Source organism: Cellulomonas sp. NS3 (genome assembly GCF_024757985.1).
GTDB lineage: Bacteria > Actinomycetota > Actinomycetes > Actinomycetales > Cellulomonadaceae > Cellulomonas_A.
Map to the genome: position 1 here is coordinate 1,933,916 of NZ_CP103289.1, position 228,958 is coordinate 2,162,873.

Consider the following 228,958-nt stretch of genomic DNA (forward strand, 5'->3'; position numbering starts at 1 on the left):
GCACCGACCTGGACGACGAGGTCGACCGCGCCCATGTCGATGCCGAGCTCGAGCGAGCTCGTCGCGACGACCGCCGGCAGCCGCCCGGCCTTGAGCTCGGTCTCCGTCCGGGTGCGCTCCGCCCGGCTCATCGACCCGTGGTGCGCGCGGGCGAGGATCGTCGCGGCGTCCCGGGTGTCGACCCCGACCGCGGTGCCCGACTGCGCGGGCGCCGCGGCCGGCTGCAGCTCGCCGGGGTCGGGCACGTCCTCGCCCTGGCGCTCGGCCCACACCTCGTTCATGCGGGCCGTGAGCCGCTCGGCCCCGCGCCGCGAGTTCGTGAAGACGAGGGTCGAGCGGTGCTCGGCCACGAGGTCGACGACGCGCTCCTCGACGTGGGGCCAGATCGACGGGCGCGGCGGCGCACCCGCGGCGGGGCCGGTCAGGTCGACCTCGCCGGGCGGGAGGGCGTCGGGGCCCGGGGTGCCCACGGCCGGCGCCGAAGCCAGGTCCGCGAGGTCGGGCACGGGCACGACGACGTCGACCTCGATGCGCTTCGTCGACGGGGGCTGCACGACGACGACCCGCCGGCCGCCGTCCGCGTGCGCCCGCGCGCCGCCGAGGAACGCGGCGACCGCGTCGACGGGACGGACGGTCGCGGACAGGCCGATGCGCTGCGCCGGTCCGGGGCCGCCCGGTCGGTCCAGGAGCGCGTCGAGCCGCTCGAGCGAGACGGCGAGGTGAGCGCCGCGCTTGGTCCCGGCGACGGCGTGGATCTCGTCGAGGATCACCGTGCGCACGCCCGAGAGCCCGGCGCGCGCGGCCGAGGTGAGGACGAGGAACAGCGACTCGGGCGTCGTGATGAGGATGTCGGGCGGCTTGGTCGCGAACGCGCGGCGCTCGGCGGGCGGCGTGTCGCCCGTGCGGACGCCGACGCTCACGTCGGCGATCGGGCGGCCCGCGCGGGTGGCGGCCTGGCGGATGCCGACGAGCGGCGAGCGCAGGTTGCGCTCGACGTCGGTCGCGAGCGCCTTGAGCGGGGACACGTACAGCACACGGCACCGCTGGATCGGGTCCTCGGGCTCCGCGGGCGGGGCCGACGCGGGGCCGGCCGGCGCCTGGGTGCCCGGTGCCGGGCCGCCGAGGAGGCCGTCGAGCGCCCACAGGAACGCCGCGAGCGTCTTGCCGGAGCCCGTCGGTGCGACGACCAGCGCGTGCTCGCCCGAGGAGACCGCCTCCCACGCCCCGACCTGCGCCGTCGTCGGACCGGCGAACGCGCCCGTGAACCAGTCCCGGGTGGGCGCGGAGAAGCGCCCGAGCACCTCCGCGGCCTGCGTCGCCTCGTCCACCGGGCCATTGTGGCTGGCTGCGCCCACACCGGCCGGTCGAGCGTCGGCAGGGCTCCCGGCCGGCGGCCCGACGCGCCGTGGCCCGGACACCTCGACCGGCGACGTCACACGTCCGGGCCCGCGCCGTGGGCGCGAGCGGGGGTGGCGGGTGGCAGGCTGGTGCCGTGCGATACCGCGAGTTCTGGCAGCTGGTCGACGAGGTGCTCGGCAGCGCGCACGGTCGCGCGCTCGCGCGCGACCTCGTCCTGTTCGAGCTGCAGGGGCGGACCGCGGTGCAGGCCCTCGACGACGGCGAGGAGCCGCGCAACGTCTGGCACGCGCTGTGTGACGCGATGGAGATCCCCGAGGGCCGGCGCTGGGGCTCGGCCGCACGGCAGGCACCGCCCCGGCGCTGACCGCAGGCAGCGTGGGGGCGTCGCTGACGCCGGGCACCGCGCCGGCGCGACCCCGCACCGGGTCCCGTCAGGCGTCGGAAGCACGCCCGGCGTGTCGCGCCGCATCGAACACCTGTTCGGGTAACGTGGTGCGCGGTGAGGACGTCAGCGCTCCTGCGACCCGGGCCGACCGGGCGGAGGGCTGTCCACCAGTGCCGGGGAGCCCCGGGCTGTGGACAGTGCGCGGACGGATGTCGGTGGTCGGGCATAGCGTCACCCGCAGTCAACAGACCAGCCCCAGACGAGGTGCAGCGACCGCGCTGCTCGAGACCACGAGGTGTGACATGGCAGCTCCCCAGGACCGGACGAAGGCCCTCGAGGCCGCGCTCGGACAGATCGACCGGCAGTTCGGCAAGGGCTCGATCATGCGCCTCGGCGACGAGGGGCGCGCCCCCGTCGAGGTCATCCCGACGGGCTCGATCGCGCTCGACATCGCGCTCGGCATCGGCGGCCTGCCGCGCGGCCGCGTCGTCGAGATCTACGGCCCGGAGTCCTCGGGCAAGACGACCGTCGCTCTCCACGCCGTCGCCAACGCGCAGCGCGCCGGCGGGATCGCGGCGTTCATCGACGCCGAGCACGCGCTCGACCCCGAGTACGCGAAGAAGCTCGGCGTCGACACCGACGCTCTGCTCGTCTCCCAGCCGGACACCGGTGAGCAGGCGCTCGAGATCATGGACATGCTGATCCGCTCCAACGCGATCGACATCGTGGTCATCGACTCGGTCGCTGCGCTCGTCCCCAAGGCCGAGATCGAGGGCGAGATGGGCGACAGCCACGTCGGCCTCCAGGCCCGTCTCATGTCGCAGGCCCTGCGCAAGATCACCGGCGCGCTCAACTCCTCGGGCACCACGGCGATCTTCATCAACCAGCTCCGCGAGAAGATCGGCGTGTTCTTCGGCTCGCCCGAGACCACCACGGGTGGCAAGGCGCTCAAGTTCTACGCGTCGATCCGCATGGACATCCGCCGCATCGAGACCCTCAAGGAGGGCACCGACGCGGTCGGCAACCGCACGCGCGTCAAGATCGTGAAGAACAAGATGGCGCCGCCGTTCAAGCAGGCCGAGTTCGACATCCTCTACGGCGTCGGCATCTCGCGTGAGGGCGGCCTGATCGACATGGGCGTCGAGCACGGGTTCATCCGCAAGTCCGGCGCCTGGTACACGTACGAGGGCGACCAGCTCGGCCAGGGCAAGGAGAACGCGCGCGGCTTCCTGCGCGACAACCCCGACCTGGCGAACGAGATCGAGAAGAAGATCAAGGAGAAGCTCGGCGTCGGTGCCAAGCTCGACGCACCCGCCGACGTCGATCCGAAGGTCGCCTTCTGACCGGGCGACCGATGCGGGGCCGGGGCGGGCGGCGCGGTGACGAGCCGCCCGCCTCCGGTGCGTCCGGCCTCGGTGAGGAGGCGGACCCGGAGTCGGTCGCCCGGGCGATCGCACTGCGCCTGCTCGCCAGCTCGGCTCGGAGCCGGTCGCAGCTCGCCGAGGCGATGCAGCGCAAGGACGTCCCCGACGACGTCGCCGCGCGCGTGCTCGACCGGTTCACCGAGGTCGGACTCATCGACGACGCGGAGTACGCGCGGATGCTCGTGCGGACGCGGCACGCCGAGCGGGGTTTGTCCCGCCGGGCGATCGGCGTCGAGCTCCGCCGGCGCGGCATCGACGACGAGGTCGCATCGGACGCGCTCGGCGAGGTCGATGACGAGGATGAGGAGGAGGCGGCGCGCGCGCTGGTCCGGCGCAAGCTTGCCTCGACGGCCCGGCTCGACCCGCAGGTCCGCGCCCGACGCACCTTCGCGGCGCTCGGCCGGCGGGGGTACCCGGCAGCCCTCGTCTCACGGCTCGTGCGCGAGGCGCTAGCCGAGGAGGGCGCGGAGATCGGCGACGTCGCCGAGGACATCGCCCGCGGAGAGTGACGGCGCTCGTCGCGCTCCCGGGCGACGCCGGGCTGCCGGGCGACGCCGGGTTCCCGGGCGACGCCGGGCTCCCGGGTGACGCCGCGCGCCGCGGCGTCGGCCGTCGGGTGCGTGCGGGAGAATGCTCCGGAGGGCATCACGCGGCATCCGGGCCGCGGAGCGCTCAGCAGCGCCGGAGGGGGACGCGTCGATGGGTGAGCTCGGGCTGGTCGTGGCTCTCCTGGGGGCCTGCCTGGTCGCGCTCATCCTGGTGCTCGTCGCTCGGCGTGAGGCGGACGAGCAGCGCCGGCAGGCGAAGGCCGACGTCGCGTCGATCCGGGACGACGCGCGTGCGCTCCTCGCCGACGCCGAGCGCCGCGAGGCCCGGCTCGTCGAGCGTGAGCGTGCGGTGGCGGACGACCAGAGGGCCGTCGCCGAGGCCGAGCGCGCGGCGCGTGAGCGGCAGGACGCCCTCGCCACCGCCGAGCAGGAGGTGGCCGAGCGCCGGTCGTCGGCGGAGCGTGACGCCCGCGCCCGGCTGGAGGCCGTCGCCGACCTGACCGCCGAGGAGGCCCGCGCGGAGCTCGTCCGCCGCATGGTCGACGAGGCGACGAACGACGCGGCGACGCTCGTCCGTCGGGCGGAAGCCCAGGCGCGCCGGACCGCGGAGTCCCGGGCGAAGCGGATCGTCGCGGCTGCTGTCCAGCGCACCGCGGTGCCGACGAGCTCGCAGTCCGTGATCACGGTCCTGCCTCTCCCGTCGGAGGAGATGAAGGGACGGATCATCGGCAAGGAGGGCCGCAACATCCGCGCGTTCGAGGCCCTCACCGGCGTCAACGTGCTCATCGACGACACCCCGGACTCCGTCGTCCTCTCCTGCTTCGACGCCGACCGCCGCGAGGTCGCCCAGGTCACGCTCGAGGCGCTCATGTCCGACGGGCGGATCCACCCCCAGCGGATCGAGGCGGCGTACGCGGAGGCGCTCGCCGGCGCGGAGGACCGGACCGTGTCCGCGGGGCACGACGCCGCCGAGCGCGCCGGCGTCTCGGGCCTCCACCCGGACCTCGTCCGGACGATGGGCCGGCTCCGGCTGCGCACGTCGTACGGCCAGAACGTGCTCGAGCACCTCGTCGAGACCGCGCTGATCGCGGCCGCCATCGCCGCCGAGGTCGGGGCCGACGTCGCGACGACCCGCCGTGCCGCGTTCCTCCACGACGTCGGCAAGGCGCTCACGGCGGAGGTCGAGGGCACGCACGCGCTGGTCGGTGCGGACCTGGCGCGGCGGTGCGGGGAGTCACCCGCCGTCGTCAACGCGATCGCGGCGCACCACGAGGAGGTGCCGGCCGAGACCGTCGAGGCGGTGCTCGTGCAGGCGTCGGACGCGATCTCGGCCGCACGGCCCGGCGCACGCCGCGAGGAGCTCGACCAGTACGTCGAGCGCATGGACAAGCTCGAGCAGCTCGTCACGGCCCACGCCGGGGTGCGGCGCGCGCTCGCGATGTCCGCCGGCCGCGAGGTCCGGGTGGTCGTCGAGCCGTCGGAGGTCGACGACTACGCCCTGCCGCAGCTCGCGGTCGCGATCGCCAAGCACATCGAGGCGGACCTGCAGTACCCGGGCGAGATCAAGGTCACGGTCGTCCGCGAGATCCGCGCGAGCGCGACCGCCGGCTGACCTCGTTCCCGACATCGACGGCGGGCCTGCGGCAGCGGCGCGCCCGTTCTCCGCGGGCACGGCCGAGGCGGACGCGGGCCGAGCGCACCCGCGACCCGTGTGGACGCAGGGCCGTGGACGCGCGACCGCGAGACGCAGGGCTCGTGGCGGTGTCGACCCGCCTCGTGGAGCAACCGCGAGAACCGCAGCCCCCCGGGCCGGGCCGCCCGGCGTTCCTGCTCAGTCGCGCGTCGCCACGACGAGGCTCGGCGCCTCGGCCTTCGCGCGCCCGCTCGTCCGGCGCCCCATCCGCTGCCCGACCCACGGCGCGGCCTTCGTCAACGCGTAGTTGATGACGATGAACACGACCGCGGCGACGGCGAGGGCCTGGAGGATGTTGCCGTTCCCGGAGCCGACCTGCCGGGCCTCCTGGAGCAGCTCCCGGTACGTGATGATGTAGCCGAGCGCGGTGTCCTTGAGGATGACGACGAGCTGGCTGACGAGCGCCGGGAGCATCGCGATGAGGGCCTGAGGCACCTCGACGGACCGCAGCGACTGCGGGCCGGTGAGCCCGGTCGCGAGCGCAGCCTCGCGCTGGCCGCGCGGCAGCCCGTGCACGCCGGAGCGCACGAGCTCGGCGAAGACCGAGCCGTTGTAGAGCACGAGCGCGGTGACGACGGCGACGAGCGGGTAGTCGCCGGGGTCGATGCTGCCGATGTCGGAGAACCCGAGCGCGAGCCAGACGAAGATCATCATGAGGAGCACCGGCACGGCGCGGAAGAACTCGACGACCGTGCCGCTGAGCACGCGGACGAGCCGCAGCTCGGACAGGCGCCCGAGCCCGAACACGAGCCCGAAGACGGACGAGCCGACGATGGCGAGCCCGGCCGCCTGGAGCGTGCTGAGCAGGCCCGGCAGCAGGAAGCTCTCCCACGTGCGCCACTGCAGGAACGGCGTCCACAGGGCGGCCTCGAGCTGCCCCTTGCGGCCGAGCAGCACGAGCAGGAGCACGCCGATCCCGGCGACGACGAGCGCGAACACGATGTTGAGCCACATCATCCGGCGGCGCGTGCGCGGTCCGGGGACGTCGAACAGGACGCTCTGGGTGCTGCTCACCGGGCCACCGCCAGTCGTCGCGAGAGGGACGTCGTCAGCAGGCCGACGGGGATGACGAGGAGCACGAACCCGAGCGCGAAGGTGAGGAAGATCGCGATGACGACGTCGGACCGGAACTCGATCATGGTGCGCATGAGCCCGGACGCCTCGGCGACAGACCCGGCGGCGGCGACGGTGGAGTTCTTCGTCAGCGCGATGAGGGTGTTGCCGAGCGGGGCCACAGCACCGCGGAACGCCTGCGGGAGGATGATCAGCCGCGCCGTCGACAGGAACCCGAGCCCGATGGCCCGGGCGGCCTCGGCCTGGCCGACGGGCACGGTGTTGACGCCGGACCGCAATGCCTCGCAGACGAACGCCGCGTGGTAGACCGCCAGCCCGAGGATCGCGAGCCGCACGAAGTTCTCGTTGAAGTCGGGGGCGAGCGTCACCCCCAGCTGGCCCCAGAGGCCGAGCACGCAGAACACGATGATGATCGTGAGCGGCGTGTTCCGGAACACGTTCACGTACGTGGTGCCGGCCCAGCGCAGGCTCGGCAGCGGCGAGATGCGCATGACGGCGAGCACCGTGCCGAGCACGAGCGAGAGCAGCGCGGCGAAGAACGTCAGCTTGATGTTGACCCAGAACGCCGCGGGGACGTCAAAGGTCTCGAACAGCGCGACGAACTGGTCCAGATAGGTGCCGTCCAGCGCTCTCACCTCCTCGGTGCAGGGTGGCTCGCACCGAGCGGGACGGGGCGACGAGAGGTCCGTCGCCCCGTCCCGGTCGGCTGCGGGTCAGGTCAGGTCAGGCGCAGGCCTCGACCGTGGGCGGGTTCAGCTCCTCGTTCGCCTCGTAGCCCGAGGCCCCGACGTTGTCGTCGAGGATCTGCTGCCAGGTGCCGTCCTCGATGAGCTCGGTGATGGCCGTGTTGATGTCCTCGCAGGTCTCGTTGTCCTGCGGGAGGCCGACGCCGTAGTTCTCCTCGGAGAACGGGTTGCCGACGACCTTGACCTTGCCCTCGTTGGCGGGCTGGGCGGCGAGGCCGGCGAGAATGATGTCGTCCGTCGTGACCGCGTCGACCGCACCCGACGTGAGCGCCGTGACGCACTCGGCGTAGCTGGGCTGCTCGAGCAGGTTGGTGCCGGCGGCGTACTCGTCCTTGATGCGCTGCGCCGACGTGGAGCCGGTGACCGAGCAGAGGTTCTTGCCCTCGAGGTCCTCGGGCCCGCTGATGGAGTCGTCGTCCGCCGCGACGAGCAGGTCCTGCCCGGCGACGAAGTACGGACCGGCGAAGGCGACGGTCTCCTTGCGGGCGTCGGTGATCGAGTAGGTGGCGAAGATCATGTCGACCTGGCCGGTCTGCAGCAGGTTCTCGCGCTGCGCGGACGGCGACTCGACGAACTCGATCTGGTCCTCGGAGTACCCGAGCTTCTCGGCGATCGCACGCGCCATGTCGACGTCGAAGCCCGTGAAGTCGTCGCCGTCCTTGAAACCGAGGCCGGGCTGGTCGAACTTGATGCCGATCCGGATCGACTCGCCGCCGCCGGCGGAGGTCTCCTCGCTGGTCGCGCCGCCGGCGGGCTCGTCGGAGCCGCCGCACGCGGTGAGGGTCAGGGCGAGGGCGGCCAGGGCCGCTGCGCTCCCCACGGTTCGTCTGCGCATTGTCAGTTCCTCTCGTTGCGGTGCACCACGGTGTCGGTGACGTTCGGTGCGCCCGGCGAGGCGGTGGCTCCGCCGGGTCGGACGGGTCGGGGTGTCAGTGGGTCAGGATCTTCGACAGGAAGTCGCGGGCACGGTCGCTCTTCGGCGCCGTGAAGAAGGTCTCGGGGGTCTCCTCCTCGACGATGCGTCCCGCGTCCATGAAGACGACGCGGTGCGCGGCCTTGCGCGCGAAGCCCATCTCGTGGGTCACGACCACCATCGTCATGCCCTCGCTCGCGAGCGACACCATGACGTCGAGGACCTCGTTGATCATCTCGGGGTCGAGCGCGGACGTCGGCTCGTCGAACAGCATGACCTTCGGCTTCATCGCCAGGGCCCGGGCGATCGCCACGCGCTGCTGCTGCCCGCCCGAGAGCTGCGCGGGCAGCTTGTCGGCCTGGTTCGCGACCCCGACGCGCTCGAGCAGCGACATCGCGATCTCGCGCGCCTCGCCACGGGGGACGCCCTTGGCCTTGATCTGCCCGAGCGTGACGTTCTCGAGGACCGTCTTGTGCGCGAACAGGTTGAACGACTGGAACACCATGCCGACGTCGGCGCGCAGCCGCGCGAGCTGCTTGCCCTCGGCGGGCAGGGGCACCCCGTCGATCGCGATGGTGCCCGAGTCGATCGTCTCGAGGCGGTTGATCGTGCGGCACAGCGTGGACTTCCCACTGCCCGACGGCCCGATCACGACGACGACCTCGCCGCGGTGGACCGTCAGGTCGATGTCCTGCAGGACGTGGAGCTGACCGAAGTGCTTGTTGACCCCGTCGAGGACGACGAGCGGGGCGCCCAGGGTGCGCGGCTGCACTGCGGTCGCAGGGGCGGCGGGGGTGTCGACCATTCGACGAACCTAGGGGTGAAGTGTTGCGCCCGCTACCCGCTGAGGTCACGGTCCGGCAACGTCCCGGAAATGTGCGACCCCGCAGCGCACGGGCCCGGCGCCGGGGAGACGTACCCTGGACGGCGATGTCCACGACCCTGCCCCACGTCCCTGCGGACGCCGCCGCCCTGCTCGCCGGCCCCGCCCCGCGCGCCGCCCGCGACGCCGACGGCACCCCCGCCGGGGACCGCGGCGCGCCCGCGCGCACGTACCTGGTCAAGACGCTCGGCTGCCAGATGAACGTGCACGACTCCGAGCACATGGCCGGGATGCTCGAGCAGGCGGGGTACGTGCAGGCGAGCGCGTCCGACGCCGCGGCGGAGGCCGCCGACGTCATCGTCATCAACACCTGCGCGGTCCGCGAGAACGCGGCCGACAAGCTGTACGGCAACCTCGGGCGCCTGGCGGGGGCGAAGCGGGCGCGTCCGGGCATGCAGATCGCGGTGGGCGGCTGCCTCGCGCAGAAGGACCGCGCCGGCATCGTCGACCGCGCGCCCTGGGTCGACGTGGTGTTCGGCACGCACAACCTCGACGCCCTGCCGGTGCTGCTCGAGCGCGCGCGGCACAACGAGCGCGCCGAGGTCGAGATCGCCGAGTCGCTCCAGGTGTTCCCCTCGACGCTGCCCACGCGGCGCGAGTCGGTGTATGCGGGCTGGGTGTCGATCAGCGTCGGGTGCAACAACACCTGCACCTTCTGCATCGTCCCGCACCTGCGCGGCAAGGAGCGCGACCGCCGGCCGGGGGAGATCCTCGCGGAGGTGCAGGCGCTCGTCGACCAGGGAGCCGTCGAGGTCACGCTGCTCGGGCAGAACGTGAACTCCTACGGCGTCGAGTTCGGGGACCGCGGCGCGTTCGCCAAGCTGCTGCGGGCGGTCGGGGCGATCGAGGGGCTCGAGCGCGTGCGCTTCACGTCCCCGCACCCGGCCGCGTTCACGGACGACGTGATCGCCGCGATGGCGGAGACGCCGACCGTCATGCCGCAGCTGCACATGCCGCTGCAGTCGGGCTCGGACCGGGTGCTCCGGGCGATGCGGCGGTCGTACCGCTCCGAGAAGTTCCTCGGCATCCTGGACCGCGTGCGCGCCGCGATGCCCGACGCCGCGATCACGACCGACATCATCGTCGGGTTCCCGGGGGAGACCGAGGAGGACTTCGCCGAGACCCTCCGCGTCGTCGAGGCCGCGCGGTTCTCGTCGGCGTTCACGTTCCAGTACTCGCAGCGCCCGGGGACCCCGGCGGCGGACCTGCCCGACCAGCTCCCCAAGGCGGTCGTGCAGGAGCGGTACGTGCGGCTCGCCGCGCTGCAGGACCGCATCGCGTTCGAGGAGAACCAGGCGCAGGTCGGCCGGCGCGTCGAGGTCCTGGTCGCGGAGAGCGAGGGTCGCAAGGACGGCGCGACGCACCGCGTGACGGGCCGCGCCGCCGACAACCGGCTCGTGCACCTCGCGCTGCCGGAGGACCTGCCGGCGGACGCCGCGCCGCGCCCGGGAGACCTCGTGACGGTGACCGTGACGCACGCCGCCCCGTACCACCTGGTCGCGGACTCCGCCCTGACCGATCCCGGGGCCTTCGGCGTGCGGCGCACGCGCGCGGGCGACGCGTGGGAGGCGCGGCAGGCCGGCGGCGAGCAGGCGCACGGCGGTGCGCCGGCGGCAGCCGGGTGCGGGACGGCTGCACCCGCTCCCGCCGGGCCCGTCGTGCTGGGCCTGCCGACGCTCGGGGCGCCACGGCGCTGACGCTCCCGGACCCGCGGGCGGCGTCGGGGAGCGTCCCCGCGCAGACCTGCGGCCGCGCGAGACGCCCGGGTCGCCCGGTCAGTTGTCGGGGATCCCCGGGGGTGCCTCGTCGCCGGGCAGGATCGCCTCGATCGCCGTGAACATCTGGACGCCCGTGCCCAGCCCGCACGCGAGCAGCTGCGCGAGCTGGACGTCGGTGACGCCCTGCTCGAGGTCCGCGGAGACCTCGCTGTAGAGCGCGAGCAGACCGTCCTCCTCGCGGACGTAGACCTTGGGCCAGATGCGCTCGCGGTTCCAGTCGTTGACCGCCAGGGCCACCGACCGGCGCTGCTCGAGGGCGAGCGAGCGGTGCCAGCGCCCCCGCACCTGCAGGATCTCGTCGTGCTCGCCGAGCAGCAGGAACCAGAAGCGGCTGCCGTCCCACGTCCCTGTGAGGTCGCCGTCGTCGTCGATCAAGTAGCGGTAGCCGCGCGAGCGCAGGTAGCCCTCGATCCGGTCGCGGGACAGCGGCGTCGGGACCTCCTGGTCGCGGACCGGCGCGTGCTTCTCGGGCTTGGCGAAGCCGCCGAGCACGCGCGTGACCCAGCGGGGGAGCGCTCCGTCGCTCACGGCGCCACCCCCGCGGGGTCGGGGTACAGCTCGTCGAGCGAGTCGAAGAACATGCTGCCGGTGCTCAGGCCGCAGAACAGCAGCTGGTTGAGCTGGTCGTCGGTCACCCCGTGCTCGAGGTCGGTCGCGACCTCGGCGACGACGTGCACCATGCCGTTGTCGCGCACGCGTGCGTACGCCTTGGGCCAGATCCGGTCCGCGTTCCACTCGTTGCACACGTCGAGCACCTCCTCGAGCCGCTCGATGGCGACCTCGCGGTGCCACTGGCCGCGGACCTGGAGGATCTCGGAGTGCTCGCCGAAGAGGAAGAAGTAGAACAGCCGCCCGCGCCAGAGCCCGCCCAGGTCGCCGTCGTTGTCGACGAAGTAGCTGAACTGGTGGCGGCTGAACCACTCGGCGACCCGGGCGGCGGTCACCGGGGTGGGGACGTCGCCGGTGAGCTGGACCGCGCCGAGCTCACGGGCGAGCAGCTGCGTCACGTGCTCGTGCAGCTCGTCGTCCGGCACGCCCGGGCCCAGCACCGGTCCGCCGCCGGTGCGGCGGGCGTCGCGCGGCCCCCGACCCGAGGCCTCGGGCCGCAGCCCGAGCCACCGGCGGAGGCGTCGGTCCCGGAAGAAACCCATGCGCGGAAGCCTACCCGCGGAGCCCGCGAGCGGCCGGAGGTGGGCCCGCGGCTGGGCCGGACGGGTGGATCGTCCCGGTCCGTCCGACTTCGCGCCACCGGGTCGGTGCGGGCGGCTAGTCTCGTGCGGCACGGTCCTGGTCCGTGGCGCTCGTGCGCCGCGCGGCCCCGGAAGGGCACGACGCGCCGCCCACGGCGCGCACGAGACGACGAGGTTCCCATGGGTTTCTTCACCAAGCCGGAGGCGGGCGCCGCGGCGCAGCCCGTGCTCGCGCCGCTGAGCCACCAGCGCATCATCGACCGCCTCGACGCGCAGGGCTTCACGTACGGGGTGGACGACGACGGCGACATCGGCGGTCGGTGGGACGACCACCTGTTCTACTTCTTCCGCCTGGGTGCCGACGGCGAGTTCCTCCAGGTCCGCGGCCGGTGGACGCGCGAGGTCCCGGTCAGTGAGGCCGACGCCCTGACGCGCGCGGCGAACCAGTGGAACCTCGACACGCTCTGGCCCAAGGCGTACGTGCGCGTCGAGGGTGACGACGTCGGCGTGTACGCCGAGCACGTCGTGAGCTACGAGCACGGGCTGACCGACGAGCAGCTCGACCTGCACATGGCGTGCGGCATCAGCACCGCGCTCCAGCTCTTCGCGCACCTCGACGACCTGTACCCGCAGGCCGCGGAGACGGCGAAGGCGCAGCTGGCCGCGTACCGCGCGAGCGACGCCGACTGAGGTGGGGGAGCCCTCGTCCGCCCAGGCCTTCCAGGTCGACCTGCGCGGCGTCGTCGACCTGCTCGCGCGCCACCTGTACTCCGGCCCGCGCGTGTACCTGCGCGAGCTGCTGCAGAACGGCGTCGACGCGATCACGGCGCGCCGCGCCCTCGACCCGGCGGCGCCCGCGACGGTCCGGCTGCGCACCGCGGCGGACGGCGCGCTCGAGGTGGCCGACTCCGGGATCGGGCTGACCCTCGTGGAGGCGCGCGAGCTGCTCGCGACGATCGGCCGGAGCTCGAAGCGCGACCTCGAGGTCGGGCTCGGGCGCGAGGAGTTCCTCGGGCAGTTCGGCATCGGCCTGCTCTCGGCGTTCATGGTGGCCGACGAGATCGAGCTCGTCTCCCGGACCGCGCGCGGCACGGGCGAGCCGCCGGTGCGCTGGCTCGGGCGCGCGGACGGCAGCTACGAGCTCACCGAGCTCGACGCCGACGTCCCGGTCGGCAGCACCGTGCGTCTGCGGCCCCGGCGCGACCTCGAGCACTGGCTCGCGCACGACACGGTCGTCGCCCTCGCCCGCGACTTCGGCTCGCTCCTGCCCGTCGACGTCGCGGTCCAGGTCGACGTCGACGGCGCGACCGCGTGGCGGCGGCTGACCGAGCCCGACCTGCCGTGGCGACGCCGGTACGCCACGCCCGAGGAGCGCGCCGAGGCGCTCGTGCGGTACTGCGAGCGGACCCTCGGGTTCACCCCGCTCGCGCACGTCGACCTCGAGGTGCCCCTCGCCGGGGTCAGCGGTGTCGCGTTCGTGCTGCCGGCCGCGGTGCCGCCCACCGGCTCCGGCACGCACCGCGCCTACCTCAAGCGGATGCTGCTCGGCCCGCGCGTCGAGGGGCTGCTGCCGGAGTGGGCCTTCTTCGTCCGGTGCGTCGTCGACGCGACCGGCCTCCGTCCCACGGCGTCGCGCGAGCAGCTCTACGCCGACGAGGTCCTGCTCGCCGCGCGCGACGCCCTCGGCGAGCAGGTGCGGGCCTGGACGCTCGCGACCCTGCGGGAGCGCTCGCCGCTCGCGCGCGCGTTCGTCGAGGCCCACCACCTCGCGGTGCGTGCGCTCGCGACGACCGACGACGCGATGCTCGACCTCGTCGCCGACGTGCTCCCGTACGAGACCACCGACGGCCAGCTGACGCTCGCCGAGGTGCACGAGGCGCACGGGGACGTGCTCTACGCACCGACCGTCGAGGAGTTCCGGCGCATCGCCCCCGTCGCCCGCGCGCAGGGCCTCGGGGTCGTCAACGCGGGGTACGTGTACGACGCGGACCTGCTCGCCCGGCTCGCGGACCGGCGGCCGGCGTGGGGCGTGCGCCCGCTCGGCACGCAGGACGTCGACCAGGTCCTGGCCCCGCTGGCACCCGTGCGCGAGCTCGAGCTGCTCCCGGTGGTCGAGGCCGCGAACGCGGTGCTCGCACCGCACGACTGCGAGGTCGCGCTGCGCACCTTCGAGCCGGTCGAGCTGCCCGCCATGCTGCTGCACGACCGTGCGGGCGACCACGAGCGCGAGCTCTCGCGGACCGTCGGCGAGGCCGACGACCTGTGGGGCGAGGTGCTCGCCGGCTTCGGCGGGACGGCGCGCTCGCGCCAGCTCGTGCTCAACTGCGCGAACCCGCTCGTCGAGGACCTGCTCGCGGCGCCGGCCGGGACGGTGCGCGACGCCGGGCTCGAGTCGCTCTACGTCTCGGCGCTCCTGCTCGCGGGAGAGCCGCTGCGCGCCCGTGAGGTCGCGACCATGAACGCCTCGCTCTCGGTGCTGCTGCGCGCCGGGCTCCGCGGAGCCGACCCCACGCACTGACCCGCCCGACCTCCGCCCCCACCCCGATCCGTCCCCGGCGCCCGCCGCGCCGCTCGTTCCGTCACCCCGGAGACCCCATGAGCCGCACCCTCGAGTCCGCCAACCGGGAGATCTCGCGCGTCCGCGACCTGCCCTACGGCCTCGCCCGCACCCAGGCGGCCGAGCGTCAGGTGCGGCTCGTCGACTCCGAGGGGCCGGACGACGCCCGCGCGTACGCGCTGTCGACGCTCGTCGAGGCGTACGTCTGGGGCGGCGAGGTCGACAAGGCGTACGTGCCGTTCACCCGGCTCGTGCGGTGGTGGGACGAGCGCCCGGACCTGTTCGACGAGCAGGACCGGCACACGCTGTTCTGGTCCTTCAAGTGGATGGTCGCGAACCTCACCGAGTTCCCGACCGTCCCCGCCGCGCAGATCGACCGCACGCTCGCCGACATGGAGCACCGGTTCGCGGTCGCGGGCAACGGCATGAACGCGGTCGCCCTGCAGCGGTTCGTGTGGTCGCGGGCGCGCGGGGCGGAGGACACCGCGGCGGCCTACGAGGCGTGGGTCGCGACGCCGCGCGACGACTTCTCGCAGTGCGAGGCGTGCGAGCCGGGGGACCGCGCGTCGTACCTGTTCGAGGTCGGGCGCACCGACGAGGGGATCCGGCTGCTCGAGCGCACGCTCACGGAGAACCCGACGTGCGCGACGGAGCCCGCGGACATGCTGTCCCACCTCCAGCTCGCCTACCTCGAGGAGGGCCGCCTCGCCGACGCGGCGGCGACCCACCGGCGCGGGCTCGCGCACCTCGCGGACAGCCACGGCGACATGGCGGGCGCCCGCGGCCGGCACGTCGAGCTCCTGGCGCGCGGCGGGCACGGCGACCGGGCGGTGCGGATGATCGAGGCGGACCAGCGGCTGCTCACCGGCGGGGACTCGCCCGACAGCCGGCTGACCTACCTCGTGCACGTCGGCGCCGCGCTCGCGGCGCTCCGGGCCACGGAGCCCGGGCGTCCCGTCCGCCTCACGACCGTGCCCGCCACGACCGTCGCCGAGCTCGCGGACTGGGCCCGAGCGGAGGCCGACGCGCTCGCGGCCGCGTTCGACCGCCGCAACGGCACCGACCACGTGTCCCGGCTCGTCGCCCGCGCGTGGCGGACGGAGGCGGCGCCCGAGGCGCTCGACCTCGCGGTGATCCCGGCACAGGCCCGGCGGGCGGGCACGGACGCGACGGACGGCGGCGTCTCCGGTGCCCCGGCGAGCGCGCTCCGGCCCTCCGACCCAGGGTCGCCGGCACCGGGCGCCGAGCTCCCCGACGTCACCGCGACCCTGCTCCGGGCGTCGCAGCTCGTGGACGACAGCGACCCCGCGGCCGCGGCGCCGCTGTACCTCGAGGCGGCGCGGCACGCGGAGGATGCCGGGCTGCTCGCCGACGCCGGCTCCGCGCTGGCCGAGGCCGCGCGGTGCGCGCAGGTGCTCGACGACCACGAGGGTGCGTCCTGGGCGTACACCCGTGCGACGACCCTGCTGCGCGCGGGTGGTGCGGACCCGCTGCTCACGGCCGCGGTCGTGCGGACCCACGCGCGGTCGGCCGCGGACCTCGGCCGGGCGGACGCCGCGCTCGCGGAGGTCGAGCGGTGCCTCGACGAGCTCGCCGCGCCGACCACGGCCGACGGCGGACCCGAGGGTCCGGCCGACGTGCCGGGCGCCGCCGAGCTGGCCGAGCGACGCCGGGCCGAGGTCGAGCGCGAGCGCGCCGAGCTCGACGACTGCGCGGCCCGCCTGCTCGCGACGCTCGGGCGCGACGGGGAGGCGGCGACGCGGGCGGCCGCCGCGGCGGAGGCGTTCGGCGTGGCCGGCCACGTCGCCGACGCGTCGCACGCCTTCTGGCTCGCCGGCCGGCTGCACGCCGACGCAGGTGCGACGGACCCGGCGGTCGAGCACCTCGAGTCCGCGGTCGAGGGGTTCGGGCTCGTGCGCGACGCCGGTCTGCGCGCCCAGGTCGCGGCGCTGCTGATCGACGTGCTGCGCCGGGCCGGTCGCGACCGCGAGGCGGACGACGTCGCGCGGGTGCTCACCGACTGAGCGGCTACCGTCGGGGCATGCTCGTCGCCGCCGCGCTCGTCCCGGACACCGTGCTCCTCGTCCCCGGGGCGTCCGGGGTGACGGACGTGCACGGAGACCTGCGCAGCCACGCGCTCGACGCGGTGCGGTCGGTGCTGGCGCGCCACGTCGAGCGTGTCGTCGTCGTGGCCCCCGGCACCGGGTCCGGCGACTCCGGTCCCGTGCGCGTGACGCCCGCCCCGGTGCGCGCGTCGCTCGCCGCCGCCGGCATCCCGGACGGCGCGCTGGGGTGGCCGACCCCGGGGGAGACGCCGACGGCTGGCGGGCCCGCTGCGGGCGGTACGCAGGACGCCCGCGACGCGGGCCTGGACGCCACGGAGGGCACCGGCTCTGCGACCCGGGCCGTGGGCGTGTCCGCCTCGGTCGCCGTGCTCCTGCTCCGTCAGGCCGGCTGGGCGGGCCCGGTGGACGTCGTCGAGACGGCCCCCACGGCCCGCGCCGACCGGTCGTCCGCGGCCCGCCTGGTGGCGACGGGGCGCGACCTCGCGCCGGTCGGCGCGCCCCGCACGGGCCTCGTCGTCGTCGGCTCCCTCAGCGCACGGCACGGCCCCGACGCCCCGCGCGCCGACGACGAGCGCGCCCCCGGCTACGACGCCGCGGTGCTCGCCGACCTCGCCGACGCGGGGGCGGACGCGCTCACGCGCCTCGGCTCGCTCGACCCGGGTCTCGCGGGCGAGCTCGACGTGACCGGCTGGGGCCCCTGGCAGGTGCTCCTCGGCGCCCTGCCGCGCGACGGTGCCGTCGACGCTCCGCCCGAGCGCGCCGTGACCGCGACCGTGCACACCGCACAGGCGCCGCTCGGCGCGCAGCACGTGGTCGCGACCTGGGTCGTCGCGCACGACCCGGCGACCCGCGCCGGCTCCCGGGCGAGCGTGCGCCGCCCGGCCGCCCCCTCGGAGGACACGCACGCATGATGCTCGTCGTGACCGTCGTCGGCCCCACCGCGACCGGGAAGTCGGACCTCGCCCTCGCGCTCGCGCACGCGCTCGGCGGCGAGGTCGTCAACGCCGACGCGATGCAGCTCTACCGCGGCATGGACATCGGCACCGCCAAGCTCACCGTCGCCGAGCGCCAGGGCGTCCCGCACCACCAGCTCGACGTGCTCGAGCCGTCGCAGGACGCCTCGGTCGCCGACTACCAGGCGGGGGCGCGCGCGGACATCACCGCGATCCACGCCCGCGGTGCCCGCGCGATCGCGGTCGGCGGCTCGGGGCTCTACGTCCGGTCGCTGCTCGACCACATGGAGTTCCCCGGGACCGACCCGGAGGTCCGGGCACGGCTCGAGGCCCGCGTCGAGGCCGAGGGCTCGCGCGCGCTGCACGCCGAGCTCGAGTCACGCGACCCGGTGGCGGCGGCCGGCATCGGCCCGCGGAACGCACGGCGGCTCGTGCGCGCGCTCGAGGTCATCGAGCTCACCGGGCGGCAGTACTCGGCGAGCCTGCCGCAGCACGTGTACGAGGTGCCGGCGGTGCAGCTCGGCCTCGACTGCGACCGCGGCGTGCTCGACGAGCGGATCGAGCGGCGCGTCGCGCGGATGTGGGACCAGGGGCTCGTCGAGGAGGTGCGGGCGCTCGCGGACCGGGGGATCGGGCGCACCGCGTCGCGCGCCGTCGGGTACGCCGAGGTGCTCACGACGTTCCGGGGCGAGCTGACCGAGGACGAGGCGCGCGCCGCGGTGGCCGCCGGGACGCGCCGGCTCGCCCGCAAGCAGATGGGCTGGTTCGGGCGCGACCCGCGTGTGCACTGGCTCGACGCGCAGAGCCCCGACCTCGTCGAGCGCGCGCTCGACCTCGTCGCACGCGCCGACGCGGGCACGCTCGGGCTCGCGACCGACGACCCCGCGCCCCGCCGTAGTCTGGGCTCATGACGAGCCCGGCGACCTCCCCCGAGACCACGACGGCCCCGGGTGCGGCACTGTCCGCGGTGACCGCGCCGCCCGCAGCCCGTCGGCTCGCCGCCACCAAGGGGCACGGCACCCAGAACGACTTCGTCCTGCTCGACGACCGGGCCGGCGCCCTGGACCTGACGCCGGCGCTCGTGCGGGCGCTCGCGGACCGGCGCGCCGGCATCGGCGGGGACGGCGTGATCCGCGTCGCGCCCAGCGCGTCGCTCCCCGAGGGCGCTGCCGTGCTCGCGGACGAGCCCGCCGCGCACTGGTTCATGGACTACCGCAACGGCGACGGCTCGGTGGCCGAGATGTGCGGCAACGGCGTGCGGGTCTTCGCCGCGTACCTCGAGCGGCTCGGCGCGTGGGACCCCGCGGCCGGCGAGCTCGCGCTCGGCACCCGGGCCGGGGTGCGGCGCGTGCGGCGCGTGGACGCACCCGACGGCGGCGCCCCCTGGTACGCGGTCGACATGGGGCCGTGGGCGCTGCCCGGCGGACCCGAGGCCGCCGCGGCCGGGCAGGACGCCGAGGTGCTCGTCGCGGGCGTCGACGTGGCCCGTCCCGCCCTCACCGTCGACGTCGGCAACCCGCACACCGTCCTGGCGCTCGCCGACGACGCGGAGCTCACGAGCGCGGACCTCACCCGCGCGCCCACGGTGACCCCCGTCCCGCAGCACGGCACCAACGTCGAGCTCGTGGTGCCGCTCGGGGAGGACACGGCGCCGGACGGCACGCTCGTCGGGCGCGTCCGGATGCGGGTGCACGAGCGCGGGGTCGGCGAGACCCGCTCGTGCGGGACGGGAGCGTGCGCCGCCGCGCTCGCGGTGCGCGCGTGGGCCGGCCCGCAGGCCCCGGACGTGTGGGTCGTGGACGTGCCGGGCGGCAGCGTGCGCGTGCGGGTCCTGCCCGACGGGCACGTCGAGCTCGCCGGGCCCGCCGTGCTCGTGGCCGAGGTCGACGTCGACCTGGCGGCGCTCGTCGCCTGAGGGACGCGCTCCCCGGGTTCCCGGCCCCGGGGCGGCGCACAGCCGCAGGACCGTCCGGGCCCCGCGAGCGCGAGGGCGGGATCGGCAGGGGCGTGCGGCGCGAGAGCGTGGGGAACAGCGGCCCGCCCCGTACCGTTGAGCCGGGCGTGGACCTCACGACACCGCCGCCCGCGGCGCACCCCGCCGTCGCGGAGCTCGGGATCACCCCGGGCGGGACGGCGACGTTCGTGCAGCTCTCGAGCCGGTTCTGCCGGCCGTGCCGGGCGGCGCACCAGGTGCTCGAGCGCGTCGCGGCAACGACCCCGGGCGTCGTGCACGTGGACGTCGACGTGACCGACCACCTGGCGCTCGGCGAGCGTCTCGACGTCCGGGCGACACCGACCGTCCTGGTCCTCGACGCCGACGGCGTCGAGCGCGCCCGGGTCGTCGGTGCCCCGACGCTCGCGCAGGCGCGCGCCGCGGTCGCCGCCCTCAGCGCGCGCTGACCCGCAGGACGCGGAAGCCCTTCGCGCTCGCGACCCGCTCGACGTCGGCCGCCGCGGCGAGGGTCTGAGCGACCCAGCGCTGCAACGAGTCCGCCCCGAGGTTCTTCGACACCACGAGGTGCGCCTGCGCGCCGGGCGACAGGCGCGGGAGCCAGCGCAGCAGCAGCGCATGGAGCTCGGCCTTGCCGACCCGGATCGGCGGGTTCGACCAGAGCGCCGCGAACGTCACGTCGTCGGGCACCTCGTCGGGCGTCACCGCGACGACGTTCGGGCAGCCGAGCCGCTCGGCGTTGCGCCGCACGAGGTCGAGCGCGCGCTCGTTGACGTCGACGGCCCACACGCGCGCCCCGGGCGACGCGAGCGCGAGGGACAGCGCGACGGGCCCCCAGCCGCAGCCGAGGTCGAGCAGGTCGCCCTCGGCCGGCGGCGCGGGCACCGAGCGCAGCAGCACCTCGGTGCCGAGGTCCACGTGGTCGGGCGAGAACACCCCGCCCGCGGTCTCCACGTCGACGTCCTGCCCGCCGAGCGTGACGGTCCGCACGCGGCGCTCGTCCGGCGACGCGGGCCGGGCCGTGAAGTAGTGGTCGTTCCCGCTCACGGCGCGACCCTATCCGCCTGCAGCGAATATCCGTCGCGGGGCGGGGAACCGCGTGACACCCTGGAACGAGCACGAGAGATCGACGACACCACGGACGAGAGGCACCGCGTGAGCGACCCGCAGCACCCCCAGACGCGTGAGGAGACGGCCGACGCCGCCGTGGACCGCCGCAGCGCGCAGGAGGTCGCGGACGACGTCGTGGCACGCGTGCTCGCGCGCGCCGGCACGGCCCTGCAGGAGGGCGGCACGGTCCACTCCTCGTTCGACGGCGACCAGCTCGACCTCGAGGAGCGCACGTCGCTGCGCCGCGTGGCCGGCCTGTCGACCGAGCTCGAGGACGTCACTGAGGTCGAGTACCGCCAGCTGCGCCTCGAGCGCGTCGTGCTCGTGGGCCTGTGGGGCTCCGGCACGGCCGAGCAGGCGGAGCTGTCGCTGCGTGAGCTCGCGGCGCTCGCCGAGACCGCCGGCTCGCAGGTCCTCGACGGCATGCTCCAGCGGCGCCGCACCCCGGACCCCAGCACGTTCCTCGGCTCAGGCAAGGCCGCCGAGCTCGCGGGCGTCGTGGCGGCGGTCGGTGCCGACACGGTCATCGTCGACGCGGACCTCGCACCCTCGCAGCGCCGTGCGCTCGAGGACGTCGTGCGGGTCAAGGTCATCGACCGCACCGCGCTGATCCTCGACATCTTCGCCCAGCACGCCAAGTCGCGTGAGGGCAAGGCGCAGGTCGAGCTCGCGCAGCTCGAGTACCTACTGCCGCGCCTGCGCGGCTGGGGCGAGTCGATGTCGCGGCAGGCCGGTGGCCAGGTCGGCGGCGCCGGGGCGGGCATGGGCTCGCGCGGTCCCGGCGAGACGAAGATCGAGCTCGACCGCCGGCGCATCCGCGACCGCATGGCCAAGCTGCGGCGGGAGATCGCTGCGATGGAGCCCGCGCGGCAGACCAAGCGCGCGTCCCGCAGGAAGCACGGCATCCCGTCGGTCGCCATCGCGGGGTACACGAACGCGGGCAAGTCGTCGCTGCTCAACCGGCTCACCGGCGCGGGCGTGCTCGTCGAGAACGCGCTGTTCGCGACGCTCGACCCGACGGTCCGGCGCGCCGAGGCCGCCGACGGGCGCGTGTACACGCTCACGGACACGGTCGGCTTCGTGCGGGACCTGCCGCACCAGCTCGTCGAGGCGTTCCGGTCGACGCTCGAGGAGGTCGCGGACGCGGACCTCGTGCTGCACGTCGTCGACGCGTCGCACCCGGACCCCGAGAGCCAGATCGCGGCGGTGCGGCGCGTGTTCGCCGACATCCCGGGCGCGATGGACGTGCCCGAGGTCATCGTCCTCAACAAGGCCGACCTCGCCGAGCCGGAGGCGCTCGCCCGCCTGCGCTCGCGCGAGCCGGGGTCGATCGTCGTGTCCGCGCGCACGGGCGAGGGGATCGAGGCGCTGCAGGCGCTCATCGCGGACCAGCTGCCGCGGCCGAGCGTCACTGTCGACGTCGTGATCCCGTACGACCGCGGCGACCTCGTGCACCGCGTGCACCAGCACGGCGAGATCGACTCGGAGGAGCACACGGAGGCCGGGACCGCGCTGCGGGCCCGGGTCGACGAGACGCTCGCCTCGGAGCTGTCGGCGGCGGCGGTCCGCTCGGCCTGACCCGGTCACCGTCGCCCGCGCGGGCGACGGTGACGGCCCCTGCTCGCCGGCGGCCCGGCCGGCCGTGGTCGGCGCCGCGCGCGCGTGCACCGCCCGGCGGCCGGGCCTGTCAGCCGTCCGCACTAGGCTGTCGCGGTGCCTGAGCCCGTCGTCCCGTCCTCCGCCGCGCCCGCGGCGAAGTCCCCGGGCGGACGTAGCGCCCGAGCCCGGGCCGTGCGCCCGTCGACGGGGACGGCGTCGGTCGACGAGCTGCTCGACCTCGCGGTCGGCGTGCTCGGCGGGGGTCGGCGCGACGGCCAGCACGAGATGGCGAACGCGGTCGCGGAGACGATCGGCTCGGGCAAGCACCTGCTCGTGCAGGCCGGGACCGGCACGGGCAAGTCGCTCGGGTACCTCGTGCCCGCGGTGCGGCACGCGGTCCTCGAGGACGAGCACGTCGTGGTCTCGACGGCGACGCTCGCGCTGCAGCGCCAGGTCGTGACCCGGGACCTGCCGCTCGTCGCGCAGGCGCTCGCCCCCCGCCTGCCACGGCCCCCGCGCATCGCGCTGCTCAAGGGCTGGCACAACTACGTCTGCCTGCACAAGGTCGCGGGCGGCTACCCGGCGGACGAGCCGGGCACGCTGTTCGACCTCGGCGACCACGCGGGCGCGGCCGACCACCCCGCCCCCGAGCCGGGCACCGCGGAGAGCCCGCGCGGGGCCGCGAGCCTCGGCGAGCAGGTCGTGCGGCTGCGCGAGTGGGCCGAGCAGACCGCGACCGGCGACCGCGACGACCTCGTGCCGGGCGTGAGCGAGCGCGCGTGGCGCCAGGTGTCCGTCACGAAGATGGAGTGCCTCGGCACGCGCTGCCCGCTCATCGACGACTGCTTCCCGGAGAAGGCGCGCGTGCTCTCGCGCGAGGCGGACGTCGTCGTGACGAACCACGCGATGCTCGGCATCGCCGCCTCGGGCTCCCCGAACGTGCTCCCGGAGCACGAGGTGGTGATCGTCGACGAGGCGCACGAGCTCACCGACCGCGTGACCGCGCAGGCGACCGCCGAGCTGTCGGTCGCGATCGTCGAGCACGCGGCCCGGCTCGCGCGCCGGCACGGCGGCATCCTCACGACGGACCTGGACGCGGCGAGCGCGGCGCTCGGGTCGGTCCTCGTCCAGCTGCCCGAGGGTCGGTTCCCCGACGGCCTGCCGCCCGGGGCGCTCGAGGCGGTCGCGGCCGTCCGGGACGCCGCGCGCGGCCTGCTCACGGCGCTCAAGCCCGAGCCGGCAGCGGCCAAGGCCGGTGCCGGCGCGGACGGCGGCTCCAAGATGGCGATGTCGACGATGCTGGCGCTGTTCGAGGTCGCCGAGCGGATGGCGGCGGACCCGGACCAGAACCGCCACACCGTGCTGTGGTGCGCACGCGGCGACACCGGACGCGGCGGGGCGATGACGCGACTGTACGCCGCCCCGCTGTCCGTCAACGGGCTCATCCGCACGCACGTGCTCGCGGGGCGGTCGAGCGTGCTCACGTCGGCGACCCTCGCGCTCGGCGGGACGTTCGCGCCGATCGCCCGCTCGCTCGGGCTCGAGGGCCGCACCGACGCCGAGCCGCAGGGTCCGCAGCACCTCGCGTCGTCCGACGTGGAGGACCTCGCGGCGCGCGTGGACGCCGACGGGGCGAGCGGCACCGGGAGCACGCTCGCCGTCCCGGCGTCCGCACCGCCCGGGACGCCGCCGCCCGGCGACCCGCTGCCGTGGCGCGGGCTGGACGTGGGCAGCCCGTTCGACTACCCGCGCCAGGGGATCCTCTACATCGCGCGCCACCTCCCGCCGCCCGGGCGCGAGCCCGCGACCGACGCCCAGCTCGACGAGATCGCCGCGCTCATCGAGGCGGCCGGCGGGCGCACGCTGGGGCTCTTCTCCTCGCGACGGGCCGCGGACGCGGTCGCCGCGGCGATGCGCGAGCGGCTCGACGTCCCGGTGCTCGCGCAGGGCGAGGACCAGCTGCCGACGCTCGTGCGCGACTTCGCCGCGGACGAGCGCACGTGCCTGTTCGGGACGCTCTCGCTCTGGCAGGGCGTCGACGTCCCGGGGCCGTCGTGCCAGCTCGTGCTGATCGACCGGATCCCCTTCCCCCGCCCGGACGACCCCGTGCGGTCGGCCCGCTCCGAGGCGGTCGCCGCGTCGGGCGGCAACGGCTTCATGGCGGTCTCGGCGACGCACGCCGCGCTGCTGCTCGCGCAGGGCGCGGGGCGCCTCATCCGGGGCGTCGACGACCGCGGGGTCGTCGCGGTGCTCGACCCGCGGCTCGCGACGGCGCGCTACGGCGACTTCCTCACCCGGTCGCTCCCCGGCTTCTGGCGGACCACCGACCGGGGGGTCGTCGAGGCCGCGCTGCGCCGCCTGGACGGACGCGTCGGCACCGGCGCGAGCAACTAGCCTGATCACGACGCCCACGGGCGTCGGGGCCGCGGGGGCCCACCGGTGAGGAGGACGCGTGAGCGAGAACGACGGGGACGACCTGGGGCTGACGGGTGTGACCGCGGGCCAGGTGCGACGGACCAGCAAGCTCGCGATCGTCGGGGCCGGCGCGGTCGGCTCGACGATGGCGTACGCGGCCCTCATGCGCGGCGCGGCGCGCAGCGTCGCGCTCTACGACATCAACAAGGCGAAGGTCGAGGCCGAGGCGCTCGACCTGGGGCACGGCATCCAGTTCATGCCGATGGCCGAGGTGGTCGGCTCCGACGACATCGCGGTCTGCACCGGCGCGGACGTCGTCGTGGTCACGGCCGGTGCGAAGCAGAAGCCCGGGCAGAGCCGCATCGACCTCGCCGAGGCGACGATCTCGCTCGTCGGCAAGATCCTCCCGCCGCTCGTCGAGGTCGCGCCCGACGCGGTCTACATCATGGTCACCAACCCGGTCGACATCGTGACGTACGCCGCCCTGCAGCAGTCGGGCCTCCCGCCGACGCAGATGTTCGGCTCCGGCACGGTGCTCGACTCCTCGCGGCTGCGCTACCTCATCGCGAAGCAGACCGGCGTCGCGGTGCAGAACGTGCACGCGTACGTCGCGGGGGAGCACGGCGACACCGAGCTCCCGCTCTGGAGCTCCGCGACGATCGGGGCCGTGCCGCTACTCGAGTGGAACGGCATCAACGGGCGAGGGCCGCTCACCTCGGAGGTGCGCGACGGCATCGCGCGCGAGGTCGTCGAGTCCGCGTACCGGATCATCGAGGGCAAGGGGGCGACGAACTACGCGGTCGCCCTCGCCGGGTCCCGCATCATCGAGGCCGTCATCAAGGATGAGCAGCGCATCCTGCCGGTCTCCTCGCTGCTCGACGGGTACCACGGCATCCGCGACGTGTGCCTCTCCGTCCCGGCGCTCGTGGGTCGCGACGGCGTCGGCGAGCGGCTCGAGGTGCCGATGTCGGCGGACGAGCTCGCCGGGCTGCGCCGCTCGGCCGAGACGCTGCGCGCGGTGGCCCGCCGCTTCGGGTTCTGACCCGGGCGCACGCGTCCGGACGACGACGGCCGCCCCTCCGCTGATCGCGGGGAGGGCGGCCGTCTCGTTCGTCGGGGCGCGACTCGTCGGTGCGGGCCTCGCCGGTGCAGGTCCGGGGTGCTCCCGGCGCCCACGTGAGCCGGCAGGCGGCACCTCGCGGGCGCCGGCGTGGGTCGGCGACCGGCGCCGGGTCAGAGGCTGCGGAGCACGCTCACGACCCGGCCCAGCACCTGGGCGTCGTCCCCCGGGATCGGGGCGTAGGCCGCGTTGTGGGGGAGCAGCCACACGTGCCCGTCGGCGCGCTTGAACGTCTTGACGGTCGCCTCGCCGTCGATCATCGCGGCGACGATCTCGCCGTTCTCGGCGACGGGCTGACGCCGCACCACGACCCAGTCGCCGTCGCAGATGGCGGCCTCGACCATCGAGTCCCCCTGGACCTTGAGCAGGAACAGGTCGCCGTCGCCGACGAGCTGGCGCGGCAGCGGGAAGACGTCCTCGACGACCTGCTCGGCGAGGATCGGACCACCGGCCGCGATCCGGCCGACGACGGGGACGTACGACGGAGCCGGTGCGGAGTCCCGCGCGGCGCTGTCCTCGTCGCCCAGCCCGGCGGAGGCCGTCGCGGTGACGCTCGGCGCCGACCACGTCGTGACCCCGCGCGAGTCGTCCGGCTGCACGACCTCGATCGCCCGTGGCCGGTTCGGGTCGCGACGCAGGTAGCCCTTGCGCTCGAGCGCCATGAGCTGGTGCTTGACGCTCGACGGGCTCGTCAGCCCGACCGAGTCGCCGATCTCGCGCATGCTCGGCGGGTAGCCGCGCGACTCGACGGAGGTGCGGATCGTCTCGAGCACGAGCCGCTGGCGTGCCGTGAGCCCGTCGCCGTCCGGGGCAGCGTCGGGCAGCGCGTGCACCGACGCCAGGGCGCCACGGGCCGCGCCGCCCGGGGCGTCCGCCGCCCTCTCCTCGGTCCCGCGCTGCTTCGCCACCGTCGCCTCCAGATGTATCGGTGCTGGCCAGCGCCCGTGTCAGTGCCTCGTGGTGCGCTGTCTCCTGCGACGTCAGCCTAGGGGAGCAGGGGTGACGGATCAAACATCTGTTCGAGCGTGTCTCGACATCCCGCGACGCGGGGTGGTAGAACCGTACAAGCGTTCGACGAACACGTGTTCGAACCCGCGCGGGGAGCGCGGGGTCGACGAGGGAGGGTGGCGGCATGGGTGCGATGGTGATCTCCACGGCAGCGCGCGGCTCGGACGTGCGTGGCGGGAGCGCAGCAGCACGGGCGCGCGAGGCGTGGTTCGCCGCGCCGGAGGCGCAGGTGGCGGCAGTCCCGACGCCGCGGCGCGCGCGACCCGTCGCCCCGGCGCGTGACGGCGTGCGGGTCCGGAGCGCCGCGGCACCCGGGCGCGCCGCGGCGGCTGCTCCGGCGCGACCCGCGACCGCCTCGCTCCGGCGCCCGGTCGCCGCGGCGCACCGCTCGACCGTCGTCCCGGCCGAGGAGCGCCCGCTCCGCCTGACGCGCCGCGGCCGGCTCGTGGTCCTGCTGCTCGCCGCGCTCGTCCTGATCGCGGGCGTGCAGGGCGGCCAGGCCCTCGCGGACGGGCCCTCGCGTGCGCTCGAGGTGACGACGTACACGGTCGGCGCCGGCGAGACCCTGTGGGAGATCGCCGCGGAGAGCGCCCTTCCTGGTGAGGACGTCCGGGACGTCGTCCTCGAGCTCCAGTCGCTCAACGGGCTGACGACGGCGGGCCTGGACGCGGGCCAGGAGCTCATCCTCCCCGTTCAGCGCTGAGGCCTTCCCGGTCCGGCGCTGAGGCGCGGCGCTGTTGCGTCGTCGCCGCGCGAGCGCCTAGGTTCTCAGGCGTGCACTGCCCCTTCTGCCGACACGGGGACTCCCGCGTCGTCGACTCCCGGACCTCCGACGACGGCTCCTCGATCCGTCGTCGCCGTCAGTGCCCCCAGTGCAACCGTCGCTTCACGACCGTCGAGACGGCGAGCCTCTCGGTGGTCAAGCGCTCCGGGGCCACCGAGCCGTTCAGCCGCGAGAAGGTCATCAACGGCGTCCGCAAGGCGTGCCAGGGCCGGCCGGTGAGCGAGGACGACCTCGCGCTGCTCGCCCAGCGCGTCGAGGAGACCATCCGGTCGAGCGGGAGCGCCGAGCTCGACGCCTACGAGATCGGGCTCACGATCCTGGGTCCGCTGCGTGAGCTCGACGAGGTCGCCTACCTGCGCTTCGCGAGCGTCTACCAGGCGTTCAGCTCCCTCGAGGACTTCGAGGCGGCGATCACCGTGCTCCGCGCGGACCACGAGGCAGCACGCGCGGCGGCGTCGAGCGACGAGCCCGCGGCGGGGGAGCCCGGCACCGAGCCCGAGGCGTCGCCGTCGGGTGCCGGGCGGTCGGGCCCGTCGGCCTGAACCTGTGGGTCGGCGTCAGGCGGACGCGTCGCCGGCGAGCACCCGCTCGCGCACGACGCGGCGCAGCACCTTCCCGATCTGCGAGCGCGGCAGCTCGGTCATGATGACGAGCTCCCGCGGCACGGCGTAGCGCGCGAGGCGCTGCTCGCACCAGGCCCGGACGGCGGCCACGTCGAGGGTCCGCGCCGGGTCGTCCAGCACGACGGCCGCGACGACCTTCTCCCCGAGGTCGCCCCCGGGGACGCCGACCACCGCGACGTCGGCGACGCCCGGCATGGTCCGGAGGTGGTCCTCGACCTGCGACGGGTACACCTTGAAGCCGCCGGCGATGATCATCTCCTTGATGCGGTCCACGAGCGTGACGACGCCGTCGTCGTCCATCGTGACGACGTCCCCGGTGCGGAGCCAGCCGCCGTCGAGGAGCTGCTCCGCGGTCTCCTCCGGGCGCTGCCAGTAGCCCGAGAACACCTGCGGCCCGCGCACGAGCAGCTCCCCGCGCTCGCCCGACGCGACGTCGCGCGTGGGGTCCTCGGGGTCGACGATGCGGATGTCGGTGCTCGGGAACGGCAGCCCGAGCGCGCCGGGGCGGCGGTCCGGGGTGCACGGGTTGCCGAGCGCGACGGGGGACGTCTCGGTCATGCCGTAGCCCTCGATGAGGAGCCCTCCGGTCAGCCGCTCCCACCGCTCGGCCGTCTCCGCGGGGATCGGCATCGCCCCGGCGATCGCCACACGGATCGAGCGGAGGTCCGTGCCGCGCTCCTCCGCGGCGCGGGCCACGCGGTCGAACATCGGGGCCACGCCCGGCATGAACGTCGCGGGCCGTCGAGCCTGGGCGCGCAGCACGGCGTCCGGGTCGAACGTGGGGAACGCGACGAGGGTGGCTCCGACGCGCGTGGCGAACGCCAGGCAGAGCGTCAGGCCGAACGCGTGGAAGAACGGCAGGGCGCCGTAGATCGTCTCGGAGCCGCTGCCGAGCCCGGTCCAGACGGCGCCCTGGACGGCGTTCGCGACGAGGTTGCGGTGCGTCAGGACGGCGCCCTTGGGCGTGCCGGTGGTGCCGCCGGTGTACTGCAGGAGCGCGACGTCGCCCGCCTCCGGGAACGGGTGGCCGGGGTCGAGCGGCTCGGCGTGCGCGAGGACGTCGTGCCAGCGCAGCGCGCCGGCGGGGACCGGTCCGCGCATCTTGGCTCGCGTCCGGCGAGCGGCCGGCACCGGCAGGGTGAGCGCGAGGCGGGAGCGCCAGGGCAGGTCGCGCGAGATGTCGACCGCGAGGAGGGTCGTGACCGCGGTGCGTGCCCGGACCTCGGCGACGCGAGCGGCGGTCTGCTCCCAGCACAGGGCGACCGTGGCGCCGGAGTCGTGCAGCTGGTGCTCGAGCTCGCCCGCGGAGTAGGTGGGGTTGTGCTCGACCACGACGGCGCCCAGGCGCAGCACGGCCCAGAACGCGACGACGTGCGCGCGGCCGTTGGGCAGGGCGATCGCCACGCGGTCGCCGGCGCGGACCCCCAGCCCGTGCAGCGCCCCGGCGGCGCGCTCGACCTCGGTGAGGAGCTCGGCGTAGGTCGTCTCGCGGCCGAGGAAGTCGACGGCGACCCGGTCGGGGTGCTGCTCGGCGGCGCGCACGAGGCTGGCGACGAGCGGCTCGTCGGGCACCTCGATCTCCGCGGGCGTGCCGGGTGCGTAGGAGGCGAGCCAGGGCCGGTCGGGCGTCGTGGTCACTACGCGAGCGTAACTTACGGAGGCGTAGGTTACTGATGGGTACGCCGGGTGGTCTTCGCCGCACGCGACGGCACGAGCGGCGACCGGAGCCCCCGGTGCCGAAACCGGTTGGCTTTGCACGTCCGACTCGGGGAGGCTGGCCCTGCAGCGCAGCGACCCGCTCCGCCGGCCGGGCTTCCCGGACCCACCACGACGAGGAGGTACCGCGATGGCGGAGCACGACGAGAGCACGACGACCGAGCAGGTCGCCCAGGACGCCAAGGCGAAGTTCCGCGAAGCGCTCGACCGCAAGAAGGCCGCGGCGCAGCACCGTTCCGCGGACGGCTCGCGCAACACCGGATCCGTGCACGGCTCGGAGACGGCCGGCCCCGTGCAGCGCCAGTTCCGGCGCAAGTCCGGCTCGGCCTGACAACTCGGCGGTGCCCCGCGAGGGGACGCCCGCACCACACGCGCGAGGCGCCCGGACGATCGCTCGTCCGGGCGCCTCGTGGCGTTCAGGGACCGGGGCGCCGTCGGCCCGGGCCGGTGCTCAGGACAGCAGGCGGAGCCGCACCGACTCGGGGCGCGAGCGCAGCGCGTCGAGCACCGCGTCCTCGACGGGGGCGTCGGTGTCCGTGACGACGTAGCCGATCTCCCCGCGCGTCGCGAGGAGCTGACCGGCGACGTTGACGCCGTGCTCGGCGAGCGTCGCGTTGACCGCCGCGAGCACGCCGGGGACGTTGCGGTGCAGGTAGGCGAGACGGTGCGCGCCCGGGGGCTGGTCGAGCGCCACGTTCGGGAGGTTGACGCTCAGCGTCGTCGAGCCGGTCGCCAGGTAGTCGCGGACCTTGTTCGAGACGAACTGGCCGATCGCCTCCTGCGCCTCCTCGGTCGACCCGCCCGTGTGCGGCGTGAGGATGACGTTCGGCAGACCCTGGAGCTCCGAGGTGAACGGGTCGCCCTTGCGCTTGGGCTCCGTGGGGAAGACGTCGACGGCCGCGCCGGCGACGTGGCCCGACACGATCGCGTCGCGCAGGGCCGCGTAGTCGACCACGAAGCCGCGCGAGAGGTTGAGGAAGACCGAGCCGGGACGCATCCGGGCGATCTGCTTCTCGCCGAACAGGCCGGCGTTCCCGCTGCGCCCGTCGACGTGCAGCGTCACGATGTCCGCGACGTCGAGCAGCTCGTCGAGCGACTCGGCGCGCCGGGCGTTGCCGAGCGCGAGCTTCTCCGCGGTGTCGTAGAACACCACCGACATGCCGAGGTTCTCGGCGAGCACGGACAGCTGCGTGCCGATGTTGCCGTAGCCGATGATCCCGAGCGTGCGGCCGCGGATCTCGTGCGCGCCCTCCGCGCTCTTGTTCCACACTCCCGCGTGCATCGCGGAGTTGAACTCCGTGAGCCGGCGGGTCAGCGCGATGATGTCGGCGATCGCGATCTCGACGACCGAGCGGGTGTTCGAGAACGGCGCGTTGAACGTCGCGACCCCGCGGTCCGCCGCCGCGGCGAGGTCGATCTGGTTGGTGCCGATGCAGTAGGCGCCGACGGCCAGCAGGTCCGGTGCCTGGGCGATCACGGACTCCGTGACGTGGGTCTTGGACCGGATGCCCAGGAGGTGGACGCCCTGGAGCGCGTCGACCAGCTCGGACTCGTCGAGCGCTCCGGTGCGCGTGGTCACGTCGAAGCCGGCGGACTCGAGGATCGTCCGGGCCTGGGGGTGGAGGTTCTCGAGGAGGAGGGCGCGTAGCACGCCCCCATGGTGCTCCCCGGGCCGGGGGCGTCCAAGCCGGTCCCGTCCCTCGGACACATTCACCCCTGTGGGCAGCCGCTTCACCCGTGCCGTGGTACGCACGCCCGCGGAGGGCTTGACAGACTCGCGGCGTGAGCCTGTCGATGTGGCGGTACCGTCGCCGCGCAGCGCGTCTCGCACGGTCCGGGCAGCCCGTCGCGACGCGTCGACGGGTGCTGCACCCGGGCTTCCTGACGGTGCTCGCCGTGGTCCTCACGGCGCTCGCCTGGCAGCGGGGCGCGCTCGAGCCGGTCATCGGGCTCGCGGCGCCGCGCGCGATGGTCTCGGTCGAGGGGCGCCTCGTGTCCGTCCCCGCGCCCGTCGAGGGTGCCGTCCGACCGCGACCGCCGGTGCCCGTGACGACCTCGGGCGCGTACGCGTTCCTGCACGAGGGGCCGACGGGGGAGCCCGTCGGCTTCGACCCGTGCCGCCCGATCCGCTACGTCGTCCGCCCCGACGGTGCGCCCGCGGTGGGGCAGCAGCTCGTGGCCGAGTCGGTCGCGCTGGTCGCCGCCGCGACGGGGCTCACGTTCGTCGACGCCGGGCTCACGGTCGAGGAGCCGGACCTCGAGCGTCCTCTGGTCCAGGCGCGGTACGGCGACGGGTGGGCGCCCGTGCTGCTCGCGTGGTCCGACGAGACGGTCCACCCCGAGCTCGCCGGCCCCACCGCGGGTCTCGGCGGCGCCTCCGTCGTGCCCGGTGCCGACGGCCGCTCCCAGTTCCTCGCCGGCGGGCGCGTCCTGCTCGAGGCACCCGACCTCACGGCGATCCTCTCGGGCCCCGACGGGTACGCCCGGGCGCGTGCCGTCGTCGTGCACGAGCTCGCGCACGTCGTCGGGCTCGACCACGTCGAGACGCCCGACGAGCTCATGGCGCCCGTGACCGGCGCCCGCACGGACCTCGGCCCGGGCGACCTCGCCGGCCTGGCGCGCGTGGGCCAGGTCGCCTGCGACGGCGCCTGACGCGCGCGGCGGCCGGCGCCGGGCACGGCCTGACGGGGGTGCGCCGCCTGACGCGGGCTGCCTGACGCCGGCCCGGCCTGACCGCCGGCCGGGCCTGACCGCCGGCCGGGCCTGACCGCCGACCCGGCCGGACGACGGCGCCGCTCAGCCCTCGACGTCCTCCAGGCCGCGGGGCAGCGGCGCGGCGTGCACCACGCGCAGCGCGCGCGTCGGCCGCGTCATCGCCACGTAGAGGTCGCCCGCGCTCTCGGCGAGCACGTCGGCCGGCTCGAGCAGGACGACGACGTCGAACTCGAGCCCCTTGGCCTCGCGCGGCGTGAGCAACGACAGCGGTGCGTCGAGGTCCGCCGCGGGCGCCCCGGACCGGCCGTCGGGCGCCTCCGGCGCGAGCCCCACCGCGTCGAGCGCGCCGCGTACCCGCGCGAGCAGCTCCGGCGGGCCGAGCACCGCGACGCGCCCGCCGCCGGACGCGTCCCCCACGACGGCGAGCGCCGCGCGCACCTCGTCCGCGGCGGCCCGCGCGAGGTCGTCCGGCGCGACGCGCGTGACGCGCAGGGCGTCCGGGACCTCGCGCGCGGACGTGAGCGTGCTCACCGGCAGCCGCGCCGCGCGCGCCATCCGCTGGGCGGCGTCGGCGACCGCCGCGGGCGTCCGGTAGTTCACGGTGAGCTCGGACAGGCGCCAGGACGTGCGCAGGACCGGGTCCAGCATGTCCGCCCAGCTCCGGGCGCCCGCGCGGGCGGTGGTCTGCGCGACGTCGCCCACGACGGTCATCGACCGCGTCGGCACCCGGCGCACGAGCATGCGCCACGCCATCGCGGACAGCTCCTGCGCCTCGTCGACCACCACGTGGCCGTAGGTCCACGTCCGGTCCGCCGCCGCGCGCTCGGCGGTGGTGAGCCGCGGGCCGCTGCTCGCGAAGCGGTCCGCGAGCAGCTCGGCCGACACGAGCCCGTCGTTGCCCGAGGACTGCAGGACCCGCCGTGCGTAGTCGACCTCGGCCGAGCGGCGCGCGGCGTCCGCGCGCTCCTGGGCCCGCGCCGCCTGGTCGTCCTCGCCCAGGAGCTCGGCGGCCTCGTCGAGCAGCGGGACGTCCGCGGGGGTCCACGGCGCCTCGCGGTCGCGCAGCAGCAGGTCGCGCTCGCGCCGGGACAGCTCGGGCGCCGCGGCCGCGAGCCGTGCGGGCCTGGTCAGCAGGTCGGTCACGAGACCCTGCGGCGTGAGCGGCATCCACGCGAGGTTGAGCGCGATGCGGACCTCGCGCGTGGTCCGGAGCTCCTCGACGATCTCGCCGCGCTCGTCGGGCGGGACCTCCCAGCCGAGCTGCTCGACGTACTGCGCGGCGAGCCGGCCCAGCATGTCGCGCACGAACGCGACCCGGGCCTGGTTGTGCGGGCGGTGACCGCGCCGGGCGCGCGCGATGGCCGACTGCACGTCGGACGGCGTCACGACGACGGTGCGCCCGTCGACCCGGATCTCGGTCGCCTCGCGCGGCACACGCTCGCGCTGGCGGACGGCCCGCGCGACGACCCGCGCCATGAGCGCGCGGCCCTTGATCTCGGCGACCGCCTCGTCCTCGTCGCCGCCGGCGACGACGCCGGGGAACAGCTCGGAGATCGTCGTCGTGACCACGCCGGTCTCGCCGAGCGAGGGCAGCACCTGGTCGATGTAGCGCAGGAACGTCCGGCTCGGGCCGATGAGCAGCACGCCGGAGCGCTCGAGGAGCCGCCGGTGCGCGTACAGCAGGTACGCGGCGCGGTGCAGCGCGACCGCGGTCTTGCCGGTGCCGGGGCCGCCCTGGACCACGAGCGCGCCCTGCAGGTCGGAGCGGATGATCGTGTCCTGCTCGGCCTGGATCGTCGCGACGATGTCACCCATCCGGCCCGTGCGTCCCGCGGCGAGCGCGGCGAGCAGCGCACCCTCGCCCGAGAGGCCCCCGATGAGCCGCTCGCGCTGGTCCGCGTCGAGCCCGTCGGCCGAGGCGAGCACGTCCAGGTCCAGCACCTCGTCCTCGACGCCGGTGACCGCACGGCCCCGTGTCACGAGGTGCCGGCGACGCACGACGCCGTCGGGCTGGGCGGCCGTCGCGCGGTAGAAGGCCTGCGCGGCCGGGGCGCGCCAGTCGGTGAGCATCGACGCGTGCTGGTCGTCGGTCAGGCCGATGCGGCCGATGTACCGGGCGTCGCCGTCGGCCAGGTCGAGACGGCCGAACGCGAGCCGGTCCTCGACCGCCTCGAGCTGGGCGAGCCGGTCCTCGTAGAGCGTTGCGAACGCGTCGCGCTCGCTGCGGTTCTGGGGGGAGCCCGAGGGGCCGCCGCGCCGCACGTCGGCGAGCCGCTCGCGCGTCTGGGTGCGCAGCGCGTCCAGGCGTCCGTAGAGGCCGTCGACCGTCTCCTGCTCACGGCGCAGCTCCGACTCGATCCCCGCCACGTGCGCTCCTGTCCACGAGGGCCCGGGGTCCGCGCGCGTGCGTGCGCGACGGGCCTCGCCGGTTCCGGGTCACCCGCGCGGCGGCGCGAGCGGCCGTCCATTATCTGCCCCCGGCGCGGGTGCCGTGCACCGCCCGCGATCGCCCACGGCCGCGGTGTTCACCCCGTCCGGGTGCGCGACGGGGCCTGCCCGGCCCTAGGCTGCCCACGCCACCGCCCGACGAGAGGACCCTGCGTGACCACCCACAGCACCGGAGCGCCCGACGGTGCCCTCGTGCTCCCCGAGCTCGACGCCGGGACCGCGGACCTGCTCGTGGGCGACGCGCGGAACCCGCGGATCCGGGTCCTGCTGGTCGAGGACGACGACGGCGACGCGCTGCTCGTCGACGAGCACTTCCAGGACGCGGGGCTCGACGTCGACCTCACGTGGGTCCGCACGCTCGACGAGGCCGTCGAGCGCCTCGACGTCGACTGCGTGCTGCTGGACCTCGGCCTGCCCGACGCGATGGGTCTCGGGGCGCTCGACCGGCTGCTCGCCGCGGGCGCGCCCGCGGTCGTCGTGCTCACGGGCCTGTCGGGGACCGACGTCGGGGTGCGGGCCGTGGCCGCCGGCGCGCAGGACTACCTCGTCAAGGGCGAGGTCGACGGCGAGCTCCTCGGGCGGTCCGTGCGCTACGCCGTGCAGCGCCGCCGGCTCGAGGACACCGACCGTGCGCTGTACCGGAGCCTCGTGCGCGCCAACGAGATGACGCGCCTCGAGCGCGCGCTGCTGCCGAACCCGCTCGTGCACGACGCCCGCATCGAGGTCCAGGTCGGCTACCGCGCCGGTCGTGACGGGCTGCTCGGCGGCGACTTCTACGACGTCGTCGAGTGCACCGACGGGCGGGTGCTCGCGATCGTCGGCGACGTGTGCGGCCACGGGCCCGACGAGGCCGCGCTCGGCGCGACGCTCCGCACGGCGTGGCGGACGCTCGTGCTCGCCGACACCCCCGCGGACGCGATCCTGGGGCTCCTGGAGCGCGTGCTCGTCGCCGAGCGCTCGCGTCCCGAGGTCTTCACGACCGTCTCGATGGTCGCCGTGTCGCCCGACGGCACGTCCGCGGACCTGTACCTGGCCGGCCACCCCGTGCCGATCCTGCTCGGTCCGCCGTCCACGACCCTGCCGACCCACGCCCGCGGACGTGCGCTCGGCGTGCCCGTGAGCGGCGGCTGGGACCCGTGCCACCTCGAGCTCGGGGAGGCCTGGCGGGTCATGCTCTACACCGACGGCGTGCTCGAGGCGACGGTCGACGGGGGACGGGAGCGGGTCGGGAAGGCCGGTCTCGTCGCCGTCCTCGACGCCGCGCTCGCCGCGGGCCGCCAGGACCTCGTGGAGCACGTCCTGCAGCAGGTCCGGCACCTCCACGGGGGAGAGCTCGTCGACGACACCGCCGTGGTCGTCCTGGGTCGCGGCGCATGAGCGCGGCCACCGGACGCGGGCCCGTGGCCGGCACGACGCTGCGCCAGCGGCTGTCCCGGACCCTCGCGCTCGCGGGGGTCCTGCTCGGAGTCGTCGTCCTCGTCTCCGGGCTCGCGGTCGAGCGCATGATCGACCGGCAGCACGACGTGACCGAGACCTACTTCCTCGCCGTCACCCGCGCCGAGGCGGCGTACACGCGCCTCGTCGACGCCGAGACCGCCGTGCGGGGGTACGCGCTCACGGGTGACGCGGTGACGCTCGAGCCGTTCGAACGGGCGACCGGCTCTCCGTCGTTCGTGGAGCTCGAGGAGGAGACCGAGCGGGACATCGTGACGCCCGAGGTGACGCGCGCCGCGAGCGCGGCGTCGCAGTCCGCCGAGCGGTGGGAGCGTGAGTTCGCTGCGCCCGCGATCGAGGCGGTCGACCTGCGCGGGACGAGTGCGGTGAGCACCGAGGACATCGAGCTCGGCCGCGTGCTGTTCGAGGGGACGCGCACCGCCGTCGAGGACTACCTCGACGTGCTGCGCGCGGAGCGCCGGGAGGCGGTCGACGAGCTCACCCTGTGGACACGGCTCGTCGCGGCGGCGCTCGTCGTCCTGTCGTTGTCGGCGGTCGCGGTCGGGTTCGCGCTCTCGGTGCTGCTGCGCCGCTGGATCGCCGCCCCGCTCGCGGCGCTGGCCGCGGACGCGCGGGCGGTCAGCTCGGGCGAGCTCGACCACCCGGTGCTCTCGACCGGACCCGGGGAGATCGCCGACCTCGCCGCGGACGTCGAGAGCATGCGCGTCGCGCTCGTCGCGCAGCTCGGGGCGCTGCGTGCCTCGTCCGCCGAGATCGCCGCCGCGCACGAGCAGCTCACGGAGCAGGCCGAGGAGCTGCGGCGCTCGAACCGCGACCTCGAGCAGTTCGCCTACGTCGCGTCCCACGACCTGCAGGAGCCGCTCCGCAAGATCGCGAGCTTCACCCAGCTCCTGCAGAAGCGCTACGGCGGGCAGCTCGACGACCGTGCCGACCAGTACATCGGCTTCGCGGTCGACGGCGCGAAGCGCATGCAGCAGCTCATCCAGGACCTGCTCGGCTTCTCCCGCGTCGGGCGGATGGTCGGGGAGCCGGTCGACGTCGACCTCGGCCAGGCGCTCGACGACGCGCTCGACAACCTCAGCGAGGCCGTCGCCGAGTCGGGCGCCGTGGTGACCCGCGACGAGCTCCCCGTCGTGCGCGGCGAGCGGGCGCTGCTCGTGCAGCTCCTGCAGAACCTCGTCGGCAACGCGATCAAGTTCCGGCGCCCGGACGAACCGCCCGTGATCCGTCTCGGAGCGCGCGAGGTGGCAGAATCCTGGGAGCTCGAGTGCCGGGACAACGGGATCGGCATCGACGCGCAGTACGCGGAGCGGGTGTTCGTCATCTTCCAGCGGCTGCACGCCAAGGACGTCTACGACGGGACCGGGATCGGGCTCGCGCTGTGCAAGAAGATCGTCGAGCACCACGGCGGTCGGATCTGGATCGAGCCCCAGGACGGGGACGGCACGTCCGTGCGCTGGACGCTGCCCCGCCTCGCCCCGGCCGAGGACTGAGCGCCCGGAGCCGGGCGGAACGGAACGGAGTGGCGATGTCCCCCACCAAGATCATCGACGTGCTGCTGGTCGAGGACGACCCGGGCGACGTCCTCATGACGCGCGAGGCGTTCGAGGACAACAAGGTCGCGAACCGGCTCGCGGTCGTCTCGGACGGCGTCAGCGCGCTCGCGTACCTGCGCAAGGAGGGCGAGTACGCCGACGTCCCCACGCCCGACCTGATCCTGCTCGACCTCAACCTGCCGCGCATGGACGGTCGCGAGGTCCTGCAGGCGCTCAAGCAGGACGAGGACCTCCGCTCGATCCCGGTCGTGGTGCTCACGACCTCGGAGTCCGAGGAGGACGTGCTGCGCAGCTACTCGCTGCACGCCAACGCCTACGTCACGAAGCCCGTCGACTTCGAGCGGTTCATCGACGTCGTGCGCCAGATCGACGAGTTCTTCGTCTCGGTGGTCCGTCTCCCCACGCGCTGAGCGGCGTCGGGAAGAGTGCGGCGGCCGCGCGTGTTGTGACGGGACGACGGGCCGGGCCGCAGGTCGCGACCCGCCGCACCCCGCAGCACGACGCACGCACGAGCACAGACGAGAGCGAGGACCCCATGCTCGACCCGAGCGAGATCTACGGTGTCGACCCCGCGGTCGCGGCCGAGGTCGAGGCCCGGTCCGCAGGTGGGACCGGCCCCGTCCTGGTGCACGCCCTGCGCGGCTTCGTCGACGCCGGCAACGCGGGCCAGCTGGCCGCCGGCCACCTGACCGACGAGCTCCCGACCGCCCGCCTGGCGACGTTCGACGTCGACCAGCTGCTCGACTACCGGTCGCGGCGGCCCACGATGACGTTCGATTCCACGACGTGGAGCCACTACGCCGAGCCGGAGCTCGTGGTCGACCTCGTGCGCGACGGCGCGGGCGTCCCGTTCCTGCTCATGCACGGCGTCGAGCCGGACGTGCAGTGGGAGCGGTTCGCCGCCGCGGTCCGTCAGCTCGTCGAGCGCTTCGACGTGCCGCTCACCGTCGGCGTGCACGGCATCCCCATGGGCATCCCGCACACGCGTCCGCTGTCCGTCACGGCGCACGGCACGCGACCCGAGCTCGTGGCCGACCACCCGTCGTGGTTCGGGACCGTCCAGGTCCCCGCGAGCGCGAGCGCGCTGCTCGAGATGCGCCTCGGGGAGTCGGGTCACGACGCGATGGGCTTCGCGGTGCACGTCCCGCACTACCTCGCGCAGTCCGCGTTCCCGCAGGCCAGCATCGCGGCGCTGCAGAACGTCGAGCGCGCGACGGGGCTCGAGCTCAAGGTCGGTGCGCTGACGGCGACCGCCGAGGAGACCAGCGAGGAGATTGACCGTCAGGTCAGCGGGTCCGAGGAGGTCGCCGCGGTCGTGCACGCGCTCGAGGAGCAGTACGACGCGTTCGCCCGCAACCTCGGGCGCACGGGCCTGCTCGCGGAGACGACCCAGCTGCCGACGGCCGACGAGCTCGGCGCCGAGTTCGAGCGCTTCCTGGCCGAGAACAGCGAGGACGGCCAGGGCGCCTGAGCCCCGGGCGGGCCCCGGCTGGCGACCGCAGGCCGGCGCGGGGCTCGCCGTCGGGAGGCGCTGCGGTGGTGCACCCCCGCAGCGGTGGAGGATGGACTCCCGTGAGCACCTCCGTCCCGCCCCCGTCCCGGGCCCTGCTGGTCTGGGGCGTCGCGGTCGCGGCGTACGTCGTCGCGGTGCTCAACCGCTCGTCGCTCGGCGTCGCGGGGCTCGAGACCACCGAGCGCTTCGACGTGGGCGCGTCGCTGCTCGCGACCTTCGCCGTCGCGCAGCTCGTCGTCTACGCAGGCCTGCAGATCCCGGTAGGTGTCCTGCTCGACCGCCTCGGCCCGCGCCTGCTGATCGCGGGCGGCGCGGTGCTCATGGGCGTCGGGCAGCTCGTGCTCGCGGTCGCCACCGAGGTGCCGGGCGCGCTGGCCGGCCGCGTGCTCGTCGGCGCGGGCGACGCCATGACCTTCGTGTCCGTGATCCGGCTGATCCCCGCGTGGTTCCCCGTCCGGCGCGTCCCGCTGCTGACGCAGGTGACCGGCGCGGTCGGCCAGCTCGGGCAGATCCTGTCCGCCGTGCCGCTCGTGCTCGTGCTGCACGGGCGCGGCTGGGGCCCCGCGTTCGGCAGCCTCGCGGTCCTCGCGCTCGCGGCGGCGCTGCTCGTGGCGGCGCTCGTGCGCGACTCCCCGGAGGACGCGGGGCGCAGGCGCACGTGGCGACGTCGCCTCGGCGCGCCGGGCGAGCGGACCGCCGCCGAGGTGCTCCGGACGCGGGCGGCCCGGCCGGCGGACGGCGGAGCCCTGCGCGCCGTCGTGCGGGAGCCCGGCGTGTGGCTCGGGTTCTGGGCGCACTTCCTGACCCCGTTCAGCTCGCAGGTCGTGGTGCTGCTGTGGGGGTTCTCGTTCTTCGTCGAGGGCCAGGGCCGCACGACGGGCGAGGCGAGCGCGCTGCTCAGCGTCATCGTCGTCGCGGGGATCGTGTCGGGGCCGTTGCTCGGGGAGCTCGCCGCGCGCAGGCCGGGTCGCCGCACGCGCGCCGTCCTCGTCATCGCCGTCGCCGTCGCCGTTGCGTGGGTCGCGGTCCTCGCACCCCCCGGTCCGCGGGGCCTCGGGGTGCTCGTGGTGTTCTCGGTCGTCGTGGCCGTCGGCGGCCCGGCGTCGCTCATCGGCTTCGACCTCGCGCGCAGCTGCGTCACCCCGGCGCGGCTCGGGACGGCGACGGGGCTCGTCAACACCGGGGGCTTCGTCGCGGCGCTTACCTCGATGCTCGCGATCGGCGTGGCGCTCGACGTGCTCGCCCCGAGCGGCGACCGGGACCTGGACGCGTACCGCTGGGCGTTCGCGCTCATGGCCGTGCCCTGGGTGGTCGGGGTCGTGGGCGTCCTCGTCAGCCGCGCGCGGACCCGCGCCGCTCACCCGGGCATCGCGCTCTGACGCACCGGCGGTCGGCGTCGGTGACGCGCGCCGGCGCATGGCACGACGCTCATCGAGTCGTGACCGGATCGTTGCGCGACGCGTGCTTTTCCGGGCGGTGAACGATGGCGCTCGAAAGAGGGTGCGTGAGAGTATCGGGGGCGTTGCAGTGACGTACTGACGCTTGACCGGCGCCCCCGCAGGGATGTGGAGGCACCGCCAGCCCGCGTGGCTGGTCCATCCGGTGCAGGACGTGGGACAAGGCATTGCGGCACGGCCTGAGCGCACGGCTCAGGGTCGTCACCGGTTGGAACAGAAGGACGAGAACATGGCACAGGGTGCTGTCAAGTGGTTCAACGCTGAGAAGGGCTACGGGTTCATCGCCCAGGACGGCGGCGGCGCCGACGTCTTCGTCCACTACTCGGCCATCGACACGCAGGGCTACCGCTCCCTCGAGGAGGGTCAGCGCGTGGAGTTCGAGATCACGCAGGGTCCGAAGGGCCCGCAGGCGGAGCAGGTCCGCCCGCTCTGATCACCGACGTGCGGCGCCGTCGCTGACGACCCGCTGCTCGTGGCGAGGCCGTCTCCCTCCGGGGAGGCGGCCTCGTCGTCGTCCGGGGGTGCGCCGGTCGAGGGTGAGGCGCCGGTCCTCGTCCGGCACGGCTCGTCCGAGGTGCCGGGCGGGGGAGTGCCGGGAGGCGGACGTGCCGGCCGCCGGGCGAGCCGCGGCGTCGAAGCGTGCCCTGGCCCGGGCGTGCCGGGCCGTGCCGCGGTGCCGGACCCGCTCAGGCGTCCTCGTCGCCCTCGGCCAGCAGCGGTGCGGCGTCGAGGAGAGGACGCGCCGAGCCGACGAACGCCGCGAGCTCGTCCCCGCGCAGCAGTCGCGACGGCGTCGGGAGGGAGCGCAGCGTGCGCTCGAGCGCGGCGGATTCGAGCAGGTCCGGGTCCCGCGTCCCCGCGAGGACGAGGTTGCCGTAGCGGCGTCCGCGGAGCTGCCCCGGCTCCGCGACCACCGCGACGTACGGGAGCACCGCCGCGACGGTCGCCGCCTCGGCGCGCACGAGGGCGAGCGGCGGGCGGTCGGCGCAGTTCGCGAGGTACAGCCCTCCGTCACGCAGCACGCGGTCCACGTCGGCGGTGAACTCGAGCGTCGTCACGTGCTCGGGCGTGCGGTCGCCCGCGAACACGTCACGGACCACGACGTCGACGCTCGACGAGGCCAGCGTGGCGAGCTCGGCGCGCGCGTCGCCCGCCCGGATCCGCAGCGCCGGGGCGCGGGGCAGGTCGAACCACTCGCGCACGAGCTCCGGCAGCGCCGCGTCGAGCTCGACCGCGACCTGCCGCGAGCCCGGCCGCGTCGCGTGCACGTACCGTGCGAGCGCGCACCCGCCCGCGCCGAGGTGCACGACCGTCAGCGGGTCCCGCGGGGCGCCGAGCCGGTCCAGGAGCGCAGCCATCTGCTGCATGTACTCGAAGTCGAGGCGGGTGGGGTCCGCGAGGTCGAGGTGGCTGCTCGGCACGCCGTTGACGAGGAGGGTCACGCCGTCGGGGTCGTCCGGGGTGCGCACCACCTCGACCGTGCCGGTGGGCACCCGCACCGGGCCGTCCGGCCACCGCGGTGATGTGGGTGGTCGGTGAGAGGCTGAGGAACGTCGTCCCGATCGGTCACGTGCGGCCACGCGTCCACCGTAAGGGTTGACCCGTTCGAACACGTGTTCGATACTGAGGTGACGGCAGTCGGAGGAGGTGGCGGCAGTGGCACACGAGCACCGGGTGGTGAGCGCGGGTCTTCCGCCGCGCGCCGCGAGCCTCGTCCAGCGGGCGGAGGCGGAGCTGGTCGCGGCGCAGTTCTCGCCGGAGCCCTGGGAGCGGTTCTCGCACGCCCACCTCGCCGCCCTGCGCGCGGGCGCGGCGGTGGTCGCGGAGCGGGGCAAGCCCGGAGGCCGGCGTGCCCCGCGCACGGTGTGGGAGATGCTCGACGCCGTCGCGCCCGAGCTGGGCCGGTGGAGCGGGTACTTCGCCGGGGGCGCCGGCCTCCGCGCCGCGATCGAGGCCGGTCGCTTCGAGACGGTGTCGGCGGAGCGCGCGGAGCAGGTCCTCTGCGCCGCGGAGGACTTCCTCGACGAGGTCCGCTCGCTGCTCGAGGAGAGCGCGGACCACCTCGCTCCCGTGCCCGAGCGCCCGCGGCTGGTCGCCGCGCGGGCGTCGTGAGCCGCGCGCCGCGCTCACCGTCGCTCCGTCGCGACTGGGGTTCGGAGGAGGACGGCTGCTCGATCCTGCACGTCGACATGGACGCGTTCTTCGCGTCCGTCGAGCTCGCTCGGCGCCCGCAGCTCCGAGGGCTTCCCGTCATCGTCGGCGGCGCGGAGCGCTCGGTCGTGCTCGCGGCGACCTACGAGGCGCGCGCGTTCGGCGTGCACTCCGCGATGCCCATGGCGGTCGCGCGCCGGATGTGCCCGCAGGCCGTGGTGGTCGCGCCGGACCAGGAGGCGTACCGCGCGGTCTCGACGTCCGTCATGCAGGTCCTGCGGGACGTCACGACGCTCGTCGAGCAGGTCAGCGTCGACGAGGCGTTCCTGGACGTGGCCGGTGCGCGCCGCCGGCTCGGGCCGCCCACGCGGATCGCCGCACTCATCCGGGAGCAGGTCCACCGCCGTCACGGGATCACCTGCTCGGTCGGCATCGCGAGCACCAAGTTCGTCGCGAAGCTCGCGTCGGGTCACGCGAAGCCGGACGGCGTCCTGCTGATCCCGAAGGCGGCGACCGTCGAGTTCCTCCGTGCGCTGCCCGTCGGTGCACTGTGGGGCGTGGGGGAGCGCACGGAGTCCGCGCTCGCTCGCTGGGGCATCCGGACCGTCGCCGAGCTCGCCGACAGCGACGTCGGGACGATCCAGCGGGCGGTCGGCCGCGTCGCCGGCGCGCACCTCTACGACCTCGCGTGGGGCCGCGACCCGCGGCCGGTGCAGCCCGGGCGCGACGAGAAGAGCATCGGCGCCGAGGTGACGTTCCCGTCGGACGTCGCCGACCTCGCCGTCGTCCAGACGCAGGCGCTCGACCTCGCCGACCGGTGTGCCGCGCGCCTGCGGCAGCAGAGCCTGCTCGCCCGCACCGTCACGGTCAAGGTCCGCACGTCCGACTTCCGGACCCTGACGCGGTCCCGCACGCTGCCGACCCCGACGGACGTAGGCCGGGAGCTGTACCTCGTGGCGCGCGAGCTGCTGGCCGGGGTGGACCTCGGCGGCCTGCCTGTGCGGCTCGTCGGCGTGCGTGCCGAGGGCCTCAGCCCGGCGGCGTCGACCGTCCGTCAGCCGACGCTCGAGGAGGCCGTGGGTGAAATGGGTCACGGTCGCCGGGAGGCGGAACGCGTGATGGACCACGTGCGCGAGCGTTTCGGGGCGGCGGCGCTCCGTCCGGCGTCCTCCTCCGGGGTGGTGGGGCGCCGTTCGACTACCGACATCGCCCGCGGGGACCTATCCTGATGTGAACAGGTCCTCGACGGAAGTACGGGGGTAGGAATGCCTCTGTCCGAGTACGAGCAACGCGTACTGGAGCAGATGGAGCGGCAGCTCACGTCTGACGATCCCAGGCTCGCGAACACGTTGACCGCGCGTGGGCGAAAGCCCATGAGCCGATACGTGCTCGCTGGTGCCGGGGCGGTCGTCGGACTGCTGCTGCTCGTCGCCGGCGCAGCCGCGTCACTGGCTTGGCTCGGCGTGATCGGCTTCGTCGTCATGTTCGCCGCCGTGGCGTTCGCGTTCGCGAATCCGCGTCAGTCCGGGCCGGCCGGTGTCGTCCGCCCTGACGGTCGCGTCACTCCACCGCGCAAGAAGCGTCAGGGCGGCCTCATGAAGCGCCTCGACGAGCGGTGGCAGCACCGCCGCGACGAGGGTGGTCGCTGACCCGTCTCGCACCTGACGGGTGCCGTCGACGTCGACGGCACCCGCTTCGCGGGTGTGCGCTCCGGGGATAGATGAACTCCGGACGACGTGGCGCCCTTCGTCGGAGACAAGCTGGGCAACCGAGGTCGTAGTGTCTGCGCGGCCTGAGGCGAGTGCGTGAACTGCGCAGCCTGATGCGTGTGCGTCGAGGCCGCAGCGCTGTCATACCGGCCCGGGCGCGGTCGTGCGGACCGGGACCCAGTGCGTCCGACCCGCACCGGCCCGCCGGTGCGCTCGCGCGGCCGCCTCACGCGCGCACGCCGGGCGCGCGGCCGCGTCGGAGATGACCGGCCCGGCGGGGCGCGCGACCGCGTCGGTCAGGACGGGCCCGCCGGGGCCCGCACCCGCGTCGGTGGGCGTCCCGGTCCGCCAGGGGCGTGTGACCGCGTCGGTGAGGACCGGCCCGCCGGGCGCGCACCCGCGTCGGTCAGGCGTCCCGGTCCGCCGCGGTGGCCATCGCCTCGCTGCGCTTCTCGCCCGGGGACAGCACCCCACCGAGCACCTGGGCGACCCAGGTCTCGAGCTCGTCGGCGGAGACCTCGACGGGTGCCGGCGCGTACCGCTCGGACTCGACCGCGCGGGCGAGCGAGCGCAGCGCTGCCTCCGCCTCGGCGTCCAGCGCGGTCCCGTACGCCTCGGCCACGCGGGTGCGCACGACGTCGACGGCCTGGCGCGGCGTGGTCGCCGACGACCAGCCGGCCCCGGCGGGCTCGAGCCGGGCGCGCAGCCGCTCCCACGCCTGCTCCGGATCGAGCTCCGCGGCGCGCGCTGCCCGCCGGCGTCGCAGGACGACGGCGACAGCGGTGGCCGACGTCAGGAGGAGGACCGCGCCGGCGGCGACGATCGCGAGCGGGAAACCCTCGTCCTCCGGGGTCTCGCCCGGTGCGGTGGTCGTCCCGGGCACCGGTGCCTGGCTCGCCGCGCCTGTCGGGACGGCCGGCACCTCGCGCTCCTCGGCGGTGCCGGTGAGCAGCGCGAGCGGGTCGCTCCACCGCGGCGGCAGGCCGGTCTGCACGGCCGGCGTCGGCTCGAACCGCACCCACCCCGCACCGGCGAAGTACAGCTCGGGCCAGGCGTGCGACTGCCGTCCGGTCACGACGTACTCGCGGTCCCGGTTGGGCACGCCGGGCAGGAAGCCGACACCGACGCGTGCGGGGATGCCGAGCAGCCGGGCCATCATCGTCATGCTCGTCGCGAACTGCACGCAGTAGCCCTGGCGGCTCTCGAGGAAGTCCCAGACGGCGTCGTCGGTGCGGGCGGGCGGCACCCGCGTGTCGTACGTGAAGTTCTGGGTGTCCCGGAAGTACGACTGCAGCGCGAGAGCCTGCTCGTAGGCCCCCTCGGCGTCGGCGGTGATCTCGGCGGCGAGCGCGCGGATGTCGGCCGTGTGCTCGGTCTCGGGCACGCGGGTGTACGCCTCGACGTCGGTCGGGGTGCCCTCACCCTGCTCACGGAGGGAGTCGGCCGTGATCTCGGGGACCTGCACCGTCATGGTGTACCCCGTGCCCTGTTGCGTGCTGCGGCTGCCGACGACCTCGTCCTGCTCGGGGTCGTAGGACCATGCGCCGTCGATCGCGACGGTGCGCGGGAACGTGCTGACGGGCAGGCGCTGCTCGCGCAGGCCGTCGACCAGCACCTCGACCCGGGCGAGGGTGCCGCCGGTCGGGTCCGGCTCGGTCCCGGCGAGCCCGGGGTCGGACGTGAGCAGCTGCTCGGGGTCCCAGCCCGTGAGCTCACCGGCCTCGGTGCGCTGCCAGCTCCGCCCGTCGAAGTCGCGCAGCGTGAAGGCGCGCAGCGGTCCGATCAGGCGTGCGTCGGTCGCCGGGGTCAGGTCGCTCGCGGTCGGCTGCGGTTCGGTCTCTGCGGTCCCGTCGGGGGACGTGACCGTGTACCGCAGGACGACCTGGCCCGAACGGGCGCCCAGGCTCTCGCGCAGGTCGAGGTCGTCGCTCAGCCGCAGCGGCCCGACGGGGCCCGAGCCGAGCTGGGGGAGGTCGAGGGACGCCCACCCCGGAGCGGCGGCGACGAGGGGACCGGCGACGAGGGTCAGCACGACGATCGCGGCCGCGCCCGAGAGCGCCTCGACGGTGCGTCGTGGGCCCTGCTCCGAGGACGCGGGCGGTGCGACGCTGAGCGCGAGGAGCAGCAGGAACGCCATCCCGGCCCAGAACAGCGCCCAGCCGGACGCGGGGAACCCGAGCACGATCGTGGGGATCCACAGGAAGCCGAGCACGAGGCCGGACCACGCCGGTGCGCCGAGCCCGATCGCGAGCGCGTCGGCGACGAGGAAGGCCGCGCCGGCGCCGACGACGACGAGCATCTCGACGGGGCGGCTCGCGACCATCGGCACCAGCGCGGCGTTGATCAGCGCGACCGCCTCGCGCACCGCGGCGAGCAGGCGCTCGACCGAGCCGGTGTCGGGGACGACCTGGACCCGGCCGGGCGGGCCGCCGTAGACGACGAGCACCCCGAGCAGGAGCAGCACGAGCCCGGTGAGCGAGGGGGCCCACCACGAGCGCGTCACGTGCCGCACGCCGGCGGTCACGCCCGCGAGCAGGAGGACGGTGAGGACCGCGGCGGTCGTCCAGCGGCCGGGCGCGAGGAGGCCGGACAGTGCGAGCAGGCTCCCGCACGTCGCGACCGCCACGAGCGCCGAGCCCAGGACGGACCGGATCCCGCGCGGCAGCATCCCGACCCCGGTCATCGGGTCGACCCGAGGAGCCGCAGCCAGCACTCGCCGATGTCCTCGCCCGGCGTCACGGGGCACGCCCGCCACCCGGCCCGCCGGAGCGCGCGCACGGTGTGCTCGACCTCCCGCTCCTGCGTCGCCGACCCGTCCGCGGTGCGCACCATCGCCCATCCCTGTGCTGTGTCGGTGAGGCTCGCGAGCGCCGCTCGGGAGCGTGCGGACAGCGGCCCGAGGACGGCGAGGACGACCTCGCCACCCGCGTCCGTCGTCTGCAGGAGCCGGGCCGCGGCGAGCAGGTCGGCGTCGGCTGCGGCGGGGGACTCCGCGACGCCGAGGTCGATCGTGCGGTCGAGCAGCTCGGAGCGGGCGTTGCCGGAGGCGCGGCCCTGCACGTGGCGGGCCGTGCGCAGGCCGTCCTGGCCGAGCGCGCCGCCGACGAGCCGGACCGGGTGCCCGGCGTCGAGCATCGCGAGCGCGACCGAGGCGGCGAGCGAGATGCTCCACTCGAGCGCGACGGCACGCGTCGGCGGGTCCAGGAGGACGCTCACGGGGCGCATGCCCGCGCGCTCGTCCGAGCGGACCATGAGCTCGCCGCGGCGTGCGCTGCTGCGCCAGTGCACGCGGCGCAGGTCGTCGCCGAGGCGGTAGTCGCGCAGCGCGGCGTCGTCGGTCGAGGGGGAGCGCGCGCCGAGCGCGACGCGGTCCGGCTCGCCGGCGAGCACCTCGCGCGGCACCGGGAGCGCCGTGACGGCCGGCCACACCGCGACGTCGGCGTGCTCGCCGAGGGACGTCGTCGCGCGCGCCACGCCGAACGGGTCGGTGCGCGTCACCACGAGGGGTCCGAGCGCCCAGCGACCGCGCCGCGCGGCGACGACCGGGTAGGCGAGCGCGACGCGGTGGGGCGCCCGGCTCACGTGCGCCCGCAGCGGTCGGCCGCCCGAGAGCTCCGCGGACGCCTGCTCGCCCAGGCGCAGCCCGCCGAGGCGTGCGCGCCCGGCGGTGTCCGCGGCGAACACCGCGACCTCGACGTCGGCGCGCTGGCCCGCGTGCACGGGGTTGGGGCTGACGGTGCGGTGGACCTGGAGCCGGTGTCGCCCGCGCGCCGGGTCGAGCACCCCGACGCCGACGAGGGCCGCGACCACGAGGAGCAGGGCGAGCGTGCCGATCCGCACGAGGTCCACCGCGCCGATCACGACGCCGACCACCGTCGCGGCCAGGCCGGCCACGGCGAGCCCGACACCGCGCGCGGTCAGGCGGACGCGCATCAGCCCGTCGCCCGCCGCTCGCGCGGGATCCCCGTGCCGCTCGTGGGCAGCGGGATGCGGTCGACGATCTCCCGGACGGTGTCGCTCGTCGTGCGGCCCGAGAGCCGCGACTCGGTGCTGGGCAGGAGACGGTGGGCCAGGACCGGTTCGGCGAGCTGCTGCACGTCGTCCGGGAGCACGTGGTCCCGGCCGGACATCGCCGCGAGGGCCTTCGCGGCGCGCAGCAGCTGGATCGCGGCGCGCGGCGAGGCGCCGAGGCGCAGCGCGTGGTCCTCGCGCGTCGCCGTGACGAGCTCGACGATGTACCGCTTGACGGACGGGGCGGCGTACAGCCGGCGCGCGGTCGCGATCAGCCGGCCGACCTGCTCCGCGTCCGTCACCGGACGCATCCCGTCGAGCGGGTCGGAGGTCTCCTGGAGGTCGAGCATGTCGAGCTCGGACTCGACGCTCGGGTAGCCCACGGTGAGCCGGGCCATGAACCGGTCCCGCTGGGCCTCGGGCAGCGGGTAGGTGCCCTCCATCTCGACCGGGTTCTGCGTCGCGACCACGAGGAAGGGGCGCGGCAGGGGGTAGGTCTGGCCGTCGACCGTGGCCTGTGCCTCCTGCATGCACTCGAGCAGGGCCGACTGGGTCTTCGGGGACGCCCGGTTGATCTCGTCGCCGATGACGACGTGCGCGAAGAGCGGGCCCGGGCGGAACTCGAACTCGTGCGTCTGGCTCCGGAAGATGTTCACGCCGGTGAGGTCGCTCGGCAGCAGGTCGGGCGTGAACTGGATCCGGCCGACCGAGCAGTCGATGGTCCGGGCGAGCGCCTTCGCGAGCGTCGTCTTGCCGACGCCCGGGACGTCCTCGAGGAGCAGGTGCCCCTCAGCGAGGAGCACGGCGACCGTCGTGCGCACGAGCTCGGAGCGGCCGGTGACGACCTCCTCGATCCCGGCGCGCATCCGGTTGGTGGTCTGCACGAGCGCGTGGAGCTCGGCTGTCGTGGGGACGGCCTGCAGCATTGTCGACTCCTTCGGCGGGCTAGGACGAGCGTACGGGGCCGGACGGGTTGCACGTGCTCCGTACGGGTGAACTCGTGCGGAGGCCCACGGGGCCCTCGGGCGTCGCCCCACTTCCCTCCACGCCGGGCCGGGCGACGTCCCGTGCGGGGCGCGGGGTGTCCGTTTCGGGACGGTTGGAACGGGTCGAAACGGACCAAAAGGTGCGACGAACGCGGCGTCGGTCGCCCGGGGCGCGACACGGCGCCGCGCACGTCCTCCACTCTCCTCCACCCGCTCTGACCTGCGTATCTATCGTGAAGACGGGGTGAAACACCGATCATTCCCGTTGCGGGTGGAGGGAAGTGGAGTAGCGTGGAGCCACTTGGTGAGCACTGGATGAGAAGCCTTCACGAGACCCGGGACGCGAGTGATGACGACGAGCAGAGGGGGCCGCCGTGAGCAGCGAGTCGAGCCTCAGCGGCTTCGGCTCGTACGCGCCGTTCCTCGGGACGTACACCCCCCGTTTGGACGACAAGGGGCGGCTGATCCTGCCGGCGAAGTTCCGGTCGCAGCTCGCGCCCGGGCTGGTCATGACGCGCGGCCAGGAGCGCTGCCTGTTCCTGCTGCCGATGGACGAGTTCCGGCGGATGCACGAGCAGATCCGGCAGGCGCCCGTGACGAGCAAGCAGGCGCGGGACTACCTGCGCGTGTTCCTGTCCGGTGCGAGCGACGAGATGCCGGACAAGCAGGGGCGCATCTCGATCCCGCCCATGCTCCGCACCTACGCGGGGCTGGACCGGGAGGTCGCGGTGATCGGTGCGGGCACCCGCGTCGAGATCTGGGACCTCGCGGCGTGGGAGACGTACCTCGCCGAGCAGGAGGCCGGCTACGCCGAGACGGCGGAGGAGGTCTTCCCGCACGGACCGTTCTGATCCACGACTGACGCCCACCGCACGAGCAGCAGGACCGCACGACCAGGCCGCGAGGCCGCCCGGTGAGATCTCCTCCCGTCCGTTCTGACGCACTTCCCCGGCGTCAGAGGGCCGGTGGGGGATCTGGTCGGACGGCGGAGGGGCCGTTCGACTACACACGACGCGGCGTCACGAGGGGCCGCGCTGCCGGGCACGAGCGCGAGAGGAGGGGTGATGACCGCGGACGACGAGCAGCAGGCGGTCGACGCTGCGACACGGCACACCCCGGTCCTCCTCGAGCGGTGCGTCGAGCTGCTCGCCCCGGCGCTCGACGCCCCCGGCTCCGTGCTCGTCGACGCGACGCTCGGCATGGGCGGCCACACCGAGGGCGTCCTGCGTGCGCTGCCGCACGCCAGGGTCGTCGGCCTCGACCGCGACCCGCAGGCGCTCGCGCTCGCGGGCCGGCGCCTCGAGGCGTTCGGCGACCGCTTCACCGGTGTGCACGCGGTGTACGACGAGATGCCCGACGTGCTGCGCCGGCTCGGGCTGGCGTCCGTCCAGGGCGTCCTCATGGACCTCGGCGTCTCCTCGCTGCAGCTCGACGAGACGTCCCGCGGGTTCTCCTATTCCCAGGACGCACCGCTCGACATGCGCATGGACGCCACCACGGGCATCACCGCGGCCGACGTGCTGAACACGTACGACGAGAAGGCGATCGCCCGCATCCTGCGCGTCTACGGGGAGGAGCGCTTCGCCGGGCGGATCGCGCGCGAGGTCGTGCGCCGCCGTGCCGAGGCGCCGCTGACCCGCACCGGCGAGCTCGTCGACGTCCTGCGTGCGGCGATCCCGGCGGCGGGGCGCAAGACGGGCGGCAATCCCGCCAAGCGGACGTTCCAGGCGCTGCGCATCGAGGTGAACGGCGAGCTCGAGGTGCTCGAGCGGGCGCTGCCGGCCGCGGTCGAGTGCCTGGCCGTCGGCGGGCGCATCGTCGTCGAGGCCTACCACTCGCTCGAGGACCGCCTCGTCAAGCGGGCCCTCGCCGTCGGCGCGACGTCGAGCGCGCCCCCCGGACTGCCCGTCGAGCCCGAGACGCACCAGCCGTACCTCCGGCTGCTCACGCGAGGCGCCGAGGAGGCGGACGACACCGAGCGCGAGCGCAATCCGCGCTCGCAGTCCGTCCGCCTCCGCGCCGCCGAGCGACTTCGCCCCACCCCGCACCACCTGCGCGCCACCACCGCGCCGAGGAGATCCGCATGAGTGCTCAGTCCGCCCTCCGCGTCGCCCCTGCCCGTGCACCCCGCCCGAGCTCTCCGCAGGCGGCCCCGCAGACGACGCCGCGGCTGCTGCTCGTCCGGGCGCCGGCACAGACCCGCACACGCGTGCCGTTCGTGCTGGTGTGCATGGCGATCCTCGGCGGCGCCCTGCTGACCGCGCTGCTGCTCAACACGACGATGGCGAGCGGGGCCTACGAGAAGCACGACCTCGACCGCGAGCTCGCGCGCCTCTCGGTGCAGGAGCAGGACCTCGCCGCCGAGCTCGACCGGCGCAGCTCGCCGAGCGAGCTCGCCGCCGCGGCGCGTGCGCTCGGCATGGTCCGGGCGACGAGCCCGGCGTGGCTCCAGCTGTCCGACGGCTCGGTGCTCGGCGCCCCGACACCGGTCGGAGCGGCCGGATGACGGGCCGGGCCCCGGTGCGCACGACGGCGCCGGCGGCCCGGCGCGCCCCCGCGGGGACGGACCCGCGCCGTGACGCGTCGCGACCCGGCTCCGTCGACCGCGACGGGCTCCTGCGTGAGAGCGCGGCCCGCACCGGCTCCGTGCGCGACGACCGGGCGCGCCCGGGCGGTCCGCGCGAGGTCGACCGGTCCGTCGACGCCGCCCGCCCCGCCCAGCAGCGCACGCCCCGCGGCGGCGCCGCCGGCCTGCGCTCGGTGCCCGGGCCCGTGGCCGCCCACGACGAGCCCGTGGGCTCCACGCCGCGGGGGGCCACCTCGGCGATCGGTGCGCGCCGCCGTCGCGGCGAGTCCGCGCCGGCGGGGGGGCCGGCGCGTGTCGCGACGCCGCGCGCGTCGGGCGCCCCCCGCCACCGCCGCCCGCTCCGCCTCCCCGCGCACGTCCACCGGGCGCGCGTCGACCCCACGCGCCTCGGCCCCGCGCACCGCCGCGCCGCGCACGGCCCGCCCGGGCGACTCGGCGCCGCAGACGGCCGCCCCGCGCACGTCAGGGCGAGCCGCGACGGGCGGCGCCGCGCTCCGCACGTCCGCCCCGCGTGCCGCCGCATCCTCGACGCGCACGCCGCCGGCGGGCAACCGGGTGCTGCGCCCCGGCGCGGACGGACGCACCGCGGTGCGGCGCGGTCTCGTCCCGTCCGCCGGCGTCCGGGTCCCCGCCCGCCGCGTCCCCCCGCCACCGGCGCCGCCGCGCGAGCCCGCGGACCCGCACCGCCGCCAGGCCGTGCTCACGGTGCTCGTGCTCGTGCTGCTCACGGTGTTCGCGGGCCGCCTCGTGTACATCCAGGGGTTCCAGGGCGAGGCGATCGCGGCGGAGGCGCTCGCGGAGCGGCTCTCGTACGCCGAGCTCATCGCGGCACGCGGCCAGATCACGGACGCGAACGGCAAGCCGCTCGCGACCTCGGTCGAGCGCTACACGATGCACGTCAACCAGCGCGAGCTCGCCAAGTGGGAGCTCAAGGGGAGCGACCCGCTCGTCGCCGGTCCGGCGGGCGCCGCGGCGAGGATCGCGCCGATCCTCGGCATGAACCCGGCCGAGCTGGGCGCGGTGCTCACCGGCGACGCCAAGTACAGGGTCGTGCAGCGCGACGTGCTGCCCGCGCAGGTCCGCGCGATCCGCGACCTCAAGATCTACTCGATCGGTTTCGACCCGACGCCCAAGCGGGTGTACCCGAACGGCATCGTCGCCGGGAACCTGCTCGGCTGGGTCAACCGCGAGGGCCAGGGCGCGTCGGGGCTCGAGGCCCTGCTCGACGACCGGCTCGCCGGCACGCCGGGTGTCGCGGTGTGGGAGCGGGGGCGCCTCGGGCAGGAGATCCCGGGCGGGTTCCAGGACGGGACGAGCCCGCAGGCAGGCGACAGCGTGCAGCTCACGCTGCTCAACGACCTGCAGTTCTACGCCCAGGAGGCGATCGACGCACGGGTTGCCGAGACGGGGGCCAGCTCGGGGGTCATCGTCGTCCTCGACCCGCGGACGGGCGAGCTGCTCGCGCTGGCCGACTCGGGCGCGGTCGACCCCAACCAGCCGTCGGCCGGGAACCTGCGCGGATCGAGCGCGATCTCGGACGTCTTCGAGCCGGGCTCGACCGCCAAGGTCGTGACGATGGCGGCGGCGCTCGAGCTCGGCCTCACGACGCCGACGACGCCGTACGAGGTCCCGTACCAGTACACGACGGCGAACGAGCAGACGTTCAAGGACTCGCACGAGCACGCCGGCCTCAAGCTCACGACGACGGGGGTGCTCGCGGAGTCGTCGAACACGGGCACGGTGATGATCGGGCAGGACATCCCGCAGCAGGTGCGGCACGACTACCTCGCGAAGTTCGGCTTCGGCTCCCGGCTCGGGATCGAGCTGCCCAACGAGTCGAAGGGCCTGCTGCACCCCTCCGAGGACTGGGACGGCCGCACCAAGTACGCCGTCCTGTTCGGTCAGGGCGTCTCGGTGACCGCGCTCCAGGCGACGTCGGTGTTCGCGACGATCGCCAACGACGGCGTGCGGGTCGAGCCGCACCTCATCAAGGGCTGGACGGCGGCCGACGGCACGCCCCAGCCGGTCGCGCCGCCCGCGTCGACGCAGGTCGTCTCGCCGCAGACCGCGGACACCGTGCTCACGATGCTCGAGAGCGCGGTCGACGAGGGCACCGGCGGCAACGCCGCGATCCCGGGCTACCGCGTGGCGGGCAAGACGGGGACGGCGCAGAAGTTCAACCCGAACGGCATCACGGCGTCGTTCATCGGCGTGGCGCCGGCGGACGACCCGAGGATCGCCGTCGGGGTGTTCCTGCAGGACCCGCGCTCGTCGGAGTGGGGCGGCACGGTCGCGGCGCCGGTCTTCAGCGACGTCGCCGGCTTCGCGCTCCAGGAGCTCGGCGTCGCCCCGTCGGGCGTGCCCGCGCAGCTGTTCCCGACCACGTGGGAGTGAGCCTGCGGGCCCCGCGTCGACCGGACGGGGGACTCCCGCCGCGCCGCTGGGGCGCCCGCGCCCGGGGTAGATTCTCCCCATGACGTCCCCCCAGGGCCGGCTGCGCCCTGAGCATCCCGCCACGCACCGGGTCGTCGACCTCGTCGCCGCGTTCGAGCTCGAGGTACGCGGCCCGGCCCCCGATCCTGACGCCGTCCTCACGGGCGTGACCGTCTCGAGCTCCGACGCCGCCCCGGGCGACGTCTTCGTCGCCCTGAGCGGCGCGAAGGTGCACGGCGCCGCGTACGCCACGCAGGCCGTCGCGCAGGGCGCCGTGGCGGTGCTCACCGACGCTGCGGGAGCCGAGTTGCTCGCACGCGAGCCCGTCGCGGTGCCTGCCCCGGTGCTGGTGACCTCCGACGCGCGGGCGCTCGCCGGGCCCGTCGCCGCCTGGGCGTACGGCCACCCCGCCGCGGCCCTCGCGACCGTCGGCATCACGGGCACCAACGGCAAGACCACGACGACGTACTTCGTCGACGCGGCGCTGCGGACGGCGCACGCGCGCACCGTCGTGCTCGGCACGGTCGAGCTGCGGATCGGCGACGACGCGATCGAGAGCCCGCGCACGACCGTCGAGGCGCCGGTGCTGCAGGCGATCCTCGCGCTCGCCCGGGAGCGCGGCGCGACGGCGGTCACGACCGAGGTGTCGTCGCACGCGCTCGCGCTGGGCCGTGTCGGCGGGCTCGAGCTCGACGTCGCGGGATTCACCAACCTGCAGCGCGACCACCTCGACTTCCACGGCGACATGGAGGGCTACTTCCGCGACAAGGCCCGCCTGCTCGCGCCCGGGCAGGCGCGCCGCGGGGTCGTCGTCGTCGACGACGCGTGGGGTCGCCGGCTCGCGGCCGAGGCGCGGATCCCCGTGGAGACCGTGTCGACGCACGTCGGCGCGGACGTCGGCGCGACCGCGGACTGGGCCGTGACGGGCGCGGACATCGGGCTCGACGGGGTCGGCTCGACGTTCACGCTGCGCGGGCCGGACGGCACCGAGCACGTCGCCGCGAGCCCGCTGCCCGGGCTGGTCAACGTGTCGAACGCCGCGCTCGCCGTCGTGCTCGCGCACCGGGCGGGCGTCGACCTGGCGACGGCGATCGAGGCCGTGGGCCACGCGCACGCGATCCCCGGCCGCATGGAGCGCGTGATCGAGCGCGCCCCCGGCACGCCCCTCGCGCTCGTCGACTACGCCCACACGCCCGACGCGCTGGTGCTCGCGCTGGAGGCCGTGCGCCCCATCACCCCCGGGCGGCTCGTGATCGTCTTCGGGTCCGACGGCGACCGCGACCGCGGCAAGCGCCCGATCATGGGCGAGATCGCCGCGCGCCTCGCGGACGTTCTCGTCGTGACCGACGAGAACCCGCGCTCGGAAGACCCCGCGTCCATCCGCGCCGCGATCCTCGACGGCGTGCGCGCCGAGCGCCCGTCGCTCGCGGAGGTGCACGAGGCGACCAGCAGGACCCAGGCCATCCACGACGCCCTCGACCTCGCGACGGACCAGGACACGATCATCATCACCGGCAAGGGCCACGAGCCCACCCAGGAGATCGCCGGGGTGTTCCACCGGTACAACGACCGCGACGTGCTGCGTGCGGCGCACGCGGCGCGCCAGGCGCGCGAGAGCCAGGGGCAGCCCGCGTGATCGCGCTCACGGCGGCCGACATCGCGGCCGCGACCGGCGGCGCGCTGCGCCCGGAGAGCCTGGACCCGCGCACCGTCCTGCACGGGCCCGTCGTCGTCGACTCGCGCCAGGTCGGGCCCGGCTCGCTGTTCGTCGCGCTGCCCGGCGAGCACGTCGACGGGCACGACTTCGCCGCGGGCGCGGTCGCCGCCGGCGCGTCGCTGGTCGTCGCGGCGCGCGAGCTCACCGGACCCGGGGGAGAGGCGCTGCCGTGCGTCGTGGTCCCCGACGTCGAGAAGGCGCTCGGCGACCTCGCGCGCGACGTGCTGGTGCGGCTGCGCGAGGCCGCGGTCGAGCCCGGCGGCTCGGGCCTGCAGGTCGTCGCCGTGACCGGCTCGGTCGGCAAGACCACGACCAAGGACCTCCTCGCGCAGCTGTGCGGTGCGGCGGGCCCGACGGTCGCGCCCGAGAAGTCGTTCAACAACGAGATCGGCCTTCCGCTGACCGTGCTGCGGGCCGACGAGCAGACGCGCTACCTCGTCCTCGAGATGGGCGCGAGCGGCATCGGCCACCTCACCTACCTGACCGACATCGCCCCCCCGGACGTCGCGGTCGTGCTGGTCGTCGGCTCGGCGCACCTGGGCGAGTTCGGCGGGATCGAGGCCGTCGCGCGCGCCAAGTCGGAGCTCGTCGCGGGCCTCGTGCCGGGCGGCACCGCGGTGCTCAACGCGCAGGACGAGCGCGTCATGGCGATGGCCGGGCTCGCGAGCGGCGACGTCGTCACGTTCGGCGGCACGCCCGAGGCGACCGTGCGGGCGCGCGACATCCGGCTCGACCGCGCCGGACGGGTCTCGTTCACGCTCGTGGCGCCCGGACCGGACGGCACCGACGCGAGCGCCCCCGTGCAGCTGCGGCTCGTCGGCGAGCACCACCTGAACAACGCGCTCGCCGCGGCGGCCGCCTCCCTCGCCGTCGGTCTCCCGCTCGAGCACGTCGCGCGGGTGCTCAGCGCCGCCGACGCGCTCAGCCCGCACCGCATGCACGTCGTCGACCGCCCCGACGGGGTCACGGTCGTCGACGACTCCTACAACGCCAACCCGGACTCGATGCGGGCCGCGCTCAAGGCCCTCGCGGTGCTCGCCGGGAGGGACCGGCGCTCGGTCGCGGTGCTCGGGGAGATGCTCGAGCTGGGCCCGGACGCGCGTGCGGAGCACGAGGCGATCGGCCTCATGGTCGTGCGGCTCAACGTCGCGCTGACCGTGGTGGTCGGGGCGGGCGCGCAGGCGATCGCCGACGGGGCGATGCGTGAGGGCTCGTGGGGCGACGAGGTCGTCGTCGTGCCCGACGTCGACGCGGCCGAGCGGTTCCTCGCCGAGGAGCTGCGCGCCGGCGACGTCGTCCTCGTGAAGTCGTCGTACGGGTCCGGGCTGTGGCAGCTGGGCGACCGGCTGCTCGCACCGCAGGAGGTCGCCCCGTGAGAGCGGTCCTCATCTCCGGCGGGCTCTCGATGCTCGTCGCGCTGCTCGGCACGCCCCTGTTCATCCGGTTCCTGATCCGGCGCCAGTACGGCCAGTTCATCCGGCAGGACGGCCCGACGGCGCACTACACGAAGCGCGGGACGCCCACGATGGGTGGCGTCGTGATCATCGGCGCGACGCTGCTCGGCTGGGTCGGCGGCCTCATCGCGACGCAGCAGCTGCCGAGCGTGTCCGCCGTGCTCGTGCTGTTCCTCATGACGGGGCTCGGCACCGTCGGGTTCCTCGACGACTTCATCAAGATCTCCCGGCAGCGCAGCCTGGGCCTGAAGGCGAAGCCCAAGATCCTCGGCCAGGGGCTCGTCGGCATCACGTTCGCCGTGGCGGCGCTGCAGTTCCCGAACGCGCAGTTCCGCACGCCGGCGTCGACGCGGGTCTCGTTCATCCGGGACACCGACATCGACCTCGCGTTCGCGGGCGCGACGGTCGGGCTCATCCTGTTCGTGCTGTGGGCCAACTTCCTCATCACGGCGTGGTCCAACGCCGTCAACCTGACCGACGGCCTCGACGGCCTCGCGACGGGCGTCTCGCTCATCGTCTTCGGCGCGTACGTGCTCGTGGGCGTGTGGCAGTTCAACCAGAGCTGCCAGTTCCTCGCCACCGCCGGGCCGCGCTGCTACGAGGCGCGGGACCCGCTCGACCTCGCGGTCGTGGCGGCGGCGATCACCGGGGCGTGCTTCGGCTTCCTCTGGTGGAACGCGAGCCCGGCGAAGATCTTCATGGGCGACACGGGCTCGCTCGCCCTCGGCGGCGCGCTCGCCGGCCTGTCGATCCTCTCCCGGACCGAGATCCTCGCGGCGATCATCGGCGGGATGTTCGTGCTGGTCGTGCTCTCCGACGTCATCCAGATCGGCTTCTTCCGGATGACCGGCAAACGGGTGTTCAAGATGGCGCCGCTGCACCACCACTTCGAGCTCTCGGGCTGGGGCGAGGTCACGATCGTCATCCGGTTCTGGATCATCGCCGGGCTGTTCGTCGCCGTCGGTGTCGGCATCTTCTACGGCGAGTGGGTGGCCGGCTAGTGGACCTCGCACGTCACCGGGTCGTCCTCGCGGGGCTCGGGGTCTCCGGGCGCGCCGCGCTCGAGGTCCTGACGGCCGCCGGGGCGCACGTCGTCACCGTCGACCGGAACGCCGCCGACGCCGACGCGTCCGACCCCGCAGCCTTCGTCGCGGGCGGGGGCCTCGACGAGGTCGACCTCGTGGTTGCCTCGCCGGGCTGGCCGCCGAGCGACCCGCTCCTCGCCGGCGCGCTCGAGCGCGGGGTGCCCGTGTGGAGCGAGGTCGAGCTCGCGTGGCAGCTGCGCGTCGACCGCGCGGGTGGCGGCGGTCCCGCGCCGTGGCTCGCCGTCACGGGCACCAACGGCAAGACCACGACCGTCGGGATGCTGGCGTCGATCCTGCGCGCCGGCGGCGAGCACGCCGCGGCCGTGGGGAACGTCGGGACGCCCGTCGTGCTCGCGGCGACCGACCCGAGCCTCGACGTGCTCGCGGTCGAGCTCTCGAGCTTCCAGCTGCACTTCACGCACGCGATGTCGGCGCAGGCCGCGGCGGTGCTCAACGTCGCCGAGGACCACCTCGACTGGCACGGCTCGTTCGACGCGTACGCGGCGGACAAGGGCCGGGTCTACGAGCGGACGCAGGTCGCGTGCGTGTACAGCGCGGCCGACCCGCGCACCGAGGAGCTCGTGCGCGAGGCCGACGTCGAGGACGGCGCGGTCGCGGTCGGTTTCACGCTCGGGACCCCGCGCGTGGGCCAGGTCGGCGTCGTCGAGGACGTCCTGGTCGACCGTGGGTTCGCGTCGCTGCGCCACACGCACGCCGCCGAGCTCGGGACGCTCGCGGACCTGGCCCACCTCGCGGGGCCGGACGGCGCCGTCCCGCCGCACGTCGTCCAGAACGCTCTCGCCGCGGCGGCGCTCGCGCTCGCGCACGGGGTCGCACCGGTCGCGGTGCGTGACGGGCTGCGGGCGTACGCCCCGGGCGGGCACCGCATCGAGCGGGTCGCGGAGACCGGCGGGATCGCGTGGGTCGACGACTCGAAGGCCACGAACCCGCACGCCGCCGCGGCCGCGCTCGCGTCGTTCGAGGCGGGCACGGTCGTGTGGATCGCGGGCGGGCTGGCGAAGGGCGCGACGTTCGACGAGCTCGTGCGCACGCGACGCGACCGGCTGCGCGGCGTCGTGCTGATCGGCGTCGACCAGCAGCCGCTGCGCGACGCGCTCGACCGACACGCGCCCGAGGTTCCCGTGGTCTCCGTCGATCCCGGTGACACTGGATCGGTGATGACCCGCGCCGTCGACTCCGCGCGCACGCTCGCCGGGACGCAGACCCCCGCCACCGTGCTGCTCGCCCCGGCGTGCGCGTCCATGGACCAGTTCACCTCGTACGCCGAGCGCGGGGACGCGTTCGCCGCGGCCGTCCGGGCACTCGCTCCGGACGCGCCCTGAGGCCCGCGGCCGTGGCGCAGACGACACCCGCGCGGCCCGGTGCGGTCGAGCCCCCGTCCCCGGCTCGCTCACGCGCCGGGTCGCTGCTCGGGCAGTGGGACAGCGCCGTGACGAGCTACTACGTGCTCACGGGTGCGACGGCGCTGCTCATCGTGCTGGGGCTGGTCATGGTCCTGTCGAGCTCGAGCGTCGAGTCGCTGGCCGCGAACGAGTCGCCCTACGCGGTGTTCGTCACCCAGGCGCAGTTCGCGCTCATCGGCGTGCCCCTGATGTTCGTCGCGTCGCGCCTGCCCCAGCGCTTCTACACGCGCATCGCCTGGCCGGCGCTTGCGGTCGCCGCCGTGCTGCAGCTGCTCACGCTCACCCCGCTCGGCCTGAGCGCCGGAGGCAACCGCGGGTGGATCGGCATCGGGTCCTTCACGATGCAGCCCGCCGAGGTGGTCAAGCTCGCCCTCGCCGCGTGGCTCGGAGCCGTGCTCGCGCGCAAGCGCCCGCTGCTCGGTGAGTGGCGCCACGCCCTCGTGCCCGCGGTTCCCGTCGCGGTGCTCATGGTCGGGCTCGTCATGCTCGGGCACGACCTGGGGACTGCACTCGTGCTCATGGTGCTCGTGGCCGGCGCGCTGTTCATCGCCGGGATCCCGCTGCGCGTCTTCGGCTTCGCCGGGGCGATCGCGGCGGTGGGCGTCGCCGCGCTCACGATCCCCAGCGCGAACCGCAGGAAGCGCATCTTCTCGTGGCTCAGCGACGAGTGCGACATCACCAACGAGTGCTACCAGTCCGAGCACGGGATCCGGGCGCTCGCGACCGGCAGCTGGGGCGGGGTCGGGCTCGGCGGCAGCGCCGAGAAGTGGTCCTACCTGCCCGAGGCGCACAACGACTTCATCTTCGCGATCATCGGCGAGGAGCTCGGGCTCATCGGCACACTGCTCGTGCTCGGCCTGTTCACGCTGCTCGCCCTCGCGATGTTCCGCATCATCCGTCGCCACCCCGACCCGTTCGTCAAGATCACCACGGGCGCCGTCGCGTGCTGGGTGATCGGGCAGGCGCTCGTCAACGTCGGCGTCGTGATCGGTCTCGTCCCGATCATCGGCGTCCCGCTGCCGCTCGTCTCCGCCGGCGGGTCGGCGCTCATTGTGACCATGACGGCCCTCGGCATGGTCATCTCGTTCGCGCGCGCCGAGCCCGGTGCTGCCGAGGCCCTCGCCGCGCGCCCGCACGTCGTGCGCCGCTCGCTCGCGGTGCTCGGGAGGATCCGTGCCTGACCTGCCCGTCCGTTCCGTCCTTCTCGCCGGCGGGGGGACCGCCGGCCACGTGAACCCGCTGCTCGCGGTGGCGGAGGAGCTCCGCCGCCGGGACCCGGCGATCCGGCTCACGGTGCTCGGCACGGCGTCGGGCCTCGAGGCGCGGCTCGTGCCCGAGCGCGGGCTGCCGCTGGCGCTCGTCCCGCGCGTGCCCCTCCCGCGCCGCCCGAGCTCGGACGTGCTGCGCCTCCCGGGGCGGCTGCGGGAGGCGGTGCGCGCCGCGGGGGACGCGATCGACGCGAGCGGCGCCCAGGTCGTCGTCGGGTTCGGCGGGTACGTCTCGACGCCCGCATACCTCGCCGCGCGCTCGCGTGCCGTGCCCGTCGTGGTGCACGAGCAGAACGCCCGACCCGGGCTCGCGAACCGCCTCGGCGCCCGCTGGGCGGCCTCGGTCGCGGTGACGTTCCCCGGGACGGAGCTGCCCGGCGCGCTCGTCACCGGCCTGCCGCTGCGCCCCGAGATCGCGGGGCTGATCGCGGACCGCGCCCGCGACGTCGCCGGGACCCGCACCGAGGCGGCGCGCCGGCTCGGGCTCGACCCGGCGCTCCCGACGCTGGTCGTCACGGGCGGATCGCTCGGGGCCGTGAGCGTCAACACGGCGATCGCGTCCGTCGCCGCGGACCTGGTCGCCGCGGGCGTCCAGGTGCTGCACTCCACCGGCGCCGGGAAGGCGGACGCGGTGCGCGCCGTCGTCGACGGGCTGCCCGGCGCCGACCGCTACCACGTGCGGGAGTACCTCGACGAGATGCAGCTCGCGCTCGCGTGCGCCGACGTCGTGCTCGGCCGCTCGGGCGCGGGGACCGTCAGCGAGATCGCGGCGCTCGGGCTGCCCGCGGTGTACGTCCCCCTGCCCATCGGCAACGGCGAGCAGCGGCTCAACGCCGCGCCCGTCGTCGCGGCGGGCGGCGGCCTCGTCGTCGCGGACGACGAGCTCACGGCGCCGTGGCTCCGCGAGAACCTGCTGCCGCTGCTCGTCGGTCCGGGTGCCCGCGGCGAGCGCGAGCGCATGAGCGCCGCGGCGGCCTCGGTGGGCGTGCGCGACGCGGCGGCGCGCGTCGCCGACCTCGTCGAGGCGCACCTCGCGCCGGCGGCGACCGCGGGCGGCGACGCCCCGAGCGGCACGCCGGCAGACGGCACGGCGGCGGACGGCACGGCGGCGCACGGCGTCCCGTCGGGGGACACCCCGTGACCGGCCCTGGCGCCACGGACGTCCAGGAGCTCGTCGCGTCCGACGGTCTCGCGGTCCTCGGCCGCACCCACCTGGTGGGCGTCGGCGGTGCCGGGATGTCGGCGGTCGCGGGCCTGCTCGCGGCGCGCGGCGTGCCGGTCAGCGGGTCCGACGCGCAGGACGGTCCGGCGCTCGTCCCGCTGCGTGCCGCGGGTGTGACGGTGTTCGTCGGGCACGACGCCGCGCACCTCGACGGGGTCGACACGGTCGTGGTGTCCTCCGCGGTCCGCGAGTCCAACGTCGAGCTCGCGCGCGCACGGCGCGACGGGCTGCGCGTCCTGCACCGGTCGCAGGCGCTCGCCGCACTCATGGTCGGGCGTCGCGCGGTCGCCGTCGCGGGCGCGCACGGGAAGACGACGACGTCCGCGATGGTCGCGACGGCGCTGCTCGAGGCCGGCCTGGACCCGTCGTTCGCGATCGGGGGCACGGTGCTGACCGTCGAGGGCCCCGTGGCGGGGGGCCGGCCCGGCGACGGTCCGGCCTTCGTGGCCGAGGCCGACGAGTCGGACGGCTCCTTCCTGGCGTACGCGCCCGAGGTCGCGGTCGTGACGAACGTCGAGCCCGACCACCTCGACCACTACGGCACGCGCGAGGCGTTCGAGGACGCGTTCGTCGCCTTCACCGAGCGCGTCGTCCCCGGCGGGCTGCTCGTCACGTGCCTCGACGACCCGGGCGCCGCGCGGCTCGTCGAGCGCACACGCGCCGGTCTCGCGGCACGCGGCGTCGAGGTCGTGACGTACGGGACGGACGCGCGCGCCGACGTGGTCGTCGGGCCCGTGCAGCACGAGGGCGGATCCTGGTCCGCGACGCTCGACGCCGCCCCGGCGATCGGCAGCACGACGCTGGTCCTGACGGCCCCCGGCGCGCACAACGCGCTCAACGCGGCCGCGGCGTACGTCGCCGCCCGCCGGCTCGGCGCGTCGGTGCCGTCCGCGACCGCGGGGCTCGCCGCGTTCCGGGGCACGGGCCGCCGGTTCGAGCACCGCGGCGACGCCGGCGGCGTCCGGGTCGTCGACGACTACGCGCACCACCCGACCGAGGTGGCCGCGCTGCTACGGGCCGCCCGTGCGGTCGCGGGGAAGGGGCGCGTGCTCGCGCTCTTCCAGCCGCACCTGTTCTCCCGCACCCGGACGTTCGCCGCGGAGTTCGCCGCGGCGCTCGACCTCGCGGACGTCGTCGTCGTCACCGACGTGTACGCGGCGCGCGAGGACCCGGACCCCGAGGTGACCGGCGCGTTGATCACCGACCGCGTCCCGACCGGGGGCCGGGCGACGTTCGTCGCGGACCGCGGGCAGGCGGCGGTCGCCGTCGCGCGCGCCGCTCGGCCCGGCGACCTCCTGCTGACGATCGGCGCGGGGGACGTCACCGCCCTGGTCCCCGAGGTGCTCGCGGAGCTCACGCGCGTGGCCGGAGCCGGTGCGGGACCGCAGTCGGGCGCCGCGGAGCGCGCATGACGCCTCCGCCGCGCCGTCCCGTGACCGGCCGTCCGGCACGCCCGCGACCCGCGCCCGCCCGCCCGGCGACCCCGGCGGCACGACCCGAGGCTCGCCCGCGCGCGCTCCCGCCGGCCGAGCCGCGCCCCTCGACGGGTCCGCAGCGCACGGCGCCCGGCGAGTCCCGTGCGACGGGGGAGCACCGGACCGTCCCCACGCCGCTGCGGCCGGCGGCACCGCGGCCCGTCCGGGAGCCGGCACCCGACACCGGCGGCCAGGCCGAGGTCCTCGACCCGCACGCACCGACCGTGACGACGTACACGTCCGGCCGGCGCGGCTTCGCGCTGCCGGTGCGGGCCTCCGTCGTCTCGGAGCGCTCGGCCGAGCGGTTCGCCGAGCGGGCGCGGGCGCGCCGCCGGGTCGCGGTCCGCCAGGTCGTGATCGGTGCGAGCACGCTCCTCGCGGTCGGCTCGCTCGCGTGGCTCCTGCTGCTCTCGCCGGTCCTCGCGCTCGACCCGGCGCGCGTGGCGATCTCCGGCGCGGGCACCGTCGTGGCGGTCGACCAGGTCGCCGCGGTGGTCGGCGGCCGTGCGGGCACCCCGCTCCCGCGGCTCGACACCGTGGCGCTGCGCGACGACGTGCTCGAGGTCCCGGGCGTGCGCGAGGCGCGCGTGATGCGCGACTGGCCGCGCGGGCTCGTGGTCCAGCTCGTGTCGCGGGAGCCCGTCGCCGCGGTCCCCGAGCCGCCGTCGACGTCCGCGGCCGCCCCGGGCGGTCCCGTCGCGGGCTTCGCGCTGCTCGACATGGAGGGCGTCAAGGTGGGGCGCGTCGACGTCCCGCCCGAGGGGCTGCCCGTCGTGCGGGTCCCGGTGGGCGACGCCCGGACGCTGCGGGCGGTGCTCACGGTGCTCGAGGCGCTGCCGCCGGACCTGCTCGGGCAGGTCGGGGAGGTGTCCGCGGAGACGCAGGACACCGTCTCGATGGTGCTGCGCGACGGTGCCCGTGTCGTCTGGGGGAGCGCGCACGAGACGTCGCTCAAGATCGCCGTGCTGCAGGCGCTGCGCGCGGCGCCTGCGAGCGCGGGCGCCGCGGTGTTCGACGTGTCCGCCCCGACCCTGCCGATCACCCGGTGACGCGCGCGACATCGCCGACACGCCCGGTGTGGTCGTTGATCCCGACGCGCGACGCACCTACCGTCACGACAAGAAGCACCTGACATAACTATAACCCTCTAGTAGAGGGTGAAGGTTTCGGCGGGTGCAGGGGTCAGATCCCGGCTCCGCACACCCGCAGCACTGGCGCACAACGAGAGGCACCCACCGTGGCAGCTCCGCAGAACTACCTGGCGGTCATCAAGGTCGTCGGCATCGGCGGTGGCGGCGTCAACGCCGTCAACCGCATGATCGAGGTCGGCCTCAAGGGTGTCGAGTTCATCGCCATCAACACGGACGCCCAGGCGCTCCTCATGTCGGACGCCGACGTCAAGCTCGACGTGGGCCGCGAGCTCACGCGCGGCCTCGGCGCGGGCGCGGACCCCGAGGTCGGCAAGAAGGCCGCCGAGGACCACGCGGAGGAGATCGAGGACGTCCTGCGCGGCGCCGACATGGTCTTCGTCACCGCGGGCGAGGGCGGTGGCACCGGGACCGGCGGCGCGCCGGTCGTCGCCCGGATCGCCCGCTCGCTCGGCGCCCTGACCATCGGCGTCGTCACCCGCCCGTTCACGTTCGAGGGCCGGCGCCGCTCGGTCCAGGCCGACTCGGGCATCGACGCGCTGCGGGCCGAGGTCGACACGCTCATCGTCATCCCGAACGACCGGCTGCTGTCGATCTCCGACCGCTCGGTCTCGGTGCTCGACGCGTTCCACTCGGCGGACCAGGTCCTGCTCTCGGGCGTCCAGGGCATCACCGACCTCATCACGACCCCCGGCCTCATCAACCTCGACTTCGCCGACGTGAAGTCCGTCATGCAGGGCGCCGGCTCGGCCCTCATGGGCATCGGCTCCGCGCGCGGGGAGGACCGTGCCGTGCAGGCCGCCGAGCTCGCGATCTCCTCGCCGCTGCTCGAGGCCAGCATCGACGGCGCGCACGGCGTGCTGCTGTCGATCCAGGGCGGCTCCGACCTCGGTCTCTTCGAGATCAACGAGGCCGCGCGCCTCGTCCAGGAGGCGGCGCACCCCGAGGCCAACATCATCTTCGGTGCCGTGATCGACGACGCCCTCGGCGACGAGGTGCGGGTCACCGTGATCGCCGCCGGCTTCGACGGCGGCTCCCCGGTCGTGCGGCGCGAGTCGCGCGGCCTCGGCCAGGTCAGCGGGAGCTCGGCGCCGCCGCGGCTCGCGCCGCCCGTGACCGTGCCGTCGCACGCCGCCCCGCGGCCGGTCCCCACGGACGACGACGTCGTGCGTGTCGGTTCCGCGCCGGTGCACGCCGCGCCGCGTCAGGTCCCGGCGTTCCTCGCGAGCGAGCACGAGCCCGCGCCGGCGACCGGCCAGCTCGAGGTCCCGCGCGTGTTCGAGGAGGAGCGTGTGACGCGCCGCCCGAGCGAGGACCTGGACGTCCCCGACTTCCTCAAGTAGCCGCGGGTGGGCGCGCACGCGATCGACGTGCTGGAGGTCGACCTCGGCCCCGGGGTGCGCGCGGGCTTCACGACGCGCACGGGCGGCGCGAGCTCCGCGCCGTGGGACTCGCTCGACCTCGGGCTGCACGTCGGCGACGACCCCGACCGGGTGCTCGTCAACCGCGGGCGCGTCGAGCGCTGGCTCGGCGGGCGTGTCGCGTTCGCCGCGCAGGTCCACGGCGCGGACGTCCTGACGCTGGAGCGCGAGCCGGCTCCGGGGGAGGTCGAGGTCGGCGTGGCGGACGCGCTCGTCGCGGCGGGTCCCGGCGTCGGGCTCGGGGTCCTGGTCGCCGACTGCGTGCCGGTCCTGCTCGCGGACGCGGGCACGGGGGTCGTCGGCGTCGCGCACGCCGGCCGGCAGGGCCTCGAGCGCGGGGTGCTCGAGGCGGCGGTGCACGCGCTGACCGCGGCCGGCGCGCGGCTCGAGCACGTCCGGGCCGTCGTGGGGCCCGCGATCAGCGGCGCCGAGTACGAGGTGCCCGCCGCGCTGCGCGAGCAGGTCGCGGCGGCGGTGCCCGAGACCTGGGCGACGACCTCGTGGGGAACCCCCGCGCTCGACCTTCCCGCCGGTGCGCGCGCGGCGCTCGCGCGGGCCGGGATCCACGACGTGACCAGCGTCGACGTCTGCACGGCGCGCGACCCGCGGTTCTTCTCGCACCGCCTCGCGACCCGCGGCGGCACGACCACGGGACGGTTCGCGGGGGTGGTTCGCTCGTCCGGGTGATCTCGGGGTGATCTACGGTAAGTCGAGAGGCGCCGCGCGTGTCGCGGGGTCACGATCCTCCGACGTTGCTAGCGTGAAAGTCGCTGGACAGATCAGTTCGGGGGATGGGGAGACCGCGATGGCCGGAGCGCTGCGCAAGACGATGCTGTACCTCGGCCTCGCCGACGACCGGGGCGAGCACGAGGAGTACGTCGACGAGTACGACGACCTGGAGGCCGACGTGGCGCACGAGTACGAGGCTCAGGTGACACCGCTGCACCGCCCGACGGCGACGCGGTCGGTGGCGCCGGCGCACGACGTGCACCCGGAGACGGGCGAGCTGCGCCGGATCACGACGATCCACCCGCGCTCGTACAACGACGCGCGCAAGATCGGCGAGGCGTTCCGCGAGGGCACGCCCGTGATCATGAACCTCTCGGACATGGACGAGGCGGACGCCAAGCGGCTCGTCGACTTCTCGGCCGGCCTGATCTTCGGGCTGCACGGCGCGATCGAGCGGGTCACCAACAAGGTGTTCCTGCTGTCGCCCGCGCACGTCGAGGTGACCGGCGAGGAGCAGCCGCCGCCCGTCGAGCCGGTGCGCACCGGCTTCTTCAACCAGAGCTGACGCGTGTCCCTCGTCGCCGACCTGCTGTACCTCGTCGTCCTGGTCTTCGTGATCCTGCTGCTGATCCGGCTCGTCCTGGACTGGGTCCAGTTCTTCGCGCGCGAGTGGCGGCCGCGCGGCGTGGCGCTCGTCGTCGCCGAGGCGACCTACACGGTGACGGACCCGCCGCTGCGCGCGCTGCGGCGCATCCTGCCCCCGCTGACCATCGGGACCGTGCGCCTGGACCTCGCGTTCCTGGTCCTCATGCTCGCGTGCTACGTCCTGATGAACATCCTCAGCCGCATCTGAGAACCACGGGTCGGCCGCGTGTCCGGTTCGTCCGGTTCGTCGGCGACCCGAGCGACCGCGCGCCCCGGGCGGGCGTGGCGGGTCGCGTGCTCGTCCCGCAATGTCCGCTACCGTGAGCCGAGGCGGTCGGTGGACTGCCCACCGGCTTGACCAAGTGCGACCGAAGAGGTGACGACGATGGCACTGCTGACCGCAGACGACGTCCTGAACAAGAAGTTCCAGGCGACCAAGTTCAGAGAGGGGTACGACCAGGACGAGGTCGACGACTTCCTCGACGAGGTCGTCAACACCCTCCGGGACCTCCAGGGCGAGAACGACGACCTCAAGACGAAGCTCGCGGCGGCCGAGCGCCGGATCGCGGAGCTGAGCCGGGCCGGTGCGCAGCAGGCCGCCCCCGCGCCGAAGCCGCTGCCCGAGCCGGAGCCCGAGCGCCAGGTCGTCGCGGCGCCCATCGCGCCCGCGCCGGTCGCCGTGGCCCCGGTGCCGCAGGGCCGGCCCAACGAGCCGGAGTCCGCGACGGGCATGCTCGCCCTCGCGCAGAAGCTGCACGACGACTACGTGCGCAGCGGCCAGGAGGAGAGCGACCGGCTCATCTCCGAGGCCAAGTCGCAGGGCGCCCGGATCGTGCGTGAGGCCGAGGAGACGTCGGCCCGCACCCTCGGCCAGCTCGAGCAGGAGCGGTCCCTGCTGGAGCGCAAGATCGACGAGCTCCGGGTCTTCGAGCGCGACTACCGCACGCGCCTCAAGAGCTACCTCGAGAACCTCCTCGGGGACCTCGACAACCGCGGCTCGGCGCTCCCGCCGCGCAGTGGTCAGAACGCCCAGCCGGTGGGCGAGGGTCGCACCCTCTGACCAGCAGCTCTGCCCACAGCACACCACGTCCGGTCCGTCGACCGGCGTGGTGTGTTGTGCGTGCTGACTCGGGCGCATAGTCTCGCGTGACTCACAACGAGAGGGTGCTCGTGGCCATCAAGGACTCGGTCGGCACGACGACCGCATCGCACGACTTTCCGGACCTCGCCAAGGCGGTCCGCGGCTTCCCGGTCCGTGACGGCGAGAAGCCCTGGACCGCTCGTGAGGTGCAGGCGGTCGCCGACGAGCTGATCGGCGACGTCGACCGGCTCACCGCGGAGCTCAGCGCCGCGGACGCCGAGCTGTCGGACCTCCTGCGCAACTCGGGGGACGGGGCCGGCGACGACCAGGCGGACTCCGGCTCGAGCGCGCTCGAGCGGGAGCAGGAGCTCACGCTCGTCAACAACACGCGCGACCTGCTGACCCAGTCGAGCCACGCCCTCGCGCGCATCTCCGCGGGCACGTTCGGGACGTGCGAGTCGTGCGGCAAGGCGATCGGCAAGGCCCGGGTGCAGGCGTTCCCGCGCGCGTCGCTGTGCGTCGAGTGCAAGCAGCGCGAGGAGCGTCGCTGACGCGCCCGTAGACTCGTCCTCGATGTCCACGACGCCCGAGGTAGAGCCGACCCCTGACCGCGCCGACCCGGCCCACCGGCGTCGCCTGCTTGTGCTGCTCACGAGCCTGACGGTCGGGGTCCTCGCGCTCGACCAGCTGACCAAGGTCGTCGCGCTGCGCGAGCTGAGCGAGACCGAGCGGGTCCCGCTCGTCGGCGACCTCCTGGGGCTGCGCCTGGTGTTCAACCCGGGAGCGGCGCTGTCCCTCGCGAACGGCCAGACGTGGCTGCTGACGGTCGTCGCGACCGTCGTCGTGGTCGTGGTGGTCCGCGCCTCGCGCCGGCTCGGGTCGCGGGGCTGGGCGCTCGCGTTCGGCCTCCTGCTGGGCGGCGCGCTCGGGAACCTGGTCGACCGCTTCTTCCGGGAGCCGGGGTTCGCGCGCGGTCACGTCGTCGACTTCATCGCCTACGGCAACGTCTTCGTGGGGAACGTCGCCGACATCGCGATCGTCGGTGCCGCGGGGCTGATCATGCTGCTGGCCGTGCGCGGGATCGCGCTCGACGGGACGCGTGAGCACGCGACGCCCGTACCGGACGCGGCCGGGGCAGGGCTCGACCCCGCCCGTCCGGACGGTTCGACGACGTCGACCGAGCGGACCGCCGGCGGGACGCACGTCGCGCCCGCGTCGGCCGCCGGCCCGCTCGACGGTCCTGTGCGCACCGATGGCTGAGACACGCTCGCTCCCGGTGCCGGACGGCCTGGCGGGGGAGCGGGTCGACGCCGCGCTCTCGCGGCTGCTCGGGTTCTCGCGGACGCGGGCCGCCGAGCTCGCGGCCGCCGGGGCGGTCCGGGTCGACGGGCAAGAGGCCGGCAAGTCCGAGCGGCTGCACGCCGGGTCGTGGCTCGAGGTCGAGATCCCCGACGAGCGCGAGGCCGCTGCCGTCGAGGTCGTGCCCGAGCCGGTCCCGGGCATGCGCATCGTGCACGACGACGACGACCTCGTGGTCGTCGACAAGCCGGTCGGCGTCGCTGCGCACCCCTCGCCGGGGTGGGAGGGGCCGACGGTCGTCGGGGCGCTCGCCGCCGCCGGGTACCGGATCTCCACGTCGGGCGCCGCCGAGCGCCAGGGCATCGTGCACCGGCTCGACGCCGGCACATCGGGCCTCATGGTCGTCGCGAAGAGCGAGTACGCCTACACGGTCCTCAAGCGCGCGTTCAAGGAGCGCACGGTCGAGAAGGTCTACCACGCCCTCGTGCAGGGCCACCCGGAGCCGACCACGGGCACGATCGACGCCCCGATCGGACGGCACCCGAGCTCGGACTGGAAGTTCGCGGTCGTCGCGGACGGCAAGCCGTCGGTCACGCACTACGAGGTGCTGGAGATGCTGCCCTCGGCGTCGCTCGTCGAGGTGCACCTCGAGACCGGGCGCACGCACCAGATCCGCGTGCACTTCGCGGCGCTGCGCCACCCGTGCGTCGGGGACCTGACGTACGGCGCGGACCCGACGCTCGCCGCCCGCACGGGGCTCACGCGGCAGTGGCTGCACGCGATGCGCCTGGGCTTCGAGCACCCCACGAGCGGCACCTGGCTGGAGCTCACGAGCTCCTACCCGGACGACCTCGCGCGCGCGCTCGACGTCCTCGGCGACGGCTTCCGCTGACCGCTGCGTCCGGCCGCGGGCGGTCCGGCACGCGGTCGTCCCGCGACGCGCCGGGTCGACGCGCCGTGGGGCGGGCGGTGGTCGGACGGCGGCGGCGCGGCTGTGCGCGAGGCCACCCGCCGACACGCTCGCGACCCGCCGGAGGTGTCGGCGAGACGACCTAGGATGGCCCGCATGGCATCTGGAGGATCTGACTTCGTCCACCTCCACGCACACACCGAGTTCTCGATGCTCGACGGTGCGGCCCGCGTCGAGGACCTCTTCACCGAGGCCGAGCGGCTGGGCCAGACGGCCATGGCGATCACCGACCACGGGTACCTGTTCGGCGCGTTCGACTTCTGGTCGCGCGCCAAGGCGCACGGCATCAAGCCGATCATCGGCATCGAGGCGTACCTGACGCCCGGGACCAGCCGGTTCGACCAGACGCGGGTGCGGTGGGGCGAGGCGCACCAGGCGAGCGACGACGTCTCGGCGCGCGGCGCGTACACGCACATGACGATCCTGTCCCGGACCACCGAGGGCATGCACAACCTGTTCCGGCTGGGGTCGCTCGCGTCCCTCGAGGGGCAGATGGGCAAGTGGCCGCGCATGGACCGCGAGCTGTTGAGCCGGTACTCGACGGGCCTGATCGCGACGACGGGCTGCCCGTCGGGCGAGGTGCAGACGCGCCTGCGGCTCGGGCAGTTCGACGAGGCCGTGCGGGCCGCGGGTGAGTTCCAGGACATCTTCGGCAAGGAGTTCTTCTACGTCGAGCTGATGGACCACGGGCTCGAGATCGAGCAGCGGGTCATCAAGGACCTGCGCCGGCTCGCCGAGGTCATCGACGCGCCGCTCGTCGCGACGAACGACCTGCACTACACGCGCCACGAGGACAGCCACGCGCACGAGGTGCTGCTGTGCGTCCAGTCGGGCTCGACGCTCGCCGACCCCGACCGGTTCAAGTTCGACACCGACCAGTTCTACCTGTGGTCCGCGGAGGAGATGCGGCGCAAGTGGGCCGAGCTCCCGGAGGCGTGCGACAACACGCTGCGCATCGCGGAGCAGTGCGAGGTCGAGTTCAACACCAACGCCAACTACATGCCGAACTTCCCGGTCCCGCCGGGCGAGGACGAGCAGTCGTGGTTCATCAAGGAGGTCGAGTCGGGCCTCCAGCGCCGGTACAAGGGCGCGATCCCCGACGACGTGCGCAAGCAGGCCGACTACGAGACGGGCGTCATCACGCAGCTCGGGTTCTCGGGCTACTTCCTCGTCGTCGCCGACTTCATCAACTGGGCCAAGGACCAGGGCATCCGCGTGGGTCCCGGCCGTGGGTCCGCCGCCGGCTCGATGGCCTCGTACGCGATGGGCATCACCGAGCTCGACCCGCTCGAGCACGGCCTGATCTTCGAGCGCTTCCTCAACCCCGAGCGCGTCTCGTGGCCCGACGTCGACGTCGACTTCGACGAGCGCCGGCGCGGCGAGGTCATCCGGTACGTGACCGAGAAGTACGGCGAGGACCGCGTCGCGCAGATCGTCACCTACGGCACGATCAAGGCCAAGCAGGCCCTCAAGGACGCCTCGCGCGTGCTGGGCTTCCCCTTCGCGATGGGGGAGAAGCTCACCAAGGCCATGCCGCCCGCGGTCATGGGCAAGGACATCTCGCTCAAGGGCATCTACAACCCGGACGACCCCCGGTACGCCGAGGCGGAAGAGTTCCGGCAGGTCGTCCAGGCGGACCCCGAGGCGCAGCGCGTCCTGGAGACCGCACGCGGGCTCGAGAACCTCAAGCGCCAGTGGGGCGTGCACGCGGCCGGCGTCATCATGTCGAGCGAGCCGCTGCTCGACATCATCCCGATCATGCGCCGCCCCCAGGACGGCGCGATCATCACGCAGTTCGACCAGCCCTCGTCCGAGGCTCTCGGCCTGATCAAGATGGACTTCCTGGGGCTGCGCAACCTCACGATCCTCGACGACGCGCTCGAGAACATCGAGATGAACGGCAAGGACCCGATCCTCATCGAGGAGGTCGCGCTCGACGACCCGCCGACCTACGAGCTGCTCGGGCGCGGCGACACGCTCGGGGTGTTCCAGCTCGACGGCGGCCCGATGCGGTCCCTGCTGCGCCAGATGCGCCCCGACAATTTCGAGGACATCTCGGCCGTCATCGCGCTCTACCGCCCGGGCCCGATGGGCATGAACTCGCACATCAACTACGCGCTGCGCAAGAACGGCCTGCAGCAGATCGAGCCGATCCACCCCGAGCTGGCCGAGCCGCTCGAGGAGGTCGTGGGCATCACGCACGGCCTGATCGTGTACCAGGAGCAGGTCCAGCGTGCCGCGCAGAAGCTCGCCGGCTACACGCTCGGCCAGGCCGACCTGCTGCGCCGTGCGATGGGCAAGAAGAAGAAGGAGGTGCTCGACAAGGAGTTCGTGCCCTTCCAGGCGGGCATGCGCGAGCGCGGCTACTCCGACAAGGCCATCCAGGCGGTGTGGGACGTGCTCGTCCCGTTCGCCGGGTACGCATTCAACAAGGCGCACTCCGCGGCGTACGGCGTCGTGTCCTACTGGACGGCGTTCCTCAAGGCGAACTACCCGACCGAGTACATGGCCGCGCTGCTCACGAGCGTGCGCGACGACAAGGACAAGTCGGCGCTGTACCTCGGCGAGTGCCGACGCATGGGCATCACGGTGCTGCCGCCCGACGTGAACTCCTCGTCGGCGAACTTCACGGCCGTCGGCGTGGACATCCGCTTCGGCCTGACCGCGGTGCGCAACGTCGGCGCGAACGTCGTCGACGCGATCGTGCGCACCCGCGAGGAGAAGGGCGCGTTCACGTCCTTCACCGACTTCCTCGACAAGGTGCCGGCCGTCGTCTGCAACAAGCGGACCATCGAGTCGCTCATCAAGGCCGGCGCGTTCGACTCGCTCGGCCACGCGCGCCGAGCGCTCCTGCTCGTGCACGAGCAGGCCGTCGACTCGGTCATCGGCGTCAAGCGCAAGGAGGCGGAGGGGCAGTTCGACCTGTTCGCGGACCTCGGTGGGGACGACGAGGGCCCCGGCTTCTCGGTCGTGATCCCGGACCTGCCGGACTGGGACAAGAAGCAGCGGCTGCAGTTCGAGCGCGAGATGCTCGGGCTCTACGTCTCGGACCACCCGCTCTCGGGGCTGGAGCACGTGCTGGCGGCCGCGGCGGACGTCTCGATCGCCACGCTCAACGCCGACGAGGCGCGCCCGGACGGCTCGACGGTCGTCGTCGCCGGCCTGATCACGTCGCTCCAGCGGAAGATGTCGAAGCAGGGCAACCCGTGGGCCGCGGTCACGCTCGAGGACATGGAGGGCGCGGTCGAGATCATGTTCTTCGGCGAGACGTACCTCGCGTACTCGACGGCCCTCGCCGAGGACGCGGTCGTGGTCGTGCGCGGCCGGGTGCGTCGCCGGGACGAGACCATGCAGCTCCAGGCGATGGAGGTGTCGATCCCGGACGTGTCCGCCGCGGCGGACTCCCCGGTCGTGCTGACGCTCCCGGTCTCGCGGTGCACGGCGCCCGTCGTCGAGCGGCTGCGCGAGGTGCTCTCGACGCACCCCGGGGTCACCGAGGTGCACCTGCGGCTCACGAGCCCGGGGCGGGCGACGGTCATGCGGCTCGACGAGGGACTGCGTGTGGAGCGGTCGCCGTCGCTGTTCGGCGACCTGAAGGCGCTGCTCGGCCCGAGCTGCCTCGCGACGCCCTGACGCGGCGCGGCCGACACGACGACGCCGTCGCCTCACCGCCGGTCTGACACCGCCGATGCACGGCGAGCGCTCCGACTCTGCGTATGACTCTTGTGTTATATAACGCAGGGTGAAAGAGTCCGGTCATGCAGGCGATGGACGCGCTCGGGGACCCGGTCCGGCGACGGCTCGTCGAGCTCCTCGCGGACGGCGAACGCACCGCGGGCGAGCTCGCGACGGCCGTCGGCGCGGAGTTCGGCGTGAGCCAGCCCGGTGCGTCGCGTCACCTGCGCGTCCTGCGCGAGGCCGGCGTCGTCGAGTCCGTCGTCGACGGCCAGCGCCGCCTGTACTCGGTGCGCGCCGAGTCCCTCACCGAGGTCGAGCTGTGGGTGCGCGGCGTCCGCCGCTTCTGGGACCAGCGGCTCGACGCGCTCGAGACCGAGGTGGCGCGCGGCCGGCGACAGGCACGGAGCACGGACCTGACCCACGACCAGGAGGCACGGCCATGACGTCACGCATGCTCGACGAGCTCGGACTGCTCACCGCCGAGGGGCACGAGGCGCAGGTGCGCTTCGAGCGGACCTTCGCGGTGCCGCCCGCCGGGCTCTGGTCGGCGCTGACCGAGCCGTCGCGGGTCGAGCGCTGGCTCGGGCGGCTCGGCGGCGACCTGCGCGTCGGCGGTGCGTACTCCCTCGACATGGCCGACGACGCCGACGCCGACGCCGTCGCGCAGCGCGCGACCGGTGAGGTGCTGGCGTGCGACGCGCCCGACCGGCTGCTCCTGACGTGGCACTTCCCCGGAGAGGACCCGAGCGAGATCGAGGCGCGCGTGGAGAGGCGCGGCTCGGGTTCCGTCCTCGTCGTCGAGCACCGGCGGCTGACGCGGGGTGCGGCGCGAGGCTACGGTGCCGGCTGGCACACGTTCCTCGACCACCTCGGGCTCCTGCTCGTCGGGCGCGAGGACGAGTGGGCCGACCGTTTCGAGGAGCTCCTGCCCGCCTACCGCGGCCTTCTCCCCGCGGTCGGACCCGTCCACGTCGAGGTGACCGGCGACCGGCTCGTCTCGGCGGACCCGGCGGCGACGGCCGAGTTCCTCCACGCGTGGCTCGGCTGGACCGAGAGCGGCGCCGCGAGCACCAGGGCGACGGACGACGATGCGGCTCGCGCAGGTGACGCACCTGACGCGAGGGACGCCCGTGACGACGGCGACGCACGCGACGCGGGCAAGGCCCGTGACACCGGTGTCGCAGGCGCTGGGGCCGCCCGCGTCGCCGGGGTCCACGAGGACGGCACGAGCTCGGGCCCCGGCCGGCGCGTGCTGGGCGGTGTGCCGGGTCGCGCCGTGCTCCCTGTCGTCGAGCGAACCCCCGGGATCGACGACGCGCCCGCGGACGCGACGCTGACCTGGAGCGACGTCGAGTCGCTGCGCGAGTCGCTCGTCAGCGCCGTCGGCTCGGGCGGCCGGCTCGCCGCGGGGGAGCCGGACGACGTCGGGTCCGAGGGCGCCGAGCTCGTGTGCCCGGGGGACGTCCGGCTCCGCGTCCGTGCCGAGGCGGGCGGCGCACCCGCCGCCTAGACTCGCGCCTCGTGCTCGCACTCACCCCCGACCAGCTCGCGTTCGTGACCGAACGGCACCTGGCGACGCTCTCGACGCTGCGGCCCGACGGGTCGCCGCACGTCGTCCCGGTCGGCTTCACGTGGGACGCCGAGCGCGGACGCGTCCGCGTGACGACCAAGGTCACGTCGGTCAAGGCGCGCCACGTCGCCGGCGCCGACGGTCCGGTGCGGGCCGCGGTGTGCCAGGTCGACGGGCGGAGGTGGCTCACGCTCGAGGGCGAGATCACGCTCTCCCGTGACCCCGACCAGATCGCCGAGGCGGTCGCGGCGTACGCGGTGCGATACCGGCCCCGGCCGTTCCAGCCGGAGCGCGTGGTGCTGCACCTCGCGGTCGACCGCGTGCTGGGGTCGGTCCGCTAGGACGCCGTCAGCCGACGACGGCGCTCGCCGGACCGGCGGGGAGGTCGACCACCACCACGTCCCCTGCCCGGAGCTGACGCCCTCGGCGCTGCTCGGGCTCGCCGTTGACGGTGACGACCTCGTCGTCGAGCAGCTCGCGCGCGTGCGCGCCCGAGTCGGCGAGCCCGGCGAGCTTGAGGAACTGGCCGAGGCGGATGCTCTCGTCGGTGATGGCGACGACCTCGGGTCGCGGACCGGCGGGCTCACGTGTGCTCATGCGCCCATCCTCCCCGGTCGCGGGCCGCAGGACGACGAGGGGCCGTGCGCGCCCGGATCACTACACTCGAGAGGTGATCTCCCGGATCGACCTGCGCGGTCGCACCCTGTCCCGTCGCGAGCTGCTCGACACCCTCCCGCGTGCGGAGGTGGACGTCGAGACGGCCGCGGTCACCGTGGCGCCCATCCTCGCGGACGTCCGCGCGCACGGCGCCGCGGCGCTGCGTGAACTCGCCGAGCGGTTCGACGGCGTGCGCCCGGTGTACCTGCGTGTGCCCGCGGAGGAGATCCGCGCGGCCGTCGACGGGCTCGACCCGGACGTCCGCGCCGCGATCGACGAGACCATCGTGCGGGTCCGGAAGGTGCACGCCGCGCAGCGACCGGCCGACTTCACGGTCGACCTCGGCTCCGGGGCGCAGGTGCGCCAGCGCTGGCTGCCGGTGCGCCGCGTCGGCCTGTACGTGCCGGGCGGCCTCGCGGTGTACCCGTCGTCCGTGATCATGAACGTCGTCGCCGCGCAGGAGGCCGGCGTCGGTTCGCTCGCCGTCGCGTCGCCGCCCCAGAAGGACTCGGGCGGGCTGCCCAACGCGACGATCCTCGCGACGTGCGCGCTGCTCGGGGTCGACGAGGTCTACGCGGTCGGCGGCGCGCAGGCCGTCGCGATGTTCGCCTACGGAGCGGACGGCACCGACGAGGTCGACGGCGCCGTGCTGTGCGAGCCCGTCGACGTGGTGACCGGGCCCGGCAACGTCTACGTCGCGGCGGCCAAGCGCCTCGTCCGCGGCGTGGTCGGCATCGACTCGGAGGCCGGCCCGACGGAGATCGCGATCCTCGCGGACGGCACCGCGGACGCCGTGCACGTCGCAGCCGACCTCATCTCGCAGGCCGAGCACGACCCGCTCGCGGCCGCGGTGCTCGTGACGCCGTCGGCGGAGCTGGCGGGGGCCGTCGCCGCCAAGCTGGGCGACCGGGCGCCGAGCACGCCGCACGCCGCGCGCGTCCTGACGTCGCTGTCCGGTCCGCAGTCCGCGATCGTGCTCGTCGACGACCTCGACGCGGGCCTGGAGGTCGTCAACGCGTACGGCGCGGAGCACCTCGAGATCCAGACGGCCGACGCGGCCGCGGTCGCGGACCGCGTGACCAGCGCCGGGGCGATCTTCGTCGGACCGTACTCGCCGGTCTCGCTCGGCGACTACATGGCGGGCTCGAACCACGTGCTGCCGACCGGCGGCTGTGCCCACTTCACGAGCGGGCTCGGCGTGCACTCGTTCCTGCGGGCCGTGCAGGTCATCGAGTACGACGCGACGGCGCTCGACGAGGTCGCCGACCGCATCGTGGCGTTCGCCGAGGCCGAGGGGCTGCCCGCGCATGGCGAGGCGGTCCGCGCGCGCTTCTGAGCCCGGCGCACCCCCGGGTGTCTCAGCGCCGCGTCAGCCGACCGCGAGCACGAACGGGTGGACGGCCTCGGCGCCGGCCTCGCGCAGCAGGCGCGCCGCGACGGTGAGCGTCCAGCCGGAGTCCGTCCGGTCGTCGACGAGCAGGACCGCACGCCCGGGCAGCCCGGCGGCCGCCGCGGGGGACAGGTCCAGCTCGAGCCGACGCGCGACGCCGGCGAGCCGCTGCGCGGAGTTGACGTCGTGGCGACCGGGCGGCACGCCGTCGACCGGGCGCACCACGCCCACGACCGGAACGCCGAGGTGCCGGGCCACCCCCTCGGCGAGGTGGCGCACGAGGGACGGGCGCGTCGCCGACTCCACGAGGACGACGCCCGCGGGGGCGGGGTCCGGGTGCCACGCGTCGAGCACCTCGACCACGGGGCGGCGCAGCGGGACGGGCAGCCCGTCGTCGCGCGCGCCGTGCTCGGCGTGCGGGTCCGCGTCGGCGCCGGGCCCACCCGGGGCCGCGAAGAGGTCCCGCAGCAGCCCGCCCCACCCGATGCCGTCGAGCCGCGCGACCGCGCGCCCGGCCGAGGCCTGCACCCCGGGGGCGATCCGCCCGCTCAGCTCGACGCCGAGCGCGGCCATCCCCGACGGCCACATCTTCCGCGGCTCGACCTCGACGCCCGGGACGGCGAGCCGCTCGCGGGCCGCCTCGACCTCGGCCTCGTCGGGAGCGACCCCGGCGCTCGCGCCGCCGCAGACGTCGCACCGGCCGCACCGCCACGCCTCGCCGCCGGGACCGCTCAGCTCCGGGTCGTCGAGCGCGCGGCGCAGGAACGCCATGCGGCACGTCTCGCCGCGGACGTACTCGACCATCGACTCCTGCTCGGCGGCGCGGGCGGCCGCGACGCGCTCGTACCGCTCCGCGTCGTACTCCCACGGCTCGCCCGTCGACTGCCAGCCACCCGTGACCCGGCGCACGGCGCCGTCCACGTCGAGCACCTTGAGCATGAGCTCGAGGCGGTTGCGCCGCAGCGACACGTGCGTCTCCAGCGCGGCGGTCGAGAGCGTGCCGTGGGCGTCGAGCGCGGCGAGCGTCGCCCGCACCTCCTGCGCGGGCGGGAACGCCATCGACGCGAAGTAGTCCCAGATCGCGCGGTCCTCCCGGCCGGGCAGCAGGACGACCTCGGCGTGATCGGTCGCGCGGCCGGCGCGCCCCACCTGCTGGTAGTACGCGATCGGCGACGCGGGAGCCCCGAGGTGCACGACGAACGCGAGGTCGCCCTTGTCGAAGCCCATGCCGAGCGCGGACGTCGCGACGAGCGCCTTGACGCGGTTCGCGAGCAGGTCCGCCTCGGCGGCCTCGCGCTCCGTGGGGTCCGTCTGCCCGGTGTACGCGCGCACGTCCAGCCCGCTCGCGCGCAGGTGCTCCGTGACCTGCTGCGCCGCCGCGACCGTGAGGCAGTAGACGATGCCGGACCCGTCGATGCGCGGGAGGTTGTGCGCGAGCCACGCGAGCTGCGCCGAGGTGTCGGGCAGGCGCGCGACGGTCAGGTGCAGGCTCTCGCGGTCGAGCGGTCCGCGCAGCACCAGCACGTCCTCCAGCCCGGAGCTCCCCGCGCCGTCCCCGGCGTCCGGGCCCCGCACCGCGAGCTGCTCCGCGACGTCGCCGGTCACGCGCGCGTTCGCCGTCGCGGTCGTCGCGAGCACCGGGATGCCGGCGGGGAGGTCGGCGAGCAGCGTGCGGATGCGCCGGTAGTCGGGCCGGAAGTCGTGACCCCAGTCGGAGATGCAGTGCGCCTCGTCGATCACGACGAGCCCGGCGTCGGCGGCGAGCCGGGGCAGCACGGTGTCGCGGAACGAGGGGTTGTTGAGCCGCTCGGGCGAGACCAGCAGCACGTCGACCTCGCCGGCGGCGACGCGCTCGTGCACCGCGTCCCACTCGGTCACGTTCGCGGAGTTGATCGTCTCGGCGCGGATCCCGGCCCGCGCCGCCGCGGCGACCTGGTTGCGCATGAGGGCGAGCAGCGGCGAGACGATGACGGTCGGCCCCGAGGGCTCGCCGCCGCCGGCCCCCGCGCGCAGCAGCGCGGTCGCGACGAAGTACACCGCCGACTTGCCCCACCCGGTGCGCTGCACGACGAGCGCGCGACGCCGGTCCGCGACGAGCGCCTCGACGGCGACCCACTGGTCCTCGCGGAGCACCGCGTCCTCCCGGCCGACGAGGGCCCGCAGCGCGCGCTCCGCCTCCTCGCGGAGCGCCGCTCGGTCGACGTCGGCCAGGGTCGTCGCTCGGGGGGTCATGCGCTCGATCGTAGGTCGCCCCTCGGACACGTCATCCCTCGGGCCCGCGCGTCCGACGCGACGTCTCCGCTCGCCGGGGCCGGACCCGGTCCGCCTCGTGGGTCGGCCAGGCCAGGGCCACGGCGGCGGCTCGCCCCGGCACGCGTCCCAGCCCCGCTGCCGTCGCGAGCCCCGACCGTCCGCTCGTCGGCCGCAGGCGAGAGCCCCCGGGCGCCGCTGACTACGATCAGGGGCGTGAGCGCCCCCACGTCCCGACCCGTCCTGCCGCTGCGCCCCGAGATCGTCGGGGTCGCGCCGTACGGCGCGCCGCAGCTCGACGTGCCGTACCTGCTCAACGTGAACGAGAACCCCTACGCACCGGCACCGGACGTCGTCGCGGACATCGCCCGGGACGTCGCGGCCGCCGCCGCGACGCTCAACCGGTACCCCGACCGGGACTTCCTCGCGCTGCGCGAGGACCTCGCGGCGTACCTCGCGACCGAGTCCGGCGTCACGCTCGCCCCGGAGCAGCTCTGGGCGGCCAACGGCTCGAACGAGGTCATGCTGCACCTCCTCCAGGCGTTCGGCGGCCCCGGGCGGACCGCGGTCTCGTTCGCCCCGACGTACTCGATGTACCCGGAGTACGCGCGCGCGACGTCGACGGCCTGGGTCGAGGGCCGGCGCGCGGAGGACTTCAGCCTGGACACGGACGACGTGGCTGCGACGATCACGCGCGAGCAGCCGTCGGTCGTGCTGCTCGCGAGCCCCAACAACCCGACCGGTACGGCGCTCCCGCGCGCGACCGTCGAGGCGGTGCTCGCCGTCGCGGACGAGGTGCCGGGCGGCTGCGTGGTCGTGGTCGACGAGGCGTACGGCGAGTTCCGCCGCACCGGGACGCCCTCGGCCCTCGAGCTCCTGCCCGCGCACCCGAACCTCGCCGTCAGCCGCACGATGTCCAAGGCGTTCGGCCTCGCCGGCGCACGCCTCGGGTACCTGGCCGCAGCGCCGGCCCTGGTCGACGCGCTGCGGGTCGTGCGCCTGCCGTACCACCTGTCGGCCGTCACGCAGGCGGTCGCCCGGGCGGCGCTCCGGCACGCGCCGGCGCTCATGGCCCAGGTCGGGTCGCTGCGCGACGAGCGCGACGCCCTCGTCGTGTGGCTGCGCGAGCGCGGGCTCACGGTCGCCGACTCGGACGCGAACTTCGTGCTGTTCGGCCTGTTCGACGACCGGCACGCGGTCTGGCAGGGTCTGCTCGACCGGGGGGTCCTGATCCGCGAGGTCGGGCCCCCGGGATGGCTGCGGGTGTCGGTCGGCACCCCGGAGGAGACGGCGGCGTTCAAGGACGCCCTGGTGGAGGTGGCAGCGCTGTGAGCGCAGGCAAGCGGACGGGGCGCGTCGAGCGCACGACGAGCGAGTCGAGCGTGCTCGTCGAGCTCGACCTCGACGGCACCGGCACGACCGACATCTCGACGACGGTCGGGTTCTACGACCACATGCTCACCGCGCTGGGCAAGCACTCCCTCATCGACCTCACGGTCCGCGCGACGGGCGACACGCACATCGACGCGCACCACACGGTCGAGGACGTCGCGATCGCGATCGGCGAGGCGCTGCGCCAGGCGCTCGGCGACAAGCGCGGCATCTCGCGGTTCGGCGACGCGCTCGTGCCGCTCGACGAGGCGCTCGCGCAGGCCGTGGTCGACGTCTCCGGGCGTCCCTACCTCGTGCACTCGGGCGAGCCCGAGGGACAGGAGTACCACCTCATCGGCGGGCACTTCACGGGGTCGCTCACGCGGCACGTGCTCGAGTCGATCGCGCACCACGCGGGCATCTGCCTGCACGTGCGCGTGCTCGCCGGCCGGGACCCGCACCACATCGTCGAGGCGCAGTTCAAGGCCCTCGCACGCGCCCTGCGTCTCGCCGTGCAGCCCGACCCGCGCGTCACCGGCATCCCGAGCACGAAGGGCGTGCTGTGAGCGCGGGGACCGGCCACGGGCCGGACGACGACGCGCTCCCGGACGACTTCACGGTCCCCGACGACCTGTCGGGACTCTTCGACGCGCCGGACGCACCGGACGCATCGGAGGCGCCGGCGGCGGACCCCCGAGGGCCCGCGACCGCGGAGCCCGGCCGGGACGTGCCGGCCGGCTCCGCGGGGCGCGACGGCTCCGCGCCGGGCGCCGGGGGAGCGGAGGACGCACCCGGGTCCGGCCACGACGAGGCCGCTCCGACCCCGCTCGCGGCCGCCGGTCGCGGGCCCGACGACCGCACGACGGACGACGACCCGAGCAGCACGGTGCCCGACGACCTCGCGTCGCTCACGGACCCCGGGGCGGCCGAGGCCCCGTCGGTCACGCTCGTCCTGACCCAGGTCGCCGCGGCCGCCCCGCTCGCGGCGGCGTGCGCGCTCGCCGGGGTCGCGGTCGACGTCGTCCCGTCGCCGGTCGGCGCGCTCGCGGTCCTGCGCGAGCCCCGGACCGGTCCGGACGGAGCCGCGGCCATCTCGAAGCTGCTCAAGACCGTCCCCGTGATCCTGCTCGAGCGCCGCAGCGGGCAGATCACCGCGACGCGCTGGGCCGGCGGGCAGAAGGGCGACGAGCTGCCTGCGGGCCTCGTGCTCTCCGACGCGCCCCCGGTGCTCGAGGAGCTGCTGCTCGGGGGCGCCTCGGTGAGCGACGTCGAGGGCGTCGTCACGAGCGTCGGGCTCTCGCGCTGGAAGGCCATGCGTCTGCTCGCGCAGTCGGCGCGGGGCACGCGCGGCTGACGAGCAGGTCTCGGTGGCGACCGGCGACCGGTCTCACGGACCGCTCGCGGGCCGCACCCTGCGGCGCACCCCGGTAACCTGAGGGGGTGTCCAGCCAGCCCCGCGTCGTCGTCCTCGACTACGGCTTCGGCAACGTCCGATCCGCCGTCCGCGCCCTCGAACGCGTCGGCGCGCACGTCGAGCTGACGGCGGACCCGCACGCCGCCGCGGAGGCGGACGGCCTCGTCGTCCCCGGGGTCGGCGCGTTCGCCGCGGTCATGGCCGGCCTGCGTGACGTGCGCGGCGACCAGATCGTCGACCGCCGGCTCGCCGGGGGCCGGCCGGTGCTCGGCATCTGCGTCGGCATGCAGGTCATGTTCGAGGCGGGCGACGAGCACGGCGTGCGGACCGACGGCCTCGGCGAGTGGCCGGGCCTCGTGGACCGCCTCGAGGCCGACGTCGTCCCGCACATGGGCTGGGCGACGGTCGACGCCCCCGAGGGCACGACGCTGTTCGCGGGCCTCGAGGACGAGCGCTTCTACTTCGTGCACTCCTACGCGGCGCGCACGTTCCCGCTCACCGAGGGCTCCCCGGAGGAGCGGCTCGCGCCGCCGCGCGTCACGTGGGCCGAGCACGGCGACCGTTTCGTCGCCGCCGTCGAGAACGGCCCGCTCTCCGCGACCCAGTTCCACCCCGAGAAGTCGGGTGACGCGGGTGCCCAGCTCCTGACCAACTGGGTCGACTCCCTGCGCTGATCGTCCGCGCCCCGAGGACCGGGGCACGTGGGCCGGGCGCGCCCGGCCACCCACCCGAGCAGGTGCCGCACGGCACCCACGAGAGGACCGCCATGACCGACCGCCTCGAGCTGCTGCCCGCCGTCGACGTCGCCGACGGGCAGGCCGTGCGCCTCGTCCAGGGCGAGGCCGGCTCCGAGACCGGCTACGGCGACCCGCTCGCCGCGGCGCTCGACTGGCACGCGGGCGGGGCCGAGTGGATCCACCTCGTCGACCTCGACGCCGCCTTCGGGCGCGGGTCGAACGCGCCGTTGCTGGCCGACGTCACCGCGGACCTGTCCGCGAAGGGCGTCAAGGTCGAGCTCTCGGGGGGCATCCGGGACGACGCGTCGCTCGAGCGCGCGCTCGGCACGGGAGCGACGCGCGTCAACCTCGGCACCGCGGCGCTCGAGGACCCCGAGTGGACCGCCCAGGTCATCGCGAGCCACGGTGCGGCGATCGCGGTCGGCCTCGACGTGCGCGGGACAACGCTCGCCGCGCGCGGCTGGACGCAGGAGGGCGGCGACCTCTGGGAGGTCCTCGCGCGGCTCGACGCGGCCGGCTGCGCGCGCTACGTCGTGACCGACGTGACGAAGGACGGCACCCTGCGCGGCCCCAACCTCGACCTGCTGCGCGAGGTGTGCGCGCGCACGAGCGCCCCGGTCGTGGCGTCGGGCGGCATCTCGAGCCTCGCCGACCTCGAGGCGCTGCGGGCCCTCGTCCCGGTCGGTGTCGAGGGGGCGATCGTCGGCAAGGCGCTCTACGCCCGGGCGTTCACGCTGCCCGAGGCGCTCGACGTCGCCGGACGGCCGTGACCGCTCCGCGCGAGCTGCCGCCGACGTCCGCGTTCGCGGGGGACGACGGCGGCTGCGACCCGCGGCTCGCGGACGCGCTGCGGGCGCTCGGCACCGCACGCGGCTCGCTCGCGGGCGTGGTGGCGGCGCTCGCCGGGACGCGGGTGCTCGTCCCGGTCCTCGCGGAGCTCGAGGCCGCGGACGTCGTCGAGCACGGCGGGCACGAGCACACCGTCGACAAGGAGGCGTCCGCCGGGATCGTCGCGCTCCAGGCGCCCGACGGCCGCACGGCGCTGCCCGTCTTCTCGTCGGTCACGGCGATGCAGGCGTGGCGGCCCGACGCGCGGCCCGTGCCGACCGACGTCGCACGCGCGGCGCTCTCCGCCGTCGAGGAGCGGTGGGAGCTGCTCGTGCTCGACCCCGGTGGCCCGGTCACGGTGCTCGTGCCCCGGCCGGCCGTGTGGGCGCTCGCGCAGCAGCGCGACTGGGTCCCCGCGGTCCGGCGCGTGCCCGGGGCGGAGCCCGCCGGTCCGTCCAGGGCTGCCGCGCCGGCCCTCGCGGGTGCGACCGACGAGGGCGAGGTGGACCCCGACGTCCGCGCCGCGCTGCAGGGTGCGCTCGGAGCCGTGCCCGAGGTCCTCGGGCTCGACGCCCGGCCCGGCCGCCGCGCCGAGGTCGCGGTGCTGCTGCGCCTCGTGCCCGGCCTCGACCGCGCGCGCCTGGATGGCGTCCTCGCCCGGGTCAACGCGGCGCTCGCGGCCGACGAGACCGTCACCCTGCGCGTCGACTCGCTCGAGCTGCGGCTGCTCGCGGGCTGACCGGCGACCCGACGTCGCCGACCGCTCGGCTCACCGCCGGCGGCGCAGCGCCCAGGCGAGGGAGAACGCGCTGAGCACCACCGCACCGACGAGCTGCCCGCCCAGGATCACGCGGTTGAGGTCGAGCGCCGGGCGCCAGTGCACGCCGTCGTCGTCGACCACGTAGACGCCCACCGCGCGCACGCGCGTCGCGTACCCGCCGCCGCCGCCGGAGCCGCCGCCCTCGCCGCTGCTCGTCCCGCCGCCCGCACCGACCTCGCCGGTGCCCGAGCCGGTCATGACCGCGCCGTGCACCCTCGCGACCGGGATGACGGTCGTGCCGCCGCGCTCGTACGCGTCACCGAAGACCCGCCGCACGGTCCAGGTGTCGCCGGCCGCGCGGGTCAGGGCTGCGGGGTCGAAGCGCGTGCGCGCGTGCGTCGGCTCGGGGTCGACGGCCTGCTCGGGACGCTCTGGGTGCGGGGTCGCGGACACGGTTCCTCCCGGGCTCGTCGGTCGACCCACTGTGGCAGCGCGGGACGTGCCCCTACAACGGCCCGGGGCGCCCGAGGACCGGGTCGCCGGCCCGACGGGCCCCGTGGCCGGTCGCTCAGGGCGACGTGCAGGACGTCGCGGGAGCGAAGGCCGTCGTGTCGGCGAGCAGGGCGCGCAGGGTGCTCACGGGCACGACGAAGCTCTGACCGGTCGTGTTCTTGGCGTACACGACACCGATGACCCGGCCCTCGGAGTCGAGCGCCGCCGACCCCGAGCTGCCCGGCTCCACGGGCGCGTCCGTCACGAGCACCTCGCCGAGGTTCTCGTTGAGCGGGTCGGTCGTCGAGCCGATGACGTGGCCGCTCGTCACCGTGAGCTGCCCGCCCTTGGGGTACCCGACGACGCTCACCGCGTCGCCCGGCGCGGGGTCGGCGTCCGCGAGCACCGGTGCGGCGGGCAGCGGCTCGGCCGTGCGGACCACCGCGAGGTCGGCGAGCGCGGCGGTCTGCGCGGCGGTCACGGCGATGTCCCGCCCGTCGTACGTGCTCAGGTGCAGGTCCGCGGAGTCGGCGACGACGTGCCGGTTCGTGATGAGGGTCGTCTCGTCGATGGCGAAGCCCGAGCCGGTGGACAGCGCCGAGCACCCGATGTTCCGGATGCGCACCGCCATGCGCTGGGCGGCGTCGAACCCGTCGGGGGACAGGTTGCCGGTCTGCGCGGGGGTCGGTGCCGTGACCGTCGACGGCACGACGTCGGTCGGCATCGGCTCCGGCATCGCCGGGACGACGCCGCAGCCCGCGAGGACGACGCACGCGGCGGCCGTCAGCACGGTGCCGGACCGGGCCCGCGCCCGGGTCATCGCTCGAGCTCGAGCTGCAGCGCGGCGTTGGCGTCACGCGCCGCACCGCACACCTGCTGCACGTCGGTGCGGAACCGCGCGAGGTCCGCCGCGTCGTACGCGGCGGCGTTCTCGAGGTAGCTGATGAGCTGGTACTGCCCGTCGACGCACACGTCGAGCGCGCCCGCGACCTTGCCGGCGGCGTCCGAGACGCGCGCCTGGTAGTCGACGAGCTGTCGCTGCGCCTCGCGCTCGTCGCCGATCTGCGCCTTCTCGTCGGCGAGCTCGGTGATCCGCGCCTGCGCGGTCTGGAGCTGTGCGCGCACCGCCTCGAGCTCGGCGATCGCCCCGTCGAGCTCGACGCGCTGCTGCGCGAGCTCGGTGCCGGTGGTGCGGGCGACCTGCTCCCACTCCGCAGCCCGCTCCTCGTGGGCACGCGTGAGCACGACGAGGTACGTCGCGAGCGCGAGCGTCAGGGCGAACAGCATCGCGAGCACGATGACCGCCCACGGCTGGCGGCGGTGCCGGGCCGGCACCACCTCGGGTGCGACGTGCGGCGGCGGCGTCCACGCGCCCGGGCGCGCGCCGGCGTGGCTGCCACCGCCGTGGTGCACCGGCGCGGGCGTGCCCGGGCGGTCGTCCGGCCCGGGCGCCGGCGCGGTGCTCACGGGCGGCAGGACGCGGGTCGCGGCGGCGTCCGGGTGCGGTGTCGCTGTGCCCCCTGGCGGGTTCTGGCGCCGGTCGACGCCCACCTCGGGTGCGGGTCGGTCGGCACCGGTGGCGCCGACGGTCGGCCCGGCGACGCCCGGGGCCCGGTCCGTCGGGGCGGCGGCGCCCGGGTGCGCATCCGCCGCGGTCTCGCCGGTCCGGCCCTGCGGCGTCGAGGGCCCGCCGGCCCGGGTCGTCAGGGTCTCGCCGCCCGTGGGCGCGTCGCCCCGCGAGGGGGCCCGGTCGGTCTGCACGCCGCCGTCCGTGACGGCGGGGGGCCTGGGCTCCCGGACGCCCCGGTCCGACGCCTCGCCGACCGTGCGCCCGGTGCTGGTTCCGGCGCCCGGCTCGTGCCGGCTCGCGGTGACGGCCGTGCCCGGCGGAGGGACGGCCTCGGCCCTCCCGTCCCGCTCCCGCACGGGGGTGCGGAGGGGTTCGGCGAGGAGGTCGAGGTCGTCGGGCAGGCCTCGGGCGGCAGGCGTGGCGGTGCCGTCGTCGGTCTCCGGCTCACGGGTCACCGTCCCAGGATAGAGCGGGACCCGGTGGAGCCCGTCGTCCGTCCGTGGTGAGCCGGACTGGTGCCCCGGACGCCACCGGTCGGGCGGGACGTCGCGCCCGCGGTGCTCCGTCCGCGAACGACCGGTGGGCCCGCCCCGGCAGCGGTCGCGCCGCCGAGCAGCCACCGCACGCGGCGCACGTCACGTCGGCGCTCCGGATATGTCCGTGCTCGGCGTCGGGAGGCCGGGAGACAATGGCGTCCGTGTCCCTCTCGCCGTACGTCGACCTGCTGCGCCTGCCCGGCGTCCTCCGCCTGGTGCTCGTCGCGCTCGTCGCGCGTGTGCCGCACGCCGCCTCGGGCGTCGTCGTCACGCTGCACGTCGTCCTGACGCTCGACAAGGGGTACGGCCAGGCGGGCGTCGTGGTCGCCGCGGTGACGATCGGCTCCGCGATCGGCGCCCCGTGGCGCGGGCGTCGCGTCGACACGCTCGGGCTGCGGCGCGCCCTCGTCCCGTCCGTCGTCGTCGAGTCGGCGGTGTGGGTGGTGGCGCCGTTCCTCGGGTACGAGGCGCTCGTGGTCGCCGCCTTCGTCGCCGGGCTGTTCCTCGTCCCGGTGTTCTCGGTCGTGCGGCAGTCGCTGGGTGTGCTCGTGCCGCCGGTCCAGCAGCGCACGGGCTACGCGCTCGACTCGGTCGGCACCGAGCTGACCTTCATGCTGGCGCCGGTGGTCGGCGTGCTCGTCGCGACCCAGGTCTCGACGACGGTCGCGCTCGTCTCGGTCGGTGTCTCGACCGTCGCCGCCGGGGCGCTGCTGATCTGGTTCGACCCGCCGACGCGCACGTCGCAGGTGCACGCCCGGTCGTCCGCGGCGCAGCCGGCGGGCCCGGACGCCGAGGGCGTCGTCCCGCTCGCGACCCCGGTCCCTGCCGCCGCGGTGCCCGGTCCGTCGACGTTCCGTGTTGTGACCCCGGCGCTCCTCGTGGTCCTGGCGGCCGCGGTCGCGGTGTCGTTCGTCCTGAACGCGACGGACGTGTCCATCGTCGCGGCGCTCGAGGGTTGGGGACGTGAGTCGTCGGTCGGGTGGGTCATCGCGCTCTGGGCCGGCGGCTCGGTCGTCGGCGGCCTCGTCTACGGCGCGGGCCGGCGTGCGGTGCACCCGCTCGTGCTCGTGCTGGTGCTCGCGCTCCTGACGCTGCCAGCCGCGGCGGCCGGGACGCCGCTGCTGCTCGCGGTCGCGGTCGTGCTCGCCGGTGTCCCCTGTGCGCCCGCCCTCTCCTCGATCACGGCGGCGCTCGTCCGGCTCGCGCCCGAGGAGCGCCGCGGCGAGGTCATGGGCTGGCAGGGCACCGCGATGACGCTCGGTGCCGCGGTCGGCGCACCCCTGTGCGGCTGGTTCATCGACCGGCACGGCCCGGGGGCCGGCTTCCTGACGGCGAGCGCGATCGGCGTGGTGCTCGCCGGAGGTGGGCTCGTCGTGCTCCGGCTCGCCCGCGACCGTTCGCTCCGGTCGGCGTCCCCGGTCGAGCGCGAGCAGGCGCACGACGCGGACGGAACGCACCTCCCGGTCGACGCGCGCGGCTGAGGTGCCGACGGACGACGCCGGTCGGGGGAGCGCCCCTGCGCCGCGGGCGCGTCGGACGACGAGCCGCTCAGCGACGCGCCCGGCTTCTCGCCGGGCGGCGGGCGCCCGAGCCGGCCGCCCGCCCCTGCGTCAGACGACCGAGCCGGTCAGCTTCTCGCCTGGGCCCTCGCCGGGCGCGTCCGGGAACGGCGACGCCTCGCGGAACGCGAGCTGCAGCGACCGCAGTCCGTCGCGGAGCGAGCGGGCGTGCTGGTTGCCGAGGTCGGGCGCGGAGGCCGTGACGAGTGCGGCGAGCGCGGTGATGAGCTTGCGGGCCTCGTCGAGGTCGAGGTGGTCCTCGCCGCGCGCGTCCTCGGTGTCCGGGCTCAGGCCGCACTTCACCGCCGCGGCGCTCATGAGGTGCACCGCCGCGGTCGTGATGACCTCGACCGCGGCCACGTCGGCGATGTCGCGCACGGCCTCCGTCTCGGGGGTGCGGGGGTCGACGGGGCTCGTGCTCGCGCTGTGCTCGGACATGCCCCGATCCTCTCACCGCCCGCCGCGCACGTCCGCGCGCACCTCGGCGCCCCGTCCGCCCCGGAACGCGGACAGGGCCCGCACCGAGAGGTGCGGGCCCTGCTGCCGGTCCCGTCGGACCGTCGTGCTCGTGCGTCAGGCGACCGGGACGCTCGCCGTCGCCGGCTCGCCCGTCTCGAAGGGCGCCGTCCCGGCCAGGGCGGCACGCAGCGCGGCGCCGAGGCCCGCGTCGACGCTCGTCCAGTAGCCGATCGCGCGCTCGCGGATCTCCTCGCTCTTCACCGCGCCGACGTGGCCGGTGATCGTCTCGAGGAACCGGGCACGTGCAGCGTCGTCGAACACCTCGCGGTAGAGCGTGCCGGCCTGCCCGAAGTCGTCGTCCTCGGGGTGCAGCGTCGCCGCAGAGCGCTGCAGCGCGCCGTCGGACTCCCAGCCGGGCGACTCGGCGGCGCGCGCCGGGTCCGCCGCGGCTCCGCCGACCGAGTTCGGCGCGTAGACCGGGACGCTCGGGGCGTTGAACGCGTACCGCGCGGCGCCGTCCTTCGAGTACGAGTACACCGGGGCGGCGTGCGGGGCGTTGACCGGCAGCTGCGCGTGGTTCGTGCCGACGCGGTACCGGTGGGCGTCCGCGTAGGAGAAGATCCGCGCGAGCAGCATCTTGTCGGGGCTCGCCGCGATGCCGGGGACGAAGTTGCTCGGCGCGAACGTCGCCTGCTCGATCTGCGCGAAGTAGTTCTCGGGGTTGCGGTTCAGCTCGAGCTGGCCGACCTCGATGAGCGGGTAGTCCGCGTGCGGCCACACCTTCGTCAGGTCGAACGGGTTGAACCGGTACTCGGCGGCGTCGGCGTACGGCATGACCTGGACCGAGAGCGTCCACGACGGGAAGTCGCCGCCCTCGATGGCCTCGTACAGGTCGCGGATGTGGTGGTCCGCGTCCGAGCCGGCGAGCTGCGCGGCCTCGTCGGGCGTGAAGTTGCGGATGCCCTGGTTCGTCTTGAAGTGGTACTTGACCCAGAACCGCTCGCCCGCGGCGTTGATCCACTGGTACGTGTGCGAGCCGAACCCGTCCATGTGCCGCCACGACGCCGGGATCCCGCGGTCGCCCATGAGCCAGGTGACCTGGTGCGCCGACTCGGGCGAGAGCGACCAGAAGTCCCACTGCATGTCGTTGTCGCGCAGGTGGCTGCCCGGCAGGCGCTTCTGCGAGTGGATGAAGTCGGGGAACTTGATGCCGTCGCGGATGAAGAAGACGGGGGTGTTGTTGCCGACGAGGTCGTAGTTGCCCTCGGTCGTGTAGAACTTCAGCGCGAAGCCGCGGGGGTCGCGCCACGTGTCGGGGGAGCCCTGCTCGCCGGCGACCGTCGAGAAGCGCAGCAGCGTCTCGGTCGTGGCGCCCTTCTGGAACAGCGCGGCCCGCGTGTACGCGCTCACGTCGTGCGTCGTGGTGAACGTGCCGAAGGCTCCGCCGCCCTTGGCGTGCACGATGCGCTCGGGGACCTTCTCGCGGTTGAACTGCGCGAGCTTCTCGACGAGGTAGTGGTCGTGGAGCGCGATGGGGCCGTCGGCGCCGACGGACTGCGAGTGCGCGTCCGACGCGACCGGCGCGCCGGCGTTCGTCGTGGTGTACGGGACCTGGGACACGGTGGTTCCTTTCACGAGACCGGGCAGGGCCGGCCGGGGGTGTGCCGCGCGGCGGCGGAGCCGGCGGAGCTGGGGGAGGGTCGAGGGGCCGGGCGGGTGCCTCGGCGTGGGCGTCAGGTGGTTCCGGCGGCGCGGCAGTCGGGGCACAGGCCCCAGTACGTGACCTCGGCGCTCTCGATCGTGAACCCGGACGTGGAGCTGGGGACCAGGCAGGGGGCGTGGCCGACGGCGCAGTCCACGTCGTCGAGCGCGCCGCAGCCGCGGCACGCGACGTGGTGGTGGTTGTCGCCGACGCGACGCTCGTAGCGCGCGGGGTGGCCGGCGGGCTCGATGCGGCGGAGCAGGCCGGCGTCGGTGAGCGCGCGCAGCACGTCGTAGACCGCCTGGACGGAGACGGTGGGCAGCGTGCGACGGACCTCGCTCAGGACGGTGTCGGCGTCGGCGTGCGGGTGCGCGCCGACCACGTCGAACACGGCGAGCCGCGGCTCCGTGACGCGCAGGCCGCGCTCACGCAGGGCGGCGGAGAGGTCCATGACCAGCACGTTGCCACCTTTTCTGGAATCGTTCAAGTAAGGTGGGGCTGCGCTCGAGCGTGGACGACCCCGGGGTGCCGCGCGGGGACCTCAGGGCGGACATTCCCGCAGATCCCGCGTCCGTGGTAGCCTTGACGACGACCAGCCGCGTCCTGCTGCCCGGAGACGGGCGACGGGGTGCGGTGTACAAGTGGAGCTGATCCCACCCGAGCGTCGACCGCTCGCGACCTGCACAGGGCGCGACGACAGAGGCCGGGTCCGGTCCGAGGGGTGCGTCGCGTTCCCGCGGCGCACGCCCGGTGTCGTGCCGCCCGTCGGCGCAGCACCTGCTCGGACTCGTGAGGCCCCCACCTGTACCCAGGACGGGGGCCTTCCTCGTTCCCGGGGTCCCACGACGAGTTCAAGGAGCACCACATCAGCGAGCCCCGCATCAACGATCGGATCCGCGTCGCCGAGGTCCGCCTGGTCGGCCCCAACGGCGAGCAGGTCGGCATCGTCCGCGTGGAGGACGCACTGCGCCTGGCCCAGGACGCCGACCTCGACCTCGTCGAGGTCGCCCCGGACGCCCGCCCGCCCGTCTGCAAGATCATGGACTACGGCAAGTTCAAGTACGAAGCAGACATGAAGGCCCGCGAGGCCCGGCGCAACCAGACGAACACGGTCCTCAAGGAGATCCGTTTCCGGCTGAAGATCGACCCGCACGACTACGGCACCAAGAAGGGCCACGTCGAGCGCTTCCTCTCGGCCGGCGACAAGGTCAAGGTCATGATCATGTTCCGTGGCCGCGAGCAGTCGCGCCCGGAGATGGGCATCCGCCTGCTGCAGCGGCTCGCGGCCGACGTCGCCGAGCTCGGCTTCGTCGAGAGCTCGCCGAAGCAGGACGGCCGCAACATGATCATGGTGCTCGGGCCGACCAAGAAGAAGGCCGAGCAGAAGCAGGAGCAGCGCCGGGTCGAGAAGACGCGTCCGCCGCGCGAGCAGGCCGAGACGATCGAGTTCGACGTCGACGCAGCAGCCGCGACCGCCGCCGCTCCCGCGGCGCAGGCCCAGCCTGCCGCTGCGGTCGCCACGCCCGTCGCTGCCTCGACCGCTCCGGCCGACGGTCCGGCTCCTGCGTCGGCCCCGGCTGCCGCGCCCGCACCGGTGGCGTCCGCGCCGGCTCCGTCGCGCCCCGCGGCTCCGCGGCCGCCCGCACCCGCCTCGCGTCCCGCCGCCTCGGCCCCGCGTCCCGCGAGCTCGGGTGCGCGCCCGGCGTCCTCGGGTGCCGGTCGTCCCGCGTCGTCGGCGCGTCCCACCGGGAGCGCCGCGCCGGCCAGCCGGCCGTCGTCCGCCTCGGCGCCGCGTCCCGCGGCCGCACCGGCAGCGGCATCGGCACCGGCTGCAGCACCGGCCCCGCGTCCCGCAGCGGCCAAGCCCGTCGCCGCGCCGAAGCCGTCGGCGCTGCCCAAGCCGGTCCCGCGACCGGCCCCGAGCGGTGTGAAGCCGGCCCCGCGCCCGGCGCCCTCGTCGAGCAGCGAGGACGCCAAGGCCTGACTTCCCCACGGGGATCCTCACCAGGACCCCCGCACGAACGAGTCGCGCGGCCCCGCGCGATGCGACCTCAAGGAGAGAGCGGCAGCCATGCCGAAGAACAAGACGCACTCCGGTGCCAAGAAGCGCTTCCGGATCACCGGCAGCGGCAAGGTCATGCGCGAGCAGGCAGGCGGGCGCCACCTGCTCGAGCACAAGTCGAGCCGCCGTACGCGCCGCATCGCCGGTGACGTCGTCGTCTCCGCCGCTGACACCCCGAAGATCAAGAAGCTGCTCGGCAAGTGAGCCCGGGGGCGCGTGAGCGCCCCGGACTCACCTGTGAGCCCCGAAACGCAAGGAGCATCACGTGGCACGCGTGAAGCGGGCGGTCAACGCCCAGAAGAAGCGCCGCACTACCCTCGAGCGCGCCAGCGGCTACCGCGGCCAGCGTTCGCGCCTGTACCGCAAGGCGAAGGAGCAGGTCACCCACTCCCTCGTCTACGCCTACCGCGACCGCAAGGCGCGCAAGGGCGACTTCCGCAAGCTGTGGATCCAGCGCATCAACGCGGCGGCTCGCGAGCAGGGCATGACGTACAACCGCCTCATCCAGGGCCTCAAGCTCGCGGGTGTCGAGGTCGACCGTCGCGTCCTCGCCGAGCTCGCCGTCAGCGACGCCCCGGCGTTCGCGGCGCTCGTCCAGGTCGCGAAGGCGGCCCTCCCGGCCGACGTCAACGCCCCCGCCTCGGCGGCCTGACGCCCGTTCGCACACGCACGACGCCCCCGTGGTCCACGTGACCACGGGGGCGTCGTCGTGCGTGGGCCCGAGGTCGCCGGCCGCGACAGCGGACCGTGCCCGCCTGACCCGGCCCGCGGGACCCGGACCGCGCGAGCCCGCCGACGAGACCCCGCACGCCCGAGCCGCACCCGGCGGCGCGAGAGGATGACGCCATGAGCGCCACGAGCCCCGACCCCGCCGCGCCCGGCCGCGGGCGCCCGCTGCTCGACAACCCCCGCGCGGACCGCGTCAAGGCCGTCCGCGCGCTCGCCGGGCGGTCCGCGCGCGTGCGTCACGGGCAGTTCCTCGTCGAGGGTCCCCAGTCCGTGCGGGAGCTCGTGCGCGAGGAGGCACCCCGGGTGCGGGACCTCTACCTGACCGAGGCCGCGGCGGACCGGTACGACGAGATCGTGGCGGCCGCCCGTGCCGCGGGAGTGCGGACGCACCTCGCGACGCCCGCGGTGCTCGACGCGATGAGCCCGGACGCCCAGCACGTGCTGGCCGTCGCGGAGCCCCACGACGTGGCGCTCGCCGAGGTCCTGGCCGGCTCGCCGCGGCTCGTCGCCGTCCTGTCGCGCGTGCGGGACCCGGGGAACGCGGGCGCCGTCGTCCGCGCCGCCGACGCCGCGGGCGCCGACGCGGTCGTGCTCACGGCCGAGAGCGTCGACGTGCACAACCCGAAGGTGGTCCGCTCGACCGCGGGCTCGCTGTTCCACCTGCCCGTCGTCACGGGGGTGACCCTGGCCGACGCCGTCGCGGCGCTGCGCCGGGGCGGGCTCGCCGTCCTCGCGGCGGACGGGGCGGGGGAGCACGACCTCGACGACCTGCTCGACGTCGCGGGGCGCGGCGGCTCGACCGGCGCAGCGGGCGGCACCCGGACGCCCGGCACCGGTGCGGCGCCCGACCTGGCACTCCCGACCGCGTGGGTCTTCGGCAACGAGGCGTGGGGCCTCCCGGACGCGGACCGGGCGCTGGCCGACGCGGTCGTACGGGTCCCGATCCGCGGGCGTGCCGAGTCGCTCAACCTCGCGACCGCCGCCACGGTGTGCCTGTACGCGAGCTCGCGCGCACAGCGCTGACGGGACGGCCGGCTCCGCGCGCGGACCCGGAGGGCCGGCGCGGACCGCGGTGCCGGGCGCACGTGTGCTCCTGAGACCCTGGTGCGGTGCGCCTCTTCGCCGCCGTGCGGCCCCCCGCTGACGTGCTCGACCACCTCGACCTCGCGCTGCGCGTCGTACGCGCGGGCGCCGTGGCCGACGACCGGACGTCCCCCGTGCGCTGGACCGCGGAGGAGAACCGTCACCTGACGGTCGCGTTCTACGGCGAGGTCCCCGCCGGGGTGTCCGAGGACCTGGCGCGCGGCCTCGCGCGCGTCGCGGACGAGGCGGAGCCGTTCGAGCTGCGGCTGCGTGGGGCCGGGGTGTTCTCGCACCGCACGCTGTGGGTCGGGGCGAGCGGCGAGGTCGAGGCGATGAACCGGCTGAGCGCCCGGTCGGCCGAGGCGGGCGCGGAGGCGGGGACCCGTCCCGACGAGCGTGTCCGTTCGCGCCCCCACCTCACGGTCGGTCGGGTCAGCCCGTCGGCCCGGCCCACGCGACGCTCGCGACGCCGGCCCGACGACGAGCCGCCGAGCGCGCCGGTCGACGCGCTCGTGCGCGCGCTCGCCGTGTACGAGGGCCCCGTGTGGACGGTCGAGGAGCTGCTGCTCGTCGAGTCGGAGCCGGGTGCGGGGCGGGGCGGCGGTCCGCTGTACACGCCGGTGGACTCGTGGCGGCTCGGCGGCGCGTGAGGAGCTCGTCGTCCCGCTGCACGACCGGGCCCTGTGGCAGCATGGTGCCCATGCCAGTCTCGCGACGTGACGCGCCGGTGACCCGTGGTCGCCGATTTCCCGGGCCCGTTCCCGGGCCGCGCCGCTGACGCTGCGCACGTGACCGAGTCGTCCCCGCGGGGGCGACCTGCGGCGCTCGCCGAGCGAGCCGCCGGTCCCCGGGACGGGCGCCATTAGACTGCCCAGCTGGCCGGGACCCTCGTCGGACCGGCCGCACCCTCCCCGCCTGGAAGGTCCGCATGTCCTCCTCACCCCTGTCCCCGCTCGACGCCGACGGCATCGAGGCGGCGCTCTCGGACGCCCTCGCGGCGCTCGCGAAGGCCGCCGACCTCGACGAGCTCAAGGCCGCACGGCTCGAGCACGTCGGCGACCGCAGCCGCCTGTCGCTCGCGAACCGCGAGATCGGCCGGCTGGCCCCGGCGGAGAAGGCCGTCGCCGGCAAGCTGCTCGGCTCCGCACGCGGCCGGCTGGGCGCCGCGCTCGCCGCACGCCAGACCGAGCTCGAGGCCGAGCGCGACGCCCGCGTGCTCGTCGAGGAGCGCGTCGACGTGACGCTGCCGGCCGAGCGCCGGACCGCCGGCGCGCGGCACCCGCTCGAGACGCTCCAGGAGCGCATCGCGGACATGTTCGTCGCGATGGGCTGGGAGATCGCGGAGGGCCCCGAGGTCGAGGCCGAGTGGTTCAACTTCGACGCGCTCAACTTCGGCGTCGACCACCCGGCGCGCCAGATGCAGGACACGTTCTTCGTCGAGGGTGCCGAGCCGGGGGAGGCGTCGGGCCTCGTGCTGCGCACGCACACCTCGCCCGTGCAGGCGCGCACGCTGCTCGAGCGCGAGCTGCCCGTGTACATCGCGTGCCCGGGCAAGGTGTTCCGCACCGACGAGCTCGACGCGACGCACACGCCGGTGTTCCACCAGGTCGAGGGCCTCGCGGTCGACAAGGGCCTGACGATGGCGCACCTCAAGGGCACGCTGGACCACTTCGCCCGCTCGGTCTTCGGTCCCGAGGCACGCACGCGCCTGCGGCCCGCGTACTTCCCGTTCACGGAGCCGAGCGCGGAGATGGACCTGTGGTTCCCCCAGAAGAAGGGCGGACCCGGCTGGATCGAGTGGGGAGGGTGCGGGATGGTCAACCCGAACGTGCTGCGCGCCGCGGGCATCGACCCCGACGTGTACTCCGGGTTCGCGTTCGGGGTCGGGGTCGAGCGCGCGCTGATGCTGCGCCACGGCATCGCCGACATGCGCGACATGGTCGAGGGCGACGTGCGGTTCTCCGCGCAGCTGGGAGGGGTGGCCTGATGCCGCGCATCCCGCTGACGTGGCTCGCCGAGCACGTCGACCTCCCGGCCGGCACGACGGCCGAGCAGCTCGCCGCGGACCTCGTCCGCGTCGGCCTCGAGGAGGAGGCGATCCACCCCGCCGCCGTCACGGGGCCGCTCGTGGTCGGTGAGGTCGTCGAGCGCACCCCGGAGCCGCAGAAGAACGGCAAGACGATCAACTGGTGCCGTGTCGACGTCGGCGCGCACAACGAGGAGGACGGCTCGCCGCGCGGGATCGTGTGCGGGGCGCACAACTTCGACGTGGGCGACCGCGTCGTCGTCGCGCTGCCCGGCGCGGTGCTGCCCGGGCCGTTCCCGATCGCCGCGCGCAAGACGTACGGGCACGTGTCCGACGGCATGATCTGCTCGGCGCGCGAGCTCGGGCTCGGCGAGGACCACGACGGCATCATCGTGATCTCGCGGCTCGGGCTCGACGCCGAGCCGGGGACCGACGCGCGCGAGCTCCTGGGGCTCGGCGAGGAGGTCCTCGAGATCAACGTGACGCCGGACCGCGGCTACTGCTTCTCGATGCGCGGCGTGGCCCGCGAGTACTCCCACGCGACCGGCGCGACGTTCCGTGACCCGGGGGTGCCCGTGCCGGACGCGCCCGCGGGCGGGGGCTTCGCCGTCGAGCTCGACGACGACGCGCCGATCGACGGTGTGTCGGGCGCGGACCGGTTCGTCGCGCAGGTCGTGCGCGGGGTCGCCGCGTCGGACCCGTCGCCTGCGTGGATGCAGCGCCGGCTGACCCAGGCCGGGATGCGGCCGCTCTCGCTCGCGGTCGACGTGACGAACTACGTGATGCTGGACCTCGGCCAGCCGCTGCACGCCTACGACCTCGCGCAGCTCACGGCGCCCGTCGTGGTGCGGCGGGCCCGCGAGGGTGAGCGGCTGCGCACCCTCGACGGCCAGGACCGCGTGCTGTCCACCGAGGACCTGCTCGTCACGGACAGCCCGGCGGGTGCGCGCGCGAGCCACATCCTGGGCCTGGCCGGCGTGATGGGCGGTGCGGAGTCCGAGGTCGGCGAGTCGACGACCGACCTGCTCGTCGAGGCGGCGCACTTCGACGCGATCAGCGTCGCTCGCACGGCACGGCGCCACAAGCTCCCGAGCGAGGCGGCCAAGCGCTTCGAGCGCGGCGTCGACCCCCGGCTCGCGCGCGTCGCGGTCGCCCGGGTCGTCGAGCTGCTCGTCGAGCACGGCGGCGGGACGCCCGACGCCGAGCTCACCGACGTGGACCGCACGAGCGAGCCGCCGGTCGTCGAGCTCGCCCTCGACCTGCCGTCGCGGCTCGTCGGCGTCGCGTACACCCCCGAGCAGGTGCGGGAGACGCTCACCGAGATCGGCTGCGAGGTCACCGACGCCGACGCGCCGGGCCGCGTGCGCGTGCGGGTGCCGAGCTGGCGCCCGGACCTGGCCGTGCCGGTCGACCTGGTCGAGGAGGTCGCGCGCCTGCGCGGGTACTCCGAGATCCCGTCCGTGCTGCCCGTCGCACCCGTCGGGCGAGGGCTGACCGACGGTCAGCGCGCTCGCCGGGCGGTCGCGGGCGCCCTCGTCGGGGCGGGCTGGGTCGAGACGCTGAGCTACCCGTTCGTCGCCCCCGAGCAGCACGACGTGCTCGGCCTCCCGGCGGACGACGACCGGCGCCGCGCGGTCCGGCTCGTCAACCCGCTCGACGACTCGCAGCCCGAGATGCGCACGAGCCTGCTCGCGACGCTGCTCGACACGGCGCGCCGCAACGTGAGCCGCGGGACGACCGACCTCGCGGTCTTCGAGATCGGGCTCGTGACCCGCCCGGCCGCCGGTGCGCAGCCGGCACCGCGCCTGCCGGGCGGGGTTCGGCCGTCCGACGCGGACCTCACGGCGCTCCGGGCCGCGGTCCCGGCGCAGCCGCGGCGTCTCGCCGGGGTCCTGACCGGGCAGCGCGACCCCGCCGGCTGGTGGGGTCCGGGCCGGCGTGCGGACCACTCCGACGCGGTCGCGGGCGCCCTGCTGGTCGCGCGCACGCTCGGGGTCGAGCTCGTGGTGCGCCAGGACGGGGACCACGCGCCGTGGCACCCGGGCCGGTGCGCGCGCCTCGAGACGGCGGACGGGACGCTGGCCGGGCACGCGGGCGAGCTGCACCCGAAGGTCGTCGCGGCGCTCGGGCTCCCGTCGCGGGCCGCGGCGTTCGAGGTCGACCTCGACGTGCTGCTCGCGGCGGCGCCGACCGAGCCCGTCCAGGTCGTCGAGGTCTCGACGTTCCCGGTCGCGAAGGAGGACGTCGCGCTCGTGGTCGACGCCGAGGTGCCCGCGGGCGACGTGCAGGCGGCGGTCCGGGCCGGTGCGGTGTCGAGCCCGGCGGGCGACGTCCTCGAGGAGCTGCGGCTGTTCGACGTGTACACCGGGCCGCAGGTCGGGGACGGCAAGAAGTCGCTCGCGTTCTCGCTGCGTCTGCGCGCGGCTGACCGCACCCTGACCGCGGACGAGACGGCCGCGGTGCGCGAGGCGGTCGTCGCCGAGGTGGACCGGCAGTTCGGGGCACGGCTCCGCGCCTGACCCGTCGAGCGCGCACCAGGGCGCCCGTCCCCCTCCCGGGGGGCGGGCGCCCTCGTCGTCCGCCGTCGAGCGGGTCACGGGCCGGCGCTCGCGGGAGGAGACGACCACCCGCCGACAGCCCTGCGGCCGGCGTGCCCGGGGAGGTGTGCGCCGACACGCCACGGCGACGCGCCCGTGACGGCGCGCGGAACGCTTCCGGCGCGGGGCGTGTCCGAATAGGGTGATCCGCGAATGACACGGGGTGCTCGCGTACCGGCTGCGACCGGTGCGGGCGAGCTGAGATCACACCCGTCGAACCTGATCTAGTTCGTACTAGCGAAGGGATGTCATGAGATGACTCATGCGCCTGAGAACGACCCGGCCGGCTCGGCCACGGAGCGTGACGCGCTCCTCGGCGCGGTGCACGAGGCTGCCGAGCAGGTCCGGCACCGCACGCCGCTCGTGCAGTGCCTCACGAACGAGGTGACCGTCAACCTGGTCGCGAACGTGCTGCTCGCCGCGGGCGCGTCCCCGGCGATGGTCGCGACGCCGGGCGAGGCGGAGGAGCTCGCGCACGTCGCGGACGCGGTGCTCGTGAACCTCGGGACGATGGGTGCGGACCACCGCGTGTCGATCCGCTCGACGGTCGCCGCGGCGCAGGGTGCCCGCACGCCGTGGGTCCTCGACCCCGTCGCGGTCGGGGTGCTCTCGCTCCGGACGCGGCTCGCGGCGGAGATCCTCGTGCACACTCCGGCGGTGGTCCGGGGCAACGCGAGCGAGATCCGGGCGCTCGCCGGGCTCTCCTCCGCGGGGCGCGGGGTCGACGCGCGCGACGACGTCGACGACGCGCTCACCGCCGCCGTGGCGGTCGCCGGGCGCACGGGGGCGGTCGTGGCGGTCTCGGGCGCGACGGACCTCGTGACCGACGGCGTGACGGTCGTGCGGATCACCGGCGGCGACCCGCTCCTGACGCTGGTGACCGGGGGAGGGTGCGCGCTCGGCGGGCTCGTCGCCGCGACGAGCGCCGTCGCGAGCCCGCTCGTCGCGGCGGTCACGGCCAGCGCCTGGTTCAACGAGGCCGCGACCGACGCCGCCCTCGTGGCGCGCGGGCCCGGGTCGTTCGCCGCGGCGTTCGTCGATGCCGTGTACGCCCTGACCGCGGACAGGCTGGTCGAGCGTGCGGCCGCAGGTCTGCACGTCGGCGCGCTGACGGCCGCGGGGCCCCGCGCATGAGCGCCGCGCTGCCCCCGGGTCCGTACCTCGTGCTCGACGCCGCGGTCTGCGAGGGGGCCGGGCACGATCCGCTGGACGTCGTGGACGCCGCGGCGCACGCCGGGCTCGGCGTCGTCCAGCTGCGCGCCAAGGACCGCGACGTGCGCGCGCTGCTCGACCTCACGGTCGCCGCGGCGGGCCGGCTCGCGCGGTTCGTCGGTCCGCCCGCGCTCGTGGTCGACGACCGGGTCGACGTCGTGCTCGCGGCCCGCCGCCGGGGAGCGCGCGTGGACGGCGTGCACCTCGGGCAGTCCGACCTCCCGGCCGTGGACGCGCGACGGCTGCTGGGTGCCGGGACGCTCATCGGCGTCTCGGCCGCGCGCGACGAGGACGTCGACGCGGCGCTGCGGACCGGGGTGGTCGACTACCTCGGTGCCGGACCGGTCCGCGCGACCCCGACCAAGCCGGACGCCGCGGACCCCATCGGCCTCGACGGGCTCGCCGAGGTCGCGCGCCGGTCCACGCTGCCGGTCGTCGCGATCGGCGGGCTGACCGTCGAGGACGCCGAGCCGGTGCGCCTCGCGGGCGCCGTGGGCCTGGCGGTGGTGTCCGCGGTGTGCTCGCACCCCGCGCCGTACGCCGCGGCGACCGAGCTCGTCGCCGCGTGGGCGCGGGCCCGCTCGCACGCCGCGAGCGCCTCGTGACCCCGCCGCTCGGGGCCGCGCCCGTCCCGGCGGACCGGCCGGGGCTCGACGCCGCGCCGGACCGTCTCCGCTTCGGTGCACCGGGCGGACCGAGCCGTCCGCGCGTCCTGTCGGTCGCGGGCACGGACCCGACCGGGGGTGCCGGGATCCAGGCGGACCTCAAGTCGATCGCCGCGCACGGCGGGTACGGCATGGCCGTGGTCACCGCGCTCGTCGCGCAGAACACCCGCGGCGTGCGCACGAGCCACGTGCCCGACCCCGCGTTCCTGCGCGCTCAGCTCGACGCGGTGAGCGACGACGTCACGGTCGACGCGCTGAAGATCGGCATGGTCGCGACCGAGGCCGTCGCCCGCGAGCTCGGTGCGTGGCTCGCGGCGCACCGGCCGCCGCACGTCGTGCTCGACCCGGTCATGGTCGCGACGAGCGGGGACCGGCTGCTCGACGGCGGTGCCGAGGACGCCGTGCGGTCGCTGCTCGCGCACGCCGACCTCGTGACGCCCAACCTGCCCGAGCTCGCGGTCCTGCTCGGCGAGCCGGTCGCTGCGACGTGGCCCGAGGCGCTCGACCAGGGGGTGCGGCTCGCCCGCCTGCACGAGGTCGCGGTGCTGGTGAAGGGCGGTCACCTCGCGGGGGAGCCCGGCCGGAGCCCAGACGCCGTCGTGACCACCGAGGGGACCGTCGAGATCGACGCGCCGCGCGTGGCGACGCTCCACACGCACGGGACCGGCTGCTCGCTGTCCGCCGCGGTCGCGACCCTGCGCCCGCAGCGCGACGACTGGGTCACGGCGGTGCGCGAGGCCAAGGAGTGGCTCACGGGCGCCCTCCGGGCCGGGGCCGCGCTGCAGGTCGGGACCGGCAACGGTCCCGTCGACCACGCGCACCGGCAGGGCAGCGCGCGGCGCTTCACCGACGAGGCCTGGGAGCAGGTCGCGGACCTGCGGGAGGCCTGCGACGCGCTGGCGTTCGTCCGCGGGCTCGCCGCCGGGACGCTCGCGCCGGAGCAGTTCGCGTTCTACCTCGCGCAGGACGCGCTGTACCTGCGCGAGTACTCCCGCGTCCTGGCGCGGGCGAGCGAGCTCGCCCCGGACCGCGGGGCGCAGGAGTTCTTCGCGCGCGGCGCGCACCACTGCCTCGCGGTGGAGTCGGACCTCCACCGGCGGTGGCTGGGGCGGTACGGCGTGGCCGAGGGCGGCGCGGCGACGTCACCGGTGACCGCCGCGTACACCGACCACCTGCGCGCGGTCGCGGCGACCGGCTCGTACACGGAGCTCGTCGCCGCGGTGCTCCCGTGCTACTGGCTGTACGCGGACATCGGCGCGCGCCTGCTGGCCCGGTCCGAGCTCGACGGGCACCCGTACGCCGACTGGATCGCGACGTACGGCGACCCCGAGTTCGCGCGGGCGTCGGACCGGGCGCGCGAGCTGACCGACGACGCGGCCCGGTCCGCCGGTCCGGCGGAGCGCGCGCGCATGCTCGAGGCCTTCGTGCGCTCGTGCCGGCACGAGTGGCTGTTCTTCGCGCAGGGCACGTCGATGCCGTCGTGGCCGGAGCCGTCGCGATCGACGGCCGAGCGCGAGCCGGCCGGCGTGCGCTGAGCGAGGGCTCCGCGCCGCACGTGCGGAGCGGAGCCTGCCGCCGCCCTCAGGCCGCGCCGACCTCCCGCGCGAGCAGCGCCACGCGGACCGCTCCGCCGGACGTCACCTGCTCCCCGACCTGCGCGAAGCCGAGCCGCCGGTGGAACGCGAGCGACGCGGGGTTGGGCGGGTCGAGGTTGACCTCGCACGTGACCTCGCCGAGCCCGGCCCGCACGGCGGCGGCGTCCACCGCGTCGTAGAGCGCGCGTCCGACGCCACGGCCGTGCCCGTGCGGCGCGACGACGATCCGGTCGACGTACAGCGAGCCGGGCCGGTGGGTCGAGAACCACCGGTAGTTCTCGCTCGCGTACGCGGCCCCGGGGGCGAGCGCGAGCAGGAACGCGAGCGGCGCGCCGGTTGCGGGGTCGTCGACGACGAGTGCGACGTCGCACGCGGGCAGGTGCGCGGCCAGCCCGGCGGCGCCGAGCGCGTTGACGGCCGGGACGGCGGCGTCATTGAGCACGGCGAGCGCGGGGACGTCGTCCGGGTGGGCCGCGCGCGGGACGGGGGAGTCGACGGCGGAGGCAGGCTGGGGGACGCTCACGGGACGAGGACGACCTTCCCGGTCGTGGCGCGCCCCTCGAGCGCGCGGTGCGCGTCCGCGGCGTCGCGCAGCGCGAACGTCGCCCCGACCCGGACGTCGAGCGTGCCGGCGGCGACGGCGTCGAGCAGCTCGCCGGCCCGCCAGAGAAGCTCCTCGCGCGTCGCGGTGTAGTGCGCGAGCGTGGGGCGGGTCAGGAACAGCGAGCCGGCGGAGTTGAGCCGCTGCGGGTCCAGCGGGGGGACGGGCCCGGACGCGGCGCCGAAGAGCGCGAGGCCGCCGCGCGGGCGCAGCGACGCGAGCGAGGCGTCGAACGTCGCACGCCCCACGCCGTCGAACACCGTGTGCACACCGGCGCCGCCGGTGAGCTCGCGCACGCGCGCGGGGAGCGCGGTCGCCAGGTCGTCGAGCAGGTCGTACCGGACCACCTCGGCGGCCCCGGCACCGCGCGCCAGGTCCTCCTTCTCCGCCGCCCCGACCGTGGCCAGCACCCGCGCGCCCCGGGCGACGGCGAGCTGGGTCAGGAGCAGACCGACGCCCCCGGCCGCGGCGTGCACCAGCACGTCCTGGCCGGCGGTCACGGGGAACGTCGAGGAGACGAGGTAGTGCGCGGTCATGCCCTGGAGCAGCAGCGCCGCGGCCGTCGTGAGGTCGACGCCCTCCGGCACCGGCACCGCGTGCTCCGCGTCGAGCAGCACCTGCTCGGCGTAGGAGCCTGGAGCGCCGGACGCCCACGCGACGCGGTCGCCGACGCCGAGCCCGGTGACCCCGTCGCCGAGCGCGTCGACCGTGCCCGCGCCCTCGCCGCCCACGACGTGCGGGAACGGGACCGGGTACAGCCCCGACCGGCGGTAGGTGTCGATGAAGTTCACGCCCGCCGCGGCGACGCGCACGCGGACCTGTCCGGGCCCGGGCTCGGGCGTGGGGAGCTCGACGAGCTCGAGGACCTCGGGGCCGCCGGCGCTGCCGGCCTGGATCGTCTGCACGCCGGGCGCAACGCCGGTCGCCGGCCGGATCATCCGCGGCGGACACGGCGTCTCACGATGTGTGCACCTCGCCGTCCCGCCTTGACGCGCCCCGCGCCCCGCTCGCAGGCTCAGGCCCGCGGGGTCCGACGGGGGCTCCACGGCGGACGGAGCTGGGCATGACGGTGGAGATCGACAGGACGTCGGAGAAGCTCGCGCAGTACGCGCACCCGGAGCGTCTCGTGACGACCCAGTGGCTCGCCGACCACCTCGGCGCCGAGGGTCTGGTCGTCGTCGAGTCGGACGAGGACGTGCTGCTGTACGAGACGGGGCACATCCCGGGCGCGGTCAAGATCGACTGGCACACGGACCTCAACGACGCCGACGTGCGCGACTACGTCGACGGCGAGCGCCTCGCGCAGCTGCTCGGCTCCAAGGGCATCGGGCGCGACACGACCGTCGTGATCTACGGCGACAAGAACAACTGGTGGGCCGCCTACACGCTGTGGGTGCTGTCGCTGTTCGGCCACGAGGACGTGCGGCTGCTCGACGGTGGCCGGAACACGTGGATCGCCGAGGGCCGCGAGATCACGACCGAGGTCCCGACGCCGACGCCCGTCGAGTACCCGGTCGTCGAGCGGGACGACCGGACGCTGCGGGCGTTCAAGGAGGACGTCCTCGCGCACCTCGGCAACCCGATCGTCGACATCCGCTCGCCCAAGGAGTACACGGGCGAGCTCGCGCACATGCCCGACTACCCGAACGAGGGCGCGCTGCGCACGGGCCACATCCCGACGGCCCGCAACGTGCCGTGGGCGACGGCGGTCGCTGCGGACGGGACGTACAAGTCGCGTGCCGAGCTCGAGGCGATCTACCAGGACGGCGGCCTCGGTCTGGCCCCGGACGACCAGGTCATCACGTACTGCCGCATCGGCGAGCGGTCGAGCCACACGTGGTTCGCGCTCAAGCACCTCCTGGGCCTCGACAACGTCCGCAACTACGACGGCTCGTGGACCGAGTGGGGGAACTCGGTGCGCGTCCCGATCGTCAAGGGCGAGGAGCCGGGGAGCCTCCCGGCGTGAGCCCCGCGGGCTGCCAGGCGGTCCGGAGAAGGTGGGAGGATCGGTCCCATGGCTGAGACCCACGTCCCCGAGGCCTTCGCACGGATCCGCGAGGAGTTCCTCGCCGTCCCGCAGCCGGACCGCCTGCAGCTGCTGCTGGAGTTCTCCCGCGAGCTGCCCGAGCTGCCCGAGCGCTACGCCGCGCAGCCGGGCCTGCTCGAGCGCGTCGAGGAGTGCCAGTCGCCCGTGCGCGCCTTCTCGGAGGTCGACGGCGACGGGATCGTGCACTTCTATGCGTCCGCCCCGCCCGAGGCGCCCACGACGCGGGGCTTCGCCGCGATCCTCGCGGAGGGCCTCGAGGGGCTCACCGCGCAGGAGGTGCTCGCGCTGCCCGACGACTACCCGTTCACGATCGGCCTGACCGAGGCGGTGAGCCCGCTGCGGCTGCGGGGGATGACGGGGATGCTCGAGCGGACCAAGCGGCAGGTGCGCGAGCAGGTCGGCGCGTAGGTCCTTCGACGGCGAGCCCCGTCGTAGTGACTATGCACTTGGGTGTATGGTCATGCACATGACGTTCACCGTGGCGGTCGCCGGCGCGAGCGGGTACGCGGGCGGGGAGATGCTCCGCCTGCTGCTCGACCACCCCGAGGCCGAGATCCGCACGGTCACGGCGCACTCCAACGCCGGGACCCGCCTGGGCGAGCACCAGCCGCACCTGCGCCGGCTCGCCGACCGCGTGCTCGCGCCGACCGACGTCGAGCAGCTCGCGGGGCACGACGTCGTCGTCCTCGCGCTGCCGCACGGCGCGTCTGGGGCGGTCGCGGCCGAGCTCGGGGACGCCGCGCTCGTCCTGGACCTCGGCGCCGACCACCGGCTCGTCGACGCCGCCGCGTGGGAGGCGTTCTACGGCAACCCGCACGCCGGCACCTGGCCCTACGGGCTGCCCGAGCTGCTGCACGCGGGGGAGCGGACGCCCGGCGCCCAGCGCGCCGCGCTCGCGGGCACCCGGCGCATCGCGGTGCCCGGGTGCAACGTCACCGCCGTCACCCTCGGCCTCCAGCCGGGGATCGCCGCCGGGCTGATCGAGCCGACCGACCTCGTGGCGGTGCTCGCCAACGGCTACTCGGGCGCGGGGAAGTCGCTCAAGACCCACCTGATCGCGAGCGAGGCCCTCGGTGCGGCCCAGCCGTACGCGGTCGGCGGCACGCACCGGCACATCCCCGAGATCGAGCAGAACCTCGGCGTCGCGGGCGCGGCGGCCGTGAGCATCTCGTTCACCCCGACGCTCGTCCCGATGGCGCGCGGGATCCTCGCGACCGCGACCGCCCGCCTCGTGCCCGGCACCGACCCGGCGTCGGTTCGGGCCGCCTGGGAGCAGGCCTACTGCGACGAGCCGTTCGTGCACCTGCTGCCCGAGGGCCAGTGGCCGACGACCGCCGCGACGCTCGGCGCCAACACCGCGCTCGTGCAGGTCGCGGTCGACGAGCGCGCAGGCCGCGTCGTGACCGTCACCGCGATCGACAACCTCGTCAAGGGGACCGCCGGCGCCGCCGTGCAGTCCCTCAACCTCGCGCTCGGCCTCCCCGAGACGCTCGGCCTCCCGCTGGACGGAGTCGCCCCGTGAGCACCGCACCCAAGACCCCCGCGACGCCCACCCCGTCGCCCGGCGTGACCGCCGCCGCCGGCTTCCGCGCCACGGGCGTGACCGCCGGGCTCAAGGCGTCGGGCCGCCCGGACCTCGCGCTCGTCGTCAACGACGGTCCGTCGCAGGTCGCGGCCGCGGTGTTCACGTCGAACCGCGTCGTCGGCGCGCCGGTCGTGTGGTCGCGCCAGGCGGTGTCCGACGGGATCGCGAGCGCCGTGGTGCTCAACTCCGGCGGCGCCAACGTGTGCACCGGCCCCGAGGGCTTCCAGGACGTGCACGCGACGGCCGAGAAGGTCGCCGAGGTGCTCGGGGTCTCGTCGGGCGACGTGCTCGTCGCCTCGACGGGGCTGATCGGCGAGCGGCTCCCGCGCGAGAAGCTCCTCGCGGGCGTCGAGACCGCCGGCCCCGCGCTGTCGGCGGACGGCGGACCGGACGCCTCCGTCGCGATCATGACGACCGACACCGTCCCGAAGACCGCGCACGTCACGGTCGAGACGCCGTCGGGCAGCTGGACGGTCGGCGGGATGGCCAAGGGCGCCGGGATGCTGGCCCCCGCGCTCGCGACGATGCTGTGCGTGATCACGACCGACGCCGACGTCGACGCCGCGACCGCGGACGCCGCCCTGCGCGCCGCGACGGGCACGACGCTCGACCGCATCGACTCCGACGGCTGCATGTCGACCTCGGACACGGTCGCGCTGCTGGTCTCCGGCGCGAGCGGCGTCACCCCCGACCCGGCCGAGTTCGCCGAGGCGGTGCGCGAGGTGTGCGCGCGCCTGGCGCGGGCGCTGGTCGCGGACTGCGAGGGTGCCACGCACGACGTCGAGGTCACCGTCGTGAACGCCGAGACCGAGGACGCCGCGGTCGCCGTGGCGCGGGCCGTGACCCGCTCCAACCTCGTGAAGACCGCGATCTTCGGCAACGACCCGAACTGGGGCCGGATCCTCGCCCAGGTCGGGACCGTCCCGGTCGAGGTCGCGGCGTACGACCCCGCGCAGCTCGACGTGACGTTCAACGGCGTCCAGGTCTGCCGCGCGGGCGGTGCCTACGAGGACCGCTCGAAGGTCGACCTGGCCTCGCAGCGCGAGGTGCACGTCGTCATCGACCTGCACGCCGGTGACGCGTCCGCGACGGTCTGGACCAACGACCTCTCGCACGACTACGTCCACGAGAACAGCGCCTACTCCACATGAGCGAGAGCGACGTGACCCCCAGCACCGACGGACCCACCGTGAGCGACGACTTCGTCTTCAACACCCGCACCGACCTGCGCGCGGACCAGAAGGCCGAGGTCCTCATCGAGGCCCTGCCGTGGCTGCAGCGCTTCAAGGGCGCGCTCGTCGTCGTGAAGTACGGCGGCAACGCGATGGTCGACGACGACCTCAAGCGGGCGTTCGCCGAGGACATGGTCTTCCTGCACCAGGTCGGGCTCCGGCCCGTCGTCGTGCACGGCGGCGGTCCGCAGATCAACGCGATGCTCGACCGGCTCGGCATCGAGAGCGAGTTCCGCGGCGGGCTGCGGGTCACGACGCCCGAGGCGATGGACGTCGTCCGCATGGTCCTCACGGGCCAGGTCTCGCGCGAGCTCGTCGGGCTGCTGAACGCGCACGGCCCCTACGCGGTCGGGCTGTCCGGCGAGGACGGCGGGCTGCTGCGCGCCCGGCGCCGGCACGCCGTCGTCGACGGCGAGAGCGTCGACATCGGGCTCGTGGGCGACGTCGTCGAGGTCAACCCCAGCGCGGTCCTCGACCTGCTCGACGCGGGCCGCATCCCCGTCGTGTCCACCGTGGCGCCCGACCTCGAGGACCCCACGCAGGTGCTCAACGTCAACGCGGACACCGCGGCGGCGGCGCTCGCCGTCGCGCTCGGCGCGCGCAAGCTCATCGTGCTCACCGACGTCGAGGGCCTCTACACGAGCTGGCCGGACCGCGGCTCGCTCGTGCGCCGCATCCGGTCGAGCGCGCTCGCCGAGCTGCTGCCGACGCTCGACGCCGGCATGCGGCCCAAGATGGAGGCGTGCTGGCGGGCCGTCGAGGGCGGCGTGGGCCGGGCGCACGTGATCGACGGGCGCGCCGCGCACTCGATCCTCGTCGAGGTCTTCACGTCCGACGGCGTCGGCACGATGGTGCTGCCCGACGACGAGCCGGTCCCGTCCCCGTTCACGGGCGAGATCCCGGCGGTCGACGAGGCCGCGGTCCGGAGGTCGCGGGCATGAGCGGCACCGACGTGACGCAGCCCGCCGGTGCGGGCGTGGGCGCAGGCACGGGCGACCTCGTCGCCCCCGACTCGGGCGCGCACTGGACGCAGCGGTACTCCGCGGCGGTCATGGACACGTTCGGCCCGCCGCAGCGCGTGCTCGTGCGCGGCGACGGCGCCTACGTGTGGGACGCCGACGGCAAGCGGTACCTCGACCTGCTCGCGGGCATCGCGGTCAACGCGCTGGGCCACGCGCACCCGACGCTGACCGCGGCGATCTCCGCGCAGCTCGGCACGCTCGGGCACGTGTCGAACTTCTTCGCGACGCCGACGCAGGTCGCGCTCGCCGAGCGGCTGCTCGACCTCGCCCGCGCACCGCACGGCTCGCGGGTGTTCTTCACGAACTCGGGGACGGAAGCCAACGAGGCGCTCGTGAAGATGACGCGCCGCACGGGCCGCCCACGCATCCTCGCGCTCGAGGGGTCCTTCCACGGCCGGAGCATGGGGGCGCTCGCGCTGACCCACAAGCCGGCCTACCGCGAGCCGTTCGAGCCGCTGCCCGGCGGCGTCGAGTTCCTGCCGTTCGGCGACAGCGAGGCCCTGCGGGCGGCGTTCGCGCCGGAGAACGGCGGGGGAGCGGACGTCGCGGCCCTCGTGCTCGAGCCCGTCCAGGGCGAGGCCGGTGTGCGCCCGCTGCCCGCGGGGTACCTCGCACTGGCCCGCGAGCTCACGTCGGCCGCGGGAGCGCTGCTCGCGCTCGACGAGGTGCAGACCGGCATGGGCCGGACCGGCGTCTGGCTCGCGCACCACCACGACCACCTCGGCGGCGGGATCGTGCCCGACGTCGTCACTCTCGCCAAGGGCCTCGGCGGCGGCTTCCCGATCGGCGCGGTCGTCGCGTACGGCGAGCGCGCGGCGACGCTCCTGGGCCGCGGTCAGCACGGCACGACGTTCGGCGGGAACCCGGTCGCCGCGGCGGCGGGCCTCGCGACGATCGGTGTCATCGAGCGCGACGGCCTGCTCGCGAACGTCCGCGACGTCGGCGCCGGGCTGCGTGCCGCGGTGTCCGCGCTCGGGCACCCGCTCGTCGCGCAGGTGCGCGGCGAGGGTCTCCTGATCGCGATCGAGCTGGCGCGCCCGGTGGCGGCCGAGGTCGCCGCGCAGGCGCTCGCGGCCGGGATCATCGTCAACCCATGCACGCCGACCACGCTCCGGATCGCCCCCCCGCTCATCCTCACCGCGGGCCAGGGCCAGCAGCTCGTCGACTTCCTCGCGGGGCTCCCGCGCGACCTCGGACCGGAGGCCTGAGATGGTGCGGCACTTCCTGCGCGACGACGACCTGAGCCCGCGCGAGCAGCGCGAGGTCCTCGAGCTCGCGCTCGCGTTCCGCGACGACCGGTTCATCCGGACGCCGCTCGCCGGCCCGCGTGCGGTCGCCCTGGTCTTCGACAAGCACTCGACGCGCACGCGCGTGTCGTTCTCCGTCGGTGTCGCGGAGCTCGGCGGCTACCCGCTGGTCCTGGACTCCGGGACGTCCCAGCTCGAGCGCGGCGAGCCGATCGAGGACACCGCGCGCGTGCTGGACCGCCAGTGCGCGGCGATCGTCTGGCGCACGTCGGCGCAGAGCCGGCTCGACGCGATGGCGGGCGCCTCGGGCGTCCCGGTCGTGAACGCGCTGACGGACGAGTTCCACCCGTGCCAGGTGCTCGCCGACCTCATGACGATCGCGCAGCTGCGCGGCGGCGTCGGGGCGCTGGCCGGGAAGACGCTCGCGTACCTCGGCGACGGGGCCAACAACATGGGGCACTCGTACCTCCTCGGCGGTGCGACCGCGGGCCTGCACGTGCGGGTCGCGGCGCCGCCCGGGTACCTGCCCGACGCGGCCGTGCTGGCGGACGCCGAGCGCGTCGCGGCCGGCACGGGCGGCTCCGTCCTCGTGACGCACGACCCCGCCGTCGCCGTGGCCGGCGCCGACGTGATCGCGACCGACACGTGGGTCTCCATGGGGCACGAGACGACGGCGGACGCCCGGGCCGAGCCGTTCCTGCCGTTCCAGGTGAACAGCGCGTCGCTCGCGGCCGCGGCCCCGGACGCGATCGTGCTGCACTGCCTGCCGGCGTACCGCGGCAAGGAGATCACCGCGGAGGTCCTCGACGGCCCGCAGTCGGCGGTCTGGGACGAGGCCGAGAACCGCCTGCACGCCCAGAAGGCGCTGCTCACCTGGCTGCTGGAGCGGTCATGAGCCCCGGCACCATCGCGGGTACCGCCGGGGCGACCTCCCCGCCGACGAAGGCGGCCCGGCACGCGCTGATCACGGGTCTGCTCGGGCGCCGCGCGGTGCACTCGCAGTCCGAGCTGGCCGAGGCGCTCGCGGGCGAGGGTGTCACCGTGACCCAGGCGACGCTGTCGCGCGACCTCGTCGAGCTCCGTGCCACCAAGGTCCGCACACCGTCCGGGTCGCTCGTGTACACCGTGCCCGCCGAGGGCGGCAACCGCGCCCCCGCGCCCGTCGCCGACGCCGAGATGCTCGCGGCGAGGCTCGCGCGGCTCTGTGCCGAGCTGGTGGTGACGGCCGAGGCGTCGGGCAACCTCGTCGTCCTGCGCACCCCGCCGGGAGCCGCGCAGTTCCTCGCCTCCGCGATCGACCACTCGGTCATGCCGGGCGTGATGGGCACCATCGCCGGTGACGACACCGTCCTGGTCATCAGCAGCGACCCCGGCGGCGGCCAGGCCGTCGCCCAGCGGTTCCTCGATCTCGCGGCCGGCCGCGACGACGCACGAGAGAAGGAAGACACGTGAGCAAGGTTCTGACTCAGCTGCCCGTGGGCGAGCGCGTGGGGATCGCCTTCTCGGGCGGTCTCGACACGTCGGTCGCGGTGGCCTGGATGCGTCACCACGGCGCGATCCCGTGCACGTACACCGCGGACCTCGGCCAGTACGACGAGCCCGAGATCGACCAGGTGCCCGACCGCGCCCTGATGTACGGCGCGGAGCTCTCGCGAGCGGTCGACTGCAAGGGCGCGCTGGTCGAGGAGGGCCTGGCGGCGCTCGCGTGCGGCGCGTTCCACATCCGCAGCGGCGGCCGGTCGTACTTCAACACGACCCCCCTGGGCCGCGCCGTGACCGGCACGTTGCTGGTGCGCGCGATGCAGTCCGACGGCGTCGAGATCTGGGGCGACGGCTCGACGTTCAAGGGCAACGACATCGAGCGGTTCTACCGCTACGGGCTGCTGGCGAACCCGTCCCTGCGGATCTACAAGCCGTGGCTCGACAAGGACTTCGTGTCCGAGCTCGGCGGGCGCGCCGAGATGAGCCAGTTCCTCGTCGAGCACGAGCTGCCGTACCGCGACAGCGCCGAGAAGGCGTACTCGACCGACGCCAACATCTGGGGCGCCACGCACGAGGCCAAGACGCTCGAGCAGCTCGACGTCTCGCTCGAGCTGGTCCAGCCGATCATGGGCGTCCGGTTCTGGGACCCCGCGGTGGCGATCGACACCGAGGACGTGACGATCGCCTTCGAGCGCGGCCGGCCGACCACGATCAACGGCGTGCGCTTCGACGACGCGGTCGCACTGGTGCGCGAGGCCAACGCGATCGGCGGGCGGCATGGGCTCGGCATGTCCGACCAGATCGAGAACCGGATCATCGAGGCGAAGTCGCGCGGCGTCTACGAGGCCCCCGGCATGGCGCTGCTGTTCGTCGCCTACGAGCGGCTCGTCAACGCCATCCACAACGAGGACACGATCGCGAGCTACCACGCCGAGGGCCGCCGGCTCGGCCGGCTGCTCTACGAGGGCCGCTGGCTCGACCCCCAGGCGCTCATGCTGCGCGAGTCGATCCAGCGGTGGATCGCGTCCGTCGTCACGGGCGAGGTCACGCTGCGCCTGCGCCGGGGTGAGGACTACACGATCCTGCGCACGGACGGCCCGGCGCTGTCCTATCACCCGGACAAGCTCTCGATGGAGCGCACCGAGTCGGCCGCCTTCGGCCCGACCGACCGGATCGGCCAGCTGACGATGCGCAACCTCGACATCGCCGACTCCCGCGCGAAGCTCGAGCTGTACGCGCAGCAGCCGGTCGACCAGGGCCAGGTCCTCGTCGAGAACGGCACGCTCTTCGGCGCCCTGCCCACGGGCGGCGCGGACGTCATCACGGACAACCCCTCGGTCGTCGGTGACGAGGAGCTCGCGCTCGAGAGCGCCGCGATGGAAGTCGGGACGGACTGACATGACGGACGCAGCGGGCACGTCGTCCGGCACACCGTCGGGCGGCCTCGAGGGCGGACCGTCCGGCGACGGCGCAGGGAGCGGCGGGACCGTCGCCGGGCAGGCGCCCGTGAGCCTGTGGGGCGGCCGGTTCGCCGGCGGTCCCGCGCAGGCGCTCGCGGCGCTGTCGCAGTCGACGCACTTCGACTGGCGGCTCGCCCGCCACGACATCGCGGGCTCGGTCGCGCACGCGCGCGTGCTGCACCGCGCGGGCCTGCTCGACGACGCCGAGCTCGCCACGATGCTCGACGGGCTCTCCCGCCTGCACGACGACGTCGTGAGCGGCGCGTTCCTGCCGGTGCTCGCCGACGAGGACGTGCACACCGCGCTCGAGCGCGGGCTGATCGAGCGCGCGGGCCCGGAGGTGGGCGGCAAGCTGCGCGCCGGTCGCTCGCGCAACGACCAGATCGCGACGCTCGTGCGCGTGTACCTGCGCGAGGAGGCGCGCCACGTCGGCGGCCTGGTGCTCGACGTGGTCGACGCGGTCCTCGACCAGGCGACGGCCGCGGGCGACGCCCCGATGCCCGGGCGCACGCACCTGCAGCACGCGCAGCCCGTCCTGCTCGCGCACCACCTGCTCGCGCACGCGTGGCCGCTGCTGCGCGACGTCGAGCGCTGGGTCGACTGGGACGCCCGCGCCGCGCGGTCGCCGTACGGCTCGGGGGCGCTCGCCGGCTCGTCGCTCGGGCTCGACCCCGCGGCGGTCGCGGCCGAGCTCGGCTTCGACGGCCCCGTCGAGAACTCGATCGACGGCACGGCGTCGCGCGACGTCGTCGCGGAGTTCGCGTTCGTCGCGGCGATGACGGGCGTCGACCTGTCGCGGTTCGCCGAGGAGATCATCCTGTGGGCGACCAAGGAGTTCGGCTTCGTCCGCCTCGACGACGCCTACTCGACCGGGTCGAGCATCATGCCGCAGAAGAAGAACCCGGACATCGCCGAGCTCGCACGCGGGAAGGCCGGGCGGCTCGTCGGCGACCTCGCAGGGCTGCTGACGACGCTCAAGGGCCTCCCGCTCGCGTACAACCGCGACCTGCAGGAGGACAAGGAGCCGGTGTTCGACCAGGTCGACACGCTCTCGGTGCTCCTGCCGGCCTTCGCGGGCATGGTCGCGACGCTCACGTTCGACACCGACCGCCTCGCCGAGCTCGCGCCGCAGGGCTTCTCGCTCGCGACCGACGTCGCGGAGTGGCTCGTGCGCGAGGGCGTGCCGTTCCGCGTCGCCCACGAGGTCGCCGGTGCGTGCGTCCGGGTGTGCGAGGAGCGCGGCATCGAGCTGTGGGACCTCAGCGAGGACGACCTCGCCGGCATCTCGGAGCACCTCACGCCCGGGGTCCGCTCGGTGCTGACCGTCGAGGGCTCGCTCGCGTCGCGCTCGGCGACGGGCGGCACCGCGCCGGTCCGGGTCGCGGAGCAGCTCGTGCGCGCACGCGACCGTTCCGCGGAGCTGCGCGCCTGGACGTCGTGACCGACGCGGAGGTCCCGGGCGTGGACGGGCCCGGGACCGACGCGGCCGGCACGGACGCTGACCGGCCGGACACCGACGCGGCTTGGCCGGACGGCGAGGTGCTCCCGGCCGTCGGCGGGTCCGCCGACCCGGCTCCCGCGGCCCTGGCCGCCGGCGGCGCGACCCCGAGCGGTGCGACCCCGAGCGGTGCGCCGGCCGCCGCCACGTCACCGACCGAGGCACGGGCAGCAGCCGCCCGTGTCGCGGAGCTCGCCCTCGGACGGGCCGCTCGGCTGGGTCCGGTCCGTCTCGTGTGCGTCGACGGCCCGGCGGGCTCGGGCAAGTCGACGTTCGCCGCCGCGCTCGCCGGGCACCTCACGGACCGCGGGGTGGGCGCCGCCGTGCTGCACCTCGACGACCTCTACGCAGGCTGGTCGGGCCTCGACGGCGACCTCGCCCCGCGCCTGTCCGCGCAGGTCCTCGAGCCGTTGCGGCGGGGTCGCGCCGGGCGCTACCAGCGCTACGACTGGCCGAGCGAGCGGTTCGCGGACTGGGTCGACGTCCCTGTCCCGCAGGCCCTGGTCGTCGAGGGCTGCGGCGCCGGGCGCCGGGCCGTCACGCACGACGCCGTCGTGCTCGTCTGGGTCGAGGCGCCCGCGCCCCTGCGGCTCGACCGCGGTCTCGAGCGGGACGGCGCGGCGATGCGGCCGCACTGGGAGCGGTGGATGCACGACGAGCAGGTCCACTTCCGGCGCGAGGGCACCGCGGACCGCGCCGACGTCCGGCTCGACGCGTACGGCAGGATGGTGGAATGAGCACAGCACCGGACGCGCGTGACGGCGTGGGGATCGTCCCCGCGCGCGTCTGGTACGCCCGGGACGTGCTCGCGGTGGCCCGCGACCTGCTCGGCGCGCACATCACGAGCCGGTCGCCCGAGGGCGACGTGACGATCCGGCTCACCGAGGTCGAGGCCTACGGCGGAGCCGACGACCCGGGCTCGCACGCCTTCCGCGGTCGCACCGCGCGCAACGCGACGATGTTCGCCGAACCCGGGCGCCTGTACGTGTACCGCCACCTCGGCCTGCACCACTGCGTCAACGTGGTGACGAGCCCGAGCGGCCAGCCGGCGGCGGTCCTCCTGCGGGCCGGCGAGGTCGTCGAGGGAGCCGACCTCGCGCGTGCGCGCCGCGAGAGCAAGGGTGTCGTCGACTCCGAGCGCTCGCTCGCCCGCGGTCCGGCGCGCCTGGCTGTCGCGCTGGGTCTCGACCTCGGGGCCAACGGCGCCGACGTGACCGAGCGCGGTGGGGCCGTCCTGGTGCACCGTCACGAGGGACTGCTCTTCCCGGCGCTCGCCACCGGCCCCCGGGTCGGCGTCGGGGGAGAGGGCGCCGACCCGTCCCGGTTCCCGTGGCGGCTCTGGCTGTCCGGTGAGCGCACGGTCTCCGCCTACCGCCCCGCGTATCGGTCGCCGGCGTCGGTGAGCAGCCCGCCCAGCGGGACGACGTCGGCCTGACCCGTCGCGAGCGCGCCCCCACGGCGCGCCGCGCCCCCTTCGACGCGCATCCCCAAGGAGCACCTGTGAACCACGTCCTCGACGAGCTCGCCTGGCGCGGCCTCGTCGCCCAGACCACCGACCTCGACGCGCTGCGCGCGGCTCTCGACGCCGGCCCGGTGAACCTCTACTGCGGGTTCGACCCGACCGCGCCGAGCCTGCACATCGGCAACCTCGTCCAGATCCTCACGATCCGCCGTCTGCAGCGCGCCGGCCACCGACCGTTCGCGCTCGTCGGCGGGGCGACCGGCCTGATCGGCGACCCGAAGATGACGGGGGAGCGCACGCTCAACCCCCGCGACGTCGTCGCCGGCTGGGTCGAGCGCATCCGCCTCCAGATCGAGCCGCTGCTCGACTTCGACGGCCCGGACGCCGCGACGATGGTCAACAACCTCGACTGGACGGCGCAGCTGTCCGCGATCGACCTGCTCCGCGACGTCGGCCAGCACTACCGGCTCGGCACGATGCTCGCCAAGGACACCGTGGCCCGGCGCCTGAACAGCGAGCAGGGCATCAGCTTCACCGAGTTCAGCTACCAGGTGCTCCAGGGCATGGACTTCCTCGAGCTGTACCGGCGGCACGGGGTGAGCCTGCAGACGGGCGGGAGCGACCAGTGGGGCAACCTGCTCTCCGGCGTCGAGCTCGTGCGCAAGGCCGAGGGGGTCGGGGTGCACGCGCTGACGACCCCGCTCATCACGAAGGCCGACGGCACGAAGTTCGGCAAGACGGAGTCGGGCACGGTGTGGCTCGACCCCGGGCTGACGAGCCCGTACGCCTTCTTCCAGTTCTGGCTCAACGCCGACGACGCCGACGTGGTCCGCTACCTCAAGGTCTTCTCGTTCCGGAGCCGCGAGGAGATCGAGGACCTCGAGCGCGCGGTCGCCGAGCGGCCAGCGGCCCGCGAGGCCCAGCGCGCGCTCGCGCACGAGGTGACGTCGCTCGTCCACGGCACCGAGGCTGCGGACAAGGTGGTCTCGGCGAGCCAGGCGCTCTTCGGGCGCGGGGACCTGGCGGCGCTCGACGAGGCGACGCTCGCGGCAGCCGTCGCCGAGCTGCCGTCGGCGGCGGTCCGCACGGGCGACCTGGTGGTCGACGTCCTCGCCGCGTCGGGGATCGTGGCGAGCAAGGGAGCCGCGCGCCGGGCGATCGCCGAGGGCGGGGCGTCGGTCAACAACGTCAAGGTGACCGACGAGGACGCGACGCTCACGGACGCCGACCTGCTGCACGGTCGCTGGGCGGTCCTGCGCCGCGGCAAGCGCACGCTCGCCGTGGCCGACGCACGGGCCTGACCATTCGCGGTGGCCGGCGGGCCGCGACGACTGCTCCGGCGGTCGTCGCGGCCCGCCGTCGTCGCGTCCCGGGAGCCGCCGGCGCCCTCCAGCGGCCCCCGCACGCCCGGCGCTGGGCCACGCGGGTGTCGCCCGCGTCACGATCTGGGGGACACGCGCAGCGTCGCCGCAGATCAGCGCGCTGGAGGGGCCGCGACCGCGCGGTCCGGGGCTGCTCACGCCGTCCTGCGGGAGGACCGGAGTTGACGGTCCGGGAAACGTCCGCGTAATGTTCTGGATGTCGCCCGGCAGGGAGGAACGGACACCAGAGAAGATCCTGGTGGTCGGTCCCACCGAGGTGGCCACCCCCGAGCATCGACCTCAGGCGCTTCTGGCGCCGGTCGAGACGCGCTCGGGATGAGCTAGTCTCTCTCCCGCGGATCGCCTGACGAAGGTGATCCGCAGATCATCCCGAACAGGGTGGTCACGGAGAGCGAAAAGCTCAGGTAAGATTGAGAAGTTGCCTCTGGATGGGTCGAAGGGCCTGGATGGATGAGCGTCTGCTCCTTGAGAACTCAACAGTGTGCCAAGTAGTCGATGCCAAGATGGTTCATCGGCGGGGTTGTTCGGCCGTTTGGTCGGGTGGTCTCGTGTGGTGAGTCTTGGTTGACTGGGGATCGTCTTCCGCCTCCGTGGGGGTGCGGTCCTCATGAAGCCGAATTCAACTGGTCCCGGAGTGATTCGGGGCTGTTTCGTGTGTCGGTTGCCTTGCCGTTTCGGCGGTGGGGTGCCATGTAGACATTTACGGAGAGTTTGATTCTGGCTCAGGACGAACGCTGGCGGCGTGCTTAACACATGCAAGTCGAACGGTGACGACGGGGCTTGCCCTGTCTGATCAGTGGCGAACGGGTGAGTAACACGTGAGTAACCTGCCCTTGACTCTGGGATAACCGCGGGAAACGGCGGCTAATACCGGATATGAGACGTACAGGCATCTGTTGCGTCTGGAAAGATTTATCGGTCAAGGATGGGCTCGCGGCCTATCAGCTTGTTGGTGGGGTGATGGCCTACCAAGGCGACGACGGGTAGCCGGCCTGAGAGGGCGACCGGCCACACTGGGACTGAGACACGGCCCAGACTCCTACGGGAGGCAGCAGTGGGGAATATTGCACAATGGGCGCAAGCCTGATGCAGCGACGCCGCGTGAGGGATGAAGGCCTTCGGGTTGTAAACCTCTTTCAGCAGGGAAGAAGCGCAAGTGACGGTACCTGCAGAAGAAGCGCCGGCTAACTACGTGCCAGCAGCCGCGGTAATACGTAGGGCGCAAGCGTTGTCCGGAATTATTGGGCGTAAAGAGCTCGTAGGCGGTTTGTCGCGTCTGCTGTGAAAACCTGAGGCTCAACCTCGGGCTTGCAGTGGGTACGGGCAGACTAGAGTGCGGTAGGGGTGACTGGAATTCCTGGTGTAGCGGTGGAATGCGCAGATATCAGGAGGAACACCGATGGCGAAGGCAGGTCACTGGGCCGCAACTGACGCTGAGGAGCGAAAGCATGGGGAGCGAACAGGATTAGATACCCTGGTAGTCCATGCCGTAAACGTTGGGCACTAGGTGTGGGGCTCATTCCACGAGTTCCGTGCCGCAGCAAACGCATTAAGTGCCCCGCCTGGGGAGTACGGCCGCAAGGCTAAAACTCAAAGAAATTGACGGGGGCCCGCACAAGCGGCGGAGCATGCGGATTAATTCGATGCAACGCGAAGAACCTTACCAAGGCTTGACATACACCGGAAAAGTGCAGAGATGTGCTCCCCGCAAGGTCGGTGTACAGGTGGTGCATGGTTGTCGTCAGCTCGTGTCGTGAGATGTTGGGTTAAGTCCCGCAACGAGCGCAACCCTCGTCCTATGTTGCCAGCACGTCATGGTGGGGACTCATAGGAGACTGCCGGGGTCAACTCGGAGGAAGGTGGGGATGACGTCAAATCATCATGCCCCTTATGTCTTGGGCTTCACGCATGCTACAATGGCCGGTACAAAGGGCTGCGATACCGCGAGGTGGAGCGAATCCCAAAAAGCCGGTCTCAGTTCGGATTGGGGTCTGCAACTCGACCCCATGAAGTCGGAGTCGCTAGTAATCGCAGATCAGCAACGCTGCGGTGAATACGTTCCCGGGCCTTGTACACACCGCCCGTCAAGTCACGAAAGTCGGTAACACCCGAAGCCGGTGGCCCAACCCTTGTGGAGGGAGCCGTCGAAGGTGGGACTGGCGATTGGGACTAAGTCGTAACAAGGTAGCCGTACCGGAAGGTGCGGCTGGATCACCTCCTTTCTAAGGAGCATCTGGCACCGGGTCGGTCCTTCGTGGCCGGCGCCCTGGTGTCCAGGCCCACGCTCGGTCCGAACGCGATCGGGGTGGAGCTCAAGGGTGGAACATCGACTACGGCCGCGCTCGTCGCGGGTCTGGCTCTAGTACGCCTCGGGTTCGCCTGGGGAGGGAACGAGCGGGGTTCGTGGGGGGTCGGCCTGGCACGCTGTTGGGTCCTGAGGGAACAGCCGTTCACCGGTTGTTGTCCTTGGGGGTCGCCCCCGGTGGGGGTGGCTGCCTGCGGGCCTGTCGGGTCCGGATGAACCGCTCCTGGTGTCGATCGCTTCGGTGGTCGGTGCTGGGGGTAGGCGCCGGGGATGACGGGGATCGTTCGTAGCTTGAGAACTGCACAGTGGACGCGAGCATCTTTGTATGTTTTTGTGGTCAAGTTTTTAAGGGCACAGGGTGGATGCCTTGGCACTAGGAGCCGAAGAAGGACGTTGTAGCCTGCGATAAGCCTCGGGGAGTTGGCAAACGAACCGTGATCCGAGGATGTCCGAATGGGGAAACCCCGCTGGAGTCATGTCCAGTGACCCGCACCTGAATATATAGGGTGTGTGGAGGGAACGCCGGGAAGTGAAACATCTCAGTACCGGCAGGAAGAGATATTCCGTGAGTAGTGGCGAGCGAAAGCGGATCAGGCCAAACCGTATGCGTGTCAAAGCCGGCAGGCGTTGCGTGTGCGGGGTTGTGGGACCTTTCAGCTGGGACTGCCGTCCGAGCAGGGAGTCAGAAAGTCGCGTCATAGTCGAAGGGCATTGAAAGGCCCGGCACAGAGGGTGTGACCCCCGTAGACGAAATGGCGTGGCCTCCCGAAGGGGATCCCAAGTAGCTCCGGGCCCGAGAAACCCGGAGTGAATCTGCACAGACCACTGTGTAAGCCTAAATACTACCTAGTGACCGATAGCGGACAAGTACCGTGAGGGAAAGGTGAAAAGTACCCCGGGAGGGGAGTGAAATAGTACCTGAAACCGTGTGCCTACAATCCGTTGGAGCCTCCCTAGCAGGGGTGACAGCGTGCCTTTTGAAGAATGAGCCTGCGAGTTAGTGGTACGTGGCGAGGTTAACCCGTGTGGGGAAGCCGTAGCGAAAGCGAGTCCGAATAGGGCGTTTCAGTCGCGTGCTCTAGACCCGAAGCGGAGTGATCTAGCCATGGGCAGGTTGAAGCGCGGGTAAGACCGCGTGGAGGACCGAACCCACTTGGGTTGAAAACCGAGGGGATGACCTGTGGTTAGGGGTGAAAGGCCAATCAAACTCCGTGATAGCTGGTTCTCCCCGAAATGCATTTAGGTGCAGCGTCACGTGTTTCTTGCCGGAGGTAGAGCTACTGGATAGCCGATGGGCCCCACCAGGTTACTGACGTTAGCCAAACTCCGAATGCCGGTAAGTGAGAGCGTGGCAGTGAGACTGCGGGGGATAAGCTCCGTAGTCGAGAGGGAAACAGCCCAGACCACCAGCTAAGGCCCCTAAGCGTGTGCTAAGTGGGAAAGGATGTGGAGTTGCACAGACAACCAGGAGGTTGGCTTAGAAGCAGCCACCCTTGAAAGAGTGCGTAATAGCTCACTGGTCAAGTGATTCCGCGCCGACAATGTAGCGGGGCTCAAGCACACCGCCGAAGCTGTGGCATTCACACAATAGCTCAGCCCCTTGTGGGTTCAGGCGTGTGGATGGGTAGGGGAGCGTCGTGTGGCGAGTGAAGTCGCGGGGTGACCCAGCGGTGGACGCCACACGAGTGAGAATGCAGGCATGAGTAGCGAAAGACGGGTGAGAAACCCGTCCGCCGAATGATCAAGGGTTCCAGGGCCAGGCTAATCCGCCCTGGGTAAGTCGGGACCTAAGGCGAGGCCGACAGGCGTAGTCGATGGACAACGGGTTGATATTCCCGTACCGGCGAAGAACCGCCCATACCGAGCCCGGTGATGCTAAGCGCCCGAAGCCGTCCACCGTCCCTTCGGGGACTCGGACGGGGGAGCGCGCGACCCGAACCGGTAGTAGGTAAGCGTATTAACAGGGGTGACGCAGGAAGGTAGCCCAGCGTGGCGATGGTAGACCACGTCCAAGGTTGTAGGGCGAGAGGTAGGCAAATCCGCCTCTCACATAGCCTGAGAGCTGATGGTGACCGCGAATGCGGGATGATTGGGTGATCCTATGCTGCCAAGAAAAGCCTCGGCGCGAGGTTCTAGCCGCCCGTACCCTAAACCGACTCAGGTGATCAGGTAGAGAATACCAAGGCGATCGAGAGAATCGTGGTTAAGGAACTCGGCAAAATGCCCCCGTAACTTCGGGAGAAGGGGGGCCCGACGTGTGTACCCACTTGCTGGGGAAGCACTGACGGCCGCAGAGACCAGGGGGAAGCGACTGTTTACTAAAAACACAGGTCCGTGCGAAGTCGCAAGACGATGTATACGGACTGACGCCTGCCCGGTGCTGGAAGGTTAAGAGGACGGGTCAGCCGCAAGGCGAAGCTCAGAATTTAAGCCCCAGTAAACGGCGGTGGTAACTATAACCATCCTAAGGTAGCGAAATTCCTTGTCGGGTAAGTTCCGACCTGCACGAATGGCGTAACGACTTCCCCGCTGTCTCAACCGCGAACTCGGCGAAATTGCACTACGAGTAAAGATGCTCGTTACGCGCAGCAGGACGGAAAGACCCCGGGACCTTTACTATAGCTTGGTATTGGTGTTCGGTGCGGCTTGTGTAGGATAGGTGGGAGACTGTGAAGCCGGCACGCCAGTGTCGGTGGAGTCAACGTTGAAATACCACTCTGGTCGCTCTGGATATCTAACCTCGGTCCGTAATCCGGATCAGGGACAGTGCCTGGTGGGTAGTTTAACTGGGGCGGTTGCCTCCTAAAATGTAACGGAGGCGCTCAAAGGTTCCCTCAGCCTGGTTGGCAATCAGGTGGCGAGTGCAAGTGCACAAGGGAGCTTGACTGTGAGACTGACAGGTCGAGCAGGGACGAAAGTCGGAACTAGTGATCCGGCGGTGGCTTGTGGAAGCGCCGTCGCTCAACGGATAAAAGGTACCCCGGGGATAACAGGCTGATCTTGCCCAAGAGTCCATATCGACGGCATGGTTTGGCACCTCGATGTCGGCTCGTCGCATCCTGGGGCTGGAGTAGGTCCCAAGGGTTGGGCTGTTCGCCCATTAAAGCGGTACGCGAGCTGGGTTTAGAACGTCGTGAGACAGTTCGGTCCCTATCCGCTGCGCGCGCAGGAAACTTGAGAAGGGCTGTCCCTAGTACGAGAGGACCGGGACGGACGAACCTCTGGTGTGCCAGTTGTTCCGCCAGGAGCACGGCTGGTTGGCTACGTTCGGAAGGGATAACCGCTGAAAGCATCTAAGCGGGAAGCCTGCTTCAAGATGAGGTTTCCACGGGGACTTGTTCCCTGAGAGGCTCCCAGCTAGACCACTGGGTAGATAGGCCGGATGTGGAAGTGGGGACTAAAGACTCACGAAGCTGACCGGTACTAATAAGCCGACAACTTCACCACAATACTTTTGTGCGACGCGTCCACTGTGCGGTTCCCGAGAGACGAACGGGAACTCCCGTGAAGTCATAACTCGACAGAGTTACGGCGGTCATAGCGAAGGGGAAACGCCCGGTCCCATTCCGAACCCGGAAGCTAAGCCCTTCAGCGCCGATGGTACTGCACTCGCCAGGGTGTGGGAGAGTAGGTCGCCGCCGGACACCATTCAGAAAGAGCCACCCCAGCTGGGGTGGCTCTTTCTGTATGCCCGGAACACGCCCGCGCGCCCCCCGCGCGCACACCGCCGGCAACCACCCGTCCGCACCGGCGCACCCAACCACCCCGCACCCCCTCGAAGGCAACGCGCCGGGCACGCCGGGCGTTCGAGCGATGTGGTCCCGGTCGCGCCGCGGGTGCGATCATGAGCGTCTGCAGTCCGATGAGGGGAAGTCCATAGATGAACAGCGACGATCGCAACCGAGGCTCGGACCGCGACCGCTCCGGCGCGCGCGGTGCACAGCGTCCCCAGGGGACCGGATCCGGCCGAAGCGGTGGCGACCGTGCGTTCGGCAACCCCTCCGGCGGTGGAGCACGAGCTGGTGGTCGGCCGACTGGCGGAGCCGCGCGGGACTTCCGCGCCGGCGCCGGCGGGGCGCGTGACGACCGGCCGGCTCGTCCGTCGCGGGACGGCTCGTCGCGCACGGGCGCTTCGGGGCGCGACGCGGGCGACCGCGCCCGCCGACCCGCGTCCGGCGGTTCCGACGGTCCGCGTTCGTTCCGTGGCGGCGACAGCGCGCGCGATGCCTCCGGTCGTCCGGGCGCCCAGGGTGGCTCGGGCGAGCGGTACGGCCGACCGGACCGCGGGGCGGGCGAGGGCTCGTGGTCACCGCGCGGTGACGCTCGACCGGGCCGCGCCGGCGAAACCCGGCCGCCTCGTGCGTCCGGGTCCGGGCCGCGCTCGTTCAGCTCGGGTGCAGGTCCGCGTGTCGCGGGCAGCCGTCCTGACCGCCCGCAGCAGGGGGACCGTCGGCCCTTCGGGCAGGGTGGCACGGGCGCGGGCTACTCGCGCGGCGGTGACCGACCGCAGGAGCGACCGCGTGACGAGCGGGCCGGTGGCCCTCAGGGCTTCGCAGGCGACCGACCGTCGTACGGCGGTCCGGGTCAGCGCCCCGACCACGCGCAGGATCGGTCCTCCTCGCCGCGAACTGGCTTCGGCGGGGGCGGCGACCGAGACCGTCGATCGGGCGGCGCGTGGGGCGCGCGACCGTCGACCGCAGGTTCCAGCGAGCATCAGCGTGGGGGCCGACCCGACGGCGGGGGCTACCCCTCGCGGGGAGCGCGCCCCTCGCAGGAGCAGCGTGGAGGTGCGGCGTCGTCCGGGTCGCGGCGGCCGCAGGAGCACCGGGGCGGCTACCCGTCGCGCGACGTCCCGCCCGCCGCAGGGGCACGGGGCGGCTACCCGTCGCGTGACGAGCGGGCAGGCGCAGGTGAGCGCGAGGCCTTCCCGTCGCGCAACGCCCGGTACGGCTCCGACGATCGCGCGGCGCGCGCGGCGGGCGACCGGCCGACCGGTGACCGCGCGGCGTCCGGCGACCGCGCCCGGTCCGGCGAGCGACCGCGGTTCGGCGACCGCCCCGGCGGCGGCGACCGTGGGCACCGGCCCGCGGGTGAGCGTCCCCACACGTCACGCGGGGACCGTCCGTCGTCCGGCGACCGCCCCTCGTACGGGACGGGTGCCGAGAGGGGTGGGCGGTTCGGTGACCGGCCGGGCAGCGGCGATCGCGACCGCCCGGGCACCGGTCGGCCCGCTCGTCCGTCGACGGACCGGACGTCGCGTCCCACCGGCGTGCGGTCGGACCGCGTCGGTGGCGACCGGCCAGGGCGTCCGCGGGGCGAGCGGCCCGGCGCCGCACGCCCGTGGAGCCGCGGGGACGAGTCGTCGAGCCGGTTCGGGGACGACGACCGTCGTCCGACCCGTCCGCCGCAGCCCGAGCGCGTCGCCGCGCCCGAGCTTCCCGAGGACATCGCCTTCTCGGACCTCGACCGCGCCGTCCGGGCTCGCCTGCGCACGCTCAGCAAGGAGAACGCGGAGAACGTCGGGCTGCACCTGGTCATGACCGGGCGGCTGCTCGACTCCGACCCCGAGCTCGCGTACGAGCACGCCCAGGCTGCCGTACGTCGCGCCGGTCGCGTCGACGTCGTGCGCGAGGCGGCCGGCCTGGCGGCGTACCGCACCGGTCGCTTCGCCGAGGCGCTGCGCGAGCTGCGCACGGTGCGCCGGCTCAACGGCTCGTCGGAGCACCTGGCCGTGATGGCCGACTGCGAGCGTGGGCTCGGGCGTCCGGAGCGGGCGCTCACCCTCGCGTCGAGCCCCGAGGCCGAAGGTCTCGCGCCCGCCGAGTCCGTCGAGCTCGCGATCGTCGTGAGCGGTGCGCGCCTCGACCTCGGCGAGCCGGAGGCGGCGATCGCCGTGCTGCGCGCCCCGGCGGTGCAGCACGCGGCGGGAGTGGTGGCGGTGCGGGTCGCGCAGGCGCTCGCCGCGGCGTACGAGGCCGCAGGGCGTGCCGACGAGGCGCGGGATGCGCTCGCCGGCTACACGCAGTCCCAGCTCGACGAGGCGTCGGGCACGGCGGAGGAGGAGGACGACGTCGTCGTCTTCGACCTCGACGAGGACGAGCAGGTGCCGGACGGCGAGGAGCACGACACCGCCACGGATGCCGTGTCGGACCCCGGCGCGGCGAGCCCGGGTGCGGGACCCGGGGAAACCGCGGGCTCTGAGGCGGGGAGCGACGACGGTGGCGACCCGCAGGGCGCGGGCGAGGCCGACGCCGGTGGCGACCCGCAGGGCGCGGGCGAGGCCGACGACGGTGGCGACCCGCAGGGCGCGGGCGAGGCCGACGACGGCGGCGATCCGCAGGGCCTGGGCGAGTCCGGCGGCGTGGGCGAGGCCGACGGGGCGGGCGAGGCCTACGGCGCGGGCCCGGGCGAGCGCGAGGGCGCGGGCCAGGACGAGCGCGAGGGCGACGCGTGAGCCGCGGGCTGCTGGGCTGCGACGTCCCCCTCGCGGAGGCGCACGACCTGGCGCTCGTGGACCTCGACGGGGTCGCGTACCGCGGGCACGAGCCGATCGCCGGTGCGGCGGACGGGCTGGCCGGCGCGCGGGCGCGCGGGATGCGGCTCGTCTTCGTGACCAACAACGCGTCGCGCGAGCCGGAGTCGGTGGCCGAGCAGCTGACGGGGCTCGGGATCCCCGCCGGCCCCGCCGAGGTCATGACCGCGGCGCAGGCTGCGGCGGAGCTGCTGCGGACGCGGTTGCCGCAGGGCGCGAAGGTGCTCGTCGTCGGTGGCGCGGGTCTGGTCACCGCCGTGACGGCCGCCGGCTACACGGTCGTGGAGTCGGCGGACGACGAGCCCGACGCCGTGGCGCAGGGGTTCGCGCCCGAGCTCGGGTGGGCCCAGCTGGCCGAGGCGGCGTACGCGGTGCAGCGGGGCGCGTGGCACGTCGCCAGCAACCTCGACCTCAGCCTGCCGACCGCACGCGGCTTCGCTCCGGGCAACGGCTCGCTCGTGGGGGCGGTGCGTGCGGCGACCGGGGTCACGCCCGACAGCGCGGGCAAGCCGTCGCCGGACATGTACCGCATGGCGATCGGCCGGACCGGCGCGGCCTCGCCCCTGGTCATCGGCGACCGCCTCGACACCGACCTGGCCGGCGCCCGTGCAGGCGAGATCCCGGGGCTCCACGTCCTGACCGGGGTCAGCTCGGCGCGTGACGACGTGCTGGCGGCTCCGGGGGAGCGCCCGCACTTCATCGGCGCGGACCTCCTCTCGCTCCTCGAGCCGCACCCGCTCCCCGAGCTCTCGGCCGAGGGCTGGTGGGTCTGCAGGGGCGCTGCGGCGCGCGTCGTCGACGGGCGTCTCGACCTGCACCGCGCCGAGGGGTCGGGAGACGATGGGGTCGACCTCGTCCGCGCGGCGTGCGCGGCCGCATGGGACGCGGTCGACGCGGGCCTCACGCTCGACGCGAGCTCGGTCCCCGAGCTCGGTGTGGGAGAACCGGGCGAGGTCAGCGCCGGAAGGTAGCGTGTCCCCGGTCCGGGTGGCGCGTCGGCTGACGCGGTCCCACGACGACGGGAGGACGGACATGGACGAGCACGTCGACACGACGCGCGCAGTGCCGCTGCCGTCCCCTCCCGTGTCCGTCGGTCAGGGCGTGGCGCCCGTCGGCGCGGCTGCGACGCAGCTCGTGCCCGGACGCTGGCGGCCGACGCCCGCCAGCGTCCGGGTCGCGCCAACGCCCGTGGGCTCGCGCGACGTCGAGGACGTGCCGTCCGAGGACGGGACCGGCGACCACGCGGTCGACGAGGCGCTCACGCTGCTGGCGACGCTCGACGCGCTGCCGCTGCGGGAGCACGTCGCCGTGTTCGACGGCGTGCACACCGCGCTGCAGGACCGCCTCGCGGACACCGAGGGATGAGCGTGGCGACCGCACGTCTGGACACCGAGCTGGTGCGTCGCGGGCTGGCTCGCTCGCGCCGTCACGCGGGCGAGCTGATCGCCGCGGGGCGGGTCGCCGTGGACGGCGTCGCGACCTCCCGCAGCGCCACGGCACTGAGGGCCGAGCAGTCGGTGACCGTGGTCCCGGACGACGACCCCGGCTACGCCTCGCGTGCGGGTCACAAGCTCGCCGGTGCCCTCGACCGGTGGCTGCCCGCGGGGCTGCGCGTCGCGGACCGGGTGTGCCTCGACGCCGGGGCGAGCACGGGCGGGTTCACCGACGTGCTGCTGCGGCACGGCGCCCGCCGGGTCGTGGCGGTCGACGTCGGGCACGGTCAGCTCGTCGACGCGCTGCGCACCGACCCGCGCGTCGACTCGCGGGAGGGCGTGAACGTCCGCGCCCTCGCGCCCGCGGACCTGGATCCGTCGCCCGAGCTCGTGGTCGCCGACCTCTCGTTCATCTCGCTCACGCTCGTGCTCCCGGCGCTCGCGAGTGTGGCCGCGGACGGCGCCGACCTCGTCGTCATGGTCAAGCCGCAGTTCGAGGTCGGCCGGGAGCGTCTCGGGTCGGGCGGGGTCGTGCGTGATGCCGGGCTGCGCGCCGACGCCGTGCTCTCGGTGGCCCGCGCCGCAGTCGCTCTCGGTCTGGTCGTCGTCGACGTGTGTGCGAGCCCGTTGCCGGGGCCGAGCGGGAACGTGGAGTTCTTCCTGTGGCTGCGCCGCGCGGACCGACGGGCCGCCGCCGCGCCGACCGACGCCGCGCCGACCGAGGCCGCGCCGACCGAGGCCGCGTCGGCGGACGCCCGCGACACGGGCGCGGCGCGGACCGGTGACCACCGCGACACCGGCCCCGGCCGGACGAGCGCGCACCCGACCGACGCGGGGCCGCCCGGCCCCGGGACCGCCCGCACCGGGCTCACCGGCGACGAGCTCGTGCGTCGAGTGAAGGCCGTCGTGCGTGCGGCGGACGGGACCGCGTCGTGACCCGCCGCGTCCTCGTCGTGACGCACGGCGGACGGGCGGAGGCGGTCGCCGCGACCGACGAGGCCGTGCGCGCGCTCAAGGCGGCCGGGTTCGTTCCGGTCATCGCGGACGACGACGGCACCCCGCCGTGCGTCGACGACCTCGACCTCGCGGTCGTCCTGGGCGGCGACGGCACGATCCTGCGGGCCGCCGAGCTGACCCGCGGCACCGGCGTGCCGTTGCTCGGGGTCAACCTCGGGCACGTCGGCTTCCTGGCCGAGAGCGAGCGCGAGGACATCGTCGAGGCCGTGCGCCGCCTCGCCGACGGCGCCTACACGGTCGAGGAGCGCGGGACCCTCGACGTGCGCGTGCACACCCCGGGTGGGGGTGCGCCCGACGTCGGCTGGGCCCTCAACGAGGCCGCCCTCGAGAAGAGCGACCGCGCCCGGATGCTCGAGGTCGTCATCGAGGTCGACGGCCGTCCGCTGTCGTCCTTCGGGTGCGACGGGGTCGTCCTCGCGACGGCCACGGGCTCCACCGCGCACGCGTTCTCCGCCGGCGGTCCGGTCGTGTGGCCGGACGTCGACGGCATGATCCTCGTGCCGCTCTCGGCGCACGCGCTGTTCGCCCGCCCGCTCGTCGTCGGGCCGTCGAGCGTGCTCGCCGTCGAGATCCTGGGCCGCTCACCGGCCAGCGGGGTCGTCACGTGCGACGGACGGCGCAGCACGGAGCTGCCGGTCGGCTCGCGCGTCGAGGTCCGCCGCAGCCCGGTGCCGGTGCGCCTCGCACGGCTCAGCCACGCCCCGTTCACGGACCGGCTCGTGAACAAGTTCGCGCTGCCCGTCGAGGGGTGGCGCGGCGAGAAGCCGAACGGGGGGCGACGCGCCCTCCCCACCGACGGACACGAGGACTGACTGTGCTCGAGGAGATCCGGATCGAGAACCTGGGCGTCATCGGGCGCGCGCACGTGACGCTCGGGCGGGGCCTGACCGTCCTCACGGGCGAGACGGGCGCGGGCAAGACGATGGTGCTCACGGGGCTGTCGCTGCTCCTGGGCGGCAAGGCCGACCCCGCTGTCGTCCGCACCGGGCAGCGCAGCGCGTCCGTCGAGGGCCGCATCGTCGAGCCGGAGGGCTCCGCGGTGCTGCGCCGCGCCGAGGACGCCGGTGCGGAGGCCGACGACGACGGGACGCTCGTCGTCCTGCGCACCGTCGGCGCGGCGACCGCCGAGACCTCCGGCCGCTCGCGTGCGTTCCTCGGTGGCCGCTCGGTGCCGCAGGGCGTGCTCGCAGACCTCGCGGACGCCCTCGTGACCGTGCACGGCCAGGCCGACCAGGCGCGGCTGCGGTCCCCGTCGCGCCAGCGTGCCGCGCTCGACGCCTTCGCCGGCCCCGAGCACGCGGCGACGCTCGAGCGGTACCGCGAGGCCTGGAACGCCCGCCAGGCGGTCGTCGCCGAGCTCGCGGAGCTCGTCGAGCGCAGCCAGGACCGGGCACGTGAGGCGGAGCTGCTGCGGCTCGGGCTGAGCGAGGTCGAGCGGATCGACCCGCAGCCCGGCGAGGACGTCGAGCTCGCTGCCGAGGTGGAACGGCTCTCGCACGCCGAGGACCTGCGTGCGGCCGCGTCCGGCGCGCACACCGCGCTCGTCGGCGAGGACGACGCGACCGCGGACGGCTCGGCGAGCGCGGTGATCGACCACGCGCGCCGCCTGCTCGAGAACGTCGGTGAGCACGACGCGACGCTCGCCGCCCTCGCGACCCGCGTCGCCGAGGCGGGCTACCTGGTCGCGGACGCGGCGGCGGACCTCTCGTCGTACGTCCAGGACCTCCAGGCCGACCCCGGCCGGCTCGAGACGGCGCAGCGCCGGCGCGCCGAGCTCGGGACGCTGACGCGCAGCTACGGCGCGGACGTCGCCGAGGTGCTCGCGTGGGCGGACGTCTCCGGTCGGCGGCTGCTCGAGCTCGAGGGCGGGGACGACCGCGTCGCGGAGCTCGAGGGGGAGCGGGACGCCCTGGGCGCGCGGCTGGCCGAGCTCGGCGAGCAGGTCACCCGGGCCCGCCAGGACGCGGCGGGGGTGCTCGCGGAGGCGGTGTCGACCGAGCTCGCGGGCCTCGCGATGGCCGGCGCCCGGCTCGTCGTCGACGTCGCCCCCGCCGCCGAGCCGGGGCCGCACGGGCTCGACGCGATCGAGATGCTCCTCGTGCCGCACGCCGGCGCCCCCGCGCGGCCGCTCGGCAAGGGCGCGTCGGGCGGTGAGCTCTCCCGCGTGATGCTCGCGATCGAGGTCGCGCTGGCGACGTCGCCGGGCTCCGGGGCCCACCGGCCCGGGACCTTCGTGTTCGACGAGGTCGACGCCGGCGTCGGGGGCAAGGCCGCCGTCGAGGTCGGCCGCCGGCTCGCGGCGCTCGCGCGCGACTCGCAGGTGCTCGTCGTGACGCACCTCGCGCAGGTCGCCGCGTTCGCGGACCAGCACCTCGTGGTGACGAAGTCGCACGCCGACGGGGTCGACGTCGTCACCGAGTCGGACGTGCGCTCCGTCGCGGGCGCGGACCGTGTCCGCGAGCTCGCCCGCATGCTCTCCGGCCAGGAGGACTCCGAGGTGGCGCGCTCGCACGCGGCTGAGCTCCTGGAGCTCTCCGGCGTGGGACGATGACGGGCGATGAGAGTTCCCCTGCGCAAGCGCGCCTCCCTGCCTGACGAGCCCGGCCTCGCCGGTCCGGCCCGAGTCGACCCCCGGACGAAGGCGCTGACGAAGCGCCTGCGCCCCGGCGACGTCGCGGTCATCGACCACCTGGACATCGACCGCGTCTCGGCCGAGGCGCTCGTCGCGTGCGGTCCCGCCGCGGTGCTCAACGCCGCGCGCTCGACGTCGGGCCGCTACCCGAACCTGGGACCCGAGATCCTGCTCGCGGCGGGCATCCCGCTCGTCGACGACCTCGGGCCCGACGTCATGGCGATCACCGAGGGCCACGCCGTGCGGGTGGTCGACGGCGCGGTCTACGACGGCGAGACGCTCGTCGCCGAGGGTGTGCTGCAGACCGCGGAGACCGTCGCCGCGGCGATGGAGGAGGCGCGCGCCGGGCTGTCCGTGCAGCTCGAGTCGTTCGCCGCGAACACGATGGACTACCTGCGCCGCGAGCGTGACCTGCTGCTCGACGGCGTCGGTGTGCCCGACATCGACACCGACATCGACGGCCGCCAGGTCCTCATCGTGGTGCGCGGCTACCACTACAAGGAGGACCTGGTCACCCTCCGGCCGTACATCCGCGAGTACCGGCCGGTGCTCATCGGGGTGGACGGCGGTGCGGACGCGATCCTCGACGCGGGGTGGACGCCCGACCTCATCGTGGGCGACATGGACTCGGTCTCGGACCGGGCGCTGCGGTGCGGCGCCGAGGTCGTGGTGCACGCGTACCGCGACGGGCGCGCACCGGGGCTCGCCCGCGTCGAGCAGCTCGGCGTCGGCCACGTCGTGTTCCCGGCGACGGGGACGAGCGAGGACGTCGCGATGCTGCTCGCGGACGACAAGGGCGCCGAGCTCATCGTCGCCGTCGGGACCCACGCGACGCTCGTGGAGTTCCTCGACAAGGGCCGCTCGGGCATGGCCAGCACGTTCCTCACGCGGCTGCGCGTCGGTGGCAAGCTGGTCGACGCCAAGGGCGTCTCGCGCCTCTACCGCCACCGCATCTCGAACGTCCAGCTCGTGCTGCTCGTGCTCGCCGGGCTCCTGGCCCTCACCGTCGCGCTCGCGTCGACCGCCGCGGGCCAGACGCTCGCGGGCCTCGCCGGCGCGCGCTTCGACGACCTGTTCTCGTGGCTCGGCTCGCTCGTGGGGGAACCCCAGGAATGAGCCTGACGCCGCCCGCCTGCAACCGAGAGATCCTCACGTGATCGACTTCCGCTACCACATCGTCTCGCTCATCTCGGTGTTCCTGGCCCTCGCGGTCGGCATCGCGCTGGGCGCCGGACCGCTCAAGGAGACGATCGGCGACACGCTCACCGGCCAGGTCGAGCTGCTGCGCGCCGAGAAGGACGGGCTGCGCACCGAGCTCGAGACGTCGCAGGCGCGGCTCGCGAACTCGACGTCGTGGATCGGCGCCGCCGGACCGCAGCTCGTCGACGGCACGCTCGAGGGCCGCCGGGTCGCCGTCGTCGCGCTCGGCGAGATCGACGCGGAGCGCGCCACGGCGATCGACTCCGCACTCACCGACGCCGGCGCCACGCTGACGGCGCACGTGACCGTGACCGACGTGTGGACCGACGAGGAGCTGCGCAGCATGCGCCGCGCCCTGGCCGGGACGTTCGTGCAGTACCTCGACCCGGCGCCCGCGGACGACGCTCAGGACGAGACGATCCTGGCCCAGGCGCTCGCGCAGGGGCTCACGGATGCCTCGCCGACGTCCCCGGACACGCTGTCGGAGTCCGCGTCGACGCTGCTCGACCTGCTCGACGAGGGGGACCAGGCCCTCATCGCCGTCACGGAGCCGGTCGTCACGGCGGCCGACGCCGTCGTCGTGGTGAGCCCGTACGACGAGGCTGCCGCAGCGGCGGAGACGCCCGCCGGCGAGGATCAGGAGAGCGTGACGAGCGCGCAGCTCGCGATCCTCGTGGCGGCCCACGAGCGCTCCGAGGGCGCCGTGCTGGCGGACGCCCCGCGGGACGCCGCGACGCTGACGAGCGCGGTGCTCGCCGACCCCGAGCTGGCGGACCGTCTCACGACCGTGACGGGAACCGACCAGGCACCGGGCCAGATCTCCGTCGCGCTCGCGCTCAACGCGCGCATCGGCGGCACGAACGACCACTACGGCTTCGGCGAGGAGCAGACGGTGCTGCCGCAGCCGGTCGTCCTCGCACCCGTCGACCGCACGCCGACCTCGGCGGTGCCGGCCGACCCGAACGCCGCCGGGAACGGCGGATGACGGTCCGGCCGCTGCGCCGCGTGCTGGGGGCCGCCGGCGCGGCGACCGTGACGCTCGTGGCCCGCGAGCTGCTCGACGAGGTCCCGGGCGGGACGGCGCGCTGGACGCGCACGAACCACCGCGGTGAGCCGGTGAGCATGCTCGCCGGTCCCGCGGCCGCGGCGGGTGCGCTCGTCGGTGGCCTCCTCGGGGCGGGGAGCGTGCGCGGCGCGCTCGCGGCGACGGTCGCCACCGGGACGGCGGCGTCCTTCGGTGTCGTCGACGACCTGACGGAGGACACCACCGAGCGGACGAAGGGCCTGCGCGGGCACCTCGGTGCGCTCGCCCGCGGACGCGTGACGACGGGCGGGCTCAAGGTGCTCGGCATCGGCGCCGGCGCCGTGCTCGCGGCGGCGATCGCGACACCGGTGCGCGCGGCGGACGGCTCCCGGCGCTCGGCCGCCGGCTGGGGCCTCGACGTCCTCGTCTCGGGCGCGCTGGTCGCCGCGTCGGCCAACCTCGTCAACCTGCTCGACCTGCGCCCCGGGCGCGCGCTCAAGGCCGTGGGGCTCACGGCGGCGCCGATCGCGCTCGCGGGCGGTCCCGGCGCAGGTCTCGCCGCAGCGGTCCTGGGCACGGCGGGGGCCGGGCTCGAGGCCGACCTCGCGGAGCGCGACATGCTCGGCGACGGCGGGGCCAACGCGCTCGGGGCCTTGCTCGGCACGGCGGTGGTCGTCGAGGCGAGCCGTCCGGTGCGGTACGGGGTGCTCGCCGGGCTGGTGGCCCTCACGCTCGCGAGCGAGCGGATCAGCTTCACCGAGGTCATCGCGCGCACGCCCGTGCTGCGGGAGGTCGACGCGTGGGGACGGCGCCCGGCGGCTCCCGTCCGGGTCGAGGGCACCGGCGCGTGAGCCCGCGGCTCCGGGCGCTCGTCGGCGGGCTCGCCGGCGCGGCGGCGATGATCGCCGTGGTCACGGTGGTCAGCCGGCTGCTCGGCTTCGCGCGCACGTTCGCGCTCGCGTCGAACGTCGGCGCGGACTCGGTGGTGGACGCCTACGCGGCCGCCAACGCGCTGCCGAACGTCATCTTCGAGGTCGCCGCCGGCGGGGCGCTCGCGGGAGCGCTGATCCCCGTCCTCGCCGGGCCGGTGGCACGTGGTGCACGCGGGGACGTCGATCAGATCGCCTCCGCCGTGCTGGGTTGGGTGCTCGTCGCCCTGATTCCGCTCGGCCTGCTGCTCGGGCTGCTCGCCGACCCCGTGGCCCGCCTGGTGACGTCCCTCTCGGGCGACCCCGAGCAGCACGACCTCGTCCGGTTCTTCGTCGTCGTGTTCGCCGTGCAGGTGCCCCTCTACGGTGTCGCGGTCACGCTCGCGGGAGTGCTCCAGGCGCAGCGCCGGTTCTTCTGGCCGGCGTTCGCGCCGGTCATGTCGAGCGTCGTGGTGCTGGTGGCCTACTTCGTGTACGGCGCGATCGCCGGGGGCGAGGGAAGCGATCCGTCCGCCGTCCCCGACGCGGCCCTCCGGTGGCTGGCGTGGGGAACCACGGCCGGAGTCGCGGCGATGAGCCTGCCCTTGTTCGTGCCGGTCTGGCGGTCCGGTGTCCGGCTGCGGCTGACGTTGCGCCTGCCCGCGGGGGTGGCGGCGCACCTGCGCCGACTGGCGTTCGCGGGCGTGGGTGCGCTGCTCGCGCAGCAGGCGGCCGTCCTCGTCGTCCTCGGCCTGGCGCTCGGCGGTCCGAAGGGCACGAATGCTGTCTTCCTCTACGTGCAGGCGGTCTACGTGCTGCCGTATGCGGTCCTCGCCGTCCCGCTCGCGACAGCGACCTTTCCCCGTCTCGCCGAGCGTGCTGCCGCGGCCGACCACGGCGGGTTCGCCCGCCTGGCGGCGCTCACGACGCGCGCCGTGCTGGTGGCATCCGGCCTCGGCGCGGCTGCGCTCGTCGCGGGCGCTCCGGCGGTCGCGAGCCTGTTCCTCGAGATCGCGAGCGAGGGTGATCCGAACGTTATCCAGGCGATGGGCCCGGCGCTGAGCTGGATGGCGCCAGGGCTGCTCGGGTACGCGTTGCTGTTCCACGTCGCCCGGGCGCTGTACGCACTGGATCGAGGCAGGGCGGCGGTGCGCGCGGCCGCGATCGGCTGGCTCGGCGTCGTCGGCGCGTCATGCCTCCTGTGCCTCGTGGTCGTCCCCGACCCGCGAACGCCGGCAACGCTCGTCGCTCTCGGCGCGGGGAACGCCGTGGGGATGCTCGTCGCGGGGGGCGCGCTCTTGATCGAGCTGCGTCGTGCTGCAGGGCGGGCGGCGCTCCAGGGGATCGGACGGTCCCTCGTCGTGCTCGTCACCGGTGGCGTGCTCGGTGCCCTCGCCGGCCGCCTGGTGACGGACGCCGTTCTCGAGCTCGTGGGCGCAGGCCGGCTCGCAGCCGTCAGCGCCGGGGCGGGGGGCGGGCTCGTGGCCCTCGTGCTGGGCGCCGGCGTCGTGCTCGCGCTGGACCGCGGAATCGTGCGCGCGGTCGCCGGAGCCGACGGCTCGGTGCGGCGCTCCTCGAGGACACCCAACCGGAGAACAGACGCATGAGCCGCCGACTGGTGCAGGTGCTCGGATCCAGCGCCGGCGGCGTCGCTCGCCACGTCGCGCAGATCGCCTCCGCCCTGGCCGAGGCCGAGGGTGGCGCCGGCGCGCTGCAGGTGCAGGTGGTCGGCCCGGCGGCGGTCGAGCGCACCGTCGTGGGAGGGACGATGCGGGCCGCGTTCCGGGCCGTCGAGATCGCGGACCGGCCCCGCCCCGCCGCCGACGCGCGCGCCGTCCGGCAGCTGCGCCGGCTCGTGCGCGGCGCCGACGTGCTGCACGCGCACGGGCTGCGCGCCGGGGCGCTCGCGGTGATCGCCGCGCGGACGCTGCCGCGCCGGGCCCGTCCCCGGTCGGTCGTGACGCTGCACAACCTGCCCGTCGGCGGGCGTGCGGTACGCACGGTCTCGACCGTGCTCGAGCTCGTCGTGGCCCGTGGTGCCGACGTCGTGCTCGGGGTGTCGGGCGACCTCGTCGTGCGGGCCTCGGCACGGGGAGCCCGCGAGGCCGAGCGCGCCCTCGTACCCGCACCCACGACCGCGCCGCCGACCCGGTCGCGCTCGGACGTCCGGGCCGCGCTCGGGGTGCCGGACGGTGCCTCGCTCGCGGTCACGGTGGCGCGCCTCGCACCGCAGAAGGGCCTCGACACGCTGCTCGACGCCGCGGCGCTCCTCGGGTCCGCGCCGGCGCTCGTGTGGGTCGTCGCGGGGGACGGGCCGCTCGAGGGCGTGCTCGCGGCGCGCGTGCGGGACGAGGACCTGCCCGTCCGGCTCCTGGGCCGGCGCGGGGACGTGCCGGACCTGCTCGCCGCCGCCGACGTCGTCGTCTCGACGGCCGTCTGGGAGGGCCAGCCAATCGCCGTCCAGGAGGCGCTGCGCGTCGGGGCGGCCGTCGTCGCGACCGACGCCGGAGGGACGCGCGAGGTGACCGGCGACGCCGCGCTGCTGGTGCCCGTGGGGTCCGCGGCGCGGCTCGCGGAGGCGGTCCGGAGGGTGCTGGCGGACGACGACAGTCGCGAGGCGCTGCGAGCGGCGGCAGCCGCGCGGTCGGCCGAGCTGCCCGACGTCGCGCAGGTCGTCGCCCAGCTCCTGCGCGTCTACGGGTTCGACGCCGGTGGCTCCGGCGGCGGCACGCGCGGCCGTTGACGCCTGCCGGGCCGTCCCGGCTGACGTCCGCCGAGCCGACCCCGCCACCGCCCGTCGGGGACGCGCCGACCGCGCGGTCCGGGTCCGGCGCCCGCGTCGGGTAGAGTGGAAGCCCGTGGCAGAGCGCGCAAATCGACTCTCCGGGCGGTCGGACAACACGACCCGGCACATCTTCGTCACCGGAGGCGTCGCCTCCTCTCTGGGCAAGGGCCTCACGGCCAGCTCCCTCGGTCGGCTCCTGCGCTCCCGTGGCCTCAAGGTCACCATGCAGAAGCTCGACCCGTACCTCAACGTCGACCCCGGGACGATGAACCCGTTCCAGCACGGCGAGGTCTTCGTGACGGAGGACGGCGCGGAGACCGACCTCGACGTCGGGCACTACGAGCGCTTCCTCGACGTCGAGCTCGTGGGCTCGGCGAACGTCACGACCGGCCAGGTGTACTCGCAGGTCATCGCCAAGGAGCGTCGCGGCGAGTACCTCGGGGACACGGTGCAGGTCATCCCGCACATCACCGACGAGATCAAGCTGCGCATGCGCGCCCAGGCGGACCCCGCCGAGGGGCAGGCGCCGGACGTGATCATCACCGAGATCGGCGGCACGGTCGGCGACATCGAGTCGCTGCCGTTCCTCGAGGCGGCGCGCCAGGTGCGCCACGACCTCGGCCGCGACAACGTGTTCTTCCTGCACGTGTCCCTGGTGCCGTACATCGGCCCGAGCGGTGAGCTCAAGACGAAGCCGACGCAGCACTCGGTGGCTGCGCTGCGCTCGATCGGCATCCAGCCCGACGCGATCGTGTGCCGTGCCGACCGCGACATCCCCGAGTCCACGAAGCGCAAGATCGCGCTCATGTGCGACGTCGACGCCGAGGCGGTCGTGACCGCCAAGGACGCGCCGAGCATCTACGACATCCCGCGCGTGCTGCACTCCGAGGGCCTCGACGCGTACGTCGTGCAGCGCCTCGGCCTGCCGTTCCGGGACGTCGACTGGAGCGGCTGGGACGAGCTGCTGCAGCGCGTGCACGTCCCCGCGCACCGCGTCGAGGTCGCGCTCGTCGGCAAGTACATCGACCTGCCCGACGCGTACCTCTCGGTGACCGAGGCGCTGCGTGCCGGCGGCTTCCACCACGACGCCAAGGTCGTCATCCGCTGGGTCACCTCGGACGACTGCCAGACCCCCGAGGGCGCCAAGCTGGCGCTCGAGGGCGTCGACGCGGTCCTCGTGCCCGGCGGGTTCGGCGTGCGCGGCATCGAGGGCAAGCTCGGCGCGCTGCGCTGGGCCCGCGAGCAGAAGGTGCCGACGCTCGGCATCTGCCTCGGCCTGCAGTGCATGGTCATCGAGTTCGCGCGCACGGTGCTCGACCTGCCCGGCGCGTCGTCCTCGGAGTTCGACACCGACCCGGTCGACCCGGTCGTCGCGACGATGGAGGAGCAGCTCGCCATCGTCGACGGCGCGGGCGACCTCGGCGGCACGATGCGGCTCGGCGCGTACGACGCGGTGCTGACCCCCGGGTCGGTCGTCGCGGAGGCCTACGGCACGACCGAGGTCTCGGAGCGCCACCGGCACCGCTACGAGGTCAACAACGGCTACCGCGACCGTCTCGAGGCGGCCGGGCTCGTGATCTCGGGCGTCTCGCCCGACCGGTCGCTCGTCGAGTTCGTCGAGCTCCCGCGCGAGACCCACCCGTACTTCGTGGCGACGCAGGCGCACCCCGAGTTCAAGTCGCGCCCGAACCGCGCGCACCCGCTCTTCGCGGGCCTGATCGGTGCGGCGCTCGCGGAGCACGGGACGGACGAGGACTGACATGACGAGCACGGAGCCGCGCGCCGGGGACGACCAGGACCTCACCGAGGTCGCCGACCGCGCGGCTCCGCGCCCCGTCACGGAGCACACGCTGATCCACGAGGGTCGCGTGTGGGACCTCGTCGGTGACGTCGTGGACCTGGGGGAGACCCAGGTGCTGCGGGAGTACGTGGACCACCCGGGCGCGGTCGCGGTCATCGCGGTCGACGACGAGGACCGGGTGCTGCTGCTCCGGCAGTACCGGCACCCGGTCCGCTCCGAGCTGTGGGAGCCGCCGGCGGGCCTGCGGGACGTCGCGGACGAGCCGCCCGTCCTGACCGCGGCGCGCGAGCTCGCGGAGGAGGCGGACCTGCGCGCCGAGCGCTGGCACGCGCTCGTCGACTTCTACACGACGCCCGGGGGCTCGTCGGAGGAGATCCTCGTCTTCCTCGCACGCGGGCTCTCGCCGGTGCCGGACGACGAGCGGTTCGAGCGGACCGACGAGGAGGCCGGCATGGTCCCCGTCTGGGTGCCGCTCGACGACGCCGTGGCCGCGGTGCTCGCGGGCCGGCTGCGCAGCCCGTCGGCGGTCGTCGGCATCCTCGCCGCCGCGGCGGCGAGGGCACGCGGGTGGGACGAGCTCACGCCCGCGGACGCAGCTCCCTGACGAACGCGGTCAGCGCGGCGGCGAGCAGCGCGGCCCCGAGCATGTGCACGCCGACGAGCAGCGCGGGCAGGCCCGTGAAGTACTGCACGTAGCCGACGAGTCCCTGGGCGAGCGTCACGACGACGAGCACGACCGCCGCGCGACGGGTCCGGTGCGGTGCGGCGCCGCGGAGCAGGCCGACGACGAGCGCGGCGAGCAGCGCGAGGAACGCCCACACCGACGCGGCGTGCAGCTTCGCGGCGAGCACCGGGTCGAACTCGAACCGGTACGCGACCTCCTCGTCGCCGCCGTGCGGACCCGAGCCCGTCACGAGGATGCCGAGCGCGAGCATCACGACGGCGACGCCGACGAGGACCCGGCTGAGGGTGATCACGCGGGGCCCGACGACGGCGCGCGGCGGACCGTCGCCCTGCCGGTGCCGCACCACGAGCGCGGTCGACGCGGCGACGAGCCCGAGCGAGATGATCATGTGCAGCCCGACGAGGGCGGGCGGCAGCTCGAGCAGCACGATGATGCCGCCGACCACGGCCTGCAGGGCGACGCCGACGAGCGGCAGGAGCCCGAGCCGCCGGTAGCCCGGTGCGCGCGTGAGGTCGGTCCACACCAGCACGGCGACGGCGATCGCGATGACGCCGAGCACGCCGGTCAGGGTGCGGTTGCCGAACTCGATGAACGGGTGGATCGAGCTCGCGGAGTGCAGCGCCGGGGTGAACTCGCCCGGCTCGCACTGCGGCCACGTCGAGCACCCGAGGCCCGAGCCGGTGAGCCGGACCGCACCACCGGTGACGATGATGACCATCTGCGCGACGAGGTTCGCGACCAGCGCCGGCCGGGTCCACGACCGCCAGCGCGCCAGCGGGTCACGACGGGCGGGCGGGGCGGTCACGGGCGCGGTGCTCACGTCCTCCAGGGTACGGCGGCGCGGCCGTCGCCCACCCCGGCTCCGGCCCCGCGCGGACGTGAGATGGGCGACGCCCGCAGCCAGGTCGTGCGGCCCGTGCCCCCCGGCCGGCCGGGGAGCACAGCGACACGGCGCGCGGCTGTCAGCCGAGCGGACGACGGGCGGTCAGTGCCAGCGGAACAGCCGGCGGGCGCCCCACGCGAGGGCGACCGCCCAGGCGAGCAGCACGAGCAGCGAGGTGCCCGCGAGCTCCCCGCGCACGAGCCCCGCACGCAGCGCCTCGCCGAGCGCCCCCGAGGGCAGCAGCAGCGCAACGTCACCCAGCGCGCCCGGGAGCTGGCTCGCCGGGATCACGACGCCGCCCGCGACGGCGAGCAGCACGAGCACGAGGTTGGCGGTCGCGAGGACGGCCTCGGCCCGCAGCGCGCCGGCGAGCGCGAGCGCGAGCGCGGTGAACGCGGCGGTGCCGAGCAGGAGCGCGAGCAGCGCGGCCGGGACGCCGGCGAGCTCGGGCCGCCAGCCGAGCGCGACCGCGACGGCCCCGATCACCACGACCTGCACGAGCTCGACCGCGAGCACGCCGAGGACCTTGCCCGCGAGCAGCCCGCCGCGCCCGAGCGGGGTCGTGGCGAGCAGCCGCAGGACGCCGTTGCGCCGGTCGAACGCGGTCGCGATGGCCTGCGACGTGAAGGACGTGCTCATCACGGCGAGGGCGAGCACGCCCGGGGCGACGAAGTCGATGCGCGACGCGCCGTCGGTCGCGAGGTCGACGAAGCCGGTGCGGGCGAGCCCGACGAGGACGAGGACCGGCAGGATCACGGTCACGAGCAGCTGCTCGCCGTTGCGCAGGATCATGCGCGTCTCGAAGCCGGCCTGCGCGAGCACGCGCCGCAGGGTGGGCGCTGCGCCGGGCGCGGTGGGGGCGGAGCGCTGCCGGTCGGTGCCCGTGGGTGCCGGGCGGGCGTCGCGGCTCATCGCAGGCTCCGTCCGGTGAGGTCGAGGAAGACGTCCTCCAGGGTGCGCCGCCCGACGGTCACGCGGCTCACGAGCAGGTCGCGCGCCGCGCACCACGCGGTGATGTCGGCGAGGGCGCGGGCGTCGACGTCCCCGGTGACGACGTAGTCGAGCTCGCCGCCGTCGGGGGCGGGGCGGACGACGCGTCCGGCACCCGCGGGTCGCGCGGCGAGCGCCTCGGTCAGCGAGCCCAGCGCGGCCTCGTCGAGCGGCACCGGCGCCGTGAACCGCAGCGTCCGGTCGCTGCCGGCCGCGACGAGGTCCGCGACGGAGCCCTGCGCGATCACCGCACCGTGGTCGACGACCACGACGCGGTCGGCGAGGTCCTCGGCCTCGTCCATGAGGTGCGTGGTCAGCACGACGGACGTGCCCTCGTCGCGCAGCTCCCGCACGAGCTCCCAGACCGCGCGCCGCGACTGGGGGTCCATCCCGGCGCTGGGCTCGTCGAGGAACACGAGCTCGGGGCGCCCCACGAGCGCGGTCGCGAGCGCGAGCCGCTGGCGCTGACCGCCCGAGAGCCGCCGGACGGTCGTGCGCGCGAACCCGCCCAGCCCGAGGCGCTCGCTGAGCTCGCCGACGTCGCGCGGGCGGGCGTGCAGGCGTGCGACGTGCTCGAGCATCTCGAGCGCACGCACGCCGGTCGGCAGCCCGCCGTCCTGGAGCATGACGCCGACGCGCGGGCGCAGGGCGCGGGCGTCGGCCAGCGGGTCGAGCCCGAGCACGCGCACGGAGCCGGCGTCGGGGGAGCGCAGGCCCTCGCAGCACTCGACGGTGGTCGTCTTGCCCGCGCCGTTCGGCCCCAGGACCGCAGTCACGCGTCCGGCGTCCGCGACGAGGTCGAGCCCGTCGACGACCGCCCGCGAGCCGTACCGCTTCACGAGGCCGCGGATCTCGACGGCGGGGGTCTCGGGCACGCAGGGAGTCTAGGTGGTGCGTGCCGACGCCCCGCGCGCGTGGAGCGCCGCCGTGGTGAGGGTCACCTTGCTTGCACGGAACGAATTCGGCAACAAGGATGTTGGCAATATCGAGACTGCGGAGGAGGTGGTTCGTGAGCGCGACGATGCCGGTGACACGGGCACCTCGGACGACCCCGCAGGCCCACGAGACCACCGCCGCTCACGACGCCGCGACCTCAGCCGTCCCGTCGGCCGTGCGCGGTGCGCCTGGTGCCGCCGACGAGGCCGGGACCCGCCGCCGCATCCTCGAGCTCGTCGCCGCCGACGGCCCCGTCTCCGCGGCGGAGCTCGCCGCAGAGCTCGACCTGACCGGCACCGCGATCCGCCGGCACCTCGGCGTCCTCGAGGGCACCGCCCAGATCGCGGTCCACGAGTCGAGCACCCCCGCGCCCGCCCGCCGCGGACGTCCGGCCCGCCGGTACGTCGTCACAGCGCAGGGCCAGGCGGCGCTCTCCCACCGCTACCCCGAGCTCGCCGCGCAGGCGCTGCGCTTCCTCGCCGAGGTCGCCGGCCCGGGCGCGCTCGAGGAGTTCGCGGAGCGCCGCGTGCGCGACCTCGAGACCCGGCACGCGGCGGCCGTCGCCGCGGCCGGCCCCGACGTCCAGGCACGCGCCCAGGCCCTCGCCGACGGGCTCGCCCGCGACGGGTACGCCGCGACCGCGCGCCCCGGACCGGGCGCACGGGCGGTCCAGCTGTGCCAGGGCCACTGCCCGGTGCAGCAGATCGCCACCGAGTTCCCGCAGCTCTGCGAGGCCGAGGCGCACGCGTTCTCGCGTCTCCTCGGAGTCCACGTGCAACGACTCTCGACGCTCGCCGCCGGGGGACACGTGTGCACCACGAACATCCCGATCACCACGCCCCCTGCCCCTGTGGAAGGACCGAACGCATGAGTGCGTCCACCGAGAACCCCGTGAGCACCCCCCTCACCCAGGACGAGGCCATCGCGTCCATCGGCACCTACGGGTACGGATGGCACGACGGCGACGCCGCCGGCGCCTCCGCGCGCCGCGGCGTCGACGAGGACGTCGTGCGCAACATCTCGGCGCTCAAGAACGAGCCCGAGTGGATGCTCAAGACGCGCCTGAAGTCGCTGCGCCTGTTCGACAAGAAGCCGATGCCCTGGTGGGGCTCGGACCTGTCGGGCATCGACTTCGACAACATCAAGTACTTCGTGCGGTCGACGGAGAAGCAGGCGACGAGCTGGGAGGACCTCCCGGACGACATCAAGAACACCTACGACCGGCTCGGGATCCCGGAGGCGGAGAAGCAGCGCCTCGTCGCCGGCGTCGCCGCGCAGTACGAGTCCGAGGTCGTCTACCACCAGATCCAGGAGGAGCTGGAGGAGCAGGGCGTCATCTTCGTCGACACCGACACGGGCCTGCGCGAGTACCCGGAGATCTTCGAGCAGTACTTCGGCTCCGTGATCCCCCCGGGCGACAACAAGTTCGCCTCGCTCAACACGGCGGTGTGGTCGGGCGGCTCGTTCGTCTACGTCCCGCCGGGCGTGCACGTCGAGATCCCGCTGCAGGCCTACTTCCGGATCAACACCGAGAACATGGGCCAGTTCGAGCGGACGCTGATCATCGCGGACGAGGGCTCGTACGTGCACTACGTCGAGGGCTGCACCGCGCCGGTGTACTCGTCGGACTCGCTGCACTCCGCGGTCGTCGAGATCATCGTGAAGAAGAACGCCCGGGTCCGGTACACGACGATCCAGAACTGGTCGAACAACGTGTACAACCTCGTGACCAAGCGCGCCACGGCCGCCGAGGGCGCGACGATGGAGTGGGTCGACGGCAACATCGGCTCCAAGGTCACGATGAAGTACCCGGCGATCTACCTCATGGGCGAGCACGCGCGCGGCGAGACACTGTCGATCGCGTTCGCGGGCGAGGGCCAGCACCAGGACGCGGGCGCCAAGATGGTGCACGCCGCGCCGCACACGTCCTCGTCGATCGTGTCGAAGTCGGTCGCTCGTGGCGGTGGCCGCACGTCGTACCGCGGTCTCGTCCAGGTGCTCGAGGGCGCGAGCCACTCGGCGTCCAACGTGCTGTGCGACGCGCTGCTCGTCGACCAGATCTCCCGCTCGGACACCTACCCCTACGTCGACGTCCGCGAGGACGACGTCTCGATGGGGCACGAGGCCACGGTCTCGCGCGTGAGCGAGGACCAGCTGTTCTACCTCATGTCCCGCGGCATGGCCGAGACCGAGGCCATGGCCATGATCGTGCGCGGCTTCGTCGAGCCGATCGCGCGCGAGCTGCCCATGGAGTACGCCCTCGAGCTGAACCGCCTGATCGAGCTGCAGATGGAAGGGTCCGTCGGCTGATGACGAGCACCACAACTGACCAGGAGACCCCGGGCACGCCCGGCGGCCTCACGACCGACCACTCGCGTGCCGTCGCCGACGGTGCGCACCGCCACGGGGTCGGCGGCACGCCGCAGTCGTCGCGCGCGGAGCGCGTGAGCTCGTTCGAGCTCGCGCAGTTCCCCGTGCCGACCGGGCGCGAGGAGGAGTGGCGGTTCGCGCCGGTCGACCGGCTCGCCCCGCTGTTCGCGGACGAGCTGACCGGCCCGAAGGTGATCACGACGGTCGTCGAGGCGCCCGAGGTCACGGTCGAGGTCGTCGACCGCGACGACGTGCGCCTCGGCCAGGCCGGCAAGCCGGGCGACCGCACGGCCGCCACGGCGTGGGCCTCGTTCCAGCGCGCGACGATCCTCACGGTCCCGCCGCAGGCCGTGGCGTCGGCCGCGACGATGGTCCGCGTCGAGGGCATCGACGCCGCCAAGACGACCGCGTCGCACATCCTCGTGCACGCCCGCGAGCTGTCCGAGTCGCTCGTGGTCATCGACCACGTCGGTCCGGCGTCGCTCGCGGAGACCGTCGAGGTCGTCGTCGAGGACGGCGCGCACCTGACCCTCGTGTCGGTCCAGGACTGGGCGGAGGGCTCGGTGCACGCGTCGAGCCACCGCATCAAGGTCGGCCGCGACGCGACGGTCAAGCACATCGTCGTGACGCTCGGCGGCGACGTCGTGCGGGTCACACCGGACGCCGAGTTCGCCGGCGAGAACGGGTCGATCGAGATGATCGGCCTGTACTTCGCGGACGCCGGCCAGCACCAGGAGCACCGGCTCTTCGTCGACCACAACGTCCCCTCGTGCCGCTCGCGCGTCACGTACAAGGGCGCGCTGCAGGGCGAGGGCGCGCACACGGTGTGGGTCGGCGACGTGCTGATCCGCGCCGAGGCCGAGGGCACCGACACCTACGAGCTCAACCGCAACCTCGTCCTCTCGGACGGCGCGCGGGCCGACTCGGTGCCGAACCTCGAGATCGAGACCGGCCTGATCGAGGGTGCCGGGCACGCGAGCGCGACCGGGCGCTTCGACGACGAGCAGCTGTTCTACCTGCGCTCGCGCGGCATCCCCGAGTCCGACGCGCGCCGGCTCGTCGTGCGCGGGTTCTTCGCCGAGCTCATCCACGCGATCGGTGTGCCTGAGGTCGAGGAGCGCCTGCTCGAGTCGATCGAGGCCGAGCTCGAGAAGAGCATGAGCGTGCTCGGCGCCGAGGCGACCCTGCCCACCGGCGACACGGACCTCACCCCGGTCGAGGTGCGCGAGCAGGAGCAGGTGTGAGCGCACAGTTCGCCTGCTACGCCGAGGACGTGGCCGTCGGCTGCGCCCTGCGCCTCGAGCTCGAGGGCGAGAAGGGCCCCGTCGAGGTCGCCGTCGTGCGCGACGAGGAGGGCGGCCTGCACGCCGTCTCCGACATCTGCTCGCACGGCGCTGTCTCGCTGTCCGACGGCGAGGTCGAGGGCCGCACGATCGAGTGCTGGCTGCACGGCTCGCGCTTCGACCTCGCCACGGGAAAGCCGCTCAGCCCCCCGGCCGTGCGCCCCGTCCCCGTCTACCCCCTGACCGTCGACGGCGAGCGTGTGCTCGTGGACGTCGACGCCCCCCACGGATCCTCCGAGGAGAACTGAGAATGGCCACGCTAGAGATTCGCGACCTGCACGTCAGCGTCGAGACCAAGGAGGGCCCCAAGCCGATCCTGCGCGGTGTCGACCTGACGATCGGCAGCGGCGAGACCCACGCCATCATGGGCCCCAACGGCTCGGGCAAGTCCACGCTGGCCTACTCGCTCGCGGGCCACCCGAAGTACGACGTCACGGCCGGCACGGTGACGCTCGACGGCGAGGACGTCCTCGCGATGAGCGTCGACGAGCGCGCCAAGGCGGGCCTGTTCCTCGCGATGCAGTACCCCGTCGAGGTCCCGGGCGTCTCGGTGACGAACTTCCTGCGTACCGCGAAGACCGCGATCGACGGCACCGCGCCTCCGCTGCGCACCTGGACCAAGGACGTCAAGGCGGCCATGGACCTGCTGCGCATGGACCCCGAGTTCGCGACGCGCAACGTCAACGAGGGCTTCTCGGGCGGTGAGAAGAAGCGTCACGAGATCCTCCAGCTCGAGCTCCTCAAGCCGAAGTTCGCGATCCTCGACGAGACCGACTCGGGTCTCGACGTGGACGCGCTGCGCGTCGTCTCGGAGGGCGTCAACCGCGTCCGCTCGGGCGGCGAGGTCGGCGTGCTGCTGATCACGCACTACACGCGCATCCTCCGCTACATCACGCCCGACTTCGTGCACGTCTTCGTCGACGGCAAGGTCGCCGAGCAGGGCGGCCCCGAGCTCGCCGAGCGCCTCGAGTCCGAGGGCTACGACCGGTTCCTGCCGACGGGCACCGTCACCGCGTGACCTGCCGCACCGCGTGATCCCCGCCCGGTGGTCCCGACCCGCTCCGGCGGGCGGGCCCACCGGCGGGCACCGGCCGTGACCTGCGGCCGCCGGCACACCCAGCAAGGACGGACGACGTGACCACGACCCAGGAGCACCGGCTGGGCGCGAGCGAGCTCGCGGCGGTGCGCGCCGACTTCCCGCTGCTCACGCGCACGCTGCGCGACGGCCGCCCGCTCGTCTACCTCGACTCGGCGGCGACGTCGCAGAAGCCCGAGGTCGTCCTCGACGCCGAGCAGGACTTCTACGCGCAGCGCAACGCCGCGGTGCACCGCGGTGCGCACCAGCTCGCCGAGGAGGCGACCGAGGCGTTCGAGGACGCGCGCGACCGGGTCGCGTCGTTCGTCGGCGTCTCACCGGGCGAGCTGGTCTGGACGTCGAACGCGACGGCGGCGCTCAACCTCGTCGCCTACGCGATGCAGAACGCGTCGCTCGGGCGCGGCGGGGCGGACGCCCGGCGGTTCGCGCTCGGCGCGGGCGACGAGATCGTCGTCACCGAGCTCGAGCACCACGCGAACCTCGTGCCGTGGCAGGAGCTCGCCGCCCGCACGGGGGCGACGCTGCGGTGGATCGGCGTGGACGACGACGGGCGCCTGCGGACCGACGAGCTCGCGACCGTCGTCACCGACCGCACGCGCGTGCTGGCCTTCACGCACGCGTCCAACGTCACCGGTGCTGTCACGGACGTCGAGGCGTTCGTGGCGCGGGCCCGCGAGGTCGGCGCGCTGACCGTGCTCGACGCGTGCCAGTCCGTGCCGCACCTGCCGGTCGACCTGGCCGGGCTCGGCGTCGACTTCGCGGCGTTCTCCGGGCACAAGATGCTCGCGCCGACCGGCGTCGGTGCGCTGTACGGGCGGCGCGAGCTGCTCGAGGCGATGCCGCCCGTGACGACCGGCGGCTCGATGGTCGAGGTCGTCACGATGGAGACCACGACCTACGCGCCGCCGCCGCAGCGGTTCGAGGCCGGCACGCAGATGGTGTCGCAGGCCGTCGCGATGGGCGCGGCCGCGAGCTACCTGCACGAGCTCGGGATGCCCGCGGTCGCGGCGCACGAGGCCGAGATCGCCGGGGCGCTGCTCGACGCGGTCGCGTCCGTGCCGGGCGTCCGCGTGATCGGCCCGACGGACACCCGGGACCGGCTCGCCGCGGTGTCGTTCGTCGTCGACGGCGTGCACGCGCACGACGTCGGCCAGGTGCTCGACGACGCCGGGGTCGCCGTCCGGGTCGGGCACCACTGCGCGCAGCCGCTGCACCGCCGGTTCGGGGTCGCCGCCACGGCGCGCGCGAGCGGCGCGGTGTACACGACGCTCGAGGAGATCGAGGTCTTCCGGGAAGCACTCGCGGGGGTCCGGGCGTTCTTCGGGGTGACGGACGCACCGGCGCCCGCCGGCACCGCGCGGGAGGAGCTGCGATGAGCTCGATGGAGCAGCTGTACCAGCAGGTCATCCTCGACCACGCGCGCGCGCCACACGGCCGCGGGCTCGTCGCCGCCGGCCCGGGGGCGGGGGAGTCGCACCAGGTCAACCCGACGTGCGGCGACGAGGTGACGCTGCGCGTGGAGGTCGCGGACGGCCGCGTCGCCGCCCTGAGCTGGGAGGGCGAGGGCTGCAGCATCTCCCAGGCCTCCGTCTCGGTGCTCCACGACCTCGTGACCGGCACGCCGCTCGACGAGGTCGACGCGCTCGCCGCGGAGTTCCGGGAGCTCATGGGCTCGCGCGGCGCCGGGCTCGCCGCGGACACCGAGGACCGCCTCGGCGACGCCACCGCCTTCACCGGGGTCGCGAAGTACCCCGCCCGCATCAAGTGCGCGCTGCTCGGCTGGGCCGCACTGCAGGACGCGCTCATCAGGACCGGCGCCACTGCGCCGGCCGGGACCAAGGAGGACGCATGACAGCCACCACACCGGGCGGCGCACCCGCGAGCCCGACCACGGCCGCGGACGTCGAGGAGGCCCTGCGCGACGTCATCGACCCCGAGCTCGGCATCAACGTGGTCGACCTCGGGCTCGTCTACGGCGTCACGGTCGACCAGACGAACACCGCCGTGATCGACATGACCCTGACCTCGGCGGCGTGCCCGCTGACCGACGTCATCGAGGACCAGGCCGGGCAGTCGCTCGACGGCGTCGTCGACGGCTTCCGGATCAACTGGGTCTGGATGCCGCCGTGGGGCCCCGAGAAGATCACGCCCGACGGCCGCGAGCAGATGCGGGCGCTCGGCTTCAACATCTGAGCGACCGACCACGCGGGGCGCACCGCCCCGCGGAGCGGTTCCGGTCCGCCCGGCACCGCCTCACGACGCACGCGAGCCCGGCACCGCACAGGTGCCGGGCTCTCGTCGTGCCGTGGCGCGAGCGGCGCGGAGGTCCCGGTCGGGGCCGGTCCGGCGCGGTCGTCGCCGCGAGTCAGAGGTCCGTCGCCGCGAACGTGTCGCACGCCGCCATGTCGCGCTCGTTGTACCCGGTGGTGAACCAGCGCTGGCGCTGCTCGCTCGACCCGTGCGTCCACGTGTGCGGGTTCACGCCGCCGCCGGACTGCGCCTGGATGTGGTCGTCGCCGACGGCCTCGGCGGCGGACAGCGCGTCGGCGAGCTGGGCGTCGGTGATCGGCTCGAGGAACGTGACCCCCGTGTCGGGGTCGACCGTGCTCGCGGCGGTGCCCGCCCACACCCCGGCGTAGCAGTCGGCCTGGAGCTCGACGCGCACCGAGTCGGACGTCGCGCCCGTGCCCTGGCGGTCCGCGCGGTCCATGACGCCGGTGACGGTCTGGATGTGGTGGCCGTACTCGTGCGCCGTGACGTACATCTCGGCGAGCTCGCCGCCGGAGGCGCCGAACTGGCTCTGCAGCAGGTCGAAGAACCGCAGGTCCATGTAGATCTTCTGGTCGGGCGGGCAGTAGAACGGCCCGGTCGACGCGGACGCCTGGCCGCAACCGGTCCCGACCGAGTCCTGGAACGCCCGCACGCCGGGGGCGACGAACTCGACGCCCGCCGCGGGCAGGGCGGCGGCCCAGTACGCGTCGAGCGACTGCACGGTCGCGGACAGACGGCACTCGCGGTTCGTGTTCGCCTCCTCGACAGTGCAGTCGCCAACCGCGCCGACCTCCTCGGCCGCCCCGCCGCCCTGCGCGCCGCCCACGACGCCGCTGAGGTCGACGCCCGTGAACTGGGCGATGAGGAAGACCGCGATCCCGACCAGCCCGACGCCGCCCCCGACGGCAGCCCCACGCCCGCCACGGCTGGTCTCGACGCGACCACCCTCGAATCCGCCACCCTCGCTGAATGTCATGGCGCAGACGGTAGACCGCACCTCACGCCCGTGCACGGCGAGACGGACGGTCGTCCGGCTCCTCGCCGAGCCCGCGCGCGGCGAGCGCGTCCCCGACGGCGCGTGCGTGCGCGACGGTCCGCACCGCCGCCGGCACGAGGAGCGCGCGGGGGTCCCGCTCGAGCCCGCGGGCCCGCGCGGCGTCGCGCACCTCGTGCACGGTCCGCGCGAGCATGGGGACGGTCCGGAGCATGAGCCCGACCGCCAGGGCGAACGTCTCCGGCGGCAGCCCGACGTGCCGCAGCGGGCGGGCCAGCCGCGTGAGGGTGTCGAGCAGGCGGTCCGCCGGTGTCGTCGCGGTGACGACGACGGCTGCGAGCACCAGCGCCACGAGGTCGAGCGCGACCTCGACCGCGACGGGCCACCCGCGGGCCCACCACTGGTAGAGGCCGACGAGCGCCGCGGTCACGAGCACCGGGCCGAGGCCGCGCAGCGTCACGTGCGGCGGCAGGCGCCCGACGAGCGCGAGCAGGACGCCGACGCCGAGCGCGATCCCGGCGCTGAGCGGCCCGGTCGCGACCACGACGGCGACACCGAGCAGCGCGAGCCCCGCGAGCTTGAGCCCGGGGCGCGCGCGGTGCAGGACGGTCGTGCCCGGGTGGTACAGGCCGAGCGGCCCGGCCCACGGCGAGCGCTGGGGCCGGCCGGCGCGCGCAGCCCGCGCCCGCGTCACCTCAGCGCCCGGGTCGCGGGCACGGGCGCGGTCGACGCACGAGCCCGGGTCGCCCGCCGCGCCGGGCGTGCCACGCGTGCGGTGCTCACCACGGCTTCCGATCTGCCATGAGCGCCCGGTACGTCGCGACCGCCTCGTGCGGGTCGCCGTCGAACACCACCGCACCGCCGTCCACGACGAGCACCCGCTCGGCCCGCTCTGCGGCGTCGAGGTCGTGCGTCACGAGCAGCACCTGCTGGTCGAGCCCGGCGAGCAGCTCGTCGACGGCCCGGCGCCAGCGCAGGTCGAGCAGCGTCGTCGGCTCGTCGCACACGAGCACCGCGGGCTCGGTCGCGAGGACCCCGGCGAGCGCGAGGAGCTGCTTCTGCCCGCCCGAGAGCGCGTGCACCGGGACCTCGGCCCGCTCGCCGAGCCCGAAGCGCTCGAGCACGGCCCGCGCGCGGGCGTCCCGCTCCGCGGCCGGCAGCCGGAGCCGGCGCAGCGACAGCGCGACGTCCTCGAGCGGCGTCGGCATGACGAGCTGCGCCTCGGGGTCCGTGAACACGAACCCGACGCGCTGCCGGACCGCGGGCCCCTCGCGCGCGGTGTCGAGCCCGTCGACGCGCACGCTCCCGGACGACGGCAGCGCGAGGCCGTTGACGAGGCGCGCGAGCGTCGACTTCCCCGAGCCGTTGGCTCCGACGACCGCGATCCGCCGCTCCGTGAGCCGGCACGTGACCGGACCGAGCAGCGTCACGACGTCCTCGGACCGGCCGTCGTGCGTGGCGTACGCGGTGACGGTCACGGCGTCGAGCTCGATCATCGGACCGGCATCCTCGCGTCGTCGTCCGCCAGGTCAGCGGCGCGAGCGCAGCAGGTCGGGGAACGCGCGGAACAGCGCGGTCGCGACGAGCGCGGCGAGCAGGTTCTTCACCACGTCGCCCGGCAGGAACGTCGCTCCCGCGGCGATCGCCTCGCCCGGCGACATGCCCAGGCGCCAGCCCATGACGGCGGTGCCGAGCGGGTGGATCGCGACGAGGCTCGTGACCGTCGCGCACGCGAAGATCGCCCAGTACCGCCGCGCGGGCCGCAGCCGCGCGGCGAACCGCGAGACGAGGAAGCCGACCAGCGCCGCCGCGAGCACGAAGCCCACGATGTAGCCGAACGACGGCTTGGCCACGACGGCGACCCCGCCGGCGCCGCCGGAGAACACGGGCAGCCCGGCGAGGCCGACGGCCACGTACAGCAGCACGGCGAGCCCGCCGCGCCGGGCACCCAGGACGATGCCCGTGAGCATCACGCCGAACGTCTGCAGCGTGATGGGGACCGCGAGCCCGGCGACGGGGATCGCCGGCAGGATCGCGCACACGGCGATGAAGGCCGCGAACGTCGCGACCAGCGCGACGTCGGTCGCGGCGGAGGTGCGCGCGACGGGCAGGGCCGGACCGTCGGCCGCGAGGGCGCCGGACGGCCGCACGGAGGTGGGCTCGGGTGCGTCGGTCATGGGGTCTCCCTGGTGTCGGAGGCAGCGGTGCCGGGCTCTGCAGGACGGGCGGGGTGCGCACGCGGACCGGGTCCACGGCGTGGACGCCCTGCTCGGCGTCCGGTGCGCCGCGACCCGGACCGGCTCCGGCCGTGCTCGGCGGGCGCGACCGGGTGAGGCGGCCGGGCGCAACGCTAGCCGGTCGTAGACTTGGTTGCGTTTGTGCCCGCGTCCAACACCGGCGTGCGGCCTTCGGAGGAACACCACAGCCCGACCCAGTCCATCGGCGCGCCCGCTTCCCGTGCGGCGCCCGGTCCCGGAAGGACCCCCGTGATCACTGCCCATGCCGTCGAGCTGCGTGTCGGCGCACGCGTGCTGCTCGAGGAGGCGACGTTCCGCATCGCCGCCGGGGACCGGATCGGGCTCGTCGGACGCAACGGCGCGGGCAAGACGACGCTGACCAAGACGCTCGCGGGGGAGACGCAGCCGTCGGGCGGGCAGATCACGCGCGCCGGCGAGATCGGCTACCTGCCGCAGGACCCGCGCACGGGCGACCTCGGCGCGCTCGCGATGGACCGCATCCTCTCGGCGCGCGGGCTCGACGAGGTCGTGCGCGCGATGCGCGAGACCGAGGGCCAGATGGCGAGCGCGGACGACGACACGCGGGACACCGCGATGGAGCGCTACACGCGGCTCGAGGCGCGCTTCACGGCCGCCGGCGGGTACGCGGCCGAGAGCGAGGCGAGCCGCATCGCGGCGAACCTGGGCCTCGACGAGCGTGTGCTCGGGCAGACGATCGGCACGCTGTCCGGTGGTCAGCGCCGTCGCGTCGAGCTCGCGCGCATCCTGTTCTCGGGGGTCGACACGCTGCTGCTCGACGAGCCGACCAACCACCTCGACGCCGACTCGATCCTGTGGCTGCGCGACTACCTGAAGAGCTACCCGGGCGGCTTCGTGGTCATCAGCCACGACACCGAGCTGCTGCGTGCGACCGTGAACAAGGTCTTCCACCTGGACGCCAACCGCGGCGAGCTCGACCAGTACAACCTGGGCTGGGACGCGTACCTGCTGCAGCGCGAGACCGACGAGAAGCGCCGCAAGCGTGAGCGCGCCAACACCGAGAAGAAGGCCGCGGTGCTGCTCGCGCAGGCCGACAAGATGCGCGCCAAGGCGACCAAGGCCGTCGCCGCGCAGAACATGGCCCGCCGCGCCGAGCGCATGCTCTCCTCGCTCGAGGAGGTCCGCGTCTCGGACAAGGTCGCCAAGCTGCGGTTCCCCGAGCCGGCGCCGTGCGGCAAGACGCCGCTCACGGCCGAGGGGCTCAGCAAGTCCTACGGCTCGCAGGAGGTCTTCACCGACGTCGACCTCGCGATCGACCGGGGGAGCCGTGTCGTCGTCCTGGGCCTCAACGGCGCCGGCAAGACGACGCTCCTGCGCATGCTCGCGGGCCTCGCGCAGCCGGACACGGGCGAGGTCAAGGCCGGGCACGGGCTCAAGCTCGGGTACTACGCGCAGGAGCACGAGACGCTCGACCTCAGCCGCACGGTCGTGGAGAACCTCCGCTCCGCGGCGCCCGACCTGACCGACACCCAGGTCCGCTCGGTGCTCGGGTCGTTCCTGTTCTCGGGCGACGACGCCGACAAGTCGGCGGGCGTGCTCTCGGGCGGGGAGAAGACCCGGCTCGCGCTCGCGGCGCTCGTCGTGTCCTCCGCGAACGTCCTGCTGCTCGACGAGCCCACCAACAACCTCGACCCGGCGTCGCGCGAGGAGATCCTCGCGGCGCTGCGCGGCTACACCGGGGCGGTCGTCCTGGTCAGCCACGACGAGGGCGCGGTCGCGGCGCTCAACCCCGAGCGCGTCGTGCTGCTGCCCGACGGCGACGAGGACCTGTGGAGCCCGGCGTACCTCGACCTGATCTCGCTCGCGTAGCGGGAGCAGGTCCGGGCGGTCCGTGCCGGGCCGCGCGTCGGCGGGGATCAGGCGCGCGGACGCTCGCCCGTCCCGTGCCCACGCGCGGCGGCAGTGCGCTGCGGGACGTCAGCGCAGCTGGGCGTCGATCAGGGCGTCCTCGACGTCCTCGGCGCTCGGGCCGCGGTCCCGTCGAGCCGCACGTGCCGCCCGGGGGGTGCGGGGCGGGGTCGGCGGCGTGCCCTCGTCGTCGGGCCCCGGCGCCCCTGGACCCTCCGGCTCGCCCTCGTCCCCGAGGCGTGCGTCGACGAGCTCGCGCCGGGCCATCACGGAGAACCCGACGAGCGCCCCGAGCGCGAACGTCCACCACTGGAACGCGTAGGACAGGTGCGATCCCGGGTCGGTGCTCGGTGCCGGCAGCGGCACGAGCGCCCGCGCCGGGGCCGGGTCCTCGTCGGCGAGCGCGCCGTACGCGCGGTAGGGGGTCAGGCCGTCGAGTGCCGCGTCGTCCGGCGCCTGGTCGAGCACCTGCGCGACCGAGATCGCCTGCACCTGGCCGGCGGCCGCCGCCCGCGCGGGCGGCTCGTCGAGCCGGAGCCGGACCGTGACCTCCACGGGCCCGGCCGGGGGAGCGGGGACGTCGACCGCGGCCGAGCCGTCGGTCCCCATCCCGACGAACCCGCGGTTCACGACCAGCACCGTGCCCGGCTCGCCGCCCGCCTCGACCACGAGCGGGACGAGCACGTGGTACCCCGGCGTGCTCTCGACCGGCCGGTTGCGCAGCAGCACCGTGGCCTCGGGCAGGTAGCGGCCGGTCACCACCGCCCGGCGCCACACGTCGTCCGTGCCGAGCGCGGCGTCGGCCGAGGGCAGCACCTCGTCGAGCGGCACCGGCTCCGCGGCGTAGTTCCGCTCGACCACCCGGATCAGCGCGTCGCGCGCGACGTGCCGGTTCCACTGCCAGCGGCCCGCGAACGCGCAGCCCGTCGCGACGACGAGCGCGACGAGCACGAGCGCGAGCGCGCGGCGGACGTGCGGGCTCACGGGCTCTCGGCCACCTCGAGCTCAGCGACGGGCACGGCGCCGCGCAGGAACCCGCGCACGTCGAGGTAGGAGCTCAGGTGCTCGCGGTGCTCGTCGCACGCGAGCCAGACCTTGCGGCGCTCGGGCGTGTGCAGCTTCGGGTTGTTCCACAGCAGACCCCACGCCGCCTCGGCGCGGCAGCCGCGGCGCGAGCACACGAGCTCGTCGACCGCGTCGGGGGTGGGCTGCAGGAGGCTCATCGGGGTCCTCGGGATCCTCGGGGACGGCTCGGGTCCGGGTGGTCGGCGGGGTCGGCCGGGCCGACGCCGTCCTCGCGGCGCGCGCCGATCGCGCGGGGGTCCACGTAGGTCGGCACACGGTCGACCCGTTCGCGGCCCGCGTTCGCGAACAGCACCGCGACGTAGGGCAGCACGACCGCGCCGACGATGAACAGCAGCGACACCCACGCCGGCACGACGCCGTACAGCACGACGGCCAGCACGAAGCACAGGGTGCGGATGCCCATCTGCAGCAGGTACCGGCGCGTGCGCCGCGCGAGGTCGTCGGCGAGCGGTTCCGGCGCGGACGTGATGCTGATCACGTCGTCCGTCTCACGGCTCTTCCTTCTCACCTCACGATGGTAGTCCGGCGTCGTTGTGGGCACCCGACAAGGGCGGCGCGGCATCTCGCGCGCGGGCGTCACCGACACCCGGCCCGCGTGTCGGATACCGTCGGATCTCGTGCCGCAGACTCCAGCAGGTGAGAACGGACCCCGCAGCATCCTCGTCACGGGTGCCAACCGGGGCATCGGCCGCGCGATCGCGGAGCGCTTCGTCGCGTCCGGCGACAAGGTCGCCACGATCTACCGCAGCGGCGACCTCCCCGACGGGGTGCTCGGCGTGACGGGCGACGTGCGGGACACCGCCGCCGTCGACGCCGCGTTCACCGAGGTCGAGGCCGCCCACGGACCGGTCGAGGTGCTCGTCGCCAACGCCGGGATCACGCGCGACCAGCTCCTCATGCGGATGACCGACGAGGAGTTCGAGCAGGTGCTCGACGTCAACCTCACGGGCGCGTTCCGCTGCGTGCGCCGCGCCTCCAAGGGCATGATCCGGCTCCGTCGGGGGCGCATCGTGCTCGTCTCCTCGGTGGTGGGGCTCTACGGCTCGCCCGGGCAGGTCAACTACGCCGCGTCCAAGGCCGGCCTCGTCGGCATGGCACGGTCGATCACGCGCGAGCTCGGCGGCCGCGGGATCACCGCGAACGTCGTCGCCCCCGGCTTCATCGACACGGCGATGACGGCCGAGCTGCCCGCCGAGCGCCAGGACGCCTACAAGGCGTCGATCCCCGCGGGGCGGTTCGGGCACGCCGACGAGATCGCCGCCGCCGTGCACTTCCTCGCCTCGCCCGACGCCGCCTACGTCTCGGGGGCCGTCCTCCCCGTCGACGGCGGCCTCGGCATGGGCCACTGACCCCCTCTCGACTCGACCGGAACGGAACAGCACCCATGGGTCTGCTCGACGGCAAGAAGCTCCTCGTGACCGGCGTCCTCACGGACGGCTCGATCGCGTTCCACGTCGCCCGCCTCGCCCAGGAGCAGGGCGCGCAGGTCGTCCTCACCTCCTTCGGGCGCCAGTTCCGCCTCACGCAGGCGATCGCCCGGCGGCTGCCCGCGGAGGCGCCCGTCGTGCAGCTCGACGTCACGTCGGCCGAGGACCTGGCTGCGCTCGCGGACCGCGTGCGCGAGCTCGGCGTCGACCGGCTCGACGGCGTCGTGCACTCGATCGGCTTCGCGCCGCAGTCCGTCATGGGCGGCAACTTCCTCGCCGGGGAGTGGGAGGACGTCGCGACCGCGGTGCACGTGTCCGCGTACTCGCTCAAGGCGCTCGCGGTCGCCGCGCAGCCGCTGCTCTCCTCGGGCGGGTCGATCGTCGGCCTGACCTTCGACGCGCGCTACGCGTGGCCCGTGTACGACTGGATGGGCGTCGCCAAGGCGGCGTTCGAGTCGACGGCCCGCTACCTCGCGCGCGACCTCGGACCGCACGGCGTGCGCGTCAACCTCGTCTCGGCCGGCCCGATCCGCACGACCGCCGCGAAGTCGATCCCCGGCTTCGAGGCCATGGAGGGCGGCTGGCCCGAGCGCGCGCCCCTCGGCTGGGACGTGCACGACCCCGAGCCCACGGCGCGCGCGGTCGCCGCGCTGCTGTCCGACTGGTTCCCGGCCACGACCGGCGAGATCGTGCACGTCGACGGCGGCGTGCACGCGATGGGTCTGTAGCCCGTGACCGGGACGTCGACGGCCGCGCGGCGGCTCGTCCTGCTGCGGCACGCGAAGGCCGAGCCGGGCGGGGTGCTCGACGACCACGTGCGCACGCTCGCGCTCGAGGGTCGCCGCCAGGCGGGGCTGGTCGGGGCGAGCCTGCGCGACGCGGGCCTCGTCCCGGACCTCGTGCTGTGCTCCTCGGCGGTCCGCACGCGTCAGACGTGGGACCTCGCGCGCAACGCGCTCGGCACGGACGCCCCGCACGTCGAAGTGTCCGACGAGCTCTACACCGCGGGGGCCCGCGAGCTGCTCGAGCTCGTCCGCTCGGTGGACCCGGACGCGCGCACCGTGCTGCTCGTCGGGCACGAGCCGACCGTCTCCCAGGCCGCCGCGCTGCTCGCGGGGCCGGGGTCGGACGAGACGGCGCAGGTGCGCGTGCGCACGGGCGTCCCCACGGCGAGCTACTCGGTGCTGGAGACCGACGTCGCGTGGTCCGCGCTCGAGCCGGACGGCGCGCGGCTGCTGCGCCTCGTGACGGCCGGCTGACCGCTCCGCGCACGCTGGGCCGGGCGGCACGGCGGCCGTCCCGACGGGTCGTGCGGGCCGATCGGGCCCGGGTCGACCTGCCGTCCTGACGCGTCGTGCGGACCGGTCCGGCCGGGCCGACCGGTCAGCGCGGCGGGCTCAGGCGAACGGCCCGAGCGCGAGCACCTCGTCGAGCCGCGCGCCCAGCACCGCGTCCGCCTGCGCGCACACGACGGGCTTGGCGTTGAACGCCACCCCGAACGCCGCGGCGGCGATCATGTCGAGGTCGTTCGCCCCGTCGCCGATCGCGACGGTGCGGTCGAGCGGGATCTGCTCGGCCGCGGCGAGCTCGCGCAGGAACGTGGCCTTGGCGGCCCGGTCCACGACGGGCCCCGAGACGCGGCCCGTGAGCACGCCGCCGTCGACCTCGAGCGCGTTGGCCCGGAAGCGCGTGATCCCGAGGCGCGCGGCGAGCGGGGCGACGACCTCGACGAACCCCCCCGAGACGAGCCCGAGCGGCCAGCGGCGGCGCGCCAGCTCCTCGACCAGCTCCGTGGCACCGGGGGAGAGCTCGACCGCCGCGAGCACGTCGTCGAAGACCGTGACCGGCAGGCCGGCGAGGGCCGCGACACGCGCGTGCAGCGACGCGGCGAAGTCCAGCTCGCCGCGCATCGCCCGCTCGGTGATCTCGGTGACCTCCGCGCGCGTTCCGGCGTGGTCCGCGAGCAGCTCGATGACCTCGCCCGTGATGAGGGTCGAGTCGACGTCCATGACGACGAGGTGGCGCGGGCGGGCGGCGGCGTCGGGGCGGGCGGCGTCGGCGGCAGGCACGGTGGTCACGCGAGGCAGGGTAGCCGTGGGGGCGGCGGGCCCGTCGTGCGCGTTCAGCCCTCGTCGGCCCGGCCCCGTCGGTCCGTGCCGGCACGGGCTCAGGCGGCGCGACGACAGGTCCGGGCCCGGCCCCCGGGGTCAGTCCTCGATGACGTGGCCCTTGGGGACGACCGTGATGCCCGACTCCGTGACGGTGAACCCGCGCGCGAGGTCGTGCTCGCGGTCGAGCCCGATCCGGGCCCGCTCCGGGACGATGACGTTCTTGTCGATGATCGCGCGGTGCACCTGCGCGTAGCGCTGGACGTGCACGCCGTCCATGAGCACCGAGTCGGTCACCTGCGCCCACGAGTGCAGGTAGGTCCCGGGCGACAGGATCGAGCCCGAGACCGTCGCGCCCGAGACGAGCACGCCGGGGGAGACGATCGAGTCGGCCGCGTGCCCCAGGCGCCCCGGGCCCGCGTGCACGAACTTGGCGGGCGGCAGGCCCGTGTAGCCCGTGAACACCGGCCACGAGTCGTTGTACAGGTTGAAGACCGGCTCGATCGAGATGAGGTCCTGGTTCGCGTCGTAGTACGAGTCGAGCGTCCCGACGTCGCGCCAGTAGTCACGGTCCCGGTCGGTCGAGCCCGGGACGTCGTTCTTGATGAAGTCGTAGACCGCCGCCGTGCCCTTCTCGACGAACGACGGCACCAGGTCCCCGCCCATGTCGTGGCGCGAGTTCGGGTCGGCCGCGTCGGCGGTGACCGCCTCGATGAGCGCGTCGGCGTTGATGACGTAGTTGCCCATCGAGGCGAAGATCTCGTCGGGCGAGCCCGGGACGGCGACCGGGTCGCTCGGCTTCTCGCGGAACGCCGCGATGCGGACCGGGTCGCTCGGGTCGGTCTCGATGACGCCGAACTGGTCGGCCATGCCGATCGGCTGCCGGATGCCGGCGACGGTGATCTCCGCGCCCGACTCGACGTGCTGGTCGACCATCTGGGAGAAGTCCATGCGGTACACGTGGTCGGCGCCGACCACGACTACGATGTCGGGGCGCTCGTCCTCGATGATGTTGAGGCACTGGTAGATCGCGTCCGCGCTGCCGAGGTACCAGTGCTTGCCGACGCGCTGCTGCGCGGGCACCGGGGCGACGTAGTTGCCGAGGAGCGTCGACATGCGCCACGTCTTGGCGACGTGCCGGTCGAGGCTGTGCGACTTGTACTGCGTCAGCACCACGATGTGCAGGTAGTGCGAGTTGACGAGGTTCGACAGCGCGAAGTCCACCAGCCGGTAGATGCCGCCGAACGGCACGGCGGGTTTGGCCCGTGCCGCCGTCAGCGGCATGAGCCGCTTGCCTTCCCCACCTGCGAGGACGATTGCCAGGACGCGCGGCGCTGCCATGGGACAGACCCTAGGCCTCCGCCGTTCCCGAGGCGAGGTGAACGCCGCGAAGGACTAGCGTGTCGCACGGTGGACGGGGGAGCCCCGGCCGGTGGAGAGGGGACACGATGCGAGTCGACCTGCTGACCAGGGAGTACCCGCCCCACGTGTACGGCGGGGCAGGGGTCCACGTGGCCGAGCTCGCGGCCGTGCTGAGGCGCAGCATCGACGTGCGCGTGCACTGCTTCGACGGTCCGCGCGAAGAGGCAGACGTGCACGGGTACGACGTGCCCGCCGAGCTCGCCGGCGCGAACGCGGCGCTCGCGACGATGGGCGTCGACCTGCAGATCGCCGCGCACCTCGAGGGCGCCGACCTGGTGCACTCCCACACCTGGTACGCGAACCTCGCGGGCCACCTCGGCGGGCTCCTCCACGGCGTCCCGCACGTCGTCTCGGCGCACAGCCTCGAGCCGCTGCGCCCGTGGAAGGCCGAGCAGCTCGGCGGCGGCTACGCGCTGTCGAGCTGGGTCGAGCGGACCGCCTTCGAGGCGGCGGCCGGCGTCATCGCGGTGAGCGGCGGCATGCGCGCCGACATCCTGCGCAGCTACCCGGCGATCGACCCGGACCGCGTCCACGTCGTGCACAACGGCATCGACCTCGCGGGGTGGCAGCGCCCGACGGACGACGAGGCGCTCGCGCAGGCCGACGCCGTGGTGCGCCGCCTCGGCATCGACCCGGACCGGCCGTCCGTGGTCTTCGTCGGACGCATCACCCGGCAGAAGGGCCTGCCGTACCTGCTGCGGGCCGCCGACCTGCTCCCGCCCGACGTGCAGCTCGTGCTGTGCGCGGGCGCCCCGGACACGCCGCAGATCGCCGCCGAGGTGACCGGGCTCGTCGACGAGCTGCGCGCGCGCCGCGGCGGCGGGGTCGTGTGGATCGAGCAGATGCTCCCGCGCCCCGAGCTCGTCGCGGTGCTCGCGGCCGGCACCGTGTTCGTGTGCCCGTCGGTGTACGAGCCGCTCGGCATCGTCAACCTCGAGGCCATGGCGGTCGGGCTGCCGGTCGTCGGCTCCGCGACGGGCGGGATCCCCGAGGTCGTCGACGACGGCGTCACGGGGTGGCTCGTGCCGATCGAGCAGGTCCAGGACGGCACCGGGACCCCGCTCGATCCCGAGAAGTTCGTCGCGGACCTCGGGTCGGCGCTCGTCGAGGCCGTGTCCGACCCGGCTCGGGCGGCCGAGCGTGGCGTGGCCTCGCGCCGGCGCGTCGAGGACCACTTCTCGTGGGACGCGGTCGCGGAGCGCACGATCGACGTCTACCGGAGCGTGCTGGGGGCCTGAGCGCGTCGTCGACCGCTTCCCCGGGAGGTGCTGCGCGCGGTCGGGACGCTCGGGCTGAGAACGCGTCGGCTCAGAACGCGTCGGGCACGTGCGTCGCCGACGACATCGCGCGGCGGGCCGCCCGGTCGACCTCGCGCAGCGCCGTCGAGCGCTGGTCCGCCTGCCACAGGTTGACCGCGCCGCCGTCGTCGGCCGTCGCGAGCCGCACGATCGCCCGGAGCCGCGCCGCGCTCGCGAGGACCCGCACGCGCCGCCCCTCGAGCGTCGGCGGCAGGCCCCAGCCCGGGTCGACGTCGCTGCGCAGGGCGGCGATCGCCTCGGCCGCGTCGGGTCGCCACCGGGCCACGTCGAGCGACGCGAGCGCCTCGGTCGCCTGGATCAGCGCGGTGCGCAGGTCCCGCTCCGCCTCGGCGAGCGTCCCGACCTGCCCGACGAGCGCCGGACGCCAGTCGGGCACCCGCGCGACCTCCCACGTGACGAGGTGCCCGGGCTCGTACGCGCTGCCGAACTCCTCGACGTGCGGCACCGCGGCGAACGTCCCGTGCAGGCCGTGCACGAGCACGCACTCGCCCGCGAGCACCGCGGGACCGGCGACGGCCGCGGGTGCCCCGCCCGGGTCCCCGGGGACGGGCAGCGCGGCGGCCGCGGCGCGCGGGCCGGCGGCCCATGCGGCGACGAGGTCGGGCAGCGTCGCGGCGGCCCCGAGGTCGGTGCCCTCGCCGACGCGGACGGTGTGCGGCTCGTCGTCCCCCTGGACGGCGGTCACGGCCCGCTGGACGGGCGCCGAGCCCGAGCCGATCTCCTGCAGCCAGAGCGCGAGCAGCACGGAGCGCGGCAGGGCGAGCACCGAGTGATCCACCGCACCACGGTACGACGTGGACCGCCGTGATCCGGGCACGCCCCGGTGACGTCCGGCCCGCTCGCGCCGACTAAGGTCGGTGCCCATGACCGACGTGCTCGACCTGCAGGACGTGTCCATCCGTCGCGGTACCACGACGATCCTGAACCGGCTCTCGTGGACCGTGCGCGAGGGGGAGCGGTGGGTGGTGCTCGGTCGCAACGGCGCGGGCAAGACGACCCTGCTCCAGGTCGCCTCGGGCCGCATGCACCCCTCGGCCGGCACCGCCGACCTGCTCGGCTCGCGGATGGGCCGGGTCGACGTGTTCGAGCTGCGCCCCCGCATCGGCCTGTCGAGCGCGTCGCTCGCCGACCGCATCCCGGCGGGGGAGACCGTGCGCGACGTCGTCCTCACCGCCGCCTACGGCGTCACGGGCCGCTGGCGCGAGTCGTACGAGGAGCTCGACGAGAGCCGCGCGGGCGACCTGCTCGCGGCGTTCGGGGTCGCGCACCTCGCCGACCGCCGGTTCGGGACGCTGAGCGAGGGCGAGCGCAAGCGGACCCAGATCGCGCGCTCGCTCATGACCGACCCCGAGCTCCTGCTGCTCGACGAGCCCGCCGCGGGCCTCGACCTCGGCGGGCGCGAGGAGCTCGTGGCCGCGCTCGCCGAGCTCGCCGGCGACCCGCGCTCGCCCGTGCTCGTGCTCGTGACGCACCACGTCGAGGAGATCCCGCCCGGCTTCACGCACCTGCTCCTGCTGCGCGACGGCGAGGTGCACGCGCGCGGGCCGCTCGAGGAGGTGCTCACCGCGGAGAACCTGTCGGGCGCGTTCGGCCTCGACCTCGTGGTCGAGCGCACCGGCGACCGGTGGACTGCGCGCGCGGCGGGCTGATCGTCCCGGCGTCCCGGCGTCCCCCGTGAGCCTCCGGCTGTGCCGGTGTCCCGGCGGCGGCGACGTCGTTGCGACGTGCACGAACGCCTCAGCGTTCTCTCACGTCGGGGCAAAGCGATCGTCTAGAATCGATCCGACGACGCAGGGTCACGACCACGCCGGTCGAGGGTCCACCGCGTCGCCGGCACCAGAGAGACGGTGAGTCAGATGAACGCCTGGCTGTGGTGGGTCGGCAGCGCCACGCTGCTGGCGATCGCGGAGATCCTCTCCCTCGACCTCATCCTCCTGATGCTCGCCGGGGGCGCGCTCGCGGGGGCTGCCGCCGCCCTGCTCGGGGCGGACCTCACGATCCAGATCGTCGCGGCGACCGTCACGTCGGTCCTCATGCTCTTCGCGCTGCGTCCCTGGCTGCTGCGCCACCTGCGCCGGCGCATGCCGCTCGTCGAGACCAACGCGGCGGCGCTCGTCGGGCGGCCCGCCATCGTCGTCGCGACGACGACCGAGCTCGGCGGCCGTGTGAAGCTCGCGGGCGAGGTGTGGTCGGCCCGCGCCGCCGCCGAGGACGTCACGTACCCGCCCGGGGCCGAGGTGCGCGTCACGTCGATCGACGGCGCCACGGCGGTCGTCGCGCTCGCCGAGCCCGCCTGACCCCAGACCGACCGCGGGCTCGCCGAGCCCGAGGACCCGCGCGCGGGCCCGCTCGCGCAGCCACGGAGGAGCACAGTGGACGAGTCATCTGTCAGCCCAGGAACCATCGTCGGCTACGTCGTGCTGGCGCTGGTCGCCGTGTTCGTCGTCATCGCGCTCGCGCGGTCGGTGCGGATCGTGCCGCAGACCGTCGCGGTCATCGTCGAGCGGCTCGGCCGGTACTCGCGCACGATGGACGCCGGCCTGCACCTGCTCATCCCGTTCGTCGACCGCGTGCGCGCCGGCGTCGACCTGCGCGAGCAGGTCGTGTCGTTCCCGCCGCAGCCGGTGATCACGTCGGACAACCTCGTCGTGAGCATCGACACGGTCCTGTACTTCCAGGTCACGGACCCGAAGTCGGCGGTCTACGAGATCGCGAACTACATCACCGCGATCGAGCAGCTCACGGTCACGACGCTCCGCAACGTCATCGGGTCGATGGACCTCGAGCAGACGCTCACGAGCCGCGACCAGATCAACGGCCAGCTGCGCGGCGTGCTCGACGAGGCGACCGGCAAGTGGGGCATCCGCGTCAACCGCGTCGAGCTCAAGTCGATCGACCCGCCGCAGAGCATCCAGGGCTCGATGGAGCAGCAGATGCGCGCCGAGCGTGACCGCCGTGCGGCGATCCTGACCGCCGAGGGCGTCAAGCAGTCGCAGATCCTCACCGCCGAGGGCGACAAGCAGGCGGCGATCCTGCGGGCCGAGGGGTCCGCGCAGGCGGCGATCCTGACCGCCGAGGGCGAGGCGCGCGCGATCCTCCAGGTCTTCGACGCCGTGCACCGCGGCGACGCCGACCCCAAGCTCCTCGCGTACCAGTACCTGCAGACCCTGCCGAAGCTCGCGTCGAGCCCGGCGAACAAGGTGTGGGTCATCCCGTCGGAGCTCACGGGCGCCCTGGGCCAGTTCACGAAGGGCTTCGCCGGCGCGTTCACCGGGGAGGACGGCGAGGCTGCGCCGACCCGTCCCGCGGGCACGTCGCCGCTCGGGGACGACCTGCCGCCGACGTCGCTCGTCGACCCGGCCGAGGCGCTCGCGCAGGCACGGCGCGAGCTCGAGATCGCGACGGCCGACGCCACGAGCGCCGGGACGCTCAGCGGCCAGCCCTCCGACCCGCTGGCCGCCGCCGGGCAGCGTCCGACGGGGGCGTTCGGGTACACCAAGCCCCAGCACGCCACGCCGGACGCCCCGGCGCAGGCGGCCCCGCGGCAGGCGGAGCCGACGACGCCGCCGCAGTCCGGCCCGCAGCAGGCCGCGCCGATCGAGCGGGACACGCGCCCGTACGACGGCCCGTCCGCGCAGGGCTGACGCCGCGAGGGGGACGAGGTCGGGCGGCGCACCGCGAGCCGGTGCGCCGCCCGACCCGTGTCTGCCCTGAGCCGAACACCCCGCAACTCGCTTGACCGCCCCTGACCAGCGGCGAAGGATGCACGGGTGCTCGTCCGACTCATCCGGCAGTACCTCGCCCCGTACCGGGGCGCCGTCGTGGCCGTGCTCGTGCTCCAGCTCGTCCAGACGCTCGCGACGCTGTACCTGCCGAGCCTCAACGCGGACATCATCGACAACGGCGTCGCGCGCGGCGACACGGCCTACATCCTGCGCGTCGGCGGTGTGATGCTCGGGGTCTCGCTGCTGCAGATCGTGTGCGCCGTCGCCGCGGTCTTCATCGGCTCGCGCACCGCCATGGCGTTCGGCCGCGACGTGCGCGGCGGGCTGTTCACGCACGTGCAGGAGTTCTCCGCGCGCGAGGTCGGGCGGATCGGGGCGCCGTCGCTCATCACGCGCACGACGAACGACGTGCAGCAGGTCCAGATGCTCGTGCTGCTGAGCTTCACGATGATGGTGACCGCGCCCATCATGCTCGTCGGCGGCGTGATCATGGCGCTGCAGGAGGACGTCACGCTGTCGTGGCTGCTCGTCGTCGTCGTGCCCGTCCTGGGGGTGACGGTCGGACTGATCATCTCGCGGATGATCCCGTGGTTCCGGGCCATGCAGAAGCGCATCGACGCGATCAACCGGGTGCTGCGCGAGCAGATCACGGGCATCCGGGTCGTGCGGGCGTTCGTGCGCGAGCGGCGCGAGTCGGAGCGGTTCGCCGTCGCGAGCACCGAGCTGTACACCGCGTCGCTGCGCGTCGGGCAGCTCATGGCGCTCATGTTCCCCGTCGTGATGCTCGTGATGAACGCGTCGAGCGTCGCGGTGCTGTGGTTCGGCGCGCAGCGCATCGACGCCGGCCAGATGCAGATCGGGGCGCTCACCGCGTTCCTCAGCTACCTCATGTACATCCTCATGGCCGTGATGATGTCCACGATGATGTTCGTCATGGTGCCGCGCGCCGTGGTGTCGGCCGAGCGCATCGAGGAGGTCCTCGACACCGAGACGTCGGTCGTCCCGCCCGCGACACCTCGCACCCCCGACCCCGGCCGACGCGGGCACCTCGAGCTGCGCGGCGCCGAGTTCCGCTACCCGGGCGCCGAGAACGCCGTGGTGCGCGGGGTCGACCTCGTCGCCGAGCCGGGCCGCACGACGGCGATCATCGGCTCGACGGGCGCGGGCAAGACGACGCTGCTCAACCTCGTGCCGCGGCTCGCGGACGTGACGGCGGGCGCGGTGCTCGTCGACGGGGTCGACGTGCGCGAGCTCGACCCCGAGGCGCTCTGGACCGCGATCGGGCTCGTGCCGCAGAAGCCGTACCTGTTCAGCGGCACCGTCGCCTCGAACCTGCGCTACGGGAAGCCGGACGCGACCGACGAGGAGCTGTGGCACGCGCTCGAGGTCGCGCAGGCGCGGGACTTCGTCGAGGCGATGCCCGAGCGGCTCGACGCCCCGATCGCGCAGGGCGGGACCAACGTCTCGGGCGGTCAGCGCCAGCGGCTCGCGATCGCCCGGGCCCTCGTGCGCCGGCCCGAGATCTACCTGTTCGACGACTCGTTCTCGGCGCTCGACTTCGCGACCGACGCGGCGCTGCGTGCGGCGCTGGTCCCCGAGACCCGCGACGCGACGGTGGTCATCGTCGCGCAGCGCGTCGCGACCATCCGGCACGCCGACCGCATCGTCGTGCTCGAGGACGGCGAGGTCGTCGCGAGCGGGACGCACCCCGAGCTGCTCCAGTCCTCGCAGACCTACCGCGAGATCGTGTACTCCCAGATCAGCGAGGAGGAGGCCGCATGAGCGCCGCCGCACCGGCCCGTCCGGCGCACGCCCCCGCGCAGCGCGGGCACGGCCCGATGGGCTCCATGGGGATGCCCGGGGAGAAGTCGGTGAACTTCCGCGGGTCGAGCCGGCGGCTGCTGCACGTGCTCCGCCCCGAGCGCGCGTGGCTCGGGGTCATCGTGGTGCTCGGCGTCGCGTCGGTCGCGCTCGTCGTGACCGGGCCGTGGCTGCTGGGCCGGGCGACCGACGTGATCTTCGACGGCGTACTCGGGCGCCAGCTCCCGGCGGGCGTCTCGCAGGCGCAGGCCGTCGAGGGGCTGCGCGCGCAGGGTCAGGACCAGCTCGCCGACCTCGTCAGCGGCACCGGCGCCGTGCCGGGCGTCGGCATCGACTTCGGGGCGCTGCGCGGGATCCTCGTGCTCGTGCTCGTCGTCTACGTCGGGTCGTTCCTGTTCGGCTGGCTCCAGGCGCGCCTGACCACGGGTGTCGTGCAGCGCACGGTGTACACGATGCGCGAGGAGGTCGAGGCGAAGCTCTCGCGCCTGCCGCTGTCCTACTTCGACCGCCAGCAGCGCGGCGAGGTGCTCAGCCGCGTCACCAACGACATCGACAACGTCGGCCAGACGATGCAGCAGACGCTCTCGCAGCTCATCACGTCGGTGCTCACGGTCGTCGGCGTGCTCGTCATGATGTTCTGGATCTCGCCGCTGCTCGCGCTCGTCGCGCTCGTCACCGTGCCGGTGTCCGTCGTGGTGACCGCGCAGATCGCGAAGCGCTCGAAGCCCCAGTTCGTCGCGCAGTGGGCCGCGACCGGGCGGCTCAACGCGCACATCGAGGAGATGTACACGGGCCACGCGCTCGTCAAGGTGTTCGGGCGCCAGCGCGAGGCCGTCGAGACGTTCCGGGTGCAGAACGACGAGCTCTACGACGCGAGCTTCCGGGCGCAGTTCATCTCCGGGACGATCATGCCCGCGATGGGCTTCCTCGCGAACCTCAACTACGTGGTCGTCGCCGTCGTCGGCGGGCTGCGGGTCGCGTCGGGCGCGATCTCGCTCGGCGACGTCCAGGCGTTCATCCAGTACTCGCGCCAGTTCACGCAGCCGCTCACGCAGATCGCCTCGATGATGAACCTCCTGCAGTCGGGCGTCGCGTCCGCCGAGCGGGTGTTCGAGCTCCTCGACGCGGCCGAGCAGAGCCCGGACCCGGCCGAGCCCGCCCGGGTCGCCCCGCCGGTGCGCGGACGGGTCGCGTTCGAGGACGTGTCGTTCCGGTACGACGACGAGACACCGCTCATCGAGCACCTCTCGCTCGTCGCCGAGCCCGGGCAGACGATCGCGATCGTCGGGCCGACCGGCGCGGGCAAGACGACGCTCGTCAACCTGCTCATGCGGTTCTACGAGGTCGGCTCGGGGCGCATCACCCTCGACGGCGTGGACACGGCGACCCTGACGCGCGACGACCTGCGCTCGCAGATCGGCATGGTGCTGCAGGACACGTGGCTGTTCGGCGGCACGATCGCCGCGAACATCACCTACGGCGCCGACGACGTCACGCCCGAGCAGATGGTCGCGGCGGCCGAGGCCACGCACGTCGACCGCTTCGTGCGCACGCTTCCCGACGGCTACGAGACGGTCATCGACGACGAGGGCGGCAACGTCAGCGCGGGCGAGAAGCAGCTCCTCACGATCGCCCGCGCGTTCCTCGCCGACCCCGCGATCCTCGTGCTCGACGAGGCGACGTCCTCGGTCGACACCCGGACAGAGGTGCTCGTGCAGCAGGCGATGGGGGTGCTGCGCGCCGGGCGCACGTCGTTCGTCATCGCGCACCGGCTCTCGACGATCCGGGACGCGGACGTGATCCTCGTCATGGAGCACGGGTCGATCGTCGAGCAGGGCAACCACGCCGACCTGCTCGAGGCCGGCGGGGCGTACGCGCGGCTGTACGCGAGCCAGTTCGCGGCGGCGGTCGCGTCGGCCGACTGAGGGCTGCGCCGCTCGGGCCGCTCCGCCGAGGGGTGCGCCGCTCGGGCCGCTCCGCCGAGGGGTGCGCCGCTGAGGCCGCTCTGCTGCGGGCGCTCTGTCCGCGGGACCTCGGTCGCGGGCACGTGTCACCGGGGCCGCCTACGCTCGTGCGGTGACGACTGCGCCGACCAGCCCCGCCCGCGCCGAGCCGGTCCGGCTGCGGCGGGACAGGCTGACCTGGAGCCTCTACGGCTACTTCGTGGTGTGGGGCTGGTTCCTCTACAGCTTCAACCCCGCGGTCCCGCTGCTCGGGCGCGAGCTCGGGATCAGCAAGGCCCAGGCCGGGCTGCACGGCACCGCTCTGGCCGTCGGCGCCGTGCTCGCCGCGCTCGCGACGCCGCGGCTGCTGCCCCGGTTCGGGCGCCGGGCGACCCTCGTGGGGGCAGGGGTCCTCATCGCGCTCGGGACCGTGCTGCTGGTGACGGGCCCGGGGTTCGCGTGGACGCTCTCGGGCGTGCTCGTCATGGCGCTCGGGGCCAACGTCGCGATCAGCGCCGGGCAGGCCGGCCTCGTGCTGCACCACCGGGGCACGAGCTCGGCGGCGGTGACCGAGGCCAACGGCGTCGGCTCGTCGGTCGGGCTGCTCGGGCCGCTGGCGGTCGGGGCGTGCGTCGCCGCGGGCTGGGGGTGGCGCCCGGCCGTCGCGGTGACCGGGCTGCTCGCGGTGGCCACGGCCGTCGTCGTCGGGTTCCTGCCGCGCCGCGGGGTCATGGCGCACCCGGCGGAGGGCGCGGCACCTGCCGTCCCCGCGCCCGCCGTCGACCCGGCCCCGGCCACAGCCGCGGGACCCACCGCGGTCGCCGCTCCGGCGGACGGGCTGCCGGGCGGGGCGGGTCGTCCGGTGGCCGACGACGCGCAGGCGCAAGCGACCCCGGACCGGGACGCGGCGCGCGCCGCACAACCCGGCGCGGCCCGGGCCTCGTGGTGCTACCTCGTGGCCGTCGTCGCGACGCTCGCTGTCGAGAACGCCACGACTTTCTGGTCCGCCGACCTCATCACGCAGCAGACCGGCGCGCCCGCCGGGATCGCGACCGCCGCGACCGCGGGTCTCGTCGCGGGCATGTCGGTCATCCGGTTCGTCGTCGGCCCGCTCTCCCTGCGCATCGAGCCCGCGACGCTGCTCGCGTGCTCGTTCCTGCTCGCGATCGTCGGCTGGGCCGTGCTGTGGACGGCGACCGACCCGGCCGTGGCGCTCACCGGTCTCGTCATCGCCGGCTTCGGGTACGGCGCGCAGTACCCGCTGTCGATCGCGCTGCTGCTCTCGACCGCCGGCGGCGCCGCCGACCGCGCGCAGTCCCGGGCGACGTTCGCCGGGGGAGCGGCGATCGGTGTCGCACCGTTCGCGCTCGGGGCGCTCGCCGACGCCTTCGGCGCGCACAGCGCGTTCGTGCTGGTGCCCGTCATGGCCCTCGTCGGTGCGTTCGCGGCGTTCGCCGGCCCGCGCGTCGCCCGCCGGCCCGGGAGAGCGGCGGCCGTGCCGGACGCGCGATGATGGGGCCGTGCCGACGCCCGACCTCGTGACGCTGACCGACCCCACGGACCCCCGGCTCGCCGACTACGTCTCGCTGACCGACGTCGCGCTGCGCTCGCGGCACGAGCCCGAGAAGGGCCTCTACATCGCGGAGAGCTCGACCGTGCTGCGCCGCGCGCTCGCCGCCGGGCACCGGCCCCGCTCGGTGCTCGTCGCGCCGCGCTGGGCGTCCGACGTCGAGGAGATGCTCGCGGGTCTGCCCGAGGACGGGGGCCGCGTCCCGGTGTACGTCGCCGAGCCCGACGTGCTCGAGGGCATCACGGGCTTCCACGTGCACCGCGGCGCGCTCGCCGCCATGCACCGGCCGGCGCTGCCCGCGCTGCACGACCTGCTCGCGGGCGCCCGGGACGGTGCCGGCGCACGCCGGGTCGCGGTGCTCGAGGACGTCGTCGACCACACGAACGTCGGGGCGGCGTTCCGCAGCGCCGCGGCGCTCGGTGTCGACGCGGTGCTCGTCACGCCGCGCTGCGCCGACCCGCTCTACCGGCGCAGCGTGCGGGTCTCGATGGGGACCGTGTTCCAGGTGCCGTGGACGCGCATCGACCCGTGGCCGGGCGGCATGGAGCTGCTGCACGACGAGGGGTTCGTGACCGTGGCGCTCGCGCTGCGCGACGACGCGCTGACGCTCGACGAGCTCGCGGCCGACCCGCCCGAGCGGCTCGCGCTGATCCTCGGGGCCGAGGGGGACGGGCTCAAGGCCGAGACCATCGCGTCCGCGCGGCGGACCGTGCGGATCCCGATGGCGGGCGGGGTGGACTCGCTCAACGTGGCTGCGGCGGGGGCCGTCGCGTTCTGGGCGACGCGCTGACGCACGGTGGCGTCCTGGCTGACGCGCTGACGCACGTGTGAGACGGCCGCCGCCGGGCCGGGCCGGCGCGGAGGACGTCAGGCGCAGCGGCAGCGGCGCGCGCGGGCTCGGGTGCCCACGGTCACGGGGTCAGACCGAGCACTCGCAGACGAGGTTGTACTCGACGACCTGGTCGCCCTCGTCGGGCCGGGCCCACGCCTCGGCCTCGGCGCGGGAGCCGAACCGCCGTCCGGCGAGGCGGCCGTTGGCGAGGAGCACGCCGACCTCGATCTGCTCGCGCGGGTCGTCCAGGTCGACGGCGGGCGCGGCGGCGGTGTCGTCCGTGACGACTCCGTCCGCGACGGCGGTGTCCGTGGGGGTGCTCATCGTGCCGGCCTCCGCTCGATCCCTGGGTGCGGCGCGAGAGGCGACCGCACCTCAGTATGCGCCGTGCGCCTGGACGGGTCTGGACGGCACGACGCCGACCCGTGTCGTGACCGCGCCCCGGTGTGCCGCTCACCTCGTCGTCACCGCGCCGACGCGTGCCGCTCGTCGTCGGCGTCAGGTGCCGCTCGCGTCGGTGAGCGCCCGGGCCGCGGGACGGGGACGATGGGCGAGGTCGTCGCGGCGCGGTCCCGCACCGAGCGCCCGCACTGCGCGCCCGCGGTGCGTCCCGAGAGTCGAGGAGGGGCCGCGTGGTCTTGTTCAGGGCGCTGGTGTGCCGGGTCCTGGGGCACGACGCGATGAAGGTGCCGCGCGACGACGAAGGCGGCGGATACGCGTACGAGTGCCGCCGGTGCGGTGCCGCGGGCATCCGGCCCTGACCGGGCGTGCGCCGAGCTGCTCCGGTCGGACCGACGGCCGGTGCGAGCGTGCGGCGAGCGGCTCGGGAAGCACCCGAACCGGTTGCGATCCCCGTGCGAGCCGCCTGCGAGGGGGCGCCGCGACGCTCGTCGTGCACGGCCCCGCACGGGGGCCCGTCACGAGAGCACCACGATGACCAGCACCACGACCACCACCCGCACGCACGAGCGGACGGCCACGACCGCACCCGCCGCCGTACCCCTCGCCGCGACCGACCTGATGGCCCCCCTCCCGGCGGACGCCCCCGCCGCGGCCTTCGCCGACCGGGTCCTGGCCGCTGCGCTCGGCAGCCTCGAGATCACCGCGATCCACCTCGGCGAGCGCCTCGGGTGGTACCGGGCGCTCGCGGACGACGGCCCGCTGACGTCGACCGAGCTCGCGGTCCTGACCGGAACGGTCGAGCGGTACGCCCGGGAGTGGCTTGAGCAGCAGTCTGTCAACGGGTACGTGGAGGCGCTCGACGGGGCGGAGGTCGACGCGTCGTGGCGCCGGTTCCGCCTGCACGCGGGCGCCGCCGAGGTGCTCACCGACGTCGACAGCCTCGCGCACGTCGCCCCGCTCGCGCGGCTGCTCGCCGGGACCGGGCGCGTCGTCGACCGGCTCGTCGAGGCGTACCGCACGGGCGGCGGCGTCGGCTGGGAGGAGCTCGGGGCGGACGCGCGCGAGGCCCAGGCGGCGCTCAACCGGCCGATGTTTCTGCACCAGCTCACCCAGGAGCTGCTGCCCGCGGTGCCGGCGCTGCACGAGCGGCTGGCGGGCGGCGCGACCGTCGCGGACGTCGGGTGCGGCGAGGGCTGGTCCGCGATCGGGCTCGCGCTCGGGTACCCCGGCGTGCGGGTCGACGGGTACGACGTCGACGCGCCGTCCGTCGCCGCGGCGCGCCGGCACGCGTCGACCGCGGGCGTTACCGACCGCGTGACGTTCACGCACGTCGACGCCGCGGCGGCCGGTGACGGGACCGCCGGCCGGTACGACGTCGTGACCGCGTACGAGTGCGTGCACGACATGGCGGACCCCGTCGCGGTCCTCGCGGCGATGCGGCGGATGGCCGCGGACGACGCGTACGTGCTCGTGGTCGACGAGAACGCCGCGGAGGAGTTCGGCGCCCCGGCGGGCCCGGTCGAGCGGCTGCTCTACGGGTTCTCCCTCGTGTGCTGCCTGCCCGACGGGCTCAGCACCGACGGCGGGGCGGGCACCGGCACGGTCATGCGGCCCTCGGTGCTCGCGGGGTACGCGGCGCGGGCGGGGTTCTCCCGCGTCGAGGTGCTGCCCGTCGAGCACGACCTCTTCCGGTTCTACCGCCTGCACCTCTGAGAGGGCCGGCCGCCGGTGTTACGCCTCGCGAAGCCGGCGCGCGGCGTCGAGGGCCGCCCGGGCGGCGGACTCGACGTCGCGCGCAGCACCTGCGCGCACCAGGCCCGCGAGCCGGGTGTCGCCGAGGGCGCCCGCGAGCTGCTCGCGCGCGCGTGCGAGCCGCTCGCCCTCGGCGCCGAACGTGGGCGAGACGTCCGCCCCGGCGACCGCACCGAGCAGCTCCGCCGCGGCCTCGGGCGCGTCGAGCCGGCGCAGCAGGTCCACGAGGTTCCGCAGGGTCGTGAGCAGGTGGGTGCGGTCGCCGCGTTCGAGCCACCACCCGACGACGTCCTCGAACGCGACGAGCGCCTCGCGCGCCTCGCCGTGGCGGCCCCGCACGCTCGTGGCGGACACGCGCGCGACGCCGCCGAGGTACCGGTCTCCGACCGAGTCGGCGAGCGCGACCGCCCGCCCCAGCGACCGGGCGGCGCGGTCGGGGTCTACGTCGAGGTCGAGCTCTCCCTCGACGTACGCGAACCAGCCGAGCGCGGTCGGGGAGAGGTCGGGCACCGACGCGTCGAGCAGCTCCCGGTGCCGTGTCAGCTCGGCGTGGGCGGCCGGCCGGTCGCCCGCGTACGCGATCGCGAGGCTCGCCGACGCCGCCGCGATCGCCGCGTAGTGCCCGTCGCCGGCGGCGAGCGCGAGCTCCCACAGCCGCGCCGCCTGCGCCCGGCACTCCGTGAGCCGCCCGTCGTAGATCGCCGCGTCCGAGAGCACCTCGTGCGCCTGCATCCGGACCCGGTCGTCGACCGCGAGGGCGAGGGCCCGCTCCGCGCGCACCTCCGCGGCGCGCAGCTCGCCCGCCTGGAGCAGCCGGGCCGCGACACCGACGTGCGCGGCGGCGACCGCGGGGTCGTCGCCGGCGAGCCGCGGCACGAGCCGCTGCGCCCAACCGAGCACCTCGTCGTCGAGCGTCCCCACGGCGAAGACGTGCAGCGACGTGGACAGACCGCTCGCGACGCCCGGCGCGTGCTCGCGGGCCCACGCGTGCGCGGCGCGCAGCTCGGCGACGACCGACCGCAGCCGCGCGACCGCGGCGGCCTGACCGGGTCCACGGAGCGCGGCGTCGCACGCGGCGGCGACCTCGGCGAGGTGACGGGCGTGCGCCTCGTGCGGGAGCGGGCGGCGGTCCGGCCCGGCGAGGACGGCCGCCCGCACGGTGTGCAGCATCCGGTAACGCGTCCCAGGGACCGGGTGCTGGGGGTCGCCGGGCTGCGGGAGCAGGAGCGAGCGCCGCACGAGCGCCTCGACCGTCCCGCGCCCGGCGCCGACGACCGCTGCGGCGTCCGACGCCTCGACCGGTCCCGCGAACACCGGCCACCGGTGCAGGGCCTCGCGCTCGGCCGGGTCGAGGAGCGCCTCGGACCACGCGATGACCGCGCCCAGCGAGCGGTGGCGCTCGGGTGCGGCCCGGTGCGGGTGCCGCAGCGCCGCAGCGCCGTCGGCAGGCCCGAGCGCCGTGTCCGCACCGCTGCCCGCAGCCGCAGCCGGACCGGGCGCGGTGGGCGCCGGTGCGACCGGGTCGTCCGCGAGCATCGACGCCAGCTCCGCGAGGCTCACGGTCGCGGTGCGCGCGGCCGCCATCTCGATCGCGAGTGGCAGCCCGTCGAGCGCCTGCACGACGCGGTCGACGAGCGCGACGTCGAGCGTCCCGTCGACGGGCCCCGCCGCGCCGGCCCGGTCGAGGAAGAGCCGTCGCGCCGCGGGGCCGGACGCCGTCGCCGCCGTGGCCAGCGGCGCGACGACGTGCACGTGCTCGCCCGGCACGCCGAGTCGTTCGCGGCTCGTCACCAGGACGCGCGCCCGCGCGCCCGCGAGCACGCCCTCGACGAGCGCCGCGGCGGCGTCGAGGAGGTGCTCGCCATTGTCCACGAGCACCAGCACGTCGAGGTCCCCGAGCCGGCGCAGCGCGGTCGCCGCCGGACCGGCCTCGGCGCCGAGCCCGAGCGGTGCGAGCGCGGCGGCCGGCAGCGCGGCCGCGTCGCGCACCGTGCCGAGCTCGACGACGCGCACCCCGGAGGTGAACCCGTCGACGACCCGGCGGGCGAGCTCGAGCGCGAGCCGGGTCTTGCCGACGCCGCCCGGCCCGACGAGCGTGACGAGCCGCCCGTCCGCGAGCAGCCGGCGGAGCACGGCGAGGTCGGCGTCGCGGCCGACGAGGGACGTCGGCGGCACGGGCACGGTCGTGGCGGCAGGGCCGGGCTGCGCGCCCGTCGGGTCGGCCGCGGCGACGGTGCCGGTGGTGCCCGCCGGGGCCGAGGTCGGCGCCGCGGGTCGGACGCCCAACGCCTCGTCGTGTGCCTCCCGCAGCCCGGCGGAGGGCACCAGGCCCAGCTCGTCCAGCGCGTCGACGGCCCTGTGGAACGCGGTCGTGCCGTCCGCGGGCCGCCCCGCGGCGACGAGCGCCCGCACGAGGCCGGCCCAGGCCCGCTCGTCGGTCGGCACGTCGGCCACGAGCGCCTCGGCGAGCGGCACGGCGTCGACACCTCGTCCGGCAGCCACGAGGTGGTCCACGAGCGCCCGGCGCGCCGTGGCGCGCCGCTCCTCGAGCCGGCGAGCCTCGGCGCGCACCCCCGGCAGGTCGGCGGCGCCGCCGAACGCGGGACCGCGCCAGAGCCCGAGCGCACTCTCGGTCAGCGTCACGGCCGTCTCCGCGTCTGCGCGCTCCGCCTCCGCGAGCCACGCCTCGAACAGCGCGGCGTCGACCTGACCGTCCGCGAGGTCCAGGACGTAGCCGCCGTCGTGCGCGTGCACCGGGACGCCGAGCGTGCGGCGCAGGCGGGAGACGTGGGTGTGCAGCGTGTGCGCGGCGCTCGGCGGCGGGTCGTCCGGCCACAGGGTGTCGACGAGGAGGTCGACGCCGACCGTGCGGCCGCGGTGCGCGACGAGGGCGGCGAGCAGCGCGCGCTGGCGGGCGCCCGCGACCGCGACCGCCCCGTCGTCCGTGCGCACCTCGAGGGGGCCGAGCACCCCGACGTCCATCTGGCCGATGCTACGGCGACCGGACCTCCTGCTCGCCGGCCGTCACGGCGCACGTTCGGGCTGGTCGCCGAGGCGTCAGCCCAGCCGCACGCTCAGCTGGGAGCCGAGGTCGCGGTAGCCGAGCGACCGGGCGATGCGCTGCGACGCCTCGACGCGGGCGCGCCACTGCGGCAGGAGCCCGGCGTCGAGCGCGGCCGCCGTCGCCGCGCGGGCCACGAGCCGGCCGTGGCCGTGCCCGCGGACCTCGGGCGCGGTCAGCACGGACAGGTGCGCGACGTCGCCCGGCCACGCGCGGAACCCCGCGACGGCGACGACCGCCCCGGCTCGCCGCAGGGCGAACGCCGGTGAGGTGAGCTCGGCGACGCCGCTCTCGTCGGCGTCGTCCGGCTCGACGCGGTCGAGGAGCGTGCGCAGCTCGGTGCTCGACGCGTCGAGCTCGACGACGTCCCGGAGGTCCGGGTGCGCATCGCCGGCCGCGGGAGCCGCCGGGGTGGTCCGCAGCTCGACGGTCGTCAGGCTCGCGGCGTCGAGGTACGCGAGCCGCGCGGGGCCGAGCACGTCCGCCACGGGCAGGTGCGCGCGGACCACGTCGACGTCGGTGCGCGAGCCCGGGCCCAGCGCGGTGAGGACCCGCACGCGCTCCGCGGTCGCGTCGTCGGGGGCGGTGACGAGCGCCGAGCCGTCGAGCTCGACGACGCCGACCCAGCCCGGCGGGCACAGCAGCGAGTCCGGGGCGACGGCCACGGCCACGCCGCCGTCGGTCGGGAACGGGCTCACCGACCCGGCGAGGACCTCCCACAGCCCTCGGGCGCGGTCGGCGGCACGCCTCACGCGAGCGCCAGGCCGTCGACGACCTCGACGCCCGGGGCGCTGCCGAGCAGGGCGCCCGGGAGGGCGATCTTGGAGCCGCGCACCCCGCTGCCGATCACCACGTACGGCCCGGCGTCCGGGTCCTGCGCCGCGACCCGGGCGTCGACGAGCACGCGGTACCCGTCGGGCAGGCCGATCGGGGTGATCCCGCCGTACTCCATGCCGGACTCGGCGGTCGCGCGGTCCATCGGCAGGAACGACGCCTTGCGGACGTCGAGCAGCCGCTTGACGGCGTTGTTGACGTCGGCGCGGGTGGTCGCGCGCACGACCGCCGCCGCGACCCGTTCGGCGCCCTCGCGGCGGCCGGCGACGAGCACGCAGTTCGCTGAGACGGCGAGCGGGACGTCGTACGCCTGCGTCATCGCGGCGGTGTCCGCGAGGTCGGGGTCGATCTGCGCGACGACGACCTGCTCCGCCACGCGCTCGTCCCGCGCGGCCCACGCGGTGATCGCGGCGGCGGTGCTCGGGGCGACGAGCTCGGGGTGGTCGACGACCGGGCGCCAGGTCAGGGTTCCGAGGGTCAGCACGGGCATGGCGTCAGGGTAACGACCGGCCAGGGGAGGGGCGGCGGGAACGGGCGGGCGGGCACCCTCTCAGTCCACGAGCCCCGCACGGAACGCGGTGATCGCGATCTGCACGCGGTTCGTGACGCCGAGCTTGTCGAACAGGTGCGTCACGTGGCTCTTCACGGTGGCCTCGGTGACGTGCAGCAGCACCGCGACCTCGGCGTTCGAGCGGCCGCGGCCGATCTCGACGACGACCTCCCGCTCGCGCGCCGTCAGCACCTCGAGCGCCGTGAGGGCGTCCCGCCGGCGGCCGGTGCGCTCCTGCGTCACGACGCGCTCGACGACCCGGCGCGTCACCGCGGGCGAGAGCACCGCGTCCCCGGCGGCCGCGCGGCGGACCGCGTCGATGAGGTCGCGCGGGGGAGTGTCCTTGAGCAGGAAGCCCGCGGCGCCGGCCTCGAGCGCGCGGAAGACGTCCTCGTCGGTGTCGAACGTCGTGAGCACCACCACGGCCGGCGGGTCGGGCGTCGCGTGCAGCGCCACGGTCGCGGCCAGCCCGTCGAGCCGCGGCATGCGCAGGTCCATCAGGACGACGTCGGGCCGGCCGCGGCGTACCGCGTCGAGCGCGGCCTGCCCGTCGGGTGCCTCGCCGACCACCGTCAGGTCGCCGGCCGTCTCGAGGATGAGGCGCAGGCCCGCGCGCACGAGCTGCTCGTCGTCGACGAGCAGGACCGCGGTCACCGCCCGGCCTCGGTGGGCTCGTCCCCGCACGGCACGACGGCGTGCACGCGCCACCCGCCGTCCGGCGCACGACCCGCGGCGAACGTGCCACCGGCGAGCCGGACGCGCTCCGCGAGCCCGACGAGCCCCGAGCCCGACCCCGGCAGGTCGAGGCCCACCGGCACGCCGGCCGGGTTGGTCACTGTCACGGTCGCCTCGCCGGGCGAGCGGCGCACGCGCACGGCGACCGGTGCGCCGGGCGCGTGCCGGCGCGCGTTGGTGAGCGCCTCCTGCACGACGCGGTGCACGACGGCGGCCGTCCGGGCCGGCAGGTCGCCGGGGTCGAGGTCGAGCTCGACCCGCTCACCGGCGCGCTCGGCGGCCGCGACGAGCCCGGCGAGGTCGACCGGACCGACCGGGCCGCCCGGGCCCGCGGGCGGCTCGTCCGGCCCGCGCAGCACACCCAGCACGTCCCGCAGCTCCTGCAGGGCCTCCCGGGCCGTCCCGCGGATCAGCGCGGCCGCGTCGCGCACCCGCGCGTCCTCGGCGCCCGGGCCGACCTCGAGCGCGCCCGCGTGCAGCGCGACGAGCGTGACCTTGTGCGCGAGCACGTCGTGCATCTCGCGGGCGATGCGGGCGCGCTCGGCGGCACGTGCCTGCTCGTCGCGCAGCCCGCGCTCGACCTCGGCCTGCCTCGTCTCCGCCTCGCGTGCCGCGCGCAGCTCCCGCCGCGTCGCCGCGTGCACGCCCGCGCCCACCAGGGTGGCCGTCACGAGGGCGGCCCAGACCGCGTCCTGCGCGTCGAGCCGCCCCTCGTCGAGCCGCCACCAGCCGGCCAGGCCCGACCAGCCGGCGGCCGCCACGACCGGGAGAGCGCGGCGCGGGGCGCGCGCGCCACCCGACCACAGCCCGACGGCCAGGGGCAGGGGGTTGCCCGAGAGCGCGTACGCCGCGGCGCCCACCACGGCCGCCGTGACGGGGCGGACCCGGCGCACGAGGAGCGCGACGCTGCCGAGCGCCCCGGCCGCGCCGATCACGACCGCGGGCACGGCGGACCAACCGCCGCGCGCCGCCATCGCGGTCAGGAGGAGCGACGCGACCACGAGCGCGGTGTCGAGGGTGCGGTCCCGGGACGGTGGCATGACCCCGAGCGTAGGGACGTGGGCCCGGCGGGCGGACCGTCCGGACGTCGCGTCCCGGACGGCGCACCGTGCGACTTTCGTCGGGTCGCGGGCCCGTCGCCGCTCCGATGCGGGGCCCGCGGGCCGGTCAGCACGCTGACGGCATGCGACCTCGCCCTGTGACCCTCGTCCTCGCCGCCGCCGCGGCGCTCGTGCTCGCACCCGCCGCGGCGACCTCCGCCGCACCGACCACCGCAGCGCCACCGACCGCTGCAGCACCGACCTCCGCCGCACCGACCACCACCGCAGCGCCACCGACCGCTGCAGCACCGACCTCCGCCGCACCGACCACCACCGCCGGGACCCGCACGGACTGCACGCCGGTCACCCCCGACGCGGCCCGTGCGGCGTTCGAGGTCCTGCCGGACCTGCTCGAGCGCGACGGGGTGCCCGGCGCCGTCCTGACCGTCGTCGCGGACGGGGCGGTCGTGCACGCGGCGGGGTACGGGGTCGCCGACCTCGCGACCGGCACGCCGTTCGACCCGGACCGCTCGCTCGTGCGCATCGCGTCGGTCACGAAGCTCCTGACCGCGACCGCGGTCATGCAGCAGGTCGAGGCGGGCCGCCTCGACCTCGACGCCGACGTCAACCGGTACCTCACGACGTTCCGTTTCCCGCCGACGTTCCCGCATCCCGTGACGGTCCGTGACCTGCTCGACCACACCGCCGGCTTCGAGGAGCGCGGCGTCGGGATCGGTGCGCGCGACGCCGCCGACGTGCCCCCGCTCGCGCAGACGCTCGCGCGCGACATGCCCGCCCGCATCTACCCGCCGGGGGAGGTCGCCGCCTACTCGAACTACGGTGCCGCGCTCGCGGGCCACCTCGTCGAGCAGGTGTCCGGCGAGCCGTACGCGCCGTACTTGCAGCGCCACGTCCTGGACCCGCTCGGCATGACGCGCACGACCGCCGTCGAGCCCGTCCCCGCGGCGCTCGCCCCGGACCTGGCCCGCAGCTACGACTCCGACGCCGAGCCGCCCGCGCCCGAGCCGTTCACCTTCGACCGCCTCGTCCCCGACGGGTCCGTGAGCGCGACCGCGACCGACATGGCGCGGTTCGCGCTCGCGCACCTCGGCTCCGGGCCCCGGGTGCTCGACCCGGCGACGTCCGCGCGGATGCACACGCGGTCGTTCACGGCGGACCCCCGGCTCCCCGGCTCCGCGCACGGCTTCCACGAGCGCGCGCTGCACGGCCGGCGCGCGCTCGTGCACGACGGCAGCTGGGAGGGGTTCCAGTCGGCGCTCGTGCTCGTGCCGGAGTGCGGGGTCGGGATGTTCGTCTCGGTCAACGCCACCGCGGGGGCCGTAACCCTCGGGGAGGTCGTCGACCGGTTCGCCGGGCTGGTCGCACCCGCGCCCCGCGGCGGACGCGACGGGATCGACCCCGTCGTCGCGCCCGGACCCGGCGCAGAGGACGGCGCCGCGGCGGCCACCCGCGGCGCGGACCTCGCGGACGGCCCGCGCGAGGGCTTCTACACCCCGACCCGGCACAACGAGTCGACCGTCGAACGGCTGCTCGTGCTGCTCGACCAGACCCGCCTGCGCACCGCGGCCGGCGGCGGGCTGCAGTTCGCCGGGACCACGTGGGCGCCGCAGGGCGACGGCCTGTACCGGTCACCCGACGGAGGGGCTCTCGTGGGGCTCGACGGCACGGGCGGGCGGCACTACGTGGCTACGGACGGCCCCGACTGGGTGCTGCTCCCTGCCGCCGACTCCGCGCCCGTCAACCTCGCGGTCGTGGCCGCGTCGCTGCTGACGTCGGCGACGGCGCTCGTCGCCGCCGGGATCGGTGCGCGGCGGCGGGCGCGGCGGCGCCGCCCGGCGGACGTCTCCCGGCGGTGGCGTGCCGCACGCGTCCTCACGTGCGGCGCGAGCCTCGGGGGGACGGCGGTGCTGGTCGTGCTCGGGGTGGTGGTGGCCGGCGACACGAGCGACTTCCTCTACGGCGTCCCGACCGGCTTCCGGGTGCTGCTGGGCGGCGGCGTCGCCGTGCTGGCGGCGGCGTTCGCGGGTGCCGGGCTCACCGTCACCGCCTGGCGGGGCTCCGGTGCCGGGCTTGCGGCGCGGGGCCACCAGGTCGTGCTCCTCGGCGGTCTCGGCGCGCTCGCGTGGTTCCTCGCGCGCTGGAACCTGATCGGCTGGCAGCTCGGCTGACCCGACCGCCGCGCCGGGTCCACGGCTCGGGGCCGGTCGCGCGGACCGCGTCGCACAGCCCCCGCGTCACGCACCAGGGGGTGGCGCTGCACCCTCCGCCGTGCGCGCTCGCCGCTCGAACAGCTCGCGCTCCCGGGCGTTGCGGGTCAGGTCGGCGGCCCGGCGGAACTCCACCCCGGCCTCGGCGCCGCGACCGAGAGCCGCCAGGAGCTCGCCCCGCACGGCCGACAGGTGCGGGTAGCCGGCGAGCTGCCCGGCGGCCACGAGCGCGTCCACGAGCGCGAGCCCGGCCCCGGGTCCGCGCGCCCGACCGACGGCGACGGCCCGGTTGAGCTCGACGACGGGCGACGGCGCGACGTGCACGAGCACCTGGTAGAGCGCGGCGATGCGGGGCCAGTCCGTGGCACCGGGTGACGGCGAGCGCGCGTGCTCCGCGGCGATCGCCGCCTGCAGCGCGTACGGCCCGAGCTCCCCGCCGAGCGCGCGCGCCCGGTCCAGGGCCGCGAGCCCCCGGCGCACGAGCAGGCGGTCCCAGCGGCGCCGGTCCTGGTCGTCGAGCAGGACCGCGGAGCCGTCGGGCGCCGTGCGCGCCGGAAGTCGGGAGGCCTGGAGCTCCAGGAGCGCGAGCAGCCCGTGGACCTCGGGCTCGCGGGGGAGCAGCGCCGCGAGAAGCCGGCCGAGCCGCTGCGCCTCGGCGCACAGGTCGCCGCGCGTCCACGCCGCCCCGGCGGTCGCCGCGTACCCCTCGTTGAACACGAGGTAGACGACCTCGAGCACGGCGCCCAGACGTGCGGGAAGCTCGGCGGCACCGGGCAGCTCGAACGGCACCCCGGCGGTGGCGAGCGTGCGCTTCGCGCGCGAGACCCGCTGGCCGACGGTGGTCTCGGGGACGAGGAACGCACGCGCGATCTCCGCGGTCGTCAGCCCCCCGACGAGGCGCAGCGTCAGCGCGACGCGCGACTCGCGCGTGAGTGCCGGGTGACACGTGAGGAAGACGAGCCGCAGGACGTCGTCCTCGACCCCGTCGTCCGGTCGGTCGGCGGGGTCCTCGACGCGTGTCGCGCCGTCCGTCCGGGCGACCTGCGCGAGCTTGCGCGCGTACGTCGAGCGTCGCCGCAGCGCGTCGACCGCGCGGTGCTTCGCGGTTGCCATGAGCCACGGTCCGGGGTGGGCGGGGATCCCGGACCGCGGCCACTGCTCGAGCGCGACGACCATGACGTCCTGCGCGAGGTCCTCCGCGAGCCCGACGTCGCGCGTGAGGCGGGTCAGCGACGCGACGAGCCGCGTCCACTCGATGCGCCACACGGCCTCGACCGTCGCGCGCGTCGCCCGCAGGGCCTCGGGGTCCGTCATCGCGGCGTGCTCAGCGGTGCTGCGGGCCCGCGGCGTCGACCTGGCCCGACGGCATCGTGAAGAAGGGCAGGACCTGCGCCTCACCCTCCCACCCGGCCCACAGGTCGCGGTGCAGGCGCAGGAACCGGGACGTCCACTCGATCGCCTCCTCGCGGCTCGCGACGTCGTAGACGGCGTAGCTGATGATCTCCTTGGTCTCCGTGAACGGGCCGTCCGTCACGTGGACGTCACCGGCGGCGAGCCGTACGAGCGCCGCACCGGCGGGCTGGAGCCCGGCGGTGTCGAGCAGCGCGCCGGCGGTCGTGGCGTCCGCGCCGAGCTGCATGATCGCCTCCATGAGGTCGGGCGGAGGCGGGGTCGAGGGCACGGACGTGGGGCTGAGCAGAACGAGGTAGCGCACGGTCGTCTCCTTCGCGGTCGGTTCTGCGGTCGGTCGAGCGGGTGGCCGGAGCGGACGTCCGGGGCGTCCGGGAGGCGGGTGTGCGGGGTCAGCGGTCCGCGCGGCGCAGCGACGCGGCGAGCGCCGTCATCCACGCGAACACGACCACGACCCCGGCGACGAAGGCAAGGACCGTCGGCCGACTCCCCGCGCCCGAGGCGATCCCGACGAACGCGCCGAGGAACACGACGCCGACCACGGCCGACACCACCGACCACGCACGGCGACCCTCAGCGGCGAATCGGCGGGCCAGCACGAGGCACGCGGCCGTCAGGCACACGAAACCCACTGCGCCCGCGGCGAGGTGCACCGTCCCGTGCCAGCTGACGACGACCTCTCCCGGGGTCGTCCCGGCGGGGAAGCCCGGTACGGGGTCGGCCCGGAACACCCCGGCGGCGACCATCCCCGCGCCGTGGACGCCGACGAGCCGCGGTGCCCACACCGCCCCGCGGCCCTGACCGAGCGCGCGGCGCAGCCCTGCGGCGAACGCGATCACGAGCGTCCCCGTGACGACGAGGTTGGTGACCTGGAGCCAGCCGACGTCACCGTTGGCGAGCGCGCTCCAGGGGTGGCGGGACAGGTCGAAACCGGGGCGCGTGAGGGCCTGCGCGAGCGAGGTGCCGACGTAGAGCGGGCCGGCGACGACGCCCGCGGTCAGCAGTGCGCGCGTCCGGCGCGCGCCGTCCTCGCGGGTCGTGGGGTCGGTGGTCGTGGACATCGCGTCCTCCCGGGGGCAGGGACCGTCCTGGTCGGACCGTCCGTCACCCCTCTCCTCGAACGGCCGGGCCTGTTCTCGACATCGCGACCCGAGCTCGTTGCCGCCGTGGACGAGGACGGCCGCCGCGCACAGATCTCCTCCACTTGCGTACGACCTCGCCCACGTCATCGGCATCCAGCTCAGATCGGCTCGATGCGGGTCTCCAGGTCCCTGCCCACCCGCAGGTCGGGCTCCTCGTCCGCCCACGCGAGCGCCGACTGCGGCGGTGCGAGCCCGTCGTGGCCGGCCATGCCGCTGACGGCGTCGAACTCCTCCATGAGCTCGTCGAGCAGGTGGACGGCCTCGTCCCAGGCCTCCCGGGACTGGTCGCGGTCGTCGATCCCGAGGCCGAGCACGAGGTCGGACTCCTCGGTGAGGGTGATGATCGCTTCGTCGCGCGCGGCGCCCCGCAGGTAGACCGAGAACGCGTTCACAGCCTCGGGCTGGCGTGGCGAGTTCTCCAGCTCGGCCTCGTCTCTCTCCGCGGGTTCCAGGTCGACGTAGGTGCGGGTCAGAGCGGAGAGCGGCCGCTGGTGCACCGGCTGCTCCGTCGCGACGTAGCGATCGATGAACCGGCGGAGGACGCCGGGGATGTCCGAGCCCGGGACCCACACGTACGCGAGGAACGACGTCACGGGGTCACGCTAGCGAGAGCGCCGACGCCGACGTCGCAGCACCCGGGTGTACTTGAACGAACGTTCCGGCTGTCGCAGGAGCGGGGGATGCCGCGGGAGTCGGCGAGGCAGGTGTGGACGGACAAGCTCGCGTCGGTGCGGACGAATCGCCGGGCCGGGGCTCAGCGCCGGCAGGTCGCGACGAGCACGGCGCGCGCGAGCGTGTGGAACACGACCATCGCACCGACCGCGCCGGGCATCGCGTCGGGGCCCACGCCGAGGCTCTCGACGTCGAGCGCGTGCACGACGTGGAAGTACCGGTGCACCTGGTCGCCGGGCGGCGGCGCGGCGCCGACGTACCCGGGGACGCCGTCGTCCCCGCGCAGCGCGAACGCGGGTGCCGGGAGCAGGCCGGCGTCCGCGGCGCCGGCTCCGCGTGCGAGCGACGTCGTGGAGGCCGGCAGGTCGACCACGGTCCAGTGCCACCAGCCCGCCGGGCCGGGGGCGTCGGGGTCGAACACGCTCACGACGAACGACTTCGTCGCCTCCGGGAACCCGGACCACGCGAGGTGCGGCGAGATGTTCCCGTGCGGCGGGGCCGCATGCTCGTCGGGCAGCGGGTCGCCGTGCGCCAGGTCGTCGCTGCGCAGCTCGAACGAGGGCACGGGCGGCAGCAGCGCGTACGGGTCGGGGGCGACGGGACGGGTCAGCGAGGCGGCCACGTGATGCTCCTGGGGGCGTCGGGACGGTGCTCGGACCCGTCTCATGATGCCGACCTCGACGCAAGATCGCCGTCCGGGTGAGGTTTGTCCGTCTCCCGGGGGACCGGATTGACACGCCCGTCGCGCCAGCGTGTACTAGCGGTATCGAACACCTGTTCGAACGTCCTGTGGGTGGCTCGCAGGGCGAGATGGGCCGGCTGTGCCCCAGAGCACCGAGACGGGGAGGGATCGTGCCGGGCGTGGGGACGCGTGAGGAGAAGGCCGCGCTGGCGCGTGCCGTGCTGGCTCACGCCGAGCAGCGCACGGGTGCCCGCAGCGTGGTGCACGGGGTCAGCAGTGCCGGGGCCGGTGCTGCGGGGACGGCCGCCGACGTCGTGCCGCGAGGGGGAGGCGCGACGGGCGGTGCCGACGGTTCCCGCCGGGGTGCAGGTGCACGTGCAGGGCAGGGGGCTGCCGGGTGGGCGGGGGGCAGCGCGACCGGGTGGGGGCCCGGTCGTGGCGGGGGAGTGACGGGGGCACCAGGCCCGGCAGGGGGAACGAGCGCCACGGCGCCGTCCGGGCCCGGTGCCCCCGTCACCCGAGGTGGCGCGGTGCGCGACGACGCGCCGCACGTCGTGCCGCACGCCGTGCCGGACACGCTGCCGCACGCCGTGCCGGACGCCGTGCCCGGCGCGGGCGCCCACGTCCCCGTCGCGCGCCGCACCTCGCTCCTGACGACCGAGCGCCCCGCGCTCCCGGTCCCCGCCGAGCTGACCACGCTGCTGCCCGACGGCCTGCGCCGCGGCGGGACCGTCACGGTGCTCGGCTCGACGTCGCTGCTCCTCGCGCTGCTCGCCTCGGCCTGCGCCGGAGGGGCGTGGGCCGCGCTCGTCGGGCAGCCGACCGCGGGCCTGCTCGCCGCCGCCGAGGCCGGGATCGCGCTCGACCGGCTCGCGGTCGTCCCCGCGCCCGGGCTCGACGCACCCACGGTCGTCGCCGCGCTGCTCGACGGCGTCGACGTCGTCCTCGTGGGCCCCGAGGCCGCGCTCACCGGCGCCGACCGGCGCCGGCTCACCGCCCGGGCGCGCGAGCGCGGGTCGGTGCTGCTCACGAGCGCGCGGTGGCCCGGCGCGAACGTCGTGCTGACCGCCGAGCAGGGCCGGTGGAGCGGGGTCGGGACGGGTGACGGGCGGCTGCGCACGCACGAGCTGCGCGTCGTGCGGACCGGGCGCGGCTCGGCGGCCGTCCCCGCGACCGTCGACCTCGCGCTCCCGCTGGGCCGCCCCGCGCCGGCCCTCGTCGAGCCGCGCGCGAGCGTCACCGCCGCCTCGCTGGCCCCCGCGCCCGTCGTCGCACCGGCGCCCGGGGACGCGGCGGCCGAGGACGCGCCCGCCGCGACGCTGAGGCTCGTCGGATGAGCACCCGCACGACCGTCCTGTGGGTGCCCGACTGGCCCGTGCTCGCCGCGGTCCGGGCCGGTCAGGTCCCGCCGCACCTGCCCGCCGCGGTGCACGACGCCCGCCGGGTCACCGCGGTCTCGGCGCTCGCCCGGTCGCAGGGCGTGCGCCGTGGCATGCGCCGGCGCCAGGCCCAGGGCTGCTGCCCCGAGCTCGTGCTGCTCCCCGTCGACGAGGGGCGCGACGTGCGGCTGTTCGAGCCGGTCGTGGCCGCCGCCGAGACCGTCGTCGCGGGGCTCGAGGTCGCCCGCGCCGGGCTCCTGCTGCTGCCCGCCGGTGGCGCGAGCCGCTACCACGGCTCCGAGGACGTGCTCGCGGAGCGGCTCGTCACGGCCGTCGCCGAGCGCACCGGGCACGAGGCGCACGTGGGCACCGCCGACGGGCTGCTCGCCGCCGTGCTCGCCGCCCGCAGCGCGAGCACCGTCCCGCCCGGCGGGTCGCGCGCGTTCCTCGCGCCGCTCGGCGTCGGGGAGCTCGTGCACGCCGCGGTGCAGGACGGCGCGGCCGAGGAGGTCGCCGCGTTCGTCGACCTGCTGCTGCGGCTCGGCCTGCGCACGCTCGGGGACCTCGCGACGCTGCCGTCGGCGGACGTGCACGCGCGGTTCGGGCGGACCGGGGCCTGGGCGCACACGCTCGCGCGCGGGGCCGACGACCGACCGCCCGCGCGTCGTCGCCCCGAGACCGACCTCGAGGTCGCGTGCGAGCTCGACCCGCCCGCCGAGCGCGTCGACGCCGCGACGTTCGCGGGGCGCCGGCTCGCCGAGGAGCTCCACGCGCTGCTGGTCGAGCACTCCGTGACGTGCGGGCGGCTGCAGATCGTGGCCCGCACCGACGCGGGCGAGGAGCTCGCGCGCACGTGGCGCACCGACCTCGGCGGGCTCGGCGGGCTCACCGCGGCGCGGATCACCGACCGCGTGCGCTGGCAGCTCGAGGGCTGGCTCACGACGGGGGCGCTCGCAGGGCGTCCGGGCCGGCGCGCGCGCGACCTGACCGCGGACGACCCGGCGCCGGCCGCGCTCGTGCACCTGACGATCGCGGCCCAGGACGTCGCCCCCGCGGGCGCCGAGCAGGGCCGGCTGTGGGGCGGGCCGTCCGGCGGCGACCTGCGTGCGCACCGGGCGCTGGACCGCGTGCAGGGGCTCATCGGCGGCGACGGCGTGCTCACGGTGGCCCTCCAGGGCGGGCGCGACCTGCGCGACCAGGTGCACCTGCGCCCGTGGGGCGACCAGACGGCCGCCCCGCGCCCGGCGGACCGCCCGTGGCCCGGGCGGCTGCCCGAGCCCGCGCCCGCGACCGTGCTGACCGAGCCGCAGCCGGTCGACGTGCGTGACGCGGCGGGCACGCGCGTGCGGCTCGACGAGCGCGCGGTCCTCAGCGGGGAGCCCGCGACGGTGCGCTGGCCCGGGGAGGACCCGCGGGCCGTCGCGGGCTGGGCCGGGCCGTGGCCGCTCGCGGACCGGTGGTGGACCGGGGCGGTCCGGGTGCGCTCGCACGTGCAGGCAACGCTCGACGACGGGCGCGCGGTGCTGCTCGCGTGCACGGACGGGGTGTGGACGTGCGAGGCGACGTACGACTGAGCGGCACCGGCAGGGACACGACGCGGAGGGAGACGAGGGGGAGGGGGACGCACGATGACGGGGACGGGACGGTCCGCGCGCTACGCCGAGCTGCACGCGCACTCCGCGTTCAGCTTCCTCGACGGCGCGAGCCAGCCCGAGGAGCTCGCGTACGAGGCTGCCCGCCTCGGCCTGTCGGCGCTCGCGCTGACCGACCACGACGGGCTCTACGGCGTCGTGCGGTTCGCGCAGGCGGCCCGGCTCGTCGGGCTCCCCACGGTGTTCGGCGCCGAGCTGCACCTGCCCGTGCCCGGCGGGACACCCGGGGCGAGCCCCGGCACGACCCCCGGGCGCCCCCGCCCCCGGCCCGGACCCGACGTGCTCGACCCCCCGACCGGCGTGCCCGACCCCCGCGCGACGCACCTGCCCGTGCTGGCGCGCGGCCCCGACGGCTACCGCGCGCTGTCCCGCGCGATCGCGACCGCGCACCTCGCGACCGGGACCAAGGGCGCCGCGCACTACACGCTCGAGGGGCTCGCCGAGGAGGCCGCCGGGCAGTGGCTCGTGCTCACCGGGTGCCGCAAGGGCGCGGTGCGGCGCGCGCTGACCGGGCGCGCGGGTGCCGGGCCCGTGACGCCCGAGGGCTTCGTCGCCGCGCGCGCCGAGGTCGACCGGCTCGTCGCGCTGTTCGGCCACGACAACGTCGCGGTCGAGGTCACCGACACGGGCGACCCGTTCGACTCCGAGCTCGCGGACGCGCTCGCGGCCCTCGCCGCCGCGGGCGACCTGCCGCTCGTCGCGACCGGCAACGTGCACTACGCGACCCCGCGCGACGCCGACCTGGCGGCCGCGCTCGCCGCGGTGCGTGCGCGCTCGTCGATGGAGGACCTCGACGGCTGGCTGCCGGGCGCCCCGACCGCGCACCTGCGCTCGGCGCGCGAGATGCTCATGCGCCACCGCCGCCACCCCGACGCGGTGGCGACCGCGGCGGACCTCGCGCGCGAGTGCGCGTTCGACCTGTCCCTCGTCGCCCCGAACCTGCCGCCGTACCCCGTGCCGGCGGGCCACACCGAGGCGACGTGGCTGCGCGAGCTCGTCCGGCGCGGCGCGCGCGAGCTCTACGGGCCGCCCGGGGCCGAGTCGGTGCCCGGGGCGTACGCGCAGATCGAGCACGAGCTGCGCGTCATCGAGGACCTCGGCTTCCCCGGCTACTTCCTCGTCGTGTACGACCTCGTCGACTTCTGCCGCCGCAACGGGATCCTCGCGCAGGGCCGTGGCTCGGCCGCAAACTCGGCGGTCTGCTACGCGCTGCGCGTCACCGCCGTCGACGCCGTCAAGCACGGGCTGCTGTTCGAGCGCTTCCTGGCCCCCGAGCGCGACGGTCCGCCCGACATCGACGTCGACATCGAGTCGGGCCGCCGCGAGGAGGTCATCCAGTACGTCTACGCCAAGCACGGGCGCACGCACGCCGCGCAGGTCGCCAACGTCATCGGCTACCGCCCGCGCTCGGCGGTGCGCGACGCCGCACGCGCGCTCGGGTACGACGTCGGGCAGCAGGACGCCTGGAGCAAGAGCATCGAGCGGTGGGGGAGCCTGCGCGGACCCGACCGCGGGCTCCCGTGGTGGCAGGGCGCGGCGCCGGTGTCCGCGACGCCCGACCACGGGCCGGCGCCGGTTCCCGGTCAGGCGCCCGGCCAGCGGCCCGGTCAAGCGCACCGGCCCGTCGTCCCCGACCACCGCGTGCACGACACCGACCGCGCCGTCGGGGAGCCCACCAAGGACCGCCACGACGTCGTCCCCGCGCACCTGCCGCCCGCCGCGAGCGACCTCGACGAGATCCCCGAGCACGTCATCGACCTCGCCGAACGGTTCCTGCGCCTGCCGCGCCACCTGGGCATCCACTCGGGCGGCATGGTGATGTGCGACCGGCCGGTCATCGAGGTGTGCCCCGTCGAGTGGGCGCGGATGCCCGGGCGCACGGTGCTGCAGTGGGACAAGGACGACTGCGCCGACGCCGGGCTGGTCAAGTTCGACCTGCTGGGCCTCGGGATGCTGACCGCGCTGCGCATCGGCTTCGACCAGGTGCGCGACCACGAGGGCGTGCACGTCGAGCTCCACGGGCTCCCGCACGAGGACCCCGCGGTGTACGACCTGCTGTGCGCCGCGGACACCGTGGGCGTGTTCCAGGTCGAGTCGCGGGCGCAGATGGGCACCCTGCCGCGCCTCAAGCCCCGGAAGTTCTACGACATCGTCATCGAGGTCGCGCTGATCCGCCCCGGACCCATCCAGGGCGGCTCGGTGCACCCGTACATCAACCGCTACAACGGCCGCGAGAAGGTCACGTACCTGCACCCGCTGCTCGAGAAGTCGCTGTCCAAGACCCTCGGCGTCCCGCTGTTCCAGGAGCAGCTCATGCAGATGGCCATCGACGTCGCCGACTTCACGCCCGCCGAGGCCGACCAGCTGCGCCGCGCGATGGGCTCGAAGCGGTCGATCGAGCGCATGGAGGCGATGCGGGCGCGGCTCATGGCCGGGATGGAGGCCAACGGCATCCCGCCGGGCGTCCGCGAGCAGATCTACGACAAGCTCAAGGCGTTCGCCGACTTCGGCTTCCCCGAGTCGCACTCGTACTCGTTCGCGTTCCTCGTGTACGCGAGCTCGTGGCTCAAGGTGCACCACCCCGCGGCGTTCTACGCGGGGTTGCTGGCTGCGCAGCCGATGGGCTTCTACTCCCCGCAGTCGCTCGTCGCCGACGCGCGCCGGCACGGCGTCGAGGTGCTGCGCCCCGACGTGCAGCACTCGGACGTCCAGGCGTGCGTCGAGCGCACGGCCCCGCCGCCGCCGGGCGGTGAGCCGCCGTTGGTCCCGACGCCGTCGGGCACCGCAGCCGTCGGTGCGCGCACGCCGGCCGGGCGCACGCTCGTGGTGCGGATGGGGCTCGCGTCGGTGCGGGGCGTGGGGGAGGACGTCGCGGAGCGGCTCGTCGCAGAGCGGCGCGCGCACGGGCCGTTCGCGGGCCTGCGCGACCTCGCGCGGCGCGTGCGCCTGACGACCGCGCAGCTCGAGGCGCTCGCGACGGGCGGCGCGCTCGGCAGCCTCGGGGCGACGCGGCGCGAGGCGCTGTGGGCCGCGGGTGCGCTCGCGCAGGAGAGCCCCGACACGCTCCCGGGGGTCTCCGTGGGCGTGAGCGCCCCGACGCTGCCCGGGATGAGCGACGTCGAGCTCGCCGTCGCGGACGTGTGGGCGACCGGGGTCTCGACCGACTCGTTCCCGACGCAGTTCGTGCGCGACGGGCTCGACTCCGCGGGGGTCCTGCGCGTCGAGCAGGCGTTCCGCCACGAGACCGGGCGCCGCGTCGCCGTCGCCGGGGTCATCACGCACCGCCAGCGGCCCGGGACCGCCGGGGGCGTGACGTTCCTGTCGCTCGAGGACGAGACGGGGCTGCTCAACGTCATCTGCTCCGCGGGCCTCTGGCAGCGGTTCCGCAAGGTCGCGCGCACGTCACCGGCGCTCGTCGTGCGCGGCCGGCTCGAGCGGGCCGACGGCGCGACGAACCTCATCGCCGAGCACCTCGCGCCGCTGTCGCTGCGGGTGCGGTCCTCGTCGCGCGACTTCCACTAAGGGCGCGGCGGCGCGTCGCCGGTGCGGGCCGCACGCCGCCGCCCGGAGAACCAGGACACCAGCAGGAGGGCGGGCACCATCACGACGCCGCGCACCAGGCTCCTGTCCGCCTCCCAGCCCAGGCCCCAATACGCCACGGCGGCGATCACCGCTCCGCCGAGGAGGGCGAGCAGCAGCAGCGGTCCATGGCGACGGAGCATGCGGCGATCCTCCCGTGCGACGCCGGTCGGCGCTCGCGGACGCGTCCACGCAGCCGGTCGCGACGACGGTCGGCCCGTATTTCGCTCCGGTGCGCCGGAGCGCCGTGGCTACGCTGCCCGGATGTCGCTCTTCGGCCCGCTCGTCGCCTACGTCCCGACCCCTCGCAGCGCCGACGGTGCGCTCGCCCCCGACGTCCTGGGGCACCTCGTCGACCGTGTCGTGGCGGCGGGTGCGAGCGGGGTGTGCGTGCTCGGCAGCGTCGGGACGTTCGCGTACCTCGACCCTGCGACGCGCCGGGCCGTCGTCGCGGCGGCGGTCGAGGCCACCGCCGGGCGGGTGCCCGTCATGGCCGGCGTCGGCGCCCTCGCGACCCGTGACGTCCGCACGCTCGCGCGCGGCGCGCAGGACGCCGGCGCCGACGCGCTCCTGCTGCCGACGACGTCCTACCTGCCCCTGACCGACGACGAGGTCCTGGGCCTCGTGCGCGACGTGACCGAGGCCGCCGGCCCGCCGGTGTGGATTTACCACAACCCCGTCAACACGCGGTACGACTTCAGCGTCGAGGCGCTCCTGCGGGCCGCCGCGCTGCCGGGCGTGGGTGGGGTCAAGGACCGCGCGCCGGACGCCAACGCCGTGCGTGCGCGAGCGGCCGCCGTCCTCGGCGGTGCCCCCGCCGGCCTCGAGGTCGGCTACAGCGGGGACGTGCTCGGCGCGTACGGGCTGCTCGCGGGCGCCCGGACCTGGCACTCGGCGCTCGCGGGCGTCCTGCCCGGCCCGTACGCCGCCGTCGCGCACCTCGCCGCCCAGGGGGACGAGGAGGGGACGCTGGCGCTGCTCGACCACCTGGCGCCGCTCGTCGACCTCGTCATGGGCTCGGGCGGGCCGCGCGCGATCCACGCCGTGGGCCAGCTGCTCGGCCTGCCGCTCGGCGACGTGCCGGCCCCGCTGCGGATGCCCGGGCCGGACGTGCGTGCGGAGCTCGAGGTTGCGCTCGGGGCCGTGCTCGACCGCTTCGCGGACGTGGGCGCCGCGTCGACGTCCCGCTGAACGGGCTCAGTCGAGCTGGCTGAACGCCCGCGCCAGGAGCCGGAACGGGAACGTCGCGGCCCGCACCAGCAGCCCGAGGACCTCGACGGCCTCGATCGCGTCCGCGACGCCCTTGACGGCGTTCTTCAGGACGTCGCGCACGCGACGTCGACCACGCGTGCGGTGCACGGCTCACCTCCCCGGACGACGCCGGACACCGTAGCGCGGCGCGCGCCGGTCGAACCCGGACCGCACGCGGCCGCCACCCGCTCGGACGAATTACGCCGAGGCGCGCGTCAGTCGCCGATGCGTGCCGCGTCGTCGGGCAGCGCCTCGTCCTCGTCGGCCGCCACCGGCTCCTCCATGGGCGGGTCGACGCGCCGCAGCCGCGAGAAGATCGCCCAGAACACCGCCACGAGCGGCACCGAGATGACCGCCCCGAGGATGCCCGCGGTCAGTGTTCCCCCGGTCACGACGAGCGCGACGACGACGGGGTGCAGCGAGACCTGCTTGCCCATGACGAGCGGCTGCAGGATGTGCCCCTCGAACTGCCCGATGAGCGCGATCCCGATGCCGACGACCGCGGCCTGGATGGGACCGTTCGCGGCGAGGGCCACGATCATCGCGATGACCATCGCAGCGGGTGCCCCGATGAGCGGGATGAACGCGCCGATGAGCACGAGCACCGCGAGCGGCGCGGCGAGCGGGACGCCGACGATCGACAGCAGAGCGAACGCGAGCAGCCCGTCCGTCGCGGCGATGATCATCGTGCCGCGCGTGTACCCGGAGAACGTGTACCAACCGGCGCTGGCCGCCGTCTTCCAGGTCTCCCGGACGCGCGAGGGGAGCTGGTTGAGGAACCACACCCACATCTCGCGGCCGCGGGCGAGGAAGAACACGGAGCAGAACGTCGCGAGCGCGAGCGCGGCGAACACCTCGACGACCCCGCCGGCGCCGGCCGCGGCCTGTCCGGCGAGCTCGCCGCCGTGCTCGACGACCCACGCGCGCCCGTTGTCGATCCACTCGTTGAGCTGCTCGGTCGTCACGGTGAACGGCAGCGGGCCGTTCTCCAGGAAGTCGATGATGTCGTCGATGCCCTCGCCGAACTGCACGGACAGGCTCTGCCACTGGCCGGCGACCGAGACCCCGACGTACGTCAGCATCCCGAGCAGCACGAGGATCCCGCCGAGCAGGGACAGCGCCGTCGCGATCCCGCGCGGCATGATCCGTGCGAGCACGTCGACCGCGGGCCGCAGCACCGCGGTCATGACCAGCGCGATGAACACCGCGACGAACAGGAGCTGCACGCGCGAGGTCGCGTAGAAGATCAGGGCCACCGCCGCGACGACGACGAGCAGCCGCCACCCGACGCCGGCCATGACGCGCAGCCAGTGCGGTGCCGTCTGCTCGACGCCGATCACCGACGGGTTGCGCCGCGCGCCGGCGACCTTGCGCGCCGCCGGGCTCGCCCCCGCCAGGAGACGGCTCGGGACCGGCGAGCGGTCGCTCGACGTGCTCTCCTCGGCCATGCCGACCTCCTGGTCCGCGGGCGCGCGAGGATCTCACCCCGACCGCCCGTACGCTGCTGGAACGCCTGTCGGGGCCAGTGTGCCCCCCAGGGCCGATGCATGCTCGGCCGCCGCACCGTGCTATGTTTTCTGCCGCACCTGAGGGAGCGCCGGGAGTGCCCGACGTCCTCTCACGGTCCACCTGTCCGGGTGGCGGAATGGCAGACGCGCTAGCTTGAGGTGCTAGTGCCCTAACGGGCGTGGGGGTTCAAGTCCCCCTCCGGACACTCGTTGAGACAGCGACGAACACGGCCTGACCTGCGGAGACGCGTGGTCGGGCCGTTGCTCGTTCACGGCGCGCGAGCCCGTCCGGCGCGCGAGGTCGTGCCGCCCGCCGTGGGCTCCTTCTCGTCCGGCCCCGTGTGCGTGCCCCCGCGTGGGTGTCAGGGCAGGAGCGGCCGCACCGCACCCCAGGCCCGCACGTCGGTCTCGAACCGGGGCACGGGCGCGTGCTGCGCGATCGCCAGCCCGGGGGTCAGCAGGTTCTTCACCTCCCTCAGCTCGCGCACCTGCGCCGGCGGCAGCTCCCGCCAGTGCTCGGCGCGGCGCCGGGCCTCGTCGGCGGTCAGGGGGAGCGAGCGGAACAGCCGGTCGAGCATCGCGTCAGGGTCGAGCAGATCGACGTCCGTGCGGGCCTGCGTGCGGGCGAGCAGCGCGGCGCTGGCGTTCAGCCGGCGGGTGAGGTGGGCGAGGTCGTCCTCGAGGCCGGTCGCGTGCACGGCCCCGGCGGCGTGCTCGACTGCGCGGCACCGGACCGCCCAGTCGCGCGGCTCGGCGTCCGCGTCGGCTGCGAGCACGAGCGCGGTGATCTGGAACGCCACCCCGAGCCACTCCTGGGGGTCGAGCGCGTCGACGGGTGGCTCGCCGGCGGCGAGCAGTCGACTCAGGACGCCCAGGTCGAGCTGGGCGAGCTCTCGGGATCGACTCATGGTGCGATGGTCCCCGATCGGAGTCGGCGGCGCCGTGATCTGCTCGCGGACCGGGCTCGACGTGGATGGCGGACGGCTCGGCGAACCGCCGTACCCGTGCACAGCCATCGCCGTTACTAATGGATGTTCGAACATCCGATGCTAATCTCGTGGGATGGTCATGGATCCGGCGGCGAGCACAGAGGCCCTCGACGGCCCGTCTCCATGGCCGGTCTTCGGTACCGAGAGCGTCGAGTGGCGCGCCGCCGACGCGTCCTACGGCCCCCGGACCGGCCGGAGCCAGCACCAGGGCGCCTACCTCGCGGCGCTCGCACCGGACATCGCCGAGGCGGACGTCCGCCTCTCCTCGCGCACGATGGCGCTGGTGGCCGAGGCGTCGGCGGAGATCGCCCGGTTCGACGGGGAGACGCTCGGCGCGACGACGTCGTTCGCGTCGCTCCTGCTGCGCACCGAGGCGGCCAGCTCGTCGCAGATCGAGAACCTCACGTCCACGCCAAAGGCGATCGCGCTCGCGGAGCTGGGCCGCAGGGGGCGGCCGAACGCCGACGAGATCGTCGCGAACGTGACCGCCATGACGCAGGCGCTGCGCGACGCCTCGCACCTGGACGCCGATGCCATCCTGCAGATGCACCGCGCGCTCATGATCGGGCACCCGCCGTCGGCCGCCGGGCGCTGGCGCACCGAGCCGGTGTGGATCGGGGGCGGCAGCCGGAGCCCGCACGGCGCCGCGTACGTCGCACCGGTGCACGAGCGCGTCCCGGCCCACATGGACGACCTCGTGCGCTTCATCGCCCGGGACGACATCGCGGTGCTGGCGCAGGCCGCGCTGGCCCACGCGCAGTTCGAGTCCATCCACCCGTTCCCCGACGGCAACGGCCGGACGGGGCGGGCGATCCTGCACGCCCAGCTGCGCCACGGCGGGCTCGCACGGCAGGCGATCGTCCCGGTCTCCGCCGGGCTGCTGACCGACACGGACCGGTACTTCGGCGCCCTGGACGTCTACCGGACCGGTGACGTGGAGCCCATCGTGACGGAGGTGGCGGAGGCGGTCTTCCCCGCGCTGGCGAACGCACGCAGGCTGATCTCCGACGTGACCGCCGCGCGCGCGACCTGGGGTGAGCAGATCCGCGCACGTCGTGGCGCGGCGGCCTGGGCGCTCGCCGACCTCGTCATGACGAGACCCGTGCTCGACGTGCGGCTCGCCGCCGAGACGCTCGGCGTCAGCACCGTCAACGCCCAGCTGGCGATCGACCGGCTCGTCGAGGACGGGGTGCTCGAGCAGATCGGTCGCGGTGCACGTGACCGCGTGTGGCAGGCGAGCGAGGTGCTCGCGGCGATGGACCGGTTCGCGGAGCGGTCCCACCGCCGGGTGTGGTGAGGCGTCGGCTGCTCGACGCTCGTCGACGGGTGCCGGGCTCGAGCCCGTCCTAGCCTCGTCGTGAGCCCGGCCGCCCGCGCCCGGGCCGCCCGAGGAGGTGCCGCGTGCAGGTCGAGGTCGAGCACGTCACGGCGCTGCGGTTCGACGACGGCACGCCGGTGCGGGCGGCGTCGGCGGTCGTGGCGTTCGGGGGAGGCTGGCTCGTCGCGCAGGACGATGCGACGCACGCCGCGTGGGTGCGCCCGGGTGGCGTGACGCCGGTGCGCGCCCTGCCGCCGGTCCGCGGGCTCGACACGTTCGAGGAGGCGCGCGGCACGAAGGCGCTCAAGCCCGACCTGGAGGCGGCGTTCGTCGTGCCCGACGGCCTGCTCGGCGACCTGCCCGGCGGGGACGGCGCCGTGGTGCTGCTCGGATCGGGGTCCTCGCCCGCGCGCGTCCGGGGCTGCCTGTTGCGGGCCCGGGGTGCGGCCGACGCCGAGCAGCCGCTGGTCGCGGACCTCGCGCCGCTCTACGCCGCCGTGGCCCGCCGGCTCGGGATCGAGGTGGACCTGCTCAACCTGGAGGGCGCCTGCGTCGTCGGCGATGTGCTCCGCTGGTTCCAGCGCGGCCTGCCGGACGCCGGGGTGCCCACGGCGAGCGTCGACGTCGACGTGCGCGCGCTGCTCGCGGCGCTCGTCGGCGACGCCCGCCCGGCCGACGTCCCCGTGACCGGTGAGCGGCGCTACGACCTCGGGTGCGCCCGCGGCGTCGGGCTCGCGGTGACGGACGCGGTGCTCCTCGCGGACGGTGCGGTGCTCGTCAGCGCGGCAGCCGAGGACACGCCCGACCCGCGCGACGACGGTCCGGTCGTCGGCTCGGTGCTCGCGGTGCTGGACGACGGCCTCGTGCGCGACCGCGTCGACCTCCCGCACGTGCACGGCGGGGTCGCGAAGGTCGAGGGCCTCGGCGTGGTCGAGCACACCGGCGACGGCGTGCGCCTCCTGGCGACGGTCGACGCCGACGACCCGACGGCGCCCTCGCTCGCGGTCGGCCTGCGCCTGCGGTGGTGAGCCGGGCGCCGGGTCGCCTCACCCTCGTCGTGCGCGGGTCGGGTCACGGGCGCCGGCCGGCGCCGCCTACGCTGTCCGGCGATGACCACTCGTGCCGAAGCGGCCTACCTCGGAGCCGTCCGGGCGTTCCAGAACCCGATGCTCGACCTGCTGCACAAGCGGCACGCGCCTCTCGTCGTGTCCCTGCTCTCCGTCGTCTTCACCGCCGAGCGCCCCAGCGTCCCCGTGACCGACGCGCACACCGAGATCGGCGACGCGCTCGAGCAGCTGCGCGCCGCGGGCCACGGCGACGAGCTGCCTGTCGGCACCGCGCGCGAGCTGTGCCGGCAGTGGTCCGACGCGGGCTGGCTCGTGCGCCACGTGCTCGAGGACGACGTCGAGGTCTACCGCCTGTCCGCGCACGCCGTCGGGGCGCTCGAGGTCGCCGGTCGCGCGGGCGGCACCCGGGCGCGGGTCTCGCAGTCGCGCGTGCGGACCCTGCTCGACGCGGTCGAGCGCCTCGCGCAGGACGCCGACCCGGACGTCCTCGTGCGCCTCGCGCGGCTCGACTCCGAGATCCGGCGCCTGCGCGCCGAGGTCGCCCGCATCGAGCGGACCGGCGCGGTCGACGAGGTCGACGACGAGCAGCTGCTCGAGGAGGCCGAGAACGTCCTGCACCTCGTACGCGAGCTCCCTGCGGACTTCGCGCGCGTCGCGGAGTCGATCAAGGCGATGCAGCGCGACGTCGTGACCGCGCTGCGCCAGGACGAGCGGCCCACCGGCGAGGTGCTGCGCGAGTACCTCGCGCGCGGCGAGCACGTCATGGAGTCGACGTCCGAGGGCCGCGCGTTCGCGGGGGCGCTGCGCCTCATCGGCGACCCGCAGCGCCTCGACGAGCTCGCGACGCACCTCGACGTCGTCCTGCGGCACCGGTTCGCCCGGCGGCTGCCGGCGCCGCAGCGCACCGAGCTGCGCGAGATCGGCCGGCGCATCGAGCAGGGCCTCGACCAGGTCTTCACCGCGCAGCGCGAGGCGTCGTACGTCATCACGACGCAGGTCCGCAACCACGACCCGCTGCGCGACCGGCAGGTCGACGAGCTGCTGCGCGACGTCATGACCGGGCTCCAGGCGTGGGTGCCCGACGCGCGGCGCGGCCAGTCCGTCGAGCCGCTGCGGCGCCTGCCGGTCGCGGAGGTCGACCACCTGCGCCAGACCGCCGGGGACCTCCGCCCGCCCGAGGCGCCCGCGCCGCTGAGCGCCTGGGACGACGACGACACGGACGTCTCGCAGGACGAGGTGCGCGCCTGGGGTGGCCCGCGCTACGCCGAGCTCGACGCGCACCTGGCGGCGCTCGCGGACGGTTCGGGGCAGGTCGACGTCGCGGCGGCGTTCCGCGCAGCCCCCGACGCGATGCGCCGGCCCGTCGACCTGCTCGGGCTGCTCGAGATCGCGCACCGGCACGGCATGACGGAGACCGGCGAGGTCGCGTACGTCGACGCGGTCCGCCCCGACGGGAGCCGGCGGCGGTTCGCGTTCGAGGGCGTGACGACGACGGCGGGAACCGGGCCGACGAAGGAGGAGACCCATGGCTGAGACGACCGACGAGGCACGCGAGGCGCCGGTGGCGGTCGACGCGACGTCCGAGGCGGACGACGCGGGCGCGGAGAACGGGTTCATCGCCCCGGTCCCCATGGAGGAGGACCCGGCCGAGCTGTTCGCAGGGGACTCCGGCACGCTCGACGCCGACGTGCGCACGGTGCTCGTCCGGCTCCTGCAGCGCCGCTTCCTCACGGCGGAGAAGAACCGGGCCCAGTGGCGGACGCTGCTCGAGAACCAGCAGGTCATCGAGTCGCGGCTGCACGACCTGTTCGTGCACCTCGTCGTCGACCACGAGCGGGGCGTCGCCTACAAGAAGCAGGTCCGCTCCGTCGAGCTCGACGTCCCGGTGCTGCTGCGCGACGACGCGTACAGCCGCGCCGAGACCCTCGTCCTCGTGCATCTGCGCACGGTGTTCCAGCGCGAGCGCGGCGCGGGGGAGACGTCGGTGCGCGTCGACGTCGAGGAGCTCGAGCAGACGGCCCTGACGTACTTCGACCCCGACGACACGAACGTCGCGACCCGCCAGCGCGAGATCCGCGCCGCGGTCACCCGCCTCGCGAAGGACGGGCTGATCGAGGAGGAGTCGGAGGGGCGCTACCGGGTGACCCCGCTGGTCGAGGTGGTGCTGAGCAACGAGCGGCTCGCCGAGCTGCGCGACTGGCTGCGCGCGCAGGCGGCGCACACGGGTGAGGACGACGCGGCATGACGATGGTCGACACGCTGTTCGGGCTGGTCCCCGTCACCTCGACGGGCCAGCAGTGGGTCGCGCGCGACCTCCAGCTCGTCAACTGGGGCGGGTACGACGGACACCACCGTGTGCGGCTCGCGTCGACCGCGACGCTGCTCTCGGGCGGGTCCGGGTCCGGCAAGTCGACGCTCATGGACGCGTACATCGCGCTGCTCATGCCGCACACGACCCCGTTCAACGGGGCCTCGAACGGCGGGGTCGTCGGGCGCCCGCGCGGCAAGGACCAGCGCAACGTGCTGTCCTACGCGCGCGGCAAGCTCGACGAGTCCCGCACCGAGGACGGCACGCGCGAGAGCGTGCTGCGCGGCGACGGGCGCGACACGTGGTCCGCGATCGCGATGACGTGGGCCGACCAGGCGGGCCGCGAGCTCACCGCCGTGCGGGCCTGGTACGTGCCGGCCGCCGCACGCGTGCTCGACGACGTCGTCGCGGTGCGCGCCACGTTCGACGGGCCGTTCGACCTGCGCGACCTCGAGCCGGCCGCCGCGGACCGCCTGGGCCGGGCGGCCGTGACCGCCGCGGGCCTCACGCCGTTCGACACCGACCGCGAGCTCACCGCCCGGCTGCACTCGACCCTCGGGATCGGTGCGACCGGCGACGGGAACAAGGCCGTCGCGCTGCTCGGGCGCATCCAGGCCGGCCAGCAGATCACCACGGTCGACGCGCTCTACAAGGCGATGGTGCTCGAGGAGCCCGACACCTTCGCGACCGCCGACGCCGTCGTCGAGCAGTTCGACAAGCTCACGGGCACGCGCGACCAGATGATCACCGCGCGCCAGCAGGTCAAGGCGCTCGAGCCCATCCGCGCGCACCGCGCCGACATCGAGGCCGCCGTGGAGCGGCTGCGGGTCATCGAGCAGGCCGGCTCGTTCGACGACGGCACCTCGCCCGCCGCGCTGTGGCGCCACGAGCGCCGGCTCGGGCTGCTGCGGGCGGTCGAGCAGGACCTGCAGCGCCGCCACCAGGACGCCCAGCGGCTCGCCACCGAGACGTCGGCACGCGTCGAGGCGTCGCGGTCCGAGCTCGACGGGGTCAAGGAGACGCTCTGGTCGTCGGGCGGCGACCGGCTCGCGACCGCGCAGCGCGAGCTCACGGGCGCGCGGCAGCGCCTCGAGGGGGTCGCGCGCGCCCGGACCCGGCTCGACGATGTCGTGGTGCCCGCGCTCGGAGCCGCTCCGGCCACGCAGGCGGAGCTCGACGCGCTCGTGCAGCGTGCGGGCGACGCGCTCGCGGACGGCGACACCAAAGCCACCGCCCGGAGCGCGTTCGGCGACGCGATGGCCGAGAAGAAGGACGCCCAGGACGAGCTCGCCGGCCTCACCGCCGAGCGTGCGCGGGTCGCACGTCGGCAGGGCAACATCCCCGGCGACCTGCACCAGGCCCGCGCGGCGCTCGCGGAGGCGGCAGGCCTCACGGTCGACGACCTGCCCTTCGTCGCGGAGCTCGTCGAGGTCCGCACCGAGCACGAGCCGTGGCGCGACGCCTTCACCTTGGCGCTCGGCGGCTTCGCGACGCTCCTGCTCCTCGACGTCGCGCACCTGCGGGCCTTCCGCGCGGCGATCGACGCGGTGCCCACCGCGCGCCGGGTCCGGTTCGAGGGCGTCCCGACCGGGCTGGCCACCGACGTCGCGCTCGACCCGCGCACGCTGCCCGGCCGCCTCGACCTGCGCGCCACGCCGTTCACCGGGTGGCTCCGCAGCGAGCTCGCGAGCCGGTTCGCCTACGTGTGCGTCGACACCCCGGGCGAGCTCTCCCAGCACGCCAAGGCGCTGACGCGCGCCGGCCAGGTCTCCGACGGGCGGCAGGGTGCGCACGGCGGGCAGGGCCGCGCCAACGTGCTCGGCTTCACCAACACGCGCCTGCTGACCCACCTCGACCAGCAGATCACGCGCGCGCAGCAGCGCCTCGAGCTCGCCGAGGCGCAGGTCGTGGCCGCGGAGGGGCGCCTCGACCGGCACGAGGTCGAGCGCCGCGCGTTCGAGGCGCTCCGCGAGGTGACCTGGGACCAGGTCGACGTCGCGTCCGTGCAGGCGGAGGTCGACCGGTGGTCGCAGGTCATCGACGACGTCACCTCGGGCAGCCCCGAGGTGACGCGGCTGCAGCAGCGTGCGACCGAGCTCGAGGCGGCGACCCGCGCGCTCACCGAGGAGCTCGGCCGGACCAAGGGCGCCGCGCAGGAGCTCGGTGAGCGCTGGTCGGCGACGACCGATGAGGTCGACGCCGCGCAGCGCGCCCTCGACGAGGCGCGGACCGGCGGCATCACGGTCGCGGCGGACGCGCGCGCGTACCTCGACGCGCTGCTCGGCGGCGAGGACGGCACCGGGACGGCCGCCGCGATGGCGACCCCCGCCGGTGCGCTCGCCGCGTTCGACGCCGTCGTGGCGCGCGCGAGCGACCTCCTGCGCTCGGACCGGCAGGCGGCGCAGCAGGTCCTCGGGACGGCCCGGGACGCGCTGCGGCGCACGTTCGAGACGTTCGTCGAGCGCTGGCCCGACCCCGACCTGGGCACGGACCCCGACGCGTCGTACGCCGACTTCGCGCGCCTGCTCGCCGAGCTCGAGACGCACGGCCTGCACGAGCTCGAGGGGGAGTGGCGCACGAGCCTCCTGCGGCTCTCGGGCAACGACCTGACCGACTTGCACAACGCGCTGAGCCGGTCGGTCCGCGAGATCAAGGAGCGCATCCGCCCGGTCAACGACATCCTCGCCGACCTGCCCTTCGCGGACGAGGAGCACCGCCTGCGCATCGACGCGCGCGACACCCAGTCCACGGTCGTCGCGCGGTTCCGCAGGGAGCTCCGCGACCTGCGCGAGGTGCTGCAGACCGAGGCGACCGACGCCGAGCGGGAGCGCCGGTACGTGCGGATGGCGAAGGTCATCGACCGGATCCGGCGCACCTCGCCCGACTTCGCCGACCTCGTCGACGTGCGCCGCCACGTCCGGCTCAGCGCCGAGAAGGTCGACCTCGAGGGACGGCACGTCGCGCTCTACGACCACATCGGCGAGAAGTCCGGCGGCGAGTCGCAGGAGCTCGTCGCGTTCATCGTGGGAGCCGCGCTGCGCTACCAGCTCGGCGACGCTGGGGCCGACCGGCCCCGCTACGCGCCCGTGTTCCTCGACGAGGCGCTCATCAAGGCCGACGCGCGGTTCACCGGGCGGGCGATCGGCGCGTGGCGCGGGCTCGGCTTCCAGCTCGTGATCGGCGCCCCCAACGACAAGTTCGGCGCGCTGGAGCCGCACGTCGACCTCAAGTACGTGGTGCTCAAGGACGCGACGGGCCGGTCGCGGACCAAGCTCGTCGCGGGCGTGCCCGACGGGACGGGCGCCTGACCCGACGAGACCGGGCGGCACGCGTACCCGGCGGGACGGGCACCGGACGGCGCGGGTGCCCGACGGACGCGCCCGGCCGCGGCTCGACCGGTCAGCCGCCGCCCACGTCCGCGGGGCTGCGCCGGCGCCGTGACGCCACGAGGAACGGCAGCGCGAGCAGGTTGACCGCCGCCCCGATCAGGTAGGTCGTGCCGTACCCCCACACGTCGGCCGCACGCCCGAGCGCGGGCTGCACCACGACGCCGCCGACGTTGCCGACGAGCGAGTCGAAGGACAGCACCGTCGCCCGCTGCTCGGACGGGACGAGGTCGTTGAGGTACGCCTGGCGCACGGGCGTGACCGCCGCCGCGGCGACGCCCCACAGCACGAGCAGACCGAGGGCGAGCGCGAAGCCGTCGACCAGGCCGAGGAGCGCCAGGGTGCCGGCACCTGCCGCCGTGCCGCCGATCAGGATCGTCGTCCGCCGGTGCACGAGGCGGCGCACGCGGGTCGCCAGCGCGCCGCCGAGCACCTGCGAGCCCGCGATGACGGCGGCCGCGAGACCGGCGACGGCGTACGCGTCGGGGTCGCCGTAGAGCTCGAGCAGGAACGGCTGCATCGCGTAGAACGCGTACACGCCCACGCCCGAGACGAACGGCGCCGCGAGCATGAGCCAGCGCACGGGCGGGTTGCCGAGGCCGTGGTGGAGCGACTGCGTGAGGATCGCCCGTACCGCCTCCCCGGGGCGGGCGTGGGCGGCGGGGGTGAAGCCGAGGTCACGCATGAAGACGGCGGCGACGACGAGCATGACGAGCAGGACGCCGGCCCGCAGCAGGAACGGCACGCCGAGGTCGGTGACCTGCGCGACCACGCCGCCCGCGACGGAGCCGACGAGCATCGCGACGCCGCCCGCGACCTGCCCGCGCGCGAACACCGGCTCGAGCGCGCCCGCGTACCCGGTGGCCCGCAGCGCGTCGACGAGCCACGCCTCGACGGCGCCCGAGAAGAACGTGAAGCCGAGCCCGAGCAGCACCGACACGACGGCCCACGCCCAGAACGGTCCCTCGACCCGCCAGAGCGCCCAGTACAGGGCGGTCGACGCGGCCAGCGTGACGGTCCCCAGCAGGTAGGACGCGCGCCGGCCGCGGGAGTCCGCGACCACGCCCGTCGGGACCTCGAACAGCACCATGCCCGCGGTGAAGAACGCGTTGGCCGCGAACGCCTCGACGTTGCTCAGGCCCGCGTCGAGCAGGAACAGCGTGTTGATGCCCCAGATGAACGCCGTCGCGAGCGTGTTGCCGACGACGAGCGCGAGGTAGGTCCGCTGCACCCGCCGGGCGAGGGGCGTCATCGGGCGAGCCTGTCACCGCCCCGGCGTCAGGGCCAGACCTGGGCGCGCGCCCGGAACTCCTCGGGGTCGCTGTGCACCGGGATGACGCACACGAGGTGGCCGCCCGGGACGCGCAGGGTCCGGCAGTCGAGCCAGCGCCCGACCTCGACGGCACCGAGCCCGACGAGCCGGCCCGTCTCGGCGTCGAGGTCGTCGGTCTCGAAGTCGAGGTGGTAGCGCGGGGCGTCGTCGACGGCCTGGACCGCCGTCACGAGGCCCGGGACCGCGTCCGGGACGGCGGTGAACTCCTCCTCGTCGGTCTGCGGCCGGACCGGCCCGCCGAGCGCGGCGGTCCAGAACGCGGCGGCCGCCGCGGCGTCGTCGTGGTGCGCGTCGACGAGCAACGTCGAGATCCTGCTGCGGTGCACCGGCTGCTCCCTCCGGGGTCGGCGTCGGGCCGCCGACGCTACCGGCGGCCCGGACAGGGCGCCGCCCGAGGCGCCGCAGGCGCGGACCGTCCGGCGTCCGCTCCGGTTGAGCGACGCCGGTCCGCCCCTGATGCTGGATCGGTGACGCCGACCGCCGCACACCGTCCCCGGCACGCGGTGCTCGACGTCCACGGGCACCTGGTGCCCGCTCGGTCCGGGCGGTCCTCGATCGCCTGGACGCTCACGCACGCGGGTCCCGCCCGTGCCCGGGGCTCGATCGGCTTCGTCGTCGACGAGGCCGCGCTGACCTCCGGGGGCTTGCGCCCTGCGTGCGTGGGAGCCGGCTGAGCCCGCCCCAGCCGGTCCGCAGCTGATCCGCCCAGCTGAGACCCGAAGGAGCACGACCATGACCGATGTCGCCTCGCAGCACTCCGCGCCCGACGACGACCGTCCGGTCCTGACGACGCGTCAGGGCCATCCCGTCTACGACAACCAGAACCAGCGGACCGTCGGCGCCCGCGGGCCCGCGACGCTCGAGAACTACCACTTCCTGGAGAAGATCAGCCACTTCGACCGCGAGCGGATCCCCGAGCGGGTCGTGCACGCGCGCGGCTTCGTCGCCTACGGGTACTTCGAGGCGACCGGGCGGTGGGGCGACGAGCCGATCTCCCGGTACACGCGCGCCAAGCTGTTCCAGGAGGAGGGCAAGCGCACCGACCTCGCGATCCGGTTCTCGTCCGTGATCGGGGGTCGCGACTCCTCCGAGGCGGCGCGCGACCCGCGCGGGTTCGCCGTGAAGTTCTACACCGAGGACGGCAACTGGGACCTCGTCGGCAACAACCTCGGCGTCTTCTTCATCCGCGACGCGATCAAGTTCCCCGACGTCATCCACTCGCTCAAGCCGGACCCCGTGACGTTCCGCCAGGAGCCGGCCCGCATCTTCGACTTCATGTCGCAGACGCCCGAGGCGATGCACATGCTCGTCAACCTGTTCAGCCCGCGGGGGATCCCGGCGAGCTACCGCACGATGCAGGGCTTCGGGGTGAACACCTACAAGTGGGTGAACGCCCAGGGGGAGACGCACCTCGTGAAGTACCACTGGATGCCGAGCGACGGGGTCAAGAGCCTCACGGCGGCCGACGCCGCGGCGATCCAAGCGAACGACCTCGGACACGCCTCGAAGGACCTCTACGAGGCCATCGAGCGCGGTGACTTCCCGGAGTGGGAGCTGCGCGTGCAGCTCATGTCCGACGACGAGCACCCCGAGCTCGACTTCGACCCGCTCGACGACACCAAGGTGTGGCCCGAGAACGAGTTCCCGCCGAAGGTCGTGGGCCGCATGGTGCTCGACCGCAACGTGCGCGACCACTTCACCGAGAACGAGCAGATCGCGTTCGGCACCGGTGTCCTCGTCGACGGGCTCGACTTCTCCGACGACAAGATGCTGGTCGGGCGCACGTTCTCCTACAGCGACACGCAGCGGTACCGCGTCGGGCCGAACTACCTGCAGCTGCCGGTGAACCAGGCGCGCCACGCCGAGGTGCACACGAACCAGCAGGGCGGGCAGATGGCGTACCGCGTCGACCCGGTGGGCGGGAACCCGCACGTGAACTACGAGCCGTCGATCACGGGCGGGCTGCGTGAGGGAACCTACCCGACGCACGACGAGCAGGGCCCGGAGGTCACCGGGCGCCTGACCCGCAAGCGCATCCCGCGGACGAACGACTACCTGCAGGCGGGCCAGCGCTACCAGCTCATGGAGCAGTGGGAGAAGGACGACCTCGTGCACAACCTCGTGACGAACATCGGCGAGGCGGTGCGCGAGGTCCAGGAGCGCATGGTGTGGCACTTCCTGCTGTGCGACGACGAGCTCGGTGCCCGCGTCGGCGAGGGGCTCGGCATCAGCGCGGACGACGTCCGGCACCTGCCGCCGCTGCAGAGCCAGACGCTCTCGGACGCCGAGCTCGACCGGCTCGCGAACCTGGGCAAGAACGGCCCGCGCGACGTCACCGGGCTGGAGATGACGCACTGCGTGCCCGACGAGCGCGTCGTCGTCGCCGGCTGACCCGCGCCGCGCCGTGCTGCGCCGCGGCGGCGGGTCCCTCGACGGGCACCCGCCGCCGCGACGTGGCGGGACAGCACGGCACGTCGCGGCGTCCTGCGCAGCGGCCCTGTCCCGTGGAGGGCGCCCCGCCCGTGCGGCCGCGTCACGGCGTCAGCCGGACGTTCCTCCGGCCGGAGGAACCTCGTCTGTGCCCGCGCCTGCCACCGACGCGGTGTACCCCCGCCCAGGCCAGTACGCCCACTCCTCGAAGTGCTCGACCCGGCCGTCGTCGGCGAAGCGGAGCACCCACAGGTCCCGGTACTCCTGAGGCTCGTCCCCGCCGTAGTGCACCTCGGCCCGCACCACAGCGACCGGCCACGTGACCGCGACCGGCTCGGCCCGCATCGTGAACGGGGTGTCGTCGGACCAGAAGTCCCGGATGGCCTGCCACCCCACGAGCGGCGGCTCGTACGGCGAGCGCAGGTAGTGCGCCCCGGGTGAGAACAGGCGCTCGACGGCGATCGGGTCGTCGTCCCGCCACGCGCTCTCGTACCGCTCGACCCACTCCATGACTGCCGCAGCGTCCACGGTCGTATCGTCCTGCGTCCACGCGGGCGCGGACAAGGCCTCGTGGGCGCGCCGTCGGCGCGGGTTCGTGCCGCCCGACCGGGCGGCTACCGCGTCGCGACCCTCGCACCGCCCGGCACCACGAACGGGCGCCCGAACACCGTCCGCACGCCTGGCGACCACAGCACCGAGTCGGGCGCCCGGCCGGCGAGGCCGTCCAGACCCGCGGCGGCGACGAGCGTGTCGTCGAGCTCGTGCAGCGTCGCGGTGTGCAGCGGCCAGGGGCCGTGCTCGTTCGGCACGTACAGCAGCCGGCCCAGGTGCTGGGTGTGCAGGCCCCAGCGCGCGGTGAGGAACTGCGCGAGGGCGTCGGGCTCCGCGATCCGCGGTCCCGGGGTCACGACGACGCGACCGCCGGCGCCGCGCGGCCCGGGGGCCAGCCGCGACGTCGTGTACACGTGCCGCTCGCCCTCGGACCGGATCCGCATGCGCGCCCACACGTACGGCAGCCCGAACGCGAGCCGGGCGCCGACCACGACCGCGAGCCGCGCCGCGTCGAGCGACCGGAACACGACGCCCCGCCGCCCCTCGGCGTCGACCGAGTAGAGCCGCACGTTCGTCTCCGCGAACGTCCCGAGGAACGGCACGCCCGGTCCCTCGCCGAGGGCGGCGCCGGCGAGGCGGAACGGCACGAGACCGACCCAGGTCGCGCCGTCGTGCACGTCCGGCGTGGTGCCGCGCGGCAGCAGCGGGGCGACGAGCGCCGGGTCGACCCGCCAGTGCACGAACGTCAGGTCCTCCCAGCGCTGGGAGAGGATGGCGCGGCCGTGGAGACCGGGCGCGTCGACCGAGACGGGCAGCGGGGGCACGGGCGCAGGGGTCACGAGGTCCAGCGTGCACCCTCGCGGCGCGCGACGGGCCGGGTCCGTGACGGCCCCGAGCGACCGCGGGGCGGACGAGCGCCTGCGCCAGGTCAGGCCTGCTGGTCCCCGGTCAGCCCCTGCGCGTCGCGCTGCACGAGGTAGACGCGGCCGTCGGGCCCGACGACGCGGGTGAGCTCGGTGTTGAGCCGCGCCTCGCGCGCGGCCTCGTCGGCGTTGGCCCGGCGGCCGGGCCGGTCGGCGCCGAGCTCGGGGGGCCCGAAGAAGCGCAGGAGGTAGCGCTCGGTGAACTGCATCCCCCAGGAACGGCGCGGGCGGGCCTCGGTCACGGCGGTCTCCTGGGTCGGGGAGGGCGGTCGGGGTCGGTGCAGCCGCTGATCGCTGAGTGCACGAACCATCAGTGCACTCAGCATAGCCCGGACCGCGGCTAGACTCCTGCACCGTGACGACCTCCACCCCGGCGCCGCCCGACCTGCTCGCGCTCGACCGGCAGGTCTGCTTCGCGCTCGCCGTCGCCGCCCGCGAGGTGACGGCCGCCTACAAGCCGCTGCTCGAGCCGCTCGGGCTCACGCACCCCCAGTACCTCGTCATGCTCGCGCTGTGGGAGGCGAGCCCTCTCCGCGCGGGCGACCTCGCACGCCGGCTCAGCCTCGAGCCCGCGACGCTCTCCCCGCTGCTCAAGCGGCTCGAGGCGCGGGGCCTCGTGACGCGGGCGCGCGACCCGCGCGACGAGCGGGCGCTCGCGGTCACGCTGACCGCCCAGGGCGCCGCGCTGCGCGCCGCGGCCGAGCGCATCCCGCCGGCCGTCGTCGAGCGGCTCGGGATGGGGCTCGACGAGCTCGAGCACCTGCGCGACTCGCTCACCTCGCTCATCGCCGCGGCCCGGTCCGGCGCCTGACACCAGCGCCCGTGCCGGCTCCTCGGCACCCGGCCGTCGCTACGTCGCCGGTCAGAGCTCCGGCGACGTAGCGTGCAGCGGTCCGTCGAGCACCTCGGGGAGCACGACGGACCCGTCGGCGCACGGCGCGCGCAGCAGCGTCAGCGTCGCCCAGCCGTCCGCGAGCTGCCCGGCGTCCGAACCCGGGGTGGCCTCGCCGTCGGCCGCGCGGTACCGCACCACGAGGTCGCCCCCGTCGTCGGCGCGCACGCTCGCCTGCACCGCCCCGAACGGCGCGAGCGTCGCCGCGCGCACGCCGCGCAGGGCGTGGGCGGGCCGGTCCGGCACGTTGACGTTGAGCACGCCGTCGGCGGCGTCGCGGCCGACGAGCCAGCGCAGCCCGTGCGCCGCGACGACGCCGGCGGTCGCCCAGTGCTGCGGGTCGGGGGAGTCGATGGACACCGCGAGCCCGTGGATGCCGAGCGTCATCGCGGACAGCGCGGCCCCCACCGTGCCCGAGTGCAGGACGGCGTGGCCGGTGTTCGCACCCCGGTTCACGCCCGAGAGCACCACGTGGGGACGCGGCCCGAACCCCTCGTACGCGGCCAGGAACGCGATCAGCGCGGGGGTGGCGTGCACCGCGAACGACGGCACGTCGTCGGCGACCCCGGGTGCCGGGCGGCGCTCGACCCGCAGCCGGCCGCCGTGCTCGACGCCGACCAGGGACGTCCCCGAGCCCGACGCCTCGGCGGCGGGGGCCGCGACCGTGACGTCGTAGCCGGCCTCCTGCGCGACCGCGACGAGCGTCGCGAGCCCGGGGGAGGAGATGCCGTCGTCGTTCGTCACCAGTGCGCGCATGGACCCACCCTCGCACCGGCCGGCCGGCGCCGGCTGCCTTTGCGGGCGCCCCGCCGGGACACCAGGCTTGTGCACGGAGGTGGTCACGATGACGACAGGAGAGCCCGCACCGCTCGACGGCCCGGAGTACGACGTCGTCGTCGTCGGGGGTGGCCCGGCCGGTCTCAGCGCCGCGCTCGTGCTCGCGCGCTCGCTGCGCCGCGTCGTCGTGGTCGACGCCGGTGAGCCCCGCAACGCCGCCGCGCACGGCGCCCACGGCGTGCTCGGGCGCGAGGGCATCGCCCCGCTCGACCTGCTCGACGCGGGGCGGCGCGAGGTGCGCGCGTACGGCGGCGAGGTCGTGGCGGGCCGCGCGGCGACCGCCGGACCCACGGCCGACGGTCTGGTCGTGCGGCTCGACGACGGCCGGGTGCTGCGCGGACGGCGGCTGCTCGTCACGAGCGGGGTCGCCGACGAGCTGCCCGACGTGCCGGGGCTCGCCGAGCGGTGGGGGCGCGACGTCGTGCACTGCCCGTACTGCCACGGCTTCGAGCTCCGGGGCCGGCGCCTCGCGGTGCTCGCGACCGACGCGTCGGGACCGCGCGAGGCGCTGCTGCTCGGCCAGTGGAGCACCGACGTCGTGCTGCTGCGCCACAGCGCCCCGGAGCCCGACGACGTCCTCGCCGAGCAGCTCGCGGCGCGCGGCGTCGAGGTCCGGGAGGGCCGCGCGACCGCGCTCGTCGTGCAGGACGACCGGCTCACCGGCGTGCGGCTCGGCACCGGCACGCTCGTGCCGTGCGACGCTCTCGTCGTCGCGCCGCGACTGGTGCCCCGCGACGGGCTGCTCGCCTCGCTCGGGCTCCCGCCGGGGCCTGACGGGGTCGTCGCCGTGGACGCGGACGGCCGGACGGAGGTCGCCGGGGTCTGGGCCGCGGGGAACGTGGTCGACCCCACCGTGCAGGTGGTCGGGGCGGCGGCGGGAGGCAGTGCCGCAGGGATCGCGCTCAACGCCGACCTGGTGCTCGAGGACGTCCGCCGTGCTGTCGACGAGCGACGCGCGGCGGCGGGGCGCTGACGCCGTGCGCGGGCGGTCGGCGGACATGTGCAGGACCTGCGCAGAACCCGGGCGCGGCACGTGACGGACCGGTGGCGGAGGCGTGGCGGGCGCTCGTGTGGCACGGTCACCCGTTTGCCGCGAAGATGTTGCGGCACATGTCATCGGCACCAGGAGCTCTCATGTCTCGAACCGACCGCCAGCAGCAGCCCGCGGCCGTGAGCACGTCGACCGGATCGAGCGCATCGCCGATCTACGACGCGCTCGTGGGCGAGCTGGGTGACCCGGCCACCGCCGGCACCTCGCGCGACTGACGCACGCTCCGTCGACGGACCGGGAACGGGCCCGGTCCGCGGCGGACCACCCGCCCGTGGCACGCCCGGGCGGACGAGCACGGACCGTGGGGGACCGGGGCGCACCGCCGCGCCGGGGTCTCGCACCGGGTCCACCTGCGCCCGGCACGACGCAGCGACCACACCCGGCGGGCGACGGGAATAAAGCCTGGAGCCGGAGCGCTGAGGGTGTCATGATCGGATCTCCCGGTCTGCGCGGCGGTGTCAGCATCCCGCCGCGAAGGATCGGCCCGGACACGGAGAACGCTCCCCTCGTGAGGGGTGGACGGACGTGGTCCGGGTGGCTCGTCACCGACGGCCCCCAAGCAGGCCGGGGCGGTTCAGGTCGCGCGTGAAGAGGACAAGCGGGCGCGACGGACGGTGACGTACAGATGCTGACCGGCGGCGACGGCCCCGGACCTGTGGCTCAGCCCGGGTCCGGGGCCGTCTGCGCGTGAACCCGCGCGCGCACCGACGCCGTCCCGTAACGTCCGGAGCACCGACCCCGCACGTCGAGCGCACCCACGAGGAGCCGTCGATGAGAATTGGTGTCCCCACCGAGGTCAAGAACCACGAGTACCGGGTGGCGGTGACGCCCGCGGGCGTCGACCAGCTCGTCCGGGCTGGGCACGAGGTCGTCGTGCAGTCGGGCGCCGGGTCGGGCTCCGCGATCGACGACGACGACTTCCGCGCCGCCGGCGCACGGATCGGTGCCGACGCCGAGGAGGTCTGGGGGACGGCGGACCTGGTGTGCAAGGTCAAGGAGCCCGTCGCCTCGGAGTACCCGCTCCTGCGGGACGGGCTCGTGCTGTTCACGTACCTGCACCTCGCCGCGGACCGGCCCGCCACGGACGCCCTCCTCGCCGCGGGCACGACCTCGATCGCCTACGAGACGGTCCAGCTCGGCGACGGCAGCCTCCCGCTGCTCGCGCCGATGAGCGAGGTCGCCGGCCGGCTCGCCACGCAGGTGGGCGCCTACCACCTGATGAAGAACGAGGGCGGCTCGGGCACGCTGCTCGGCGGGGTCCCGGGCGTCGCTCCCGCGAGCGTCGTCGTGATCGGGGGCGGGGTCGCCGGCCGGCACGCCGCGGAGATCGCGCTGGGCATGCACGCCGACGTGACGGTCCTCGACGTCTCCCTCCCGCGCCTGCGCGAGCTCGACTCCGAGTTCGCCGGGCGCGTCCGGACGCTGGCCTCGAGCACCTACGCGATCGCGCGCGAGGTGGCGCGTGCGGACCTCGTGGTCGGCGCGGTGCTCGTGCCGGGCGCGCGCGCACCGAAGCTCGTGACCGACGACATGGTCGCGACGATGCGCCCGGGGTCGGTCCTCGTGGACATCGCGGTCGACCAGGGCGGGTGCTTCGAGTCGACGCGCCCGACGACGCACGCCGACCCGACGTTCACGGTGCACAACAGCGTCTTCTACTGCGTCGCCAACATGCCCGGCGCGGTCCCCGTGACGTCGACCCGCGCCCTGACGAACGCGACGCTGCCCTACCTCACGGCGCTCGCGGACCGCGGCTGGCACGACGCCCTCGCGGCCGACCCCGCGCTCGCCCGCGGCCTGACGACGCACGCCGGGACGCTGCACAACACAGCGGTCGGAGCCGCGCACGGGTACGCGGCGCAGCCGGTCGACGCGGCGCTCGCCGGGTGACCGGCCCGTCTCCCGGCCCCACCGTGCACCCGGCACGGCCCGCCCGACGCCCGGCGGGGCGCGTCGTGTCGGTGCCGAGGTGCACGCTGACCGCATGACGCTGACCCGGTACCTCGTCGCGGCGAGCATCGACGGCTACATCACCGACACCGAGGGCTCGCTCGACTGGCTGTTCCAGTTCAACGACACGGAGGGCCTCCTGGCCCACGTCGACACGTTCGTCGCGGGCACCGGCGCGATCGCGATGGGCGCGGCGACGTACGAGTTCATGCTCGGCCAGGGCGGGCCGTGGCCGTACCCGGACCAGCGCACGTGGGTCTTCACGCACCGCGACCTGCCCGTGGCGCCCGGCACCGGCGTCGAGCTGACGCAGGACCCCGTCGAGGAGGTCCACGCGCGCATGGTCGAGGCGGCCGCGGGCCGGCACGTGTGGCTCGTCGGGGGCGGGGACCTCGTGGCCCAGTTCGCGGCGCACGGGCTGCTGGACGAGATCTGGCTCGGCGTCGCGCCGGTCGTGCTCGGCGGCGGCACCCCGGTGCTCCCGCGGCGGCTCACGGGCCGGCTCGAGGTCCTCGGCGTCACGCAGTTCGCCGACGGGTTCCTCGAGCTGCGCTACCGCGTGCCGTCCGGACGCGGGCACGGCACGCGCACGGAATGACCGTGCACGCCACGTGGTGGGCGTGCCAGGGTTCCGCATGGACCGAGTCGAGCTGACCGACGACGTGGTGGTGCTCAGGGCACCGGGAGCCGCGGACGTCGACCGCATCACCGAGCTGTGCCAGGACCCGGACGTGCAGGAGTGGACGGTCGTCCCGTCGCCGTACACGCGCGCGGACGCCGAGGGCTTCGTCGAGCACGTGGTCGACGCCGGGTGGGCGGCGGGCACGGAGCTGACCTGGGCGGTCCGCGACGCGGCGACGGACCGCCTCGACGGCATGGTCGGCCTGTCGCTCGCGCCCGCCGCGTCGGCCGAGATCGGCTACTGGCTCGGGCCGGACGCGCGCGGCCGCGGGGCGATGTCGCGCGCGGTGCGCCTCGTCGTCGACCACGCGCTGCGGCCGGACGGCCTGGGGCTCGAGCGGCTCACCTGGAGCGCCGTCGTCGGGAACACCGCGTCGCTGCGCGTCGCCGAGCGCGCGGGCTTCCGGGTCGAGGGCACGGTGCGCGGTTTCGTCCTGCAGCGGGGCAGCCGGCGGGACGGGTGGGTCGCGACCCTGCTCGCCGGCGACCCGCGACCGTGACCGCGCGCTGATCGGCCGTCCTGCGTCGCACCCGTCGGCGATGATGGACCGCATGACCGACACCACCCTCGACCCGACCAACCCCTTCGCGTGGGCGTCGACCCTCCCGTACGGGCTGCCCGACTTCCGCGCGATCCGCGAGGAGCACCTCCTGCCCGCGATGCTGGCCGGCATGGCCGAGCACCGGGCCGAGGTCGAGCGCATCGCGACCGACCCGGCGGACCCGACGGTCGAGAACACGCTCGAGGCGCTCGAGCGTGCGGGCCGCCTGCTGCACGTGTCCGCGACGGTGTTCTTCAACCAGTCGAGCTCCGACTCGACGCCCGGGCTCGAGGCGGCCGAGGAGCAGGTGGCCCCGCTCCTCGCGCAGCACCACGACGCGATCTACCTCGACCGCCGGCTCTACGCGCGCGTGCGTGCCCTCCAGGAGCAGGTCGACGCGGACGAGCTCACGCTGGACCCGGACACCGCGTGGCTCCTGCACCGCACGGCGACCGCCTTCGTGCGCTCGGGCATCGAGCTCGACGACGCCGCCCAGGAGCGCCTGCGGACGCTCAACGGCGAGATCACCTCGCTCGAGACGGCGTTCGGCCGGATCCTGCTCGCGGGCACGAACGCGGCCGCGGTGCTGGTCACCGACGAGGCCGAGCTCGACGGGCTCCCCGACGACGCGCGCGCCGCGGCGGCGCAGGCGGCACGCGGGCGCGGCCACGACGCAGGCTGGCTCCTCGAGCTCCAGCTGCCGACGCAGCAGGCGCCGCTCGCGATGCTGCGCGACCGCGGGCTGCGCGAGCGCCTGCACCGCGCGTCGGTCGGCCGCGGCGCGACGGGCGACGAGCACGACACGCGCACGACGCTCCTCGCGCTCGCGCGCCTGCGGGCGGAGCGCGCCCGGCTCCTCGGGTACGCGCACCACGCGGCGTACGTCGCGCAGGACGCGACCGCGAAGACGGCCGAGGCCGTCGAGGCGATGCTGGCCCGTCTGGCGCCGGCCGCGGTCGCGAACGCGCGTGCCGAGGCCGCCGACCTGCAGGCCGCGCTCGAGCGCGACGTCCCCGGCGCGACCCTCGAGCCGTGGGACTGGGCGTACTACGCCGAGCAGGTCCGCAAGGAGCGGCGCGCGCTCGACGACGCGCTGCTGCGCCCGTACCTCGAGCTCGAGCGCGTGCTGCACGACGGTGTCTTCCGCGCCGCCGGCGCGCTCTACGGCCTGCGCTTCACCGAGCGCACCGACCTCGTCGGGTACCACCCCGACGTGCGCGTGTTCGAGGTCCTCGAGGCCGACGGCACGGGGCTCGGGCTCTTCCTGGGCGACTTCTGGACGCGCGAGTCCAAGCGTGGCGGCGCGTGGATGAACAACCTCGTCGACCAGTCGACGCTGCTCGGCGAGCAGCCCGTCGTCGTCAACAACCTCAACATCCCCAAGCCCCCGGCGGGCCAGCCGACGCTCCTGACGTCGGACGAGGTCGTGACCCTGTTCCACGAGTTCGGGCACGCGCTGCACGGTCTGTTCTCGGCGGTGCGCTGGCCCTCGCAGTCGGGCACCGCGGTGCCGCGCGACTTCGTCGAGTACCCGTCGCAGGTCAACGAGATGTGGATCTTCGACCCGGAGATCCTGCGCCGGTACGCGGTGCACCACGTGACCGGCGAGCCGATGCCGCAGGAGTGGGTCGACACCCTGCTCGCCTCGCAGCAGGACGGCGAGGGCTTCGCGACGACGGAGTACCTCGCGGCCGCGCTCCTCGACCAGGCCTGGTACCGCCTCGCGCCCGACGAGGTCCCGACCGACGTCGAGGACGTCGTGCCGTTCGAGGAGGCCGCGCTCGAGCGGGCCGGCGTCGCGTTCGCGCCGGTGCCGCCGCGCTACCGCACCACGTACTTCAACCACGTGTTCGGCGGCGGCTACTCGGCCGGGTACTACGCCTACATCTGGTCGGAGGTGCTCGACGCGGACACCGTCGAGTGGTTCCGGGAGAACGGCGGGCTCTCGCGCGCCAACGGCGACCGGTTCCGGGCGGCGCTGCTCTCGCGCGGCGGCTCGTGCGACCCGCTCGACGCGTTCCGCGACCTGCGCGGCCGTGACCCGCAGATCGAGCCGCTCCTCGCGCGGCGCGGCCTGCTCGACGCCGTCCCGCCCGCAGCGGGGGTCTGATCGTCGGAGGGTCGCGCGGGCCGGGCGTGGTGGGACCCTCGCCGGCCCGCGCGCCTCGCCGTCGTCGTGCCTGCGCGCGCCGTGCCGGCGACGATCCGCCGTGCCCCGGGGGACCGCTGCGCCCGCACGGCGCGCCCGGGCGCGCGGGTACCGTGGTGCGCATGCCCACGGTTGCCTCCGCTGCGTCGTCCGAGCCCTCCGACCGCGCCGTGGCGGGGGTCGCCCCGGGCGGCGACGAGCACACCGGCGGCCACCCGACCGCGGAGGACGAGGTCGTCCGGATCTGCCAGGAGCTCATCCGGTTCGACACGTCGAACTACGGCGACGGCTCCGGCCCGGGGGAGCGTGCCGCCGCCGAGCACGTCATGGCGCTGCTCACGGAGGTGGGCCTCGCCCCGGAGTACTACGAGTCGGCCCCGGGCCGTGCGAACGTCGTCGTGCGCCTCGAGGGCGAGCACCGCACGCGTCCCGCGCTCGTCCTGCACGGGCACCTCGACGTGGTCCCGGCGCAGGCGAAGGACTGGAAGATCGACCCCTTCGCGGGCGAGGTGCACGACGGGCTCGTGTGGGGCCGCGGCGCCGTCGACATGAAGGACATGGACGCGATGATCCTCGCGGTCGTGCGGCAGATGGCCCGCGAGGGCCGGCGCCCGGCGCGCGACGTCGTCGTCGCGTTCTTCGCCGACGAGGAGGCCGGCGGCGTCTGGGGGGCGCGCTGGTCCGTCGACAACCGACCCGAGCTGTTCGCGGGCGCCACCGAGGCGATCAGCGAGGTCGGCGGCTTCTCGGTCGACGTCGACGGGCGCCGCGCGTACCTGCTGCAGACGGCCGAGAAGGGGATCGGGTGGCTGCGGCTGATCGCGGACGGTCGCGCGGGCCACGGCAGCCAGGTGACCCCGGACAACGCCGTGACGCACCTCGCCGGTGCGATCGCACGCATCGGGGCCCACCCGTGGCCCCTCGCGCTCACGACCACGGTGCGCGCGCTGCTCGAGGGGGTCGCCGACCTCACCGGACTGCCGTTCGACCCGGAGGACGAGGGCACGGTCGACCGGCTGATCCGCGCGCTCGGCCCGGCGTCGCGGTTCGTCGGGGCGACCGTCCGCAACACGACCAACCCGACGCAGCTGATCGCCGGCTACAAGGCGAACGTGGTCCCGGGGCGGGCGGAGGGCGTCGTCGACGGCCGGTTCGTGCCCGGCACCGAGGAGGACTTCCTCGCCACCGTCCGCGGGCTCGCGGGCCCGCACGTGCGCGTCGAGCACATCCACCGGGACATCGCGCTCGAGGTCCCCTTCGAGGGCGACCTCGTCGACGCGATGGTGGGCGCGCTGCTCGCCGAGGACCCGGGCGCGCGCGTCCTGCCGTACACGCTCTCGGGCGGCACCGACAACAAGTCGCTGGCCCGGCTCGGCATCACCGGCTACGGCTTCGCGCCGCTGCGCCTGCCCGCCGACCTGGACTTCGCGGGCATGTTCCACGGCGTCGACGAGCGGGTCACGACGGACGCGCTGCGGTTCGGCGTCCGGGTGCTCGACCGCCTGCTGCGCGCCGTGTGACGGCTCACTCCAGCGTGTAGTCCAGCGTGCTGCGCACCCGGATGATCTTGCGCCGCAGCCACACTTTGCGTTCGCCGCCGGCGAACAGCAGCGTGCGGGCCAGCTCCCAGCGGCCGTACTCGGCCTCGTCCGTGAGCAGGCGCCGGGCGTCGCCGCGGCTCGTCGTCCGCGGGATCGTCAGCACCCGGTACTCGTACTGGCCGCCCTGCGCGACCCAGTCGCCGCGCACGGACCGTCCTGTCGTCCCTGCCATCGTCACCGCCGTTCTCGCGAGAGACCGGTCCAACGCCCGGGGCGCCCGGACCATTCCCGTGCCATTGTGCACGGCGCGGCGCTACCGTCATGGCATGACCGTCGACCCGCGTGCCGCACTCGATCGCCTGATCGCCGCCCTCGAGGCCCATTACCACGCAGTCGCAGCCCGGCGGGGCGAGGACGACCCCGCCGTCGACGACGCGTACGACATCCTGGCCGACGCCTTCGAGGTGTACGACGACGCGCTCGGGACCGTGCACGGGGAGGCCACGCCGTTCTACCTCGCCGAGGAGGACGACGAGCACGACGACGACGAGGACGACGAGGACGAGCACGACGACGACGAGCACGACGACGACTTCGACGACCTCGAGCCGCTCGCCGGGAGCGTGCAGGCCGACGAGCGGTGACGGCCGGGGTCGGCGCCCGGCTCAGCGCCGCTCGGGGTACCCGAGCTCGGGGGCGCTGACCTCGTCGAGCGCGTGCAGGATCTCGGGCGGCAGGACGACGTCCTCGGCGGCGAGCGACCCGCGCAGCTGCGCGGCCGTCCGGGCACCCACGATCGCCGACGTGACCTGCGTGCGGACGCGCAGCCACGCGAGCGCGACGTCGAGCGGCGTGCGGTCCAGCCCGGCCGCGGCCGTCGCGACGGCCTCGACGACCGCGAGCGACTCCGCCCCGAGATAGGGCTCGACGAAGCCGGCGAGGTGCGGCGACGCGGCGCGCGAGTCGGCCGGGATGGTGCGCCGGTACTTCCCCGTCAGCACGCCGCGCCCCAGCGGGGACCACGCGAGCACCCCGACGCCCATCTCCGCCGCGGCCGGGAGCACCTCGCGCTCGATCCCGCGCTGCAGCAGCGAGTACTCCGCCTCGACCGCGGCCAGGCCGACGTCCTCGCCCAGCAGCGTCGCGGCGCGCGCGACCTGCCAGCCGGCGTGGTTGGACAGCCCCACGTACTGCGCGCGCCCGCTCGTGACCGCGATCCGCAGCGCCGAGACCGTCTCGGTCAGCGGCGTGCGCGGGTCGGGCGTCTGGACGAGCCAGAGGTCGACGTGATCCGTCCCGAGCCGGCGCAGGGACGCGTCGAGCGTGCGCAGCAGCCCGCCGCGCGAGGCGTCGACCACACCGCCCGACGGGGTGCGCCGCACGCCGGCCTTGGTGCACAGCACGACGTCGTCGCGGGGCACCACGCGGTCGAGGAGCGACCCGAGGAGCTCCTCGGCCCCGCCCTCCGCGTAGGAGGCCGAGGTGTCCACCAGCGTGCCGCCCGCGTCGACGAAGTCACGCAGCTGCTCGCTCGCCTCGTGCTCGTCCGTGTCGCGGCTCCAGGTCAGCGTGCCCAGACCCAGGTGCGAGACGCGAAGTCCGGTCCGTCCGAGCTGCCGCTGTTCCATGAGGCGCAAGGGTAATCGGACAGGGGTCCGGCACCGTTAAGGTTGCGCCTCGTGGCATCAGGCATGAGTACATGGGAAGCGATCGTCCTCGGCCTGGTGCAGGGGCTCACCGAGTTCCTGCCGGTCTCGTCGAGCGCGCACCTGCGGATCATCGGGGAGCTGATCGGCTCCGGTGACCCGGGCGCGGCGTTCACGGCGATCACGCAGATCGGCACCGAGACCGCGGTGCTCCTCTACTTCCGGCGCGACATCAAGCGGATCCTCGTCGCGTGGTGGCGCGCCCTGCGCGGCGACCTCGGCACCGACCTGCGCTCGCGGCTCGGCAGCCCCGTCGGTGGACCGGCGGACCTCGACGCGCGGATGGCGTGGTTCATCGCGCTCGGCAGCGTCCCGATCGTCGTCCTCGGGCTCGCGTTCCAGGACGCCATCGAGACGCCCTTCCGCAACCTGTGGCTCATCGCGCTGACGCTGGCCGGCTTCGCGCTCGTGCTCGGCTGGGCCGACGCGCGCGGCGCGAAGCAGAGCCGGCTCGAGGACCTGCGGCCCAAGCACGCCGTCCTGTTCGGCTTCGCGCAGGCGCTCGCGCTGATCCCGGGCGTCTCCCGCTCGGGCGGGACGATCACCGGCGGCCTGCTCATGGGCTACACCCGCGAGGCGGCCGCCCGGTACTCGTTCCTCCTGGCGATCCCGGCGGTGTTCGGGTCCGGGGTGTTCCAGCTCGCCAAGAGCGTCGGCGAGTTCGGCACCGCCGGGACCCCGAGCCTGGGGGCGACCGTGCTCGCGACGATCGTCGCGTTCGCGGTCGGCTACGTCGTGATCATCGCGTTCCTCAAGATCGTCTCGACCTACAGCTACCGGCCGTTCGTGATCTACCGCCTCGCGCTCGCCGCGCTCGTCGTGGTCCTCCTGCTCACCGGCGTGCTCGAGCCGACCGCAGGCGCGCCGGTCGAGTGACCTGACGCCCGCCCGCCACCCGCCGCCACGCACGGGCGGACGGCGGGCGTGGTGGCGCGCCGTCCCGGTTAGGCTTCCGTGGTGCTCACCTGGCCGGCCCCGCAGATCCCCCAGCTCCCCGGCCGAGGCGGCCCCGTCCGCGTGCGGGACACGTCGAGCGGCGAGCTCGTGGTCGCGGCGCCGGGGGAGTCGGCCACGCTCTACGTGTGCGGCATCACCCCGTACGACGCGACCCACCTCGGCCACGCCGCCACGTACGTCGCGTTCGACCTGCTCGTCCGGGCGTGGCGCGACGCCGGGCACCGCGTGCGGTACGCGTCCAACGTCACGGACGTCGACGACCCCTTGCTCGAGCGCGCGGCGGCGACGGGCGTGGACTGGCGCGACCTCGCCGTCGAGCAGACGACCCTCTTCGCGGACGACATGACCGCGCTCGGCGTCGTCCCGCCCGACGCGTACACGGGCGCCGTCGAGTCGATCCCGGCCGTCGCAGGCGCCGTCGAGGCGCTGCTCGCGGCCGGCGCCGCGTACCGCGTCGGCGTCCCGGACGCGTCGGGCGAGGGCGAGGGCGACGTCTACGCGGACCTCGCCGCCGACCCGTCGCTCGGTGGCGTCGCGGGGCTCCCGCGGCCCGAGATGCTCGCCCTGTTCGCGGAGCGCGGGGGAGACCCCGACCGCCCGGGCAAGCGCGACCCGCTCGACCCGCTGCTGTGGCGCGCGGCGCGCCCTGGGGAGCCCGCGTGGGACGGCGGCGTGCTCGGTGCCGGCCGGCCCGGGTGGCACATCGAGTGCGCGGTGATCGCGCGCGACAGCCTCGGGCTGCCCTTCGACGTCCAGGGCGGCGGCTCCGACCTGCGCTTCCCGCACCACGAGATGAGCACGTCGCACGCGCGCCTGCTCGACTCCGGCCACGGCGCGCGCACCCACGTGCACGCCGGGATGGTCGGGCTCGACGGCGAGAAGATGAGCAAGTCGCGCGGCAACCTCGTGCTCGTCTCCCGGCTGCTCGCGCGGGGCGTCGACCCGATGGCCGTGCGGCTCGCGCTCCTCGCGCACCACTACGCCGAGGACTGGGAGTGGACCGACGGCGAGCTCGAGCAGGCGCAGGTCCGGCTCGAGCGCTGGCGCGCCGCGGTCTCGGGCAACGGCGGTCCCGCTGCGGACGCGACGCTCGCGGCGGTCCGCGCGGCCCTGGCCGACGACCTCGACGCACCGGCGGCGCTGCGGTACGTCGACGCGTGGGCCGACCTGTCGATCGCGCAGGGCAGCACCGACGACGCGGTCGAGGGCGCGCCGGGCGTGATCGCGCGCGCCGTCAACGCGCTGCTGGGCATCCGGCTCTAGCGACCCGACCAGCGGCCCGCGGTCGCCCGTGGCTACCCGCCCGTGCCGCGGTCGCGGCGGCGCAGGTAGCGCTCGAACTCCTGCGCGATCGCCTCGCCGCTCGCCTCGGGCAGCTCGGCGGTGTCCTTGGCCTCCTCGAGCTGGCGCACGTACTCGGCGATCTCGGTGTCCTCGTGCGCGAGCTCGTCGACGCCGTGCTGCCACGCCGCCGCGTCGTCGGGCAGCTCGCCCAGCGGGACGGGCTCGCCGAGCAGCTGCTCGAGGCGCGTGAGCAGCGCGAGGCTGGCCTTGGGGCTCGGCGGGTGGGCGACGTAGTGCGGCACGGCGGCCCAGAGCGACAGTGCGCGCATGCCCCGCGCCGCGGCCTCCTGCTGGAGCACGCCCACGATGCCCGTCGGGCCCTCGTAGCTGTTCGGCTCGATCCCGAGCAGCTCGCGCACGTCCGCGTCGTCGCTGGTCGTCGTCACCGGGATGGGGCGCGTGTGCGGGACGTCCGCGAGCAGCGCCCCGACCGTCACGACCGTCCGCACGCCCAGGCCTGCCGCGATGTCGAGCAGCTCGGTGCAGTAGCGCCGCCAGCGCATCGACGGCTCGATGCCGTGCACCAGCACGACCTGCCGCCCCGTGCGCGGCGCGGTCGCCACGGCGACCGCGGTCGTCGGCCACGTGATCTCCCGGCGCCCGTCCGCGCCCGTCCCGACCACCGGTCGGTTCACCTGGAAGTCGTGGTACTCCTCGGGGTCGAGCTCGTCGACCTGCACGGCGCCCCACGACTCGTGCACGTGCTCCAGAGCCTGGGTCGCGGCCGAGCCGGCGTCGTTCCACCCCTCGAAGGCCGCGAGCAGGATGGTCTCGCGGGGCGGGAGGTCGTGGGGACGCTGCTGCTCCTGCTCGGTCATCTGCCCAGCGTAGGGTGCGTCCGCGGCGAGGGCTCGCGACGCACCCGGGGCCGGATCGCGCCTGTGGACGACGGGCTCCTGGCCCGGCGGCGCTGCTGAGGTGGACGCATGACGTCCTCGCCGCCCGTCCTCGCCCGTCCTCGCCCGTCTCGTCCTCGCCGCCGCGCTCGTGGTCCACGCGCTCGGCGGATGCACGTCGGCGCCGGCGGGGCCCGCGGACGGCTCCCGCCGCCTCGACGCGACCATGGCGTTCGGTGAGCCGCGGCTCGTCCTGGACTGCCCGCAGGAGTGGGAGGGCGGGTCGTGCGCCGCGTGCTCGTGCCGCGCGTGCGGTCCGACGGCACGAGTCTCCTGGTGTTCGTGCAGACCACCGGCGCGCACCTCGTCGACACCGCGGCGGTCGTGCGGCCGATTCTCGACAGCGTCCAGGACTACCGGGCGCCGCTCGCGCCGCTGCCCGAGGTCCTCGTCGTGCCCGTGCCGCCGCCCGGGGACGCAGGTGCGCCCACCGCCGGGTGCCCGGCTCCGCCGGCCGTCGCCCGTCAGGCGCCGTAGCGCAGGCCGTCGACCACGAGGTCGAGCAGGCGCCGGACCTGGGCGTCCCACTCGGGTCCGTCCGGCACGAGCCACACGCCGCTCATCGCGAGCATGACGTCCCTCGCGTCGACGTCGGTGCGCACGGAGCCCTCGGCGCGGCACGCGTCGAGCAGCACGGTGAGCGCGCCGATCAGCCGGGTGCGCGTCTGGTCGAAGAGCGGGGAGTCGGAGCCGACCGCGTTGCGCAGCGCGCCGCCGAGCCCGCGCTTGGTCGCCGCGTAGCCGACGAACCTGCGCACCCACTCGCGGAAGCCGTCGAGCGCGGGACCGTCGCCCCCGACGAGGAGGGGCGCGGCGTCGCAGAGCTCCTCGACCTCGTGCCGGTACACGGCCTCGATGAGCGCGTCGCGGTTCGGGAAGTGCCGGTAGAGCGTGCCGATGCCCACGCCGGCGCGCTCGGCGATCGTCTCGAGCGGGACGTCGACGTCCTTGGTCAGGACCTCGGCGGCGACCGCGAGCAGGCGGTCGCGGTTGCGTCGGGCGTCGGCGCGCAGCGGTCGGTCCGCGGCGGGGGTGGTCGGCACAGCTCTCCTCTTGCTAATCGGAGGGTCCTCCGGTTAGTGTCGTCAACGGAAACGGAGGTTCCTCCGTTCCAGGGTACGCAGCCGAGCGCGCCACGTCCACGAGGCGACCGACCGGCGCACCCGTCCAGCCCCAGCACCCCGAGGAGCACTCGTGAAGACCTGGTTCATCACCGGCGCGTCGCGCGGCTTCGGCCGTACCTGGACGCAGGCCGCCCTCGAGCGCGGCGACCGTGTCGCCGCCACCGCACGCACGCGGTCCACGCTCGACGACCTCGTCGAGCGTCACGGCGACGCCGTGCTGCCGCTCGAGCTCGACGTGACCGACCGCGACGCGGCGATCGCCGCCGTCGACCGCGCGCACGCGCACCTCGGCCGGCTCGACGTCGTCGTCAACAACGCGGGCTACGGCCAGTTCGGCATGGTCGAGGAGCTGACCGAGCGCGAGCTGCGCGACCAGCTCGAGACCAACCTGTTCGGCGCCGTCTGGGTCACGCAGGCCGCGCTGCCCCACCTGCGAGCGCAGGGGAGCGGGCACGTGATCCAGGTGTCGTCGATCGGCGGCATCAGCGCGTTCCCGAACATCGGCGCCTACCACGCGTCGAAGTGGGCCCTCGAGGGCCTGACCCAGTCGCTCGCGCAGGAGGTCGCCGGCTTCGGCATCCACGTGACGCTCGTCGAACCGGGCGGCTTCGCGACCGACTGGGCCGGCCCGTCCGCGCGGCACGCAGCGCCCCACCCCGCGTACGACGGCGTCCGGGAGGCCTCCTCCCTCGCACGGATCCAGCGGACC

At 74.9% G+C, this 228,958-nt stretch carries 206 protein-coding genes, 1 tRNA gene, 3 rRNA genes and 1 riboswitch (2 of these 211 cut by a window edge); of the genes, 146 read left to right on the forward strand and 64 right to left on the reverse strand.

Annotated features, from left to right (window positions below):
* On the reverse strand, window positions 1-1,328 hold the 5' end (the start) of the coding sequence (locus NXY84_RS08875) for an Lhr family helicase (protein WP_258726723.1). The gene continues 3,850 nt to the left of window position 1, outside the view; only the first 1,328 of its 5,178 coding nucleotides appear in the window; the start codon lies at window positions 1,326-1,328; the stop codon falls past the left edge of the window.
* Between the two features lie 164 nt (window positions 1,329-1,492).
* Here NXY84_RS08875 and NXY84_RS08880 point away from each other — a divergent pair, with 164 nt between their 5' ends.
* The 4 genes from NXY84_RS08880 to rny all read left to right on the forward strand — a co-directional run bounded on the left by NXY84_RS08880 (window position 1,493) and on the right by rny (window position 5,328).
* The gene (locus NXY84_RS08880) at window positions 1,493-1,723 is read left to right on the forward strand and encodes a DUF3046 domain-containing protein (protein WP_258726724.1); all 231 of its coding nucleotides are present in this window, start codon (window positions 1,493-1,495) and stop codon (window positions 1,721-1,723) included.
* A 323-nt stretch (window positions 1,724-2,046) separates the two neighbouring features.
* Window positions 2,047-3,087, forward strand: coding sequence for a recombinase RecA (gene recA / locus NXY84_RS08885; protein WP_258726725.1), 1,041 nt, complete (start codon window positions 2,047-2,049; stop codon window positions 3,085-3,087).
* An 11-nt stretch (window positions 3,088-3,098) separates the two neighbouring features.
* Complete coding sequence (locus NXY84_RS08890; RefSeq protein WP_258726726.1) at window positions 3,099-3,677, forward strand: regulatory protein RecX; 579 nt, start codon at window positions 3,099-3,101, stop codon at window positions 3,675-3,677.
* Window positions 3,678-3,867: 190 nt separating this feature from the next.
* Window positions 3,868-5,328 carry a ribonuclease Y gene (rny, locus tag NXY84_RS08895; protein ID WP_258726727.1) on the forward strand — a complete coding sequence of 487 codons (1,461 nt, stop codon included), beginning with the start codon at window positions 3,868-3,870 and terminating at the stop codon, window positions 5,326-5,328.
* Window positions 5,329-5,547: 219 nt separating this feature from the next.
* On the opposite strand, the gene NXY84_RS08900 is transcribed toward rny, so the two are convergent.
* The 4 genes from NXY84_RS08900 to NXY84_RS08915 form a co-directional block, all read right to left on the reverse strand.
* Window positions 5,548-6,423 carry an amino acid ABC transporter permease gene (locus NXY84_RS08900; RefSeq protein WP_258726728.1) on the reverse strand — a complete coding sequence of 292 codons (876 nt, stop codon included), beginning with the start codon at window positions 6,421-6,423 and terminating at the stop codon, window positions 5,548-5,550.
* Window positions 6,420-7,109: an amino acid ABC transporter permease gene (locus NXY84_RS08905; RefSeq protein ID WP_309485083.1), complete on the reverse strand. Its 690-nt coding sequence runs from the start codon at window positions 7,107-7,109 to the stop codon at window positions 6,420-6,422. The genes NXY84_RS08900 and NXY84_RS08905 overlap by 4 nt, the downstream gene beginning before the upstream one ends.
* A gap of 97 nt (window positions 7,110-7,206) precedes the next feature.
* Window positions 7,207-8,064, reverse strand: a complete 858-nt coding sequence (locus tag NXY84_RS08910; protein ID WP_258726729.1) for a glutamate ABC transporter substrate-binding protein — start codon at window positions 8,062-8,064, stop codon at window positions 7,207-7,209.
* 94 nt (window positions 8,065-8,158) lie between these two features.
* Entirely contained in the window at window positions 8,159-8,947 is a 789-nt protein-coding gene (locus tag NXY84_RS08915) for an amino acid ABC transporter ATP-binding protein (protein WP_258726730.1), read from the reverse strand.
* A gap of 125 nt (window positions 8,948-9,072) precedes the next feature.
* Here NXY84_RS08915 and miaB point away from each other — a divergent pair, with 125 nt between their 5' ends.
* Window positions 9,073-10,722 (forward strand): tRNA (N6-isopentenyl adenosine(37)-C2)-methylthiotransferase MiaB, encoded by a 1,650-nt coding sequence (miaB, locus tag NXY84_RS08920; protein ID WP_258726731.1) that lies wholly within the window; start codon window positions 9,073-9,075, stop codon window positions 10,720-10,722.
* A 78-nt stretch (window positions 10,723-10,800) separates the two neighbouring features.
* Here miaB and NXY84_RS08925 read toward each other — a convergent pair whose 3' ends face one another.
* Both NXY84_RS08925 and NXY84_RS08930 read right to left on the reverse strand, forming a co-directional pair.
* Complete coding sequence (locus NXY84_RS08925; protein ID WP_258726732.1) at window positions 10,801-11,331, reverse strand: YbjN domain-containing protein; 531 nt, start codon at window positions 11,329-11,331, stop codon at window positions 10,801-10,803.
* Window positions 11,328-11,954 carry a YbjN domain-containing protein gene (locus tag NXY84_RS08930; protein ID WP_258726733.1) on the reverse strand — a complete coding sequence of 209 codons (627 nt, stop codon included), beginning with the start codon at window positions 11,952-11,954 and terminating at the stop codon, window positions 11,328-11,330. The genes NXY84_RS08925 and NXY84_RS08930 overlap by 4 nt, the downstream gene beginning before the upstream one ends.
* A 219-nt stretch (window positions 11,955-12,173) precedes the next feature.
* On the opposite strand from NXY84_RS08930, the gene NXY84_RS08935 reads away from it, so the two are divergent.
* The 7 genes from NXY84_RS08935 to NXY84_RS08965 all read left to right on the forward strand — a co-directional run bounded on the left by NXY84_RS08935 (window position 12,174) and on the right by NXY84_RS08965 (window position 19,969).
* A complete protein-coding gene (locus NXY84_RS08935) occupies window positions 12,174-12,683 on the forward strand; it encodes a YbjN domain-containing protein (protein ID WP_258726734.1) in 510 nt (169 codons plus the stop codon).
* A 1-nt stretch (window position 12,684) separates the two neighbouring features.
* Window positions 12,685-14,511, forward strand: coding sequence for an HSP90 family protein (locus NXY84_RS08940; RefSeq protein WP_258726735.1), 1,827 nt, complete (start codon window positions 12,685-12,687; stop codon window positions 14,509-14,511).
* Window positions 14,512-14,588: 77 nt separating this feature from the next.
* A complete protein-coding gene (locus NXY84_RS08945; RefSeq protein WP_258726736.1) occupies window positions 14,589-16,574 on the forward strand; it encodes a hypothetical protein in 1,986 nt (661 codons plus the stop codon).
* 17 nt (window positions 16,575-16,591) lie between these two features.
* A complete protein-coding gene (locus NXY84_RS08950) occupies window positions 16,592-17,527 on the forward strand; it encodes a hypothetical protein (RefSeq protein ID WP_258726737.1) in 936 nt (311 codons plus the stop codon).
* The gene (miaA, locus tag NXY84_RS08955) at window positions 17,524-18,480 is read left to right on the forward strand and encodes a tRNA (adenosine(37)-N6)-dimethylallyltransferase MiaA (protein ID WP_258726738.1); all 957 of its coding nucleotides are present in this window, start codon (window positions 17,524-17,526) and stop codon (window positions 18,478-18,480) included. The genes NXY84_RS08950 and miaA overlap by 4 nt, the downstream gene beginning before the upstream one ends.
* The gene (gene dapF / locus NXY84_RS08960) at window positions 18,477-19,484 is read left to right on the forward strand and encodes a diaminopimelate epimerase (RefSeq protein WP_258726739.1); all 1,008 of its coding nucleotides are present in this window, start codon (window positions 18,477-18,479) and stop codon (window positions 19,482-19,484) included. The genes miaA and dapF overlap by 4 nt, the downstream gene beginning before the upstream one ends.
* Window positions 19,485-19,630: 146 nt before the next feature.
* Window positions 19,631-19,969 carry a TlpA family protein disulfide reductase gene (locus tag NXY84_RS08965; protein ID WP_258726740.1) on the forward strand — a complete coding sequence of 113 codons (339 nt, stop codon included), beginning with the start codon at window positions 19,631-19,633 and terminating at the stop codon, window positions 19,967-19,969.
* Here NXY84_RS08965 and NXY84_RS08970 read toward each other — a convergent pair.
* Entirely contained in the window at window positions 19,956-20,567 is a 612-nt protein-coding gene (locus tag NXY84_RS08970) for a class I SAM-dependent methyltransferase (protein WP_258726741.1), read from the reverse strand. The two genes, NXY84_RS08965 and NXY84_RS08970, sit on opposite strands and share 14 nt — an antisense overlap.
* 108 nt (window positions 20,568-20,675) lie before the next feature.
* Here NXY84_RS08970 and hflX point away from each other — a divergent pair, with 108 nt between their 5' ends.
* The 3 genes from hflX (at window position 20,676) to NXY84_RS08985 (ending at window position 25,686) form a co-directional block, all read left to right on the forward strand.
* Window positions 20,676-22,208 carry a GTPase HflX gene (gene hflX, locus NXY84_RS08975; protein ID WP_258726742.1) on the forward strand — a complete coding sequence of 511 codons (1,533 nt, stop codon included), beginning with the start codon at window positions 20,676-20,678 and terminating at the stop codon, window positions 22,206-22,208.
* 213 nt (window positions 22,209-22,421) lie between these two features.
* Window positions 22,422-24,623, forward strand: a complete 2,202-nt coding sequence (locus NXY84_RS08980; protein ID WP_258726743.1) for an ATP-dependent DNA helicase — start codon at window positions 22,422-22,424, stop codon at window positions 24,621-24,623.
* A 58-nt stretch (window positions 24,624-24,681) separates the two neighbouring features.
* A complete protein-coding gene (locus NXY84_RS08985) occupies window positions 24,682-25,686 on the forward strand; it encodes an L-lactate dehydrogenase (protein WP_258726744.1) in 1,005 nt (334 codons plus the stop codon).
* A 191-nt stretch (window positions 25,687-25,877) separates the two neighbouring features.
* On the opposite strand, the gene lexA is transcribed toward NXY84_RS08985, so the two are convergent.
* Window positions 25,878-26,606: a transcriptional repressor LexA gene (lexA, locus tag NXY84_RS08990; protein ID WP_258727162.1), complete on the reverse strand. Its 729-nt coding sequence runs from the start codon at window positions 26,604-26,606 to the stop codon at window positions 25,878-25,880.
* Between the two features lie 290 nt (window positions 26,607-26,896).
* Between lexA and NXY84_RS08995 the strand changes: the two genes are divergently transcribed.
* Together NXY84_RS08995 and nrdR are read left to right on the forward strand one after the other, a co-directional pair.
* On the forward strand, window positions 26,897-27,475 hold the full coding sequence (locus NXY84_RS08995; protein WP_258726745.1) for a LysM peptidoglycan-binding domain-containing protein: 579 nt from the start codon (window positions 26,897-26,899) through the stop codon (window positions 27,473-27,475).
* A 71-nt stretch (window positions 27,476-27,546) separates the two neighbouring features.
* Window positions 27,547-28,098, forward strand: coding sequence for a transcriptional regulator NrdR (gene nrdR, locus NXY84_RS09000; protein WP_258726746.1), 552 nt, complete (start codon window positions 27,547-27,549; stop codon window positions 28,096-28,098).
* Between the two features lie 15 nt (window positions 28,099-28,113).
* Here the strand turns inward: nrdR and NXY84_RS09005 are convergent, their stop codons facing one another.
* A complete protein-coding gene (locus NXY84_RS09005) occupies window positions 28,114-29,817 on the reverse strand; it encodes an AMP-binding protein (RefSeq protein WP_258726747.1) in 1,704 nt (567 codons plus the stop codon).
* Window positions 29,818-30,025: 208 nt separating this feature from the next.
* On the opposite strand from NXY84_RS09005, the gene NXY84_RS09010 reads away from it, so the two are divergent.
* Window positions 30,026-30,226, forward strand: coding sequence for a DUF5302 domain-containing protein (locus NXY84_RS09010; protein ID WP_258726748.1), 201 nt, complete (start codon window positions 30,026-30,028; stop codon window positions 30,224-30,226).
* A 120-nt stretch (window positions 30,227-30,346) separates the two neighbouring features.
* On the opposite strand, the gene serA is transcribed toward NXY84_RS09010, so the two are convergent.
* Window positions 30,347-31,546 (reverse strand): phosphoglycerate dehydrogenase, encoded by a 1,200-nt coding sequence (gene serA, locus NXY84_RS09015; RefSeq protein ID WP_034629811.1) that lies wholly within the window; start codon window positions 31,544-31,546, stop codon window positions 30,347-30,349.
* 131 nt (window positions 31,547-31,677) lie between these two features.
* On the opposite strand from serA, the gene NXY84_RS09020 reads away from it, so the two are divergent.
* Window positions 31,678-32,547, forward strand: coding sequence for a M10 family metallopeptidase domain-containing protein (locus NXY84_RS09020; protein ID WP_258726749.1), 870 nt, complete (start codon window positions 31,678-31,680; stop codon window positions 32,545-32,547).
* 144 nt (window positions 32,548-32,691) lie between these two features.
* On the opposite strand, the gene NXY84_RS09025 is transcribed toward NXY84_RS09020, so the two are convergent.
* Window positions 32,692-34,977 carry a HelD family protein gene (locus NXY84_RS09025; RefSeq protein WP_258726750.1) on the reverse strand — a complete coding sequence of 762 codons (2,286 nt, stop codon included), beginning with the start codon at window positions 34,975-34,977 and terminating at the stop codon, window positions 32,692-32,694.
* Between the two features lie 306 nt (window positions 34,978-35,283).
* Here NXY84_RS09025 and NXY84_RS09030 point away from each other — a divergent pair, with 306 nt between their 5' ends.
* From NXY84_RS09030 to NXY84_RS09055, 6 genes are all read left to right on the forward strand, one after another.
* The gene (locus NXY84_RS09030) at window positions 35,284-36,435 is read left to right on the forward strand and encodes a PP2C family protein-serine/threonine phosphatase (RefSeq protein WP_258727163.1); all 1,152 of its coding nucleotides are present in this window, start codon (window positions 35,284-35,286) and stop codon (window positions 36,433-36,435) included.
* On the forward strand, window positions 36,432-38,006 hold the full coding sequence (locus NXY84_RS09035) for a sensor histidine kinase (protein WP_258726751.1): 1,575 nt from the start codon (window positions 36,432-36,434) through the stop codon (window positions 38,004-38,006). Before NXY84_RS09030 ends, NXY84_RS09035 begins: the two co-directional genes overlap by 4 nt.
* 35 nt (window positions 38,007-38,041) lie before the next feature.
* A complete protein-coding gene (locus NXY84_RS09040; protein WP_258726752.1) occupies window positions 38,042-38,479 on the forward strand; it encodes a response regulator in 438 nt (145 codons plus the stop codon).
* 125 nt (window positions 38,480-38,604) lie between these two features.
* On the forward strand, window positions 38,605-39,540 hold the full coding sequence (locus tag NXY84_RS09045) for a proteasome assembly chaperone family protein (protein ID WP_258726753.1): 936 nt from the start codon (window positions 38,605-38,607) through the stop codon (window positions 39,538-39,540).
* 101 nt (window positions 39,541-39,641) lie between these two features.
* Entirely contained in the window at window positions 39,642-40,961 is a 1,320-nt protein-coding gene (locus tag NXY84_RS09050) for an MFS transporter (protein WP_258726754.1), read from the forward strand.
* 307 nt (window positions 40,962-41,268) lie between these two features.
* Window positions 41,269-41,472, forward strand: coding sequence for a cold-shock protein (locus NXY84_RS09055; protein WP_034629807.1), 204 nt, complete (start codon window positions 41,269-41,271; stop codon window positions 41,470-41,472).
* A 253-nt stretch (window positions 41,473-41,725) separates the two neighbouring features.
* On the opposite strand, the gene NXY84_RS09060 is transcribed toward NXY84_RS09055, so the two are convergent.
* Complete coding sequence (locus NXY84_RS09060) at window positions 41,726-42,538, reverse strand: spermidine synthase (RefSeq protein WP_258726755.1); 813 nt, start codon at window positions 42,536-42,538, stop codon at window positions 41,726-41,728.
* 157 nt (window positions 42,539-42,695) lie between these two features.
* Between NXY84_RS09060 and NXY84_RS09065 the strand changes: the two genes are divergently transcribed.
* Genes NXY84_RS09065 through NXY84_RS09075 form a run of 3 tightly spaced genes read left to right on the forward strand, consistent with a single transcriptional unit; the run spans window position 42,696 to window position 44,839 of the window.
* Complete coding sequence (locus NXY84_RS09065; protein ID WP_258726756.1) at window positions 42,696-43,151, forward strand: SAV_6107 family HEPN domain-containing protein; 456 nt, start codon at window positions 42,696-42,698, stop codon at window positions 43,149-43,151.
* Window positions 43,148-44,419, forward strand: a complete 1,272-nt coding sequence (dinB, locus tag NXY84_RS09070) for a DNA polymerase IV (protein ID WP_258726757.1) — start codon at window positions 43,148-43,150, stop codon at window positions 44,417-44,419. The genes NXY84_RS09065 and dinB overlap by 4 nt, the downstream gene beginning before the upstream one ends.
* A gap of 36 nt (window positions 44,420-44,455) precedes the next feature.
* Complete coding sequence (locus tag NXY84_RS09075) at window positions 44,456-44,839, forward strand: DUF3040 domain-containing protein (protein ID WP_258726758.1); 384 nt, start codon at window positions 44,456-44,458, stop codon at window positions 44,837-44,839.
* A 466-nt stretch (window positions 44,840-45,305) separates the two neighbouring features.
* On the opposite strand, the gene NXY84_RS09080 is transcribed toward NXY84_RS09075, so the two are convergent.
* The 3 genes from NXY84_RS09080 to NXY84_RS09090 are packed head-to-tail and all read right to left on the reverse strand — an operon-like array spanning window position 45,306 to window position 49,836.
* Window positions 45,306-47,582 carry a DUF3488 and transglutaminase-like domain-containing protein gene (locus NXY84_RS09080; protein WP_258726759.1) on the reverse strand — a complete coding sequence of 759 codons (2,277 nt, stop codon included), beginning with the start codon at window positions 47,580-47,582 and terminating at the stop codon, window positions 45,306-45,308.
* A complete protein-coding gene (locus NXY84_RS09085) occupies window positions 47,579-48,832 on the reverse strand; it encodes a DUF58 domain-containing protein (RefSeq protein ID WP_258726760.1) in 1,254 nt (417 codons plus the stop codon). The genes NXY84_RS09080 and NXY84_RS09085 overlap by 4 nt, the downstream gene beginning before the upstream one ends.
* Window positions 48,832-49,836 (reverse strand): AAA family ATPase, encoded by a 1,005-nt coding sequence (locus NXY84_RS09090; RefSeq protein WP_258726761.1) that lies wholly within the window; start codon window positions 49,834-49,836, stop codon window positions 48,832-48,834. Before NXY84_RS09090 ends, NXY84_RS09085 begins: the two co-directional genes overlap by 1 nt.
* A 434-nt stretch (window positions 49,837-50,270) precedes the next feature.
* On the opposite strand from NXY84_RS09090, the gene mraZ reads away from it, so the two are divergent.
* From mraZ to NXY84_RS09210, 24 genes are all read left to right on the forward strand, one after another.
* Window positions 50,271-50,747, forward strand: coding sequence for a division/cell wall cluster transcriptional repressor MraZ (mraZ, locus tag NXY84_RS09095; RefSeq protein WP_258726762.1), 477 nt, complete (start codon window positions 50,271-50,273; stop codon window positions 50,745-50,747).
* A 213-nt stretch (window positions 50,748-50,960) separates the two neighbouring features.
* Window positions 50,961-51,983, forward strand: a complete 1,023-nt coding sequence (rsmH, locus tag NXY84_RS09100; protein WP_258726763.1) for a 16S rRNA (cytosine(1402)-N(4))-methyltransferase RsmH — start codon at window positions 50,961-50,963, stop codon at window positions 51,981-51,983.
* A complete protein-coding gene (locus NXY84_RS09105) occupies window positions 51,980-52,402 on the forward strand; it encodes a hypothetical protein (RefSeq protein WP_258726764.1) in 423 nt (140 codons plus the stop codon). Before rsmH ends, NXY84_RS09105 begins: the two co-directional genes overlap by 4 nt.
* 669 nt (window positions 52,403-53,071) lie before the next feature.
* Window positions 53,072-54,877, forward strand: coding sequence for a peptidoglycan D,D-transpeptidase FtsI family protein (locus NXY84_RS09110; protein ID WP_258726765.1), 1,806 nt, complete (start codon window positions 53,072-53,074; stop codon window positions 54,875-54,877).
* A gap of 79 nt (window positions 54,878-54,956) precedes the next feature.
* Window positions 54,957-56,552, forward strand: a complete 1,596-nt coding sequence (locus NXY84_RS09115; protein WP_258726766.1) for a UDP-N-acetylmuramoyl-L-alanyl-D-glutamate--2,6-diaminopimelate ligase — start codon at window positions 54,957-54,959, stop codon at window positions 56,550-56,552.
* The gene (locus tag NXY84_RS09120) at window positions 56,549-58,009 is read left to right on the forward strand and encodes a UDP-N-acetylmuramoyl-tripeptide--D-alanyl-D-alanine ligase (protein WP_258726767.1); all 1,461 of its coding nucleotides are present in this window, start codon (window positions 56,549-56,551) and stop codon (window positions 58,007-58,009) included. The genes NXY84_RS09115 and NXY84_RS09120 overlap by 4 nt, the downstream gene beginning before the upstream one ends.
* Window positions 58,006-59,088, forward strand: a complete 1,083-nt coding sequence (gene mraY, locus NXY84_RS09125; protein ID WP_258726768.1) for a phospho-N-acetylmuramoyl-pentapeptide-transferase — start codon at window positions 58,006-58,008, stop codon at window positions 59,086-59,088. The genes NXY84_RS09120 and mraY overlap by 4 nt, the downstream gene beginning before the upstream one ends.
* Entirely contained in the window at window positions 59,088-60,515 is a 1,428-nt protein-coding gene (gene murD / locus NXY84_RS09130; protein ID WP_258726769.1) for a UDP-N-acetylmuramoyl-L-alanine--D-glutamate ligase, read from the forward strand. The genes mraY and murD overlap by 1 nt, the downstream gene beginning before the upstream one ends.
* A gap of 11 nt (window positions 60,516-60,526) precedes the next feature.
* Window positions 60,527-61,777, forward strand: a complete 1,251-nt coding sequence (gene ftsW, locus NXY84_RS09135; RefSeq protein WP_258726770.1) for a putative lipid II flippase FtsW — start codon at window positions 60,527-60,529, stop codon at window positions 61,775-61,777.
* Complete coding sequence (murG, locus tag NXY84_RS09140) at window positions 61,770-63,005, forward strand: undecaprenyldiphospho-muramoylpentapeptide beta-N-acetylglucosaminyltransferase (protein WP_258726771.1); 1,236 nt, start codon at window positions 61,770-61,772, stop codon at window positions 63,003-63,005. The genes ftsW and murG overlap by 8 nt, the downstream gene beginning before the upstream one ends.
* A 95-nt stretch (window positions 63,006-63,100) precedes the next feature.
* Entirely contained in the window at window positions 63,101-64,498 is a 1,398-nt protein-coding gene (gene murC / locus NXY84_RS09145) for a UDP-N-acetylmuramate--L-alanine ligase (protein ID WP_396126391.1), read from the forward strand.
* Window positions 64,495-65,610: a cell division protein FtsQ/DivIB gene (locus NXY84_RS09150; protein ID WP_258726773.1), complete on the forward strand. Its 1,116-nt coding sequence runs from the start codon at window positions 64,495-64,497 to the stop codon at window positions 65,608-65,610. Before murC ends, NXY84_RS09150 begins: the two co-directional genes overlap by 4 nt.
* Window positions 65,611-65,798: 188 nt before the next feature.
* The gene (gene ftsZ, locus NXY84_RS09155) at window positions 65,799-67,052 is read left to right on the forward strand and encodes a cell division protein FtsZ (RefSeq protein WP_258726774.1); all 1,254 of its coding nucleotides are present in this window, start codon (window positions 65,799-65,801) and stop codon (window positions 67,050-67,052) included.
* Between the two features lie 6 nt (window positions 67,053-67,058).
* Window positions 67,059-67,817 carry a polyphenol oxidase family protein gene (locus tag NXY84_RS09160; protein WP_258726775.1) on the forward strand — a complete coding sequence of 253 codons (759 nt, stop codon included), beginning with the start codon at window positions 67,059-67,061 and terminating at the stop codon, window positions 67,815-67,817.
* 118 nt (window positions 67,818-67,935) lie between these two features.
* Window positions 67,936-68,424, forward strand: coding sequence for a cell division protein SepF (locus NXY84_RS09165; RefSeq protein ID WP_141372349.1), 489 nt, complete (start codon window positions 67,936-67,938; stop codon window positions 68,422-68,424).
* Between the two features lie 3 nt (window positions 68,425-68,427).
* Window positions 68,428-68,712, forward strand: a complete 285-nt coding sequence (locus NXY84_RS09170) for a YggT family protein (RefSeq protein ID WP_258726776.1) — start codon at window positions 68,428-68,430, stop codon at window positions 68,710-68,712.
* Between the two features lie 177 nt (window positions 68,713-68,889).
* Window positions 68,890-69,564, forward strand: coding sequence for a DivIVA domain-containing protein (locus tag NXY84_RS09175; protein WP_258726777.1), 675 nt, complete (start codon window positions 68,890-68,892; stop codon window positions 69,562-69,564).
* Window positions 69,565-69,680: 116 nt separating this feature from the next.
* On the forward strand, window positions 69,681-70,136 hold the full coding sequence (locus tag NXY84_RS09180; RefSeq protein WP_396126392.1) for a TraR/DksA family transcriptional regulator: 456 nt from the start codon (window positions 69,681-69,683) through the stop codon (window positions 70,134-70,136).
* 22 nt (window positions 70,137-70,158) lie between these two features.
* Window positions 70,159-70,845: a signal peptidase II gene (gene lspA, locus NXY84_RS09185; protein WP_258726778.1), complete on the forward strand. Its 687-nt coding sequence runs from the start codon at window positions 70,159-70,161 to the stop codon at window positions 70,843-70,845.
* A complete protein-coding gene (locus tag NXY84_RS09190) occupies window positions 70,838-71,776 on the forward strand; it encodes an RluA family pseudouridine synthase (protein ID WP_258726779.1) in 939 nt (312 codons plus the stop codon). The genes lspA and NXY84_RS09190 overlap by 8 nt, the downstream gene beginning before the upstream one ends.
* Before the next feature lie 174 nt (window positions 71,777-71,950).
* The gene (dnaE, locus tag NXY84_RS09195) at window positions 71,951-75,487 is read left to right on the forward strand and encodes a DNA polymerase III subunit alpha (RefSeq protein WP_258726780.1); all 3,537 of its coding nucleotides are present in this window, start codon (window positions 71,951-71,953) and stop codon (window positions 75,485-75,487) included.
* A 125-nt stretch (window positions 75,488-75,612) separates the two neighbouring features.
* Window positions 75,613-75,975, forward strand: a complete 363-nt coding sequence (locus NXY84_RS09200) for an ArsR/SmtB family transcription factor (protein ID WP_258726781.1) — start codon at window positions 75,613-75,615, stop codon at window positions 75,973-75,975.
* Entirely contained in the window at window positions 75,972-77,042 is a 1,071-nt protein-coding gene (locus NXY84_RS09205; protein WP_258726782.1) for an SRPBCC domain-containing protein, read from the forward strand. The genes NXY84_RS09200 and NXY84_RS09205 overlap by 4 nt, the downstream gene beginning before the upstream one ends.
* 11 nt (window positions 77,043-77,053) lie before the next feature.
* Complete coding sequence (locus NXY84_RS09210; RefSeq protein ID WP_258726783.1) at window positions 77,054-77,443, forward strand: pyridoxamine 5'-phosphate oxidase family protein; 390 nt, start codon at window positions 77,054-77,056, stop codon at window positions 77,441-77,443.
* 7 nt (window positions 77,444-77,450) lie between these two features.
* Here the strand turns inward: NXY84_RS09210 and NXY84_RS09215 are convergent, their stop codons facing one another.
* Window positions 77,451-77,699, reverse strand: a complete 249-nt coding sequence (locus tag NXY84_RS09215) for an RNA-binding S4 domain-containing protein (protein ID WP_258726784.1) — start codon at window positions 77,697-77,699, stop codon at window positions 77,451-77,453.
* 73 nt (window positions 77,700-77,772) lie between these two features.
* On the opposite strand from NXY84_RS09215, the gene hisD reads away from it, so the two are divergent.
* A complete protein-coding gene (hisD, locus tag NXY84_RS09220; RefSeq protein WP_258726785.1) occupies window positions 77,773-79,095 on the forward strand; it encodes a histidinol dehydrogenase in 1,323 nt (440 codons plus the stop codon).
* A 33-nt stretch (window positions 79,096-79,128) separates the two neighbouring features.
* Here the strand turns inward: hisD and NXY84_RS09225 are convergent, their stop codons facing one another.
* Complete coding sequence (locus NXY84_RS09225) at window positions 79,129-81,381, reverse strand: RecQ family ATP-dependent DNA helicase (RefSeq protein WP_258726786.1); 2,253 nt, start codon at window positions 81,379-81,381, stop codon at window positions 79,129-79,131.
* A 225-nt stretch (window positions 81,382-81,606) separates the two neighbouring features.
* Between NXY84_RS09225 and NXY84_RS09230 the strand changes: the two genes are divergently transcribed.
* From NXY84_RS09230 to NXY84_RS09255, 6 genes are all read left to right on the forward strand, one after another.
* Window positions 81,607-82,731: a histidinol-phosphate transaminase gene (locus NXY84_RS09230; protein ID WP_396126393.1), complete on the forward strand. Its 1,125-nt coding sequence runs from the start codon at window positions 81,607-81,609 to the stop codon at window positions 82,729-82,731.
* Window positions 82,728-83,336, forward strand: coding sequence for an imidazoleglycerol-phosphate dehydratase HisB (hisB, locus tag NXY84_RS09235; protein WP_258726788.1), 609 nt, complete (start codon window positions 82,728-82,730; stop codon window positions 83,334-83,336). Before NXY84_RS09230 ends, hisB begins: the two co-directional genes overlap by 4 nt.
* Window positions 83,333-84,124 carry a hypothetical protein gene (locus tag NXY84_RS09240; protein ID WP_258726789.1) on the forward strand — a complete coding sequence of 264 codons (792 nt, stop codon included), beginning with the start codon at window positions 83,333-83,335 and terminating at the stop codon, window positions 84,122-84,124. The genes hisB and NXY84_RS09240 overlap by 4 nt, the downstream gene beginning before the upstream one ends.
* 86 nt (window positions 84,125-84,210) lie before the next feature.
* Window positions 84,211-84,858, forward strand: coding sequence for an imidazole glycerol phosphate synthase subunit HisH (gene hisH, locus NXY84_RS09245; protein WP_258726790.1), 648 nt, complete (start codon window positions 84,211-84,213; stop codon window positions 84,856-84,858).
* 92 nt (window positions 84,859-84,950) lie between these two features.
* Window positions 84,951-85,691 carry a bifunctional 1-(5-phosphoribosyl)-5-((5-phosphoribosylamino)methylideneamino)imidazole-4-carboxamide isomerase/phosphoribosylanthranilate isomerase PriA gene (priA, locus tag NXY84_RS09250; protein ID WP_258726791.1) on the forward strand — a complete coding sequence of 247 codons (741 nt, stop codon included), beginning with the start codon at window positions 84,951-84,953 and terminating at the stop codon, window positions 85,689-85,691.
* Window positions 85,688-86,488, forward strand: coding sequence for an SseB family protein (locus NXY84_RS09255; protein ID WP_258726792.1), 801 nt, complete (start codon window positions 85,688-85,690; stop codon window positions 86,486-86,488). The genes priA and NXY84_RS09255 overlap by 4 nt, the downstream gene beginning before the upstream one ends.
* Before the next feature lie 30 nt (window positions 86,489-86,518).
* Here the strand turns inward: NXY84_RS09255 and NXY84_RS09260 are convergent, their stop codons facing one another.
* The 3 genes from NXY84_RS09260 to NXY84_RS09270 form a co-directional block, all read right to left on the reverse strand.
* Entirely contained in the window at window positions 86,519-86,962 is a 444-nt protein-coding gene (locus NXY84_RS09260) for a spore germination protein GerW family protein (RefSeq protein WP_258726793.1), read from the reverse strand.
* Window positions 86,963-87,077: 115 nt separating this feature from the next.
* On the reverse strand, window positions 87,078-87,821 hold the full coding sequence (locus NXY84_RS09265) for a S1C family serine protease (protein ID WP_258726794.1): 744 nt from the start codon (window positions 87,819-87,821) through the stop codon (window positions 87,078-87,080).
* Complete coding sequence (locus NXY84_RS09270; RefSeq protein ID WP_258726795.1) at window positions 87,818-89,026, reverse strand: hypothetical protein; 1,209 nt, start codon at window positions 89,024-89,026, stop codon at window positions 87,818-87,820. Before NXY84_RS09270 ends, NXY84_RS09265 begins: the two co-directional genes overlap by 4 nt.
* A 233-nt stretch (window positions 89,027-89,259) precedes the next feature.
* Between NXY84_RS09270 and NXY84_RS09275 the strand changes: the two genes are divergently transcribed.
* The gene (locus tag NXY84_RS09275) at window positions 89,260-90,588 is read left to right on the forward strand and encodes an MFS transporter (protein WP_258726796.1); all 1,329 of its coding nucleotides are present in this window, start codon (window positions 89,260-89,262) and stop codon (window positions 90,586-90,588) included.
* Between the two features lie 129 nt (window positions 90,589-90,717).
* On the opposite strand, the gene NXY84_RS09280 is transcribed toward NXY84_RS09275, so the two are convergent.
* The 3 genes from NXY84_RS09280 to NXY84_RS09290 all read right to left on the reverse strand — a co-directional run bounded on the left by NXY84_RS09280 (window position 90,718) and on the right by NXY84_RS09290 (window position 93,278).
* The gene (locus tag NXY84_RS09280) at window positions 90,718-91,104 is read right to left on the reverse strand and encodes a DUF1844 domain-containing protein (protein ID WP_258726797.1); all 387 of its coding nucleotides are present in this window, start codon (window positions 91,102-91,104) and stop codon (window positions 90,718-90,720) included.
* Between the two features lie 135 nt (window positions 91,105-91,239).
* Window positions 91,240-92,745 carry a catalase gene (locus NXY84_RS09285; protein ID WP_258726798.1) on the reverse strand — a complete coding sequence of 502 codons (1,506 nt, stop codon included), beginning with the start codon at window positions 92,743-92,745 and terminating at the stop codon, window positions 91,240-91,242.
* A 113-nt stretch (window positions 92,746-92,858) separates the two neighbouring features.
* Window positions 92,859-93,278, reverse strand: a complete 420-nt coding sequence (locus tag NXY84_RS09290) for a Fur family transcriptional regulator (RefSeq protein WP_258727165.1) — start codon at window positions 93,276-93,278, stop codon at window positions 92,859-92,861.
* A gap of 441 nt (window positions 93,279-93,719) precedes the next feature.
* Here NXY84_RS09290 and infC point away from each other — a divergent pair, with 441 nt between their 5' ends.
* The 10 genes from infC to thiD all read left to right on the forward strand — a co-directional run bounded on the left by infC (window position 93,720) and on the right by thiD (window position 104,736).
* Complete coding sequence (infC, locus tag NXY84_RS09295; protein ID WP_396126394.1) at window positions 93,720-94,811, forward strand: translation initiation factor IF-3; 1,092 nt, start codon at window positions 93,720-93,722, stop codon at window positions 94,809-94,811.
* Between the two features lie 87 nt (window positions 94,812-94,898).
* Complete coding sequence (rpmI, locus tag NXY84_RS09300) at window positions 94,899-95,093, forward strand: 50S ribosomal protein L35 (protein WP_141372337.1); 195 nt, start codon at window positions 94,899-94,901, stop codon at window positions 95,091-95,093.
* 61 nt (window positions 95,094-95,154) lie between these two features.
* Window positions 95,155-95,541 carry a 50S ribosomal protein L20 gene (gene rplT, locus NXY84_RS09305; RefSeq protein ID WP_141372336.1) on the forward strand — a complete coding sequence of 129 codons (387 nt, stop codon included), beginning with the start codon at window positions 95,155-95,157 and terminating at the stop codon, window positions 95,539-95,541.
* 194 nt (window positions 95,542-95,735) lie between these two features.
* A complete protein-coding gene (locus NXY84_RS09310) occupies window positions 95,736-96,641 on the forward strand; it encodes a TrmH family RNA methyltransferase (protein ID WP_258726799.1) in 906 nt (301 codons plus the stop codon).
* Between the two features lie 86 nt (window positions 96,642-96,727).
* Window positions 96,728-97,351, forward strand: a complete 624-nt coding sequence (thpR, locus tag NXY84_RS09315) for an RNA 2',3'-cyclic phosphodiesterase (RefSeq protein ID WP_258726800.1) — start codon at window positions 96,728-96,730, stop codon at window positions 97,349-97,351.
* Between the two features lie 278 nt (window positions 97,352-97,629).
* Window positions 97,630-98,688, forward strand: a complete 1,059-nt coding sequence (gene pheS / locus NXY84_RS09320; RefSeq protein ID WP_258726801.1) for a phenylalanine--tRNA ligase subunit alpha — start codon at window positions 97,630-97,632, stop codon at window positions 98,686-98,688.
* Entirely contained in the window at window positions 98,688-101,246 is a 2,559-nt protein-coding gene (gene pheT, locus NXY84_RS09325) for a phenylalanine--tRNA ligase subunit beta (protein WP_258726802.1), read from the forward strand. The genes pheS and pheT overlap by 1 nt, the downstream gene beginning before the upstream one ends.
* A gap of 227 nt (window positions 101,247-101,473) precedes the next feature.
* Window positions 101,474-101,587, forward strand: a riboswitch (TPP riboswitch).
* Window positions 101,580-102,458 carry a hydroxyethylthiazole kinase gene (thiM, locus tag NXY84_RS09330; RefSeq protein ID WP_258726803.1) on the forward strand — a complete coding sequence of 293 codons (879 nt, stop codon included), beginning with the start codon at window positions 101,580-101,582 and terminating at the stop codon, window positions 102,456-102,458. (Overlaps the previous riboswitch by 8 nt.)
* Window positions 102,455-103,141, forward strand: coding sequence for a thiamine phosphate synthase (locus NXY84_RS09335; protein WP_258726804.1), 687 nt, complete (start codon window positions 102,455-102,457; stop codon window positions 103,139-103,141). Before thiM ends, NXY84_RS09335 begins: the two co-directional genes overlap by 4 nt.
* A complete protein-coding gene (thiD, locus tag NXY84_RS09340; protein ID WP_258726805.1) occupies window positions 103,102-104,736 on the forward strand; it encodes a bifunctional hydroxymethylpyrimidine kinase/phosphomethylpyrimidine kinase in 1,635 nt (544 codons plus the stop codon). The genes NXY84_RS09335 and thiD overlap by 40 nt, the downstream gene beginning before the upstream one ends.
* A gap of 46 nt (window positions 104,737-104,782) precedes the next feature.
* On the opposite strand, the gene NXY84_RS09345 is transcribed toward thiD, so the two are convergent.
* Entirely contained in the window at window positions 104,783-105,319 is a 537-nt protein-coding gene (locus NXY84_RS09345; RefSeq protein ID WP_258726806.1) for a GNAT family N-acetyltransferase, read from the reverse strand.
* Entirely contained in the window at window positions 105,316-106,302 is a 987-nt protein-coding gene (locus NXY84_RS09350) for a quinone oxidoreductase family protein (RefSeq protein WP_258726807.1), read from the reverse strand. Before NXY84_RS09350 ends, NXY84_RS09345 begins: the two co-directional genes overlap by 4 nt.
* A 158-nt stretch (window positions 106,303-106,460) precedes the next feature.
* On the opposite strand from NXY84_RS09350, the gene NXY84_RS09355 reads away from it, so the two are divergent.
* From NXY84_RS09355 to NXY84_RS09495, 29 genes are all read left to right on the forward strand, one after another.
* Window positions 106,461-107,363 (forward strand): sulfurtransferase, encoded by a 903-nt coding sequence (locus NXY84_RS09355; RefSeq protein WP_258726808.1) that lies wholly within the window; start codon window positions 106,461-106,463, stop codon window positions 107,361-107,363.
* Window positions 107,364-107,411: 48 nt separating this feature from the next.
* Entirely contained in the window at window positions 107,412-107,852 is a 441-nt protein-coding gene (locus tag NXY84_RS09360) for a SufE family protein (protein ID WP_258726809.1), read from the forward strand.
* A gap of 58 nt (window positions 107,853-107,910) precedes the next feature.
* Window positions 107,911-108,966, forward strand: coding sequence for an N-acetyl-gamma-glutamyl-phosphate reductase (gene argC / locus NXY84_RS09365; RefSeq protein WP_258726810.1), 1,056 nt, complete (start codon window positions 107,911-107,913; stop codon window positions 108,964-108,966).
* On the forward strand, window positions 108,963-110,180 hold the full coding sequence (argJ, locus tag NXY84_RS09370) for a bifunctional glutamate N-acetyltransferase/amino-acid acetyltransferase ArgJ (RefSeq protein ID WP_258726811.1): 1,218 nt from the start codon (window positions 108,963-108,965) through the stop codon (window positions 110,178-110,180). The genes argC and argJ overlap by 4 nt, the downstream gene beginning before the upstream one ends.
* Window positions 110,177-111,202, forward strand: a complete 1,026-nt coding sequence (argB, locus tag NXY84_RS09375; RefSeq protein ID WP_258726812.1) for an acetylglutamate kinase — start codon at window positions 110,177-110,179, stop codon at window positions 111,200-111,202. The genes argJ and argB overlap by 4 nt, the downstream gene beginning before the upstream one ends.
* Window positions 111,199-112,491 carry an acetylornithine transaminase gene (locus NXY84_RS09380; protein WP_258726813.1) on the forward strand — a complete coding sequence of 431 codons (1,293 nt, stop codon included), beginning with the start codon at window positions 111,199-111,201 and terminating at the stop codon, window positions 112,489-112,491. The genes argB and NXY84_RS09380 overlap by 4 nt, the downstream gene beginning before the upstream one ends.
* A gap of 1 nt (window position 112,492) precedes the next feature.
* On the forward strand, window positions 112,493-113,425 hold the full coding sequence (argF, locus tag NXY84_RS09385) for an ornithine carbamoyltransferase (RefSeq protein ID WP_258726814.1): 933 nt from the start codon (window positions 112,493-112,495) through the stop codon (window positions 113,423-113,425).
* Window positions 113,422-113,982, forward strand: a complete 561-nt coding sequence (locus NXY84_RS09390) for an arginine repressor (RefSeq protein WP_258726815.1) — start codon at window positions 113,422-113,424, stop codon at window positions 113,980-113,982. Before argF ends, NXY84_RS09390 begins: the two co-directional genes overlap by 4 nt.
* Window positions 113,979-115,409 carry an argininosuccinate synthase gene (gene argG / locus NXY84_RS09395; RefSeq protein WP_258726816.1) on the forward strand — a complete coding sequence of 477 codons (1,431 nt, stop codon included), beginning with the start codon at window positions 113,979-113,981 and terminating at the stop codon, window positions 115,407-115,409. The genes NXY84_RS09390 and argG overlap by 4 nt, the downstream gene beginning before the upstream one ends.
* Window position 115,410: 1 nt before the next feature.
* Entirely contained in the window at window positions 115,411-116,913 is a 1,503-nt protein-coding gene (gene argH / locus NXY84_RS09400) for an argininosuccinate lyase (RefSeq protein ID WP_258726817.1), read from the forward strand.
* Window positions 116,910-117,707 carry a uridine kinase family protein gene (locus tag NXY84_RS09405; protein WP_258726818.1) on the forward strand — a complete coding sequence of 266 codons (798 nt, stop codon included), beginning with the start codon at window positions 116,910-116,912 and terminating at the stop codon, window positions 117,705-117,707. Before argH ends, NXY84_RS09405 begins: the two co-directional genes overlap by 4 nt.
* Window positions 117,704-118,405 (forward strand): DNA-3-methyladenine glycosylase, encoded by a 702-nt coding sequence (locus NXY84_RS09410; protein ID WP_258726819.1) that lies wholly within the window; start codon window positions 117,704-117,706, stop codon window positions 118,403-118,405. Before NXY84_RS09405 ends, NXY84_RS09410 begins: the two co-directional genes overlap by 4 nt.
* A gap of 65 nt (window positions 118,406-118,470) precedes the next feature.
* The gene (gene tyrS / locus NXY84_RS09415; RefSeq protein WP_258726820.1) at window positions 118,471-119,733 is read left to right on the forward strand and encodes a tyrosine--tRNA ligase; all 1,263 of its coding nucleotides are present in this window, start codon (window positions 118,471-118,473) and stop codon (window positions 119,731-119,733) included.
* A gap of 780 nt (window positions 119,734-120,513) precedes the next feature.
* Window positions 120,514-122,036 (forward strand): 16S ribosomal RNA (locus NXY84_RS09420).
* A gap of 418 nt (window positions 122,037-122,454) precedes the next feature.
* A 23S ribosomal RNA gene (locus NXY84_RS09425) occupies window positions 122,455-125,566 on the forward strand.
* An 80-nt stretch (window positions 125,567-125,646) separates the two neighbouring features.
* Window positions 125,647-125,763, forward strand: a 5S ribosomal RNA gene (gene rrf, locus NXY84_RS09430).
* Together the 16S, 23S and 5S rRNA genes form the textbook arrangement of a ribosomal RNA operon.
* A gap of 1,625 nt (window positions 125,764-127,388) precedes the next feature.
* Window positions 127,389-128,573 carry a tetratricopeptide repeat protein gene (locus NXY84_RS09435; protein ID WP_258726821.1) on the forward strand — a complete coding sequence of 395 codons (1,185 nt, stop codon included), beginning with the start codon at window positions 127,389-127,391 and terminating at the stop codon, window positions 128,571-128,573.
* Window positions 128,570-129,622 carry an HAD-IIA family hydrolase gene (locus NXY84_RS09440; RefSeq protein ID WP_258726822.1) on the forward strand — a complete coding sequence of 351 codons (1,053 nt, stop codon included), beginning with the start codon at window positions 128,570-128,572 and terminating at the stop codon, window positions 129,620-129,622. Before NXY84_RS09435 ends, NXY84_RS09440 begins: the two co-directional genes overlap by 4 nt.
* A gap of 61 nt (window positions 129,623-129,683) precedes the next feature.
* Window positions 129,684-130,016, forward strand: a complete 333-nt coding sequence (locus tag NXY84_RS09445) for a hypothetical protein (protein WP_258726823.1) — start codon at window positions 129,684-129,686, stop codon at window positions 130,014-130,016.
* A complete protein-coding gene (locus tag NXY84_RS09450; RefSeq protein WP_258726824.1) occupies window positions 130,013-131,020 on the forward strand; it encodes a TlyA family RNA methyltransferase in 1,008 nt (335 codons plus the stop codon). The genes NXY84_RS09445 and NXY84_RS09450 overlap by 4 nt, the downstream gene beginning before the upstream one ends.
* On the forward strand, window positions 131,017-131,913 hold the full coding sequence (locus NXY84_RS09455; protein WP_258726825.1) for an NAD kinase: 897 nt from the start codon (window positions 131,017-131,019) through the stop codon (window positions 131,911-131,913). The genes NXY84_RS09450 and NXY84_RS09455 overlap by 4 nt, the downstream gene beginning before the upstream one ends.
* A 2-nt stretch (window positions 131,914-131,915) precedes the next feature.
* A complete protein-coding gene (recN, locus tag NXY84_RS09460) occupies window positions 131,916-133,652 on the forward strand; it encodes a DNA repair protein RecN (protein ID WP_258726826.1) in 1,737 nt (578 codons plus the stop codon).
* 6 nt (window positions 133,653-133,658) lie between these two features.
* Complete coding sequence (steA, locus tag NXY84_RS09465) at window positions 133,659-134,849, forward strand: putative cytokinetic ring protein SteA (RefSeq protein WP_258726827.1); 1,191 nt, start codon at window positions 133,659-133,661, stop codon at window positions 134,847-134,849.
* 37 nt (window positions 134,850-134,886) lie between these two features.
* Window positions 134,887-135,918, forward strand: a complete 1,032-nt coding sequence (locus tag NXY84_RS09470; protein WP_258726828.1) for a copper transporter — start codon at window positions 134,887-134,889, stop codon at window positions 135,916-135,918.
* Window positions 135,915-136,808, forward strand: a complete 894-nt coding sequence (locus tag NXY84_RS09475) for a hypothetical protein (protein ID WP_258726829.1) — start codon at window positions 135,915-135,917, stop codon at window positions 136,806-136,808. Before NXY84_RS09470 ends, NXY84_RS09475 begins: the two co-directional genes overlap by 4 nt.
* A complete protein-coding gene (murJ, locus tag NXY84_RS09480; RefSeq protein WP_258726830.1) occupies window positions 136,805-138,472 on the forward strand; it encodes a murein biosynthesis integral membrane protein MurJ in 1,668 nt (555 codons plus the stop codon). The genes NXY84_RS09475 and murJ overlap by 4 nt, the downstream gene beginning before the upstream one ends.
* Complete coding sequence (locus tag NXY84_RS09485; RefSeq protein ID WP_258726831.1) at window positions 138,469-139,608, forward strand: glycosyltransferase family 4 protein; 1,140 nt, start codon at window positions 138,469-138,471, stop codon at window positions 139,606-139,608. The genes murJ and NXY84_RS09485 overlap by 4 nt, the downstream gene beginning before the upstream one ends.
* A 115-nt stretch (window positions 139,609-139,723) precedes the next feature.
* Window positions 139,724-141,409: a CTP synthase gene (locus tag NXY84_RS09490; RefSeq protein WP_258726832.1), complete on the forward strand. Its 1,686-nt coding sequence runs from the start codon at window positions 139,724-139,726 to the stop codon at window positions 141,407-141,409.
* A 1-nt stretch (window position 141,410) separates the two neighbouring features.
* Window positions 141,411-142,055 (forward strand): NUDIX domain-containing protein, encoded by a 645-nt coding sequence (locus NXY84_RS09495; RefSeq protein ID WP_258726833.1) that lies wholly within the window; start codon window positions 141,411-141,413, stop codon window positions 142,053-142,055.
* On the opposite strand, the gene NXY84_RS09500 is transcribed toward NXY84_RS09495, so the two are convergent.
* From NXY84_RS09500 to NXY84_RS09510, 3 genes are all read right to left on the reverse strand, one after another.
* On the reverse strand, window positions 142,030-142,956 hold the full coding sequence (locus NXY84_RS09500; protein ID WP_258726834.1) for a COX15/CtaA family protein: 927 nt from the start codon (window positions 142,954-142,956) through the stop codon (window positions 142,030-142,032). The genes NXY84_RS09495 and NXY84_RS09500 overlap by 26 nt on opposite strands.
* Before the next feature lie 165 nt (window positions 142,957-143,121).
* Entirely contained in the window at window positions 143,122-143,931 is an 810-nt protein-coding gene (locus NXY84_RS09505; RefSeq protein ID WP_258726835.1) for an ABC transporter permease, read from the reverse strand.
* Window positions 143,928-144,884 carry an ABC transporter ATP-binding protein gene (locus tag NXY84_RS09510; protein WP_258726836.1) on the reverse strand — a complete coding sequence of 319 codons (957 nt, stop codon included), beginning with the start codon at window positions 144,882-144,884 and terminating at the stop codon, window positions 143,928-143,930. Before NXY84_RS09510 ends, NXY84_RS09505 begins: the two co-directional genes overlap by 4 nt.
* Window positions 144,885-145,018: 134 nt before the next feature.
* Between NXY84_RS09510 and NXY84_RS09515 the strand changes: the two genes are divergently transcribed.
* The 8 genes from NXY84_RS09515 (at window position 145,019) to NXY84_RS09550 (ending at window position 151,947) form a co-directional block, all read left to right on the forward strand.
* Entirely contained in the window at window positions 145,019-145,816 is a 798-nt protein-coding gene (locus NXY84_RS09515) for a helix-turn-helix transcriptional regulator (protein ID WP_258726837.1), read from the forward strand.
* A complete protein-coding gene (gene sufB, locus NXY84_RS09520) occupies window positions 145,813-147,255 on the forward strand; it encodes a Fe-S cluster assembly protein SufB (RefSeq protein ID WP_258726838.1) in 1,443 nt (480 codons plus the stop codon). Before NXY84_RS09515 ends, sufB begins: the two co-directional genes overlap by 4 nt.
* Window positions 147,255-148,559, forward strand: coding sequence for a Fe-S cluster assembly protein SufD (gene sufD / locus NXY84_RS09525; protein WP_258726839.1), 1,305 nt, complete (start codon window positions 147,255-147,257; stop codon window positions 148,557-148,559). Before sufB ends, sufD begins: the two co-directional genes overlap by 1 nt.
* Window positions 148,556-148,906, forward strand: coding sequence for a non-heme iron oxygenase ferredoxin subunit (locus NXY84_RS09530; RefSeq protein ID WP_258726840.1), 351 nt, complete (start codon window positions 148,556-148,558; stop codon window positions 148,904-148,906). The genes sufD and NXY84_RS09530 overlap by 4 nt, the downstream gene beginning before the upstream one ends.
* A gap of 2 nt (window positions 148,907-148,908) precedes the next feature.
* Window positions 148,909-149,676, forward strand: coding sequence for a Fe-S cluster assembly ATPase SufC (sufC, locus tag NXY84_RS09535; RefSeq protein WP_258726841.1), 768 nt, complete (start codon window positions 148,909-148,911; stop codon window positions 149,674-149,676).
* Between the two features lie 116 nt (window positions 149,677-149,792).
* Entirely contained in the window at window positions 149,793-151,130 is a 1,338-nt protein-coding gene (locus tag NXY84_RS09540) for a SufS family cysteine desulfurase (RefSeq protein WP_258726842.1), read from the forward strand.
* Window positions 151,127-151,606 carry a Fe-S cluster assembly sulfur transfer protein SufU gene (gene sufU / locus NXY84_RS09545; RefSeq protein ID WP_258726843.1) on the forward strand — a complete coding sequence of 160 codons (480 nt, stop codon included), beginning with the start codon at window positions 151,127-151,129 and terminating at the stop codon, window positions 151,604-151,606. Before NXY84_RS09540 ends, sufU begins: the two co-directional genes overlap by 4 nt.
* The gene (locus tag NXY84_RS09550; protein WP_034626887.1) at window positions 151,603-151,947 is read left to right on the forward strand and encodes a metal-sulfur cluster assembly factor; all 345 of its coding nucleotides are present in this window, start codon (window positions 151,603-151,605) and stop codon (window positions 151,945-151,947) included. The genes sufU and NXY84_RS09550 overlap by 4 nt, the downstream gene beginning before the upstream one ends.
* 172 nt (window positions 151,948-152,119) lie before the next feature.
* On the opposite strand, the gene ypfJ is transcribed toward NXY84_RS09550, so the two are convergent.
* The 4 genes from ypfJ to NXY84_RS09570 all read right to left on the reverse strand — a co-directional run bounded on the left by ypfJ (window position 152,120) and on the right by NXY84_RS09570 (window position 155,196).
* Entirely contained in the window at window positions 152,120-153,001 is an 882-nt protein-coding gene (gene ypfJ / locus NXY84_RS09555) for a KPN_02809 family neutral zinc metallopeptidase (RefSeq protein ID WP_258726844.1), read from the reverse strand.
* Window positions 153,002-153,023: 22 nt separating this feature from the next.
* Window positions 153,024-153,713: an energy-coupling factor transporter transmembrane component T family protein gene (locus NXY84_RS09560; RefSeq protein WP_258726845.1), complete on the reverse strand. Its 690-nt coding sequence runs from the start codon at window positions 153,711-153,713 to the stop codon at window positions 153,024-153,026.
* Window positions 153,714-153,798: 85 nt separating this feature from the next.
* Window positions 153,799-154,515, reverse strand: a complete 717-nt coding sequence (locus NXY84_RS09565; RefSeq protein WP_258726846.1) for an energy-coupling factor ABC transporter ATP-binding protein — start codon at window positions 154,513-154,515, stop codon at window positions 153,799-153,801.
* Between the two features lie 33 nt (window positions 154,516-154,548).
* The gene (locus NXY84_RS09570) at window positions 154,549-155,196 is read right to left on the reverse strand and encodes a biotin transporter BioY (protein WP_258726847.1); all 648 of its coding nucleotides are present in this window, start codon (window positions 155,194-155,196) and stop codon (window positions 154,549-154,551) included.
* 309 nt (window positions 155,197-155,505) lie between these two features.
* Here NXY84_RS09570 and NXY84_RS09575 point away from each other — a divergent pair, with 309 nt between their 5' ends.
* Complete coding sequence (locus tag NXY84_RS09575; protein ID WP_258726848.1) at window positions 155,506-157,104, forward strand: ABC-F family ATP-binding cassette domain-containing protein; 1,599 nt, start codon at window positions 155,506-155,508, stop codon at window positions 157,102-157,104.
* A 108-nt stretch (window positions 157,105-157,212) separates the two neighbouring features.
* Here the strand turns inward: NXY84_RS09575 and NXY84_RS09580 are convergent, their stop codons facing one another.
* The 3 genes from NXY84_RS09580 to NXY84_RS09590 are packed head-to-tail and all read right to left on the reverse strand — an operon-like array spanning window position 157,213 to window position 158,737.
* Entirely contained in the window at window positions 157,213-158,127 is a 915-nt protein-coding gene (locus NXY84_RS09580) for an SURF1 family protein (RefSeq protein ID WP_258726849.1), read from the reverse strand.
* Window positions 158,124-158,366 (reverse strand): hypothetical protein, encoded by a 243-nt coding sequence (locus tag NXY84_RS09585; protein ID WP_258726850.1) that lies wholly within the window; start codon window positions 158,364-158,366, stop codon window positions 158,124-158,126. Before NXY84_RS09585 ends, NXY84_RS09580 begins: the two co-directional genes overlap by 4 nt.
* On the reverse strand, window positions 158,363-158,737 hold the full coding sequence (locus NXY84_RS09590; protein WP_258726851.1) for a DUF3099 domain-containing protein: 375 nt from the start codon (window positions 158,735-158,737) through the stop codon (window positions 158,363-158,365). The genes NXY84_RS09585 and NXY84_RS09590 overlap by 4 nt, the downstream gene beginning before the upstream one ends.
* A 109-nt stretch (window positions 158,738-158,846) precedes the next feature.
* On the opposite strand from NXY84_RS09590, the gene fabG reads away from it, so the two are divergent.
* Genes fabG through NXY84_RS09605 form a run of 3 tightly spaced genes read left to right on the forward strand, consistent with a single transcriptional unit; the run spans window position 158,847 to window position 160,915 of the window.
* Window positions 158,847-159,578: a 3-oxoacyl-ACP reductase FabG gene (gene fabG / locus NXY84_RS09595; RefSeq protein WP_258726852.1), complete on the forward strand. Its 732-nt coding sequence runs from the start codon at window positions 158,847-158,849 to the stop codon at window positions 159,576-159,578.
* Window positions 159,579-159,613: 35 nt separating this feature from the next.
* A complete protein-coding gene (gene fabI, locus NXY84_RS09600; RefSeq protein WP_258726853.1) occupies window positions 159,614-160,384 on the forward strand; it encodes an enoyl-ACP reductase FabI in 771 nt (256 codons plus the stop codon).
* Between the two features lie 3 nt (window positions 160,385-160,387).
* The gene (locus NXY84_RS09605; protein ID WP_258726854.1) at window positions 160,388-160,915 is read left to right on the forward strand and encodes a SixA phosphatase family protein; all 528 of its coding nucleotides are present in this window, start codon (window positions 160,388-160,390) and stop codon (window positions 160,913-160,915) included.
* A gap of 138 nt (window positions 160,916-161,053) precedes the next feature.
* On the opposite strand, the gene serB is transcribed toward NXY84_RS09605, so the two are convergent.
* Together serB and NXY84_RS09615 are read right to left on the reverse strand one after the other, a co-directional pair.
* Window positions 161,054-161,665: a phosphoserine phosphatase SerB gene (gene serB / locus NXY84_RS09610; protein ID WP_258727167.1), complete on the reverse strand. Its 612-nt coding sequence runs from the start codon at window positions 161,663-161,665 to the stop codon at window positions 161,054-161,056.
* 198 nt (window positions 161,666-161,863) lie between these two features.
* Complete coding sequence (locus tag NXY84_RS09615) at window positions 161,864-163,105, reverse strand: glucose-1-phosphate adenylyltransferase (protein WP_258726855.1); 1,242 nt, start codon at window positions 163,103-163,105, stop codon at window positions 161,864-161,866.
* Window positions 163,106-163,212: 107 nt separating this feature from the next.
* Between NXY84_RS09615 and glgA the strand changes: the two genes are divergently transcribed.
* Entirely contained in the window at window positions 163,213-164,424 is a 1,212-nt protein-coding gene (gene glgA / locus NXY84_RS09620; protein ID WP_258726856.1) for a glycogen synthase, read from the forward strand.
* Window positions 164,425-164,494: 70 nt separating this feature from the next.
* On the opposite strand, the gene NXY84_RS09625 is transcribed toward glgA, so the two are convergent.
* Window positions 164,495-165,283, reverse strand: coding sequence for a hypothetical protein (locus NXY84_RS09625; RefSeq protein WP_258726857.1), 789 nt, complete (start codon window positions 165,281-165,283; stop codon window positions 164,495-164,497).
* Window positions 165,284-165,368: 85 nt separating this feature from the next.
* On the opposite strand from NXY84_RS09625, the gene NXY84_RS09630 reads away from it, so the two are divergent.
* The 7 genes from NXY84_RS09630 to NXY84_RS09660 all read left to right on the forward strand — a co-directional run bounded on the left by NXY84_RS09630 (window position 165,369) and on the right by NXY84_RS09660 (window position 174,354).
* Window positions 165,369-166,154: an ABC transporter ATP-binding protein gene (locus tag NXY84_RS09630; protein WP_258726858.1), complete on the forward strand. Its 786-nt coding sequence runs from the start codon at window positions 165,369-165,371 to the stop codon at window positions 166,152-166,154.
* A gap of 207 nt (window positions 166,155-166,361) precedes the next feature.
* Window positions 166,362-166,802: an NfeD family protein gene (locus tag NXY84_RS09635; RefSeq protein ID WP_258726859.1), complete on the forward strand. Its 441-nt coding sequence runs from the start codon at window positions 166,362-166,364 to the stop codon at window positions 166,800-166,802.
* A 75-nt stretch (window positions 166,803-166,877) separates the two neighbouring features.
* Window positions 166,878-168,149, forward strand: coding sequence for an SPFH domain-containing protein (locus NXY84_RS09640; RefSeq protein WP_258726860.1), 1,272 nt, complete (start codon window positions 166,878-166,880; stop codon window positions 168,147-168,149).
* Window positions 168,150-168,275: 126 nt separating this feature from the next.
* Complete coding sequence (locus NXY84_RS09645) at window positions 168,276-170,012, forward strand: ABC transporter ATP-binding protein (protein WP_258726861.1); 1,737 nt, start codon at window positions 168,276-168,278, stop codon at window positions 170,010-170,012.
* On the forward strand, window positions 170,009-171,976 hold the full coding sequence (locus NXY84_RS09650) for an ABC transporter ATP-binding protein (protein WP_309485075.1): 1,968 nt from the start codon (window positions 170,009-170,011) through the stop codon (window positions 171,974-171,976). The genes NXY84_RS09645 and NXY84_RS09650 overlap by 4 nt, the downstream gene beginning before the upstream one ends.
* A gap of 151 nt (window positions 171,977-172,127) precedes the next feature.
* Window positions 172,128-173,507, forward strand: a complete 1,380-nt coding sequence (locus NXY84_RS09655; protein WP_258726862.1) for an MFS transporter — start codon at window positions 172,128-172,130, stop codon at window positions 173,505-173,507.
* A gap of 7 nt (window positions 173,508-173,514) precedes the next feature.
* Window positions 173,515-174,354 carry a TrmH family RNA methyltransferase gene (locus tag NXY84_RS09660; protein ID WP_258726863.1) on the forward strand — a complete coding sequence of 280 codons (840 nt, stop codon included), beginning with the start codon at window positions 173,515-173,517 and terminating at the stop codon, window positions 174,352-174,354.
* 129 nt (window positions 174,355-174,483) lie between these two features.
* Here NXY84_RS09660 and NXY84_RS09665 read toward each other — a convergent pair whose 3' ends face one another.
* Entirely contained in the window at window positions 174,484-174,720 is a 237-nt protein-coding gene (locus NXY84_RS09665) for a hypothetical protein (RefSeq protein ID WP_258726864.1), read from the reverse strand.
* 609 nt (window positions 174,721-175,329) lie between these two features.
* On the opposite strand from NXY84_RS09665, the gene NXY84_RS09670 reads away from it, so the two are divergent.
* Complete coding sequence (locus NXY84_RS09670) at window positions 175,330-176,511, forward strand: class I SAM-dependent methyltransferase (RefSeq protein ID WP_258726865.1); 1,182 nt, start codon at window positions 175,330-175,332, stop codon at window positions 176,509-176,511.
* An 18-nt stretch (window positions 176,512-176,529) separates the two neighbouring features.
* Here NXY84_RS09670 and NXY84_RS09675 read toward each other — a convergent pair whose 3' ends face one another.
* The 5 genes from NXY84_RS09675 to NXY84_RS09695 all read right to left on the reverse strand — a co-directional run bounded on the left by NXY84_RS09675 (window position 176,530) and on the right by NXY84_RS09695 (window position 182,770).
* Entirely contained in the window at window positions 176,530-179,532 is a 3,003-nt protein-coding gene (locus NXY84_RS09675; RefSeq protein WP_258726866.1) for an AfsR/SARP family transcriptional regulator, read from the reverse strand.
* A gap of 75 nt (window positions 179,533-179,607) precedes the next feature.
* Window positions 179,608-180,363 (reverse strand): GNAT family N-acetyltransferase, encoded by a 756-nt coding sequence (locus tag NXY84_RS09680; protein WP_258726867.1) that lies wholly within the window; start codon window positions 180,361-180,363, stop codon window positions 179,608-179,610.
* Window positions 180,360-180,935, reverse strand: coding sequence for a YbaK/EbsC family protein (locus NXY84_RS09685; RefSeq protein ID WP_258726868.1), 576 nt, complete (start codon window positions 180,933-180,935; stop codon window positions 180,360-180,362). Before NXY84_RS09685 ends, NXY84_RS09680 begins: the two co-directional genes overlap by 4 nt.
* 60 nt (window positions 180,936-180,995) lie before the next feature.
* A complete protein-coding gene (locus NXY84_RS09690; protein WP_258726869.1) occupies window positions 180,996-181,649 on the reverse strand; it encodes a response regulator in 654 nt (217 codons plus the stop codon).
* Complete coding sequence (locus NXY84_RS09695; protein ID WP_258726870.1) at window positions 181,646-182,770, reverse strand: sensor histidine kinase; 1,125 nt, start codon at window positions 182,768-182,770, stop codon at window positions 181,646-181,648. The genes NXY84_RS09690 and NXY84_RS09695 overlap by 4 nt, the downstream gene beginning before the upstream one ends.
* 143 nt (window positions 182,771-182,913) lie before the next feature.
* Here NXY84_RS09695 and NXY84_RS09700 point away from each other — a divergent pair, with 143 nt between their 5' ends.
* Complete coding sequence (locus tag NXY84_RS09700; protein ID WP_258726871.1) at window positions 182,914-184,959, forward strand: serine hydrolase domain-containing protein; 2,046 nt, start codon at window positions 182,914-182,916, stop codon at window positions 184,957-184,959.
* 66 nt (window positions 184,960-185,025) lie between these two features.
* Here the strand turns inward: NXY84_RS09700 and NXY84_RS09705 are convergent, their stop codons facing one another.
* From NXY84_RS09705 to NXY84_RS09725, 5 genes are all read right to left on the reverse strand, one after another.
* Window positions 185,026-186,312, reverse strand: a complete 1,287-nt coding sequence (locus NXY84_RS09705; RefSeq protein ID WP_258726872.1) for an RNA polymerase sigma factor — start codon at window positions 186,310-186,312, stop codon at window positions 185,026-185,028.
* A 10-nt stretch (window positions 186,313-186,322) separates the two neighbouring features.
* On the reverse strand, window positions 186,323-186,712 hold the full coding sequence (locus NXY84_RS09710) for a YciI family protein (protein ID WP_258726873.1): 390 nt from the start codon (window positions 186,710-186,712) through the stop codon (window positions 186,323-186,325).
* An 88-nt stretch (window positions 186,713-186,800) separates the two neighbouring features.
* On the reverse strand, window positions 186,801-187,469 hold the full coding sequence (locus tag NXY84_RS09715) for a DUF998 domain-containing protein (protein ID WP_258726874.1): 669 nt from the start codon (window positions 187,467-187,469) through the stop codon (window positions 186,801-186,803).
* A gap of 179 nt (window positions 187,470-187,648) precedes the next feature.
* A complete protein-coding gene (locus NXY84_RS09720; RefSeq protein WP_258726875.1) occupies window positions 187,649-188,143 on the reverse strand; it encodes a hypothetical protein in 495 nt (164 codons plus the stop codon).
* A gap of 161 nt (window positions 188,144-188,304) precedes the next feature.
* Complete coding sequence (locus tag NXY84_RS09725) at window positions 188,305-188,844, reverse strand: YbhB/YbcL family Raf kinase inhibitor-like protein (protein ID WP_258726876.1); 540 nt, start codon at window positions 188,842-188,844, stop codon at window positions 188,305-188,307.
* 590 nt (window positions 188,845-189,434) lie between these two features.
* Here NXY84_RS09725 and NXY84_RS09730 point away from each other — a divergent pair.
* Genes NXY84_RS09730 through NXY84_RS09740 form a run of 3 tightly spaced genes read left to right on the forward strand, consistent with a single transcriptional unit; the run spans window position 189,435 to window position 195,457 of the window.
* Window positions 189,435-190,241: a hypothetical protein gene (locus NXY84_RS09730; protein WP_258726877.1), complete on the forward strand. Its 807-nt coding sequence runs from the start codon at window positions 189,435-189,437 to the stop codon at window positions 190,239-190,241.
* Complete coding sequence (locus NXY84_RS09735) at window positions 190,238-191,857, forward strand: DNA polymerase Y family protein (RefSeq protein ID WP_258726878.1); 1,620 nt, start codon at window positions 190,238-190,240, stop codon at window positions 191,855-191,857. Before NXY84_RS09730 ends, NXY84_RS09735 begins: the two co-directional genes overlap by 4 nt.
* Window positions 191,858-191,911: 54 nt before the next feature.
* Window positions 191,912-195,457, forward strand: coding sequence for an error-prone DNA polymerase (locus tag NXY84_RS09740; protein WP_258726879.1), 3,546 nt, complete (start codon window positions 191,912-191,914; stop codon window positions 195,455-195,457).
* Here NXY84_RS09740 and NXY84_RS09745 read toward each other — a convergent pair.
* Entirely contained in the window at window positions 195,454-195,657 is a 204-nt protein-coding gene (locus NXY84_RS09745; protein ID WP_258726880.1) for a hypothetical protein, read from the reverse strand. The two genes, NXY84_RS09740 and NXY84_RS09745, sit on opposite strands and share 4 nt — an antisense overlap.
* Before the next feature lie 121 nt (window positions 195,658-195,778).
* On the opposite strand from NXY84_RS09745, the gene NXY84_RS09750 reads away from it, so the two are divergent.
* The gene (locus NXY84_RS09750; RefSeq protein WP_258726881.1) at window positions 195,779-196,705 is read left to right on the forward strand and encodes a dihydrodipicolinate synthase family protein; all 927 of its coding nucleotides are present in this window, start codon (window positions 195,779-195,781) and stop codon (window positions 196,703-196,705) included.
* Window positions 196,706-196,711: 6 nt separating this feature from the next.
* On the opposite strand, the gene NXY84_RS09755 is transcribed toward NXY84_RS09750, so the two are convergent.
* On the reverse strand, window positions 196,712-196,846 hold the full coding sequence (locus tag NXY84_RS09755) for a hypothetical protein (protein WP_258726882.1): 135 nt from the start codon (window positions 196,844-196,846) through the stop codon (window positions 196,712-196,714).
* A gap of 134 nt (window positions 196,847-196,980) precedes the next feature.
* Window positions 196,981-198,213: an AI-2E family transporter gene (locus NXY84_RS09760; protein WP_258726883.1), complete on the reverse strand. Its 1,233-nt coding sequence runs from the start codon at window positions 198,211-198,213 to the stop codon at window positions 196,981-196,983.
* A gap of 183 nt (window positions 198,214-198,396) precedes the next feature.
* On the opposite strand from NXY84_RS09760, the gene NXY84_RS09765 reads away from it, so the two are divergent.
* A tRNA-Leu gene (locus tag NXY84_RS09765) sits at window positions 198,397-198,479 on the forward strand.
* 156 nt (window positions 198,480-198,635) lie between these two features.
* Here the strand turns inward: NXY84_RS09765 and NXY84_RS09770 are convergent.
* On the reverse strand, window positions 198,636-199,181 hold the full coding sequence (locus NXY84_RS09770) for a hypothetical protein (protein WP_258726884.1): 546 nt from the start codon (window positions 199,179-199,181) through the stop codon (window positions 198,636-198,638).
* A 154-nt stretch (window positions 199,182-199,335) separates the two neighbouring features.
* Here NXY84_RS09770 and NXY84_RS09775 point away from each other — a divergent pair, with 154 nt between their 5' ends.
* The 5 genes from NXY84_RS09775 (at window position 199,336) to NXY84_RS09795 (ending at window position 207,263) form a co-directional block, all read left to right on the forward strand.
* The gene (locus NXY84_RS09775) at window positions 199,336-200,559 is read left to right on the forward strand and encodes a Fic family protein (RefSeq protein WP_258726885.1); all 1,224 of its coding nucleotides are present in this window, start codon (window positions 199,336-199,338) and stop codon (window positions 200,557-200,559) included.
* A 104-nt stretch (window positions 200,560-200,663) separates the two neighbouring features.
* Complete coding sequence (locus tag NXY84_RS09780) at window positions 200,664-201,608, forward strand: DUF6910 family protein (protein ID WP_258726886.1); 945 nt, start codon at window positions 200,664-200,666, stop codon at window positions 201,606-201,608.
* 81 nt (window positions 201,609-201,689) lie between these two features.
* The gene (locus tag NXY84_RS09785) at window positions 201,690-203,180 is read left to right on the forward strand and encodes a DUF3375 domain-containing protein (protein WP_258726887.1); all 1,491 of its coding nucleotides are present in this window, start codon (window positions 201,690-201,692) and stop codon (window positions 203,178-203,180) included.
* Window positions 203,181-203,277: 97 nt separating this feature from the next.
* Window positions 203,278-203,892, forward strand: a complete 615-nt coding sequence (locus NXY84_RS09790; protein ID WP_258727169.1) for a DUF4194 domain-containing protein — start codon at window positions 203,278-203,280, stop codon at window positions 203,890-203,892.
* Window positions 203,889-207,263: an ATP-binding protein gene (locus NXY84_RS09795; RefSeq protein ID WP_258726888.1), complete on the forward strand. Its 3,375-nt coding sequence runs from the start codon at window positions 203,889-203,891 to the stop codon at window positions 207,261-207,263. Before NXY84_RS09790 ends, NXY84_RS09795 begins: the two co-directional genes overlap by 4 nt.
* Window positions 207,264-207,354: 91 nt before the next feature.
* On the opposite strand, the gene NXY84_RS09800 is transcribed toward NXY84_RS09795, so the two are convergent.
* The gene (locus tag NXY84_RS09800) at window positions 207,355-208,593 is read right to left on the reverse strand and encodes an MFS transporter (protein WP_258726889.1); all 1,239 of its coding nucleotides are present in this window, start codon (window positions 208,591-208,593) and stop codon (window positions 207,355-207,357) included.
* A gap of 26 nt (window positions 208,594-208,619) precedes the next feature.
* Entirely contained in the window at window positions 208,620-209,000 is a 381-nt protein-coding gene (locus NXY84_RS09805) for a VOC family protein (RefSeq protein WP_258726890.1), read from the reverse strand.
* A 141-nt stretch (window positions 209,001-209,141) separates the two neighbouring features.
* Here NXY84_RS09805 and NXY84_RS09810 point away from each other — a divergent pair, with 141 nt between their 5' ends.
* Entirely contained in the window at window positions 209,142-209,348 is a 207-nt protein-coding gene (locus NXY84_RS09810; RefSeq protein WP_258726891.1) for a hypothetical protein, read from the forward strand.
* Between the two features lie 58 nt (window positions 209,349-209,406).
* A complete protein-coding gene (locus NXY84_RS09815; protein ID WP_258726892.1) occupies window positions 209,407-211,065 on the forward strand; it encodes a catalase in 1,659 nt (552 codons plus the stop codon).
* Between the two features lie 150 nt (window positions 211,066-211,215).
* Here NXY84_RS09815 and NXY84_RS09820 read toward each other — a convergent pair whose 3' ends face one another.
* The 3 genes from NXY84_RS09820 to NXY84_RS09830 all read right to left on the reverse strand — a co-directional run bounded on the left by NXY84_RS09820 (window position 211,216) and on the right by NXY84_RS09830 (window position 212,821).
* Entirely contained in the window at window positions 211,216-211,632 is a 417-nt protein-coding gene (locus NXY84_RS09820; RefSeq protein ID WP_258726893.1) for a YybH family protein, read from the reverse strand.
* An 86-nt stretch (window positions 211,633-211,718) separates the two neighbouring features.
* Window positions 211,719-212,495, reverse strand: a complete 777-nt coding sequence (locus NXY84_RS09825) for a YqjF family protein (RefSeq protein WP_258726894.1) — start codon at window positions 212,493-212,495, stop codon at window positions 211,719-211,721.
* A gap of 89 nt (window positions 212,496-212,584) precedes the next feature.
* Window positions 212,585-212,821, reverse strand: a complete 237-nt coding sequence (locus NXY84_RS09830; protein WP_258726895.1) for a hypothetical protein — start codon at window positions 212,819-212,821, stop codon at window positions 212,585-212,587.
* A 113-nt stretch (window positions 212,822-212,934) separates the two neighbouring features.
* Here NXY84_RS09830 and NXY84_RS09835 point away from each other — a divergent pair, with 113 nt between their 5' ends.
* Window positions 212,935-213,390 (forward strand): MarR family winged helix-turn-helix transcriptional regulator, encoded by a 456-nt coding sequence (locus tag NXY84_RS09835; protein WP_258726896.1) that lies wholly within the window; start codon window positions 212,935-212,937, stop codon window positions 213,388-213,390.
* A gap of 51 nt (window positions 213,391-213,441) precedes the next feature.
* On the opposite strand, the gene surE is transcribed toward NXY84_RS09835, so the two are convergent.
* Window positions 213,442-214,227, reverse strand: a complete 786-nt coding sequence (gene surE, locus NXY84_RS09840; RefSeq protein ID WP_258726897.1) for a 5'/3'-nucleotidase SurE — start codon at window positions 214,225-214,227, stop codon at window positions 213,442-213,444.
* Window positions 214,228-214,315: 88 nt separating this feature from the next.
* Here surE and NXY84_RS09845 point away from each other — a divergent pair, with 88 nt between their 5' ends.
* The 7 genes from NXY84_RS09845 (at window position 214,316) to NXY84_RS09875 (ending at window position 222,201) form a co-directional block, all read left to right on the forward strand.
* Window positions 214,316-215,281: an NAD(P)/FAD-dependent oxidoreductase gene (locus tag NXY84_RS09845; protein WP_258726898.1), complete on the forward strand. Its 966-nt coding sequence runs from the start codon at window positions 214,316-214,318 to the stop codon at window positions 215,279-215,281.
* 161 nt (window positions 215,282-215,442) lie between these two features.
* Window positions 215,443-215,574: a hypothetical protein gene (locus tag NXY84_RS09850; RefSeq protein WP_258726899.1), complete on the forward strand. Its 132-nt coding sequence runs from the start codon at window positions 215,443-215,445 to the stop codon at window positions 215,572-215,574.
* 556 nt (window positions 215,575-216,130) lie between these two features.
* Window positions 216,131-217,249, forward strand: coding sequence for an alanine dehydrogenase (ald, locus tag NXY84_RS09855; RefSeq protein ID WP_258726900.1), 1,119 nt, complete (start codon window positions 216,131-216,133; stop codon window positions 217,247-217,249).
* Between the two features lie 94 nt (window positions 217,250-217,343).
* Complete coding sequence (locus NXY84_RS09860) at window positions 217,344-217,907, forward strand: dihydrofolate reductase family protein (RefSeq protein ID WP_258726901.1); 564 nt, start codon at window positions 217,344-217,346, stop codon at window positions 217,905-217,907.
* 37 nt (window positions 217,908-217,944) lie between these two features.
* On the forward strand, window positions 217,945-218,490 hold the full coding sequence (locus tag NXY84_RS09865) for a GNAT family N-acetyltransferase (protein WP_258726902.1): 546 nt from the start codon (window positions 217,945-217,947) through the stop codon (window positions 218,488-218,490).
* 52 nt (window positions 218,491-218,542) lie between these two features.
* A complete protein-coding gene (locus NXY84_RS09870) occupies window positions 218,543-220,642 on the forward strand; it encodes a M3 family metallopeptidase (RefSeq protein WP_258726903.1) in 2,100 nt (699 codons plus the stop codon).
* A 161-nt stretch (window positions 220,643-220,803) separates the two neighbouring features.
* Window positions 220,804-222,201: a M20/M25/M40 family metallo-hydrolase gene (locus tag NXY84_RS09875; RefSeq protein ID WP_258726904.1), complete on the forward strand. Its 1,398-nt coding sequence runs from the start codon at window positions 220,804-220,806 to the stop codon at window positions 222,199-222,201.
* 4 nt (window positions 222,202-222,205) lie between these two features.
* Here the strand turns inward: NXY84_RS09875 and NXY84_RS09880 are convergent, their stop codons facing one another.
* Entirely contained in the window at window positions 222,206-222,454 is a 249-nt protein-coding gene (locus tag NXY84_RS09880; protein ID WP_258726905.1) for a DUF5703 family protein, read from the reverse strand.
* A gap of 94 nt (window positions 222,455-222,548) precedes the next feature.
* On the opposite strand from NXY84_RS09880, the gene NXY84_RS09885 reads away from it, so the two are divergent.
* The gene (locus tag NXY84_RS09885) at window positions 222,549-222,866 is read left to right on the forward strand and encodes a primosomal protein (RefSeq protein WP_258726906.1); all 318 of its coding nucleotides are present in this window, start codon (window positions 222,549-222,551) and stop codon (window positions 222,864-222,866) included.
* A gap of 21 nt (window positions 222,867-222,887) precedes the next feature.
* Here the strand turns inward: NXY84_RS09885 and NXY84_RS09890 are convergent, their stop codons facing one another.
* Window positions 222,888-223,850: an aldo/keto reductase gene (locus tag NXY84_RS09890; RefSeq protein WP_258726907.1), complete on the reverse strand. Its 963-nt coding sequence runs from the start codon at window positions 223,848-223,850 to the stop codon at window positions 222,888-222,890.
* 63 nt (window positions 223,851-223,913) lie between these two features.
* On the opposite strand from NXY84_RS09890, the gene NXY84_RS09895 reads away from it, so the two are divergent.
* Window positions 223,914-224,804, forward strand: a complete 891-nt coding sequence (locus tag NXY84_RS09895; RefSeq protein ID WP_258726908.1) for an undecaprenyl-diphosphate phosphatase — start codon at window positions 223,914-223,916, stop codon at window positions 224,802-224,804.
* Between the two features lie 81 nt (window positions 224,805-224,885).
* Window positions 224,886-226,148 carry a cysteine--1-D-myo-inosityl 2-amino-2-deoxy-alpha-D-glucopyranoside ligase gene (gene mshC / locus NXY84_RS09900; protein WP_258726909.1) on the forward strand — a complete coding sequence of 421 codons (1,263 nt, stop codon included), beginning with the start codon at window positions 224,886-224,888 and terminating at the stop codon, window positions 226,146-226,148.
* Between the two features lie 32 nt (window positions 226,149-226,180).
* On the opposite strand, the gene NXY84_RS09905 is transcribed toward mshC, so the two are convergent.
* A complete protein-coding gene (locus tag NXY84_RS09905; RefSeq protein ID WP_258726910.1) occupies window positions 226,181-227,047 on the reverse strand; it encodes a PAC2 family protein in 867 nt (288 codons plus the stop codon).
* A gap of 303 nt (window positions 227,048-227,350) precedes the next feature.
* Between NXY84_RS09905 and NXY84_RS09910 the strand changes: the two genes are divergently transcribed.
* Entirely contained in the window at window positions 227,351-227,602 is a 252-nt protein-coding gene (locus tag NXY84_RS09910) for a hypothetical protein (protein WP_258726911.1), read from the forward strand.
* On the opposite strand, the gene NXY84_RS09915 is transcribed toward NXY84_RS09910, so the two are convergent.
* Window positions 227,590-228,168, reverse strand: a complete 579-nt coding sequence (locus tag NXY84_RS09915) for a TetR/AcrR family transcriptional regulator (RefSeq protein WP_258726912.1) — start codon at window positions 228,166-228,168, stop codon at window positions 227,590-227,592. The genes NXY84_RS09910 and NXY84_RS09915 overlap by 13 nt on opposite strands.
* Before the next feature lie 151 nt (window positions 228,169-228,319).
* On the opposite strand from NXY84_RS09915, the gene NXY84_RS09920 reads away from it, so the two are divergent.
* On the forward strand, window positions 228,320-228,958 hold the 5' portion of the coding sequence (locus NXY84_RS09920; RefSeq protein WP_258726913.1) for an SDR family oxidoreductase. 207 nt of this gene lie beyond the right edge of the window; only the first 639 of its 846 coding nucleotides appear in the window; the start codon lies at window positions 228,320-228,322; its stop codon lies beyond the right edge, outside the window.

What these genes read in the sequence shown, in the direction of transcription:
- NXY84_RS09165 (WP_141372349.1), top strand. Translation starts at nt 67,936, where the DNA reads ATGGCCGGAGCGCTGCGCAAGACGATGCTGTACCTCGGCCTCGCCGAC.
- NXY84_RS09745 (WP_258726880.1), bottom strand. Translation starts at nt 195,657, where the DNA reads ATGCTCCGTCGCCATGGACCGCTGCTGCTGCTCGCCCTCCTCGGCGGA.
- NXY84_RS09850 (WP_258726899.1), top strand. Translation starts at nt 215,443, where the DNA reads ATGTCTCGAACCGACCGCCAGCAGCAGCCCGCGGCCGTGAGCACGTCG.
- NXY84_RS09175 (WP_258726777.1), top strand. Translation starts at nt 68,890, where the DNA reads ATGGCACTGCTGACCGCAGACGACGTCCTGAACAAGAAGTTCCAGGCG.
- NXY84_RS08890 (WP_258726726.1), top strand. Translation starts at nt 3,099, where the DNA reads ATGCGGGGCCGGGGCGGGCGGCGCGGTGACGAGCCGCCCGCCTCCGGT.
- NXY84_RS09565 (WP_258726846.1), bottom strand. Translation starts at nt 154,515, where the DNA reads ATGATCGAGCTCGACGCCGTGACCGTCACCGCGTACGCCACGCACGAC.
- NXY84_RS09735 (WP_258726878.1), top strand. Translation starts at nt 190,238, where the DNA reads ATGAGCACCCGCACGACCGTCCTGTGGGTGCCCGACTGGCCCGTGCTC.
- NXY84_RS09785 (WP_258726887.1), top strand. Translation starts at nt 201,690, where the DNA reads ATGACCACTCGTGCCGAAGCGGCCTACCTCGGAGCCGTCCGGGCGTTC.
- NXY84_RS09200 (WP_258726781.1), top strand. Translation starts at nt 75,613, where the DNA reads ATGCAGGCGATGGACGCGCTCGGGGACCCGGTCCGGCGACGGCTCGTC.
- pheS (WP_258726801.1), top strand. Translation starts at nt 97,630, where the DNA reads ATGTCCTCCTCACCCCTGTCCCCGCTCGACGCCGACGGCATCGAGGCG.
- NXY84_RS08935 (WP_258726734.1), top strand. Translation starts at nt 12,174, where the DNA reads ATGGGTTTCTTCACCAAGCCGGAGGCGGGCGCCGCGGCGCAGCCCGTG.
- NXY84_RS09585 (WP_258726850.1), bottom strand. Translation starts at nt 158,366, where the DNA reads ATGAGCCTCCTGCAGCCCACCCCCGACGCGGTCGACGAGCTCGTGTGC.
- NXY84_RS09225 (WP_258726786.1), bottom strand. Translation starts at nt 81,381, where the DNA reads ATGACCCCCCGAGCGACGACCCTGGCCGACGTCGACCGAGCGGCGCTC.
- NXY84_RS09450 (WP_258726824.1), top strand. Translation starts at nt 130,013, where the DNA reads ATGAGCGTGGCGACCGCACGTCTGGACACCGAGCTGGTGCGTCGCGGG.
- argH (WP_258726817.1), top strand. Translation starts at nt 115,411, where the DNA reads ATGACGGACGCAGCGGGCACGTCGTCCGGCACACCGTCGGGCGGCCTC.
- argF (WP_258726814.1), top strand. Translation starts at nt 112,493, where the DNA reads ATGGTGCGGCACTTCCTGCGCGACGACGACCTGAGCCCGCGCGAGCAG.
- NXY84_RS09875 (WP_258726904.1), top strand. Translation starts at nt 220,804, where the DNA reads ATGCCCACGGTTGCCTCCGCTGCGTCGTCCGAGCCCTCCGACCGCGCC.
- pheT (WP_258726802.1), top strand. Translation starts at nt 98,688, where the DNA reads ATGCCGCGCATCCCGCTGACGTGGCTCGCCGAGCACGTCGACCTCCCG.
- NXY84_RS08915 (WP_258726730.1), bottom strand. Translation starts at nt 8,947, where the DNA reads ATGGTCGACACCCCCGCCGCCCCTGCGACCGCAGTGCAGCCGCGCACC.
- rsmH (WP_258726763.1), top strand. Translation starts at nt 50,961, where the DNA reads ATGACCGCGGACGACGAGCAGCAGGCGGTCGACGCTGCGACACGGCAC.
- NXY84_RS09355 (WP_258726808.1), top strand. Translation starts at nt 106,461, where the DNA reads ATGACGGTGGAGATCGACAGGACGTCGGAGAAGCTCGCGCAGTACGCG.
- NXY84_RS08930 (WP_258726733.1), bottom strand. Translation starts at nt 11,954, where the DNA reads ATGGGTTTCTTCCGGGACCGACGCCTCCGCCGGTGGCTCGGGCTGCGG.
- NXY84_RS08995 (WP_258726745.1), top strand. Translation starts at nt 26,897, where the DNA reads ATGGGTGCGATGGTGATCTCCACGGCAGCGCGCGGCTCGGACGTGCGT.
- NXY84_RS09675 (WP_258726866.1), bottom strand. Translation starts at nt 179,532, where the DNA reads ATGGACGTCGGGGTGCTCGGCCCCCTCGAGGTGCGCACGGACGACGGG.
- NXY84_RS09705 (WP_258726872.1), bottom strand. Translation starts at nt 186,312, where the DNA reads ATGACGGACCCCGAGGCCCTGCGGGCGACGCGCGCGACGGTCGAGGCC.
- NXY84_RS09115 (WP_258726766.1), top strand. Translation starts at nt 54,957, where the DNA reads ATGACGTCCCCCCAGGGCCGGCTGCGCCCTGAGCATCCCGCCACGCAC.
- lspA (WP_258726778.1), top strand. Translation starts at nt 70,159, where the DNA reads ATGTCCACGACGCCCGAGGTAGAGCCGACCCCTGACCGCGCCGACCCG.
- ypfJ (WP_258726844.1), bottom strand. Translation starts at nt 153,001, where the DNA reads ATGACATTCAGCGAGGGTGGCGGATTCGAGGGTGGTCGCGTCGAGACC.
- NXY84_RS09845 (WP_258726898.1), top strand. Translation starts at nt 214,316, where the DNA reads ATGACGACAGGAGAGCCCGCACCGCTCGACGGCCCGGAGTACGACGTC.
- NXY84_RS09665 (WP_258726864.1), bottom strand. Translation starts at nt 174,720, where the DNA reads ATGAGCACCCCCACGGACACCGCCGTCGCGGACGGAGTCGTCACGGAC.
- murC (WP_396126391.1), top strand. Translation starts at nt 63,101, where the DNA reads ATGTCGGCGGTCGCGGGCCTGCTCGCGGCGCGCGGCGTGCCGGTCAGC.
- NXY84_RS09800 (WP_258726889.1), bottom strand. Translation starts at nt 208,593, where the DNA reads ATGACGCCCCTCGCCCGGCGGGTGCAGCGGACCTACCTCGCGCTCGTC.
- NXY84_RS09505 (WP_258726835.1), bottom strand. Translation starts at nt 143,931, where the DNA reads ATGAGCCGCGACGCCCGCCCGGCACCCACGGGCACCGACCGGCAGCGC.
- thiM (WP_258726803.1), top strand. Translation starts at nt 101,580, where the DNA reads ATGACTCATGCGCCTGAGAACGACCCGGCCGGCTCGGCCACGGAGCGT.
- sufD (WP_258726839.1), top strand. Translation starts at nt 147,255, where the DNA reads ATGACGAGCACCACAACTGACCAGGAGACCCCGGGCACGCCCGGCGGC.
- NXY84_RS09635 (WP_258726859.1), top strand. Translation starts at nt 166,362, where the DNA reads ATGAACGCCTGGCTGTGGTGGGTCGGCAGCGCCACGCTGCTGGCGATC.
- NXY84_RS09770 (WP_258726884.1), bottom strand. Translation starts at nt 199,181, where the DNA reads ATGAGTCGATCCCGAGAGCTCGCCCAGCTCGACCTGGGCGTCCTGAGT.
- NXY84_RS09150 (WP_258726773.1), top strand. Translation starts at nt 64,495, where the DNA reads ATGACGCCTCCGCCGCGCCGTCCCGTGACCGGCCGTCCGGCACGCCCG.
- rny (WP_258726727.1), top strand. Translation starts at nt 3,868, where the DNA reads ATGGGTGAGCTCGGGCTGGTCGTGGCTCTCCTGGGGGCCTGCCTGGTC.
- NXY84_RS09550 (WP_034626887.1), top strand. Translation starts at nt 151,603, where the DNA reads ATGACAGCCACCACACCGGGCGGCGCACCCGCGAGCCCGACCACGGCC.
- NXY84_RS09410 (WP_258726819.1), top strand. Translation starts at nt 117,704, where the DNA reads ATGAGCACAGCACCGGACGCGCGTGACGGCGTGGGGATCGTCCCCGCG.
- NXY84_RS09080 (WP_258726759.1), bottom strand. Translation starts at nt 47,582, where the DNA reads ATGACCGGGGTCGGGATGCTGCCGCGCGGGATCCGGTCCGTCCTGGGC.
- NXY84_RS09275 (WP_258726796.1), top strand. Translation starts at nt 89,260, where the DNA reads ATGGCGTCCGTGTCCCTCTCGCCGTACGTCGACCTGCTGCGCCTGCCC.
- NXY84_RS09280 (WP_258726797.1), bottom strand. Translation starts at nt 91,104, where the DNA reads ATGTCCGAGCACAGCGCGAGCACGAGCCCCGTCGACCCCCGCACCCCC.
- NXY84_RS08950 (WP_258726737.1), top strand. Translation starts at nt 16,592, where the DNA reads ATGCTCGTCGCCGCCGCGCTCGTCCCGGACACCGTGCTCCTCGTCCCC.
- NXY84_RS09475 (WP_258726829.1), top strand. Translation starts at nt 135,915, where the DNA reads ATGACGGTCCGGCCGCTGCGCCGCGTGCTGGGGGCCGCCGGCGCGGCG.
- sufC (WP_258726841.1), top strand. Translation starts at nt 148,909, where the DNA reads ATGGCCACGCTAGAGATTCGCGACCTGCACGTCAGCGTCGAGACCAAG.
- NXY84_RS09085 (WP_258726760.1), bottom strand. Translation starts at nt 48,832, where the DNA reads ATGCGCGTCCGCCTGACCGCGCGCGGTGTCGGGCTCGCCGTGGCCGGC.
- NXY84_RS09045 (WP_258726753.1), top strand. Translation starts at nt 38,605, where the DNA reads ATGCTCGACCCGAGCGAGATCTACGGTGTCGACCCCGCGGTCGCGGCC.
- NXY84_RS09205 (WP_258726782.1), top strand. Translation starts at nt 75,972, where the DNA reads ATGACGTCACGCATGCTCGACGAGCTCGGACTGCTCACCGCCGAGGGG.
- recA (WP_258726725.1), top strand. Translation starts at nt 2,047, where the DNA reads ATGGCAGCTCCCCAGGACCGGACGAAGGCCCTCGAGGCCGCGCTCGGA.
- NXY84_RS09265 (WP_258726794.1), bottom strand. Translation starts at nt 87,821, where the DNA reads ATGACCCGGGCGCGGGCCCGGTCCGGCACCGTGCTGACGGCCGCCGCG.
- glgA (WP_258726856.1), top strand. Translation starts at nt 163,213, where the DNA reads ATGCGAGTCGACCTGCTGACCAGGGAGTACCCGCCCCACGTGTACGGC.
- sufU (WP_258726843.1), top strand. Translation starts at nt 151,127, where the DNA reads ATGAGCTCGATGGAGCAGCTGTACCAGCAGGTCATCCTCGACCACGCG.
- dapF (WP_258726739.1), top strand. Translation starts at nt 18,477, where the DNA reads ATGACGAGCCCGGCGACCTCCCCCGAGACCACGACGGCCCCGGGTGCG.
- NXY84_RS09860 (WP_258726901.1), top strand. Translation starts at nt 217,344, where the DNA reads ATGACGCTGACCCGGTACCTCGTCGCGGCGAGCATCGACGGCTACATC.
- argB (WP_258726812.1), top strand. Translation starts at nt 110,177, where the DNA reads ATGAGCGAGAGCGACGTGACCCCCAGCACCGACGGACCCACCGTGAGC.
- NXY84_RS09650 (WP_309485075.1), top strand. Translation starts at nt 170,009, where the DNA reads ATGAGCGCCGCCGCACCGGCCCGTCCGGCGCACGCCCCCGCGCAGCGC.
- NXY84_RS08910 (WP_258726729.1), bottom strand. Translation starts at nt 8,064, where the DNA reads ATGCGCAGACGAACCGTGGGGAGCGCAGCGGCCCTGGCCGCCCTCGCC.
- NXY84_RS09775 (WP_258726885.1), top strand. Translation starts at nt 199,336, where the DNA reads ATGGTCATGGATCCGGCGGCGAGCACAGAGGCCCTCGACGGCCCGTCT.
- NXY84_RS09890 (WP_258726907.1), bottom strand. Translation starts at nt 223,850, where the DNA reads ATGGAACAGCGGCAGCTCGGACGGACCGGACTTCGCGTCTCGCACCTG.
- steA (WP_258726827.1), top strand. Translation starts at nt 133,659, where the DNA reads ATGAGAGTTCCCCTGCGCAAGCGCGCCTCCCTGCCTGACGAGCCCGGC.
- NXY84_RS08945 (WP_258726736.1), top strand. Translation starts at nt 14,589, where the DNA reads ATGAGCCGCACCCTCGAGTCCGCCAACCGGGAGATCTCGCGCGTCCGC.
- NXY84_RS09445 (WP_258726823.1), top strand. Translation starts at nt 129,684, where the DNA reads ATGGACGAGCACGTCGACACGACGCGCGCAGTGCCGCTGCCGTCCCCT.
- NXY84_RS09790 (WP_258727169.1), top strand. Translation starts at nt 203,278, where the DNA reads ATGGAGGAGGACCCGGCCGAGCTGTTCGCAGGGGACTCCGGCACGCTC.
- NXY84_RS09715 (WP_258726874.1), bottom strand. Translation starts at nt 187,469, where the DNA reads ATGTCCACGACCACCGACCCCACGACCCGCGAGGACGGCGCGCGCCGG.
- rpmI (WP_141372337.1), top strand. Translation starts at nt 94,899, where the DNA reads ATGCCGAAGAACAAGACGCACTCCGGTGCCAAGAAGCGCTTCCGGATC.
- NXY84_RS09695 (WP_258726870.1), bottom strand. Translation starts at nt 182,770, where the DNA reads ATGCCACCGTCCCGGGACCGCACCCTCGACACCGCGCTCGTGGTCGCG.
- sufB (WP_258726838.1), top strand. Translation starts at nt 145,813, where the DNA reads ATGAGTGCGTCCACCGAGAACCCCGTGAGCACCCCCCTCACCCAGGAC.
- serB (WP_258727167.1), bottom strand. Translation starts at nt 161,665, where the DNA reads ATGGACGTCGACTCGACCCTCATCACGGGCGAGGTCATCGAGCTGCTC.
- NXY84_RS09485 (WP_258726831.1), top strand. Translation starts at nt 138,469, where the DNA reads ATGAGCCGCCGACTGGTGCAGGTGCTCGGATCCAGCGCCGGCGGCGTC.
- dnaE (WP_258726780.1), top strand. Translation starts at nt 71,951, where the DNA reads ATGGCATCTGGAGGATCTGACTTCGTCCACCTCCACGCACACACCGAG.
- miaB (WP_258726731.1), top strand. Translation starts at nt 9,073, where the DNA reads ATGTCCACGACCCTGCCCCACGTCCCTGCGGACGCCGCCGCCCTGCTC.
- NXY84_RS09795 (WP_258726888.1), top strand. Translation starts at nt 203,889, where the DNA reads ATGACGATGGTCGACACGCTGTTCGGGCTGGTCCCCGTCACCTCGACG.
- NXY84_RS09865 (WP_258726902.1), top strand. Translation starts at nt 217,945, where the DNA reads ATGGACCGAGTCGAGCTGACCGACGACGTGGTGGTGCTCAGGGCACCG.
- NXY84_RS09685 (WP_258726868.1), bottom strand. Translation starts at nt 180,935, where the DNA reads ATGCCCGTGCTGACCCTCGGAACCCTGACCTGGCGCCCGGTCGTCGAC.
- NXY84_RS09700 (WP_258726871.1), top strand. Translation starts at nt 182,914, where the DNA reads ATGCGACCTCGCCCTGTGACCCTCGTCCTCGCCGCCGCCGCGGCGCTC.
- NXY84_RS09075 (WP_258726758.1), top strand. Translation starts at nt 44,456, where the DNA reads ATGCCTCTGTCCGAGTACGAGCAACGCGTACTGGAGCAGATGGAGCGG.
- NXY84_RS09570 (WP_258726847.1), bottom strand. Translation starts at nt 155,196, where the DNA reads ATGACCGACGCACCCGAGCCCACCTCCGTGCGGCCGTCCGGCGCCCTC.
- NXY84_RS09750 (WP_258726881.1), top strand. Translation starts at nt 195,779, where the DNA reads ATGTCGCTCTTCGGCCCGCTCGTCGCCTACGTCCCGACCCCTCGCAGC.
- NXY84_RS09495 (WP_258726833.1), top strand. Translation starts at nt 141,411, where the DNA reads ATGACGAGCACGGAGCCGCGCGCCGGGGACGACCAGGACCTCACCGAG.
- priA (WP_258726791.1), top strand. Translation starts at nt 84,951, where the DNA reads ATGACCGACCGCCTCGAGCTGCTGCCCGCCGTCGACGTCGCCGACGGG.
- fabI (WP_258726853.1), top strand. Translation starts at nt 159,614, where the DNA reads ATGGGTCTGCTCGACGGCAAGAAGCTCCTCGTGACCGGCGTCCTCACG.
- NXY84_RS09380 (WP_258726813.1), top strand. Translation starts at nt 111,199, where the DNA reads ATGAGCGGCACCGACGTGACGCAGCCCGCCGGTGCGGGCGTGGGCGCA.
- NXY84_RS09880 (WP_258726905.1), bottom strand. Translation starts at nt 222,454, where the DNA reads ATGGCAGGGACGACAGGACGGTCCGTGCGCGGCGACTGGGTCGCGCAG.
- NXY84_RS09895 (WP_258726908.1), top strand. Translation starts at nt 223,914, where the DNA reads ATGAGTACATGGGAAGCGATCGTCCTCGGCCTGGTGCAGGGGCTCACC.
- surE (WP_258726897.1), bottom strand. Translation starts at nt 214,227, where the DNA reads ATGCGCGCACTGGTGACGAACGACGACGGCATCTCCTCCCCCGGGCTC.
- miaA (WP_258726738.1), top strand. Translation starts at nt 17,524, where the DNA reads ATGATGCTCGTCGTGACCGTCGTCGGCCCCACCGCGACCGGGAAGTCG.
- NXY84_RS09630 (WP_258726858.1), top strand. Translation starts at nt 165,369, where the DNA reads ATGACCGACGTGCTCGACCTGCAGGACGTGTCCATCCGTCGCGGTACC.
- NXY84_RS09215 (WP_258726784.1), bottom strand. Translation starts at nt 77,699, where the DNA reads ATGAGCACACGTGAGCCCGCCGGTCCGCGACCCGAGGTCGTCGCCATC.
- argC (WP_258726810.1), top strand. Translation starts at nt 107,911, where the DNA reads ATGACGTTCACCGTGGCGGTCGCCGGCGCGAGCGGGTACGCGGGCGGG.
- NXY84_RS09740 (WP_258726879.1), top strand. Translation starts at nt 191,912, where the DNA reads ATGACGGGGACGGGACGGTCCGCGCGCTACGCCGAGCTGCACGCGCAC.
- NXY84_RS09040 (WP_258726752.1), top strand. Translation starts at nt 38,042, where the DNA reads ATGTCCCCCACCAAGATCATCGACGTGCTGCTGGTCGAGGACGACCCG.
- NXY84_RS09035 (WP_258726751.1), top strand. Translation starts at nt 36,432, where the DNA reads ATGAGCGCGGCCACCGGACGCGGGCCCGTGGCCGGCACGACGCTGCGC.
- NXY84_RS09390 (WP_258726815.1), top strand. Translation starts at nt 113,422, where the DNA reads ATGAGCCCCGGCACCATCGCGGGTACCGCCGGGGCGACCTCCCCGCCG.
- NXY84_RS09290 (WP_258727165.1), bottom strand. Translation starts at nt 93,278, where the DNA reads ATGGACCTCTCCGCCGCCCTGCGTGAGCGCGGCCTGCGCGTCACGGAG.
- NXY84_RS09615 (WP_258726855.1), bottom strand. Translation starts at nt 163,105, where the DNA reads ATGGCAGCGCCGCGCGTCCTGGCAATCGTCCTCGCAGGTGGGGAAGGC.
- ald (WP_258726900.1), top strand. Translation starts at nt 216,131, where the DNA reads ATGAGAATTGGTGTCCCCACCGAGGTCAAGAACCACGAGTACCGGGTG.
- NXY84_RS09670 (WP_258726865.1), top strand. Translation starts at nt 175,330, where the DNA reads ATGACCAGCACCACGACCACCACCCGCACGCACGAGCGGACGGCCACG.
- NXY84_RS09190 (WP_258726779.1), top strand. Translation starts at nt 70,838, where the DNA reads ATGGCTGAGACACGCTCGCTCCCGGTGCCGGACGGCCTGGCGGGGGAG.
- NXY84_RS09760 (WP_258726883.1), bottom strand. Translation starts at nt 198,213, where the DNA reads ATGGCCGAGGAGAGCACGTCGAGCGACCGCTCGCCGGTCCCGAGCCGT.
- NXY84_RS09885 (WP_258726906.1), top strand. Translation starts at nt 222,549, where the DNA reads ATGACCGTCGACCCGCGTGCCGCACTCGATCGCCTGATCGCCGCCCTC.
- NXY84_RS09905 (WP_258726910.1), bottom strand. Translation starts at nt 227,047, where the DNA reads ATGACCGAGCAGGAGCAGCAGCGTCCCCACGACCTCCCGCCCCGCGAG.
- NXY84_RS09010 (WP_258726748.1), top strand. Translation starts at nt 30,026, where the DNA reads ATGGCGGAGCACGACGAGAGCACGACGACCGAGCAGGTCGCCCAGGAC.
- NXY84_RS09105 (WP_258726764.1), top strand. Translation starts at nt 51,980, where the DNA reads ATGAGTGCTCAGTCCGCCCTCCGCGTCGCCCCTGCCCGTGCACCCCGC.
- NXY84_RS09310 (WP_258726799.1), top strand. Translation starts at nt 95,736, where the DNA reads ATGAGCGCCACGAGCCCCGACCCCGCCGCGCCCGGCCGCGGGCGCCCG.
- NXY84_RS09335 (WP_258726804.1), top strand. Translation starts at nt 102,455, where the DNA reads ATGAGCGCCGCGCTGCCCCCGGGTCCGTACCTCGTGCTCGACGCCGCG.
- NXY84_RS09090 (WP_258726761.1), bottom strand. Translation starts at nt 49,836, where the DNA reads ATGCTGCAGGCCGTCCCCACGACAGCCGAGCTCCACGCGCTCGTGCAG.
- NXY84_RS09870 (WP_258726903.1), top strand. Translation starts at nt 218,543, where the DNA reads ATGACCGACACCACCCTCGACCCGACCAACCCCTTCGCGTGGGCGTCG.
- NXY84_RS09055 (WP_034629807.1), top strand. Translation starts at nt 41,269, where the DNA reads ATGGCACAGGGTGCTGTCAAGTGGTTCAACGCTGAGAAGGGCTACGGG.
- NXY84_RS09815 (WP_258726892.1), top strand. Translation starts at nt 209,407, where the DNA reads ATGACCGATGTCGCCTCGCAGCACTCCGCGCCCGACGACGACCGTCCG.
- NXY84_RS09360 (WP_258726809.1), top strand. Translation starts at nt 107,412, where the DNA reads ATGGCTGAGACCCACGTCCCCGAGGCCTTCGCACGGATCCGCGAGGAG.